The sequence below is a fragment of the Shewanella oncorhynchi genome (assembly GCF_030848765.1).
Lineage (GTDB): Bacteria > Pseudomonadota > Gammaproteobacteria > Enterobacterales > Shewanellaceae > Shewanella > Shewanella oncorhynchi.
Genome location: NZ_CP132914.1, coordinates 3,921,656 through 4,152,341, shown reverse-complemented (window position 1 = coordinate 4,152,341; position 230,686 = coordinate 3,921,656). Strand labels below are relative to the sequence as shown.

Below are 230,686 nucleotides of genomic sequence, written 5' to 3'. Positions count from 1 at the left end.
GTAGGCGCTGTATTCGTGTAAAGCGTCATAATCGGGATCGGCGAGTAATTTGGCGAGTAGTTGTTGATTGGCAATACAGCCTAATTCTGCGCATTCATAGGCGCGAATAAATTGTTCTTGTGAGAGTAATTTAGCCAAGGGAATCCTTTCTTTTTATAGAAAACACAGTTTATAAAAAAGACAGCGTCAGCCTTTACGTAGTAAAAGGCTGACATAGAAGAAAAGGAGCGTAAAACGTTACGCTTGCTCTTGCAGCAGGGTACGGCACAGCTTAATAAAGTCCGATGAAGTGACGATACCGAGTACCTTTTTATCGACATCGACGACGGGCAGGCAACCAAGTTTGTTCTCGATAAAATATTCAACCACCACAGTTAAGGGCTCGTCGGCGGTGAGATGCTGATAGTCTTTATCCATCACAGTTGTGATCGGCGTGTATCGTTCCTTGCGCTCGAGCGCGCCTTGGCCGTACTTGTTCAACATAGTCATCACGCTGGCGATCATCTTTTTATGGGTGAGTACGCCAACGAGGGTGCCATCAATTTCAGAAATCACGGGTAAGTGGCGTACGCCACGGGTTTGCATCAGATGGTGGGCATCTTTCAAACTGGCGCCATCGCTGATGCAGATGACTTGATCACTCATAATATCGCTGACTTTCATTGTTAAATTCCTTTTCTTGCCATTCTTAGGCGTGCATTTAACACGCTGCGTTAGCCTGCACCGATGTTAGCAGCTTCTCTGTAACCTACGCCAGTCCTGCACAAATAAAGTACGCTATCCAGTATAAGTGTTTGAATTGATAGATATCATAAAAGGCTGACAAAGATGTCACAAATATGTAACAGTGATATCTCACAATCGTGGTCTTATTAGACCTCATACCAGTGAAGCCTTATCTAACAAGGAATAATAATAATGAATCGTACCGTAACTCGTCGTGATTTTTTGGCTATGTCGGCCAAAGGTGTTGGTGTTGCTGTGATCTCTTACGGCTTGATGGGCTGTAGTGATAGTAATGATGATAATTCTGTACCCGCGCAATTTTTACATGGAATTGCCAGTGGCGATCCGGCAGTCGATGCCGTGATCCTCTGGACCCGTGTCACGCCTGAGTCTGAGGGCGATGTAAAAGTGAGTTGGCAAGTGGCAAGCGATGCGGCCTTTAGTCAATTAGTGACCACAGGTGAGACTGTCACTAATGCGAGCCGTGACTACACGGTTAAGATTGATGCCCGCGGTTTACGTGCCGGGCAAACCTACTTTTATCGCTTTATGACGGGTGATAAAACCTCAGTTGTGGGTAAAACCCGCACTCTGCCTGAGGGTGACGTTAGCTCAGTCAAATTAGCCGTGATGTCCTGTGCTAACTTTCCTGCCGGTTATTTTAACGTCTATGAGTTAGCGGCGGCGCAGGATGATTTAGATGCTGTGGTGCATTTAGGCGATTACATCTATGAATATGCCCGCGGTGGTTATGCCAGTGAGCATGCTGCCGAATTGGGGCGTGAAGTGTTACCCGCCAATGAGTTGCTGACGTTGAGTGATTACCGCACTCGCCATGGTCAGTACCATACCGATGCGAGTCTGCAAAAGTTACACGCGAAAGTGCCTTTTATTACAGTGTGGGATGATCATGAAGTGGCCAATGATACTTGGCGTGATAGTGCCGAGAATCACAACGAAGGCGAAGGGGATTTTGCCGTTCGTAAAGAAGCGGCACTACAAGCTTATTTCGAGTGGTTGCCGATTCGCCCATGGCGTGAAGGGAACCATGAAGAGATTTACCGCAGCTTCAGTTACGGCAATCTCGTCGATCTGCATATGCTGGATACTCGCGTATTAGCCCGTGATAAACAGCTCGATTATGCCGATTATATGGATCCTACCACAGGCTCGTTTGCTGGAGAGCGTTTCCTTGCCGATGTCACTTCGACCACTCGCACTATGCTGGGGCTGACGCAATTATTATGGCTACAGGGCACATTGCTACAGTCGACAGGCAAGTGGCAGGTACTGGGACAGCAGGTATTAATGGGTAAGATGTCATTGCCGGCGGCGATTGCCACTCAGCAGATGAGCATTCCCCAATTTGCCATGTTAGGGGCTTTAGCTAAGTTAGCGGCCCGTGCGGCGGCAAATGATCCCACGCTGACTGCCCAAGAGCTGCAATATCTTCAAGCCAATCAAGCTTTACTCACGCCAGAAGTTATCGCACTGCTGCAATTACCTGCAATCCCGTACAACTTAGATGCTTGGGATGGTTATGCCTATGAGCGTGAAGTGATTTTAGGTACGGCTAAATCGAAAAATCTCAATCTAGTTGTGATCGCGGGTGACACCCATAATGCATGGGCAAACGAGCTTAAAGACGTGAATGGCGATACCGTTGGGGTGGAGTTTGCGACCAGCTCAGTATCATCGCCAGGCCTTGAATATTATTTGAATCTCCCTGCGGAACAGATCCCCGCGACCGAGGCGGCAATCGTCGAGTTAGTGCCAGATCTTAAGTACGCTAACTTAAAAGACCGAGGCTTTATGACGCTCACCTTTACCGCTGATGAGGTGCGCAGCGACTGGCATTATGTGGATACCATTTTGTCGAAGGATTTCCAAGTTGCAACGGCCCGTGGTTATAGTGCTAAGACAAAAGTAGGCGAGCATGTGATTACGCCTATCGTTTAATGCGGTATTGTTCGCTTGTTTATCGGCCACCTTAGGGTGGCCTTTTTGTTGCTTTTGGCTTTAAAAGGCAAAATAAATGTCTGTTGTCACGCAAGTTCTTACTATTACTGCAGCACATCGCATTTTTTTGGTATAAAATTCGCTCCCAAAATTCGGCGGCTGCCTACACTTGCTAAGGCAAAGCTGTTCTAGTGTTTTGGGAACCTTTACCCGCCGAACAGACCTTACAGGGGTCATAAGCTTTTGCTTTAACGACCTAAGAATAAAATCAATGTGATGGGGACTGTGTCATGTCAGAAAAGTATTTTGTTACCGCGCAGCAATTGCTGGAAGATTCATTTTTATTAGCTTCGCAAGTGTATGAGAGTGGCTTTCGTCCGCAATTTATCGTGGGTATTTGGCGTGGCGGTGCTCCAATCGGGATCGCGGTACAGGAATTTTTCGACTTTAAACAAGTTGAAACCGATCACATTGCCGTGCGTACTTCTTCCTATTATGGGATTGGCACCGACAAACAAAGCAAAGAAATCAAAGTTCATGGCCTGCATTACATCGTTGAAAATGCGAACGCGAGTGACGGTTTGTTGATTGTGGATGACGTGTTTGACTCTGGCCGTAGTATTCATGCATTAAAAGAAAAACTCAGCCAACTGATGCGCCTAAATATGCCAACCGATATCCGTATCGCTTGCCCTTATTACAAGCCAAAAAATACCGCAGTGCCTTTAAAACCCGACTATTACATTCATGCCTCTGAAGACTGGTTAGTTTTCCCGCACGAAGTCACAGGTTTAACGCCTGAAGAAATTGCCGAAGGTAAGGGCGATTTAAAGAATATCCAGCACCTGTTTAAATAGCTCGCGGCGAGATATAGATTATTTTCGCAATAAAAAAAATGCGTTAACGATGAATCGTTAACGCATTTTTTGTTTTCTATATCGATGACTTATAAATCCATACAGTTAGCATAGTAAGTCACAGTAGCGGGCCAGTCGGAGAACACTCCAATCACGCCGACATCTTTCGCAAGTACATCAAGTAATTCAAAGGTATCGCCTTCGTTATCTATCGCTTCGGTAATGCTTTGATAGTAAAAGCCGCCGCCATTTTTTAATAAACCAGATCGCTCCAGCGACCAAGTGATGATCTTAAGCCCAGCGCCTTTAGCGGCCTTAGCGTATTCCGAAGGAATGATTTTCTTATCCGCATCTAAGGCGACTAATACCCAGAGTGGCGGCGCAATAATTTCGACGCCTTGGGTCTTTAAATCCGCCATTGATGGTGACCAAGTGGCAGAGTTCTGCGGATCAAAGGCGCTGTTATAATCGTATCTGTCATCGAGAAACACGGCTTGCTTCGCAAATTCAGGTGCGTTGGCGACCCAGTATTTGATGTCATCCAAAATAAATGACTGGGGGAATACTTGCGAAACATCGACGCCCGCCGCCGTGTATTCATCTAACATTTTTTGCGCGTAATCCTGCTGAGTAAAGCCATCGAAGGGCATAGATACGCTCGCCGCTTTTAGCTCAGGCGTCATCTTCACACCGGCTTTTTTAAACATTTCAATACTTTCAGCGTGGGTCATCAAGGTGCCATTGCCAGCGTAGAGATCGGTGCGCCAACTTGGGGTGCCATTGATGAATTCGGCCGCAGTGGTCGCTTTCGGATTGCTGCCTTCCATCTTACCCTTGAGAGTTTTAAATTCGGCGAGGGTGATATCGCTAGTGCAACAGGTTGCCGATGCGCTGACGCCATTGGCGGCATCAGCAGGAGTGAATGGGCTCGAACATTTATTGGCAAGTTCGGGTATGGCTAAAATGTTGGTCGTGCTGGCAAGATCGCACTGTGAGTGGCGGCAAACTAAAGCTTTATCGGCGGTGAAGGTGACATCACACTCGACTATGCCTGCGCCCGAATCGATAGCCGCTTGGTAGGATTCCTTTGTATGCTCAGGGAATTTCATTGGCGCGCCACGGTGACCTATGGAAAATTCGCTGCGATAAAAACTATCAGTGGTGCATTGTTCTAAGCGGGTTTTAAGTGTGCTGTCTTGCATTTGACGTACGAGGAATAAGGGTCTTTCTCCCACTTGAGCAGGAACGGATTTGCTGGTGGGTGGCGTGACTGCGGCGTTATCATCGTCATTATTGCAACCGGCTAATAAAGCGCTCGTGGCAATTAACAGGCCGAGTGAGAGCAACGAAATAGGGTGTAGTTTCATCAGATTTACCTATGAGTAATGATGTAAATTATTAATATTAATCAGAAACTCTAAAGTGTTAATGTGACTGAAAAAGCCTATTTGTATGACATAAACAAGAATATATACCGTTTGCACGACGATTATCTAAGGCACGCTAGCTTGCGATAAACTGCCTTCGACAGAGGACGGTCGGGATATATGCACAGTGTTGCTTTAGATGTGAGCATTGACTCCACTGAGCGAGTCGATGAAACTGGCATGAATATTTTCATCTGGGCGATCTTTCTGGGCCGAAATCAAGTACACTGCGCTCCTTTTGTTTTATGATGAGCGTTTGGTTCGCTTGATAAGACAAACGTGACAAGCATCATTTAGGAAATAGAGCAGAATGAGCAAGGGCAAAAAATACGATTTTCGCGTGACACAGGGCGACAACGGTTGGAAAACTGAAATCACTCGTCGCATGACATCAACTAAAACAGTTGTGTCTAAGAGCCACGATGGCTTTGCGACTGAAGCCGAAGCGCAAGCGTGGGGCTTAACTGAATTACAAGTGTTTTTAGGCACGTTAACTGAGCGCAATAAACGTCGCTCAGAGAAACAAGCTAAAGCAAAATTAGCCGCAGCATTAGCGGCTGAAGCGGCGACTGATGCCGAAGATCTTGATGAAGATGATTTCGACGAAGAGTAACACTCATTCGTTTAACCTTGTCTTATCAAGCAAGTGTGATCGTAAGGGAGCGTTCAAAGCGTTCTGAAAACATCACTCTGGCGATGAACAGCAAAAGGCAGATCTTAAGATCTGCCTTTTGTGTTTTTGTCGCTCGCGAAACTGTGCATATCAATTCATTTCATCCTATTTCCTCGTTTATCTTCATACACACTGTTCGGCTGGACTGATCTACTAATGCTGTCATTAGCTTGTTTTTATCGCATTTAGCCGGGATTACGTACCCTATACCATTAATAATTAACGATAACTATTATCATTTGATTTACTTAGATGCTGCTCTGTGCTCATATGTAAGGAATTCGAACGCACGTTTAACTTTATCAAGGTAAGGGAACTCCTATGAAACTACTTCAATCCAGTTTATTGCTGTGTTTGTCAGCTTCGGCAACCCTGAGTTATGGCCAAGCCTTAGATGGAGATGCGTTACGCTTACTACAAGCGTCGCTAAAGGATTCGACTTTGGATGCACAAGCGCAGTTAACCAATACTAAACGGGCATTGGCGTTAGATTTAAGCCATCAATATGCGCAGCTTGCGCCTATCTTACAGACTGAAATAAACCAGTATCAGTTGGCAGTGAATGCCGATGACATTCTGTCTCAGCATAGGCTCAATGATAATGTGATCACCAAAGCCGATGCATCAATTCGCCGAGTGAAGGGCTTAAGTGCCCAAGCGGATTCTCTGGTGCAAGTGCGTCTGGCGGATGAAACCATGTTAACCCCATGGCAGCAAGGTGAGTCTCCTCTATTTGCCTATGAGCCCGATGGTGACGAGCGTCAGTGGGATTATATTGAAGCCTTTGATATTCATGGACAAGTGCATCAATTAGACGTGTATAACTTGCCGCAGCAACCAGTGTTTGTGGTCGGTATCGATAGCAAAAAAGCCTTTGTGGCTGGCTTAGAGGTGATGCGGGCGACATTTGCCGAGGCGCAGTCAGCGAAAAAAGAGGGCGCGCTACTGAGCCGTGCGCAAACACAGGCGGTGGCAGATAAGCCGATTTCAACCACAGTGATCAAACAAATATCCTTGAAGGATGACCATGAGCCGTGGATTTCTGGTCGTGCCGAAATTTACGGCATAGTGACTGGGGTTGATCCAAGCAGTGAAGAGCCTGTGCTCGATATCGTCGAAATGCCCTATTTAGATTATGCGGATACGACCTATTATCCGAATCAAATCATCATACATTGGGAGCGTTATCGTTGGGCGGCTGCGGACATGATCTTAATGGAGCATGACGATGGTACTAACTATAAAGTGTTGGCCACTAAGCTGTTGGAAGCGGCGGAGCAGATCTTAAAGTCGATCCCCGATCCTGAAGCTCAGGGTTATGCGCTGATCCCGCAAATCACCAATGGTATTTTAAGTGTGATGCCGGATGCTTGGTTCACCAATGACGATGACTTTGTCGACGTGTATTACACCTTACAGGAAGGGGTTGAATATCCTAACTTGAACGGAGCTAACGGCAATGCGATGACGAGCTTTGCGCCATTAGTCATCCAACCAAGACCATGATGGATTAGTGCGGCTAAATGCAATGGCTGAAATGTAAAAGCGGATCCTAAGATCCGCTTTTTTATTGACTAACTTAAGGTGAGGCTAGGCCATTCCTTTAAGCTTTTAACTTGAAACTGCCTTGCATAATCGCCCAGTGACCTGGGAAGCTGCAGAAGAATTGGTAGGCTTCGGTAGCGCTCATACCGGCAGTGCTAAAGGTGATCGACGTTGATTCGCCACCGCCCACTAAATCTGTGTGTGCGATAACGCGCGTATCACCGGCTTTGACATAGGCTGCATCAGGACCGGCGCTCATACCTTCGGTCGCTACGGCTGACATATCGGCAGCCTTAGTTAATACCCAGTTATGGCCCATTGCTGCTTTTGGCAAGGTGCCTGAGTGGGTTAAGGTTAAGGTCACTTCTTTACAGCTTGCAGGTACAGACAGCTCTTTAGTGTCAAATTGCATTGCATCAGTGGCGGCAATTTTCAGTTCACATTCGTTGGCACTCGCTTGGCTAGCGAATAATAATCCTAGGCCGATTAGGCTAGTGCTGGTCACGTTACGTAAAGCTGTGCTTTTTGCTTTCATCTGGTACTTCCTTATTTGAACAAGGGTAGCCGAGCCGTTTTGACTCGGACATGCACCTGCCAGCATAAGCAATCTTCATTAAATGGGAATGAAATCAGCGTGTAAATTATGTATATGCAACTTTCGGTTGAAAGCTAGCATCGTTATTGGCGGCAAAATTGTTAGTGGTAAACATAGGTGAGTACTTAGTTGGAGTGAACTAAGTACTCAGAAGTTATTATTTATGTGTTTGGTTTATAAATGATAATTTATTGATTCTAACGCAGGGCGTCTAATTCAGAACGTCTTACGTTTTAGTACGAAAGCTCCTGTCGATAGGGAATCGCACGTTGCGCACCAGGGCGAGTGACAGTAATGGCACTGGCTGCATTGGCAAATCCCACCGCGGCAGCAATTGACATGCCCTCGCTTAAGCCCACAACTAAGGCGCCATTGAAGGTATCTCCTGCGGCGACTGTGTCTATGGCCTGCACTTCAAACGCAGGTATTAGCCCATTAAAACCTGGGCTGCTGATAAATGCGCCACGGCTACCTAAGGTAATGACCACAATCTTTACTCCCTGCTGGTGGAGAAGTTGCGCTGCCATGTGTGCATCATCAATATGGTTGATCTCAACTCCCGTTAAGGCTTCTGCTTCGGTTTCATTGGGGGTAATAATATCTACCCACTTGAGTACATCTTGGCCAAGTGCCGTCGCTGGAGCAGGATTTAGTACAGTCGTCACGCCAAGATTCTTGGCTATTTGCAGCGCCTTTGCCACTGTGGCAGCGGGCGTTTCCAATTGTGTTAACAAGTACTCCGCATTAGCAAACAGAGTGTAATGAGCTTCTAAGTCATCGGGTGAAAGGCTGGCGTTGGCACCTGCGGCAACGCCAATCGTATTCTCACCGTTATCACCGATAAAAATCATGGCAGTGCCTGTACTCAGTCCGGCTATTTGGCGGATCCCTTCCGCACTGATGCCATCTTTCATCCAGCTTTGACGCATATCATCGCCGATACTGTCTTGGCCGAGATGGCAGATAAAATCAGTGCGTGAACCTGATTTGGCTAAGCGCGCGCAGGCGACGGCTTGATTGGCCCCTTTACCGCCCTGTTCGAGGCGATAATCTCGGCTCATTAAGGTTTGCCCTGCAGCGGGCAGGTACTCAAATTTCATCACATGATCGGCATTTGCACTGCCGATAACGAGTATCTGGCTCATAGAAGACTCACTGTCATTTTTATCTGCGATTGAGATAAGTTGCATCATAGACGCGTAAACTGTCTACCAGTAAATCGACAAAGCCTTGCCTATCGATCCCAAACAGCACAGTCGCATTGGCGGCTTTACCTGTTAGCTGATAGCGATCGACCACTGTCATGCCTAAGGTCAACTCACTTTGGGTTTCAATACTTACCCAGCAATCTTGCGCCTCAAATAGTTCAGGTTTAAGCAACCAAGCGATAGTGCAGGGGTCGTGCAATGGCGCACCAATAAAGCCCCATTTAGGATCTCTGTGGTAAATCATAAAGAAATCCAATAATTCGGCGACGCACTGAGCAATTGGATTTTGAATCGCGCGAATGCGTTCTATGTCTTCATCCATGATTTGTGCCTGATGAGTCACATCGAGCCCACACATAGTGATGGGAATACCGGATTTAAAGACAATATCGGCGGCTTCGGGGTCGACAAAAATATTAAACTCGGCGGCTGGGGTCCAATTACCGACACCGGCTGCACCGCCCATTAGCACTATGCGTTCGATCTTGGCGTGTAATTCGCTATGACTCGCCAGTAAAAGGGCGATGTTAGTCAGCGGCCCTGTGGGAATTAAGGTTACTGGCTGATGACTTTGGCGAATTTGCTGCGCCATTAATTCAACTGCGGTAATGGCTTGAGGACTAAAACTTGGATTAGGCAATGCAGGGCCGTCGAGTCCGGTTTCACCATGGACATTGTCGGCAATGATTAATTCGCGGGCTAATGGCTTGGCGGCGCCGCCAGCGACAGGAATATCACTGCGATTTAATAAGGTTAAGATCCGCAGGGCATTATTGAGCGTTTTATCCGGCGTTTGGTTGCCGGCACTAGTGGTGACGGCCAGTGGAACCAGCTCTGGATGGGCGAGAGCTAAAATGAGCGCAATGGCGTCGTCATGGCCGGGATCGCAATCCAGAATAATAGGGCGAGTCATACTGTTACTCCTTTAAACAGCGGTGATGGGGGCTTAGAATAGCATGCCATCAGTTAGGCGCTAGCCTGTGTAGGGGACTTGCAGAGTAAACTGTGAGCATTTTCGTCTTTTTATCAACAAGCTGCTAGAATTCTGCCCATTTTTGACATTAGGCGATGTTAGGTCAATCCATTCTCGCTCTGTCCGCTGCACAACATTGAATGACATCTCCAAGCAAATATAAGGAAATAAGTAATGCTCACTCATCGAATCACTTGGCCTAAGGTTTTACTCGTGGGCATGGTTGCCATGCAGATCTCTGGCTGTAGCGATCCTCAACCTATGGCCGTTGTGGAAAGTAATAACGAGTCATTGCTACAGTTTGATAACGGTAAACTCATCCAATTTAAGGAAAATCCGAGTCCACAGTATCGCCATATTCCTTGTGATTTACCCGCAGTCGAGACTGTGGTCACCAACAGTTCGGCCTTTGCGGCGTTAACAAAATCCGGTGAGGTGATCACTTGGGGTGACAGTTATGCTGGCGGTGATAGCCGCGAGGTGACGGAGCAGCTTAAGCGAGTTAAGCAAATCGTCCCAGTTAAGGACGGGTTTGCCGCGCTACGTCAAGATGGCACTGTGGTGTACTGGGGCAATGCGGGGAAATATAGCCTCGACAAAGCCCTACAAAACCGCATGACCAATATTACCAAGTTGTTCGCCAATCAAGAGGCCATTGCCGCCCTTGATGCCAATGGCAAGGTGCATACTTGGGGTTATGGCCCCTACGGCGGCAATAGCTTACATGTGCAGGATCAATTAGTTGATGTTGTCGATATCTTTGCCAGAGGACGCAGTTTTGTCGCCCTCAAAAAAGAAGGTAGCGCGGTGATTTGGGGGCAGGTTGAAGAGTCGACCAACATGAAAAAGTTACTCCCGCAGCTTACGGATGTGGCGAAGATCGAATATTTTCAACACACCTATGCCGCCTTGAAAAAGGACGGCACTGTGGTGAGTTGGGGTTGGCGCAGTGATGCTTACTCGATCCGCAGCGCCTTAAAGGATGTGGCGAGTATGACGGCAAACAATTGTGCCTTTGCGATTTTAAGTCCTACGGGGGATGCGCATTTTTGGGGCGATGGGATTAACTGTGGTGTCGATTGGATTAAAAAAACCGATATCACAGGGGTAAAAGAGATTATTAGCATTGGCTCAGGCTTTTTATTACTGCGGGATAAGGCCGTGCCGCAAATAGTGGCCGACGATACTGATTACGCTCATATGTTTGGGTTTCACTATGCCCAAGAGATTCTTGATAAATATTGGCAGGAAGGCAGCATCATTACCCAAGGGCCTGCCTCCTTTCTGTTTACGCGTCCCGATGGCAAAGTGGTGCCTGTTGGTTATCGCGCCAACCGTGAAAATGTGGAGAAGTTGATTGCACGTATTCCGCGCCTTACTTGGTTAGATGGCGCAAATGACGGTTATGTTGGCATCAGCGAAAAGGGGGAGATGGTCTCTTGGTCGATGAATTTGCCAATGTTTGACAAGTCGCCGGTACAACCTGCTGACTCGTTAGTGATTAAACCGCTGGATTTTACCCCCGTTGCCCAATGCGAAACCCCTGTACAGCGTCAGGCGATTTTGAGCAAAGACAGACCAAAACCTGCGGCAAAAAACTGGGATGGCGTTTTCTAGCTCATGTGAGTTTTCTCGCTAATCTGAGATTGATGGACTTTCATCCGTATAGACGTCTATAATGCGCGCGCTCAGGTCTGATATGCTCTGAGCCTTGTTGGGCGTTAACAGGTTGTACGCCCTTTGAACCTAATTTTGAGTCAACCTTCTGTGGTGCTTGCGATGATAGCGTCGTGAGATAATCGGGAAGCCAGTGAAATTCTGGCACTGCCCCCGCAACGGTAAAAGGTGAGAGAGGACCGCGTTTGATTGGTGTGTTCAAGACAGAACCCGAAAGTCAGAATGTGAAAGGTTAGTCTCGCGTTAATCCAACTTTAATGGATTAACATAGCCTAAGTCCGGAGACCGGCCCTAAAGGTGTTTTTGAGATTTCGGTGGGCAGATCTCAAAATGCGATAATCACCGTCAGTATTTACGACTGAATTAACGGTATCGTGGCGTCAATGCCCCGTTTTCCTTGCAGGAGTTAAAGGTAAAATGGGAACAAATCCAACAAAAATCGCGCTGCTGATCGGCAGCCTATGCAGTTTTTCAATTATCGCGCCCGCTGTGGCGGCTGACGATACCAGCACAGCTAAAGTCGACGAGCATCTTGTCGTGATCGGCCGCTCTGATAAGACCCCCTTAAATATTGCCGCCAATGTGAATGTGATTGATGCCGCGGCTATTGAAATGAGTGGCGCAACTAATTTGACCGACGTCTTACGCGGTCAAAGCGGTATTCAAATTTCGGATAACAATATTGGAACTAGCTTTGCTATACGTGGTTTTAGCGCCAGCACAGCCGTTAATAACACGCTGATTTTACTTGATGGTCGTCGTCTCAATAATATCGATATCGCCGCACCTAGCCTTAATGCCATTCCGCTTAATCAAGTGGATCGTATTGAAATTTTATCGGGTAGTGCAGGTGTACTTTATGGCGATCAAGCCGTGGGCGGGGTGATTAATATTGTCACTAAGTCCCCTGAAAATACTGGCGGCAGCGTGCAGTTATCTGGCGGTAGCTTTGATACCTATGAAGGTCGTGGTGATGTTTCTGGCGCGATCAACAAAGATTGGCGTTACTTTTTCACCGGTAGTTACAACCAAGGTGACAACTATCGCCAGCATAATGCCAACGAAACCGGCTCTATTCTTGGCCGCATTCAATATAAAACAGCCACAGACTCGTTCTTTGTTGAAACCAGCTACTACGATAACGATCGTGAAAATCCGGGCTCGCTTACTGAAAAGCAATTTAAAGACGATCCCCGTGCTTCATCAAATAAGGTAGAGTATGCCCACGAGATGACCACTGCGGCGCGAACGGGTTACCAGCATCAGCTTAATCAAAACTGGGCGCTGGCGGCGGATTTAGATTATAGCGATACCTTAGTGTCTTCTCTTAATTGGGGGGCGAACAGCCATAACACACGCTCACTGTTAATGTTTAGCCCTAAAGCGTTAGCGAATTACAGTACGCGTCAAGGCGAGTTAAACCTAGTCACAGGTTTAGACATCAGCCGTGGCAAGGCTGATTTTGACACTATGGCGCGCAGTAATGTGCAGCAAATGCAAAGCGCCTATCTACAAGCTACAGTGCCTTTAAGTCATACTTTAAGTTACGTTGTGGGTGGACGATATGCGCGGGTGACCGATGAGTTAGTCGATGGCAATGTCTATCCTAATGGCATGGATTTAGACGAAAATGCCCACGCATTCGAACTGGGTTTAAATTACCGCCCAACTGCGGAGCACAGACTCTACGTGCGCGCCGATGATAACTTCCGTTTTGCCAAAGTGGATGAGCAAGCTTATACATCGCCGGGCGTATTTGGCTTAAAGCCGCAAACTGGCCGTTCCTATGAGGCGGGTTGGGATTGGGCTGTCGCTAGTCAAACCCTACGAGTCAGCCTATATCGTCTCGATTTAGAGGATGAAATTGTTTATGACTCGAGTGCAGTTAAACCCATAGGTGGAAATTTCGACGGTGCAAACGTCAATGCCGACGCTTCTCGTCGTTATGGCGCGGGTGCCGATTGGGATTGGCAGATCACTAAAGCGCTGCAGTTAGGGCTGGAATATAACTATACCGACGCCGAATTTACCGATGGTGCTAACGATGGCAAAGAGCTGTCTTGGGTGGCAAAACACACGGGACGCGGTTATGTCAGTATGGATTTTGCTGAGCATTTCCAAGTATTTGCCGAAGCTATCTACACGGGGGATCGTTTTATCGAAGGCGATAACGCTAATCAAGGTGATAAGCTAGCAAGTTACGTGCTTGGTAATTTAGCCTTGAATTATAATCGTGATGCTTGGCTTGCTAGTTTGCGTATCGATAACCTATTTGATAAAGACTATGTTAGCGCAGGCTATTATGGTGGTGGAACATATAATGGTTATTATTCAGGCCGAGGCCGTGATATTCGTTTCACTGTGGGCTACCGCTTCTAAATATTAATGAGCTATCCAATAACAAAGCCAGACTCAGTCTGGCTTTTTATTTTTTACGCTGAGTTCAAAGAATAAATCTTAAAATAGGTATAGTCTTGAATATCGTTTTAGTAGAGTGGTTTAATTGTCGTTATCTATAGTGTTAGCGGGCAGTCATTACTAAATAGGAGTAATTTATATTTTACTCTGCTGTTTATGGCTGAAATTCTTAGTATTTTAGGTATGATGTGAGCTGTAACCGAATCATCTTATTGTTAATAAACAGGTGTAAAGTGTCTTATGACTGATCTTGAGCAACAGGTTTTTACTCAAGTTAGAGCTATCATAGCGAACGAAGAGCAAGTGATTGGCCGCCGAGGGATTCTAATTCCACTCAAAAAAGCGATCCTTGCTGAAGGCGACATTCGTAATGTGATTGACATTATCTCGAGCGATCCCGCATTGGCAGCGCACATGCTTATGCGCAGTAATTCCGCACAGGCTGCTGTAGTGGAAAATCACAAAACTCGCTCGTTGAAAGAAGCTTTGATCCGCTTAGGTCAAGTTAATATCTATCGCTACGCCTTTACGTTCTATTTAAAAGAACGCCTCGATGAACTGCCACAGCCCTATAAAAAGTTGGTCCAAGGTTATTGGAAGCTGACTGAAGATATTGCAACGGATGCGGTAGATAGCTTAGCGGATATGGAAGGTGTGGAGGTTGATGCTGACGAAGTACAAACCTTAGCTCTGTTCAGTGTGTTCGGCCAAATTATCGCACTGACTGCATTTGCCTATTTAAATGCTAATGCCGAACAGTCATTTCCTTTAAGTGTGATTAAGTCATTGATTGATAATCAACAACAGACTTTAACCATCGAAGCGTTCGAGGCGTTAGATCTCGATCAGGATCTGCGTCAAGAATTTATGATCGCCCATAATTTGCGTCAGACCCGTAATCCTAATTCATCAGGGTTGATACTGCGCCGTGTCTTGTCTATGCGTGGATTGTTGATGAATCCGCTGTAATTTGTCGATGCTATGAAATAGTCATTTGACTCAATAAAAAAGCCTGCATTCGCAGGCTTTTTTAGTCAATGTCACCCGCATTAATTCGTCTTCTGCTGGCGGGATAAACCTTCCCTCGCCACCAGTTGTAACCAATTTTGGATCAATACAGAGTTAGCACTGTGGCGGCGATAGGCACCAAATAGCGGTCGTTTCAGACCTTCTTGGCCGAGTTTCACCGTAGCGAGACTCAGTCCATGTCCTTCATTAATCGACCAACTTGGCAGTGCGGCTATGCCGTCTTTACAGGCGATGCGTTGCAATAACATCATGGTTAAATCACAGGTTTTTTGCTCGCCTGCCTCTATGCCCGCAGGTTCTAAAAAGTGGCGATAAATATCTAAACGTGTCAACGGCACTGGATAACTGATAATAGGCAAGTGTGCTAATTGCTTAGGAGTGACATAGGCTTCTTTCGCTAAAGGATGATCCTTAGCAACCACTAACTTCACTTCAAAATCAAACAAATGCTGGTAGGCGAGTGAATGCCCAGGCACAGGATCTGAGGTTAATACGATATCCAGTTCACCCATTTCTAAGGCATTGAGCGAGTCGAACAAGTGGCGGCTCGACAAGTCTAACTCGGCAGTTGGATGATCTTGCCTAAATTGCTCCATTACAGGCATTAACCAGCGAAAACAGCTATGGCACTCAATGCCGACACGCAACTGATTGGTTTCGGTTTCCAGCCCATTCTTCAAATCTGTCTCGGTTTCTAACACCTTAGGCAAAATCTCTTCGGCCAGATGCAGCAGGCGTGCACCTTCTTGGGTGAATGACAGTGGCTTACTCTTACGCACAAAAATGGGCGAGTTAATCCTTTGCTCCAACTCCTTAATCTGGTGGGAGAGGGCGGATTGAGTGACAAAACGTTTTTTGGCTGCGCCCGCCAAACTGCCGCTTTCTTTCAAGGCCATTAAGGTTCGCAGGTGTCTTAGTTCGATCATGTTCACTCCAAGTGAATTTCGCTCATGTTGTGCTTGAAATCAATTCGGTTGCTGGAATAGAGACTAACACAATAAACTTCTAGACGTCCAGACGCCCATTATTATTTATCAAGGCTGAAGTGCTGAAAAGTGCCAAGAGAAAACAATCTGGTGGGTGCAAGTGCCGAATGTGGCTTATCTCAAATAAAGGAAGATAGAGTATGCAATTAAATAGTCTTGGGTTTCCCCGTATTGGGCGTCGTCGTGAATTGAAATTTGCCTTAGAAAAATACTGGCGTGGTGAGAGCACTCAGGCACAATTACGTGAAGTGGCGAGTGAACTTCGCCACACCCATTGGCAGTGGCAAGCTGCTGCTGGCATTGAGCAAGTTCCCGTAGGTGATTTTGCCTTTTATGATCAAGTGCTGACCTTAAGCGCGACTTTAAATGCCATTCCTGAGCGTCATCGTGGTGAAGGGGCAATCGATCTCGATACTTTATTCCGCGTTGCCCGCGGCAGAGCGCCAACGGGCCAAGATGCGCCTGCCTCTGAAATGACCAAGTATTTCAATACTAACTATCACTATCTGGTACCTGAGCTCAGCCAAAACCAAGAGTTTTCGATTGCCTATGAGCAGTTCTTTGATGAAGTCAGCGAAGCGCAGTCCTTAGGTTATAAAGCAAAACCTGTGCTACTCGGCCCTGCTAGCTACTTGTACCTAGCTAAAACCGTGGGCCAAGAGTTTGATAAGTTAAGCTTATTACCCAATTTATTAACTGCTTATGTTGACATTTTGGCGCGTTTTGCTGCTCAGGGAGTGCAATGGGTACAGCTCGATGAGCCCATTCTCGCATTGGAATTGGATGGCGAATGGCAAGCGGCGATCACTGAGGCGTATCAAGCCCTCAGCACTGCGAAGGTGAAGATCCTTCTTACCAGTTATTACGGTGGTATCGCACACCATCAAGCGCTGGTATCGGCCTTACCAGTCGCGGGGTTGCATGTCGATTTAGTCACAGCGCCTGATCAATTGGCAGTCTTTGCCAATGCGCTTGGTCAAGATCAAATTTTGTCGGCGGGTGTGGTCAATGGCCGCAACGTGTGGGCGGCAGAGGCGGATTTGATTGCCGAACGCATAGGCGCGGTTGCCCGTGATCTAGGAGATCGCTTGTGGATTGGCACCTCTTGCTCACTCCTGCATAGCCCTGTGGATTTAGAGGTGGAAGCCACGCTTGAGCCCGCGCTGCGTCAACAACTCGCGTTTGCGAAGCAAAAATTACTCGAACTGGCCAATGTGCGCCAATTGCTACTGGCACCTGAATCGGCCGCGGCAAAAGAGATTGTGCAAACCTGTTTGGCACGCCGTGAGGCGAAAGCGCAGGCCGCCGACAGTCAAGTGATTGCCCGCGTTGCCGCGTTGACATCTGCCGATTATGAGCGCGTCAGTGATTTCAGCGTACGCCAAGCAGTGCAGCAGCAGAAATACCGTTTACCTCTGTTGCCGACCACCACCATTGGCTCCTTCCCACAAACACCTGCAATCCGTGGACTACGCAGTCGTTGGCGCAAGGGCGATCTGAGTGATGCACAATATACAGAGCAATTACAACAAGTCACCCGCGATACTATCGACCGCCAGCTTAAACTCGGTATCGATGTACTGGTTCATGGTGAGGCCGAGCGCAACGATATGGTGGAATACTTTGGTGAGCAGCTTGCGGGCGTTGGCTTTACCAAAAATGGTTGGGTGCAAAGTTATGGCTCACGCTGTGTTAAGCCGCCGTTGATCTATGGTGATGTCAGTCGTCCAAAGGCGATGACGGTCGATTGGGCCGAGTTTGCCCAGAGTCTCACCGACAAGCCTGTAAAAGGCATGCTGACTGGCCCGGTGACGATTCTGCATTGGTCATTCGCCCGTGAAGATATCGGCCGCGATGTGATTGCGACTCAGCTGGCGCTGGCGATTCGTGATGAAGTGGTGGATTTACAAAATGCCGGTATTGGCATTATACAAATTGATGAGCCCGCCTTCCGTGAAGGTCTGCCATTGAAACAAAGTGAGTGGCAAGCCTATTTAGATTGGGCGGTCAATGCCTTTAAACTCAGCGCTGCTGGCGTGACTGATGAGACTCAAATCCACACCCACATGTGTTACAGCGAGTTTAACGACACGATTGCCGCGATTGCCGCCATGGATGCCGATGTGATCACTATCGAGACTTCGCGTTCACGGATGGAGTTACTCAACGCCTTCGAAGATTTTGAATATCCCAATGAAATCGGCCCCGGTGTGTATGACATTCACTCGCCAAACACCCCAAGTGTGGAGGCCATGGTGCACTTAATCGAGAAAGCGGCGCAAAAAGTGCCCGTACGTCAGCTGTGGGTCAATCCAGATTGCGGCCTAAAAACCCGTACTTGGGATGAAGTCGAACCCGCATTGAAAAACATGGTCGATGCCACGCGAGAACTACGTCGCCGCCTTGGTTAATATTATGCTTGAGTGAAATATTTTTTACTGAGTTTACTGAGTTTACTGAGTTTACTGAGTTTGTTGAATTAGTAACAGCGGATGCTTATGCATCCGTTGTTGTTTATTGCTTGCCGACTAACTTAAGCATCTCGCGGTAAGCCTTTTTCGATAATCCGCACCATGCGCTCGGTTTTGCGGCGGGCTTTTTGTTGTTCAGTGGTGGTGCTTTCAGCAAGGCGCGATTGCTGGGCATCAAGCGCCCATTCAATATGCTCACGCACTATCTCATCGATATCTTCGCTGTGATTGCGGGCGTTAAGTGCGGCAATAATGCTTTGGCTTGCGGGAGCGTTACCCAGTGCTACTGCAATATTACGTAGCCAACGTTTATGTCCAATGCGGCGAATGGCGCTGCCTTCAGTTTGTTTAAGAAACTCGGCCTCGCTCCAAGCAAAAAGGCTGAGAAGGTCAGGCTGCTTTAACTGCGGACGAATATGAAAGTCAGTTTCTTCAGTCAGCGGCGCTTGGCGATTGATGGGACACGCGAGTTGGCAATCATCGCAGCCATAGATGCGATTGCCCATGAGTGGCCTAAATTCTTCGGGAATAGCGCCCTGCAGTTCAATGGTGAGATAGGAAATACAGCGTCTGCCATCGACTACATAAGGTTCTACGATTGCACCCGTTGGGCAGGAGGTAATGCAGGCGACACAAGTGTTACAGCCTTCTTGAATGGGAATATCCACTGGTAGAGGCAAATTGATCAGTAGCTCACCTAAAAAGAACCAACTGCCAGCCTCATGGTTGAGTATGAGTGAGTGTTTACCTGTCCAGCCTATACCGGCTTTTTCGGCTAAGGGGCGCTCAAGTACAGGGGCTGAGTCAACAAAGGGGCGAAAGTCAGCGGCATCGAAACCGAGAGACACTAACTCTGCACTGATTTGATCTCCGAGCTTTTTAAGTCGAGCGCGGATCAACTTGTGATAGTCGCGACCTCCGGCATAACGGGAAATATAACCTAAGTTGGGATCGGTGAGATTCGTTGCAAAGCCAGCTTCGGGTGGCAAATAGTCCATCCGTACGGAGATCACCCGCACTGTGCCCGGATGCAGTTCTTGCGGGCGAGCGCGCATCATGCCATGGGTGGCCATATAGGCCATTTCGCCATGAAAACCTTTGTCTAGCCATGCTTGAAGTTTGGCTTCTTCAGCGGTTAAATCCGTATCGCAAATGCCAACCTGCGCAAATCCGAGTGCTTTTCCCCACGTTTTAATTTGCAGAGCGAGCCGCGACAGCATGCTGGCATAGGATTGGCTTGGGGTTTGATTGGCTAAAGTTGACATGAATTGATTGCAGCGAGGCTCTTGGCTAGGTGGCAATATGATAGCAGTTTTCACTTATTGAGGACGAGTTTACTCAGAAGGGGGCATGAGGCGATATTTTCTTTGGGGTATTTGTTTATTTGCAGTTGGGATTGAGTCTATGATTAGGTCTAATGTTTATCGTTTGGTATTCGTATGCTGAGTGCGTTTCCCCTTAGGGCGTGTTTTCTTGCGATGAGCTTATTAGGCTTGATGCCTAATCTTGTTTTTGCGGCGCCTGACAAGTTGAAATTGGTGACCGAAGCTTGGCCTCCCATGAGTTACGAGCAAAATGGTGTGCCGCAAGGTTTTGCGGTGGACTTAGTCAATACCTTGCAATCAAGACTGGGTCAGAGTGAAAAAATCGATGTGTTACCTTGGGCTCGGGCGTATTCGATTGCCAATACCTCTGCGAACGTTTTACTTTTTGCTACGTCAATTAATGATGAGCGAGCTGAGCAGTTTGATTTTATCGGTCCTATTGCGACCAGCAAAATTGCATTGTACGCAAGGGCGGCAGATCCCATCTCTCTCGATCAACTTGCTGAACTTCAATCGACAGATATTGTGGGGGTTTATCGGGAATCGGCGGGTGCGCAGTTGCTACAACAAGCGGGCGTGGATAATTTGCTGGTGGCGAGTTTTCCGCAGCAATCGGCGAAACAGTTGCTGTTTTCTCGAATTCGTTTTTGGTGCCAAGCGGATCTTGCGGTAAAGCAGATACTCGAAGAGGTTGGCGCGAGTGAGACAGATATCCGCCAAGTGTTTGTGGTATCGGAGATTAATCTCTATTTAGCTTTTTCTAAAGGGACGTCGGCGGAAACCGTTATCAGTTGGCAAACAGAGCTTGAGAAAATGAAAGACTCAGGTGAATTTAGTCGTTTGTATCAGACATGGTTTGGCACTTTGCCACCGCCATTACAACATCAAGTGTTTTGGCATAAGGCCGTTTAATCCTCTCTTAAAGCCTCATTCTTGGCTGATTTCACACAATTTCTGCCCGCATTTTTAGCTTCATAAAGAGCATTATCGGCCCGCTTTAGCAAGGTGGCAAAATCTTTATCTTGATATGCATCTTCCGTATTATTTTGTGGTTCTAAAGTGGCGACACCAGCGCTAACGGTTAATTTGAGTTCTGCTGGTAAATTCTGTGCGCTAAGGCGGCTAATGTGGTTCTGCAATTGATGCGCTAGCGCTAACGCACGTGTGGCATCAGTGTTAGGCAATAGGATTAAAAACTCTTCACCACCGATGCGGCCAACGAGGTCTTTATTACCTGATAAGGCTCGGCCTGCATTTGCAATGGTCATAAGGGCGCGATCGCCTAATTCATGGCCGAAGTTATCATTGATTTTTTTGAAGTGATCCGCATCAAAAATAATCACTGAAAAAGGGCTTTGATGTTTTAAGGCTTGCTGAAAATATTTCGCGGCTTGGGCATAAATATGCCGACGATTAGGGAGTTTGGTAAGATAATCCGTGAGGGCAATAACTTGCAGTTGGCGATTTCTATGTACTTGTTTATAAGCGAATATAGACACTATCGTCAGGATAAAGCCCGCTAGTAATAGGATAATGTGTTGCAGTGATTTGTTCTTTTCGAGTAGCGCGAGCTCTTGTTCTTTAAGGTTTTGGTTTTCAATCAAGCGTTGATTTTCAGATTCAATCCGACTGGTATCAAACTTGACCTTTAATTCTGTCGTATGATGGGAGAGAGAATTACCATCGACTTTTTTTGTTAGGGTAACAAATTCTTGCAGCGCTTCGTAGGCGGCAGATAAATCATTCATCGCCACATATATGTTACTTTTAAGCTGCAGCAGTTGAGTGAGTCCCCGATTATTCTGCAGAGTGCGAAAGGCTTTTTCCCCTTGCTCAAGTTCGGTAAGCGCCTCTTTATAGCGAGCTTGTTGAAACTTTATATCGGCCATAAATAGCTTCATGAAGCTGTAATCGGTCAGATCTTTTTCATTAATAACAGTATCGGCTTCGATTAAATACTTTTCGGCTTCGTTTAGACGATTGAGTTTGATTAAGCTGTAGGCAATATTCGTTGCCATAGTTGCTGCCACTTTTTCCTGCTGATGTTCCTTGAAGTATTGATAACTTACTAAGAAATTATCTACGGCCTGTTGATGTTCACCGAGTTCATCTAAGGCAAGGCCAATGTCCGAGTTGACATACATTGCCTGTTCTTGGTTATTGTTTTTTAGATAGAGAGCTTTGAGTTTGGTGTAATAGCGGATTGCACTTTGGGGATCGCCATAACGTCTAAAACTGGTAGCAACATCGGCAAGGTTAATGTTAGCCCAACCGCTTAAATTGAGTGATTCATAGAGATCTTGCGCTGTGACGAGATCGTCTAATGCCGCAGAAAAATCGCCAATATAAGAGTAAAGTGCGCCGCGAATGCTGCGCGAGTCGGCGATTAGCTTAAGGTCTTCATGCTCATAGGCACGTTTAACACTGAGATTATAGCCTTCCATCGCGCCATCCATGTCACCACTTAATTGCAGAAACCAAGAGCGGCAGAGCGTGAGGTCGGTAATGAAATGGGGGGAGGCGGTTGGCAGAATATTGCTCAGTGCTTGGTTAGTATTTTTAAGTGCCAGTGCAATAGCGGTGTCGTTTTCTGTATTCTGATCCCAGCATTTAAGCAGTTGCAGCTTTTCATGACGGGTGACATCGTCAGTCGAAATTAGTTTGCTTAATAACACTAGATTGCTTTCGATTTCTTCACGGGTCATAGGGACGCCGCTTTCAAATCTTGCAAATATTTTATCAACCTGAGTCTTTTCTTCTGCCATAGCGTTGCTAAGCGGCAGTAGAAGCAGCAATAAGGAGAATGATAAATACCTAAGTTGATGTAGCAAAAAAGATTCCTGTTCGAATTAAAATCAATAGCTAATTATTAGCTTAGCATAACTTGTTTGCTCATTTTTAATATAGATGTATAGCAATTTTGCATTCGGTTAATGATCAAGGTATAAACTCCGCCTTGGTTATTATCCCACAAAGGAATCACCCTTGAAGAAATTACTCTGTGCCGCATTATTCATGATGAGTGGCACTAGCTGGGCAGGCTCAGATTTAGAAACCTCTGGCGATGTATTGCATTTATTATTACCCGCTACTGCGATGGGCGCGACCTTGTTTTATGAAGAGGGTTATGACGGTAGTTGGCAGTTAATTCAGGCAGCGGTGTCGAGTCGGTTAATTGTTGAAGGTCTTAAGTATGGTGTGAGTAAAGACAGGCCTGACGATAGTGGCGATGATTCGTTTCCATCGGGTCATACCTCAGACAGCTTTATGGCGGCGACGTTTATTCAGCAGCGCTATGGTTGGCAATATGGTTTACCTGCCTATGTTGCTGCATCTTATGTTGGCTACACTCGAGTGGCGAGCGACCAGCATTACCTCGAGGATGTGTTAGCTGGCGCGGCGATTGGAGCGATGGCGGGTTGGTATTTTACTCAACCCTATGAGGGGATTACAGTTACGCCGATTGCGGGTAACGGCGTTTATGGTTTATATGTGAGTGGCCAGTTTTAAGTCTATTTTTAGGATGCGAATCGAGATTTTTATGAGCGAATTATCAGCTGTTTACCGCGAAACTGCCGAGCAGATTTCTTACAATGTTGCGAATAAAGTGTTACCAATGGCTAAATTACCGGGTGACTTATTAGCAGCGTACCAAGGTTTGTGTGCCGAACTGTTGGAAGACAGGGAAGGTAAATTTAGCCAAGCTTGGGCATCTTTACCTGCCAGTGCGCGTAATCTAATGGAACAAGCCGCATTCCACGGTTTCTATATTGCTAATGCTTGGTTGCAATTGAGTCGTGTCGCCCAAGAAATTTCTGAGCAAGCCGATACCGATAGTGCAATCCAAGAGCAAGAATATAATGGCATTTTTACGCGCTTAGCCGATGAATCGCTCAAAGAAAGCCTACGTAAGTTGAAGAAAGCGCGTACTGATCGCGCTTTGCTTAATAGCTTTAAACAGGTGATGGCGCCTTAGTTTTTATTGAAATCAGCACAGAGTCAGAAAATTAAAAAGCCCGTTACTGCAAAGTAACGGGCTTTTTGCTGGCTAGCACAAACGCTCAACTAAGCTGCTTTACTGCGACTTGGGTCGCGGCAACGCTATGCTTAGAACGAAGTGCGTTTGTAGCGGCGATATTCTGGACTCCAGAAATTGCCTTCAATCGACTGCTGTAAGATCTCATCGCTCATTGGCAGCGTTAATCCTTGTTCAACTGCGACTTTACCTACGGCGAAAGCAATATGCTTACTCACCGCATGGATATCTTCGAGTTTAGGCAGTAGTGGACCTGTACCATCGATTGCCAGTGGCGAACATTCGGCAAGTGCGCGACTTGAAGCCATCAGCATGGCATCGGATACATGACGTGCGCCCGAAGCTAATACGCCTAAGCCAATACCTGGGAAGATAAAGCTGTTGTTGCACTGGGCAATTTCATAGGTTTCACCATCGACAACCACAGGCTCGAATGGGCTGCCCGTAGCGACGAGTGCTTGACCTGAGGTCCAATGCAAAATGTCCTTCGGTGTCGCTTCTACGCGGCTGGTGGGGTTCGACATAGGGAAAATAATCGGGCGAGCACAATGGCTGTGCATAGCACGGATGATTTCTTCGGTGAAGAGTCCTGGAACGCCAGATACCCCAATCAGCACTGTCGGCTTGGCGTTGTTAACCACATCGAGCAGTGAAATATTGTCGCTGAAATTGCTCCAATTTTGGATGTTGGTGCATTTTTGCGCCAATTTTTGCTGGAATGGCAACAGGTTAGGCATGTTGTCTAGCAATAAGCCCCAACGGTCAACCATACACACTTGAGTGCGAGCTTGCTCGTCGCTGATCCCTTCAGATACCATTTGTGCCACGATAGCTTCGGCAATACCGCAACCGGCACTACCAGCACCGAGGAAGGCGATACGTTGTTGATTCAATTCAGTGCCCGCAGCCTTACACGCGGCGAGCAAGCAACCAACGGCAACCGCAGCAGTGCCTTGAATATCATCGTTAAAGCAGCAATAGCGATCCTTATAACGCTCTAGGATCGGCATGGCATTCTTTTGGGCAAAGTCTTCGAACTGGATCAAAGTATCCGGCCAACGCACGTGGACGGCTTGCATAAAGGCTTCGATAAACTCGGCATATTCTTCGCCACCGATGCGTGGATGGCGCCACCCCATATACATAGGATCTTCTAACAACTGCGGATTATCTGTGCCTACGTCTAAGGTAATAGGCAGGGTATAAGCTGGACTGATACCGCCACAGCTAGTGTAGAGTGACAGCTTACCGATAGGGATCCCCATGCCGCCAATACCTTGATCGCCAAGGCCTAAAATACGTTCACCATCAGTGACTACGATAATTTTAACTTTTTGACGAGTCGAGTTATTGAGGATGTCATCGATCCTATCTTTGTTTGGATAGGAGATAAACAAACCACGGTTGCGGCGATAGTTTTTCGAGAAACGTTCACAAGCTAAACCTACCGTCGGCGTATAGATGATGGGCATCATCTCGCTGATGTTATTTTGCACTAAACGATAAAATAAGGTCTCGTTTGTGTCTTGAATATTACGTAGGTAAATATGCTTGTCTAAGTCGTTATTGAAACTTCTAAATTGATCGTAGGCGCGAGAAGCCTGTTCCTCAATTGTTTCAATGGCATAGGGGACTAAGCCTTCGAGGTTAAAGAAAATACGCTCTTCTTCAGAAAATGCACTGCCCTTGTTAATCAGTGGGGCTTCAAGAATGGCAGGTCCTGCAAACGGAAGATAGAGGGGGCGTTTATTATCGTCCATGGGTAACCTTTTGAGTTATTGTTTAAGTGGTCAATACGTGCTGTAAGTCACGTAAGGTTATCATGAAATGTGATCTTTGTTGTCCGTGGAACGAGGTATTTGTGGTTTTTTTTGCAGCAGTAAAAAAGTCAGCTGTTTTAAACAGGATTTCTGAGGTTGTTGAGATGGAATTGTTAAGGTCTTGTTTATATCCAAACAAGCTCAGGTGTAGATAAAAACGGATATAAAAAAACGCAGCCTAAGCTGCGTTTTATGTCATAAGTTTAGCGTTATACGCCGCGATACTTAAGTGATAAGCCGCGGATAAAGTTACGCAGTATTTGATCGCCACACTCTTTAAAATTCTTGTGGTCTGGATTGCGGAACAGGGCGCTTAGCTCTGATTTTGACATTTGCACTTCGGCTAAAGCCAAAGCTGCTACTATGTCTTCTTCACGCATTTCGAGGGCAACTCTCAGCTTTTTAAAGATGAGGTTGTTGTTTAAACGTGAAACGGGCGCTGGAATTTCTGCACCTTCACGTAGACCACGCTTCTCTATGATAAGACCATCTAAAAACTGACATAAGGTCGTGTCGTTACAAGCTTTATAACCTTCTTCCTCTTCTTTACGTAGAAGATCAATCATCTCTTCGACAGGCACTTCTCTTCCAGCTTTAGCAAAAATTTTAATCATTTTTGCATTGCTAAAATCAAACACGAAGCGCAAACGGCGCAAAATATCATTATTAATCATGGTCATCTCTTGGCGCGGCTGCGCTATCTGGTTTAAGAGCCCGCATTATATACCCAAACCACCTTAATTGCAGAATTCAGCGGGAATTTAATGGCAGTTAGTTAAGGCCATTTATTGCTCCGGCATAAACATTCTGGGCAATTAACCTTTAATGATGTTGTACCAATAGATAAACAGTGCCGCGAAAATCAGTAGATAAATCAGGCCAAACCAAGAGAGTAGTTTCATCTTAGCGCCGTATCTATCGGCCTCGGGGAGCTGTTTGCTGGTCATTAAGCGGTAATTTAACCAAGCAAAAATGACTGTGGTCATAAAGGCCAAGATCATCACAAACTCGAGTAACGGTAAGAGTGCACCTTTAAAGAAGAGGAGCAGCAATAAGCCAAAGGCACTGATGGCGAGCATGATCCCTGTGAGACGTTTGTCTGAACTGGCCTTTGAGGTGAGTAACTGCCAGCCCATATCTAAGGTACGGCTATAGCCATCAATCACTGTAACTGTTGTGCTGAAAATACACAGAAATGCCACAATACCAATAAGATAACGACTCTCGCCGCCCATCACTTGGCTGTAAAGATTAATCAATTGATTAGCAAACTGCGCGCCGGAATCTGAAAAGTGTTCGCCACTGCCGTGCATCACTAAAGCGCCCAAGGACAAAAACACGATCGCGAGGATCGCAGTGATGATGTAGCCTAAGTTAAAGTCGAGCAGTGCCTGCGCTTTCGTGACCGTCTGGCTTTTTTGTTTTTCGAGCAACCAGAGAGAATTCCAAGCGCTGACTTCAATCGGTGCTGGCATCCAACCCATCATGGCGACCAAAAATCCCACATGGGCCCATTGCCAAGGTGAAGGAGAGACAAAATTGCTCGCTAATGGTTGAGCGTGATCCCAAGCCAAGGCCACGGCAATTAAGGTGGTTAAGGTTAGGGCGAACATGATGATCTTAGTGAGTCTATCAAGCAGTTGATAATGGCCTAAAATCAGTAAAGCCAATGAACTCAGCAATACCAGTAGGGCTAACCAATCGATGGGGAGCGGAATAAATTGGGTCAACATAGCGGCGGTTAACATGCACACCCCTGCTGTACTGGCAATGGCGGCGATCACATTGAGCCCAGTAAACAGCAGTAAGTAACCTCGGCCCTGTTTTTGGTAGCCGTGCAGTAGACTCTCCCCTGTGGCAGCTGTGTAGCGTGCGCCAGCTGCAAAGAAGGGATACTTAAGTAAATTTACCCCAAGAATAACCCAAGCCAGTTGCCAACCAAATTCGGCGCCCGCCCGAGTCGAGGCGACTAAATGGGATGCGCCAATCGCCGCGGCAGCCATAAGAACACCTGGGCCCATGGCTTTAATGCCGAGAGTTAGGTGTGTCATCCAAGAGGATGAAGGAGAAGTTACTGAAGATTCTGTCATGTCGTTATTAAAAATGCCTGTTGAAAATTAATCTGGGGAATCGAATAAGCCCTCATGCTAAGGCTGCGCTCATGTTAAAGCCGCGCTAACGCTAAGTGAGTGGCTCAACATTAAAGGTAAAGTGATTGAACTAAAAGTCGTTTTATTCAATTTATCTGTTTAATTTTTGGCTGAGTAAAGTTTCAATGCGTTTTAAGCTTGCAGCCATTTCGACTACGATTTGTAATAGCGTATTATCTGGCTGTGCCGATGGGATTGTTGGGTGCAAGGGTTGGGTAAGCCGTTCTTTTTGTTCTAATACGCGGGCTCTAAATCGAGGCGCATCGACTATGCCGACTAAGCTTATCAATGCGCCTGCGCCCGATTGCCCTGCGGTTTCTACCGTGAGTTTATGCAGACCAAATAGGCGCATAATTGGGCCTTGGATCAATGCCATATCGGTAATTTTGTCCAAAGGCACTGTGTTTTCAGTACGAGTTAATATGCCCCTCCTGACAATAAGTTTATTGCTGGTGAGCTCGGCACTCATATTGCGAATATAGCGGCGAGTCCCCCACAGCCCGATTGGAAACCAAAGCAATAACAAGGGAATACCTATTATGCTTAGACTGAAATAGGCGGCTCCTGAGAGTAACCAATACAGACCTAAATGGGTTTCAAACTCTGCTTGATAAATAATCTTGTCTTCCATCTTTCTTCCTTAAATTTTGATATTCAAATACTGCGACTTGTCTTGTAGGTTGAATCTTTAGTGCCTAGACCTACTTTGATTCTCGTATGAGGAAAATACACCGTCTCAAATGTAACAAAATTTTAACTTTTATTTCTCTGCCATTGACTTTGGTTTGTAACTCATTACCTTGTATGTTGTTAATTTAGGGTTTTCTTATTGTTAAAATAATTTTAATGAGATAAATAAAACAAGGGAAATGTATGAACAGACCTCAGATTCTACCCAGTGCTTGTGCAATCGCAATTGCTATGGCATGTACGCCAACAGTGGCCCATGCTGCCGATAAAGGTGCAGAAAAAGTTGAACGTATTGAAGTAACGGGTTCCCGTATTAAACGTACCGATATTGAAGGCCCTTCCCCTATTCAATCGATCAGTAAAGACGATATTGCCAATATGGGATTTGATAACCTGCAGCAATTACTTGAACGCATGCCTGCCAATGGTGCTGGCGCGTTTTCTACCCGAGGTAACAGCCAAGATTCAACCGCCAACGGCGGCGCATCTATCAGTCTACGTGGTTTAGGCCCAGACGCGACCTTAGTGTTAATTAATGGTCGTCGTGTTGCGGCGAGTGCTTTTGCCGAAGGTATCACTAATTCCTTTGTTGATATCAATAATATTCCGGTATCAGCTATTGAACGTATCGACATACTGAAGGACGGTGCATCGGCTATTTATGGTTCTGATGCGATCGCGGGTGTGGTTAACATAGTTCTGAAAAAAGACATTGAAGGCATTGAGGTCAATCTTGGCTACGGTGATGCTTCAGGCACTGGCTACGATGAAACTACTGCGAATATGGTGTGGGGGATGAAGTCCGATAAGGGCAGTGCCTCTATCATTCTCGACTATTTTAAAAATGATACTTTAGCGGCAACGGATTTAGGCCGTTTTGGAACTGCAGATCAGAGTCCTTACGGCGGTGAAGATTCGCGTTCTTCCCGTGGTTTTCCTGGGTATTTTTATGTGGATGGGGTGCCGACAGTTGACCCAGCTTGCCCTGCCGATCGCAATATAGACGGTGAAGTTTGTGTCTTTGATTATGGTCCGTATAACCTTGTTGTGCCTGCTGCTGAACGTGTGGGTGCTATTGGTCAATTCGAATATCACTTTAATGATGATTTAACCGCTTTCCTCGAGTTAGCTGCCCAGCACAACACATCGGAAGCGGGCGGTGCGCCGACGCCACTTGATGAGAAAGCTGGCTTAACCGTACCTGGAACTCATCCAAATAACCCGTGGGGGAAAGATATTGAAATCGGTCGTTTCCGCACCGTTGATGCGGGTGCGCGTCGTTGGGATATTGAATCTGATACTCTACGTTTAGTCGCAGGTTTACGCGGTGTAGTTAAAGACTGGGACTGGGAAGCTACGGTGCAAAAGGGGCGCAGTGAGTCAACTCAAACGGGTGACCGCAGCCAAGGTTGGGTAAGAACAGATTATTTGCAACGTGAAATTGATGCGGGTCGTTACAATCCTTTCGGTGGCACCATGAACTCCCAAGATGTCATTGATGATATTACCACCAGTCTAGTGCGCCAAGGTCTGTCAACCATGACTTCCTATGCGGCGAATATCTCAGGTCAAGCATTTACCCTTGCTGATCGCGATATCATGATGGCGGCTGGAGTTGAATATCGTGAAGAAGCCATCAGCGACGAGCCGGATGAGCAATTTCAACGTGGATTGATTTTTGGTACCGAAGCTGTGTCAGCTAAGGGCGATCGCGATCAATGGGCGGCGTATACTGAATTTTCCATCCCTGTAACGGATAACTTCGAGCTGCAACTTGCGGGTCGATATGATCACTACAGTGATTTTGGTTCAACCACTAATCCTAAGATTGCTTTCCAATGGGGTATTAGTGATGAGATAACGGCGCGTGCCTCTTGGTCTACTGGGTTCCGTGCGCCTTCATTAGCGCAAATTGGTTTGGGTCCATCTGAAGAAAGTAGCTTCCTAATTGATAAATATCGCTGCGCAGCCGACGGTCAAGGTTGTACCTTGTCTGATGAAACGACTGAGTTTGCAGGTAACCCAAAGTTAAAGGCTGAGGAGTCAGAGACTTGGAATATCGGCATGATATGGGCGCCAAGCCAGAAGTTCGATATTGGTTTCGATATCTACAGCATCACTCAAGATAATAAGATTGATAAGTTGTTACTGCAGGATATTTATGACGCTAATTGTAACGATCAGAACAGCACTGTGTGTGTGCGCCTAGCACCTCAAGCTGGTCAAACATTTGGCGCACTAGATGTGATCCGCTCAAGCTTTGTTAACTTAGGTTCGCAAGAAGTTCAGGGTATGGATGTGTCGACCCATTATGGATTCGAACTCGATAGTTATGGCGACCTTAAGTTCGGTCTTGAATGGAGTTATCTGCATAACTTTGAAAAAGATGATACTCATCAAGTGGTCGATTATACCGGAGAGTATAAGTATCCGAAGAATCGTTGGTTAGCGACAACCAACTGGACTATGGATAACTTTGCCGCCAATTTAAATTTGAGTTATATCGGTGAGTTTGAAGATTTCAACAAAACTCGTACAATTGATGCTCAAATTTTAGTCGACATGTCAGGTACTTATCGCTTCAATGAGATGTTCAAGCTGACACTAGGCGTGAACAACGTATTTGACGAAGAACCACCATTCGCTATCGGTGATGGTGATACCGACCTCTACGGTTACGTGACATCAGTACATAATCCAATGGGTCGCTACATTTACACTAAACTCTCAATGAACTTCTAATATTAAGCCTACGAGTTTTATAGCTCAGTGCTTTATATCAAAGTGTAGTGAAATCGAAACGGCGCATTAAGCGCCGTTTTTTATGGGCAGATTTGCACTAACGCAAACTCAGTGTATCTTCGTTAGGACACGAATTAACCGGACTAAAAGGACGTTGCAATGATCACTTTATATGGCACACCGCGCAGTCGCGCATTAAGAGTTGCTTGGGTGTTGGAAGAGTTGGGTGTTGATTGGGATTTTTCTTTTGTGGATATGACTAAAGGTGCGCATCGCAGCGCGGCATTTTTAGCGATAAATCCCTGCGGTAAAGTGCCTGTGTTAACTGATGAAGAGTTAGTGTTATCCGAATCTGCGGCGATTTGCCTTTATCTAGCAGAAAAGTATGGCGAGGGTAAGTTGTTGCCACCCGCGGGGAGTAACGCATCGGGTTTGCACCATCAATGGGTGAGCTTCATCATTACTGAGCTTGAGCAGCCGCTTTGGACTATGGGTAAGCATAAGTTTGCTTTACCGGAGGAGCAGCGTCATCCGCAGATCATGCCTTGTGCGGTATGGGAGTTTGATAAGGCGGTTGCATTGGCCGAAGCCATGTTGCCTGAAAGTGATTTTTTGCTCGGTGATGACGTTTCGGTGGCGGATATTTTACTGGCCCATACCTTAATGTGGGGCACATTGTTCGAACAAGCCATTCCACCTAAACTCGCCGCTTATCGCGATAGGTTGTCTGCGCTGCCGTCGCGTCAATCGGCTTTACAGAAGATGGATGCTGTGGTGGCCGCTAAGGGCTAATCATTCTAAGTCGCTGATTATCTGAAATCATTATGAGAATATAAAAAGGGCAGATAGTGATATCTGCCCTTACTGTTAACGCGAGTACTAAGCTTCTGGATTTGCACGCTTATAGCTGAGTCGCAGCCCACTTTGCGCGACTTTCGCGGCTTTCACTCATTTTGGTCGGTTCACGGAAGGCTTTGTAGGCCTCCACATCGAGAGCCACTAGGCTGACGTCGACTTCTAGGACCAGTTTGCACTCTTTCTTAATGCGCCAAGCGGCCGTGTTGTACAGCTCAGTAAAAGGCAATGAACTTAAGAATTCGGGGTTGTATTGTGTGTAAACCGCTTGAGTGGGGTAGACCACGAAGGCTAAGTGACGTTTAGGTTCTTTCTTAAATAGTTCTTCGATACCATCGCAGGTGTTGAGCACTTGCATCTCAATGATGTCATCAATATCAAGCAGTTTCTTTTGCGCCAGCTCAGGTGCCAGTTGTTCACCGCTTTCCCAGGCGAGTACATCGGCTTCGCTATGGTTAGTCAGAGCACCAACTTGAGCCGCGCTTAAGCTGAGTGACTGGCGTAAGTAGCTCATTTCGATGGCATTCAAGCCAATGTTCTTAGACATAATCGTGTTCTCAATGCAATAAAAGTAAAATTAGTATTTGATCTTTAACCAGATTTCTTCAACCCATTCCCAAAACGACTCCCAATAGATATCGGTAAAGTCGCCGTTTTTCCAGAAATGTACTTGACCATCTTGGTCGATACAGTAAAAAGCATCACCTTGCTGACAAATGGCAATCATGTCCCTTGGCATACCGATGGACCACGCATAGCAAGTCACTTCGGGCAGGTAGGTGTGCGAGTAGGGATCCGATGCTGTTACTGGCTCTATCGTGCCGTAAATCACATCACTGGCATACAACAGGTATTCTTTTAGCTCCCTTGGCAATGAAATCAGGATTTGCTCTTCGACTTCGACGAGCTGCTCAAATGTGGGTAATTCGAGTGGTACAGGAACAGTTTCGCTGCGTTCTTGGAGTTGCTCAATAATGTCGTGCATGGCATTTCCTGCTGATAGGGCTATGGCGCGGGATTATATACTCAAATGGCACTTTGATGCGAGAGAGTGCTTTTTTACACCTTATTAAGATGATGTTTCAGGCGTTGTAAAATATAAAAAAAGGCGCTGGTACCTTTACAGATAACCAGCGCAAGAGTGGAAGCTTTTTAGTTAAGCGACTGAGGCTCTTAATAAACTGGCTTCATCAACCCGTTTATAGTTAAGCCATGCCTTGTGGTACAACTTATGTGATTCTTGACGTAATTGGGCAATCTGCGCGAGTTCAAACTCACTTAGTGAACGTTGTTGTTTACGAGCATTGGCCTCAATCCTCTGTACTTTTTCATATACCTTATGTTCAGGACCATTTTTGATATCAGCGATATCCTGTAGGTGTAATTGCACTTCAGCAATCATGCCTGATTGGGGTAAGCGTACCAGTAGATTGAGATCGCGATAGCCGGAGGCTTTAGGTTCAGCAAAGCGGTTTTTTTGTTTCACAACTTGGGTGTGCTCATTCAAAGTTTGGTAGGCCTGCATCAGAGCTTGAATGCTGTCGGTCACAATACTTGCCCTTGCAAGGTCGGTAATTTGGCTGGCATCACCGTTAAATTTTGTGGCCACTTTATCGGCTGCTCTTTGGTAACTCTTTACTGGCGGAACAATCACTTGTGCCTGTGAATAATGGGCAATCTTGGTGAGTAATTGGGCGAGTTCAGCTTGTGCATCATAGGCTTGGTGATGGAGCACGGATAAGTCATTCGAGGATTGATGAGGCGCATCGAAGGTCTGACTGCTGAGTGCATATAGACCTTGTAGGTCATGGCTTGATGCCTGTCTTGCACTGTAATTACCACGTTCTGCTTTACTGTCACTGATGTCGAGAGGATTTGCTACACCAGCGCGGCTCGATAATAAGAGTAGAAAAATAAAAAAGGTACGAAATAACTTAGTCATGCGGCCTACTTCCTTATGGGTGAGTTATTCAGGTCACGCACCCACCATAGGCTTCTATTGCTTAATTAAAGCTGAACCAACCATGAAGACTTGTTCATCTTGCGCATGGGTTCACATTCATAACTCAGTGGTTTAAGGAAATAAAAATGGCGCCACCTTTAACAGTGAGCGCCATTGTTGGCCAGCTTATGCCGCTGAACAGTGATTTAAATTTGGCTTACCAAATTTTTACGCGTTTCTCTGGTGCGATATACATGGCATCGCCAGGTTTTACATCATATGTAGTGTAGAACTCAGGCATGTTAGATAGTGCACCCAGTGCGCGGAATTCCGCAGGTGAGTGTGGATCGGTCGCTACGCGGTTACGCATGGCTTCTTCTTTAGCTTTTGCGCGCCAAATTTGCGTGAAGCCGATGAAGAAACGTTGATCGCCCGTTAAGCCATCGATAACGGGTGCATCTTTACCGTTAAGCGATTTCTTATAAGCACGATAAGCGATAGTCACACCTGACAAGTCACCAATGTTTTCGCCTAAGGTTAAGCTGCCGTTGACATGCAGATCATCAAACACTGCGTAACCATCGTACTGTGCGATTAGCGCTTTGCCGCGAGCAGAGAACTCTTTCAAGTCTTGCTCTGTCCACCAATCACGCATGTTGCCTTCGCCATCGAATTTAGCGCCTTGGTCGTCAAAACCATGGCCCATTTCGTGGCCGATTACCGCACCAATACCACCGTAGTTGACTGCATCGTCAGCTGCCAAATTGAAGAATGGTGGTTGCAGAATAGCTGCAGGGAACACGATTTCATTCATGGTTGGGTTGTAGTAAGCGTTAACCGTTTGTGGCGTCATGTGCCATTCGTCTTTATCGATTGGCGCGCCCAGTTTGGCTAGTGATTTAGCATGTTCAACTTCGCTGGCACGCATAGCGTTACCGACTAAGTCGTCTGCCTTGATGGTCAGCTTACTGTAATCTTCCCATTTGTTCGGGTAACCGATTTTCGGGTTGAATTTTGCTAATTTATCCGCCGCAGCCACTTTAGTGCTGTCGCTCATCCAAGTTAATTCTTTGATGCTGTCGCCGTAAGCACCACGCAGGTTTTCAACCAGTGCTTGCATACGGTCTTTGGCTTCTGGAGTGAAGTGACGTTTGACATACACTTTACCCACAACTTCACCAAGAACGCCATTGACGGCTGCAACGCCACGCTTCCAACGAGGTTCTTGTTCTTCTTGACCATTTAAGGTTTTAGAGAAGAAAGCGAAGTTTTCATTGTCTAACGCTTCACTTAGATTGCTCGCCGCGTGCGTCAGCACTTGCCATTGCATATAGGTTTTCCAAGTGGCTAACTCAGTCGTTTTTAAAACTTCGTTTAACCCTTGGATATAGCTAGGTTGGTTAACTATGATATCGGTTTGCTTGTCAGCGCCAAGAGCGGCTAAGTAGCCTGCCCAATCGATATCCGGTGCCAGTGTTGGCAGATCTTTGACTTGATATAGATTGTAGGTCTTAGTGCTGTCGCGGTTTTCAACCACATCCCAGTGCTTGGCAGCAATGGCCGTTTCTAAGGCTAAAATAGCTTCAGCACTGGCTTTAGGGTTAGCAAGACCCGCAAGGGTAAACATTTTTTCGATATGGGCGACATATGCCTTACGGATATTAACGAAGCGTTCTGATTCGTTAAAGTAGTAGTCTTTCTCTGGCAGGCTTAGGCCATATTGATAGAGATGCGTTGCGTAACGGCTAGAGTTTTTCGCATCGATATCGATATAAAATGCTATTGGGGTACCCGCGCCAGCGATTTGGCTGTGGGCGAAGTACTTCACTAATTCATTCTTATCTTTTAAGGCATTAATAGCATCAAATTCGCCTTGGATTGGTGTGACTCCCAGTTTATTGAGTGTCTCAGTATCCATAAATGAACGATATAAATCGGCCACTTTTTGCTCATCTGTACCAACGGCGAGTTTGGGTGTTGCAGCCACTTCTTCGATAATGGCTTTTACGTCGTCACGTGATTTTTCACGTAAATCGTAGAAAGCGCCAATGCTAGTGCGATCAGCTGGGATCTCAGTGTTTTTTAGCCAAGTGCCGTTAACGTATTTATAGAAATCGTCTTGTGGACGAATCGCTTTATCAAAATTAGCAAATTCAATTCCAGAACCTAGTGCTTGAGTCACTGCCGCTGCGGTGGCTGTTTTAGCAGTTTCAGGTGCTTTAACTTCGGCAGCCTTGTCATTACAGGCAGTCAGGCCTGCGATAAGTGAGGCACACAGTCCCCCAATGAGTACTTTTCTCATGTTGTTTCCTTCGAGTTTATTATTCTGCCCATTATTTGGGGCTGTTATTTTGGCAAAATGGGATTGCTTCAGGCGCAATGAACTATGTTAATGCCTTACTAGGAATCGAAACAAGGTCATTACAGTGTTTATCGTGGATTTATCTTGAGTGATATGTAACTAAAGGTTACCAGTTAGCATATTTAAGTCAGTAGCTGCAAAGTAACCGTATGCAGGCCTTTTCAGGTAAGCGAGCACTTCGATTTATCATTTTAAAATAGGGTTAACTCAGTTGCCTAATTCGTTTTGCAGGGTTGCCTGCAACCACTGTTTTGGCTGCGACATTTTTAGTTACTACGGCGCCAGCACCAATGACGGCATCATCACCAATATTGATTCCTGGCATTATGATTGCGCCGCCGCCAATCCATACCCGTTTACCGATGTGAATCGCTTTAGCGGTTTCCAAACCTGAGCAACGTAGCTCGGCATCAAGTGGGTGACTTGAGGTATAAAACTGTACATTGGGGCCAATCATAGTCTGTTCATCAATAAAAATGGGGGCATTATCCTGCAAGGTGACATTCACATTGATGAACACTCTGTCAGCAAGAGTCAGATTGATGCCATAACTGATAAAAATCGGCGTGGAGATAGTTGCGACTGGCGATTTAAGGGGCAGAAGTTGTTGGCAGAGTTGGACGTACTCAGTGCTATTTTGAGCAATCGTTTGATTTAATTGTCGATTCAGTCGCTGCTGTTGTGTTCTTAAACTTAAGAGTTCGCTGTTAAGACAATCATATTCTTGGCCTGTGATCATCTTTTGGAATTCAGTCATAGCATCTTTCCCTATGGTGATTGCTGTCAATGCGTAAGGGCTAATATAGAAACACAGCTCGCGTTGAGCAGCAATTCTTTGCCCTTTGAACGGGTCGGCTTCATAATACGGCAGTTTTCTTTATTGAAGTTGAGTATTAACGTGCGTTTAGACAAATTTATCTGTGAGAGTACCTCACTGACTCGCTCATTAGCGAAAAAAGCCCTGCATCGCGGTGATATTACTTGTGATGGTTTAGTCGTTAAAGACTCGGGTTTTAAAGTGACTGAAGGTATATGTGTTTGCCTTGAAGGCGAGCCGATTGTCTTAGTGGGCGAGCGTTATTTAATACTTAACAAACCGGTAGACACTATTTGCTCGACGATAGATGAAACCTACCCTTCGGTATTGAGCTTAGTGGATGTGCCTAAGCCAGAAACTCTGCACATTGCTGGTCGTTTAGATGCCGATACTACAGGGCTAGTGTTGATTACCAGTGATGGTCAATGGTCGCATAAGATCACCTCACCGAAGAAAGAATGTGGCAAACGCTATTTAGTGCAACTCGCTGAGCCTGTGGATGCTAGTTTGATTGCGGTATTTGCCGCTGGCGTTGAATTGCGCGGTGAAGATGGTCTAACTAAGCCAGCGTTACTGGAGATTATTGATCCACAATTAGTGCGATTAACCATCACCGAAGGTAAGTATCATCAAGTGAAGCGTATGTTTGCCGCTGTGGGCAATCATGTGCAAGGGTTGCATCGTGAAAGTGTAGGGCAAATTGAATTAGACCCCACCTTAGCACTGGGTGAATGGCGATATTTGACGGCTGAAGAGATAGCTTCAGTCTGATGAGTTTGATATAAAAAATGCCGCCCGAGTTTTACTTTGGCGGCATTTTTATTTGTGCTAAATAGCTTTTATTACTGTTTCTTTAAAATCAGATGACCGCTGATGGTATTCATCTTCACGTTGGCTGCACCAGAGCCTGTTTGGAATGATAACTCTGTGCTTGGTACATATTTTTGTTTTTGCGGTACATCTTGGGTTAAACCGTTGTTGATTTTTCCACCAGGACCACCATCTAAGTTGAAGCTTGCATCGGGAACATCATTAAAGATCACGGTAATATCGCCACTCACACTTTCTAAATTCGCTTTGTTGAAGTTTTTAGCGAGTGACACTTGTGAATCTCCGCTGACGGTTCTGAGCTCGATTTCCTTGGTGACACTAAAGTTAGCATTCACTTCACCTGAGACTTGTTCAATCGTGACTTTTTCTGCTTGAGTGTGGCTTTTTAAGTCACCGCTAACGAGGCGATAATTCATTTCTCCTTTACTGTCAGTGTCCTGAATCGTGCCGGATACGGTTTCTAATTTGATTTTTCCATCAAGTGCTTTGGTCGTGATATCACCAGAGACTGTATGTAACTCAGGTTTACCACTTAAGTTGTTGGCGTTGATATTGCCGCTTACCGTATTCAAATCTAGTTCACCTTGAGTTTCGGCAACTTGCAGATTGGCAGAGATGGTATCTGCACTGAGTTTAACCGTTTTTGGGACTTTAATGGTGAGCTGTGATCCTTTGTCATTATTGCCATTATAGTGGCGAGGCATTTTGTCTTCGATATTGAGACTATTTCCCTGTTGCTCAAACACAAAGCCTTCGCTCAATTCATCTAATGTACCAGTGACACTCACTTCACTCTTGTCCCATGTTTGAATGGTCACATCACCGCGTTGGACTTTGATCTGCAGTTGAGTGTCGCTGCTGACACTTAACTGTTTATCAACGCTTTGTGCTGCTAACACATTGCCCATTAAGCCTAAACAGAGTGTCGAAACCAATAGGCTAGCTTTAGTGAGATTGCGGTTACTCATAGGGTGTTTCCTTGTGTCGAGTTTCTAATGGGTAATTTTTGGCCCTGTTGTAATAGGTCGAGCTCACGCTGCTGCACCCAAAGCCACAGTTGCCAAAGTTGTTTATCGGTTGGATTCGCTTGTAAAGCTTGGTAAATCTGTGTTGCCGCGAGCCTTAGCTCAGTTAAACCTTGCTCAACGGGTGCGCTGAAGCTGCTCGTTTGCCACATTAGCGCATTTGGCGCCTGTTCTAGGTTGTCCACTTGCGCTTGGTGTGATGTTGCAATTTGGGTTAGTAATAAATGTAAGGCCGCATCCCCTGGTTGCTCTGGCATAGCTTGGTTCTGGGCAAGCTCTGTCTGCTGCATTATGAATGAGTTGAAATAGGGCAATTGGGTATATCCCAATGCCGCTAGAATAATAAACGAAGCCGCTATCGCCCAAGCGTGACTCTTCTGGGATTTGTACGTTTGGGCTATCAGCGTTTTATCCATGCGTTTTTCAATGCCTTGCCACAGATCATGTGTAGGCGACATCTCTTTGGGCGCGCTATTGATCAATTGCTCAAGCTGTTGTTCACGGGAAAGCGGCGTTAACGTCATTACAGCATCTCCTGTAGTAGTTGCTTAGCTCTATGGTATTGGGTCTTGCTGGTGCCGACGGCAATACCAAGTAAGTCAGCGATTTCATCATGTTGATAACCTTCGATTGCACAGAGTACGAAAACCATGCGAGCGCGTTCTGGCAGTTTGAAAATTAACTTATCTAATCCGCTATAGCTGCTATCAGAGCTTAAGGGCTCAGTTTCATGTTCCAGCGGAATAAATCGTGACCAAAAGGACTTTTGTTTACGAATGCTGCTCAATGCTTGATTGACACAAATACTGTGTAACCAAGTGGAAAACTGACTCTCACCTCGAAATTGTGGCAACTTCTGCCACACTAAAATAAAACACTCTTGGGTAATTTCTTCGGCCATAGCGCTATGGCCGCAAAGGCGCAGTGATAGGGCGTAAATACGTTGGTAATGGCTTTGATACAGCAACTTGAAGGCAGTTTTGTCTCCTTGGCTCGCTAAGGTGACCAGTTCAAAGTCAGACATTGAGCCATTGAGTGGGAGGATCCCTGCTGTCACTGTAATTTCCTGCCATAATGATTGAGTGTTGTAGTTTTGACGCAGTGGGCGCTACAAAAGGTTTGGAACCTTAAAAAATATATTTTATTTAGATCAATTATCCAGCGTAACATTTTTGTAATTTGTAGTAGAATTCGCCCGAAAAAGTACTGCTAAGCTAATGAAGTAATTCATTTTATATCAATTGATATTATGACACTTACATCTGCTTTGAGACGGTATATTTAACGTAATTAAAACGAAATACTTTGTAGTAACGGTAGGGTATCACCCTGAAGAACTAAGTTAAAAATAATGCGGTACTCACAGTATGGGAGCTTAAATCGACAAGCTATCAAAGTATTTGATGTGAACTTTTAATGTATTGCTATGTTTGCGCTGTTAAAGGCTTAATTTCCAGCTATCTTTTTAAGATAGATTATATATTCGGGGACTTTCTATGCTAATCCGCTCAAAGTTGTTACTCAGTGCTGCAGTGTCTATTTCGGCACTAATTGCCATGTTTGGATTACAACTCTATTCAAATTCGGTGAAATCGGAACTTTCTAACGCGGCTCAAAGTGTGCTTGATTTAGAGCGCGACGTCTTAATTTTGCGTAAAAATGAAAAGGACTTTTTCGCTCGCAAGGATTTGAAATATGTCGAGCTGCATAAGCAAAGCCACATGGCAATCGACAGTATTGTCCCTGAGTTAGAGAAAGTCTTTAAAGAATATGGGGTATCGACTGCCTCACTTGAAAGTTTTGACCGTAATTTAAATCAGTATCAAGCCGCTTTTTCTGAAGTGGTGCAGCTACAACAAGAGATTGGCTTAACACCTAAAACAGGTTTGTACGGTACGTTACGAGCTGCGGTGCATAACGTTGAAACGCTACTCAAGGAATTTGATCAGCCCGCACTCGAAGCCGCAATGCTGCAACTTAGGCGTAACGAAAAGGATTTTATGCTGCGTCGTGAGCTAAGTTATGTCGAAACCTTCGATACTAATATTAGTAAGTTTAATGACAAGCTTCATGCCTCGAGTATCGATATTGATACTCAACGAAAAATTGAAGAGCTTATTACTCAATATCAAAAGGATTTCAAAAGCTTAATTAATAAAGAACAGCAGCTTGGTTTGACCGAAAATGACGGTACTATGGCGCGAGTTTTAGCTGCAAACCAGCAAACTGAGAGCAGTACGAGTGACTTGAAAAATTTGGCTCTTAAGGCCATTGATGATGCTGAGAGTAGTAGCGTTAATGTCGGTATTACTGTGTTTATCTTTATTGCGTTACTACTATCAATCATTACCTACTTGATTATCCGCAGTATTATCGCGCCGGTTGAGCGTATCACGCAGATCATTTCTCGCATCGAGGTGAGTAAAGATCTGACATTGAGGTGCGATGCCTCCACCCAAGATGAACTCGGTGAAATTGCACAGCATTTCAATAGCATGGTGAGTAGCTTCCAACAGTTGATTGAGCAAGTGATTGAGTCGGTCGCAACGATTAACACTTCCTGTAAACGTGTTTCAGAAAATGCCATGCTCGCCTCCGAAGGTGTGGGCCAACAACTTAATGAGACCGACATGGTCGCAACAGCAATCACTGAGATGGGCGCAACGATTGAGGAAATCGCTAAAACAACCGAATTAGCGGCATCAAAAGCGGGTCAGACCCACGATAATGCCCAAAGTGGTCAATTAGAGGTTGAGCAAACGATACATAAAATCCAGTCACTTGCTGAGCAGTTGAATAGCTCAGCAGCGGTCGTTAACGAATTGGAACGTGACAGCGAGACTATTGGTAGCGTGCTAGATGTGATCCGCGGCATTGCTGAGCAGACTAACCTTTTAGCCTTGAACGCCGCGATTGAAGCGGCGCGTGCGGGTGAGCAGGGCCGTGGTTTTGCTGTGGTTGCCGATGAAGTGCGTAACTTAGCGATGCGGACGCAATCGTCAACCCAAGAGATTGCTAACATCATTCAAACCCTGCAGACGCGTACCCGATCGATTGTGCAATTGATGGAATCTAGCCAAAAACAAGGCGTTGAAAGCGCTGAACAAGCGGCAAGTGCTGGCGCTTTATTGAAGCTTATCAATAACGACGTGCGTAATATTATGGACATGAGCACTCAAATTGCGGCGGCTATTGAAGAGCAAAGTATGGTGGCGGCTGAAGTGAACAAGAACGTGGTGGTGATCCGCGATATCGCTGAGGAGTCATCCCATGCGGCAGATGCAAATGCGTCCGCATCGGATGAGCTTAAGGCGCAGGCTGAGTTCTTATTCCGTGCGGTGAGTAATTTTAAAATCTAATGCGTAGAAGCCAGTTTACATCTGATGATCAGAAGCTGGCTTTAAAAATACACTAACAAAAACGCACTCCGAGGAGTGCGTTTTTATGTCTGAGTAATTAGCTCTGCAAGCCTAGTGATTCGTTAAAACAGTAAGCTGTGCATCGGAACCACTCAGATTAGTCAGAACGTTCAGTAACAGAACTATTCGCGACGTAACTATTAGTGACGGAACATGGCAGAAATAGACTCTTCGTTGCTTACGCGACGAATTGCCTCAGCCAGTACCGCAGACATAGTTAACTGAGTTACTTTAGCCACTTTCAACATTTCTGGGCTTAAAGGAACAGTATCAGTCACAATCACTTCATCAATCACTGAGTTAGCGATATTTTCAGCCGCTTTGCCAGAGAACACTGGGTGAGTTGCGTAAGCAAATACGCGGTTCGCACCATGTTCTTTTAAGGCTTCAGCCGCTTTACACAGAGTGCCGCCTGTGTCGATCATATCGTCAACGATAATGCAGTCACGACCTTGAACATCACCAATGATGTGCATAACTTGCGCAACGTTCGCTTGTGGGCGACGTTTATCAATGATCGCTAAATCAGAATCATCCAACAGTTTTGCTACTGCGCGAGCGCGAACAACACCACCGATGTCTGGAGAAACAACGACTGGATTATCTAAGTTCTTCGCTAACATATCTTCTAGTAGCACTGGGCTACCAAATACGTTATCAACAGGAACGTCGAAGAAACCTTGGATTTGCTCAGCGTGCAGGTCACAGGTCAGAACGCGGTCAACACCCACGCTAGACAGGAAATCGGCAACCACTTTTGCAGTAATAGGTACACGGGCGCTACGAACGCGACGGTCTTGACGAGCATAACCAAAGTAAGGAATAACAGCTGTGATACGGCCAGCAGATGCACGGCGCAGCGCGTCAACCATCACGATGAGTTCCATCAGGTTGTCGTTTGTCGGCGCACAAGTGGATTGGATGATGAACACATCGGCCCCACGTACATTTTCGTTAATTTGGACACTGATTTCACCATCGCTGAAACGACCAACCACTGCGTCTCCGAGTTTGCAAAATAGACGATCGGCTATCTTTTTAGCGAGACTGGGGGTGGCGTTCCCAGCAAAGAGCTTGATGTCGGGCACTGTATGAACCTCAGGCGTTTGCTTTATATTTTAGTGGCTAGAGTAACGACGATGTAGGGACGGGAGGAACCCGAGGCGTTATCGTTAAGTGGTTACTCTAGAAGAAAGTAGTTTAAGGGTGACTGAGTCGCGTGATGAGCGGCGAAAGATTCATCCCTTGTGCAACAAATCCTTGCATTTCAGACGGTAATTTCGCCAAGGCTGCGAGAGCTTGTTGCTTTTGTGTGAATTCCCCGAACACGCATGCGCCTGTTCCTGTCATTCTCGACGGCGCATATTCTAGCAGCCAGCCTAATGCCTTGGCAACTTGAGGGTATTTAGAAACGACTAGTTTTTGACAATCATTTGCCCAAGGTTGGTTCATTAAGGTATCTATGGCCAGTTTCGGGGTATCACGTGGTAAAAGTGGATCTTGGAATACTTCAGCGGTGGAAACATGGGCATCGGGTGCGATGATTAAGTACCAAGGCTCACTCGGATTTACCGCTTGCAAGCGTTCACCTACACCTTCGGCAAAAGCGGCGAAACCATGAATAAAAACAGGAATATCGGCACCAAGTTTAAGGCCGATTTTAGCCAGTTCTTCGGTCGATAATTGGGTGTTCCATAACGTGTTCAGTGCCACTAAGGTGGTGGCAGCATCTGACGAGCCGCCACCTAAACCTCCGCCCATGGGTAGACGTTTATCCAACCAGATTTCGGCGCCGCCAGTAAAGCCTGTGATTTGTTGTAATGATTTTGCGGCTCGCAGAATTAAGTTATCGCTATCGGCGACAACATTAGAGATATTGGAGTGCAAAATCAGTTCTGCGGTTTCAGTGACCTTAAAATCGAGCATGTCACAGTAATCAATAAACTGAAACAAGGTTTGCAGTTCATGATAACCATCTGCGCGGCGACCATTCACGTGTAAGAATAAGTTAAGCTTGGCTGGTGCTGGCCAATGGCGTGAAATTGCTGCGGGCATGCTAAGGTTTCTCTTCGAGTATGATTGCAGGCTTGCCGAGGGCTTGCCATTGATTCAATTGTAGTTTGAGTTGTAAGTCACCACGCTCAAGCTTTAATTGATGGGGCACGTTGGCGCCGCTCTGGGATTGCCAACTTAAAAATGTGACCTGCCAAGGCGGTGGGGTTTGAGTGTTCGTGAGCTGTTTAGGTTTGCCTTGGCTATCGCTTTCAAGTACTTGATCATTCAGGCCAACTTGACCAGTGATCCACAAAGGTAAATCGGCCAAGGGGATGGACCAACCGCTGACGCGCTCGAGTAAACGCTGGGCATTATCGTCGCGAAAATCTTTGCCATCGATATGTAAATGGGCAGAGTTCGAGGTTGAATTAAGCGTCAACACAGTTGTACCTAGCATAGTCGTGAGTGTGAGTTCATCGCGATCTTCACTGTGGCGCCAGTAGATATTGGCACTGAGTTTATCGTCGGGAGTTTTTATCGCGAGTTTTCCCTGTAATTCCCAAGCTTTGGCTTGGCGCGCATCATTGACTGTGATTGGGCTTAAGTCAGTCATCGGCGGCAAGGTTTCACACCCCGCCAGCAAGAGTAGGGCGCTTAAGGTAAAACAAGAGAAAATGGTTTTTGTGAGGCGCTTCAAATTATTCATCTATGACTGATATACCAAAGTCCTTATGATACGAGGGCTTGGAAAGAATACCAATGCCAAACGTAAAATTTCCATCGGCGGTCACTTAGATTTGCTCCCTTGGGGCAAATTTTGCCTTACCTATTATTGATAGAAAATTTAGGTAAGAAGTTAGACCTTTATTCGGTTTTGTTAAGCGTATTCTGTTTTTAGTTGGGCCAATTCAGTAGAATGCCCTTATTAAGAGAGTCGCCAAGAATCTAGAAAGAGTCAGATGAGCCTTGTAGCAATCGGTATTAACCATAAAACAGCCACGGTAGACCTGCGTGAGAAAGTTGCCTTCTCTCCGGACAAAATTCATGATGCTATGAAGAGTCTGGCCAGTCGTACACGCTCGGGTGAAGCCGTTATTGTCTCAACCTGTAATCGCACTGAGTTGTATTGCAACAACGGCGATGAGGCCGACATTATTGCGTGGCTTGAAGAATATCACGGCCTAGATCATGAGGATGTAGCACCTTGTCTCTATAATTATCACGGTCAAGATGCCGTAAGGCATTTGATGCGTGTGGCCTCTGGGCTCGATTCGTTGATCTTGGGTGAGCCGCAGATTCTCGGTCAAGTAAAGCAAGCGTTTGTTAAGGCCAAAGAGGCTGGTACGGTTGCACTAACCATAGATAGACTCTTTCAGAACACTTTTTCAGTCGCTAAGAAAGTCCGCACTGACACTGAAATTGGCGCCGCTGCAGTTTCTGTGGCATTTGCCGCGGTAAGCATGGCGAAACATATTTTCTCATCGATATCGACCACTAAAGTACTGTTGATTGGCGCAGGTGAAACCATAGAACTGGTTGCGAAGCATCTTAAAGATAACGGCGTGGCTTCAATGGTCGTAGCAAATCGGACGTTAGAACGTGCCCAAGGCATGTGCGAGGAGTTTGGCGCAACAGCAATTACACTGGCGCAGATACCAGATTATCTCCCAAAAGCCGATATCGTGATATCCTCTACCGCCAGCCCTCTGCCTATCCTAGGTAAAGGCATGGTCGAAAAAGCGCTAAAGCAGCGTCGCCATCAACCTATGTTATTGGTTGATATAGCAGTTCCCCGGGATATTGAGCCGGAAGTCGCCGATTTGGATGACGCGTTTCTGTATACAGTGGACGACCTGCATAGCATTATTGAACAGAATATGGCTTCTCGAAAAGAAGCCGCCGAGCAAGCTGAAGTAATTACTGAAGAACAATCTTTCCTATTTATGGATTGGATCCGTTCTTTAGAGTCGGTCGACAGTATTCGCGAGTATCGCAGCCAGAGCATGGCGGTAAAAGATGAGTTAGTGGAACGCGCCTTGAATAAATTAGCCCAGGGCTCAGACACTGAGCAGGTATTGATTGAACTAGCCAATCGCCTGACCAACAAACTTATCCACGCACCGACACAGGCCCTCACGGCAGCGAGTCGTCAGGGCGATTTGAATACTCTCGGTCAGTTAAGATCAGCGCTTGGATTAGATAAAAACTAAGGTTAGCGAGTTAAATGAAGGAATCCGTTATCCGCAAGCTGGAAGGCTTGCTCGAGCGCAATGAAGAAGTCATGGCTTTGCTGGGTGATGCTAGCGTCATTTCCGATCAAGACAGGTTTCGTGCGTTATCGAAAGAATATGCTCAGTTAGAAGACGTTGTTGCTGGCTTTAAAGCCTATCAGCAAGCGCAGGCCGATCTCGATTCTGCCAAAGAAATGCTGGAAGAAGACGATGCTGAAATGCGTGAAATGGCGCAGGAAGAGATGAAAGCCGCTAAGGCCAAACTCGAGCAGCTCGAAGACGAATTGCAAATTCTATTATTGCCAAAAGATCCTGACGACGATAAAAACGCCTTCGTTGAGATCCGCGCTGGTGCAGGCGGCGATGAAGCGGCTATTTTTGCCGGTGACTTATTCCGCATGTACAGCCGTTATGCTGAAGCGAATCGCTGGCAGATCGAAATCATGAGCTGCAACGAAGGCGAACATGGTGGCTTTAAAGAAGTGATCATGAAGGTCAGCGGTGAAGGCGTATACGGCAAACTTAAGTTTGAATCCGGCGGCCACCGTGTACAGCGTGTGCCAGAAACCGAATCCCAAGGACGTGTGCATACTTCAGCGGTTACTGTTGTGGTACTTCACGAAGTGCCTGAAGCGGAAGCGATTTCAATCAATCCAGCCGATCTGAAAGTTGATACTTATCGTTCATCGGGTGCGGGTGGTCAGCATGTTAACAAAACTGACTCAGCTATTCGAATCACTCATATTCCTACCGGGATCGTGGTGGAATGCCAAGATCAACGTTCGCAGCATAAGAACCGTGCCCAAGCCATGAGTGTACTGGCCGCACGTATTCAAGCTGTTGAAGACGAAAAACGCCGTAGCGCCGAAGAATCGACCCGTCGTAGTCTGGTTGCTAGTGGCGATCGCTCCGAACGTGTACGTACTTATAACTTCCCGCAAGGCCGCGTGAGCGAACACCGCATCAACTTGACTTTATATCGCTTGAACGAAGTGATGGAAGGCGATCTCGATGCTATTTTATTGCCTCTGATGCAAGAACATCAAGCCGATCAGTTAGCCGCACTGGCTGACGAGCAGGGGTAATTTTGTCAGATCAATCTAGCATAGCCGAAGCCCTGCAATGGGCTTATGTGCAGTTAGCATCAACCTCTGAATCCGCTCATCTGGATGCAGAGGTTTTGTTGTTATATTGCCTCAATAAAAGTCGCAGCTATTTATACACTTGGCCTGAAAAATCCTTGACGGTTGAGCAGTGGAAACGCTTCCAGCAAATGGTGCAGAAACGCCAAAAGGGCGTGCCTGTGGCACATATTGTCGGTGAGCGCGAATTTTGGTCGTTGCCTTTTATCGTGAACGACACCACTTTGATCCCGCGTCCTGATACGGAAATTCTGGTCGAAACTGCATTGAACATGCCGCTTTCCACCTACGCCAAAGTGCTCGATTTAGGCACTGGTACTGGGGCAATTGCGCTGGCGTTGGCGTCTGAGCGTGAGTCATGGCAAATCACCGCGGTCGATAAAGTCGATGATGCCGTGGCTTTGGCTATCGCGAACCGCGAGAACTTAAAGCTGCCACAGGTCGAAATTCTCCAGAGTGACTGGTTCAGTGCCGTAAAGTCGCGGGACTTTGATTTAATCGTCTCAAATCCGCCCTATATTGATGAAGCTGACGAACACTTGCACCAAGGTGACGTGCGTTTCGAGCCCCAAAGCGCGTTAACCGCCGCCGAGGAAGGCTTTGCCGATCTTTATTATATTGCCAACACAGCTCGAGATTACTTAAAGCCTAACGGCTATATCCTGCTCGAACATGGTTTTGAGCAGGCTGTGAAACTGAGGGCTAAGCTTATCGAACTGGGCTACGAGAATGTCGCCACAGTGCGAGACTTTGGCAGTAATGATAGATGCACTATGGGCAAATGGGCAGAGTAATAACTCTGCTTTAAGTGAAGATATTTACCTAGTTATGCCGATTTATCGAACGCCATTGGTTATTGCTAATGGCGTTTTTGTCTTCTATAGGGCGACCTTAAGTTGGTGTAAGGTGAAGATCCCAAACCTTAAACATCACAACACTTTTACCATAAAGAATTTACTGCCGGTTTCTGGGTAGGCTTGTTGTATCCACTGCACGCGATAGTCGTGGCGCTCATAAAAGGGCTTAGCTTGAAAATCTAAGGTATCGAGTAGAGCAAATTGGCAGCCGCGTTCTTTTGCTTGGCTTTCTGCAGCTAACAATAAGTGCGTGCCGATACTTTGGTGTCTTAAAGAATCATCGACCCACAGATAATCGATTAACAACCAATTGCCGAAGGTTTTACCGCTGATCCCTGCTAACAGTTTACCTTCGGAGTCCTGTAGTTTGAGGCCGAGATTTTTACGGCTAAGCCCCTGCCATTTGACTTGGTTGAACTCGACAATTTTTTGTTTTACAGCGTCGGCGAACTCGGTTGATTCATCGTTAATTAAGCTTAAATTCATCGTCACTTCTCGTTTGATTTTTTATGATGTTAGCTCTGAATATCTAGGCTGATAGGCATTGGTATGCCGCCAAGGATTAGGGTAAACTAGCGCCTTTGTCACTGGCCATAAGTATCGTAATGGAAACTTTTTACAGTCTATATCCTGCGGTTAAACATCTGCATTTTACCTTTATCGCGTTGAGCGTGTTACTGCTTACCGTTCGCTTTGTCCTGCATCTGCGCCAATCGGCTCTGATGGAGAAGAAACTGCTCAAGATAGCGCCCCATGTTATCGACACTTTCCTACTGCTGTCGGGCTTAACTTTGTGTTTTATGATCCAGCAATTTCCTTTTGTGGATCCTTGGATGACCGAAAAAATCGGTGCTGTAGTTGCTTACATTGTCCTAGGTGCCATTGCCATAAAAGCGAACAGAAACAAATTGTTCAAAGTGTTTGCTTACTTAGGCGCGATAGGTTGGTTGGTTTATGCTGCTAAATTGGCTCATTTTAAACAAGCGGTATTATTGGGTTAATGGGTAACTACACTCTGCAAGATGGCATTTCATTGCCCGAGTCGGCATTGGATGTAGGTGCGCACCTTGGATTTTCTAAACTTGAAGCCGCTAAATGGGCTTGGTTTGAAATGGCGGGAGCCGTATTAAGTCATTACTTGGTTGATCAACAACAGCGTTTTAATGCGCTGTTGCATTGGTTTTACGAGGATTTAGGTTTTTGTGTTCGTGAGAACTACTTCAGTACAGAGGCGGCAGATTTAGGTACTTGCTTAATTAGTCGCCAAGGTAATAGTACAACGCTGGCGACGGTATTGATGTTGCTGGCGAAGCAGTTAGATCTTGAACTCGAACCCATATTGCTACCTGGCAATACGGTGCTGCGTTGTAAGATTGGCGGTGAAGTGAGTTATTTGGATCCTTTAACGGGCAAGGAACTCACCCGTCACCAGTTGCACGTGTTAGTGCGCGGCGAGTTAGGTAATGCTGCTGAGCTTAAGGCGAGTTACTTAAAGCCTGCAACGGTGAAAAAACTGCTGACGCGTATGCTGCATGAGCTTAAGGCGGGTTGCATAGTGTCGCATCAATTTGAGGCAGCGATGGAGTGTTGCAGCCTGCTGTTGCAATGGCATGTTGACGATGTGCATTTGAATCGTGAGCGGGCGTTTATTGCACAGCAGTTGGGTTGTATTAATGTGGCCGCCGCCGATCTGCAGCATTTTGTTGATAATAGTCCTCACGATCCCGTGATCGAGATAGTGAAGATGCAGCTCAAAGAATTAAACGAACACGCCGAGGTTTATCACTAAAGCAGAGCCTTTCGGGGCTCTTCTTATTTATTCAACTTTTATTAACGAATTCAATCCGCAAAAATAATAACACTGGGCAGATGGAAGTTTGACCCAGGGACTTAAAAGTTAAGTCTCTAATAAAAATAATAACTGTATCAACAGGGAGAAATTAGCATGACAAGCACGGCTTTAGTGACGAACGATGCCACGGCGTTAGGAATACTCGCGACAATTCTAGGTTTTGTATTTTATACCAGTAGCAGTAGTCATCCTTTTTGGCAGAAGTTTTATCGTTTTATTCCCGCCCTTTTATTGTGCTATTTCTTGCCATCGTTATTGAATACCTTTGGGGTAATCGATGGTAATACCTCACAACTGTATTTTGTAGCATCCCGTTATTTGCTGCCAGCTTGTTTAGTCTTATTGATTTTAAGCGTTGATTTAAAAGCTATTTTAAGTTTAGGGCCGAAAGCTTTGATCATGTTTTTAACCGGCACTGTCGGTATCGTTATCGGCGGCCCTATCGCCTTGTTGCTGGTGTCGGTTATTGAACCTTCTTTAATTGGGGTCGATGGCCCCGATGCGGTATGGCGTGGTATGACGACCTTAGCGGGGAGCTGGATTGGTGGGGGCGCAAACCAAGCTGCAATGAAAGAGATTTATGACGTGGGCGGTAATATTTTCTCTGTGATGGTGACAGTCGATGTGATAGTCGCCAATATTTGGATGGCAGTGCTGCTGTTTCTTGCCTCAAAAGCGAAAGAGATCGATGCTAAAACCGGTGCAGATACTTCTGCTATTGAAGCGTTAAAAGATAAAGTTGAAAAGTATCACGCTGAAAATGCACGCATTCCTAATCTGCGCGATCTTATGCTGATTGTCGCTGTAGGCTTTGGTATCACAGGTATTGCTCATATCGCCGCTGATTTTCTGGGGCCATTTTTTGAAGTGAACTATCCTTGGACCGCAGATTACAGTTTAACCTCTAAATTCTTCTGGCTAGTGGTGATAGTCACAACGATTGGTTTGGCGATGTCATTCAGCCCAGTGCGTCATTTAGAGGCGGCGGGGGCATCAAAAGTGGCTTCAGCCTTCCTTTACATCTTAGTTGCGACCATTGGTCTACATATGGATGTGAGTAAGGTGCTTGATACGCCATTGTACTTTTTAATTGGTATTGTGTGGATGATCGTTCACGCAAGCTTTATGTTATTGGTGGCTAAGCTGATTAAAGCCCCGTTATTTTATATGGCCGTAGGCAGCCAAGCGAATGTGGGCGGTGCTGCGTCGGCCCCTGTAGTTGCGGCGGCATTTCACCCCGCATTAGCACCCGTGGGCGTACTGTTAGCCGTATTAGGTTATGCGTTAGGAACCTATATGGCATGGATTTGTGGTCAAATTTTACAGTTAGTTGCGGTATAACCGCCTTAGCTCCTATTCACCGCTGGGAAAGGTTCCAGCATTTTAGAGAGAAGTTGCGATGAGTAATAAAATCATAAACCTAGGTTCAATCGAGATTGCCAACGATAAACCTTTCGTGTTGTTTGGTGGCATGAACGTGCTTGAGTCTCGCGATCTCGCTATGTCGATTGCTGAAACCTACGCCGAAGTGACTCAAAAGTTGGGGATCCCTTATATATTTAAGGCGTCTTTTGATAAGGCGAATCGTTCTTCGATTAACTCTTACCGCGGTCCAGGTATGGAGGAAGGCTTAAAGATTTTTGAAGAGATTAAAAAGACCTTTAATTTACCTTTGATCACCGACGTGCATGAAGTGCATCAGTGTGCGCCAGTGGCAGAAGTAGTTGATATTATTCAGTTACCTGCATTTCTAGCACGCCAGACTGATTTGGTTGTCGCGATGGCAAAAACTGGCGCTATCATCAATGTGAAAAAGCCACAGTTTTTAGCACCACATGAAATGCGCCATATCATCACTAAGTTTAACGAAGCGGGTAATGACGAGATCATCCTGTGTGAACGTGGTTCAAGCTTTGGATATAACAACTTAGTCGTTGATATGTTGGGTATGGACGAGATGAAGCAATCTGGCTATCCGGTGATTTTCGATGCGACCCATGCGCTGCAACGCCCTGGTGGTCGTGCAGATTCAGCGGGTGGACGTCGCGCACAGGCAACCGAGTTAGCGCGCAGTGGTATGGCGCTGGGTTTAGCGGGTCTATTTATTGAGGCGCACCCCGATCCTGATAACGCTAAGTGTGATGGCCCATGTGCGCTGCCTTTGCATCAGTTAGAAAATTATCTGAAGCAAATGAAAGCAATTGACGATTTGGTGAAATCCTTCGAGCCAATCGATACCAGTAAGTAATCGCAAGCTAAGACTTAATGAATTAGTGACTTAATCCCAAAGCCTCGACTCGTTCGGGGTTTTTGTTTTTCAGTCGAGGAATGTGATTGGTATAGCCCCGTAGCTATCTGAAACATTAATGTTTTATGATGGGCTTTGCCTAACGATCTTGTTTTTATAGCCGACCAGATTCTTTACGGAATACCTTTATGTGGATCTTACTCACTTTGCTGGCGGCATTTATGCAGGCTTGGCGTAATGCGTTTCAAAGCCAGCTGAGTAAAGAAGTGAGTGTTGCGGGCGTGACCTTAGCGCGTTTTATTTGGGCTGGGCCGATTGCCGCCGTGTATCTGGCGAGCTTATATCTTTGGCAGGATGTCGGAATCCCCGATTTTAGCGACCGTTTTATCGGTTTTATTCTTGGAGCATCGGCGATGCAAATCCTCGCGACGGGCTTGATGGTGAAACTGTTCAAGCAACAGAACTTTGCCGTTGGTGCTGGGCTAGCCAAGAGTGAAGCTGTGGTCGCGGCGATCTTAGGCACAGTGTTTTTTGGGACGCATTTATCCCTTTTAGGTTGGTCGGGAGTGTTGTTGGGTGGTGTGGCAATTTTTCTCATGAGTGCCAAGCAAGGCCTGCGAAGCTTGTCGCTCAATACGGTATTGATTGGTTTGGCTTGCGGTACTTCGTTTGCGCTGACATCGCTTTGGGTACGAGAAGCGAGTTTATGTTTGAATGTGGGTTTCCCCCATAGCGCAGCTTGGGTGTTGCTATTTGTGATAGGCCTACAAACTTTGCTGTTAGTCAGTTATTTGTTGCTTAAGGATAAATTTACGCTGATAGCATTATGGCAACGACCTAAGTTGACTTTACTGACAAGCATCGCCAGTTGTTTAGGTTCTATCGGTTGGTTTAGTGCTATGTCGTTGCAGGCTGTGCCCTATGTTAAAACCTTAGGTCAAGTTGAAGTTTTCTTTATGATCTTGATTGCCACCTTTTGGCTGAAGGAAAAAGTAAAGATAAAAGATATGCTAGGGTTAGTCTTAATCGCTATCGCCGCCATTTTGGTGATGTGGGAATAGACTAAATTAATAGAAGGTATGCTGGTTTTTTAGACTAAAATAGAACTCGATTCAGTGTGTTTATATCAAGCAAACATTCGCTGAGATACAAATATACACACGTCTTGCTCCATAGATTTTGATACCATTTTTAACCGAGCGCAGTGCGAGTTAAGGATATATGCGAAAAAAGTTAGCAAAATTAAATCTGCCATTATGGCAATGGCTGGCAGTCATATTGTTTCCAATTGGAATTGCTGCTGTCGCAAGTTATCTCTCTGCACAGTATTTTGTTGAAGATAAAGTCAAAGGTGTGGGGGCTATTTATGTGAGTCATATTGATACTTTGGTGTCCCATGCTAATGAAATCAGCCATTATGCATTGGCATTGAAGGATTCTGAGTGTCAAGAGTTATACAACTATATGTTGTTCCAACCCTACTTTCGCTCGGCTTTAATATATGATTCACAACATGTTTATTGCTCTTCTAAAACCGGTGATATTGATACTCCCCTGAGCATTGTTAGTGCTACCGAAAATCTTGAAATATCTAACCAGTTTATTATTACGGGCACGCCTTTTATGCCTGAGGTGCCCGCGATAGTGTCATCTAAATGGGACCCTAAATCTAAACACGGCGCTGCTGTCATTATTGAAGGACAATATTTATTAGATTCCTTTGTACAGCCCGATGTGTTTCCTAGCGCAGTTATCAATGTCGCTTTATCCATCAATGGTAAAACGATTCCTGAATCACTCGAGTTTATCAAAAATGAGGTAATGACTTTAGATTCTGAGGATCATCGTTTTTCGGTGTTACTAGAAATGTCACCTGCTTTTTTTAGGCATTTTTTTTGGATATTTTTTGCCATCTCATTACCCTTTAGCATTATTTTGATTACGGGTTCTATCTTGTTTGTGCTCTATTCACGGTTATCTCGTCACTCCCTTGCTGATGATATTCGTAGCGGGATAGAGAACGAAGAGTTCTTTTTGGTTTATCAACCTGTGATCTGTGCTGAGGACGGCAAGGCCAAAGGAGTCGAGGCATTAGTGCGTTGGCAGCACCCACAAATGGGCTTAGTGCGGCCTGATTTGTTTATTCCTATCGCCGAAGAGAGCAAGCTGATTGTTCCATTGACCAATTATATCTTCGAAAAGGCATTAAAAGATTTTGCTAATATGAAGGTTGAATCGGGCTTTAGAGTCGCGTTCAACGTGGCGCCAGAGCATTTTACCCAAGATGATATCGAGTCGAAATTTATTCATCTGCGGGATTCTTTGGATCGTATTGGCGTTAAGCCTTTAATCGAAATCACCGAACGGCAATTATTAACGCCGGATATTTGCCAGCGCATTGAAAGCTTACGCCAGTTGGGGATTTTAGTGGCTATCGATGACTTTGGTACTGGGCAAACAACCTTATCTTTGTTACAAACCATGCCATTGGATTACTTGAAAATCGACAAATGCTTCATCGATACCATAGGGCAGGACTCTGTGACTTCCCACGTGCTCGATACCATTATCGAGCTCTCCCACAAGATGAATTATGTGGTGGTGGCTGAAGGGGTTGAAACCCAGGAGCAGGCGGACTATTTGACCAGTCGCCAAGTCCATTTTTTACAAGGTTATCTCTTTGCTAAGCCGATGAAGCTGGCGGATTTAAAGTTATGGTTAGTCGAACATTTCAAAAAGTAGCATCATGATGTAAGTCAGCCATCAGGGCGCCTTGGTGCCCTTATGGCTATTGAACTGTCTTAACTAAAGGTTCTGGCTCGAGGTTCTGATTAAAGGCTATAACCCGTTTCTTCGTGTTCCGATAAATCTAAGCCGTTAACTTCTTGTTCTGTGCTGACGCGAAGGCCGCCAAGTAGCTTACGGATGATCACAAACAGCAACCAAGTGACCACCGCAGTATAAGTGAATGTCGCTGCAACCCCGATAATCTGTACCCCAAGTTGGTCTATCATAGTGTTGTTCATAGTCGCAAAACCGTAGCCGCTAAAAACGCCTAATTGGGTCGAGCTAAAGACTCCTGCCAAAAGAGTACCAAGAATACCGCCGACACCGTGCACGGGGAAAACGTCTAAGGAGTCATCGATTTTAAGTTTCTGTTTGATATAAACCGTTGAGTAAAAACACACGATTCCACCGAGTAAACCTATGACTAAGGCGCCTGCTGGGCCAACATAACCAGAGGCGGGAGTGATAGTGCCTAAGCCCGCTACCATGCCTGTGACTATGCCAAGGGCGCTGGGTTTACCAAACTTAATCCACTCAATTGCCGCCCATGTCATCGCGCCCATAGAAGCGGCGAGATGAGTGGCTAGAATCGCCATGGCTGCGGTGCCATTAGCGCCGAGCGCACTGCCACCGTTAAAACCGAACCAACCCACCCACAGCATGCCCGCACCTGTGACTGTCATCGTCAGGTTGTGCGGCATAATCGCCGAGTTTAAAAATCCTTTGCGTGGACCTAGCACTTTAGCGGCCACGAGCGCAGCAACCCCTGCGGTGATATGCACCACGGTTCCGCCCGCGAAATCATACAGTCCTAGCTGTGCTAACCAGCCACCGCCCCAAACCCAGTGGGTGATCGGCGCATAAACCAGTAATAACCAAGCACCTGAAAAGATAAGCACAGCTGAAAACTTCATTCGCTCGGCAAAACCACCGATGATTAAGGCTGGCGTTATGATGGCAAAGGTCATTTGAAATAGCATAAACAGCGGCTCGGGAATATCCCCGCTAAGACTATCGCGACCAATACCTGACAGTAGTGCTTTGTCTAAGCCACCGATGAAACTGTTACCTGTGTCGAATGCGAGTGAATAACCTAGCCCGAACCATAAAACTGACACTAGGGCGGCAATAGAGAAGCATTGCATCAATATTGAAAGCACGTTTTTACTGCGAACTAAACCGCCGTAAAACAACGCTAATCCTGGCAGGGTCATCAATAACACTAATGCGGATGAGCTTAAGATCCACGCCGTATTTGCAGCGCTAAATTGACCATCATCGGCGACGGCATTCGTCGCCAATATACTGAATAATATCAATAGGTATTTAATACTGAGTCTGAAGCTCACTAGCATCATAGGGCATCAACTCCTTCTTCCGAAGTGCGAATGCGCACCACTTGTTCTAACGAAGTCACAAAGATTTTGCCATCACCCACTTTGCCCGTATGGGCTGCAGCAATAATGGCATCAATAACGGCATCTTCTTGATCGGAATGAATGGCAACTTCGAGTTTAATCTTAGGTAAAAAGTCCACTGCATATTCAGCACCACGATACAATTCCGTATGGCCCTTTTGGCGGCCAAAACCGCGTACTTCAGTGACTGTCATGCCATGGACGCTGAGCTGGGTTAAAGCTTCACGTACATCGTCTAATTTGAATGGTTTAATGATTGCGGTGACCAGTTTCAATTTTCTCTCCAACAAGCTGCAGACTCAATTTATTGGAATAAAGCAGGAATTAGGCCATATAGATAAAGCATTTATTATCATTGCGTTAACATTAAGACGCACCGAAATAGCTTAAAATTTTGGTGCAAAACAGTGCAAAGCAAAGTTAATCTGCCCTGATTTGGTGCGTATTGTTGGTGCAAGGTAAATTTGCTTGACTAGCATGAGTGCAGCAAAAGCCGAGTGAGTATGGCGCTAGGGTAATTCGCGTTTTAATGTGGTAAATAAAAAGTGAGGATTCAGCAAAAAATTAAAAATTATTTAAATTAAACATACTGTTATATTTAGTTTTGTTATGTGAGTTTTCTTGCTTAAGCTTCTAGCTGTTTGATGCGCGCCCAGAGGTCAGCATTAACTGGCGCACTTAAACCGTGCGCTTGTGCACGCTCACAGATATAACCATTAATTTGGTCTATCTCAGTTCGTCTTTGGTGTGCAATATCTTGGTGCATCGATGAGGAATTCCCCGCAGTGAGGCGGATCACCTGATAGACCCTGTCGTGTAACAATTGTTTATCGAGAGGCACGCCCTCGAGTGTGGCAACCGTGACTAACTCGTCGAGAATGCCTTTAATCATGTCACTAAAACCTGGCTCGGCGAGTGTGCCATTAGGACATTGATATAGTGCTGTAAGTGGATTAATCGCGGCATTAACGGCGAGTTTCTGCCATAGACAAGGCACAATGGCATCTACCCATTCACTGTTTGGGATAGCCGCCAGTAAAGCATTGCGATAATGCTCAGTGAGCTCTGTACCTGTAAAATGCCCAAATTGAGTTAGCCCTTGTCCCGTTTGCCTAATTTGCCAACTGGCTTGACGTAACACCCCTTGAGAAGTTGTCCCTAGGCTTAACCCTCTGCTATCAGCTTGCGCATCAATTAGCGGCGCTAGGGCTAAATGAGGTCCCATTCCATTGTGTAACAACAAAATGTGGCATTGTCTGGGCAGTTGGTTAAGTAAGGGCAAAAGTGCATCGAGCACTTGATAGGCTTTGACGCAGACAATCACGAGGCGGATATTATCGAGCGCATTGGCCGTCAAGATAGGCACAGAATACTGGAGTGCTTGTGTTTTCTGTTGATTATCATTGGCCGGCGCTAATGGAGTGACGCTAAGTGTCTGCTGTATAGATACAATTGAATCGCGGCCGATAAGAGCAACCCCCATGCCCGCTGTAGTCAGTTGGTGGCAAATAAGCTGCCCAACGGCACCAGCACCTAAAATCGCAATATCCACCACGCGATTTATGTTCACAGCATGAGTCATATGTGTAGCCTTAAGGTATAGGTCATCAGTACCAGTTTGAAGCGCCTGAGTTAATCTTCTCGCAATTGCGCTGCGCGGAAGTATTTGCCATAGGCCCAATTGCAAAAGTAAAACAGTGCAATACCCGAAAAGTCGGCAATAACGTCACCCACAGAAGCGCTACGGTAGGGCAAACGTGATTGCACTAACTCAATTAAAATGGCGTAGCTTGCCAGTGTGAGAGATAACCAATACCACTTAGGTTTGAAAGCAAGATAGGTAAGATAGGAGAGGCAAAAAAAGCTCCCAAGATGGCCTACCTTGTCGATATTCGGAATACTTTGCGAATAGGTTGGTCTGGAAAATACCAGATAACTGATCACGACAAAGGCTACGGCTAAAGCCAGCTTAAATAGGGTGTTTTTAGTTATCACAAATATGTTTGTATTAGCTTAGAGTGGGGCAATGATAGGAAAATGTGTGGCTAAAGTCACCCATGATTACGCTTTTATTCTAGGCTTTACCTTCAACTTAGGCCTGTGTGTGGGTAAACTAGCTGCATATTAATTTGATATGGGACATAAAAACTATGCCTTCAATGGATATTGTGTCAGAAGTGAATGAAGTTGAACTGCGTAATGCGGTTGATAATACTAAGCGTGAGCTGGCGACACGTTTCGATTTTCGCGGTAAAACGGCTGACGTGGAATATAAGGATCATGTGGTCACGTTAACCGCTGAAGATGACTTCCAATGCCAACAATTAGTGGACATTTTACGTATGCAACTGAGCAAACGTAATGTGGATCCGTCTTCGATGGAAGTCGATGAGAAAGCCATCCACAGCGGTAAAACCTTCTCCCTAAAAGTGAAGTTTAAAGAAGGTATAGAAACCTTAATTGCTAAAAAACTGGTCAAGCTAATTAAAGACAGCAAACTTAAAGTGCAAGCGTCTATTCAGGGCGAGAAAGTACGAGTTACAGGTAAAAAACGTGACGATTTACAAGCTGTCATGGCGTTGGCACGTGAGTCTGAGTTAGGCCAGCCTTTCCAATTTGATAACTTTAAAGATTAATCGAGCAGAATTGGTTTAACGTGATGCAGTATCGCGTTTGCCATTTCGTCTTTAAATGTAAAAGCCCTCACACTAAGGTGTGAGGGCTTTTTTATATTGATGACATAAGTGCTATGAGACCTTAATCTGATTTTGTTGGTGCACTTTTTGACGAATCATCCATTAATGATGTGCTTGGATGCGGCGCATACTTGTTGACTAAGACAACCAAAAACAACACCGGAAAGCCAATAACACTGGCGGCGACAAAGAAGTTCACATAACCAAATGCGTCGACATAAGCGCCCGAGAAGCCCGCGATAAATTTAGGGAAAAGCAACATAATCGAAGACAGTAAGGCATATTGCGTTGCACTGTAGCCGTTGCTAGTGAGACTCGAGAGATAGGCTATAAATGCCGCCGTGGCTATCCCAGCGCTGAAGTTATCCACGGAAATAGCAAAGGTTAAAAAGGGCACGTTGTAGCCAATCACTGCCTGCCATGCGAATAGCAGATTGGTTACGGCAACCAGTAAGGCACCGAGGAAAAGGATTTTCATAGTTCCGAAGCGGGCTAACAAAACACCGCCGAAGGCTGCGCCGACTAAGGTCATGATCAGGCCATAGATTTTACTCAAATAGGCAATTTCTTCCTTAGTGAATCCCATGTCCACATAAAAGACGTTCGCCATAATCCCCATCACAATATCCGAGATCCGGTAGCAAGAAATCAGTAATAAGATAAGGATAGCGCTGCGGCCATAGCGTTTGAAAAAGTCGATAAAGGGTAAAATACTGGCCGTATATACCCAAGATATGCCCGCTGCGATAATTCTAGGATAACGTGCACTTAAGCGTTGTTTTAGCACTAATTCAGTGGCATCGGCGGCGCGGGTATCGACTTCTGGTTCGCGGCTAAAAAGCGTGGTAAAAATCCCAACAGACATCAATCCTGCCATAATCAGGTAAGAAGTTTGCCATGCCACTAAGTTGTATGCCGTGTTACCGGGTTCAACCCAAGCCGCTATCGTGAGAGCACCTGCGGTGGCGATAATCATAGCGCTCCGATAACCCACTTGATAGGCCGCTGCTAGTGCGGCTTGCATCTTTTCTGGGGCTGATTCAATCCGAAAGGCATCAATAACAATATCTTGAGTGGCTGAGGCAAAGGCGACCATTAATGCGAACAGTGCCAAGCGCTCGAGATCTTTGAGAGGGTCACTAAAAGACATGCCTAAGATGGCACCAACCAATAACAACTGAGCGAACAGCATCCAGCTACGGCGGCGGCCTAGAAATCGAGTTAGCAGCGGCAATGAAAGCCGATCGACTAAGGGTGACCAAGCCCATTTAAACGCATAGGCTAAGGCTATCCAGCTGAAATAACCGATTGAAGTGCGATCAACACCAGCTTCACGCAACCAAAAGGATAACGTTGAAAATACCAGCATTAATGGTAGACCAGCAGAAAAACCCAGTAATAACAGGATCAAAACCCGCTTGTGATAATAGACACTGAGGGCATCGAGTGTACGTTGAATAAAACCTGTTGCGGACATAGGCATGAGTCTAAGTGTTTAATCCGCTTAGCTTACGGGTAAGGTGCCATAGGGTTCAAGGGCTAATGGTATTCCTTTTACTTTGGAGTCCCGTTTAGCACTATAAGATGGTTGAATATGGCTCGAGAGTTAACTGCTTGTAGCTAAAAGTTTACCGCTTATCTTTAGATCTTGATAGTAAGGAGAGCGTAATAATGTACACACGAGGAATTGGTTTACGAAATAAAAAAGGCCCTATTACAGGGCCATTTTTTATCGATAGGAATGCTGAACTTAAGGTCTTATCCCGATGCATCCCTGCGGCACTCGGCCTCCTAAACTCAGGTAGTCACAGCAATCATTTACTTGCTTACGCAGATATTGATTACCGCGGATCACACAGTCAGGCCACCTGTTAAAGCTATGGAGCAAGTGCCAAAACACTTTTTCAGTTTCAGTTTGCGCTTCGCCAGTCGAATTCAGTTGCTGCCATTCTTCTAACGTGTCCCATAAGTAAAGTTGCACTTCATGGAAGTCGAGTTCTTCACTCAAAAACGCTTTTCCATAGAAGGCGAGTTGGGGCGCTTTATTATCGATGAACTCAGTTGCCGTCATCGTTTGCCTCCTTTCTGTTTACTATCACAGTATAGATGCAAAATTAGCGCTTTTGCTCGAAATTATATTTTGATTACTGTTTTGGTAATAATTTGGCTTTTTTCAATATGATAGGGGTAACAGGAACATCGGGCCAATTGAGCTTAGTGTTAGTTCCTGTCTCAACGACAGCCATAGCTTCGAGGACGGTTTTACCTTCAATCACTTCACCAAATACGGCATAACCCCAACGACGTTTAGAGGGATCGAGTTTAGTGTTGTCGGCTACGTTAAAGTAGAACTGACGAGTGGCTGAGTGCGGCTCGTTTTCACGTGCCATGGCGATAGTGCCCATGCTATTTGTTAGGCCATTTCCTGATTCGTTGACTATCGGCTTACCCTCGGGCAGCTCTTCATACTTGAGGGTGATTCCGCCGCCTTGCACCACAAAGTCACTGATCACGCGGTGAAATATTGTGTTGTCGTATTCGCCTTTAACGACATGAGTTAAAAAGTTATCGACAGTGATTGGTGCACGAGTTCTATCTAGCTCGACCACTATTTTGCCTAAGCTAGTATCAAATTCGACTCTGGGATACAAGGTATCGGCCTGAATGTCGAGTGCGAGGCTATGATGACTCATAAAGATGAGTAAGAGGGCTGATATCCAACGGAGCATATTGATTTCCTTATAATAAACTGACGCTGTTATTTTTGTAGAAACTGATTAAGCTCAGGATCGTTTAGAATCTCGCCGGTAAGTTGGCCGAGTAATTTGTTCATATCCAGTTCTAAGGTTGCAAAATCGGGCGTTAAAGGACCTTTTAAAGTGCCTTTGGCTTTATAGCGTTTAACCAGTTCTTGGGTGGAGTTTTTGGCTTGAACTGCGATTAACACACTGTGTTTTGCCTCATAGCCAAAGGTCTTTTTAGTGATATCCATTTGCAATTCTTCTAATTGAATTTGCACTGAATTAGTTGCGCTTGGGTCGATTTGGTAGCCCGCTTGAGCAAAACCTGCGCGGAATACTTCATCGAGTAACAGTTTAGGCGGTTCGCTCGGGCCAACTAAACGTGTTTTTGTCCCTTCTTCAATAAAACGAGCAACATAATCGACTGTGCGTGTATCTACCGTTTCAAGAGCTATAGGTACAAGTTGCGCCGTTTGTTGGCTGATATTGGGCACTTGAGGGCTGAAAGCCATATGAGTCGGATTTTGGCTGGCACAGCCCGCGAACAGCAGGGGGAAAGTCAAGGTCAGTAATAGCCGTTTCATGGGATCTCTCGTACAAGTAAAAGTGGCTACAGCATACCAGAAATCACTTTTGATGCCACAGAACACCGTGATTCAGTTGAGGTACAGCTTTTATTGCTAATATCTTGTGCTCATTATTCACATCCGTGTTTTCTGTGCATTCACCTCATTTATTCGCATAGTTACAAGGCATGGAAGGCAGGTTAAATATGGAAAAAATATCATTCACTTCGTTATTTGTTGGCCTGATGCTGGCGTCAGGCATGATGAGCTCCAATGCGCTCGCGGGCGATTCTGTCCATATACTGGGTGGTAGTTTAGGTTACGGTACCCAAGAATTTGAAACTAAGAACGGTAAATATGATGCGGGTGACACCTTAACCAGCGACTTATATTACCGCTATATGCTCAACGAGCATTTTGGGTTTGAGGCGGGTTATTTAGCGGGTTCAGGTGGGGTGGCGAGTGCGCTTGTTAGCGTCATCAGTGAGATAAAAGATTTACGTTACCAAGGTGTTAGAACCGTCGCTTACGGTGAGTATGCTTTGTCTCGTGGTAACAGCCTGTATGCCAAATTAGGCGCTGCTTACACTCAAGTCAGCTATGAGATAGATAAACAAGATATGGACTCGGATGATGTCGGTTTTTATGGCGCTGCAGGCTGGCAATATCGATTTAAGTCAGGATTCGGTTTGAATTTGGAATACCAATATATCCCGATGAAAGAGCTTGAATTACAGGGGATCAACTTTGGTATTAGCTACCGATTCTAATCTTTCCTTATCCAACTATTAAAGCGCCTTTAGGCGCTTTAATAGTTTTACAAACAAGGAATTTAAAACATTAAACCGAATACTGACTGGCAACAAAATGACAACATTTTGTCCTTGCACTCTTTTAATGCAATGGGGGACAGGTTAGAGTAAAAATTCGATGTTTAGAATGAGAGAGCATAGATGCTCCCGCGTCTTTTTTGTAAGGCTTAGTCATGTTAACGATAGCAACGCAAATCGCCCCAGATAACCTGATCAATCAGAAGGGGTTACCCCATTTCGGTCATTTCGATGGCATAGTCAAAACCTTAGGTTTAGCGGACTTTGCCTATTTTGATACCATGGATAAACCTGCTTCAGCGTGGGCTAAGCATTTCGATTATAAACAATTTCAGTTTGTCTCTTTGGTCACGCCGCGTTATGTCCTAGGCATCGCGCTTGCCGATATTGCCTACGTCGGCAGTGCTTTTTGTTATTTATACGACATAAAAACCAACACACTCACCCAGCTTGATTGGCTAAAACCTTTGAGGTTTGGCTATCAAATGACACCATCGCCAGCCGAGGGCCGAAGTAGTATTGGCCGTAAAGGGGCGCAGTTAAGCTTTGAGATTGTAGAGGGCGGTTGGCGGTTAGTGATTGATACTAAAAATATTCAAGCCGATGTGACTTTACACTCAGCCCCCTTAAGTTTGCCTATGGCTATGTGTAGTCCTACTGGATACAACGGCTGGACTTACACACAAAAGCATAATGGTTTGACCGTTAAAGGTAGTTTGACTGTGGGTCATGAGCCGCAGCCGCTGAATCAAGCTTTAGCAGGCTATGACTTTTCAGCGGGTTACATGCGCCGTGATACCAGTTGGCGCTGGGCGTCAATTAACGCGCGGATCCATGAGGGCATTATGGGGCTTAATTTAGCGGCGGGTGTTAATGAAACTGGGGCTACTGAAAATGTCTTTTGGATTAATGGTGAGCGTCATTTGCTTGGGCCAGTGCAATTTGAGTTTGATCGCCATGCCACGCTCGGCGCCGAGGTTTGGCGAGTCTACAGTCAAAATGGCCAAGTGGATTTGCAGTTTGCGGCGCGCAATTGTCGCAGTGAAAAGCGTAATTTGCTCTTGCTTAAGAGTAATTTCCGCCAATTCATCGGTCATTTCAGTGGCACGATTACCGATAATCAAGGGCACAGTTACCAGTTAAATAATGTTCTAGGACTCGCCGAAGATCATTATGCCCGTTGGTAGCTAACGGCGACTAACGGACCGCAGCTGCCTGCGTTGTGGCGTTGAATGCGGTTTATAGAATGTAGTCAGAATTTTTATAAAAGTAACAATAAAAATAACCATAAAATAAAAATAGAACAGGATGATCTTATATGGATATCGCCTCGCTGATCCAGCACCCAGAGCTGTTACTGCTAGTGCTCGCACCTTTGTTTTTCGTGTGTATTTTGCTGGAATGGTACTTTGGCGATAAAAGACAAAAGCTACCGTTAAGTGCACGTTATCGCGGCCAAGAAGTGCTGTGTAATTTCAGCCTCGCGGCCATGCATCAAGGTGCTGATTTACTCACTGGTTTGCTGATCGCTAAGCTGTATTTGGCGATGTTTGGTTGGAAGTTATTCGATATTGAAATGGGCCCATTGAGCTTTATTGCCTTGATGGTTGCGCAGGACTTTTGTTATTACTGGTTCCACAGGGCGAGCCACAGAGTCCGCTGGATGTGGGCGGCTCACGTGGTGCACCATAGCTCTGAGAATATGAATTTTAGCACTGCGTTTCGTCAGAGTTTAATGTATCCCTTTGCAGGCATGTGGGTATTTTGGTTACCGCTAGTGGTCATAGGTTTCGACCCAAACTGGGTGGTGTTTGTGGTATTACTCAATCTGGGATTGCAATTTTTTGTGCATACCCAAGCGATTAAATCACTCGGACCGCTGGAATGGGTTTTCAACACACCGTCTCACCACCGGGTGCACCACGGTCGTAATCCACAATATATAGATAAGAACTATGCTGGCGTGCTGATTATTTGGGACAAGCTGTTTGGTACCTTTGAGCCCGAAGTGGAGACTGTGATTTACGGCATCACTAAGCCAGTGAATAGTTTTAATCCCTTTAAAGTGACTTTTAGTGAATGGCGAGACATGTTTGCAGAGGTCACAGCGACAGGCTTGAGTGTTAAACAACGACTGCGTATCTTGTTTGCTCCACCTTCCAGCAGTTTAAAAAGCGAGGAATAACAATCCACTGCATTTTCCAAGTTAAATAGCGCAAATGGCTAATAGAGTCTTGAATTTAGCCTTGCTAGCATATATTCCGTTTTTTGCCACTGTTTTGGTGTAAAAATGTACAATCCCATACTTTGGTGGTACTTTTTGGGGTAAGGAGTTTAACTCGGGAGGACTTATCATGATGGATGAACCTCGATTATCCGCGGAGGAGCTTGCTTGTTTTAGCGAACTTTTTTCGCAGACTCGTGTGGGCACTGCCTTGACTAACGATCCCCTGGTCAATCATGTGCTCACAGTCACAACTGAAGTGCCGCAAGTTATCGCTTCGATTCTCGGTAAGGCAAAACTCACTCTATTGGCCGAAGTCGGGCCCTATAAACTCTGGTTTCCACTACTGATGAAAGTGGATGACTTTGGACAGTTTCAACCCACTTTAGGTGTGCCTGAAGTGCTAGATGCCTCGGGAGTGGAGCGCAGTTGGCGGTTAACCCAAGCCGATGATGTGTGGATATTCGACCACGATCAAGGTGAGCAATGGTCTGTTGCCTCGTTATCCAGTTCTGGCATGGCTATTCGCGCTAAATCACAGCAGCAATTTAAGCAATTGTTAGGCAGTAAAGACTTGCAATTACAACTGCCCAATGGCGAGACTATGCGCGTCGATATCGAGCCTATTCGTAGCGAGAAAGGTCTGGCCTTTGTTAAGTTTCAGGCCGAAACCGAAGAGCGTGAAGCGTTACGTCAATTCTTATTTAGTCGTCACCGTAGCCAGCACGCTCAGCTCTACCGTGACTTACGCTATACCCAAGCAACCTGAAGATACGAGTTTCAGAGCGCCTAGGGTGCTTCAATTCAAGGCGCATCAATGACAGAATGTCGGCCACCTTTTGAATTGATGCAACACGGAAGTGAAGTGCCCTAGGCGCTCCGTTCCGGCGGGTTTTAACGCACTTTATGCTGCGTTGGTTATTTTTAACTTAGCTCGCTAGGTCTGCAAATAACCGCCTTGCCTAAAGTGCGTTAAACTCCCGCTGAATCCTGCATCTTCAGGTTGTTTGGGTATAGTACCCTGCATTGCGACAGTTTTCGGCCTTGTGTTAGTTGACCTGTTATCTAAAAATCTCAGTTCTGCAGCTCAAATGTGAAATCTACTGATTTAGAAACTGTCATTTGTGATTGCTGTGCTTTTCCCAGATTGTTACCTGCCAATCTGTCGCTCGATGGATTAGAATGGCGGTGAATTCAACACATCAGAGCGAGCGGTATGCACGTACATATTTTAGGAATTTGTGGAACCTTCATGGGTGGTCTAGCGTTATTGGCTAGGGCAAAAGGGCACAGAGTGACGGGCTCGGATGCCAATGTCTATCCTCCAATGAGCACGCAACTAGAGGACCAAGGCATTGAGCTTATTCAAGGTTTTGATCCTAGCCAGCTGGGTGAAGCAGGGCACTATCCTGACTTAGTTGTCATTGGTAATGCCATGAGCCGGGGTAATCCTTGCGTGGAAGCCGTGTTGAACATTGGCATCCCTTATACCTCTGGCCCGCAGTTTTTAGCCGATCATATTTTGCCTGAGCGTTGGGTGCTGGCAGTGTCTGGCACTCACGGTAAAACCTCGACATCTAGCATGTTAGCTTGGATTTTAGATTATTGCGGTTATGAGCCTGGGTTCTTAATCGGTGGCGTACCGCAAAACTTTGGTGTGTCGGCACGTTTAGGCAAGACCGCTTTCTTTGTCGTTGAGGCCGACGAATACGACAGTGCCTTCTTCGATAAACGTTCGAAATTCGTGCATTATCATCCGCGTACCTTAGTGATCAACAATCTTGAGTTCGATCATGCCGATATTTTTGCTGATCTGGCTGCGATTCAAAAACAGTTTAACCACTTAATTCGCACCGTTCCTGGTGAAGGCAAGATCATTTGGCCCGCCGATTCCCATGCCGTTAAGCAAACGATTGATATGGGTTGTTGGAGTGAGCAAGAAACCTACCATTTAGCCGAATCGACCAGCGGTTGGTATGGCAAAGCGTTAAGTGATGATTGCCATCGCTTTGAAGTGTTTTTTGATGGCGAGTCCCAAGGTGTTCTCGAATGGGATTTGATTGGTCAGCACAATATTGAAAACGCCATGATGGCCATTGCTGCCGCACGCCACGTGGGCGTTAAGCCGAGTGCTGCAATTGAAGCTTTAGCTAAGTTTATGCCACCTAAGCGTCGACTCGAATTACTCGGAACCGTTAATGGTGTGAGCGTATACGACGACTTTGCCCACCATCCGACGGCCATTGCGACCACGTTAAAAGGCATGCGGGCTAAGGTTGGGCAGAGCAAAATTACTGTGGTACTCGAGCCGCGCTCAAATACCATGAAGAGCGGTGTCCATAAAGACACTTTAGCTTTTTCTATGATGCAAGCCGACGAAGCCTTTTTATATCAAGCCGATACCATCGACTGGAATATGAAAGAAGCCATGGAAGCGGCGGTGATCCCTGTGACTGTGTTACATCAAATTGATGATGTGGTCGCCAAAGTCGCAGCAACCGCCAAAGCAGGCGACACCATAGTGGTGATGAGTAACGGTGGTTTTGGTGGGTTACATAAGAAGCTGTTGGCCGCATTAGAACAGGCTTCAACTGTAGAGCAGGTTAGCTAAGATGGCCTACGCAAAGTCGACTAAGGCGATTAGCTTAGCTTGGACAGGTGCCTCGGGTGCTCCCTATGGGCTTAAGTTACTCGAGTGTCTGTTGGTATCGGGATATCAAGTGTTTTTGATGATCTCCAGTGCAGCTCGAGTGGTATTGGCGACGGAACACGGCTTACAGTTAAGCGCCAACAGTGACAAAGCCCATGCCCAGCTGTTGGCTTTGCTGCACGAAAAAGGCGTGATTATTGCTGGCGAGTTAGTGGTATTAGGCAAAGATGAGTGGTTTTCGCCGCCTGCATCGGGTAGCGCTGCACCTAAACAAATGGTGATTTGTCCTTGCTCTACGGGGACGTTAGCGGCAGTTGCTACCGGAATGAGTAATAATTTACTCGAACGCGCCGCCGATGTGGTGATTAAAGAGCGCGGCCAACTTATCCTAGTACCTAGGGAAACTCCTTTTAGTGCCATACACTTAGAGCATATGTTAAGCCTTTCTCGCCTCGGCGCGACCATTATGCCCGCTGCACCCGGCTTTTATCACAATCCCAAATCGGTAGAAGATCTGGTAGACTTCATGGTCGCTCGAATTCTCGATCATTTGGGCGTTGACCATGCATTAACGAGTCGCTGGGGTTATGACAAACAGTCTAACCGCGACCTCGACAATTGAGACTTATATGAAACACACCACCGAAGTGATGATCTCTGCAGAAGAGATAAGCCAGAAATTGGATCAAATGGCAGAGCTAATCAATGCCCATTATGCCCACAGCGAACGTCTGCTGATGGTAGGCTTGTTAAAAGGCTCAGTGGTCTTTATGGCTGACCTGTGTCGCCGCATTAAAGGCCATGTTGAAATCGATTTTATGTCGGTTTCCAGTTATGGCAATACTATGACCAGCTCACGGGATGTGAAAGTGCTGAAAGATGTGCAATCAGATATCGCCGGTCGCGATGTATTGATTGTGGAAGACTTGATTGACTCAGGTAACACCTTAAGCAAAGTGCGCGAGATGCTGTTACTGCGCGAGCCTAAGAGTCTGGCCCTGTGCACCCTGCTGGATAAACCTGAACGTCGTGAAGTGGATGTGAAGGTCGATTTTATCGGTTTCACTATCCCTGATGAGTTTATCGTGGGTTATGGTATTGATTATGCAGAGCAATATCGCAATCTACCTTATATCGCGAAAGTCGTGCCACTCGATTAAGTGTCCGATATCGTTTAAAACTCCCGCAACAGGCGGGAGTTTTGCTTTTTACGGCTATATAAAAAATAGTATAAATAATTGAATCATTAAAGATTGGTTTTTCAATCAATTAGCTAACTTTTTGCGTTAGTTCTGCAACCCATCATTGTAATTGTGTTTTTTAGCACCATCTTATTACTTTCTAATGTGTAAGGATCGGTACAAATATGGCGAATATTACCCATGCTCTGGTACTCGAAGGGCTTAAAAAAACCTATAAAGGCGGCGTCGAAGCGGTCAAAGGTATCAGCCTCACCGTCAATCAAGGGGATTTCTTTGCCTTGCTCGGCCCCAATGGTGCGGGTAAATCCACCACGATTGGTATTATTAGCTCCTTAGTGCAGAAGAGTTCAGGTACGGTCAAAGTCTTTGATTATGATATTGATAAGCAGCTAGAACACGCCAAGCTCTGCATTGGTTTAGTACCACAAGAGTTTAACTTCAACCAGTTTGAAACCGTGCTGCAAATTGTGGTGAATCAAGCGGGTTACTATGGTGTGCCAAAACCGGTTGCCCTTGAGCGTGCCAAAAAATATTTAAGCCAACTGGATCTGTGGGAAAAGCGCAATAGCCCTTCGCGGGAATTATCCGGTGGCATGAAGCGACGGTTAATGATTGCTCGCGCCCTGATGCACGAACCTAAGTTATTGATTTTAGATGAACCTACCGCAGGTGTGGATATTGAACTGCGCCGCTCTATGTGGGAGTTTCTTAAACAAATAAACCAGCAGGGCGTGACGATCATCCTGACCACTCATTACCTTGAAGAAGCGGAAATGCTTTGCCGTAATATCGGCATTATCGATAAAGGTATTTTAGTGGAATGCACTAGCATGAAGGCGTTGCTGAGTAAGCTGAATATGGAGACGTTTATTCTCGATCTGCGTCACGATACAGCAACAGCACCAGTACTCGATGGTATGACTTGTCGCTTAACCGACTCTCATACCTTAGAGGTGGATGTAGCGAAAGAGCATAATCTTAACGATGTCTTTAGCCAATTGAGCGCAGCCAATATTGAAGTGCTATCGATGCGTAACAAGTCTAATCGGTTAGAAGAACTCTTCGTCGAACTCGTGAAGAAAACTCAGGGAGCCTCAGCATGAATCAGCTCTACTTTATTGCCTTTAAAAGTATTTTAAGTAAAGAGATCAATCGTTTTACGCGAATTTGGATCCAGACCTTAGTCCCGCCAGCGATTACCATGACCTTGTATTTTTTGATTTTTGGTAACTTAGTCGGCAGCCGGATTGGAGAAATGGGCGGCGTATCTTATATGGAGTTTATCGCCCCTGGTTTGATCATGATGTCGGTGATCACTAACTCTTACTCGAATGTTGCTAGCTCATTTTACAGTGCCAAGTTTCAACGTAATTTAGAAGAGTTGATGGTGGCACCTGTGCCCCATTATGTGCTGATTGCTGGCTACGTAGGTGGCGGCGTGGCGCGCGGTTTGTGTGTCGGCCTAATAGTGACGCTTGTGGCCATGTTCTTCGTCGACATTAGCTTGCATCATGCCGGTTTAGTGGTAATGACAGTGTTTTTAACCTCAGTGTTATTTTCACTGGGTGGATTAATCAACGCTGTTTTTGCAAAGAGTTTTGATGATATCAGTATCATCCCTACCTTTGTGCTCACCCCATTAACCTACCTTGGCGGCGTATTTTACTCCCTGTCACTCTTGCCCCCATTTTGGCAAGGCGTGTCGGCACTCAATCCTGTGGTCTATATGATCAACGTGTTCCGCTATGGCTTTTTAGGCTTCGCCGATATCAGCGTGCCATTATCCATCGCCATTATGATCGGTTTCTGTGTCGCACTTTGGACCTTAGCGTATTACTTAGTCTCGCGCGGAATAGGTCTGCGTTCCTAGACATATTTCTTTAGAGCGTAATAGAAAAAGGGAGCCATTAAGGCTCCCTTTTTAGTGTCAACAACTCGTTACTTCATACGACGACGCATTGCCGCCAGTGGTAACAATAAGGCTGTTAACCAACCTAATGCTCCGCCATCATCTTTTTTAGCTGGAGGTATTGGTTTTGCCGTTACTTTAACCGTTACTGTACTAGGATTGCTTTCTAATTTTCCGTCAGACGCTGTTACTGTAAAGACCAGATCTTGTGCTCCACTAGGTGCGGTGAAACTTATTAACTCTCCACCATTGGTGAAGGTCACTGGAGTTCCACTCGTCTGAGTCCAAGTATAAGTCAAGGTATCTTGATCTATATCCGCGCCATTAGCTTTTGCTGTTAACACAGAACCTTCAACACCAGTTGAACCGACTGGAGCGACTGTTGGTGCGTCATTTACATTTTTTACGTCAATGGTAACAATTGCCGCAGCGCCAGTATTGCCATCTTCGTCTGCAGATGTATAGCTAAGCATATCCGGACCAAAGTAATTCTCTGCAGGTGTATAATCAATTCCACCTGTTGAATTGATTGAAGCAGTGCCGTGTGAAGGTGCTTGTACAATAGCTAAGCTGCCTAATGCTCCTTTTGGCATGATATCAATAATGCGTTGGGCATTTGCCGTAATGCCATCACCTGTAATTGATACTCGAGCAACTTTCATATCTGGTTTGATATCATTTTTTAAGACATCAATTGAGACTAAAGCTTCTTCGTTGGTTTCAATTACATCAGCTTGTCCAACATTGAGTGATGTCGCTGTAACATCGTAGTTAATAGTGACATTTCCTGCCGTTGTATTTTTTAAGGTTAATGCATCACCTGTAGAAATATTGCCACCTGTACCATTAAAGTTATAAGTCGTCCCAATAGTACCGCCTACGTTTTCAGCACCAATAGTGACGTTTGCAGGTATATTTGGAATATTGATATAGTTGAAGACAACCTCTTCAGTATCACCTGTCCTAATCCAAACACTGAATGTATAAGCTGTACCTGATGTGTCGCCATAGAGTTGGCCTTTATTCCACTCTAAAGCTAACCATTTCACTCCAGCGCCATCTGTGAATACTCCAACAGCTAAATCACCGCCACCAGTATCGCCGACAGACTTATCTGATAAGTCGAAATCAGACCAGAATGGAGCAAGGATATTATTTGGGTTACTACCATCTGGTAATTGTTTATTTGCAAAAGTACCACTTGCACTTCCGCCTCCAACAATCGCTAAACCATTGTCTGAGATTGTTATTTTGCTGTAGCTCACGCCGTTGTATTTAAAGCTTGGAACTGTAAAAGTAAAGGCTTGTTCATCACAGCCTTCAGGGCAAGTAACGGGAACAACACCTAAGCCAACGATACTTGGAAATCTTTGAGCACCTTTGGTTGTTGCCATTTTAGGTAAATTTAGTTGGCCTACCCATGTCACTAAGCCCAAATCTTCATTTACCTGCAATCCATTTTGTGTTGCACCTGCTAAACTGACTTTTACATCATCTTTTGAGGTTAGTTTAGTACCTTTAGGTGCTTGCGCTGTTACTGTGACTGTATTTGCAAATACATTATTGTTCACAGTTGCAACCAATGGGATCACGTCACTCGCAGTAATATCTGTTTTGGTTGTTAGTGTAGAAATTAAGGATGCATTACTTGATTCTTTAGCCAAAACAGCTAGAGGTAAATGAGCATTTTGTAACCCTTCCGCGCTGTTGATTAATATGTTTCCGAAGATCCACTCGCCATATTCAGCGAAAGTTGAGTCAACGGTTACAGTAAACGTGGCAGAGGCTCCTGCGGCAAGTTCTAAGGTAGAGGGGGATACTGTGATGCCTGTGCTATCTGATGAAGTTGATAAGCTCCAAGATGTCGTTGCATCGCTTTTGTTATAGACAGTACGAGTGAAGGTGCATGGACCAACGCAAGAGTCTGAAGCAATTGAAGGTTTGTCAAAGGTTAATACTGCCTTGGCTGCAGCATCTAAATCCATGCGACCTGCACCCATGTCAAATGGAGTTGCTGGGGTTGTTGCATCATCATCGAGAATGTCTTCATATTTAGCCGTAGAAGTGAGAGCCGTTTTTATATCATTTGCGCTCCACTCTGGGTGCAGTTGGCTCATAAGAGCTGCTGCACCTGCAACATGAGGGCTTGCCATACTGGTGCCAGAGATCATATTAAAGTCTTCACCACCATCATCAGGAGAAAAAGCTGACAGAATGTTGGTACCAGGTGCTGCGATATCCGGTTTAAGAATATTTTGGTTGCCATCAGGACCGCGTGAACTGGTGCTATTTAGGTTATCAGCAAGTTCAGTAACCATGATGCGTTTAGTTTTTGCAACTATAGTACCAGTTGTTGCAGCATCTCCCATTGCTTCGATTACAGCTAAACCTGCATCTTTCGTAATCATGACTGCAGGGAATGGTTCGCCAGGCATAGACATAGTCGTCGGTGCACCTGCCGCATTGTTATAAACTACAAGGGCTTTAGCGCCTGCAGCTTTTGCGTTTGTTGCTTTCAATGAAAAGTTACATGTTCCGCGAGAAATCAATGCAATGCCATCTTTGAACGAATCCGCAGCAAAGGCATCACAACCATTAGCATTTTCAGCGTCTAAATTAACGGCCGCAATCACTGGAGCGGTAACATCTTCTGAGAGCACAGCATCAGAACTTGGGATAGCAAGTAAATCACCTCCACCGGTATTAAAGCTATTAGCGAAAAAACGCCCTGTTGTAGTGTTAGCAACAGTTATTCCTGATTCAATACAAGCTGGGCAGCCAATAGTTTGAGGACCATTACCATCGTTACCGGCAGCGCTAACTACAACAACACCCGCAGCTTCTGCAGCTTCAAACATGGTTTTGTATGGGCTGCTGGCTGGGTCACCACCTGCGCCACCACCCCAAGAGTTATTGATTACATCTGCGCCATCATTAACAGCATGCTCTAAGGCTTCCATTAACATGATGTTTGAACCACTACCACCAGTACAGTCAGCTTTACTATAAAGAGCTTTATAAACCATTAAGTAAGCAGCTGGAGCAACACCTGATAACTCAACAGGGATTTCTTTGAAGGTTGTTGATACTTTATTGCCAACGGCGGTTCCTGCTACGTGAGTACCATGGCCACCAAAACCAAGTGGGCTCATGTATTCATCAGCGCAAACAGGGAATGTAGGTTGCGACCAACGCGCAACGATCAGTTTGTTATTACAGAAAGATGCATCAACAGTCGAGCAATAGTCATCCGATGGTAAATTTCCACTTGGTGCGGTAAAGCCAGCGTCAGTAAACATGGGGTTTTCAGGACGAATGCCACCATCAATGATTGCGACTTTAATTCCTTTACCTGCATTTTCCATCCCAGAAACGGCTTCCCACATTGCTTGGGAATTAATAACTTGGTGAGAAGCATCCATGTTTATTTCATACATGGTTTCTGGATAGACTGATTTAACACCTGGCATTTGAGCCAGTTTTTCAGCGGTTAATCCTTGGCCAACAACAGTGACACCATTAAATAATGTTTGAAAATGGCGTTCTATTTTTGCATTAGGTACTGTTTTAGCTAGAGCAGAAGAAAAATTGTTCTGCTCTTTTGTAAGATGATTGGCGTAGCTTTTTACTTCAGCTGACTGTACGTTGATTTTTTGACCTTTTTTTGCTGAAGCTGTTGCAGCAAACGAGCCAATACCACCTTGGTATTTAGCGAGTGCAGGAGATTCCATTTCAACAATAAAACGTTGTGGTGCACCTAAATTTGTTGTTGCCACTTTAGGTTTGCTAAATTTATCGTGAGATGTGATCTCGGGTGAGTAAGGTTTAAATGTAAATTCACTGTTAGCAATAGCTGCGCTTGAGAGTAGTGCAGCGGAGATAGCGATCGATAGTTTTGTCTTCACAACTTCTTCCTTGTCAATTAATGCTTTCAGCACTTTATTAAACGTGCCTGTAGCTGAATTGTTATAGTTTCTGCTGCGCTCTTTGGCGGTAGCAATGAAGTTGTAACACAAAAGTATCGTATGGTTAACACTTTTGCGGTAAAAAAGATGTTAATCACACTTTGGTATTTGTTATGTTGTTTGTAGGTGTTTGCTGTTTTTCCTGTTTAAGGTTTAACCGCTCTGACGATTGGGTTTTGTAGGCTGATCAAGGTTTCCGTCGACTGGATTTCATCGATAGATTGGATGCGATTGATGAGCACGTGTTGCAAGCCGTCGATGGATTGGCACATGACCTTGACGAAAATACTGTAGTTGCCTGTGGTGTAATAGGCTTCGACGACTTCTTCGAGAGCGTTGAGTTTGGCGATAGCGGCGGGGTAATCGCCAGCGCTTTTAAGGTTGATACCGATAAAACAGCAAACGTCATAGCCTAGGGCTTTAGGGTTTACCGTGATTTGCGCACCTGTAATGATCCCCGCTTGCTTCATTTTTTCTACCCGGACATGGATAGTGCCGGCGCTAACGCTAAAGCGTTTAGCGAGTTCGGCAAAGGGGGTGCGGGCATCCTGCATTAGGGCTTCGAGGATATGATTATCGAGTTGATCGCGCTGAAATGCGGTATCCATAAATAAACTCTCTATAACGTAGTGAATTGTCATAAAGTTACGTTTTTTTATGGGGAATTGCTACCGATTTTGCCCGTATTATTTGATTTTAGTGATCATTGTTCACCCAAAGGCTCACAAAAAGGGACTTTTGCGCTAAAAGTCATACTGACACCCGAGTAGGGATGTTTGATGGTGAGCTCTGCTGCATGCAGCAATAGTCGAGGCGCTAAGGATTTTGCCAGTGAGTCGGCATAAAAACCATCACCTAAGATCGGATGTCCTAGCGCCATCATATGCACCCGTAATTGGTGTGAGCGGCCTGTGATTGGCATCAGTTTAACCAGCGTTGAGCGTTTGGCGCGGCTCATTACTTGGTAGTGAGTCAAAGACGGTTTGCCAACAAGATGATCGACTTTCTGTTTAGGGCGATTTGGCCAGTCGCAGATCAGTGGATAATCAACGCTGCCAGTGTCATTTTTGACATGGCCTGCGACCCTTGCATAATAGGTCTTGCTGGTTTCTCTATCGTGGAACTGACGTTTTAATTCCCGCTCGGCGCTACGAATAAGGGCGACAACTATCACACCAGAGGTCGCCATATCGAGGCGATGGACGATTTGGCAATGGGGATGCTCAGCTTTTACTCGAGTATAGACACTGTCGTAATGGGCGGGGTCGCGACCGGGCACAGACAACAATCCTGAAGGTTTGTTGATGACGATAATGTCTTTATCTTGATAAAGAATATCGAGCCAAGGAGTGGTCGGTGGTTGGTAAATAAAATCAGTCATAAATAGTGCCTATTCGTCAATGCGGGGCAAAGATACTCTGCTCGGCTTGAGGGTGCAAGTGTGAGGCCCAAAGATCGGCTGTGCCATTATCCTCGCTGACAAAAGTAAAGCGGATTAGTTGATGATTTGCTGATAGAGCTGTATTTGAGTTTTTGTTATACTCCCGTCCTTTTCGTTAACGATCATTTTGAGTCTGTGAAGCCATGAGCCAGCCAGAGATATACACTCCCGAGAATCTTTCTCACGTCCATAACCGTCTTGAGTTATTGGCGCCTGCAAAAAATGCTGACTACGGTATCGAAGCCATACGCCATGGTGCCGATGCGGTATACATAGGTGGTCCTGCATTTGGTGCGCGGGCAACGGCGGGTAACAGTGTTGAAGATATCGCGCGCCTGTGTACTTATGCTCATCAATACCATGCTCAGGTATTCGTCGCCCTCAATACCATTTTGATGGATAACGAACTGGCCGACGCCGAAAAACTCATTTGGCAATTGTACGAAGCGGGTGCTGACGCGCTGATTGTGCAGGACATGGGTGTATTGCAGCTCAATTTGCCGCCGATTGCCCTGCATGCCAGTACCCAAATGGATAACCGCAGCCCAGAAAAAGTGGCGTTTTTAGAGCAAGTTGGTTTTTCTCAGGTGGTGCTTGCCCGTGAATTGGGCTTAAGCCAAATCCGTGATGTCGCCGCGCATACTAATATGCAGCTCGAATTCTTTATCCACGGTGCTTTGTGTGTGGCTTACAGTGGCTTATGTAATTTGAGTCATTCCTTTAGTAACCGCAGTGCTAACCGCGGTGAATGCTCGCAAATGTGCCGCCTGCCGGGCAATCTTAAAACACGTCAAGGCGATGTGTTAGCGCAGAACGAACATTTATTGTCTTTAAAAGACAATAACCAAACCGAAAACCTCGAAGCGCTCATCGATGCGGGTATTCGCTCGTTTAAGATTGAAGGTCGCCTAAAAGATTTAAGTTACGTTAAAAACGTCACCGCGCATTATCGCCAAAAGCTGGATGCGATTATGGCGCGTCGCCCTGAGTTTAAGGCTTCGTCCCACGGCCGCTGTGAACATTCTTTTATCCCCGATCCAGAAAAGACCTTTAACCGTGGCAGCACAGATTACTTTGTTAACGAACGTAGCCAAGGAATTAAAGATTTCCGCTCGCCCAAATACATAGGCGAAGAAGTCGGTAAAGTGGTCAGCATAGGTAAAGACTTTATCCAAGTGAGCTCTAGCCATGAGTTTAATAACGGCGATGGCTTAGCGTTTTTCCCCGCGAATTTTGCCATGGCAAAGCAGTCCGATGACAAGCTGCAAGGCCTGCGGGTTAACCGTGCCGAAGGGTTAAAACTGCATATATTGCAGGTGCCAAAGGATTTAAAAGTCGGCATGACTTTGTACCGTAACCATAACCAAGCCTTCGAAGCCCTGTTATCTAAAGAATCTTCTAAACGGATTATCGGCGTCGATTTACGGTTGAGCGACACCCAAGAAGGACTCGCACTGACATTGACGGATATCTATGGCCTAAGCGCCACAGTCAATTTAACGGTCGAGAAGACGCCTGCGACTGATGTCGATAAGACCTTACAAAATACCCGTACTCAGCTGGGTAAGCTCGGCAGTACCGACTTTGTTGCTCGTAGCATCAGTATCGATACGGCCCAAGCTTGGTTCTTGCCTGCGTCTGTGCTCAATGGTCTGCGCCGTGATGGTGTGGCCGCTCTAGAGGCTGCTCGTGTGCAAGGCTATGTGCGTCCACTGCCGTGGAAGCATAATCAAGATGCAGTCTATCCCGTCAAGCATTTGAGTTACTTAGGTAATGTTGCCAACGAAAAGGCCAAGGATTTTTATCAACGCCATGGCGTGATTGAAATCCAAGATACCTATGAGAAAAATGGCGTTACCGAAGATGTGCCATTGATGATCACTAAGCATTGCCTACGCTTTAACTTCAATCTGTGTCCGAAGGAAGTGCCAGGGATCAAGGCCGATCCTATGGTGCTTGAAATCGGCAATGATGTGCTCAAGTTGGTATTCGACTGCCCTAAATGCGAAATGATGGTGGTCGGTGAAAACCGTCAAGTGCGAGGCCAGAAACACCTTTAACATTTGTCATTAGGAGCATTGCCCGAGTGCAATGCTCCTAGCTCCTATTCAGCTTGCATCTGCGCGCCTACAACAGCCTACCTCTCATTGATGTTGCTCTCACCATTGCCACTCTCATATTTTCATCAAAGCCTTATATTGCACATGCGGTAATGAGCAGATATCTTATTGAAAATAATATCAATAATAAGGGATGTTAAAATGGGATTGTTAGACGGTTTACTCGGTAATGCTGCTGAGGTTGATTTACAGGAATTAGCCGAGGAATTAAGGCCTATCATGGGCATTCAAGAAGAATTAAAACTCGCCTACAAAGTGATCCGTGATTTGTTTATTTTCACCAATAAACGCCTGATCTTAATTGATAAGCAGGGACTTACAGGCAAGAAGGTTATTTACCATTCAATACCTTATAAATCTATTACCCATTTTGAAGTGGAAACGACAGGGCATTTTGATATGGATGCAGAGCTTAAAATTTGGATCTCAGGCCAGAGTGAACCTTTAGTCAAAGAACTCAAGCGTGGCACGGATGTCGTGGGTATTCAAAAGACTATTGCCACTTTTGCACTTTAGTTTTTTTGCACTTTAGTTTTTTTGCACTTTAGTTTTAGTGCTGCGACTTAGATTCATTTAGTGCTATCAAGCTTGGAATTGTTATCGCAAGCTAACGGTTAATGTGAGTAAGGTAAGCCAAGTTTTATCTGGGCTTACCTATCCTCGCTATCGAGTGTGATTCAAATCTGCTTGATTAATTTAACACTATCCTACTTGTGCTAGTGGAGTGCTCTATCGGTTCGCCCGCCATAGTATAGGTTTCGGAAAGCTTGAGTTTGCCTTGCTCATCGTATTGATTGTGAATGCCGACCCAGAATTGCTCCTGTCCCTGAATTTGTAAATTACCTTCTTCGGCAATCTGGCGATTGGGATGATAGCGTTTCATTGCATAAAGCTTGCTTTCATCATCAAATTTTAAGTGATAAGCCAATATGGGTTCTTCGGTGTGAGCGGCGACATCTACTGCTATTGTTTTATCTTCTCGCTGTTTTGTCGTGGTATTGCCATTGGGTGCGTGATACTTCTGACGAGATAAATATGCGTTATTTCTACTATTGCTAGCATGATGTTCGCTGTCATCCGTACGGTTATTTGGTCCGTTACTTTGCCCATCAGCATCGTCTTCATCATAGTCATAACTAGGATTTTCTGGGCTATCCCATTCAGGTTCTTCATCTTCCTGAGTTGCTATATTTTCATGAAAATCAAAGTAGTGACTGCTTTCTATCAGTTGGCCTTGTTCATCTAGCCAGGCTTCGCGGTACACTTTTCCTTGGGGCGTAAAACGTTGCCAATGGCCGATATCGAGGTAACGACCATTAGTAATTTGGATTGTGCCAGTTTCTAAAATTAAACCTTGAGGGGACAAGGATTTAGAGCTAAATAAATCCCCTTGCGTACGGGTGAGTAACCAGCGAATGGCGCCATCTTCATAGTATTCGATGCGAGTATCGGCGATACCTTCTTGATAGTATTCCCTTTGATTATTATCAAGATTATAGCCGCAGCGGGTATTCGAGTGACTCTGATAGGATTCGAGGATCCCTTTGTTATTATAAAAGCTGGACTCTTTGAGGTAGCCTTGGCCATCACGAACTTCATATTCAGAAATTGTACGTATCGTGCCATCTTCATAAAACCAGCGAGCAGTGCCATCACGGTTGCCCTGTGTGTGCGGTAAGTACATCTGAATTTGCTGGTTTTCGTGGTATTCAATAAAAGGGGCTACCGAGAGGTTATTTTTATATTGGCCTTCGGCCGAAAGCACGCCACTTTTATAATAGCTTTTAAACAGACCTTCCCTGAATCCCTTTTCAAGATAGATCTCAAGGGCGAGTTGACCATTGTCATGATACCAAAGGGCCATGCCTTGTTCTTTGCCATCCTCAAAATAGATTTTTTCTTCAAGTTGACCATTGGGATACCATTTTACATGTTCGCCATGTAATTGGCCTTCGGTATTGAAGGGTTCACGCCATGCAGGCTTACCTGAGTCGTAAAACTCTTCAATGACTTTGCCCGTCACATCGTTAAACACTTTTTGTTTAATCGCTCCATTGGGATGATACCAAACGGCTTCATATTCATAGCCTTGGTTGTAATATCTTTCAGCTTCTAGTGCACCATCAGGGTAATATTGTTTTTCAATTCCGTGGATAATATCTTGCACTAAGGGCCGGATCAGCTGTATTTGTCCAGATTCATAGTAGCGAGTTAACGTATTGATATAATAGCCATTGCTATCTTGTTCGGCGGTTTCTTTAAGCTGACCATTGCCATAAAAGTATTGAATAAATTGACCTTGGGGGTGGCGATCTTCTATTTGATTGATCTTGCCCTCATGGTCATACCACGTTTGTGTTCCAAGTTGCTGATCATTAATAAAGTTGCCTTCAAATAACAGGGTACCTAGGGCATTGAATTGGCGGGTCACACCATTACGTTCGCCAAAATAGTTTGAATCGACGGCTTGGGTAAGCCCTGGGCTTTGGGTGATGATTCTAAGTATACCCGCACCATCTTCAGTATTGAGTTGGTGAAAAGTGCGGTGCAGTTGGCCTGTTAGGCTGGCGTAATCTTGAATATCGCCTTGCACTATATTGTCAGCATCGAGGGTAAAGTGGCTTATCAATAATGTATCGAGATTGTTAAGCTCAACTTGCCACAACGCCTTTATTTGGCTGTTCTTTTTTGGGGTGATACTGCACACTTTTACCTTGTCGAGCCAAAAGTTCTGCTCGGGGAAAGGGAATTGATTGCTGATTTCGAGGCGGTCGAATTCGGTATGGTGGAATTCGCAGCATTCATTGACGTTTTCCCAGCCCAAGAGTTCTATGACTTGGGGCGTATCGTAGTGATAGAGAGTTAAGCCGTGGTCGGCATTTTCTTCGTAAGAAGTCGCGTCTGCCTTTGTCGCATGGATTTTTAAGCTGAAATGACGCTGGAATAGCGGCGCAGCGACTGACGGCTCCTGCGTTAAATCTTGTTCTTGGCTGAGTGTTTGTGATTCAGTTTGAAGATGAATGTCTTTTGGATCGCGGCTAGTTTGGTTTGAGGGAAATAACTTGGCTTTGAGTGCGCGAAACAACGACATTGGGGGAAATCTCCATATCCATATGTAAAACAATAAGCTTATCTGAGGGATACTCATGGTAACTGAGTATTTCTGTGCGCATATCATAGCGGTTTATGGATTCGTTTCTCAATGCTTGATTGCTCCAAATACCGTTTAATCAGAGTGGCACATTAATAAAAGCAGAGGAATAAAGACAAAATGCTTGATAACTTTTTTGCAAAATTACCCACAGATTTATCGGCCGAAGTGTTTGAAAAACTGGCGGGTAATGGCACTGTGACCATAGAACGCATCGTTTCCAATGGGCAATATACCCAAGCTACCTTAAGATACGAGTTTCAGAGCGCTTAGGGTGCTTCAATTCAAGGCGCATCAATGACAGAATGTCGGCCACCTTCTGAATTGATGCAACACGGAAGTGGAGTGCCCTAAGCGCTCCGTCCCGGCGGGTTTTAACGCACTCTATGCCGTGTTGGCTATTTTTAACTTAGTCCACTAGGTCTGCAAATAGCCGCCTTGCCTAAAGTGCGTTAAATTCCCGCTGAATCCTGCATCTTCAGGTGGTTTGGGTATCTACCCGAAGCTCAATGGTACGATCAAACTCAACATGAATGGGTGATGCTGCTCAAAGGCGAGGCGACGCTTGAATTTGAACAAGGTGAACCCGTTACGCTAACCCCTGGAGATTACTTAACGATTCCGCCCCATCAAAAACATCGAGTCGCTTCGACTTCTATAAGTTCAGAAACCCTATGGCTTGCGGTATTTTACGATTGATTAAGGCTATAGGTTAACGATTCTGCCATAGCCAACTGGGCGTATTGAGTAAGTCTTGGCCTTGGATCTGCGTTTGGCCTAAGGTTTTGTCTAAGGCCAAGGTATTGCAGTGTTCAAATTGGCTTAAGGCATTGATAAGCCGATTAGCATGGGAAACCACCCACAACTGGCACTCTTCCGATACCTTAGCGATTAAGCGTGCAAGCGCAGGTAATAAGTCGGGATGTAGGCTAGTTTCTGGCTCATTTAACACCATAAGCTCTGGCGGTCTTGGGGTCAGTAGGGCGGCGATTAACAGCAAATAGCGCAGGGTGCCATCCGACAATTCACTGGCATTGAGTGGCCTTAATAAGCCATTTTGATGAAATGCGAGCACTAAAATGCCGCCCTCTTTAGGTTCAATGCGAACCTCAGCACCGGGAAACGCATCGCTGACCGCATGGTCAAAAGCCGTTTTATCACCTATCTCAAAAATGGTTTGAATTGCTGATGCAAGGTCGCGCCCATCGTGGTGCAATACTGGCGTGGCTGTACCTAATTGTGGACGACGGGCTGGCGCTTCTGCATCGGTTCTGAAGTGATCGTAAAAGCGCCATGCGCGGATACTATCGCGAAGTTTTAGCACTTCAGGGCAGCGCTCTGGATCGGCAAGTTCGGTAAAAATACTGTCGCCGGTTTGCAGGTGTGCGCCTAAGGTTATCCAGCCTTGTCCGTCAGCAGTGCGACTCTTCACCATAGGACCACGGCGCTCAACCAATACTGTTGAGGGTCGATATTTAGGCCCGTTCCAAATGGCTTCGCGCTTGATTTGTGGATCTAAGCCAAACAGCGTGGTGGCGTCGGGTTTGGGTAAACCGAGTTCAATAAGATAGCTAAAATCTTCGCCGGCAAACCCAAGCTTTAGGCGTTTTGGCGCTTGCCTGACGGTGGCTTCAATGGCGGTGTCGCCCGCTAGCATACTTTTGGTGGGGTTTTCTGGTCCCGCCCAAATGCTGGAATCGAGTCCGCCTTCTTGGGCTAAAGCATTGACAACGCCGCCTTGCGCCGTTTGTGCGAGTAAACGTAGTGCCTTGTATAGATTCGATTTACCACTGCCATTCGCCCCTGTGATCAAATTGAGTTGCCCTAGGGGCAAGACGATTTCACGCAGAGAGCGATAATTGAAAATAGCGAGTGTGGTCAGCATAGAATATCCAAGACTGAAACAAGCTGATAAGCCAGTAAATTTATCGACAAAGTAAATTAAACATGACGATAAAACAATGGCATTTACAGTAGCACTTTGTTGAGCACTCTTTGCCAGTTACCACCCATAAAACGGTCGCGGTCGGTAGATTTAAAGCGTGCCTTGGCTAAGGCATCGTCGATACGGCTCATGCGATCGATATGATTCAGCTCGGGGATTACTACATGCCTTGGCTCTGCATCAAAACCTAGCACGCCTTTCGCCCTCAGGCTGTACCACCATTCTTGATATTCTTTAATGCCTTTGGCGTTGTCATTACCCAGTGCCAGTAGGTTTTCTTGGCCACGGAGCGGGAAGTCATTAGCTATTGCCACGCAGTCCACTCCACCAACACGCATAACGTATTCCAGTTGGCGAATATAATCATCAATCGTGGGCACGGCATTATTGGTAAGCCAGAAACTCATCATAAATACGCCGAATACGCCGCCGCTATCGCCGATGGCGCGGATCACTTCATCGGGGGAACAACGGGCATGGTTTACTATACCGCGCGCTGCGCCGTGGCTTTGCACTATGGGTGATTTAGTGATTTTTGCGACATCTAAAGCGGTTTGAGCGCTGGAGTGACTCACATCAATCAAGATATTGGCGTGATTGAGTTTGGCGATAAGTTCGTGCCCGTGGGCCGTGAGTGGTTTATTGAGTCCGCCACTGGCATCATTATCTAAGGCGCCACCGGCAAAGGTATTGCCGTAATGGTGGGTGAGTTGCAGTACGCGTAGCCCTTGTTGATGAAACTCATCTACCCGCGCCCACTGGTTAGCTTCGCTGTCTTCTTCGACACAATCTGCGCCTTGGATTTGAAAGTATACCGCAGTGCGCTGGCTGTCGCGTGCACGTTGAATATCTCGTCCCCTCAGGCCTTGCAACAAAATATCGGGATGATCACTCACCCGTTTAGCGGCCTGCTTAATGCTTTCCATGCAAGCTTTATAAGTGCGTTTGTAGTTTTGAGTGCCATCGGCTTGTTCTATGGTCTCAATAGCCGAAATATCGCAAAGATAGGCATCGAGTTTAGCGGCGGTTACATCACTTAAGTCATCGGGTAGGAAGGATAAACCATCGACATATATCCGCCTTTGTTGGGCGGCAAAGCTAGGTAAACTGGCGAGTGGACTTAACAGAGTTGCTGCGCCAAGACCTTTAAGGAGTGTACGACGGTAGTGATTGACTGCCTTGATGGGCATGCTCGGTTCCTATCAATAACGCAAATGTAACTTCTTTATACCTTTTTAGGGCGTAGAAGTCTTTGATTAAATCCCTTTTTTGGCCTTTGCCCCTGAGCAAGAGTTGTGATTATTTGTTGTTGCCGAGTGGTTTCAATTATCGCTTGTCGCAGTAAATGAAAACCCTCGGGTTATGATTATCGAGTGGCTTCAACCATTGCTTTTGCCAGTGAGTTAAGGCCGTTAGTGCGCGATGGGCTGAGCTGACCTTCTAGGCCCAATTGTTTGAAGTAAGCTGTAGGATCAAATGCTTGGATTTCAGCGCGGCTTTTGCCATGGCAGGCACCAAGCAATAATCCGATCAATCCCTTAACGATGCGGGCATCGCTGTCGGCTAAATAATAGTGCCTGCCAGCCTGTTCTAGATGATAAATCCACGCATCACTCTCGCAGCCTTTTACTTGAGCGGTCTCGATGCGAAGCTCAGGGCTTAAGCTTGGTAAGTCTTTCCCTAACAACATAATTTGGCGATATCTTTCCTGCCAGTTAGGGGCATTGGTAAAACGCGCCAGTAAGGTTTCGGCATCTTGCACTAAATAGTGAAAATCGGCCTCATTTGGTATAGGCATGATTGAATCTGTCATAGGGCTAAATCCTGTCTAACTTATTTTGAGCATCGTATGAGTTGGGTAGAGCAGTGGCTAAATGCTGGATTACAGCAGCAAGTCTTTTACCGAGGCTAACGCGGCAATAAAGCGGTCGATATCGTCTTTATTGGTGTAGATACCGATAGAGGCACGGCAACAGCCCTTAAGATTCAGGCTCTGCATTAATGGCATGGCACAATGATGGCCACAACGAACGGCAACCCCTTGTTGGTCCAGCAAAATGCCTACATCTTGGTGATGTTCACCGGCAAGATTAAAGGCGACGACGCCGATATTGTCATCAAAGGCGCCGTATAAATGCACTTCACCGAGTGCGCGCAATTGGCTTTGTAAATAGTTAACTAGTTCAGCTTCATAAGCTTGAACCTGCGGCATGAGCTCGGTTTGTAAAAATGTAATGGCCGCGCCCAAACCTATGACTTCAGCAATCGGCGGTGTGCCCGCTTCTAAGCGATTCGGCAGGTTGCCAAATTCTGTCGCCTCAAAACTCACGCGTTTAATCATCTCGCCTCCAGTTAATAGTGGCGCGAGATTATCTAACGCGTCGAAACGGCCGTAAAGCACGCCAACACCAGTGGGACCATACATTTTATGCCCCGAGAAGACGTAAAAATCACAATCGATTTCAGTCACATCCAGCGTTAAATGCGCCACTGCCTGCGCACCATCAACTAAGGTGATGGCACCTTGTTTTTTCGCTAACTGCACTAGCTGAGCCACGGGATTGACTGTACCTAGGGCGTTGGAAACATGACATAGGGCGACGATTTTAGGCTTTAACTCGAGCAAGGTTTTATAGGCGTTGATATCTAAGCGGCAATCCTGACAGAGCGGGATTGGTTTAATGATTGCCCCTGTGCGTTTCGCCAGTTCCTGCCAAGGCACGATATTGGCGTGGTGAGCGGCGGCGTCGATTAATATCACATCGCCAGCGCTTAATTGGGCTGTCAGCCCAAAGGCGACTAAGTTGATTGATTCTGTGGTGCCGTGGGTAAAAATGATTTCTTCGCGGCATTTTGCCTTCAAAAATTGCTGCAACTGATCGCGCACTTTCTCATAGCTTAAGGTCGAACGCGCTGATAACTGATGTGCAGCACGGTGTACATTCGCATTGTCGTTAGCGTAAAACTGCGCCATCGCATCTAACACCATTTGCGGCTTCTGGCTGGTGGCTGCGGTGTCGAGATAACATAGGGGATAACCATCAAGCATTTGATTTAACGCTGGGAATTGCGACCGAATCAGAGCATTTTGCTGATATGCCTCTGATGAGCTAAGTGTCACTGTGGTATCAGGCATAGCATTCGCCGAGGCATGGGATGTTTCAATGTCAGCCATTGTATTCGTCGCTGTGTTAGTCACAGTATTTGGCGTAGGCGATGCAGGTTGAGTCATGGGCGAGGCTAAGGGCAATGAAAAAGGCCATGGGATCTTCTGTGATCTGCCATGTGAATGCAAGTTTTAGCGGTTTGTTGAGGCGTTGGTATCGGACAGTGTTATTGAACGCCTAATTTCACCAAGGTCTGTTCAAACTGTTGCCTAATAGATGATTTTGCACGCCTTAAACGGTTTTTGACTCTAACGTATCATTGAGCTTAGCTATGATGCGATTTTTCTAATGTTTAAGTTTCTCTTTTAAATTCAGCTAATACTTTACGCTTAATTCATCCACCGAAAGTTAAAACTCCGACTATCCTAAATTGGACGTCCTTCGTTGTCAGTGTTTTGCTGGAGAGTAGTTTTATGGTGAAGTTTTTAAAAGACTTACGGATTAAACATAAGATGATCGCCCTCGTTGTGGTGATGTTAGTGCTGATCTTGATTTTGTCTGGATTTAGTCTGTTGAAGATGCAGCGTGTATCGGAGGAAATTCATGGCATTGCAGAAGAGAATATTCCATTAGTCAGGCTATCGACTGACATCACCATTAAGCAGCTTGAAAGCTCTGTCATTCTAGAAAAAGCGTTTCGTGCCGCGGACATTGAAACCGCATCGAGCCAGCAAATTTTAGTGGCTTTTATTGCGGATGTAGTTCAGCACAATGAAGACATTAGCAAGGAGTTGCTCTCGACTCAAACCATGCTTGGAGAGGCATTAAAAAACGCTAAAACTCCTCAAGTACGTGAGAAAACACAGCAGCTAAATCAAGATATTGACACGATCATTCAACATTTTGCAGATTATAAAGTCCTGCTTGGCACCGTTATTTCGGGAATTCAGCAAAAAGAAGACCATACAGCTTTAGCTAAGCGGGTTGAATCTTTAGAGGAAGCGCAAAATGTGTTTAATGCTGAGCTAAGTCAATTCGTAGAACGTTTAGCGTTGATGACTCAAGCTGCAGTTTCTGTAACAGAGGAAGAAGAACTCAGGGCGATTTATGGCTTAACGATTATTTCGATAGTGTCTTTAGTCATAGGATTATTGATTGGCATCGCTTGCAGTCAATACATGGTCAAATCTATCAATCGGTTACGTAATTCTGCCGCCATGATGGAAAAGGGCAACTTTAACCAAGAGTTACGTGTCGATTCCAAGGATGAATTAGGCGAACTTACCGTCAGTATGAATCAAATGGCGTGGACCTTAAGTAAAACTGTTGGCCAAGTGATTGCTCGAAGTGAAGAAATTGCCTCTATGGTGACTGAGCTTAATGCGGTGGCCGAGAATAATCGTGAGGCTATGTTGAGGCAGCAGGATAACACTGACCAAGTCGCCGCCTCTATGACCCAAATGGCAGCAACGATCACTGAAGTGGCGAGTAGTGCAGAAACCGCTTCGTATTCAGCGGGACAAGCCGAGCATAAAGTGAAAGAAAGTTGTGAAGTTGTCGATGCGAGCGAAAAAATCTCGAAGCAGTTGGTTGCCAGCGCCCAGTATTCAAATCAACTTATTCAACAGGTTCAGGCGAGTACGGGAAAAATCCTCAACTTTGTTTCAGTGGTCGATGCGATTGCGGGGCAGACGAACTTATTAGCTTTGAATGCATCGATTGAAGCGGCACGGGCGGGAGATCAAGGTCGTGGTTTTGCTGTCGTTGCCGAAGAAGTGCGGGCATTGGCAACGCGCAGTCAAACGGCCACGCAGGAGATCAGCGATCTTATCCAAACACTCGTGAAAGATGCCAAATCCTCAGTCGAATCCTTTGCCAATAACGATAAGCAAATCAGTGAGTCATCACTGCTCGTTAATCAAGCCAAGCAACACCTATTTGAGATTTTAGATGCCTTAACTGAACTGACTCAGGCCAATTCTCAAGTCGCGACCGCAAGCGAGCAGCAAGCCGTGACCGCCGAAGATATTAGTGAGCGCATTAATGCGATTCGTGATTCGGGTGAGTTGGTACTCAGCAGCGCTAACGAAACAGCTAAAGCCAGCGAGTCACTGTCTAAGCAGGCTAATTCATTGAGGGAAACGATGCAGCAGTTTAAGGTGCGAGTTGTTTAAATGCATTAGCCCATAATTCAGTGTGCCAATGACTGACAGCGGTTAACTTAACTGCGCCACTTCATCTTAACTGCGCCACTTCATCTTAGCTTGAGCCTCATTTGTGCCTTAACTCAATGTGAGGTGTGTATATCCCCAAACAATTTGAAGATGCAGGATTCAAGTTGTTTGGGATATAGGTCTCTCTTGTTATCCGACACACAATTGCCGTAAAAATGATACTGGTTGTGCAGTGACTTGCAACAAACTGTTGTAATATGTAGCGCTAAATAACGACTAAAAATGTGAATTAAATGGGCATGCGTATTCTTTGGCTTCTTGTGTTAACGCTGAGCATTCTTCCTCGAACTGCTGCGGCATCAGATATTGCGAGCAGTGTTACTGGAGGAACTAATCGCCTTGCTGACGGCGGTGATTTTGAGCTAGGCATGAGTGTTTACGGGATTAATCAAGTCGATGTTCGGCAAACGGATTCTGGTTCTGCACAGTTGTCGCTGTTAGTCAGTGGCATGTACCAGTACAAAGGGCTGTTTGTTGAGATGATCCATCAATCTCAAGATGGCATTAATCTGGGATTTAATCTTTGGAGCTCAGAGGATTGGTCATTAGAACTGCTATTGGCTAACTTACAAGGTTCATGGTCCCGTCCTGATGTGGATCCCAGTACGCTGGATGAAGTTGGCCGCAATGCTTATCTACTATCGGAAGATTCTCTCTATGTTGGTGCCGGTTTTCGTGCCACACGTTATTGGGGCGATAACTATGTTTTTCAGTATAGGTTAGTATCTGATTATTATGATGATCAAGGTATTCAAAGTTCTGCCAGATTGGGTAAGTCCTGGCAGGTTCGTAATTGGAATTTTCACGTATTGGGGAGCGTAGGTTACTCATCTGCCACCTTGAATCGCTATCTTTTTGGGATCAGTAAGGAAGAAGCCACTGAACGCTTTCCTGAGTATCGGCCGGATAGCTCTTTCAGTTACGGCATGGAGTTAGGGGTTGCCTATCCGCTGAGTGAAAATTTTGTCTTTCGGGCCATGTATCGCTTCAATGTGTTATCCCAAGAAGTGACCGACAGTCCCTTCAATCAAGCGAGTTATACATCGTATTTTAATGCTTCTCTTAGCTATGTGTTTTAGGAGGAGAGCATGAACCGATTTTATCCATTGTTAGCGGTAGTGATGCTGAGCGCGCCTTTTTTGGCTTGGAGTCAGGATGATGCCGTTATTTTTACCGCAACCCCAGAACGCTGCATTGCACTGCATAAAGGGCAAACTTGCTATCAAGATGTATTGTTTCGATGGCAGACACCCGCGAGCGGCGAGTACTGCCTCATACTGACAGACCGTCAGCACCAGTTAACCTGCTGGACAGGCAAAGCTATGCAAGAATATCAATATAGTTTTGAAGGGGATAAAACGGCGACTTTTAGTCTTATCCGTAATGATGATGTGCAACCGCTCGCGCAAGTTAAAGTGGTCGTGACATGGGTTTATAAGGCCCCTAAACAGAGTCAGTCCGGTTGGAGGTTATTCTAATATGTCAGTTGCAAAGCATATCTTAGTCGTAGAGGACGATACCTCACTGGCAGAGTGGATCAGTGATTATTTACTGGATCACGGTTACGGAGTCACAGTGGCTAGCCAAGGTGATTTTGCCTTAGAGATGATAGCCGATGAGATGCCTGACTTAGTGCTACTCGACGTGATGATGCCCGTTAAGAATGGCTTCGATGTGTGTAAGGAGGCCAGGGCATTTTATACTGGGCCCATTTTATTTATGACGGCTTGCGTTGAGGACGGCGATGAAATCCGCGGGTTAGATGCCGGTGCTGATGATTACCTCACTAAGCCGATTCGACCACAGGTGCTGTTAGCGCGGATAAAGGCCCTGTTACGCCGAGTGAGTGATGAGGAGCAAAAGCAGCAATTAGTGTTTGATTCTTTAGTGTTAAATGCGACGGCAAAGTCAGTCACCATTGATAAACAGCCGCTGGATTTGAATGCCAATGAGTTTGATGTTTTGTGGCTGCTGGCATTGAAGGCGGGCACGATAGTGAGTCGCAATGAATTGGTGGCCCAACTGCGGGGTATTGAATACGATGGCCTAGACCGCTCGGTGGATATTCGCATATCGCGCTTACGCAAGAAGTTGCAGGAAGCGTTGAGTCAGCCCTATAAAGTCAAAACCATTCGTGGCAAGGGATATTTGTTTTGCCGCGATGAGGCCGAGCAAGCTTTATGAAGAAGTTAATGACTTCTCTGGTGCTGGTCGTGCTGGTGGCCATTGCCAGCCTAGGCTGGTCGATAAGTGAGTTTGCAACACTTATTGATCCTGATAATGAAACGCCTAGCCCAGCAACTCACCTCGCGGCATTAAAACTACTGGGCGGTTCACTGGCGCAAACGTTAGATAACGATCCCGCCCCCAATCATGCGTTTATAGACAACTGGAATCAGCGAAATGCAGATCAATTGTCTTTGGTGAATGAAGCAGATTTTGTCTTACCCTCAGCCCTAAAGACAGAGTTTTATTCAGGGGAATCATTACTGCTGGAGTCCGATGACGGCATCTCTTTGCACTATTTATTGCCTAAAACGGGTCAGGTGCTGAATATCAATACCCAGATAGTGACGCCAGCCGATGTGAGTTTTAACGCGAATAAGCTGTATACCATGCTTTTTTATGGCGGTGTGGTGGTGATTTTGTTGGTGTGGGTGTCTCCTTTAATCCGCCAACTGGTTAATCTCAGTAAGGTGACTCAAGCATTTGGTATGGGGGAATTACAGCAGCGAATTGTGGTCAGTAAAGCGTCCTACATAGGCACAATAGAAAGCGAATTCAACCGTATGGCAGATCGTATCCAGCAATTGATCGATGACAATAAATTGCTTAGTCGGGCAGTTTCCCATGATTTAAAAACTCCGATTGCGCGGCTGCGATTTGGTATTGCGGCATTAGAAGAAACCCAAAGCGAACAACTTAGGGTGAAGTATTTTCAGCGATTGAACCGCGATCTGGACACTATGGAAGAGTTGGTCATGACACTGCTCAGCTATGCCCGTCTCGATGAAGCGAATATCCAACCTGATTGGCAACCTATTGAGCTTAATACTTGGTTGCTGGAAAAGTATCAAGGCCAAGTATACTCAGGGTTTTCAGTGGAACTCATCACCTGCCCAATACCGCTAAATATCAAAATAGATCCTAAGTACTTGTCAATGCAGGTGAATAACTTGCTCAGTAATGCGCTGCGTTTTGGCCGTGCCAATATCCGGTTGATGTTGGCATTGGAAGATGGGATTGCGTGGTTACACGTTGACGATGATGGCCCTGGCATAGATGAACAGGAATCTGCTCAAGTGATTAAACCTTTTGTGCGTGGTCAGCATAGCCGCGGAAATTCCGGTCATGGCATGGGTCTGGCGATTGTCGATAGAATTGGTTGTTGGATGGGTTCGCCATTACGTATTGGCCGTGCTCCTGACTTGGGTGGGGCTCGCATGTCACTAAAATTCAAGGCTGAAGCTTAAAGTTGGGGTTTAATACGATTGGCGTAATGCGAGGTTTGAGTCGTTTTTGTCTGTTTCTTTAACATGAGCTGAAGCGAGCAATGCGGCTAAATCTGCGTCATCTAATCTGCTGAGTTGATTTAGAGGTAGAGGCAGAATGACTCAACTCACTATACGAATGAGTGCCTAACGAATTGGTGCAGAACAGAGAGATTTATAAATAAAACGCACCAGCCTTGATACCTAACGAGAATCTAGACTGGTGCATTTTTGATGAGCAATTAACTTTTCACATTGACATTGTTAAGTATGTAATCTGTTTCATAGATGCGGGAACTCGCATTTTCTGGCTTGCTATGTAAACCTGTGACTTCGACCATGACAGAGGTTTCTTGATTCATCGTCGAACTCCCCCACAAGATATCCTTACTCGCGCTCGCTCCTACTCCAAACTGGCCAATTGCATCACGATCGGTTTGTTCGTGAGTAAAAGTGAAGTAGTTATAACCCGCTTGTTTGCATAACTCTGCTGACTTACGCATGACGTACTTTCGGGCCAATGCGCGATCAGTGTTGGTATTGCCAACAAAGCTTATCTGCCAGCTATCGGGTGCAATCTGTGCGGTTTCAAATCCTTTACCGAAAGACCAAAATTGCTTTTCGGTATCGTAGGAAGTGGCACAAGCTGAAAGCATCAGAGCTAATCCAGCACATAAAAACGTTTTTCTGATAAGTGTCATGGTCTTGTCTCGTCAGGTTGTTTAGAAGCTATAGTTCACGCCAAGGGTAGTAACCCACTGGTTGTTACTGTCTATGAGCGGAGAGTCTGCCATGTTGGCACCTATGTGCGAGTAACCTGTGGCTTGAGTAATATCTAAATGCTTAGTGACTGGAATAACCAAAGCGTAGCCTAGCTTATAGGCAAAGGTGCCGTCGGCTTGATAGGCAGGGCGCTGCGCCGTAGCTTCAGATGATGTCACACCTGTGTAGTAGTTTGCGAAGTCTTTACTGAAGTAGTGCACACCCGCATAAGGCACCAGATCACCGAAGCCTACATTTATTGGATGGTAATAGGTGATATCGGCCTGAAAACCATCATAAATATTGGTGACATCGTGTTGGAATTTAGTTGATAGCGTGCCATTTCCTAAATGAATGTCGGCGTTTAAACCCAGATCGCCACTGAATTTACGATCCTTCATGCCCGTTAAAATATCCGCATCATCGGCATCAAAGCCAGGATTGGCAACGGCAAAGATACTGAAATTAACGGCACTATCGTTCGTGCCTAAAAAGCGGTAGTTGATGCCGGACAGATCGGCGTTGAAGTCTTCACCGTGGTAGCCGCCATTGAGGTAGGCACCTGTCTGGTGATCTTGACCCTTATAAAACTGACTACCAGTAGCAACACCTGCGCCAGCAAAGAACTGATCTTGATGACTATAGATATTACCGTTACGAATGTAGGTATTGCTTTCAGCAAGAGCGTGGCTTGACATCAAAACACTTGTGATTACAAAGCAAAGTTTTTTCATTTTTTGATCCTTAAGACATCTGTCTAGTGACTGTGATGCCACTATATTTCACTTCTTAAAAGGACTCTGTATCCGAATGTAACCTAGACCATGTATTGCAGCCTTCTCGCATAGCCTGGCGCTGGTGAGCTCGTGGAGCTGAAGACGATGACCTTTTGCTAAGCCACAGGGATAAGATAAAGAAGACTAAGTAATAGGTAGCTTTTGATTGAATGGAGGAGAGAGCGCATTGATGAGGTGATATAAAGGTAAAAAGTTATGCCTCTAAAGCTATTTGAAATCAATAGCATCAGGGATATTGACCCGATGCTATTGGTCAGTCATTCAAACAACTCGCCGACTAAGCCTAGGGGCTAAGGACAAGGTAATCTAAATTGATCGGACAGTTGGTTTAATCGCACTAATAGCTCTGGCGATAAGGTGACTTTTAAACTGTCGATGTTTTCTTTCAGTTGATATAAGTCGGTGGCGCCTATGATATTGGAGCCGACAAACTTACGTGAGTTAACAAAAGCTAACGCCATTTGTGCGGGCGTGAGTTTGAACTCGCGGGCCAAATCTACATAGGCTTTTGTTGCCTCCAGAGCCATTTGCGAACCAGTATAGCGGGCGAAACGCTTAAACAAGGTCAGGCGCGCGCCTTCAGGCCATTGGTCGTTGCAATATTTTCCCGTCAGGGCGCCAAAGGCCAGTGGCGAATAGGCCAGTAATGGCAAGTTTTCGCGGTGACTGATTTCGCTCATGCCGACTTCGAAACTGCGATTAAGCAAGTTATAGGGATTTTGCACACTCACAATACGCGGCAAGCCATGTTTTTCGGCGAGTTGCAGGTACTTCATCAAGCCCCAAGGCGTTTCGTTCGACACCCCGACATAGCGCACTTTACCTTGGCGGATCACTTCGGCGAGCGCTTCTAGGGTCTCGAGGATCGGCGTTTGATGCTCATGCTCTTGTTGATCGTAAAACAGTTCACCAAAGAAATTGGTATTACGGTCAGGCCAATGGATTTGATAAAGGTCGATAGTGTCTATTTGGAGGCGTGCTAAAGATGCATCGACCGCTTGGTGGATGTTGTTCCAGTCCAGCGCCATATTTTTGCGAATGTAATCACTTTTACCCCCCGGTGCGGCAATTTTAGTGGCGATCACTAAGTCGTCTCGGTTACCGCGGGCCTTAATATATTGCCCTAGGATACGCTCGGTTTCCCCTTGGGTTTCCGGTTTAGGTGGTACGGGATACATTTCCGCCGTATCGATAAAGTTGATGCCATTGCCTATGGCGTAGTCCAGCTGTGCAAACGCTTCGGCTTGGGTATTTTGTTCGCCCCAAGTCATAGTGCCCAAACAAATTTTACTGACCTCAAGATTAGAATGCGGTATGCGTCTGTATTCCATCTATTTCTCCTACGGAAACTCTCTTAGTTTGAGGCTACCAAGCTTTTGCTGTAAAGCAAAGGTTAAACCATAGGTTGAAATGTTAGTGCGCTAAAAATAGCCAGCAAGTTTAGCCATCCTGCCCAATTTTGAGGCATGCCATTGGTTGAAGTTTGTTCGCTGAGTTGCTCTTTTAACGGTTTTAGCGCTTTACTGCACTGAAATGGAGATTTTGGCTTATTTTTGTAAACCTTAGGTACTACTAAATCAGTAATGACGTATTTATGAATAAATTGTTATAAAACTACATTTGCAGATTACAGTAAGTAAGGATGTGAATCTGTGTCACAAAATTGCGTAAATTTACGTATCTAACTTACGAATTTGCAGCGGAATGTGACGCCAATATCGGAATCTGCGTTAACAAATCTCTACCCTAAATTTATCTAAAAATTTTTCATGGTTGATATTTGTGATGGCAGATTTTTCAAACCAAATTGTAACGATCAAAAAAGGCCTCGACTTGCCGATTGTTGGTGAGCCGCGACAGGTCATTGAACTCGGTGCTAAGCCATCCCAAGTGGCTGTTCTGGGAGAAGAGTTCATTGGGCTTAAGCCGACGATGTTGGTCGAAGAGGGTGATTTTGTTCAAAAGGGCCAAGCCCTATTTGAAGATAAAAAAACGCCTGGTGTGTTGTTCACTGCACCCGCTAGTGGCCAAGTCGTAGCGATTAACCGCGGCGAGCGTCGAATTCTACAATCAGTCGTCATTCGTTGTGATGACGGTGAAAACCGCGATGGGCAGATTTCTTTCGATATCCATCAAGACATTGCCGCTCTCCCTCGACCAACCGTTCAAGACCAGTTGGTGAAGAGTGGTCTATGGACTGCCCTGCGTACTCGGCCTTTCTCGCGCGTGCCTGCGCTCGATAGCACGCCAGCAGGTATTTTCGTCACCGCTATCGATACTAATCCACTGGCCGCTGATCCCCGTTTGATCATCGCCGAGCAAACCGAAGCTTTTAAAGCTGGCTTGCTGGTGTTGAGCCGTTTAACCGAAGGCAAGGTTTACCTGTGCCAGGATAAGGGCGAAGCGATTGTTAAAGAAGCATTACCACAACTTGAGGTGCGCCGTTTTGATGGTGTTCATCCTGCGGGTTTAGTGGGCACTCATATTCACTTTACCTTGCCAGTGAGTTTAGAACGTCAGGTATGGCATATCGGTTATCAAGATGTGATTGCCTACGGCAAGTTATTCCAAACCGGTGAGTTGTATACCGACCGCATCGTCGCCTTAGGTGGCCCGAGCGTGCTGAACCCGCGTTTACTGCGCACTCAATTGGGCGCTGAGCTAAGTGCCTTAGTGAGTGATGAAATCAAACCTGGCCATAACCGCGTGGTATCGGGATCTGTGTTATCTGGCCATACCGCGGCGGGCGTACATGACTTTTTAGGCCGATTCCACAACCAAGTGTCAGTGTTGAGCGAAGATTCGCAGCACCATGTTCTCCCTTGGGTGCGTGGTGGTTCTGATAAATTCTCCATCACTCGTGCCGTAACATCACGTCTGTTTGGGGCGACTAAATTGTTCGAGTTTACGACTCATCAGGGCGGTTCAGCTCGCGCCATGATGGCTTTTGGTCAGTTAGATCGCGTGATGCCACTGGATATTTTACCCACCTTACTCGTTCGAGACTTAGTGGTGCGTGATACCGATGAGGCGCAGGCCTTAGGTGCATTGGAGTTAGATGAAGAAGATCTGGCGCTGTGTACCTTCGTATGTCCCGGCAAATATGACTTTGGTAAAGAATTACGTGCCTGTCTAGATGTTATTGAGAGGGAAGGTTAATGACCAAACAAGTGAAAAAACCTGATTTACAGGACGCCTCTGATTTACAACAAGAGTACTACGCAACGGGTAAGTCGATGAAGGGCTTTTTGCGCTCACTCGTCATTGCTAATGGTCGTAGCACTAAGGGCCAAGTGCATGTGCGTGACGCGATTGACGTGAAACGTACCATGACGCTAGTCGGTTTGTGTTTACTGCCCGCCATTTTATTCGGTCTATATAACATTGGCCTACAGGCACAGCTTGCGCTCGCGGGCGGATTATCGACGCCAGATATTTGGAAGTTAGAAATCTTTAATACCCTGTTTGGCAGCCTTAGCCAAGACACTGGGATATTAGGTTTATTCCTCTATGGTCTTAGTTTTTATCTGCCGATTTACCTGACAGCACTACTCACCAGTTTGTTTTGGGAAGTGGTGTTTGCGCGGGTTCGTGGTCAAGAGTTGCACGAAGGCTTCTTCGTGACGGCCCTGCTGTTTACCTTAATCTTGCCAGTATCGACACCGTTGTGGCTGGTGGCCATGGGGATTTCCTTTGGTGTGGTTGTGGCTAAAGAGCTGTTTGGCGGCATGGGATATAACTTCCTTAACCCTGCGTTGGCGGGCTTGGCTTTTATCTACTTCGCCTATCCATCTGAAGTTTCAACCATTAAACAGCTCGTTGCCGTTGATGGTTTCTCTGGTGCAACAGCGCTGGCACAAACTGCAGCGGGCAAGTTGAGTTTTGCCGATTACTCTTGGTTTAGCGCCTTTAGCGATCCTAACTGGTGGAACAACTTTTTTGGCTTTACCGTGGGCGCGATTGGCGAAACCAGCACCTTAGCGATTTTGATCGGCGGTTCATTATTGCTGATCAGCCGCTTAGCGGATTGGCGCATTGTGCTCGGTGTGTTGCTGGGCATGATAGCGACAGCAACGCTGTGTAATTACATCGGTTCTAGCAGCAATCAAATGATGGCAATGCCGTGGACTTGGCATCTTGTCGCTGGCGGTTTTGCGCTAGCAATGATGTTTATGGCCACCGATCCTGTGACCACTTCGTACACTCGTCAAGGCAAGTTTGCCTACGGTGCTTTGATTGGTTTTATGACTGTGCTTATCCGTGTTGCTAACCCCAAAATGCCTGAGGGCGTGATGTTAGCCATTCTGTTCGCCAACCTTTGGGCGCCGCTGTTCGATTATCTGGTGGCCCGCGCCAACATCAAACGGAGATTAAAACGTCATGGTATTTAAGAAAGATACTGTGGTGGGGACCATGATCTTCACCATCACGCTCTGCCTCCTGTGCTCTTTTATGATCACAGGCACAGCAGGCATATTGAAAGAACGTAAAGTCGCCAAAAAACGTGACGAAGTGCAGCGCTATGTGTTGATGGCCGCCGATGTGAACTTAGGTCAGGGCAATGAGTTTAGAGAGATTTTTGCTAAATCTGTTAAGCCATTATTGATCAACCTAGACACAGGCAAGGTGGACTCAGACGCTAACGTCCTCGATTTCGATGAGCGTATGGCGGCAATTAATCCTGAGACTTCAAGTGCGCCGAAAAAAGATATTGCCAAGATTAAAACCCGTGCGAACGATGCCCGCGTGTTTAAAGTGCTCGATGCCAACGGCAAGTTAGACAGCGTGGTTGTGCCTTTCTACGGTAAAGGTCTGTGGTCGATGATCTACGGTTATGTGGCGGTTGAACCCGATTTCAACACCATTAAAGGGCTAGTCGTGTACGAACATGGTGAAACCCCTGGTATCGGCGACTTTGTGACCGATCCCCATTGGTTATCGTTGTGGAAGGGTAAGCAATTATTTGATGAAAAAGGCAAATTTGCGATACGTCTTGTAAAGGGTGGCGTTAAAGAAGGCGATCTTCACGGTGTGGATGCGGTGAGTGGCGCGACCATGACGGGCCGCGGCGTGCAGCGCGCAATGGAGTTTTGGTTTGGCGTTGAAGGTTTTCAAACCTTCTTCAACCAGCTGAAAGCGTCGGCAGCGCAGGGTGAATTGCAAGGTGAGTTGGGAGAGGCAAAATGAGCAACACTTTATCCATGCGTGACATGTTAACGGGGCCAGTGTTTGCCAATAACCCCGTCGCAATGCAAGTGCTGGGCGTATGTTCGGCATTGGCGGTCAGTAACTCAATGCAAACCGCTGTGGTGATGACACTGGCAGTGACCTTTGTGTTGGTGTTTTCTAACTTGATTATCTCTGCCATCCGTAACTTTATCCCGACCAGTGTGCGGATTATCGCGCAGATGACGGTTATCGCCTCCTTGGTGATTATCGTCGACATGGTTCTGCAGGATGTAGCCTATGAGTTATCTAAGCAACTTTCTGTATTCGTTGGGTTAATTATCACCAACTGTATCATCATGGGCCGTGCAGAAGCCTTCGCCATGAAGTATCCACCGCATTTAGCGGTCGTCGATGCGCTTGGTAATGCGACAGGTTATGGCTTGATTTTGATCAGTGTCGCCTTTGTACGCGAACTGTTAGGGACGGGTAATTTATTCGGTCACCCTGTGTTCACCACCATCGAAAATGGCGGCTGGTACTTGCCAAACGAGATGTTCAAGTTACCACCGAGCGCCTTCTTCCTGATTGGTGTGTTGATCTGGACTATCAATGTGATCCAGCGGAAACGGGGTTAAGGAGCAGATATGGAACACTATATAAATCTATTTTTGCAGGCCACTTTTATCGACAACATGGCGCTGTCGTTCTTCTTGGGTATGTGTACTTTCTTGGCCGTGTCTAAAAAGGTGTCAACCGCCTTTGGTCTAGGTGTCGCTGTGATTGTGGTGATGACCTTAGCCGTGCCGTTAAACCAGCTGATTTACGTCAAAGTGCTCGCACCTGGCGCACTGTCTTGGGCGGGATTACCCGGTATCGATTTAAGTTACCTGCAACTGATCACTTTCATTGGTGTGATTGCGGCGTTAGTGCAAATCCTTGAAATGTTTTTGGATAAGTACATTCCTAGCCTGTATGACTCCCTTGGGATCTTCTTACCTTTGCTCACAGTGAACTGCGCGATTTTTGCCGGGGTGATCTTTATGGCGAACCGTGATTACAACTTCGGTGAGTCAGTGGTGTTTGCTATGGGCTCGGGTCTTGGTTGGGCGGTGGCGATTGTACTGCTGGCGGGACTGCGCGAAAGAATGAAATTCAACGCGATTCCCGAAGGCTTACAAGGTATTGGTATCACCTTTATTACTACAGGCTTGATGGCGCTGGGCTTTATGTCTTTCTCAGGGATCTCGCTGTAACGCTACAGTAGGCGAGCCAAGAATTGAGAAAGTGAAACCAGATTCTTTTTAGAAAAGAGCTAGAAAAGGGTAATACGATGGAAATGGCAATTGGCATAGGCATGTTCACGCTAGTGGTCTGTCTATTGGTGATAGTGATTCTAATCGCCAAAAAGAAATTAGTGGCTACGGGTGAAGTGACGATCAGCATCAACGAAGATGCCGAAAAAAGCATTCAAGTTGCCGCGGGTGACAAGTTACTCGGCGCTTTGGCGAGTCAGAGTATTTTTATTCCGTCTGCCTGTGGTGGCGGCGGAACCTGTGGTCAGTGCCGAGTGAAAATCAAATCGGGCGGCGGTGACATTCTGCCGACTGAAATGGGCCATATCACCAAGAAAGAGGCTAAAGAAGGTTGTCGTCTCGCCTGCCAAGTCTCAGTGAAAACCGATATGGAACTTGAGCTCGACGAAGAAATCTTTGGGGTGAAGAAGTGGCAATGTCAGGTGATCTCTAATGATAACAAGGCGACTTTTATCAAGGAGTTATTGCTTGAGTTACCCGAAGGTGAAGATGTTCGCTTTAAAGCAGGGGGTTATATTCAAATTGAAGCGCCAGCCCATGTGGTGAAATACGCTGACTTTGATATTCCTGAAAAATACCGTGGCGATTGGGACAAATACGGTCTGTTTGACATTGTCTCTACCGTTAATGAAGAAGTGTTGCGCGCTTACTCTATGGCCAACTATCCCGATGAAAAGGGTCGCATTATGCTGAACGTGCGGATTGCGACGCCGCCATCGGCCAATGTGCCAGCGGGTAAGATGTCATCTTACATCTTCAATCTGAAAGCGGGCGATACAGTGACCATTTCTGGGCCATTCGGTGAGTTTTTTGTGAAGGAAACCGATGCGGAAATGGTGTTCATCGGCGGCGGTGCTGGCATGGCACCTATGCGTTCACACATTTTCGATCAGCTTAAGAGTAAGAAAACCACACGTAAAATGAGCTTCTGGTACGGTGCTCGTTCGACCCGTGAAGTGTTTTACCAAGCGGATTTCGATGCCCTAGCGGCCGAGAATGACAACTTCGTTTGGCATGTGGCGTTATCTGAGCCATTGCCTGAGGATAATTGGACTGGCTACACTGGCTTTATTCATAATGTGATTTATGAGAATTATCTTAAAAATCATAAGGCACCAGAAGACTGCGAGTACTACATGTGTGGTCCTCCAATCATGAACTCTTCAGTGATTAAGATGCTTGAAAGCCTAGGCGTTGAACCAGAAAACATCCTACTCGATGACTTTGGTGATTAGGTTGTAAGTGAGTAATAAAAAATCGCGTTAGGCCCAGCTTAACGCGATTTTTGTTTATAGGGCTTTTTATCATTTCGCAGTTTTTAGCTTTCGCATCTTGATGCTATTTAGCACCTCACCTAGCTAAAGGATTTGCCGCCGTGGCGGGTTAAATAGCTCACCATGCGCTCACTCTCAGCGGTATAGCATCCCATGCGAAACTCCCCCTGCCAGTAAGCAATATCGAGCGGATGATACCCCTGCGAGTTTGGATGATTCACATTGGCCCCCGCATCCACCAATAATTTGAGCAGTTCAAAAGACTGCAACTCACAGGCATGCAAGAGTGCCGTCATCCCGCCATTGTCCACGCCTTCAAGATTAGCGCCATTGGCAATAATACGCTTTACAGCAAGCGTATCTTTGGCTTTAACCGCATCGATGAGTTCAGTGCTCATTTGATCGCTATTTAACCTCATCCAAAGGATTTAATTTAAGTGGATTTAGCCTAGGTTTCTTTAACTTGTGGGCGAAACTCCGTAAGCTGAGTAGCTTATACCTAAATGCTTATGTCTACAGGTATAACTTATCATGGATGTAATAGTTGTAGGATAGGAGGCTTGTTTGAAAAAGTTAGCAGTAGTATCACTTATCTGTTTCTCCCTCAGCGCATGCTCTTCACTCAATGAAGTTAAATTGGATTCTCAATCGGTATCCAGCTACATAGGTGAAAAGGTCAAAGTCACCACAATATCTGGCGAACAAATGGAATTTCAAGTCGAAAGTGCAACGGAACAGCAGATCGAGGGAGAAGGGCAACTAGTCAAAATTGAAGATATACAGACGTTGGAAGTTGAGGAGCTTAGCCCACTAAAATCGATATCACTTTCTGCAGGCTTATATATGTTAGGTGCGATAATTATTACTATTGTCGTTTTATAGCCATTTTAAATGTGTATTAGCTGCAACTTGAGATATTCAGTCTACAAACTGGGGCAGACTGCCACTTGGTTTATACTGCTCGGATTAGCTTCGTCACCCTAGGTATCACTTTGTTGTGTCATTTTTATATGGAATATTTCCTTTATAATTCAATTGTAAAGATTAAATTGTATTATCCATAAAAAGCGCTTGTGATAAGCTTGCTTTTTTCTAGCAGGCAGCATTATTTGTTAATTACGTTAAGGATAACCCATGCGTTTGAGTGTTATCAGTACCCTGTTGACTGGTTTTTTATTATTCCCAAGTGCCAATAGTTTTGGTCTGTTATTAGAAACAGGTGCTGAACAAGAGCAAATCGGGCAAGGCAGTAACTCGATTGCCGTTGAAAGCCAAACCGCATCTTCAGTATCGAAGGTGGCGGAGATCAAGACCTTAATCCAAACCGCAATAAAGGATTCGCCGCAGCCATTTAGTGGCAGTGTTATCCTGCTTGAGCAGGGCAAGCCGCAGTTTGAACTGCAAAAGGGCGAAGGTATTAGTCAAGATTCGCGTTTTGTGATGGCGTCGCTCTCTAAGCAGATTACTGCAACCTTGATATTGCAGGCACTCGATGCGGGGAAACTCGACTTAAACCTATCGCTTAATCATTATCTTTTTGGTGATGCAGAAGGGAATAATAAGGCGCTAAAAGGCACTGTGGCGGGTACAAATTCAAGTGCAAACGCTTTAAATTCCAGTCGTTATGACGCGCGGATTACGCTGCACCAATTGCTGACGCATACATCGGGTGTCGATAAACTGGGTAAGGCCAATCGATTCGAGCCGGGTAGCCAATTTGAATACTCCAACTTTGGTTATTCACTGCTTGGGCAAGTGCTTGAGAAGGTTAATCACCAATCCTTTGCCGAGCAAGTGGCGCAGTTTGCAACGCGATACCAGCTTAATGGCTTGAGTGCTGAGCTTGGCAGTATTGAGGCGATTCACGCCAAAGTGCCTTCACTCGCCGTAGGTTTACAGGAAAGCGAGGTGATTGCCCCTGCTGACTTAGTGCTTGATGAAGCTTTGTTGCCCGCAGGGGGATTAATTACCTCTGCGCCAGTTTATGCCGCCTTTCAGCATCTATTACACTCTGGCAAGTTGATGAGCGCAAAGAGTTATCAACGGATGACAACGGCGTATACCGAGATCCAATTCTTATGGCCAAATATGCGCTATGGCTATGGTGTGAGGATCAATAAGGATGATGGCCTCGTCGAATACAGTCATACGGGCTATTTATCTGGCTATATGTCGATGACACTGCATTATCCCGAATTTAATTTGGATCTGGTGATGCTGGAAAATCTATCGCTAAATCTTAATGATCGCGCTCGAGTATTTGAACTGCATAATCAGATACGTCAAATCATTCGTAGCCAGTTACTGCTTGTTAAAACGTCTAATGTTAAGCCTTAAGTCTCTCCATTATGTTGGCTAATAGGCGGCTAAGTCAGATGGTGTGAGTCTCGAAAGCATAAAGCCCCAAAGTTAGGGCTTTATGCTTGGTACTCGTTGGCAGTTAAGGTGCTAATCGTTACCAAAAGCGCTTTCTAAGTGCGGTCTCGATATCAATCTCAACCCTAAAGTACTGCAAAATCGTCCAAACTGAATCGACTAAGGCTTCGGTAAGCGCTGGATAATCATCCTCGATAATTTCGTTAATTTCTTCGACGGTTTCATCGATATATTCCTGAACACCTTCCTCAAATTCGGCCTTTGTCGCTTGATTGCGGAAAAAGCTAAAGTTGTCGAGCTTTTCTATCAATTGATCAATAAGGACTCTCACCGAATTGAGTTGCTCAACTGTGATCGTCGGATCGGTGGCGATCAGTTTAAAAAAGCTCTGCACTTTGGTTTTGAGATCGAATAGCGTTGGGATTTGATCTCGATTTGCCGCCGCATTACTCACCTCTAATTTGGTTTGCTTGACGGGGGCAGGTATTACATTCACCTCAGATGCTTGCGGTTTGGCCGTCATAGGATCGGCGTTGCTCGAAGCTGTTGCTGGTATTGCGCGATTGTGGGCTATGGCTGTGGGGGCTGGCGGTATCTCGCGCCCCAGTGTTTGTAGCAGGCGGCGCTGGAAATAGCTTTGCGGCAGGGCTTTGCTGAGTGCTTGCTCAAGCTGAGTTTCACTGTAGGAGGCTATTTGCAGCAGCGCTTCGAAAATCTCTTTATATTCTTGCTCAATAGCCGCTATTAGCGGGCTATTGCCGAAGCTATTGGTCACGGTTAAGTCGGCGCCATATTGCTGCAAAAGTCTTAAGATCCGCACCGCCGTTGATTCAAAGCGGGGGAACTCGATTGAACTGCCGCCTATCACAGCGCAAAGGGCTGGCGTGGTGTCTTCGGCATTGATGGCATTGGGGTTGGCGCCATGTTCGAGTAGCGCCTCTACGCAGGACTGTGCGCCGTAGTAACTGGCGCACATTAATGGCGTAAATTGCTCATCTACTGAGAATTCTTCTAACTTTGCTCCATGGCGCAGTAAGAGTTCTACGGTTTTTCGCCGCATAGGGCCGGTAATTTCATCCCACCAGTAGGTCGAAATCGCCTTGTGTAGAATGGGCGAATTATCGTGGCCGCAATGGGTAAAAATATCCCCGCCTTGGTGAATGAGCCATTCAAGTAGTTGGATTCGACAGGAGATGGCTGCCGCGGACACATAGTTAGTGTTGTAGATATTGGTGAGGCTTAAATCTAGCCCCTTGGTGAGCAGATATTCCATCACTTGGATAAGCGTTGCTTGATCTTCTTTCCCTGAACCACGCTGGCAGATAGTGAGTAAGGTTGGTTCATCCACCGCCCCAAATTTTTTATTGATATCCATACCATATTGCAGGAATAGATCGAAAAACTCGGGCAGAAAGGTTTTCTTTTCGACCATTGGATAAACCAATAGTCGTAAATTCGACCAGACTAACATCTCATAGGGTTTACCCGTATTCACAAATTCGGCATTTGGATTAGCGCCATATTTGAGCAACAGTTCAAGGGCTTGGTAGATGTAGCTCCGTTTATTCGGATCGGTAAATTGGGCATTATTAATATATTGGTTGAGTAAGGGTGAATGGTCGGCATCAGGCGGTGTCATCCTATAGATGCGATTGATATCGACGGTGGCCTTAATCAGTTTTTCGATAATCCTAAGGTCAAATTCTGAGGTCAATGCCGCATAGACCAAACTTTTGGCGTGGGAGTCGGCTTTGAGCTGCGGATAATGGTCTAACAGGTATTCAGTGTAGTCTTGCGCTTTGGCGTAAACGCATAGTTCTAATAGATTAGCATCGTCCCAGAAGCTGCTGTCGTTGGCCATAATATAACGGGACTTTTTAAATACAGGAAAGCGTTTTACTAAAGGAGCAAAGGCTTCAATCCCCCAGAATCCGCTCGAGGAAATAATATTTTCAATTAGACTTAATTTACCTATTTCTAATGGGATGTCTTTATTAATGATATGCAGGAATAGATCTTTATTGCGTTCATCATATAATATTTCTAGCGGGTGGTTTACTTCACCATTGGTCCAGAAACTCACCGGTTTATTGATATCTAAGTTAGCTGCAAGTAGAAGATCGATCATATCTCTACGTTGATGGTGTTGATAGATATATTGCGGATTAGGATGAAATAGATAGTTGAGCCAGCAATTGTTATATTGATTTTGAAAGTAAAGATTGGCACTAGAGTCTAGGTATAGGGTAACGAGTTCTGAGTTGTTATATTCAATAGCCGAATGCAATGCACTGAAACCATTACATTCGATTTTAGCGCCTTTGCTGAGCAAGTATTTTATAAGCACTAAATCGGACTGAGGACTGCAAGATAGTGGAACTAATATATTGCAGGGCGAAACATTGAGATCAATAAAGTTGAGATCTCCACTATCGGCAAGAAATTGATCAACTTTCTTTATTTTAGCCGAGGTCGAAAGCGTGTTATCTAGGCATATTTCCCGAAGTGTGAGTTTCTTATCACTAAAAATCCAACTGAGCATAATGTTCCCTATTTAATGCCGTTAACAAAATGGTATCAAACACCTTTCAATTTATTAAAAATTGAGTGAGGTAAAATTGCCATATATTAATGCATTTAAGTTAAGAAAAACTATGCCCTAAGACTGATAATTAAAATGATCCTGTTTGAATAACATTTTGTGATACAAATTGATAATGCCAAACAAGTTGCATGATGACATGTTTGGCATTGTTACTTTGATTGGAATTCTGCTTCATATCCTATTGATTAAGATCTAGCAGCATCGGCATTTCGCAGGCGTCGTGGCCTGTGTTCCCTAGGGGAGCCGACAGATGTACAAAGCCTAATTTCTCATAGAGTTTTACGGCTTCATTTAGTACAGCGGTGGTTTCTAAATAGCAGCTTTGATAACCCGTTTCGCGGGCGAAATCGAGTGCCATTAACGCTACGCGTTTTGCGAGTCCTTTGCCGCGGATTTCTGGCATAAAGTACATTTTTTGCAGTTCGCAGACGCCATCATTGTTAGCTAAAGGCGCAATACCGGCGCCGCCTAAAATGCGGCCCTCTAATTCAATAATCCAATAGTTGGCGCCTGCTTGGGAGTAGATCTGGCTTAGGCAATCTAAGGTCGGGTCTGCCACGCTATAGCCTTTATCTGCGGTTAAGCCGTATTCGGCCGAAACATCGCGGATGACTTTGGCAATTGCGGCATCATCTTGGGCTGTGGCTTGGCGAATGTGGCAACCACTTTGCTGCTTGGCGTTATGTACGGCTTGGTTATATAACACGAGGGCCTCTTCGATTTGTGAAGTTTGCAATGGAGTCAGTTGGGCTAAGATCCCTTGGAATAATTGATTCTGCTGAGTATCCAATTTAACGAGTAACTTCTTACCCGCAGGTGTCAGTTGCACAACTAAGCAGCGACTGTCCCGTGGGTGCACCTGACTCTGGGCAAGATGTTTATCGATCAAATGCTTGATAGCGCGGCTCGCATTGGACTTATCAATGCTGAGTTTGCTTGCAAGCTCTTTGATGGTCAGGGGCTGCTTGCCTATCTCAAACAGGGCATGGGCTTGCACGGGCGAAAGGGGTAAATCCCCAAAGGCGGCGTTGAGCATGCCTAAATTTCTCACCAGATAGCGAGACAAATGCCTGAGTTGGGCGGATGAGCCTGACTCAGTCGTTTGCTTAGTTTGAGTCACAGGCTTCGCGGGATCTTGAGCCAAAGGTGCGTTTGTTTGAGCCATAGTCGAATAGGTTTGGTTGCATGTCACAACTAAGTTAGCGGGCTTTAATTCCTCTTGCAACATATTACTAACAATCGACTGTGTAAATATCAGGATTCAATAATGGCGCCATGGCGAGAATAATCGCTTGGGTGTAATTACTTTCACGGGTCGCATGGCCGTGGGTGAGTAAACCTATGGCACCGCCTTTTTGCTTAATATTGATTGTATTGAACAACCTATCCATGACATCCCCGAGTTCTTCCCCCGCTTCTAATGCCCGATAAACTTGCATTGGTAAAGGTAAAATCGCACTGCGGCCAATGGCAAGCTGGTCTTTATGGCCAATCGCGATATAGGCGAATGTGGCAGGACCAAAGTCAAAACAATCGACACCGCCTTCCATCGCAAAATAGTAGTCGGCTTTAGTCTCTTGCGGGTCCTGCTGTTGACAATAGCGCACCCGATTGATCGCCCCTTGGCGAGTATCGAGATCTGTCATTGGCTGCGCCGCAACACCAGAAGGGGCATCCATACTGCTGGCTTCTATGATGCTCTCAGGGAACAGCTGTGCCATGGCGTTAGTTGCCGCGTTGATTTTTACTGGGTTTTTAGAACCCACTTTTATCTTAATAATGTTTTGTTGCATATAAGTTATTTATTTTGGATTTTAATGTGGACGCTCGTTTGAATCATTGCTTAAATGGTCTGAGGTGTCTAAGTGTTTGGGTTTTCTATTCTGCCACAGTCGTCGGCGAAGCTCAGTAAAAAAGCCAACAGTAGGGGAGGCAATAGCCAGCCTTAGGGACTAGGAAGCGACATGCAACTATTGCTCCTTCAGTAATTTGGGCTGGAATAGGCAGTAAGGCTATGTCATTGAAGGAACCAAAACCAAGAGATAATAATAATGAAATTCAACAAACTCGTGATTGCTATGGGAATGGCCTGCGGTGTAATACTGACCGGCTGTAACGATAGCGAAGATAGCACTACGCCTACCGAACCTGAAACTCAACTGCAAACTTTTGCCCCCAATGGTTTACTCAAAGCCAGTATTCGCCGTACGACCTATGGCGTGCCGCATATCCAAGCTGACAACTTAGAAAGTTTAGGTTTTGGTAGCGGTTATGCGCAGGCACAGGACAACTTATGTGTATTAGCCGATGGTTTTATCAAGGCGAACTCACAGCGTTCTATGTACTTTGGTCCCCATGCGTCGATTGACTTCACTACGGGTCAACCCACGGCGGAAGATAACGGTAACCTTATCTCAGATTTTGCCTATAAAGCGCTAAAGATCAGAGCGCAAGCCGAAGAAAAATGGCCGAAATTTAGTGAAAACTCTCGGGCACTTATCCAAGGTTTTACCTCTGGTTATAACCAATATCTTGCTGATGTCGAAGCGGGCACACAAACGGCAGAACCTTTCTGTGGCGGTCAGCCTTGGGTGAAACCCATAGTGCCAGAAGATGTGGTGACTTATTTGTTTTCTATCGCCTTATTACCGGGCGCAGCTAACTTTCTCGATCTGATTTTTTACGCGAACCCAGGAGATGCACAGGAATACATGCCGCGTATCGTTGGGCCCGCGCCTAGCCAAGACCAAACTGCGTTTGTGGCCGATATGCAGTCTAAGTTGATTGCCCGCGCGGCTCGTATCACGACACCAGAAACCAATCCCCGCGATTTAGGTTCAAATGGTTGGGGTTTAGGCAAGGATAAAACCGAAAATGGTAAGGGCATGGTGCTAGGTAATCCGCATTTCCCGCATACGGGTAACCTGCGTTTTTGGCAATCCCATATTACGATCCCAGGGCATTTAGATATGATGGGCGGCTCGTTAGTGGGTATGCCAGGACCGATTAATATTGGTTTCAATAAAGATCTCGCTTGGACTCATACCTTCTCTACCGCTGAGCATTTTGTGATGTATAACCTTGAGTTAGTCTCGGGTGATCGGATGCAGTATTTGTTTGATGGTAAACCTATGCCGATCACCAAAGAGACAGTATCGGTTCTAGTGAATGCAGGTCCTGCGGGCATGCTGGTCGCCGAGAAAGATATTTATACTACGGCCAAAGGCCCTATGGTCGAAGCTCCTCCCGCTTTAGCGCCTTTTGGTTGGGATGATGGCAGTGCCTTTATGATCCAAGATGCCAATATGGGGACTATGGACTCTGTTGACCATTGGTTAGCCATGAACATGGCCACGAACAAAGAAGAGTTCCAACAGGCATTTAAGGACTACGATGGCGTCATCTTCAATAACACTATGTACGCCGATAAAGAGGGCAATGCTTTCTATATCGACGACTCAACTGTGCCAGGATTATCTGAATCGGCAGTTGTGTTGTTAAAAACCTCACCGGATATTAAAGCGGCTAAGGCTAAGGCCGGATTTACGATTTTACCCGGCAACACTTCACTGTTTAGCTTCGATGGTCCAACGCCCTATGAGCGTGCGCCCAAGCTTGAGCGCAGCGACTTTGTGCAAAACTCCAATGACTCCTTTTGGTCGACTAACTTGAATGAACCGCTGACTTACTTCTCGCCTATGTACGGCGCAGAGGCTGGACAGCTATCACTACGTACACGGATGGGCTTGAGTTTAATGCAGGACGCCGCGGGGGCTGATGGCAAGTTCAGCTTGGAAGAACTCGAAGCGGCTGTGCTGTCGAATCGCAGTTATCTCGCCGAGTTAGTGCTGCCTGACTTGATTGCCCAGTGTGATGCCCAAGGCAGTACACCTGTGGTAGTGTCGGCGAGTTTATCTAAGGATGTCTCTTCGGCTTGTGCGGCATTAAAGGCGTGGAACGCTAAGCAAGATAACGACAGTAAAGGTGGTGCTTTACTACGTGAATTTGCCCATCTATTCAGCCAAACAACCATGTTGACCCAAGGATTCGATCCCGCTAATGCGGCAACGACACCTAAAACCTTGACTACGGATGGTAGTGCCTTAAAGGCCTTGGCTCACAGTGCGCTTAACCTTGAGGCCGCAGGCTTTGCCTTAGATGCACCATTAGGGGATGTGCAATTTGTGGAGAAATCGCTGCCAGATGGAACGCCAAGCGGGTCGCGTTTACCTTGGCCGGGTAGTCATAATGCTGAAGGTGGATTCAATGTGTTTTCAACCAGTTTGTCGGGTGATGACACTTTGATCCCGCAGCACAAATACGCTGCTGTGATGGATGTAGTCACAGGCAAGGCGATGAGTTCTGGCTTAACGGCGAAAGGGTATCAAGTGCGTTACGGGTCGAGTTGGATGATGGCGGTGAACTTTACCGATGAGGGGCCTGTGGCGCGGGGGATTTTAACTTACTCTGAGTCGAGTAATATTTTAACGCCTGCGTTTGCTGATCAAAGTATCTTGTACTCGAGTGCTAAAAGCTTCCGTCCTTTGTTGTTCAAAGAGGCTGACATAGCCCCAGCTGTAGTGTCGACGACTGAACTGACACTACAAAAACCATAAGTCAGATTTTGCGCTTTAATCGTTAGCGGCTCACTTCGGAGTTGAATCTGGATGAGCCGTTTTTTATGCGTGTTTGCGACTGATAGCGATTTGTAAAAATTTAACATTAACGACTGTGATCTCGATCTACCTTAGGTGTGAGTGTGCGGCGACTTGTCTCGTTTTGTTGATTTTTGTGACATACGCCCGGTTAGCTGTTTTTCTCGGCGCTTATGTAATGTCACTGGATTTGGCTTGAGGTGAATACCTTGTATTTTTAAGTGGCTTTTTATGTATATGTTTTGATGCTGTATTGAAAACTTATTACATTAAATCAGCGATCTAGATCTCAATATCAGTTTATTATGAAATTCCCTTACATAAAGCCGTGTCAGATCAACTTTTATGGGCTTTTTTTGGTTATCCTTAGCGCGAATTTATTATGCTAGTCACACCGTAAGGTAACTTTTATATGCAAAAAGATGCGACCAGTGTTCTTGGAACACCTCAAAGCACACAGAATCTAGATTCAACGAAACACTTACCTTGGACTCGCCAAGACACGACTTGGATGTTGAGTTTGTTCGGCACTGCCGTTGGCGCTGGAATTTTATTTTTACCTATCAATGCGGGCATGGGCGGCTTTTGGCCTCTTGTGTTAATGGCAGTGATCATTGGTCCTATGACCTATCTTGCCCACCGTGGTTTATCTCGTTTTGTTTGTTCATCAAGCATTCCTGGTAGCGACATTACTCAAGTAGTTGAAGAGCATTTTGGTGTTGGCGCGGGTAAAGCCATTACCGTACTGTATTTCTTTGCTATCTATCCGATTGTATTAATTTACGGTGTGGGTATTACCAACACTGTTGATAGCTTTATCGTCAATCAGTTAGGCATGGCATCGCCACCACGCTTCATTCTATCGGGTGTATTGATCCTCGGTATGATGGCTGTAATGGTCGCAGGTGAGAAATTCATGCTCAAAGTGACACAATTGCTGGTGTATCCGCTGGTGGGTATTTTGGCCTTTATGTCTATCTACCTGATCCCTGAATGGAAAATGGATGCTTTACTCGTTGTACCAGAAGCGGGTGCATTTTTAGGCACAGTTTGGTTAACGATTCCAGTTTTAGTGTTTGCCTTTAACCATTCTCCAGCGATTTCACAGTTTTCTGTGTCATTGAAACGTGACCATGGCGCGAATGCTTCTCGCAAAGCTGATGTTATTTTACGTAATACTTCCATGATGTTAGTGGGCTTTGTGATGTTGTTTGTGTTCTCTTGTGTGCTGTCATTATCGCCAGCACAATTGGCCGAAGCGAAAGCTCAGAATCTACCGATTTTGTCTTATCTCGCCAACGTGCATTCAAGTGGTTTTGTGAGCTACTTTGGTCCATTAATTGCCTTTATCGCGATTGTGTCTTCTTTCTTTGGCCATTACATGGGCGCGACAGAAGGCATGAAGGGGATTATTGTTAAGCAGTTAGACACGAATAAAAAAGGCATTTCAGAGCAAAAAATCAACAAATTTATTCTGGTGTTTATGTTTGTGACGATTTGGGCCGTGGCAATCAAAAACCCAAGTATTTTGAATATGATTGAAGCTTTAGGTGGCCCAATTATCGCGGCTATCCTGTACTTGATGCCTATGTACGCTGTATACAAAGTGCCAGCATTAAAAGCACACCGTGGTCGCATCAGCAATATCTTCGTGGTTATAGCGGGTTTATTGGCAATGACGGCTATTCTGTTTGGCTTCTTTCGTTAAGTTTTAATCTTAGTAGGAACGCGGTTTGAATGTGAATCGTGAGTCGTAAAAAGAAAAGGATCGTGCCATTGGCCCGATCCTTTTTTATTACGTATAACATTTGAATCGCTTATTTTTCTTCGTACATTAAGTAGTAACTCTGCTTCATCCCTAACGCTTGATAGGTCTGCTGTGCGGCGAGATTTTCTTGCTCGACATATAAACGGAAGCTGGCGGCACCACCATTGGCTTCGGCCAGTTGTTTGACTTCGCTGTAGAGTTTGGCATAGATGCCTTGGCGACGATTTTTCGGGCGAATATACACACTCTGGATCCAGTAATAATCCTTCGCACGCCAATCGCTCCATTCAAATGTCACCATGAGCGAGCCGACTAGCTCACCTGCGATTTCAGCGACCAGGTAAAACCCTTTTTGCGGGCTCTCAAGTAGCGTGCCCACACCTCGAGTCAGTGTCGCTTCATCTAAGGCTAGGCCTTCGGTTTCTTGGGCCATGGCCTGATTAAACTGCACTAAGGCGATTAGGTCTTGAGCCTTAGCTTTACGAATCAACATACTACAACTCCTAGGCGGTTATTTGGCAATACCGCTCTTGTTTAGTAAACAACATTTTGTGATTCACTTTATCATGGAACGACGAGGGATAACGAGTTTGGCAGTGGCAGGTTAGGCACTGATATTATTTATTGCTGTGGATATTTGTACGACTAAAGTCTTATATGCTAGGCTTATCTCTAGTGTCCTTTCGCTGAACTAAGTGAGTTAATGATGGGATTTATTAAGTCTACTCGCCGCTATAAACTTAAGATTTTACCCGTCTATGATATTGCTGCTGATGAACAGATAAATCATCGTCTGCATTTTATTTTAACGCTGTTGAGCTTCGGTTTATGGGGTTTAGTTTGGTGGTGGTTGGTCTTAAAAGCTAACGGTAAGTCCGACTTTATTTTCAGTGGTTTTGATGACGATTATTGGAGTTATTTGATTGAGCGTGAGCAACCGCCTGCGTCGCTTTATCGTCAGCAAATAGCACCAAAAAAAGTCACAGAATATTTTGATGCTTAAGCAGGAAAACTAACATCTCAGCGGCCAATTTAACAAAGTTGGTTTGGTTAATATTACTGATTTTAAGGCGGTTTAGCTCAACGTGACCCAGATCATCCCTCGATTAAAACCCCTCTGCTAGACTCGGCGATTGCCCCATTTAGACTGAGAAACTAGCGCGCTAGTTTTGGTCTTTGCCCCATCATAGTTTCGAATTCAAGGTTATCAATATGACAAAACAAAAGTCGTCAGCATTAGGCCGTGTTTGGTCTCGCTGGATGTCAGTGCCGCTGTGGCTGCAAATTGTTATCGGTATGGTGCTAGGTATTTTAGTGGGCATCATCTTCGGCGAGCAAGCGACTCACTTAAAGCCGATAGGCACCTTGTTTGTTAATTCCATTAAGATGCTGATTGTGCCATTGGTGTTTTGCTCACTGATTGTGGGCGTCACTTCGATGCAAGATACGAACAAGATGGGGCGTATTGGTTTTAAATCTTTTGCGTTTTATCTCTTTACCACGGCTATCGCGATCACTATCGGTTTGATTGTCGGTTATGTTCTTCAACCCGGTGCAGGTTTAGGTTTGTCATTGGCAGATGGCACGGCTCAAATTGCCAAAGAAATACCTTCTTTAGTCGATACTTTGATCGACATAGTACCGACGAATCCTATTGCGGCTTTAGCAAGCGGGCAAATTTTGCAAGTTATAGTATTTGCGATTGTTTTAGGTATCGCCTTAGTGCTGATTGGCGAGCATGGAAAACCTGCAATTAAAGTGTTCGAAAGTTTAGCTGAGGCCATGTATAAAATGGCCGACATGGTGATGAAGCTCGCACCCTACGGTGTATTTGGTCTAATGGCTTGGGTAGCGGGGGAGTATGGGATTGATATGCTCTGGCCACTGATCAAAGTCATTATTGCTGTGTACCTTGGCTGTATTATTCATGTGATTGGATTCTATAGTTTGTTACTGCGCGGATTTGCGAAGTTAAGCCCGCTGCAGTTTTTTAAAGGGATTAGCAATGCCATGTTAGTGGCGTTTACCACGTCGAGCTCTGCAGGCACGCTCCCAGTGAGTATGAAGTGTGCTAGTGAAAATTTGGGGGTTCATAAGAAGATCTCTAGCTTTGTGTTACCGTTAGGCACCACAATCAATATGGATGGCACAGCATTATACCAAGGGGTCACAGTGTTGTTTGTGGCACAGGCGTTTGGTATCGACCTGACTGTCGTCGATTATCTCACCATTATTTTAACGGCGACGTTGGCCTCTATTGGTACTGCGGGTGTGCCCGGTGCGGGTTTAGTGATGTTGACTTTAGTACTCACAACCGTAGGGCTTCCCTTAGAAGGGGTGGCATTGATTGCGGGAATTGACCGTATTTTAGATATGGTGCGTACTGTGGTAAACGTCTCCGGTGACTTAGTGGCGACGACTGTCATTGCAAAGTCTGAAGATGAGCTGGATATGGCGCATTATAATGCCGACATAGATCAAAGCGCCGTAATCGCCGAACAGAATATCGCCCTCGAAATTGCAGCGGCTAAGAGTGTCAAAGCATAGGGAGCTTTTATTGCTGGTTCGTTAACTAAAAAAACCGCCATTGGCGGTTTTTTTATACTGACAAGTTTTATGGTTACTTCATTTGGCTTAACACTAACACTGGCTTGTCGTCGCTGTTAAGTAAGGTAAGTCGGCCTTGCACTAATTTTGCTTTGGTAACTAATGGCATAGCTTGCATCACTTTGTGCTCTTGCTGCATTAGGGCATCCACGCAGGCTTTCATTGTGCTACCGGCAGGAGATAGCTTAAGCTCTTCGCCTTGCTGAGTATATTGACCGAAAAAGTTATTGCAGCTGTTGTTGCCGTGTAATTTACCTTCGGCCTCAAAGGTGATTTGCGCTGGGCTGTAATCGATAGTTGGTTGGCCTTGAACCATTTCAATGTGCCAGCGGCCTTCTAATGGAATGGTATCATTTGGGGCTATATCGGCACTTTGGCAGGCTGTGATGCCTAAGAGTAATGCACCTAAGATGAATGTTTGTTTTAACATCGTTGCGGTTCCTTTTTCCATGATTATGGCCATAGTGTGACAAGTTTTTCGTAAGATCTAAAGGGGTTTATATGACAGGCTCATTTAAAAGTACTCTGAATTTGTTGAAGTTTTTACATTGGTTAGGTGTATTGATGCTAGTTTGTGGACTTGGGTTTTATATGTTGACGCAATGGAGTCTAGAGATAAGCGGCATGTTATTGATCTCAAGTCTGATTGGTTTAGGGTTGGTCTTAATGTCGCCCTATCCTGTGGTGCTGTTTATCCAATGGGCGAAGCGCCAAGATGAGCATTCCAAGTAATTTTGTACTGCCTAATTAAGCCTAAATTTCATTAAATCAAAGCTCTGCCGAATCTGCGGCGGGATTATCGTACAAGCTTGAGTCAATGGCGGGTTCTACTGGCGTGTCTGCGGCTTGGGGTACAGGTAGACGCATTGAATCGAGTTTACTCCGTGCGAGTTCCATCATAGGTGCAAGTTTGGCGCTGGATTCTGGGGTAAAAAAACTGTAGCTCACATCAAGTTTTAGCTGATGGTTTTGTTGTTCTAGCTGCTTTTCTACTCGCTTCATAATATGTAGAACATCCCGTTCACCATCCACAAAAGCAAGTACCACAAATTGAGTGCAGTTGTAATGGGCGGCAACGTCAGCGGTTCTTATCGTATCTTGGATTAACTTGCCTAACAGTCTGTGGTGATTATTTTCGAGTGGTATTGGAGTGTTATCCGTGCTCAGTAATTCAAAGAAGATGATACCTGCATGGGCGCCAAAGCGGCGGCCTAAATTGAGCTGTCTTGGCGCCATCATCAAAAAACCATAATGATTGAGCATGCCGGTTTCTTGGTCGCGCATCGAAAGGGATTCAATGCGATGGTTCTGGCAAAGCAGAGATAATTCTTGTTGCAGCAATATCTGAAACGGTTCGAGCATAGCGGCATTGACTAGTGGCTCTGTTATATGCGGGTTGAGTACACACAGGGCACCAAATTGGCTACCATCCGGCCAAGCGATAGGACGTGAGAGAATATACTGAATACCATCAAAATCCCTTGGTAAATCCTCTAACATAAAGCTGCCGAGGTTTTGATATAAACCATCAGGTTGGCTGTTTTGTATCTGTGTAAAAAGTTCGAGTTCTGCGGAGTACAAAGTGCCCGCGGTAAATTGTGGTGTTTCAGTGATTGCGCTGACAATGATCTCAAATCCTGCGCTGGTCTTTTGGAATATAAAAACCGTGTTAGCGTTGTAATAGCTTTTGATGAGCTCACATTGGTGCATCCAGCGAGTGAGATTCACTTGTTGATTGTCGCTATCAAGTAAACTCAAGTTGGGATTAATGGTTTCTGGCAACATACAAACGCCTAACTATGGCTAAATATCCATTAAGTTTGGGAAATAAAAGGATATTTAGCAAATCAAGGCACTAAATATTGCCTTGTTCTTGCTGTGCCTATGAACCCAACCGAGTATACTGGCGGGCCGAAATTGGGCCCAAAGCCGAAATAATGCTGTGAGAATACTGTGAAAATTAGACTAGCCTTACCTCAAGATGTTGATTTATTAGCGATGCTAGAGAAAAAACATCTTAATGATGAATTAGCTTCCGCCAATATGGGACTGCAAGGGCAAGCTTTTTCCCACAGTGAATTGAGCGAATTAGTGCAGCATCATTGGGTCGTAGTGGCGCAGGTTGAGCAGCAGATCGTCGGTTATGTGATTGCCGGCCGTTGGGGATTTTTCGAACATTGGCCCATTTATCGCACTTTGTTGAATCGTTTGCCGCAACTCGATTGGGATGGACCAAAATTAACTAAGACTAACTCATGCCAATACGGGCCGATTTGGGTGCAGCAAGCCTACCGTGGACAAGGGATTTTTGAGGCATTAGTCAGTGAAATTCGTCGCCAAGTTGCCCCGCATTTTAGCTATATGTTGACCTTTATCGCCGAAGATAATGAACGCTCCTTTGCCGCTCACTCGGGTAAAGCGCACATGCAGGTGGTGGATTTTTTCACCGTTTCGGCAAGAGATTATTATTTAATGGCGGCAAAGACCCAAGCTTAGTTGTTCGATGATAGAAATTAAGGATTCAATCTCTACTGTGTAAATAACCCGAGTTCAGGTTAAATAACGGAGATAAATACATGAATGTACAATTTGTTGAGTCACTATTAACGGCCTATGCCGAAGTCAATTTATCGGCTTGGGACAACTTGAGATTGGTCCTATCTGAGTGCGCTCACCATGAATGTGAGGCGAGGGGATTTGAAGTCGAGTTTATCTCCGATTCAGGGCAAGTGCAGCATTATTGGGTACAAGTGGGGAATATTTGGCTCGATTGTGGTCGAACCAATGCCTATTCGACGGTGATTACGCGACTGACCGATAAGGAACTTAGCCGTGTAAACTCCAAAAGCGCGTTAGAATGCGCTATTTTATCCCAAGAGCAGATCGGTCTACTCTGTATGCAAAATGCCCATTTCGATCATTGCTAAATTCATACTTGACCTTCAGGTCGCCACTAAAGGTGAACAGGTTTTCAGCAGCTTGTCTTGGATTGCTACTTTTAACATTCCCCCCAAAGAAGTCTGTGGTAAGTCTATGTTTGCTGACGACATAATTAAACTACATAGAATCACTGCCAATTAACTCAATATAAAATTGAAGTGAGATTGTACTAAAATAAGGTTTAGTATTTACAATTTTTAATATAAAAGCCTAGTTAACACTAGGCACAAACACGTTTTAATTCATTTTCAGTAAAATTTATTTTCCGTTGGAATGAATTGATCAACATCCGTGACTGGTAATAGGTCTAAGCTATTTTTGGCATGTTTTCGTAGTTTATTTTCGTTTGCCTCAGTTGCAATGTTTTGTAATATTGACCTGTAGCGTGAGTTATTGCTTTTGGCTAACACTTTACAAAGCCAAGAAACAGCATCGATCACGTAGGGATCTTCATTCTTTTTCTCAGTCCAGATTTTTTCAGCAAATAAATCTAGCACCTCTATTTTGATATGATCTTGTTGATAATAGCCTTTGGCTAAACTCTGTAATGTTGCTCCTGTGCTGTTTAACTGCATTTTTATTGATGATATATCATCTGACCATTCAATGTTTGGGGTCACTCGTTCGATAAAGAGAGCTGCTGACTTTTGTGCACTGAACTGGATACTTCCAAGGCCTTCATACTGATAGGTTACGCTAGGTGGTTTTTCTATCAGGAAATTTCCACCATATTTGGTAATCTTGTCCGGCTTGCCTAGTTTTGAAACAACCAAGTTTTCACTTTCTCCGCTAGCCAATTTGAGGAATAATTCTTTTTTTGAAAGTTCTATCTTTTTGGGTTGAAGACCTGAGTCAATTATTGAAACATGAGATAGGCCTCTTTTCTCAATAACTTTTGATACAACATTTCCGTTAATATCCTCTATCCATACCGCAGAGTAATCTTCACTTAAACTCCCATTAATAAGATATTTTTCGTTTTTCTTCGGTGTAAAATTAACTTCTCCCTCAATGATATAGTTTGAGGTTGAGCTAAAAATATATCCGATTGGAGCGGAGTGATGGACTTGGCCGATGAGATATAAGTTTATGGGTTTGATTGGAATCGACCTTGATGCGCCCATTGCAATCAATTGCGAGCCTTTTCCATTAGAAGCCGCTGAAGATGCTGTTAAGCTATTATGGATAGGTTCTCCATCGATTAGCTTTATATAATAAAAACTTGCTTTACTTCGACTTAGTCTTTGAAAACTATCATCAATTGTAGCAAGCTCTCCTGTATACCCTTCTGGTATCGATGAAGTATAAGACATGCAGCCAAACATAAGAAAAGATATTATTGTGGAAAGAAATAACTTCATTTAATTTCCTTTTTTATAGAGTAAATCTATTTTATTCGTCTGTTTATAGTCATTGATATTATTTGTGCATTTTTATCAATAGTACTTTTACCAATTATCAATACTTTTTCACCATAAAGTAGCGCTCAGGTGTCGTGGTGACTGTGCCTATGATCTCAAACCCTTGTTTTTCATAAAATACAGGGGCTTGAATCGATAAGGTATCCACTTGAGCTACCAAGCAACCGCGTTGTTTCGCCTCTGCTTCTGCAAGTGCCATCAGTTTACGCCCAAGCCCTGTGCCTCTGGTTTGGTCATCAACCCAGACGACATTGATTAAGAAGTTTTTATAGATAGTTCGGCCACCCACACCACCAATCAACTTGCCAGCTTCATCACGTGCAATGACAGTCAAAGGTACTGATTTCTCGTGTCCTAAGAGCCCAGCATTATATTGCCGAACGCCGTCTACCAGCGCATCCACAATCGCGATATTTTCTTCACTCATAACTTCAAAGTTCATGTCAAAAACTCTTTCTGGAATGTGATTACTTTATAAACGTAAATGTTATTTCTGTTGTATTCAACTTTTGATTGATCTCACTAATGTTAATCATTATCATTCGCGAAATCATTTATGGATTACATTTGTAAACTAAGTTTACTAAACAGGAGAGGTTTATGTTATTTCGTCAAACTTGCTTGGCAGTTGCCATTACCGCTGTATTTGCGGGTAATTTTGTCCAAGCCGAAGAGGCTCCCGACAGAAAAATGGAAGTTATGGTTGTTACTGCCTCTGGATATGAACAGAAATTGGTTGATGCACCTGCCAGTATTTCTGTTATCACCCAAGAAGATTTGATGATAAAACCTTATACCACTCTCCTAGATGCAGTGCGTGACTTGGAAGGGGTTGATATTGGTGAAACCCGTGATAAAACAGGGCAAGGTACCATCAGTCTACGCGGTATGGGATCTGACTATACCTTAATCCTTGTCGATGGTAAGCGTCAGAATAACCATGGTGATATTTATCCAAACAGTTTTGGTGGCAATCAATTTGGTCATGTACCACCACTTGATGCTATTGATCGAATTGAAGTTATTCGTGGGCCAGCATCAACGTTATACGGTGCAGATGCTCTAGGTGGTGTGGTGAACATCATCACTAAAAAAGTGGGCGACGAATGGTCTGGCTCTATCACTCACAGCCGAACTCATCAAACCAATGATGCCTATGGCGAAGATATCACTACCGATTTCAGCGTGATGGGTCCCCTCATTAAAGGCGTTCTTGGGTTATCTATTCATGGCAGTATTTATGATCGAATGGGGTCAACACCAGAGTATGCACCAGTAGATTATCCCAATGGAGAAGTACGCACTCGTTCACTCGGTTTTGGTGGTGGCGGTAAAACCGTCGATAACGAAAATCATATGTTAGGTGGGAGTTTAAGTTGGACGTTAAATGAACATCACAAAATTTGGTTTGATTTAGATTCCTCATCTCAAGATTATGATAATACACCACTGATCAATGATAACGGTGAACGCGAGTATCCGCTTGGTACTGTTGATAATATCGATAGTCTCTGGATTGCCAGTAACTTCTGTAAAGGCGGCGTAGGTTCCCGTGAGGCTGCTTGTCTAGCCAGCGGTGGTGAATGGGCAAGACGCTCAAATCCGCGAGCGGGTTACAGCGAGACTCAAAAATTTACCCGTGATGCTTGGGCATTAACCCATGAAGGTGCTTGGGATTTTGGTACAAGCTTTGTGTCACTATCCTATGTAGACACACAAAATAATGGCCGCACACTGCCATTTACCACTGCTGAGCGAGTATTACTACTGCAGATGATTGATGGTAAAGGGGATTACACCGGCATGACTGAAGCCGAACGTAAAGCGATTGCTGAATCCACTTTCCTGCCTAGACCTAAACGCGAAATGGCAAGTAATCAATATACGCTTGATATGAAACTCGATATTCCATTTGAAGCTGCAGGAAATCATGTCGCAGTGACGGGTGCGCAGGTGATTCGTGGTGAGTTGAAAGACGGTGTATTTGGTATGGAAGAAGGTACGCCGGGCGCAGTACAAGAACATAATATGTGGTCTGTTTTTGCTGAAGATACATGGAGCATGACTTCTGATTTATCTGTTACTGCGGGTTTACGTCATGATGATCATGAAATATTTGGCAACCAACTCAGCCCACGTCTATACGGCGTTTACCCCATTAATAATGAGTGGACTGTAAAGGGTGGGGTGAGCACAGGTTTTAAAACACCTAAAACCACACAATTGTATGATGGTGTCGTTGGCTTTGGTGGCCAAGGAACCTCACCGCAATTTGGTAACCCAGATCTCGAAGCTGAAACCAGTGTGTCCAGCGAAGTCGCCCTGTATTGGTCTCATCCAGATGGCCATAATTTTAACGTCACTATCTTTAAAAATGACTTTGACGATAAGATTGCTTCACAACCCTGTGGTAAAGGTACGAGCATAGAATGTTCCGATGCGGGTGAATATGCTGATTTAGGTTATGCAGTCAGTAGCAAAACAGTCAACATAGATAAAGTTACTATTCAAGGTGCTGAGCTCGCGGGACGTTGGGAAATTCTAGATGCCTTAACGTTAAATGCTAATTATACCTACACAGATAGCGAGCAGAAAAGCGGTGCAGAGCAAGGCCGTCCACTCGGCAACAGTGCCAAGCATATGGCAAACGCGACATTAAAATGGGAGTTGACCGACTCATTTAACGTATTCTTGACCTCAGAATACCGTGCTAAACGTTATCGCTCTTGGGATATCATTAATGATGCTGCACTCTACTATAAGGGTTATAACGTGTTCCATCTTGGTGGTTCTTATCAGGCGAGTGAGTTTGTCACCTTCAACATGCGAGTAAATAACTTGTTTGATAAAGATTTTACTTCATACGATATTGTCTTCACCGAATGTAGTGACACTAGCACAACTTGTGTCTCTGACGATAATGGCCAAAACGGATACACAGCATCTTACGTTGATGATTTCAATAACAAAGATAAGGCCCGTAACTTCTGGGTTGGTATGAATGTACGTTTCTAAACTAATACTCTGTGCATTAGTTATTATTTGATATTCATGGGCGATAGATAAAAATGAGAGTTACCCGTTTGATAAAAGTATCCACTACCAATTAAACAATAGGGTAACTCTCATTACTCATTACTCATTACTCATTACTCATTACTCATTACTCAGTGCACCTGCACTGTGCTGGTGAGTCCGCACTATCGAGCCATCAATAAAGACCCATTCCGTGTCGGCCATTTTCGCTAAAGCTTTGAATAAATAGGCCTGAATGTCTTTTTAGACCATAAATAAAACCGTCTAAAGACCGTACTCCAATGGCTCAACTCTTTGGGTAAATCTTGCCAAGGGATACCTGTTAGAAGGTGGTAAAGAATGCCTTCGAATGTTTGTCTATGTTCAGGTTTATCATAAACACGGCCTGTGCTGTTTATTAAATGAAAAAGCGTTTCCCAGCGTGCATTGGGTAGCATCAGTATCGGCATGCTGCCTAAAAATCATCCTCGAAAGCTCAATAGACCCTAGATGAAGTCAGAAAAATTAAAGGTGCTAGCGTATAAGGCTACAGAATGAGCCATTGTCCGTTTGGATAAGTACCAATATAACCAAAGGGTATTCTTCCACAGAGATACCAAGATAGGCGTTCACTCGTAAAGGCTGAAAGTTTAACGTCAGCTAGGAGCAGTGTTGCGAGCGTATTAGCGTCATCGGATGTCAGCGCGCATATTTCTGCAACGGGAATAATTTTCCAAGTGGAGAGGTAAGCTGACTTAGACATTTCATCGACTTCGCTGTCAGAAATCCAAGCATGCACATCATTTACTACTGCCTTTGTTTTTAACGAATTTGCCAAGTCATGATCAGTTACACACAGGCTTTCATATTGGATTTCGTAAGGTGTTTCAAAAAAGGCTTCAGGATCGGATTCAAGAAAAGCGGCGATCTCCTCTAATGTGCCGTATGTCTTTGCTGTTTCCTCTGGCAGACCTACGTTGGCTGCCCATGCACAAGATTGAAGTTGCTGTAATAAGATGGCGTTATCGGTCATGGGGTCTGTGCACTCTAATGGTCTGTGTATATGCTGCTTTTATTTTGCCATATTTGTAATCTAACTAAATGTCAGACATAAAAAAACCGCTGGGTAGCGGTTTTTCATGGGTCTTAAGTGTAAAAATTGAAATGAATTAAGACTATAGACCCGCGTCAGCGCGCAATATTTCGGCTTTATCAGTCGCTTCCCATGGGAATTCGCTGCGACCAAAGTGGCCATAAGCGGCGGTCGCTTGATAAATTGGACGTGCTAAATCTAGCATGGCCGTTAAACCGTATGGGCGCAGTTCAAAGTGTTGACGTACTAACTTGATCAGCACTTCTTCAGACACCTTACCTGTACCGAAGGTCTCGATGCTGATAGAGGTAGGCTCTGCCACACCAATAGCGTAAGACACTTGGATTTCACAGCGATCAGCAAGACCTGCTGCAACTATGTTTTTTGCTACATAACGGGCAGCATATGCCGCGCTACGATCCACTTTTGATGGATCTTTACCAGAGAATGCGCCACCACCATGACGGGCCATGCCGCCGTAAGTGTCAACGATGATCTTACGACCCGTTAAGCCACAATCACCTACTGGACCACCGATAACAAAACGGCCAGTTGGGTTGATAAAGAACTTAGTATCTTTGTTTAACCATTGAGCTGGTAATACTGGCTTGATGATGGTTTCCATCACACCTTCAATTAAGTCGGCTTGTGAAACGTCATCTCTGTGTTGAGTCGATAACACAACTGCATCGATACCGACAATTTTGCCATCATCATAGGCAAAAGTGACTTGGCTTTTCGCATCTGGGCGTAACCAAGGTAGCGTGCCATTTTTACGGACTTCAGACTGACGTTTCACTAATGCGTGGGCATAGGTGATAGGTGCAGGCATCAGAATGTCGGTTTCGTTGTTGGCATAGCCAAACATTAACCCTTGATCGCCAGCACCTTGCTCTGCAGGGTCTGCGCGGTCTACACCTTGATTAATGTCGGGTGATTGCTTACCAATGGCGTTTAATACTGCGCACGAGTCTGCATCAAACCCCATATCTGAATGGGTATAACCAATTTCACGCACCGTTTTACGGGTGATTTCTTCAATATCAACCCAGGCAGAGGTAGTGACTTCACCACCTACTAATACCATGCCGGTTTTGACATAAGTTTCACACGCTACGCGTGCTTTTGGATCTTGAGCCAGAATTGCATCTAGCACAGCATCAGAAATCTGATCTGCAATCTTATCGGGATGACCTTCTGAGACCGACTCAGAAGTAAACAAGTGCTTTGCCATAGTAGGAAAATCTCGTCGTTAGCATTCAAACGTGTAGAAGCATCTACATCTAGACGGCTATTTTAGTTTAAATCCGATTGCCGATCACCCCCGATAATAAAAAATCCTCTCAGATTGTGACCTGAAAACGACTACGCTCAGTCATAAATAGGTTATTTTTCTTATATTTCATAGTATTAAGTTTGCTATGTTTTTGAGAAATTTATTTCTCCATTACAAGTGATCCTTGCTATGTCCTCTCAAGTAAACGCCAGCAAAGTGACAGGGTTGTTTCTGCGACTTATATACTCAAGCTACCTGAATCCTGCATCTTCAGGTTGTTTGGGTACATATTCGGCCATCTTTTGCTGAGTGAATGGCAATTTTAGTTTGCGTCACACTGGCATGTAGGGGAAAATATGCATCCAAATTGCCCGCTAGACCCCACAAACAAGCAGGAGAGAGCATGTCTTCCCGTAAAGTACTCGCAAACGCAATCCGTGCGTTAAGTATGGATGCAGTTCAAAAAGCAAATTCAGGCCATCCCGGCGCCCCAATGGGTATGGCAGATATTGCTGAAGTGCTGTGGAATGATTTCCTTAAGCACAACCCGAACAATCCGAAATGGGTAGATAGAGATCGTTTTATCCTCTCTAACGGTCACGGTTCAATGCTGATCTACTCTTTACTTCACCTGACTGGTTATGAATTACCAATTGAAGAGCTAAAACAGTTCCGTCAATTGCATTCTAAAACACCGGGTCACCCAGAATACGGTTACACCCCAGGTGTTGAAACCACAACGGGTCCACTCGGTGCGGGCATTAGCAATGCTGTTGGTATGGCGATTGCTGAGAAAACCTTAGCGGCACAGTTTAACCGTGATGGTCACGATATCGTTGATCACTACACTTACTGCTTCCTCGGCGATGGCTGTTTGATGGAAGGTATTTCCCACGAAGCCTGTTCATTAGCCGGTACTTTAGGTTTAGGTAAACTGATCGCATTTTGGGATGACAACGGTATTTCTATCGATGGCCATGTTGAAGGCTGGTTCACCGATGATACACCAAAACGTTTTGAAGCTTACGGCTGGCATGTGATTGCCGGTGTTGATGGTCACGATAGCGCGGCAATCCGTGCTGCTATCGAAGCGGCTAAAGCCGTTACCGATAAACCAACCATGATTTGCTGCAAAACCATTATCGGTTTTGGTTCACCCAACAAATCTGGCAGCCACGATTGTCACGGCGCGCCACTAGGCGATGCAGAAATCGCAGCCGCCCGTGAATTCCTTGGCTGGCCACATGCACCATTTGAAATCCCTGCTGATGTTTATGCCGGTTGGGATGCCAAAGAAGCTGGTGCGGCCCGTGAAGCAGCGTGGAACGAGAAGTTTGCAGCTTATAGCGCAGCTCACCCAGAACTGGCTGCTGAATACGAGCGCCGTGTACTGAAAGGTGAATTACCTGCTGATTTCGAAGAAAAAGCGCAGGCATTTATTCAAGCATCACAGGACAAAGCCGAAGGGATTGCGAGCCGTAAAGCGTCACAAAATGCTATCGGTGCATTTGGCGCTATGTTGCCTGAACTGTTAGGCGGCTCTGCTGACTTAGCGGGTTCTAACTTGACACTGTGGTCAGGTTCTAAAGGTATTCAAGACGATCCAGCTGGTAACTACATTTACTACGGCGTGCGTGAATTCGGCATGAGCGGCATTATGAACGGTGCTTCGCTGCATGGTGGTTTCATCAACTACGGCGCAACGTTCATGATGTTCATGGAATACGCCCGTAACGCAGTCCGTATGTCGGCGCTGATGGGTATTCAAAACATCTTCGTTTATACCCATGACTCTATCGGTCAAGGTGAAGATGGCCCAACGCATCAACCAGTTGAGCAATTAGCTAACCTGCGTATGACGCCAAATATGGCCGTATGGCGTCCATGTGATGCGGCAGAAACGGCAGTTTCTTGGAAAGCTGCGATTGAGCGCCGTAATGCACCTACGTCACTGATCTTCAGCCGTCAAAACCTGAAAGCTCAAGCGCGTACCGCTGAGCAATTAGCTAATGTGGCTAAAGGTGCTTATGTACTGCAAGACTGTGCGGGTACACCAGAACTGATCCTGATCGCAACTGGTAGCGAAGTACAATTGGCAATGGATGCAGCCGCTGCACTGACTGAGCAAGGTAAACACGTTCGCGTCGTCTCTATGCCATCGACAACTGAGTTCGATAAGCAAGATGCCGCGTATAAAGAATCTGTATTACCACGTGCTGTGACTAAACGTGTGGCTATTGAAGCGGCGCATACCGATTTCTGGTACAAGTACGTCGGGTTTGAAGGCACAGTTGTGGGCATGACCACATTTGGTGAGTCTGCGCCGGGTAACGTGCTATTGAATCACTTCGGTTTCACCGTTGAAAATGTGCTGAATGCTGCAAAATCATTGGGCTAATCGCTCAAGGGATTAGATTCAATACAAAAGGTTAAACTTTTTAAGTGTTAATCTGTATAATGCGGCCTGCAATCGTTTGCAGGCCGTTTTTGTATTAAGAGGAAATTGAGACCTCAATGATCCGAGTCGCTATCAATGGTTATGGCCGTATCGGCCGCTCTATTCTCCGAGCTTTATATGAGTCTGGAAAACGGCAGCAAATGCAGATTGTCGCGATTAATGAATTAGCTAAACCTGAAGCCATTATTCATCTGACCCAGTACGACACCACCCACGGTCGGTTTGCGCATAAAGTGAAGCTTGTTGATGATCATATGCTGATTGGCGACGATGCGATAAAAATCCTCCACGAGCCCGATCCGGCAAAACTCCCTTGGCACGAGATGGACATAGATATTGTCTATGAAGCCACAGGCGTATTAGTTGATCGTCAAAGCTGCGAAGCCCATATTCATGCTGGCGCTAAACAAGTGCTGATAAGCCATCCATCCTCAGCGGATGTCGATGGCACGATTGTCTATGGTGTGAATCACGATTTACTCCGCGCCGAACACACTGTGGTGTCCAACGCTTCTTGCACCACAAACTGTATCGTGCCTGTGATCGATGTGCTCGATCGCCACTTTGGCGTTAAAAGCGGTGCCATTACCACTATCCATTCGGCGATGAACGATCAGCAAGTGATTGATGCTTACCATGATGATTTGCGTCGAACCCGTGCTGCTGGTCAATCGATTATCCCTGTCGACACTAAACTTGCCCGCGGCATTGAGCGGATCTTGCCGCACATGAAAAATAAGTTTGAAGCGATTTCGGTGCGCGTGCCCACCATCAACGTGACCGCCATCGATTTGTCCGTGACCTTAGAAAAAACCGTCGATATTGCCACAGTCAATCAGGTGCTGGAATCAGCCGCCAATGGGCGATTTAACGGCATCTTAGGCTATACTGATGAGCCCTTAGTCTCATGTGATTTCAACCATGATCCGCGCTCCAGTATTGTCGATGGTACCCAGACCCGCGTGAGCGCCGGTCAGTTGGTGAAGTTACTCCTGTGGTGCGATAACGAGTGGGGTTTTGCCAATCGTATGTTAGATACGAGTTTGGCGATGATCGCGGCCAAGCGAGGCTGATAAAAGTAGATTATTCACTTGTGGGTCACTGAATTTATGCCAATTCGACGGGATGTCGAGCGCCGAGCGGCTGTCAATTCATACCGGCTATAGTGTGAAACAGTTTGTTTTTTGATTATAAAAGGAAGCGTTACCATGGCAATTATCAATATGTCAGATCTGGATCTACAAGGTAAGCGCGTGCTTATCCGCGAAGATCTCAATGTCCCTGTCAGCAATGGCGTCGTCACCAGTGACGCACGTCTGCGCGCCTCTCTACCGACTATCGAGTTGGCCCTTGAAAAAGGTGCGGCTGTGATGGTGATGTCGCATTTAGGTCGTCCGACCGAAGGCGAATACAATGCTGAATATTCTATGCAACCTGTGGTCGATTATTTGGCAAAAGCCCTGTCTTGTCCTGTGCGTTTAGCGACCGACTATTTAGATGGCGTTGACGTTGCCGTGGGTGAAGTGGTTGTGTTCGAAAACGTGCGTTTCAACGTGGGTGAAGGTAAGAACAACGAAGCCTTATCGAAAAAAATGGCGGCGCTGTGTGATGTCTATGTGATGGACGCCTTCGGTACTGCACATCGTGCCCAAGCATCGACCCATGGCGTGGGCATGTTTGCCCCAATCGCCTGTGCCGGTCCATTACTGGCACAAGAATTAGATGCCTTAGGCAAGGCATTAGATAACCCTGCGCGTCCTATGGTGGCGATTGTCGGTGGCTCTAAAGTGTCGACTAAGCTGACCGTGCTAGAAAGTCTTTCAGGCATAGTCGATCAGTTAGTGGTTGGCGGCGGTATTGCCAATACTTTCATTGCGGCGGCGGGCTACAATGTCGGTAAATCGCTGTATGAGGCGGATTTGATCGACGAAGCTAAGCGTTTAGTGGCTAATGCTAAGAGCCGTGGCGCCGATATTCCTGTGCCGACCGATGTGGTCGTTGCGGGCGAGTTTAGCCCAACTGCGACAGCGACGTTAAAATCGGTTAGCGAAGTCGCTGATGGCGAAATGATTTTCGATATTGGTCCAGATAGCGCTGAAGCACTGGCTAAAATCATCGAATCTGCTGGCACTATCGTGTGGAACGGCCCTGTGGGCGTGTTCGAATTCGACCAATTCGGTGAAGGTACTAAGCGTATCGCCCAAGCGATTGCTGATTCAAAAGCGTTCTCTATCGCAGGCGGTGGTGACACTTTGGCTGCGGTTGATAAGTACGGTATTGCCGATAAAGTGTCTTACATTTCGACTGGCGGCGGTGCTTTCCTCGAGTTCCTCGAAGGTAAAGAATTACCGGCTGTGGCTATGTTAGAAAAGCGCGGCGCTTAATATTAAGTTTTAAAAAACGCGGCGCATAAGACGCCGCGATAAGCTCTGATAACATCAAAGCTTTGATAAAAGTAAAAAATTATAAAAAAACCGCCCGTATTCATCTAAGGTACTTAATTTAAGTTGTTTATTTAAGGTACAGAGTTGAATGCGGGTATAAAAATCCATCCAAACGATAGCGACCTCGGTGATAGATATCACCCTATTATTGGAGTTAAAAAATGGCGTTAATTTCCCTACGACAACTACTTGATCACGCAGCAGAACATGGATACGGTGTGCCTGCGTTTAACGTTAACAACTTAGAGCAGATGCGTGCCATCATGCAGGCCGCTGAAGCAACAGACAGCCCTGTGATAGTGCAAGCTTCTGCTGGCGCACGTAAATACGCTCGCCCACAGTTCTTAAAATATTTGATGGCAGCAGCTCTTGAGCAGTATCCAGATATTCCGGTGTGTATTCACCAAGACCACGGTACCGATCCTGATATTTGTCAGCGTTCTATCCAATTAGGCATGTCATCAGTCATGATGGACGGCTCTTTGATGGCTGACGGCAAAACGCCTGCATCGTACGAGTACAACGTTGATGTTACCCGTCGTACAGTGGCATTTGCCCATGCGTGTGGTGTGTCAGTTGAAGGTGAAATCGGCTGTTTAGGCAGCTTAGAAACTGGCCAAGCTGGCGAAGAAGATGGTGTTGGTGCATCAGGTATTTTAAGTCACGATCAAATGTTGACTAGCCCTGAAGAAGCGGCGCGTTTCGTTGCCGATACCCATGTTGATGCACTCGCGATTGCTATCGGTACTAGCCATGGTGCATATAAGTTCAGTCGTAAACCGACGGGCGATGTACTACGTATCGACCGCATCAAAGAAATTCATGCGCGTATTCCTAACACTCACTTAGTGATGCACGGTTCATCTTCTGTGCCACAAGAGTGGCTAAAGATCATCAACCAATATGGTGGTCAGATCCCAGAAACCTACGGTGTGCCATTAGAAGAAATCGTAGAAGGTATCAAACACGGTGTACGTAAAGTCAACATTGATACCGACTTACGTTTAGCATCAACGGGGGCCGTTCGTAAATTCTTAGCTGAACACCCAAGTGAATTTGATCCACGTAAATTCCTGAAAGCATCAATGGAAGCCATGGCCGATATCTGTACGGTTCGCTATGAAGCTTTCGGCTGTGCAGGTCAAGCATCTAAGATTAAGCCATTGTCTTTACAAGCAATGTATAAAGCGTATCAGTCTGGCGCGTTAGATCCTAAGATCAATATGTAAGCGTTATTGCTGAGATAAAAACCCGCTAAAGCGGGTTTTTTTATACTTAAAATAGCTGCAATTTTCATTTTTTAATCGTAAATGTTAATATCGCGCAGATTTTCAGGGGAAAATACTAACCCTTATTAATATGTGCTTATTCAGCATCGCTGGGACGAACAGATATTTATAGGGATTGGATTTAACGGAACAGGAACGGATAAACATGAAGAAAGTACTGACCGCAGCACTATTAATGACTGCACCTTTTATGGCGACAGCTGGGGCCGATTTTGTAAAAGGCGATGAGACATTCGCAGGTGAAGCTGAGCTTGGTGCAACCTTAACCACAGGTAACACTGAAACCTCATCATTCAAAGGACGTTTAAATCTTAAGCATGAGCTTGGCGATTGGGAGAATCAGTACTTACTCGAAGGTTTATATAAAGAGGATACAGGTTCTGTTACCGCGAAACGCTATTTAGCGGGCGCACAAGGTAACTACAAGATGACAGATCGTAGCTACTTGTTTGCTAACGGTAATTATGAAGTCGATCCTTTCACAGGTTATGATTACACGCTATCTGGCGCAGCGGGTTATGGTTATAGATTCTATGATACTAGTAAGACCTTTTTAGATGTCGAAGTCGGTCCAGGTTATATCTATCAGCGTCTTGATACAGAGCAAGCACTTATCGAAGGCCATGACACCAATGACAGCGTCGTCGCTCACGGCGTGATCAACTTTGAAACCGAAATCACTGACACCTCTAAATTCCAACAACGTTTCGTTGCCGATTACGGTGATAAGCTCGATGCCCGTTCTGAAACTTCGTTAACGGCGAATATTATCGGCGCATTAGCAATGAAGTTTGCCATTATTGTGCGCTACAACAGCGAGCCGTTGGACAATAAGAAAAGTACAGATACAGAAACCAATATGACCTTGTTATATTCCTTCTAATGCTGTGACGCTGATTAGAAACTAAAAAGCACCTTTGAGGTGCTTTTTTATTGGCTCTTTTTAGACTAAGTTAAATGTTTCTTTATTAGTTATCGCTGTAGTTATACAAAAATTAATGTTTTAAACGCCTTTGGTTATAGGGTAATGCATAGAAAGTTGCGTTTTATCAACATTTACTATGCCGAAGCTATGGTAATTTTCGACTAATTTCCTACGTAGAGATGAACTTTAATGAAATTACAGCGGTTGTTTAAAGGCAGTGGAATGGCGTTATGGAGTCTATTCTGCGTTGCAATATTGAGCGGATTCTCACCTGCAGCATGGGCTATGACAGAAGGGATAGAACGGCATAATTTAACCGCCTCGAGTGTGGGTTATGTTGCCGTCTTTGTGTTTGTACTTGCATACATAATGGTGATGGCTGAGGAGTCGTTACATTTACGCAAGTCGAAACCTGTACTGGTCGCGGCAGGGATTATCTGGGGCATGATAGGTTTTGTGTATGTACAAAATGGTATGTCTGAAGTGTCGGAAGCGGCATTCAAACATAACTTACTTGAATATGCTGAGCTTCTACTCTTCTTACTCGTGGCGATGACTTATATCAATGCTATGGAAGAGCGAAATTTGTTTGATGCCATTCGTGGTTGGCTTGTCGGCCGTGGGTTTAGTCTGAGAACCGTATTTTGGTTGACGGGGTTTATGGCGTTCTTTATCTCACCCGTGGCAGATAATTTAACGACTGCGCTATTGATGTGTGCCGTGGTGATGAAGGTGGGGGCAGGGCAACGCAAGTTTATCACCCTAGCCTGTATCAACATTGTTGTTGCGGCTAATGCGGGTGGTGCGTTTAGTCCGTTTGGTGATATCACGACCTTAATGGTGTGGCAAAAAGGATTAGTGCACTTTAGCGATTTCTTCCATCTGTTTATTCCTGCTTTAGTGAACTTTGCATTACCCGCTGCCATTATGAGTGTGTTTATTCCACATTTTGTGCCAGAGCCAGAAAAAGAGCATGTTTATACTAAGCCGGGTGCTAAGCGAATTGTTGCGTTGTTTTTACTCACAATCGCTACGGCAGTGTGTGCTCATTCCTTCTTAGGTATGCCGCCTGTATTGGGTATGATGACGGGATTAGGTTTCTTACAATTTTTTGGTTTTTATCTGCGTAAAACCTTCAATCGTTCCGTTGCCCGCGAACGTGCAAAGGCTGAATTGCGTCAGGACGAGCAGCGTCTGCAGCAACTTGGTAGTGTGGTGCCCTTCGATGTGTTTAGCAGGATCTCCCGCGCTGAATGGGATACCCTGTTGTTCTTTTATGGTGTAGTGCTATGTGTGGGTGGCCTTGGCTTTATGGGGTACTTGAGCTTAGTATCTGAGGCTTTGTATTCCAATTGGGATACGACCTATGCCAACGTGGCTATCGGTCTGTTGTCTTCGGTTGTTGATAATATTCCGGTGATGTTTGCTGTGTTGACGATGAACCCTGAGATGGCCTTAGGCCAATGGTTACTGGTAACGTTAACCGCAGGAGTTGGGGGCAGTTTATTGTCAATTGGCAGTGCTGCAGGGGTCGCGTTAATGGGACAAGCTAGGGGGATTTACACCTTTGGTGCCCATTTGCGTTGGACACCTGTCATTGCGCTGGGTTATATCGCGAGCATTTTAGTACATATGTGGCTCAATGCCGCGATGTTCTAAATAAAAGTACTGAGCATTCATCATTTGGGCTGTATTGACGTTTGTGAGTCGTTTTGTAGCGGATAATATCGCGAATTATTTAGCGAACAACATCGATCTAACAAAATTCAATCGCATAACGTCTAGATATCAATGAATAAAATAGAGGCATCCGATGGATGCCTCTATTTGTTTGGATATGTCATGGGAAGGATTATTGCGGTAGAACTTGGATTAAATCCAGCTCGTTATTGGCTTTTGCACCGTAGATCTGAATCGCGACTTTAATTTGTGCCACTGAACCACTTGGATCCTGCTGAGCCCAATCTAAGCCTGCTATCTCAAATTGATATTGACCGCTTGTGACTTCGGTTAATTTACCGCTGCATTCTCCAAGACTTTGGCAACGATAATTTTGGGTAACATGCCAGTGTTTCCATGCCTTCGGATTCGAGGATTCCTTGGCTTTGTCGGGGAACCCAAAATAGTAAATATCATAGGTTTTAGCCGCAGTGATCGCCTCTTGTTGCGCATCCGTCAGTGAAAATTGAATTGTCCCTGTACTCGAGTCAAATTGCTCAAGCTTGAGATTTATCTGCGTTGCTTCATCAATGTTTATTGCATTTTCGACGGGAGGTGGCTGCGGAGTTTCAGGCTCAGTGTTATTGCTGTCACTGCCACATCCTACGAGCATTAATGTTGCGAGGGTCAATGTGAGTAATGGGTATTTCATCACAGTCTCCTTAATTGAAATGCCCTGTATGGCAAGTGGTGCATTCCATGTCTGTTTTTACACTTGCCGCTGAGCCTAGTGTGCTAGTGCTACCGTGACAAGTTTGGCAATCTTGCGCATCTGGTGTTGGCTTACTACCAACAAGGGCGCCGATATTCTCCCCTTGATAGGCACGATTCAATACATCGACTAAGTAATAAGCCATAGACGCGGATAAGCGGTAGCAGCGTTCACCTTTTTTCGCGAATGGTAAGCCAGAAGCCTTTGACCAGTTACTGATAGATGAGTGACATAACACGCTCTTGGCTTTTGATGAACTGCCCACAAGAGCCGTTTTTTCTGCTGTCGAGCCAATACCAGTAACAAATTCAGGTGAAGATAAAGGGAGCGTTGTATTTTCGTAGTAGCGGAAGGTATTAGCTATCACGGCGTTATTGTGACCATTAATGTCATCTAAAATATTCACTAACATGCCTATCGCATTAAGATTACCGCAGAGCGTGCCTTGACCCGTTACCCCTGCAAAACCATAGGCGGCTAATGCCGTTGGAATTGTTTTGAACTTGTCTGCATCGGCACTATTAGATTGGGCTAGCATAGTCACAACGGCATGAAAAACTTGGTGCATACAACCACCACCCGTTTCATAGGCCAGTTTTGCTGTTGCCATTGCATCAAGTGGAACGTATTTAAGTTTCTCTCCTATCGCTAATTGATATTGACCATCGGCATTCGTTGCCGCGAGAACCGATGTTCCCATGAGTGTTGCACCTGCCGCAGCGGTGCTAATACCAATAATACGAGTTAATGCTTGACGTCTATTTATGCTCATTATGTATTTCCTCTATGTAGGATTACTTCTATTTATCAAATGCTAAAGATAAATTGATGGCGTAAATTCTAAGCATGCTTGAGATAAATATTGTGATTTACGCCGGAGGATATTTGCCTTTTACATGAGCGGTAAATAGCGTCACCATAATAGAATTAACCGACTTGAATTCTGCATTTTAATTAGCTAAATAGATTGCAAGGTGCTCATTGTCCCGATATTTGTTGTATTTATGTAAATTTATGCCGAATTTCCCATGTGCTAAATGGCATTTATTCCTGTGAGTTAACGCATGTTTTTGCCTAATAGCGCTGAACTTGGGGTTAATTTCACGAAAATTAACTATTTGCTGACTTGGGTTAGCAAGATCACATTAATCATTAGTTAGTTTGCATAGACTTAACTTTATGTTTTTATGGAGTTGAGTGGATGTTGATGCAATTGGGAGACTGCAGGTTTGATCGGGAACGAGGCATACTGATTGAGTTGTCTCGCGATGAATCTTGGCATCTTCCTCGAGCCGAGTTACAAGTGCTTAATTTGCTTGTTGAGCATCAAGGTAAGTTGGTTTCTAAGCACATGCTGAAGACGGGGGATGGAAAGCATCCGCCGCTAACTGATACCTCTGTGGCCCGTGCTGTTTTTATGCTTCGCAGCTTTCTTGGACCTCAATATGAGGGCTTGATTGAAACCGTGAAAGGCCAAGGTTATTTACTCCAACCATCTAATGGGACTGAGTTTAGAGGTGTTAATTACCTCAGATTGCACACAGTGCCTTTGTGGAGTGCCTTAGTGTTATTCGGGTTTATGTTAGCGTTTTCGGTGTTTTATTTGAATCATACGGATCACAGCAAGCCAACCCAAGCACTTATGACCTCAATATTACCTTTGGCTTCTGGCCAGCAAGTACGATTACACTTATTTGCTGATTCCAATACTAATAACACTTTACTCTTCGAATTAGGTGAGCGCTTAAGTGCAGGATTAATCGCCTGCGGTCAAAGTGATTGGGCTGATGTCTATGCTTCTTTGTCCCATGATAAACAAGTGCTTAATATTACTTTTCGAGGCGAAAAACTCGGTCAGTCAGTGATCCGTAATATTAAAATCAGTGATTTCACTCGACCGAAAACCTTCATCGATGCTGCTTGGCTGCAGGAGGTTAATATCTGTGGCTAAATGGCTAAAGTGGACGATTAATATTGTTATCTTGTCGGCATTGATTATGGCCTGCGGTGTGATATACAAACAGTCGGCTACCAATCAGACGATGATTTTAAATTGCAGCTCTGAATTATTCGACCGCCATTCTAGTGCCAATCCTAGCGGCAGCGCGAGTGTTAGCAGTGACGGTAAATTTTACCTACTCGTGGATGTTTTGATTGCCGCTGACAATACGCAGATCAATTATCGTTACTTTAATATTGACGGTACGAGTGCGGGTAATATTTTAATGCAAGGCAAAGTCGACAGTATTGAGGCCAATAGCATGACCTATAAAGTTACCGTTAAAACGAAAACGGAATCTGAAATTGAAAAGCAAAAAAATTGGCCAGAACATATGAAATATCTATCCTATATCAGCAGCTTACATTTTAATGACTCGGAAATGCACAATCTCAGTATCGAGGTGTTAGATATGGATGACACCAAAGATTATGCCGTGGTCCTTTTTCAGCCTAGTAATACCATTTGTGGATGCAGAATCGTAAATAGTCGAATTTAATCAGTGAATTTGAGTTTATTTCAGTTAAGATTAGTGCTCATTGATTTGTGATTACTGTGGTGAGTCTCCAGTGAGGGATTCATGAAAAGGGTGTTGTGTCTAAGATACGTGTAAAGCAAGAAGAATCCCTGTCGATTAAGTTCAGCCATCAGATGGAAAAGGGCGATAATCGTCAGCTTGATCTCTATTTCTTTTTACCTAAGGAAATGGGCATAGGCTCGCGCACGCTCAATGAAGAAGAGTACTACTACAGCTCAATAGTTGGACGTCGCTCATACTATTCAGAAGGCTTGCACTTACCTCTGGTGCAGGGGCGTTTTGCCAGTTTAAATCGCCGTACTGTTGAAGAATTCAGATTGTACCTAAATCTCTTCGCCTATCAGTTTGCGGTTGCGGTTGAAAACGATGTTAAAGAACTCAATCAAATCACAGATGTAACCCATTTTTATTTTGCCCTCGACGAATTACGCGAACAAATTGCCCAGTTGCTGAAAAAGTTTCGTCGTAACGAACCAGGTGATCCCAAATGGAAATCTTACTTTGAAAATGCTGATAACTACTTGTCTTGGTTTTGTGAGCAGCAGTTACTCAAAGTGCTCGCTTATGCAACTCGTACCAGTGATTTCAACGATATTTTAGAGCGGGTACTCACGCTCTGCCGTAATGAATGTGCCTATCGTGATGAGCATAAGTACAACTCAGCGCAAACTAAGCAAGATCCTAACCGTATCTCTAATAAGATGTTGTTATTGCGCCGTTTAATTCAACAAGGGGTGGTACTCAAAGAAGAGTTAAAGCCTTTAGGGATTGGCCTTAAAAAGTTTACGACAGGACTGGCGACCGCGTTAGTGATGTTGGTGGTGTCTGCGTTGATAATTCAAGCGCAGGGCGCCTTTAGTGGTTTTACTATTGCACTAGTGCTGACTTTGGCTGTGATCTATGGTTTCAGGGAAATCTTTAAGGACGATGTGCGCAATGCCATGTGGCGATTTATTCAGCGGGGTCGACCACGTTGGAGCCGCATTTTACGGGATACTACGAGTCAGGCGGTTATCGCTAAGCAGTTGGTATGGCTTGAGTTTATGCGTCAGCAAGATCTACCCGAAAAAGTCAGTGACATTCTAAAGCACAGACATAGCCAAAATAAGGTCGATGCGGAAATTCTGCACTATAAAATCGCTACTAAGGTGAATCAGAGTGAATTCCAAGCGGGATATTCGACTATTCAAGAGCAAGTGAGCTTTAGCTTAGTGCCTTTTGCCCGTTATTTAGAACGGGGTAAAGCGAAGATTTATAAGGAAGTTGAAGGCAAAATTAGTTATGAATCGGTTGAGCGGCGCTATCAAGTCAACCTGATTTTAGTGTTGCGAGATGGGCGCGAAGCCCCGCAGTATATTCGCTATAAAATCACCATGAACCGCTCGGCAATCATAGAAATTACCCAGAGTCAGTTGCCTGACTCCGTTAATGCACCCGAATCTACGATTGATGACGAGTAAAGGCCTGACCGATATTCTGATCGTTATTTTGCTTCGCCCGTTTTAGGGCGATTTCGGCATTATTCAAATATTGCTCTAATGTCTGGCCTTCTTGATAACCCGCAATACCAATACTAATACCTTCCCCTAAGCCATTACCATTGAGCTTTTCCATCATATTGAGGGCAAAGTTGTGCGCATGGGTGGCGTCTGTGTCAGGTAACATCACAATGAGCTTCCCTAGCTGCCAATGCAGAATTTGATAATTAGCTGGAATTTCAAGCAATAATTGCACTTCTATTTCTTGCTGACGATTTGCCAGTTGGTCGATATCACTCATGTGGCTTAGCATGCCCTCTGGATTGATATCCATTAACAGTAAGCTTGAACTGAGACGGCTTGGTGGCGGCAGAGAGTTAAAGTAACGTTCTAAATCTGCCAAATTCAATAGAATAGTACTGCGATGGGGTACAAGGTTACGCTTCTCTGTGCCTCGACCACGCTCGGCGGCTTGCTCTAAAGTGCAGACGATATAATCAATCTCACCATCGGCGGCCACATGGCCCTTCAAGGTGGCTTGCAAACAATTGGAATGCGCCTGTTTAGGTGAGCATAGAATTTGCCCTTGCCACTGACCTTGCATGGCAATTTGGGCGCTGATCCTCTGCCATTGATTGCCTAAATCATTCGCGAGTAATGACGCTAAATCTTGATTTAAATCGCCATTGAGTTGCATTAACGCATCGAATACAGGATTGATTTTAATCAGTTTACCGTTAGCATCTGTGAGGGCTGTCGCGACTGTGTTATCGCATAAAAGCTCACTGAGAAAAGCATTTTGTTTGCTGCTGATTAACTCACTGATGTCCTCAAGGGTGATTAATAGATGTGGTGAGCCTCGGCTCGCCCTTGGTGCTTGGCGGATATGAACCCGCAGCGTGGGGCCATCGATACTGTCTAGACTGATTTCACCAGACCATTGACCGGTTTTATGTACCTGCTCCATTAACTCCGTGTAGGTTTTATCATCGAGGCATAAGGTACGCTGTAGGCTTCGGTCTGTCAGTTCATCTAATGGTACTAAGGTCGCTTGTGCCGCTTTAGTATTGGCGCTGATGACTCTGGCATTTTCGTTGACCATCATAAAGCCGATGTCACTATTAAATAAGCCATTAGCAACATCAATACTGTATTGGCGTGAACGCTGTTGTAAGCGATACATGTGGCTGAGTAGTACAACCCAAGCGGCTAAAACCGTTAATATTAACGATGCCACAATGACAATGTTTTGCCATTGTGAGAAACGAGCTGCTATGTCTGAGTTGCGCACATAGGAGAGTAAAAAATATTCTCTGTGAGTCTCAGGTTGGGCTGTGAGTTCGATTTTAAGGAAAACAAAAGTGGCTTCTTCACCGTGGAATTGTCCAAAGTTGCTCATGGACATATCGCGCCACAGGGCCGGATAGCTCTGTCTTAAACTTGCTCCTAAGGTCTCTGGCATATTGCTTAGAGGGGCGAGATCGCTAGCGCCAGCATAGAGTAATCCCTGAGTATCAAGCACTAACATAGGGGATTTATTGCTCGAAAAGGCTGGTTTTATGGCCTCCAGCATTTTTACCATAGAGTTGTATGTCACCAGATAACCGATAGAACTCTGATCGGGCTTCTCTAGCCACGCCATTTGATACATATAAGGTTCAAGCATGCCGTCTATCGGAACAAATTCCAGCGGTGAGGTATAAACTTCTTTGCCACCCATGCTCCGACTCGCTCCAAGTAAGGTCGGTGGTAAGGCATCTTTATTGAAATTAGGGGGAGTTGAGAATTTATAGTTACCTTGGGGATCGTACAGTGCAATGCCGAGTAACTCAGGAATATGTTTTACTAGATCTTGCCAGTTTTCCTGCAATTTAAGTTGTTGCTTGGCGGTAGGATTGCTTAAGTATTGTTTTAGCAGTTCCCCATTGGCGAAAATTTGGGTTCGAAATTGCTGAAAAGACACTTTATCTGCGATCAATGAGCCTATGGTTTGCAGTTCACTGTATCTTTGCGTTGCCCACTCTTCTTGCAGGCGTCGTTCACCTAACGTAATGATTAAGTGAGTTAAAATAATCATGCCAATCACCAGCATAGAAAGCTGGCTTGCAATAGCGAGTAAGCGTTGATGCGACCAATAGATCCCTTGAGTTAAAGAGAGCAGTGGCGCAGCGGGATACGTGCTTGGGTTATTCTTCAGCATGAACCGATTATGAGTGGGTGAACTGTTAATTTCGCTATGTTAACACGAAAGAATTGTTACGACAGTGCCAAGTTACTCAGCAAGATTCCTTGAGTAAAAGTTAAGACGATTCACACATGTACCACTCACGTAATCGACAGTGTTATCTGCTTGGGTATTTCAGTCGATTTTGGCTGTATTAGAATGCCGTTTAGCCTAAGGCGCCTAATATGCGATGCTTGAATTCGCAGCCGTAGGACTCAACTTGTTCACGACAGATGTCGATATCAACACCCGCTAATCCTTCGATGGCTGAAACTTGTACCGTTTCAATATAGTGTGGCGCTAATGCGATGAAGGCATGTACGGCGGCATAAGAACCGGCGAGTTTGGGGCGACAATGTTCCATATAGGCGGCTTCATTATCCGCATTGAGGGAAATGGATAAACTATCAACGCAGTTGGCTAGTTCCGGCAAAATATTCCGCCTATGGACTAAATTACCTAAACCATCGGTATTAATACGTACTCGTCCGCCTCTTTGTTTAATTTCTTTCGCCACCGCCAGCAAGGTTGGAAGATTTAAGGTCGGTTCGCCATAGCCACAAAACACATATTCTTCGAAGTCTTTAACATCGCCAAGCAGTGGAATAATTTCTTCGGGCTTAGGTTGGTGACACAGTGCCAGTTGATATTCGTGGATCTGTTTACTGCCATTATGTTTTGGACAAAACGCGCAGCGCAGGGTACAGCGACCCGTAATATTAAGGTAGCGACTGCGACGAATATCATAGACAAGCGTTTCAGTCGCACAGGTTTCATTTGTGCAAACTTCATCTGTTATGTGACCGTTCGCTAGGGTTTCTGTGGTGACAACTTGTGGTTTATCAATATTTTGCTTGTGCAGATGCTCAGACATAATGATGGGTTTCATTTTAACGATAGCTGACGACTTAAACACAGTGTAGCGAAAGCCTGATGCGATAACTGTCAACTAGATCGCAACTTGAAAGCTCAAGCCACTCGCAGCAGACTCAAAATGGCATAGATGATTGAGAGATTATTGACTCGCACTGAGGATTAAAAAGAGAGCCTAAGCTCTCTTTTTAAGGTTCAAGACATTGATTAACTGCTTCTAGTTAACTTCCTATAGATAGTCTTTTTTATAGTCAGTGGGGACCGGCGGCTCTAAATGCTCAGGTGTAAAGTCCACTTCATGGTCTTTTTTAGGCTGCCACCACCAATGGAAGAAGCGGCTGCTAGTGCGCTTAATGTCGTCGAGTATGATGTACAGCAAGGGCACTAAAATTAGCGTCACAAGGGTCGAGAACAGGATACCGAAGGCGAGGGATGTCGCCATAGGGATCACTATTTGCGCCTGCAAACTACGCTCGAGAATAATAGGCACTAAGCCGACGAAGGTGGTGAGTGACGTCAGGATGATCGCCCTAAAACGATAACAGCCTGAATCGACCGCAGCCTGTCTGACCGACTGCCCTTGCTCCCGCGCACGGTTCACAAAGTCCACCAAAATCAAGGAGTCGTTCACCACCACTCCCGCTAATGCCACTATGCCGCAGAGACTTAACACGCTCATCGCGAGTCCCTGAATTAAGTGACCAAACAGAGCGCCGATAATCCCGAAGGGGATCACAGACATGATGATTAACGGCTGACTGTAGGATTTAAGTGGCACGGCCATCAAAGCATAAATGGTGAACAGCGCAAAGAAGAAGCCTTGCATCAAACCGACCATGGCATTCTGTTCATCCAAACTGCCACCGTCCAGTGCAGTTTGGATTTTAGGGTACTTGGCCTGCAATTGTGGCAGGTAATCTTTTTGGATTTCTTGCACTACTTTTGAAGGTTCAACGATGTTTTTGTTGGCATTTGCCGTGATGGTAATCGCTCGCTTGCCGTCAACACGGGTAATTGAGGCGTAGGATTCACCTTTTTCAATTTGTGCCACAGTCGAGAAGGGAACCGAAGTGCCCGTTGGCGTGCGGATCAGCATATTTTCCAGATAACCCACAGTACGACGTTGCTCTAATGGGTAGCGCACCATCACCTTGATTTCTTCTTTATTACGTAAAATACGTTGGGCTTCATAACCATAGAAACCGTAACGCACTTGGCGAGCTAAATCGGAAAGGGTCAGGCCAAGGGCTTCAGCCTCTGGACGTATCTTCAGGCGAATTTCATGACTGCCCGAGGAGAAGTTGTCGGCAATATCGTACACGCCTTCGTAGCTGGCGAGTTTTTGCTTCAACTCTTTAGAGGCTGCGGACAGCTCATCGAGGTCACTCGAGGTCAGTCTGAAGGAAATATCGCCACCGGCATCGTTGGTGCTCGCGTTAAAGCTGAGTTTCTTGACTGACAAAAGCTCGGGCAATTGTTCACGCCACGCGGCAGCAATCGTCACGCCATCGACTTCACGGTCTTCCCCTTTCGTCAGTTCGGCAAAAATGAAGGCCGAGGTACGGGAGCTCATATTGATAAAGCTATGCTTCACCACTTGATAGCCGTTATCTTTCTCCATTTTTTCGTTCATCTTGTACAGGGCTTCTTCTATGCTCTGTACCACTTTTAAGGTGTTACCTTCGGAGCTGCCTTCATCCATTTCAAGTTCAACTTGAATAAAGTCTGAGGGAATGTCAGGGAAAAATACCCAGCGCACTTTGCCACTGGCGACTAGGGCAATCGACAGAATCAATACACCGATAAAGGCAGCGACCACGTTGTATCTGTGTTTGATACAGCGCTCGAGGAAGTTGCGATAGCTGTGGTGAATAAAGTATTGCACTCTGTCGTTAAAATTGGCTTTTAGGTGGCCAAAGAATCCCTTTGGTGCGCCAGTTTTTTTAAACTTCATGTGCGCTAAATGCGCTGGCAGAATGAATTTAGACTCTACCAGTGAGAAGGCTAAACAGAGGATGACCACCATACCGATGGATTTCCAGATAATCCCCATAGGGCCAGAAACCATTAACATGGGAATAAATGCCGCAATTGTGGTTAAGACCCCGAAGGTCGCGGGCATCGCCACTTTTTGCGCGCCGCGGATCACGTTCTCAACCGAGTGACCGTGGCGTTCGACCTCTGTGTAGGCACTCTCGCCGATGACAATGGCATCATCCACCACTATTCCGAGCACCAAGATAAAAGCGAATAGGGTCAACATGTTGATCGTCATGGAGAAAGGTTCGAGCGGCATGACCAACATAGTGCCGAGGAAACACACGGGTATTCCCATCATGACCCAAAATGCTAACTTCAGATCGAGGAACATAGCTAAGATGATAAATACCAACAAGGCACCGTAAAACATGTTCGACATCATCATGTCTAAGCGGCCCTGGAGATAGTGGGTCATATCACCCCAAGTATCGAGTTGAGCGTTAGCTGGCAGTGTGGCGCGGCGCTGCTCGACGTACTGTTTGACTTGGTCTGCAATGTCTAAGGCGTTTTGATCATCAATGCTGGTGACTTCAATAATCGCAGCGGGTTTGCCGTTAAAGCGGGTATATTCCAAACGTTCTTCAAAATCATCTTTGATGGTCGCCACTTGTGGCAGCATCACACGGCTACCGTCTGCGCGAGTTGTGACGACTATATTGGCAAAGTCATCGCCCGTGTAGGCTTGGCCTTTGGTGCGCAATAGGATATCGCCATCTTGAGCACGAATAGAGCCACCTGGTAAGTCTAAGGAGGAGTTTTGCACTGCTAATGCGACTTGTGAGAAGGTCAAGCCGTACTCTCGTAACTTATTCTCAGAAACTTCAATACCGATTTCATAATCGCGCACCCCTGTGACTTTCGCACGGGTTACAGCGGGGAGTTGGGTTAAATCGTCACGAACCGACTTAGCCAATTCTTTCATATCGTGGAGTGTCATATCGCCATAAACAGAAACCCAAATGACGTTATTCTCAGGTTTGATTTGAGAGATATTCGGTTTTTCGATGTTCACTGGGAAGGTTGAAATTGCATCTAACCGCAGTTTGGCTTCATCGAGAATGGTCTGCACTTCGTAACCGTCTTCAACTTCAACGGTAATCGAGCCAACGCCTTCGCTAGCCACAGAAGTCACTTTCTTAATGCCGTTGATATCTTGGATGGCTTCTTCAATCTTGATGTTGATGCCTTCTTCGATTTCCTGTGGCGCCGCACCTGGATAGGCGACGGAAATATTTAATAAATTGAGTTCGAAAGAAGGAAAAACTTCTTTATTAATCAAAATACTGCTGAAAAGGCCGCCGATGAGCAGAACACACATTAATAAGTTCGCGGCCACACTGTTGCGGGCGAACCAAGCTAAGATCCCTTTTTGAGTGTCCATTATTTGACTCCAGCGGCCGCAAGACTCGATTCAGGAGTATTTTCTTTTGGTGTCTCAGTGGGCAATGCCGCTTCACCTAAAATTTTGACCATTTGCCCATTTGCCATACTGTTGAAGTGGGTCGTAGCGACGCGTTCGCCCGTTTTTAGACTGTCTTTGATGAACACATTTTCTAAATCACTACGAACCACATTTACTTGGCGCATTTCAATGATATTTTTGTCGTTGACTAGGGCGACTTGGTCATTACGAACCACATGGCGGGGCAATTTGACGATGCCATCGACAGTGCGGCCCTTGATGACTGCATTGACGAAGCTGCCGTATTTAAGCGGTAAGCTACCTGGCACTTTATTCGCGCGCAGATAGGGGTCTTTGATTTCTGCGACTAAATACACCATGCGATTTTCGGCATCGATAACACCTTCACTGCGGATAATATTGCCTTCCCAAGTATTTTCTTTGCCCGCCAAAGAGGCGCTAAGCGTGACTTGGGTATCGGGATTATCGACAGACTCTAAATAGGCTAAATCATCATTAGAAATGGGTAAGCGGATTTCGGCAACGCGAGTATCGTAGAGCTCACCTAGATTAGTGCCTAAGCTAACGTATTGACCTAAATCGACATTTCTAACTTTGATTATGCCATCAAAGGGCGCGCGAATAACCGTGCGCTCAAGGTTACGTTGGGCTCGCGCCAGTGCTGCCTGCGCATATTTTACGTTAGCTTGTTCTTTTTTGAGTTGCGGGATACGTAGACCTAACTCAGGGGGCAAACCCTTGTCGTAGCCTTTGAATTCGATTTTAGCGACTTCACCACGGGCTATTTCTTCGTTCAGTGCGGCGGTGGCTTGGGCCAGCGTCGCTTCGGCTTGCATTAAGTCAGCCTCGTAATCTGAGGGTTCGATTTGCGCTAATTGGTCGCCTTTCTTGACTATGCCACCTGCAACAAAATGAGGGGAGATAGTGAGCATTCTGCCTTGAACTTCGGTTACGAGTTGGGTTTTATACTTTGGGGTAACCACGCCGTAGGAAGGTAAGTTTAGCGATACTGTTTGCTGAGTTACTTGCGTGACATCAACGATAGGAATGGGCATCTCTTCAGGTTTTTGTTCTGGCGCCTCCTTCGTTTGCATTAATAAGGCTGCGCCAAAGACAAACAGCAGCAGAATAAGAAAAGGAGACAGTCTCCTCAGTAGGGTCTTCATCATATAATGGTTAAATCCATGCTAATCGCGTAATGGGGTTAAAGTAGCAGAGTCGGCCACGCCAATAAATTTATTTTTGTAAATTAAATGTTTCTAAAAGTGATGCCGCGACAGATATGCTCATCATGCATCGATATTTGGGCGAAAATTAGAGCAGAAAGGTGATGAAAGGTTCAGTTAGGTAATTGGAATATATTGAAATAAGAATGAATACGTATTGGGGTTAACTGCTCTAAATCCGCCGCATTTCATTCTATATAATTAAACATAGCAGGATATTTTTAGTAAAATCACCCACGTAAGTTATATTTTGGTAATAAAAAAGCCGCATATAGCGGCTTTAGTTTGGTGAATTTAAGCGGGTGTTACTTTTTCTTACGGGCGATTTTACTCGCTTTCTTTGCCGCTTCTTTCTTGCTCGTTTTCTTCGCAGCTTCTTTCGCTTTCACTTTGGCTTTTTTCTTACCCGGTGTGCGCGCTTCTTTATTCTTTGGACGCAGCTCTTCGATCACGCGGCGTTTCAACGGTTGCTCGATATAACGCTCGATTTTACCGACGATACGCATGTCGTGGGCTTCGGCAAGCGAAATCGCGGTACCTTTTGCGCCAGCGCGGCCAGTACGGCCAATGCGGTGGATATAAGTGTCGGCAGAACGTGGCATATCGAAGTTGATCACATGAGTGATATCGTCGATATCGATACCGCGTGCAGCCACATCGGTCGCTAACAAGACATTGACTTCACCTTTAGTAAAGCGACTCAAGGCTTGGAAGCGTTTCTTCTGTTCCATATCACCACGCATAAAGGCGCAGGGAATACCGACTTTAAGTAACTGGCCTTCTAGGCTAGAAACGATGTCGCGGGTTTTCACAAATACGATAGTCCGTTTGACATCTTCTTGGCGTAGCAAATGGCACAACAGCGCAAATTTATGCTCTTTATCATCGGCTAAGTGGATCCATTGGTGGATCTTGGCTTTTTCACTGCGAGGGGCTTCAACATCGATTTCAATCGGGTCGTTTAACACTTCACGGGCAAAACGTTGTACACCGCCGCCTTCTAAGGTGGCAGAAAACAGCATGTTCTGTTTGCGGCCTTGGGCCTCAATAGCAATGGCTTGCACCACAGAAGAGAAGCCCATGTCTAACATGCGATCGGCTTCGTCGATAATTAAGATATCGACTTCTTGGGCGTTGAAATTGCCTTTGTCTAAATATTCCATCAGGCGGCCTGGGGTCGCGACCAGAATATCGACGTTGCCTGCTAAGGCTTCTTCCTGTGGTCCATAAGGAACGCCGCCAGTAACGATAGCAATATCTAAACCTTGGCCTGTGGCTAGGTGACTCGCATAACGGTGGATTTGGCTGGCTAACTCACGGGTTGGCGTGAGGATTAGCACCCTTGCTTGTCCAGCAAAACGACGGGGGAAGTCGATCAAATGTTGTAGCGATGGCAGTAAAAAGCTCGCTGTTTTACCTGTTCCTGTCGGGGCGCGCGCAAGAATATCTCTTTGCTCTAAGGCGTAAGGAATCGTTTCTTGCTGAATCGTAGTGGGTGAATGATGCCCCATGGCATTAAGCGACTCTAATAAGCTAGGGTCAAGCTGGAAATCTTCAAATTGCATGCGCAGCGTCTCGACGGATAATAGCGAAGCATTATAAAGGTTATGGCGGTTAACTTAAATAACTTATCTAGATCTCCTGTGTTTATCTTCTGTGTCAGTAAAGTTTTATGGTAATTGGCATAAGTTAATTACTTTTAGGTCAATGTATTAGCATTTAATTTGTGGGGAATTGGACCTTTCGTTAAATTTGTCAAACTTAGCTAGCTTTACTTAACGTGTCAGGATTGGACTCGATATCAGTATTTAAGGTAAAAATCTTGGACCAATTGCACCATGGTTTGTGTGTATTGGCCTGAACGTTCACGAATAGTGATATCACTGAGCTTTGGAGCCATTTGCGGGTGAGTCTTATGGGCGAGTACGCAGAGTACTCGATTAGCACTTTTCCCTACAATGCTGATAAGGTTGGTTATTTCAATCAAATTGAGCTGAGAGTGCGTTAGTATTTCGTCGAAACGCGCCATACTCTGCATTGGTAATATGAGGCTTGCTTTTCCTTGTGGTGCTAGGCACACATGAATGGCATCGAGTAGTGCGGTAAAGCTTAAGCTATCTGTGTGGCGGGCCATAGCGCGCTGGGATTGTATCGCTTGCGTGCCTTGCTCAAAATAGGGGGGATTACAAATTATGTGATCAAAATACTCTTGATACTCAGTTTGTTGGCAAAAGTCTTGGATGCTGCAATTAACTAAGGTCAGTCGATTAGCCCAAGGACTATTGTGGAAGTTATGTTGGCAAGCATGGGCGGCATTGGTGTCTAATTCGACACTGGTGATATGTGCTTGACTGCGCTGAGCTGCCATTAAACTGAGTAAGCCGCTGCCTGCGCCTATATCTAAGATTGATTTCGCGGTGGTCAGTTGTGCCCATGCCCCAAGGACGACGCTGTCTGTGCCTACGGCCATGCCGCAATTCATGTCATCGATATGAAATTGTTTAAAAGTGAATGCCATGGGGAGTTAATTTTGCCGTTCTAAAGTGATTTAGGCCCAATATTGGGCGCGCAATATTCTAATTCTAGCCCTCGTTTTTAGCTAATGTTTTTAAACAGTCGCATCTGTCCTAGCTGTATGAATTTGTGTCGCCAAATCATTTACTATTTTACGTGGTAATACTAATTTCACTTAATTAACGCTTTAATTTATTGCCTTAGAAACCTTTTATTAGCAGTTAATTAGCATTATTTAGCTTTTTTTGCCTGAACGGACTTGTTGTCTTGTATTGATGCTTTAAGTCTGGTATTAGTTTCGCCCCCATTTTTAATCACTTTTAAGATTAACGGATAGGTAAACGAGTTTGTTGGTGAATTAGTCGTCAGTTAGGCTACATAAACGTTCGCCATCGTTTATAAACTCGGCAGATATCGAACATATTTACCACGGAATTGTGTAAACATAGATTTGCACTCCGGATGGGCTTTGTTTTAGCTATGGCTAATCGACACATAATCACTTAAGTTTGTAAAAAAACAATAAGACAAGATGGGGCTTCCAGTGCAAGACAATCAGATGAGTATCGGAGATACATTAGGCTTAGGTTTTATGACCTTTGCGTTCTTTTTAGGTGCGGGAAACCTAATTTTTCCACCATTCGCGGGTATGTTAGCGGGCGAAAATATGCCCCTCGCCATGTTGGGTTTTTTGATTACCGCCGTAGGTTTACCTTTAGTTGGACTGATTGCTGTCGCTAAGGCTCAAGGTAAGGTTATGGCTATGCTGCCAGTATTTGCAGCAACGACATTGGCCGTCGCGATTTACATTATTATCGGCCCTGCTTTTGCTGCGCCGCGTACGGGATTAGTGGCTTACGAGATTGGCGCTAAGCCATTTATCGATGACACTACGGCAACGTTTTTGCTGGGCAGTTTGGAATTAAACCTGACGCAACTGCTATACACATTAGGTTTCTTCGCTGTCACTATGTTGCTGGCGCTTTTCCCTGGTAAGTTGCTCGATAGCGTAGGTAAAGTATTAACGCCTATTTTATTGATTTTGTTGGTCGGATTAGCCGTTTCAGTGCTGTTTTTACCTGCATCCGAAGTGGGCCAAGCAGTGGGGGATTACCAACAGCATCCGCTGACCAAAGGTATTTTGGAAGGCTATAACACTATGGATACGTTAGCATCCTTGATGTTTGGTATGTTGATTATTGATATCCTGCGTAAAAAGGGCATTGACCAACCCAGTGATCAAACTAAGTATCTAATCCGTGCAGCCTTTATTGCCGCCGCTGGTTTAACTTTTGTGTATGTGTCCTTGTTCTTTTTAGGTGCAACCGCTGGCGATATCGCTATCGGCACTAAAAATGGTGGCGAAATATTAACAAATTACGTGACCCGCGAGTTTGGTGAACTAGGCTCAGTCTTGTTGTCATCAGTCGTGACTTTAGCTTGTTTGACCACTGCGGTTGGGCTAGTGAGTGCGTGTTCTGAGTTCTTTAATGAGCTGATGCCTAAACTGTCTTACCGTTTCCTCGTGGTCTTTTTAAGCTTGATATGCGCTGTGATTGCGAACGTGGGCCTAAGTCAGTTGATTGCTATTAGTATTCCCGTATTAATGACGATTTATCCTGTGGCTATTGCTCTTGTGGTTGTGACTTTCCTGACCGCTTATTTTGCGAATCCACAGTTTGCACATCGTGCAGTACTGAGCGTGGCACTGTTTTTCGGCATCTTCGATGGTCTTAAAGTGGCAGCGAAAAGTTTGACTGACGCTGATGGTCAAGCCATTAATGGCTTAGCACAGGTTTTTATCCATATAGTGAATGTTATGTCTCCAGTGTTATCTAAGCTGCCACTCTATGAAGAAGGTATGGCTTGGTTATTGCCGACCATTGCGACGATTGCACTGTGTTTAGTATTCGGTCGTGGCCGTGGTCAAACGGCTGCAGCCTAGGCTTTGCATTCGAGTTCTCGTCTTTATGCTTAACTCAGTTAAGCTTATGCAGGCTTAGACATATTTAAATTAATATCAACGGCGTATCATTTGATTACGCCGTTTTTTTATGGAGTATTTGTGCCTAAAACCTATATGCCAGATCCACTTATCGATGCTTTTCTTGATGATCTTTGGTCAAGCAAGGGACTGAGTGATAACACGCTATCGGCCTATCGTACCGATCTACGCCATTTTGATCGTTATCAAGGTCAGCAAGGCGTGACGTTACTCGCGGTTTCTCAGGCCGATGTTAGGGCATATCTGGCCTTTAGAGTTGAGCAGAATTTTGCGCGTACCAGTAGCGCTCGGCTGCTCAGCAGCTTACGGCGTTTCTATACTTATCTGGTGCAGACCAAGCAGATTTCAGCCGATCCTATGGCCTTAGTCGAGTCACCTAAGTTAACGCGCCATTTGCCGGATTCTCTGAGTGAGTCGCAGGTTGACCGTTTACTGTCTGAGCCCAATGTGGATGATGCCGTCGAATGCCGTGACAAGGCAATGCTAGAGCTTTTGTATGCAACTGGCCTCAGGGTGAGTGAACTTGTCGGCTTGACCATGGAGCAAATGAGTTTGCGCCAAGGCTTAGTACGTATTGTGGGCAAGGGTGGCAAAGAGCGTCTTGTGCCGCTGGGGGAATTGGCTATTACCGAAGTGGAGGGCTACATGAAATTTGCTCGCCAAGAGTTGCTCGGTAATAAACAATCTGATGTGGTATTTCCGTCGAAACGCGGGCAGATGATGACGCGGCAAACTTTTTGGCATCGGATTAAACTTTATGCTCTGCGTGCGGGGATTGAAACTGCATTATCACCGCACACTTTACGACATGCTTTTGCCACTCATTTGCTCAATCACGGTGCCGATCTGCGGGTTGTCCAACTGTTATTAGGTCACAGCGACTTATCGACGACACAGATTTATACCCATGTAGCACGGGCAAGATTGCAGGAATTGCATCAACAGCATCATCCTAGAGGCTAAAAAAAGGATTTAGTTACAGCATAAATTTGCTTTCCGCGCGGCTTGTCTGTAACTTTTTGCCCCTATACAGGGTCTATTGAATATCTCGAGTTAGAACGGCCCCAATATCTCGTTGTAGCGACACAATTTATAGGATGTCCCATGAAGTTGACCCCAGCATTATCCTTAGTTTTTGCCCTCCTAGTTGCACCACTTGCCAGCGCTGCCACTGCGACGTCTCCCGATACCGCTGCGATTAAGCAAAAACTCGGTGAGATGTTAGATGTTGAAGTCATTTCTATGCAGGACTCACCAATTGAGGGCTTGTATCAAGCCATGACCAACCGCGGCGTGCTCTATATTAGCCGTGATGGTTCAAAACTATTCCACGGTAGTGTGTATGATATCGATAAGGGCATGAAAAACTTAACCGAAGCCGCATTAGCGGGTCCGCGTTTAGAAATGATGAAGCCGCTTGAAGAGAATATGCTTGTCTATAAAGCGAAAAACGAAAAACACGTGGTCACTGTATTTACCGATGTTAGCTGTGGTTATTGCCGTAAATTGCATAGCCAAATGTCTGACTACAATAAACTTGGTATTACAGTGCGTTACTTAGCCTTCCCGCGCGCGGGTGTGCCGTCAGCTAATGCCGATGAGATGCAAGCTATCTGGTGTGCTAAAGATCCATTAAAAGCCATGACTGATGCTAAAGCGGGTAGCAAAGTTGCCGCGGCAACATGTGATGCTAAAATTGCTGAGCAATATGCGTTAGGCACAACCTTTGGTGTTAATGGTACGCCTGCAATCATATTAGAAGATGGCAATATGATCCCTGGTTATCAACCGCCTGAAGACTTATTACGCACCTTAGAGGCACGTCAGTAACAGCCTAAAATGTAAAATTTATCCCACGAAAGGTGAGCTTAAGGCTCACCTTTTTGTTATCTTATTGCCACGATTTCATGAGAGTTTGAGTCCCTTGATCCATAAGATAGTCCGTCGCCCAACCGTTGATGATAGCCATTTACCCGCTCATCTTTCGCCGCTATTGAAACAGCTTTATGCTCGTCGTGGTGCGCTAAACCACGAATGCGAGCTTGTCCTTAAGGGTCTATTCAGACCTGAAACCATGAAAGGGTTGCCCGAAGCCGCGGTGCTTATCGCCGATGCAATGCAGGCGAATAAGTCGATTTTGATCGTGGGTGACTTTGACGCCGACGGTGCCACATCGACCAGTGTGTGTATGTTGGCGCTGCGGATGATGGGCGCGGTGAAAGTGGATTACTTGATCCCCAATCGCTTCGATTATGGTTACGGCTTAAGCCCTGAAATTGTTGCAGTTGCGGCCTCCAAACAGGCAGAGCTACTCATCACAGTTGATAATGGTATTTCATCAATTGACGGTGTTGCGGCGGCCAAAGCCTTTGGTATGCAAGTGGTGATTACCGACCATCATTTACCCGGCCATGAGTTACCCGCTGCCGATGCGATAGTGAACCCTAACCAACCTGGCTGTCCATTTGCCAGCAAATCGATTGCGGGTGTCGGCGTGGCCTTTTATTTGATGACGGCATTAAGGGCTGAATTGCGGACGCGAAACTGGTATCAAACCCATGGTATTGCTGAGCCCAATTTAGGCACACTACTCGATATCGTTGCCCTTGGCACCGTTGCCGATGTGGTGTCACTCGATGCCAATAATCGTATTTTGGTTGAAGCAGGTTTGCAGCGCGTGCGAGCCGGGCGTTGCCGTGTGGGGATTACTGCGTTGCTTGAAGTGGCGAAGCGAAATCCGGCGCGCATTGTCGCATCTGACTTTGGTTTTGCCGTGGGCCCAAGGCTTAATGCCGCAGGCCGGTTGGATGAAATGGCACTTGGGGTTGAAACCTTACTCTGCGAAGACATGATGTATGCACGGCGCATGGCGGCAGAGCTTGACGGATTGAATCAAGAACGTCGTGAGCTGGAAGTCGGCATGCAGCAGGAAGCCTTAAAAAGCCTTGAGCACTTAAAGCTCAACGAAGCCGAGTTACCTTGGGGTATCGCCTTATTTCAAGAGGATTGGCACCAAGGCGTGATCGGGATTTTGGCCTCGCGCATTAAAGACAAATACCATAGACCCGTGATTGCCTTTGCCGATGCAGGCAATGGTGAAATTAAAGGCTCGGCGCGTTCGATCAAAGGCTTGCATATGCGCGACTTATTGGAGTTAGTGAACACTCGCCATCCGGGACTGATTATCAAATTTGGTGGTCATGCAATGGCGGCGGGTTTATCGCTCAAAGCGGGCAGTTTTGCGATATTTGCTAAAGCCTATGATGATGCGGTGCGTGAGCAGCTTAAACCTGAGCTGCTAACGGGCGAGCTTTGGTCCGATGGCGAACTCACTCCCGCAGAGTTGAATCTTGAAATGGCTCAGTTACTGCGTAATGCGGGGCCTTGGGGACAAGCTTTCGAAGAGCCGTTATTCGATGGTTACTTTACGATAGTGCAACAACGTCTTGTCGGTGAGCGCCACCTTAAGCTCGTACTCGAAACCCAATGCGGTACTGTGATGCTCGATGCCATTGCCTTTAATGTGGATTTGCACACTTGGCCAGATGCGACGATTAATCATGCCCATGTTGTGTATAAACTCGATGTGAATGAGTATCGCGGCAATTTTTCGCTGCAACTTATGGTTGAGCAAATCGAAGCTATGTAAGATGACAAGGAGTGAAGTTGAAATCATTATCCGATAAAAAAATCCGCCAGCTACTTAAGCGTTTTGCTTGGATATATGTTGTCTGCTTAAGCATACCGTTTATCTCAACCTTACTCACCACTAAGGCTCAGGGGCAAATGCTACTTATGGGGATTTGGCCTGCAGCCTCCTTGTTTTACTTTCTCGCTTACCGTTATTTAGCTAAATCCTTTAAGTATGAAATCAATCGCCACTTAGCCTTTAGTTATCATGGCGGTGGTACTTTAGCGGGGGCTTTGTATTCGTTAGCTAAAGTGGTGTTATTAGCGATGGCATTTATGATATTTATGAGTGCCAATAACACCTGAGCTGACGTTAACGGAAAATTTCGGAGAAAGGAAAATGCAGCAGGAAACAGGATACAGAGTCAGTACAGATCAAGCTGAAATGAATCTTGAGGTTATCCATGGCTTTATTAGTAATAGTTATTGGGCGCAGGGCATGCCAAAGGCGCTGCTACAAAAAGCGTTAGCCAATAGCCTGTGTTTTGGGGTATTTGATAAGGACAATCAACAAGTGGCTTTTGGCCGCTTAATCACAGATAAAGCCACTTTTGCCTATCTTGCCGATGTGTTTGTACTTGAGTCGCACCGCGGCTTAGGTTTAAGCAAGTTGATGATAACAGCGATTCTTGAACATCCTGAATTACAAGGTTTAAGACGGATAATGTTAGCCACCCGTGATGCCCATGGACTCTACGCCCAGTTTGGATTTAAAGCGGTCGATACCCCTGAAATGCTCATGCAAATTAGGCCTGCTAAGCCTTATCAATACCTTAGTTAACATCAAAAAAATAGCCAGCATTTGCTGGCTATTTTTGCGTTAGCTTTGATGTCTGTTGACGAAGCCTTAAGCGGCTTTGGTCGCGGCGGTTTCTTCATCGCTGTGGCGAATGAGGTAATCAAATGCGCCCAGTGATGCGGTCGCGCCGCTGCCCATGGCAATGATAATTTGCTTGAAAGGTGAGTTAGTGACATCACCTGCGGCAAAAATACCTGGAACTGAGGTTTGCCCGCGCTCATCGACTATGATCTCGCCCCTTGGGGTTAAATCGATAGTGCCCTTTAACCATTCCGCATTCGGTACTAGCCCAATCTGCACGAAGATACCTGCAAGTGCGACATGGTGACTCTCGCCAGTGGCTCTGTCTGTGTAGTTCAGGCCATTAACCCGAGTACCATCGCCAGTGACTTCAGTGGTCATGGCTTGGGTAATGATTTTAATGTTACCCATAGAAGCCGCTTTACGTTGCAGTACATCGTCAGCGCGCAGGGTTTTATCAAATTCCAGCACGGTCACATGTTCTACTATGTTCGCAAGATCGATAGCCGCTTCGATACCTGAGTTACCGCCGCCGATCACCGCCACACGCTTGCCCTTAAATAACGGGCCATCACAATGCGGGCAGTATGCGACACCTTTGCCGCGGTATTCTTTCTCGCCAGGGACGTTCATTTCACGCCAGCGTGCACCTGTGGCTAACAATACGGTACGGCTACGTAATTTAGCGCCGCTTGCCAGTTCAAGCTCGAACAAGCCATCTGTTGATAACGACACTGCCTTTTGGTTGTCCATGATGTCGACTTCGTAGTCTCGTACATGGGCTTCAAGGTTTGCCACTAGTTTTGGACCTTCGGTCGCTTTGACCGAAATAAAGTTCTCGATACCGACGGTTTCAGCCACTTGTCCGCCAAACTTGTCGGCAACAATACCGGTGCGAAGTCCTTTACGTGCTGCATAAATGGCTGCTGCTGCGCCGGCTGGGCCGCCGCCAACGACTAAGACTTCGAATGGCGCTTTTTCATTAATTTCATCGGCCTTACGGCTTGCGGCATTGGTATCCAACTTATTTAAAATCTCGCCAATGCTGATACGGCCAGCTGCAAACACTTCGCCATTTAAGTAGACAGAAGGCACAGCCATAATGTTTTTGCTGGTTACTTCTTCTTGGAACAGGGCACCATCGATCATCACGTTGGTGATATTCGGGTTAATGGCCGCCATCATGTTCAGTGCCTGTACTACGTCTGGGCAGTTTTGGCAGGTCAGTGAGACGTAAGTTTCAAAGGCATATTTGCCTGGCAGATTGCGGATCTGCTCAATAATATCATCGCTGAGTTTGATTGGGTGTCCACCCGTGTGCAGTAATGCCAGCACGAGTGAGGTAAATTCGTGACCCATAGGCAGACCAGCAAAGCTGATTTGCGTATTAAGCTCTGGGTTAATCACTGTCATTGCCGGGGTGCGTTCGCCCTGAACTTCTTTCAGGCTCACCAGAGAAGATAGGCTGACAATGTCTTGCGTTAAGCTTTTTAATTCTTGAGACTTTCTACTCTCATCTGCAGACACGACAAGTTCAACTGGTCTCTTGAGGTTTTGCAGATAGGTTTGCAGTTGATTTTTTAAATTCGCATCTAACATTTGATGACTCCAAAATCGCGTAAAAGGGAGAAAAAGGGGGCCAGTCTAGGCCCTTGCAGGGGCGGGCTTAATCCTTTGCTGCGTGGCGCTACAACTGTGTTGGCTGTAACGCTAATCAGCTTGGGACGCTAGACTGGCGGGGTTGACGCTTTGCAGGCTAAATTAGATTTTGCCAACGAGGTCTAAAGACGGTGCTAATGTTTCGTCACCTGGTTGCCATTTAGCTGGGCAAACTTCGCCATCGTGAGTAGCAACATATTGAGCTGCTTGAATTTTACGAACTAGCTCTTGAGCGCTACGGCCGATGCCTAAATCGTGAACTTCGCTGACCTTGATTTGGCCTTCTGGGTTAATCACGAAAGTACCACGCAGTGCTAAACCGTCTTCTTCAATCATCACGCCGAAGTTACGGCTGATAGTGCCTGTTGGGTCAGCCAGCATTGGGAAGTTGATCTTCTTGATGGTGTCTGACGTGTCATGCCATGCTTTGTGAGTGAAGTGTGTGTCAGTTGATACTGAGTAAACTTCAACACCCATTCCTTGCAGTTTTTCGTAGTGATCAGCCATGTCGCCTAATTCAGTTGGGCAAACAAAGGTAAAATCTGCTGGGTAGAAGAAGACAACAGACCATTTACCTAACAGGTCTTGTTCAGTTACAGGAACGAACTCACCATTGTGGAATGCAGTGGCTTTGAATGGTTTGATTGTGCTGTTGATAATTGATTGAGTCATTTTATGCTTCCATTTAGTTGATGATGGCTTAAGTTCATAACGAGGACATTTGCTTGCGTCCTGTCGATGTGAAGCATATTACCGACTCGATTAAAATTAAGATAACGGATAAAAACTATTATCCTAATCGGTTTAGTCGAATGTTGATGCGATTAGGTCGGACTCAATCGGTTTTTCTACGACGGCTGCGGGTTTGGCGTGATTGGGTGTAGTCTGGGTTTAGTCGGCTGGTTTTTGTTGATTGAGATAAGATAAATTTCGAGCATAAAAAAGGGATATCAATGATATCCCTTAAAGTGTAAATACAATTAAAACAAGATACTGAGGTTCTAGGTTCTAGGTTCTAGTTCTGTGCTTTGGGTTGAGTTAACCAAGTGCTGAGTAAGCGCACGCCGTAACCTGTTGCACCCGCAGGCACAACTGCGGTATCGGTGGCGGTTAAGGCATTGCCCGCGATATCGATATGTGCCCAAGGCTGTTCGCCCGCAAAGCGTTTTAAGAACATGGCCGCAGAGGAAGCGCCTGCGCTGCCTTCTTTACCTGTGTTTGTGAGATCCGCGATAGTGGATTTAAGCTCATCCGCATAGGCTTGATCTAACGGTAAGCGCCAGACCTTTTCGCCAACCTGTTGACCTGCATAAGTTAGCTGCTGTACTAAAGGCTCAGAATCGGTAAACAAGCCTGCATAAACATTGCCTAACGCACTCACTTTTGAGCCAGTCAGTGTCGCAACATCGATAATCACTGATGGCTTATAATTTTCTCTGGCATACCAGAGGCCATCGGCCAGCACTAGGCGACCTTCGGCGTCGGTATTGAGCACTTCAACGGTGAGACCTTGGGCGGTTTTAATCACATCACCAGGGATCATTGCATGACCCGATACCATGTTCTCCGCCATGGGCATAATCGCCACTACGTTGACTGGCGCTTTTTGAATCGCCATGGCTTTAATAGTGCCAAGCACTGTGGCTGCACCTGCCATATCTGACTTCATCCGCGCGATTGAAGTACCTGTCGCCTTAATATTGTAACCACCCGAGTCGAAGGTGATGCCTTTACCGACCAGTGCGATTGGCGCGTCTTTGCTACCAGGCCAATGGGCGACCACTAACTTAGGTGGGCGCTCGCTGCCTTTACCTACAGCAGCTAAGGCGCCCAGTTGTAGACGTTCGATATCTTTGGCTTCTAATACCGTGACTTTAACGCCGAGGGATTTGAGTTTTCTGGCTTCGTTAGCAAAGCTGTCGGGATACATAATGTCTGCAGGTGCGTTTGTCAGATCGCGCGCTAAAAACACACCCGCTTCAACCGCTTGCAGATTTTTATGGTGTTTTTGGTTGCGACTTAAATCATCGACAGCGATTTGGTAATTCTTCTCGGCACGGGGGCTCGCTTTGAACTGAGTGTAGCGATAACTGCGTAGTTCAATTCCGTGGGCAAGCTCAGAGGCAAATAGCGGCGCGGCAGTTAAGCCTTGGGTGAGTACACGCACTGTAGCTTGGGGAACCGTATCGAGTTTAGCCGCAACATTGCCACCGATGGTATTAATGTCACCGGGCGTTAAGTTTTTTGCATCGCCAATGCCGACCAGTAAGACCCGTTTAGCATCAATTTCGCTGGGTACCAAAATCTCGAGGATTTCCCCCCGTTTGCCGGAAAAAATATTATCCGCCGTTGCTAGGTTTAATTGATCTTGGGTCGACTGAGGTAAAAAGTCGATCCCATAGGTAGTAGAATCAGCGCTTTGGAATAGCACTAATGTATCTGAATTCAGTGAGCTACGAGTGTCAAAACTAAAACTTTCGGCGTTAGCATTGAGAGAGTTAAGGCACGCCAGAGCCATAACGCTTAACATCAATTTATTATTATTTTTCATGGTGACAGCTCATATCATGGAAGTGTGAGAAGAATATCAAAGCTCAGCCTTAGGGTTAACTAATTTACGCTATTTTGCTGATATTAGTATTAAATCCAAGGCCCAAAGCGTGTCAATGATCGATCAAGGGCAAAACCCAATTGTTGCGATAAAGATTGAGCACTACTTTTAAGGGCCGAGGTGCCTAAAAGCTGCGGCGATTGGCTCGCAAAAATCACCCAATTACCGCCGCCTGTGAGACAAGCGTTTACATGGGCAAAGTGTTGTTGTAAGTCGGCTAACAACTCGCGATTTTGGCTATGTTCTTTCCAGCAGTTCAGCACTAAATACCCATTGGGTTTGATGAGGTTAGTGCACTGCTCAAGGAATATTGGCGAAAGCTGCCCTGTTTCAACGCCTTTGGCTGTGTAAATATCGGCAAAAATTACATCCACTTTTTTATGATCGCCAGCAGCTAAAAAAGCAATAGCATCATCATTGATAAGATTGAGCTTTTTACCTATCGGCAGCTGAAAATAGCGCTTAGCTAACTCAATCACCGCGGGGCGTAATTCCACTGCAGTTAACTTTATTGCCGCATCGAAATTGCGCAGTGAGTGAATAATCGAGCCGCCGCCTAAACCTAAAACAATAGTGCTCTTGGGCTTACAAAATAGTAAAACCAACAACATGGCTTGCACATAAGTGTGCTGGGGAATATGGGGCGCCGCCTTGAGGATCTTACTCTGCTCATCGTTATCCCCAAAGGACAGGATCCGTGAGTCGTCGTAATCGATTACACGAATCGGGCCTAGTGCGTCTTGGGTTTCATGTAAGAGGGTAGAATCGGCCATATTGGATTAATTACTCGGTTTAGCTGTTTGGCTTGTTTGCACGGGCTATAACTGCTCGCGCAAAAAAGTTAGAATTCAGACAGTTTTAGTTAATTGAGCCGCTATTATGACAAATCAAATCCTGCTTGCCTGTATTTATCTTGCAGTGTTTATCTTTTTACAGCGCGCCTTAACCCATTGGGTTAGAAAACTCGCGCAAATGAAGCAAGTGAGTGTGGCACGGACCAGTTTAGTGACCCGTTTTATTTCCTATGTGATGTTTTTTATTACTCTGTCCTTGATGGCGGTCTCGCTCGGACTGGGCTATCAGGATGTGTCGCTATTTGTGTCATCCGCCTTTGCAGTAATGGGCGTAGCATTGGTTGCTCAATGGTCGATATTGAGTAATTTAACCGCTGGGGTGCTGATCTTTTTCGTGTTTCCTTACCGTATCGGCGAGCGCATTCGGGTGGTCGATAAGGATGAAGATATTAGCGGCGTGATCATCGAAATCGCTTTATTCCATGTGCTTATTCACCGCGACAATGGCGATACCATTACTTATCCCAATAACCTCATGCTGCAAAAGGCAGTGTTAAAGCTCGCCGATCAGACTCCCTTAGCCGAACGTCAGGCCTTACTCGAAGGCAAAAAGAAGTTTGATCCTGAGTAGTTTGGATTGTTGCGCAGCGCTACATTGATTATCAAACTGTGCTGTGCTGTGCTGAGCGTTCGTGGGCGTGTCTGAGTCGTTTGGCAGGCTTATAGGGTCTATTAACCAATCGCGGCGCACGATGAGATGAATGAAATAGCTCTTGCCGTTCTAGCCATTCAACTCAGACTTAACCGATAGCGCTTGAGTACCAGATTCTCAACAACCCAATACAGGCCTGATAGGGATAACAACAAGGTCAGTATGCCAAACAGCCAGCTAAAGGGATTGTTGAAGCTGCCTTGATTGAGGTAATCCATAAAGTGCAATTTAAACATCAAGTCGGCGATGTCTGTGTGGTCATTTTTATGGCCAACTAATTCACCATTAACCGCATTGATGTAAATCCGCGTCGACAGGTCATCATCCATATCTATTTGCCAAAGTGAATTGCACTGGGTTGGCCACTCGCTAATGGGGGCTGATATTTGCTTAACTTGGGTAATTTTCCCTGGCCCGGTATAACTTTCAAGCGCCAGTTGTTGCGCGCTTTGTTTATTAATGAGTAAGGTATTTCCCGTATAGGCATCAATCAAGGTTTGCTGTTGGCACTGGTGTGCATAGCGCTGCACCTTAGCATCGAGTACATAAACAGGCTTACCCGCGAGTGCTATTAATGTCAGGCTTTCTACCTGAGTATGTTTAGCCAGTAAGGGAGCGATATCCACGAGCTTTTGTGGATCAAACTCTTGCCTTTGCGGCTCAGGACTATGGCTAAGTTGGTACTCCATTCCCTTGAGTTCATCATGGGGCGTTAAATTGAAATAGACCCCAGTAACAAGCCAAAGTAGCAGTTGAATGCTAACTATGGCACCGAGCCAATAGTGGGCGATTTTGACCCAGCGTTTGAAGTGTTTACTTTGAGGCTTAGGTTTAGGCTTAAGTTTAAGATTCGGCATCATCTCAGATACCTCCTTCTTCGCTGCCACAGTAAGACGAAGCCAGCTAACACAGCCACAATGGAGACTAGAGCCGTGCTCAGCAGTAGAAGATTGTCGATGGCTTCACCCTCGTCGTAATCCATAATGTGCCATTTCCAAAAGAGATCGAACAAACGCCAATAGTCATGTCTGCGCGTGACTAACTCTCCCGTTGTTGCTGATAGGTAAAGGCTTGTGGCTGCACTATCGTTAAAATCCATTCTCCAAACTGGTAGGTATTGCGGCGCTAGTTCAGCTGGGGCGATATCGGTGAGCAGAGTTGCACTAACAAGCTTAGCCTCTAAGGGTAAAGACCCGTTATGCTGATAGTTTGAAGCTATCATTCGGGCTTGTTTCTCCGTTATCGAAGGCAATAATTCACCCGAATCTGCGTCCACTAGAATGGACTTATCGTTCAGTTTAATCCGGTAATAGAGGGTATCAGTGATTGAGGTTAACGCGATTGCTTGAGCCTTAGGGAAACGCGCATAAACCGCTGCGATTGAGTAATGGATCTGGCTGGGATCAATATGCTGGGTGTCTTGCACTTTAATATGATCGCCACGGATAAACCCAAGATCCATTAAGACGAAATAGCTGCCGGTGACTGACCAGATCCCAATCGGCAGTACCAGCAATAGCATCAACCATCGGTGCAGAAAGTGCGCCGATGAGACTCGTTTTAGTGTGTTAACCCGCTTCAAGTTGATGACTCACCTTTTATTTAATTAATTTAGCCTGCTTGCTTAAGGGGATTGCCCCCTTAAGCCCAAAGCATTACAGAGCCCATTTCATTCCGACATAGTAACGACGTCCCATTAGGTCGTACGTCATAGTGTTAGTATTACCATCGGTAAAGCTTTGATGATATGGCGCTGGTTTATCGAACAGGTTATCGATACCTGCCGTTAAGGCTATATTGTTGTCCATTTGATAATGAACCTGTGCGTTATGGTAAGTGACCGCATCAACGGAGTCACCTATATCTCCGGCATTGGCATATTGATCATCCGCCGCGCCGATATATTGAATGTTGTAGCTAAAGCGCCAATTGTTATTCGTGATATCAAAATAGAGGTTTGAGCGCCATTTGGTGTAGCTACCATCATAACCAATGGTGCCAGCTCGTGATTCAACGGGGGCGCCAGCGTAGGTTTGTAGATCGTATTGATCTAAATAGCTCAGCTCCCAAGTCGTATTCGTCACAACGCTGCCCATCTCTTTCTGGTAAAACATCGCCATATCAACACCTGAAACCACTTCGTTGGCGGCGTTGCCCAGTTGTGTCTGTAAGTAGGTGATGTTGCCTGTCATCGCGTCTCGCACAAAGTGCTCGTCGCTACAGAAAGGATGCGTCATCCCTTTACTGTCGTAACAGGCGGCTAATTTGCTCGAACCATTGACTGAGTTAATGGCGTTATTAATCTCTATTTTGTAGTAATCGAGCGTGATATTGAGCCCTTCAATAAATCCCAGATCCCAAACAATACCGGCAGTAAAGGTATTGGCCTCTTCTGGTTCTAGCTCGGCATTGCCGCCACGGTCGGTTAAAATTGTGCCTTCTTGCTTATAATTCGTTGGCACGTTTGATGCCATACAATTAGCGTATCGATTCGATCTAGGGTCGAGCTTAGCCCACTCGCTACAAGGATCCGTGGTATTCATGGAACCTTGATCTATGCCGCCAAACAACTCAGGAATATTCGGTACTCTGAATGCCGTGGATTGTGTGGCTCGCAGTGTCACTGCGTCATTTACGACCCACAGTAGCCCCATTTTATAATTGGTATCGCCACCGAAGGTATCAAAATAGGAATATCGCAACGCCGCAGTTAATTCGACCGACTTGGCAAAGGGCAGGCCGCTTAAAATAGGTAATAAGGTTTCAAGATAGATTTCGTCAGCAGTGTAACTACCATCAATCGGTTCTTGCTGGGCAGTGTTTGCTTCACCACTGATTTTAAGTGGGTCAGGATCATTCCATCCTTTCTCGTTTCTGTGCTCTAGTCCTGCGGCAAAACTCATCATGCCCGCGGGTAACTGCCATAGATCGCCTGTGATATTCGTTGTGAGGCTAAACTGCTCATTACCGCCGCTATCACGCATGTTAAACAGAAAATAGTCCAGCATTGCAGGTGTGAGTGAGCCAGCTCCCCAAAAGTTTGCGCAAGGTACATTGGGATCAATATTACAATTGCTATAGTCTGTCGCGTCGGCAAGACGAACCTTATTAATGACATTGGTCACTTCATAGGAACCACGATTACTGCCGAAGTTAACGGCAGCATCCCATTGCCAACCGTTGTCTAAATCACCTCTAAAACCCGTCACTAAGCGCCAAGTATCCGCTTGAATATTAAATTGTCGGGGAGCTTCTGCCAGTCTGCGACTCTGGAGAAGGAAGTCTGCATCGGTCGGATTTGATTCATGCCAAGCAGGGATCACGATACCTGACACCGATTGCGGAGTAGCGGGTAATTGTGAGCTACGGTGAGTGTACATAGCCTCAGCAAACACTTGGCTGCTCGCCGTTAAGTCATATTCACCGTAGGCAAACAGATTGACTCGCTCGTTAGGTTGAACCGCATTAAAATACTGATAAGTATTATCCTTATGGCTACTGGTGTAAGGGGCACTTCCTGTTGGCAATAGCATTAATTCATTGCCGATTTGATTGCCATTTGCATCAATGAAATGGCCTCTGCCTCCCGGCAGCGCCGAGCTACCGCCACACACTAGCTCACCATTCACTTCCTCAAGCGGACAAGGTGCGCGACTCAGCATATCGACGGCTTGGGTTTTATCGTAACTCATCGCCACATATGCACTGCCACGCTCACCTATATGACCGAGGGCAAGGTCGAGCTTGTACTGTTCACCATCATTTTGCTCGGTTATGCCCGTTCTCGCTTGAAATTCAACCCCTTCGATTTGTTGCCGAGTGATGATATTGACCACGCCAGCAACCGCATCTGCACCATAAATGGCGGATGCACCATCTTTTAATACCTCGATTCGTTCAACCACGCTAATGGGAATAGTATTAAGATCCACGGAGGAGTTTGCCCCTGTGCCACTGTTCACCATACGTCGACCATTGAGCAGTACGAGTGTGCGATTTACCCCTAATCCGCGCAGGTTAACTTGGGTTGAACCATAGCCCCCCTCAGTCCAATAGGCATTCGTTTGATTACCCGCAAACCCCGCAGAAGCCGTCATTCTTTGCAGCAATACTTCAACTGAGGTGGCACCGGTTTTCTCGATATCTTGCGCGGTAAAAACGGTCATAGGCGCGGTGGAAGCCATCTCTTCCCTTTGAATTCGGCTCCCTGTAATGGCAATCCTTTCGATAGCAGTGGGAGTCGATAATTGAGGTTTAATTGCAGATGCTGGAAACATTGCTTCAGTTTCGGCTTCGGCTGCTATCCCTGAAAAAGTGGCCATACTTGTTAGGGATATTGCAATTGAAGTCATTACTGCAGAGCGGGACATAATAAGCCTATGAAAGGTTTGTTTAAATAATGAGATGTTTTATAAAGGATTAAGCTGATATCTCAATAAAAACTCAACGACCTGCGACACTGTGTCACACCCCTAATACGCGGTTTATAATAAAGTGCTGATATAATCGACACTTTTGATATGGAAAAATAAAATTACGCTTGTTTCTGCTTATTTCCACTATCTCTATATTTCCACTAAGTGATAAATCACCAATGACTAAGGGTTTGGAAGTTCAACCATGTGGGCCCGCTGCATAGTTTTTTGTTTTACAGATATGATGATTCGGCATTGCATAAATTGGAGGATGAGAGCATGCAAGCGGAAGTACAGAACAAGTTTGAAGGCTATCCTGAGCATATAACTCCCTTGCTATTGCGGATTCGAATTTTGATTTTTTCGATTGCCGAAGTGCAGGATTTAGGTGCGGTGGAAGAGAGCTTAAAATGGGAGCACAGTGAGATTTGACTGGAAGCCTAAATATCCCGAACAATATTACCTATTCTTTAATTGTAAAACTCAGCTGGTTGATACATTTCGAGAGCTCTATTCAGACATACTGCAGTTTGAAGGGAATCGAGCCATAGTGTTGAATATCCATGATCCCTTGCCAGAATCCGCAATTTCCCAATGTATTGAATTATCTTTGAATGCAAAAGTATCAAATATCTACCTTTACTAGGCGCTTAGTTTAATTAAATAAAAAGATGATGAATCACTAAAACTATAATGTTAGTTTTAGTGATTCACTTGATTCGAACAATTCTGAACTTAGATCGTTAGGTGTATTTTAGATAATTACTGAACGCTATTTTAACGAGGCGATAAAGGCTTCAGACTTTTGGCGGTAGGATTCTTCAAATGCAATGATAGCAGCTATGATACCAGAGCCCAAAAGCACTTGTAGAGAGGGGATAAGAGTAGCTATGCCCACTGTCGACCAAAAGTTAAGGCTAAATCCACGTGTCATCCAAAACTGACTCGCTAGGCCAATTAATGAAAGCACGACGGCTAATAACGAAACAACGGTTGTTACTCGGGTAATCATTAATAGTAATGCTAAGTTTTTTGAGGATAAATTTTTATAGGGTTTCATTTTTACTCTTTCCTTAAGTATTTTATATCTTGTATGTTTAATTTATAAACTAGTGAAGCACTCTTTGAAAAAAAGCTACCGCTTGCAGGTACATTTGCAGTGCGAGTGCGGGATCATAGCGTTCGCCTTCATCACGCATAAAGGCGTGTTGGGCGTTGACTTCAAGCCAAGTGAAGTTACGGTTCAGCGCCATTAATTGCTGGTGGATTAGTACTCGTCCCTCCGCGGATACGTGGGGATCTTGCTTGCCGAACACTAACACTAATTCCCCTTGAATATCACCGCTGCGGCTCAGTGAGTCATTACCGTAAGCGCAGGGTAGGGTGTTGGAATGAATGTCGGTTGGATAGAGGCAAAATGCACCTAAAATAGCGGGATTGAGTGCGGCACGGTAGGCTAAGTGGCCGCCGATACACACGCCCATAGAGCCAACTTTGCCATTGCAGTAAGTTTGTTGAGTGGCAAAATCGATCAGTGCTTGGGTATCGCTATCGTGGTGTTCTAAGGGTTTGGCAAATTTATCGGCGTTACCTTTATCTTTACCCGGTTCATCGTAGGCGAGCACTGTGCCTAAAGGATTGAGTTCATGGAACACTTCGGGTACTAACACCACAAAACCGTGGCCAGCAAGAATAGTGGCGGTGCGGGCGATGGGCGCAGTTTGCTGAAATATCTCGGAATAAAAGATGATACTTGGGAATATTCCCTGTGCTTCTGGGCGATAGATATAGGTGCGCATTAGCCCTGAAGGCGTGGAGATATCCTGAATTTCCTGAGTCACTAACATATTTATATTCCTCTATGAGGCTTCAAACGTTGAAGCCTCACTTTAGCAGTCAGGATTTTATCTGTCAGTTAAAACAATTCGTTACCAGAGAGTTCACCGGCACATAGTGCTTTTATATTGCTCAAGGTCGTTTTGGCAATGGCGCCTAGGGCTTCTTCGGTGAGGAAGGCTTGGTGACCCGTGAAAATCACGTTATGGCAGGCTGATAAACGACGGAATACATCGTCTTGAATAATTTCATTCGATTTGTCTTCGAAGAACAGCCCTTTTTCGTTTTCGTATACATCGAGCCCAAGCGAGCCGATTTGCCCCAGTTTTAATGCTTCCATTGCGTCGAAAGCATTGAGTAAACCACCGCGGCTGGTGTTGATCACCATGACACCGGGTTTCATCTTGGCGAAACTGGCTTGGTTTAGTAAATGACGGTTATCCGCGGTCAACGGGCAATGCAAGCTGATGATATCGCTGTTGGCATAAATAGAGTCGAGATCTTGATATTCAACATTCAGCGCGATGACAGCCGGATTGATAAAGGGATCGAAGGCAATGACTTTACAGCCAAAACCGAGCAATACCTTGATGGTTGCTACGCCGATTTTACCTGTACCAATCACGCCGACGGTTTTGCCGAACATGTTAAAGCCGACTAAGCCTTCGAGGGAGAAGTTGGCATCGCGGGTGCGTTGGTAAGCTTTGTGGATTTTTCGATTCAGTGTCAACATCAGTGCGACTGTGTGTTCGGCCACGGATTCAGGAGAATAAGCTGGTACGTTAACGACTTGCATGCCTAAGCGTTTAGCGGCAACTAAATCGACGTTGTTAAAGCCAGCACAGCGCATGGCGATAATTTTTGTGCCACCCTTAGCGAGTTCGACCAGAACTTCTTCACAGAGTGAATCGTTGACGAAGGCACAGACAATTTCAAAACCTTCGGCAAGCTTCACTGTTTGCATACAGAGGCGATAATCGAAGTACTCAATTTGGGCACCAAACGCAGCATTTGTGCGGTTAAAGTGCTGCATGTCGTAATGTTTTGCGCTAAAAAATCCAATTCTCATTTCAGTCACCTAACGGGTTTGCTGATGTAATTATCTGGCAAAGAGTGTAAGTGAGTTAGGGCTTTTTGTCCTTAGCCTTAGAAAATTCCCCGTTAAAAGAGTGAGCTTTATCATCAATTGGGAATAAAAAAAGCGAGCCCCTGACGGCTCGCTTATTGATTGACTGCTTTTACTTGAAGTGTTCAAGCTAGGGCTCTCATATTGAAAGTCGTACTATTATGAGCTGAGGGTTAGTCCTTTAACCCTCCGTTATTGCATTTTACTTTTTGTCTTTAGCGTATTTAGCTGCAGATGCACCCGCGATACGGCCATAAGTAACGATATCGGAAATAGCATTACCACCTAAGCGGTTAGCACCGTGAACGCCACCAGTGACTTCACCTGCTGCATATAAACCATCAATAGGCTTGCCCGTTTTTTCACTCTTCACTTCGGCTTTAGTATCGATCACAACACCACCCATAGTGTGGTGAACTGCTGGCGCGATTTCGAGAGCGTAGAAAGGTGCAACAACTAATTCACGTGGTAAATCAGGACGTTCAAATTGAGCATCTTTACCTGATTTAACAAAGCCATTATAAGCTTTCACTGTTTTAGCGAGTTCGGCCGCTGGAATATCTAACTGTTTAGCCAGATCTTCAATTGTTTTGCCTTCTTTAACAATGTTCAGGTGCACATAGCCTTCGATGGCTTTTAAGCTCTTACGGATAGAGTCATCGAATACCAAATAAGCACTTTCGCCTTTTTGTTGCAGAATCGCGGCAGACGCTTTGTCACGGGTGGTGATTTCGTTCATAAAGCGGTTACCTTCACGGTTAACCACGATCGCACCGTTACCACGTACCGCTTCGGTGATCATCACACCACCAGCAGGTGAATAAGTTGGGTGAGCTTGAATAAATTCTAAGTCGCGAGTTGCAGCACCCGCTTGCAATGCCACGTCTAAGCCATCACCTGTAGCACCTGGGTGGTTAGTCGCTTTAAAGCCTTTTAACTTAGGATCGTACTTAGCTACACGATCGTTATTTTTCGCAAAACCACCCGCTGCGATAACGACAGCGTCAGCTTTGACCACGTAATAACCTGTGTATTCACCCTTCACCAATACGCCGGTAATTTTACCGCTCGCATCTTCAAGAATACGTACTACACGGCTGTTTAAGCGGATGTCAGTACCACGTTTCACTGCATTGTCCCATAGAACTTGTGCTACGTGTGCACCCACGCCAGCGCCGCCTGTTGGACGGTGACTACGGTTAACACTTGCGCCACCCATACGACCTACGTCAGTCATATCGGCACCCATAGAGGTTAACCAATCGATAGAGTCTGATGAGTTGTTGGCTAAGGTTTTGACTAATTCAGGATCGTTAATATTGCGACCACCTTTCATGGTGTCGTCGATCATGATTTGTTTCTTGTCTGCGATACCTAGTTTAGCCTGTGGCTTAGTTTCTGCAGCGTTCATACCACCAGCAGCAAGTTTAGTGTTTCCGCCTGGGATAGGTTCTTTTTCAAGCAGGATAACTTTAGCGCCTGCATCACGGGCTGAAACGGCTGCAGCAAGACCTGCACCACCTGAACCTATGATCACGACATCAGTGGTTTCTTTTGCGCCAGCGGCAATGGCTTTATCTTGAGCAGCTTTGTCTGCATCAACAGGCACAAACTTACGTTCCCACTTGCCACCGTAAGGCATATCGAAGCCGAAGCTGTGACAAGCATCGCAATAGGTGACTGATTTTTCATGACCTTTATGGCAGCTAGTACAAGCAATTTCGCCAATTAGGTGAGATTTATGGGGTGATACTTTATCTTTAGGTGCAGCGGCGGCCAGTTCTTTTAAATCACCGTGGCAGCTAACACACTGAGCATTTTCATGGGTAAGGTTGTCGTTGGTGACGCCACCTTTGTCTGATACGTGGCAGCTGTCGCAGCTACCCATTTCACCGTGAAAATCGGCTAGCACTTCTGGTGCTGCATAGGCAGTACCTGCCATAGCGCCAGAGATCAGCATGGCTAGTGCTGTTTTTTGAATATTTCTTGTGAACATGATAGTTCCTCCGCCGTACATTCATCTACTTAATAAGGGTTATTCATCGTGGCGTGATATTTATTTTTTACGCAGCTCACGCACTGTTAGAGCATTCTCCATTTGCAAATTTAGCACTATCTAAAGAGGTATATGTGTGTTCAGATCACATAACCTTTGTTACAGCGAAAATAACATATTTAAAATGTGCAATCGGATGGGAAATATTAATGAAGTTGAGGCTAATCACTGCTTCAATACGGTATAACATGCGTGAGTTAACATATTGAATGGATTGATTTTAACTTTATAAAATAAAAATTGCATGAATTATGGCTTTGGTGGTGTGTTTTATCTATTTGTATTTTATAGATATTATAATTTAATCTTGTATATTGAGGAGATGGCTTATTTATTTTTATATATTCTATAAATAATGTTATTTCAAAAGCCTTTATTGTATAAAATTATATTATCATTTTAATTAAATGTTACGCAATTGATTCTTAAGGGGTTGTAATGCACAAACAAGGCATATCAGAAAAACGTTTTTGGTTTCAACGTTTGAGTAAAACCAGTTTAAGGGCATTACATATTTTAGGGATCGTTGGTGTCGGTGGTGGTATTTTATTAGATGTAAATAAAGTGCAATGGTTGAGTTATTGGTATCTCGCGATGACGACGGGCAGCATATTAATGTTGTGGGAAATCGCACGGGATTGGCGCTGGCTGATCCAGCTTAAGGGAGTGTTAACTTTAGTAAAAATAGGCTTGCTTGGCCTGTTTGTGCCGCTGGCTCATTACAAACCTGAGCTGTTAATCGTGATACTTTTTTTGTCAGTTATCGTGTCCCATGGTCCAGCAGGGCTCAGGCATTATTCTATTGTGCATCGTCGGCAAATTGACTCGAAAAAAGAAATTAAGGGCTAATTGATATGTCTGTAACCCATACGTCAACTTTAACGCCTGCTGCGTTAATCACAGAGTTCGCTTGGCCTAATCCATCTGTGTATAACTTAGACTTGAGTTGTTTTGATGGACTTAAGGTACTCGATCTCGCTTGCGGTTCTGGGCGTAATGGTTTGTGGTTTTTAGCGCAAGGGGCTGAAGTGACTTTTATCGATCGAGATTTGTCAGCCATGTCACACATTGATCAGGCTAATGCTTACAAATTACAAAGGGATTTAGAAGCAGAGGCAGGACCATTATTGCCGGTTGAAGAGTACGATATTGTCTTAGTATTTAATTATCTGCATCGCCCATTACTGCCAAAAATTGCTAAGGCGGTTAAGAGAACAGGCCTTATCGTCTATGAAACCTTTACAACGCAACAGGCGCAGATAGGTAGGCCACGCAACCCAGATTTCTTACTTACTGAAAATGAACTCAAATCAGTGTTTGCTAACTGGCAATCTTTACATTACTTTGAAGGTCGATTATGTGATCCGCAGTCCACTCAAAGCAGTTATAAAGCCCAGTTGATTGCGCGAAAACCTACAACGTAAATTTATTGATTGAGACTCAGAGGTCGTAGGATGTTTCCCTATCCAGAGCAATATCGCATTGCAACGCCGCCGTTGACGACCGCCTTTATGGTGGCGTGGGCTTTATTCAGTCACAGCTTATTTTCCGATGCAAACCCTGTCGCACTCTATCCGCTGTTAGCGCTATTTCCTTTGGTGATTGGATTACACTTATATTTGATTTTGTTAGCAAAAGGAATGGGGCGACTCGATCAGTGTTTCTATGCCTTAGTGCATATCCCACTGGCGTTTGTGGTGTGGACATTCACTATTATGCACGTAAATGGTAACGCTTTTTCTTAAATTCGCCTGACGTTTTAGAGAAAATAACAAAAAAAAGCGCCCTGATAATCAGAGCGCTTTTTTTGATTTTGTATTGCTAACAATTAGGCCGTGGTGTTGATGTTGTGGCCTGCATTGCCTACGGGTTTTGGCGCCGCAGCTGCAATTAAATCTACCGCGATTTTACCTTCGGCTTTTTGCTGCTCTTTTGCTAACTGAGCAACCTTAACGCCAATTGCACCATTTTCTAGATTCGGTGCGATAGCTTGGGTATTCAGTGAAATTGACATAACTAACCTCGATTGTAAGCTGGATCCCTTTATCGGCAAACCCACGGTTAACTTTAGTCGCTACACATGAATTTGCCAATTTGCAATTATTTTGCCTTGGCCGTGAGCAGTTTGCGGCCGATAACAATTATTGCTGTAACGCCTAGCGAGCCTAAAATCAATCCGAGTGCTAGACTCACATTTTGCAGTGCTGTTGGGTCAATAACCAGTGCGATACCCATACCCAACATCATCACGCCTGACATAAGTTTCAGGGTTTGGCCTTCTTTTTCGGTTAACTTACGTTTGCCTAAGGTCGCACTGAAAACGATAACAATAATAGCCAGCGGGATCACATATACAATATTGTATAAAACCAAATACATATAGCGTTCAATGTCTGGCAGATTGTGCATAGATAGCACACTGGTGTAGATCATTGGGAAGCCTGCGGTGCAAAGTAACTCATAGGCATTGGCGAGGATAGCTAATACGGTAGAACCTATGAGTAACGCGCCTAAGTTACTGGAATTGGATAGTTTCCCCATGCGTTTTATTAGACTCGTACGATTTTCTGCCGACATCGATAGTGTCACTTCTCCCTTAGTAAAGAAGTAATCTTTGATATTGATGGCTCCTGCGATCAAAGCTAAACAACCCGCCGCTAAAATGATCATACCGCCATCACTGCCTGCCCCCAGCAGTTGGAAGATGTTTAGCCATGCCGTCATAAACAGGAAATAAATAAAGCCGGAGAAGAATACGAAAATCCCGCCGACGAGTAACATGCGGCTGCGACTCTTGGCATTAACCATTATCGACAGTAAAAATAGCAACACAAAGAAGGCACAAGGGTTAAAAGCATCGACACCTGCGAGCACTAAGGTGAGTAACGGCAGAGACATAGTCTCAGGTGTCACTACTCCCACTAAAGGTAATTCAACGGGTTGAACTTCAGGCTCTGCAACGGACTCGCTTAAGCTGGTGGCATCACAGGTGCCTTCACCAGTATCTGTGCCACAAGTGCCAAAGAGCGGTGCATCTGTTTGAGCGCTTGTGGTTGTGCTGGTGGCTCCTTTAGTGGGGAGGTCAGCGTCGCTCAGTTTACCGCCAAGGGATAAATAACAATTCTTCAGTCGATTGACTAAAAATTCACCCGTTACCGCTTCACTTGAATATCCCACAATGGCCTTTTCACAACTTGCCATATAGGGTACTGAGCGTGCTTCTGTACTGGTTTTGGAGGCGATATTTTGCCAAATATCCTGCACGCCGGGATCTGACACCCTATGGGATTCGAGTTCTATCCAAGGGTATTTTTGCGGTAATGAATCAATGAACGGATGGGCCTCTGCACAGTGCGGACAGGTTTTTGACCAAAAGAAATACAGCTTAATTTTGAGTTCACCCTGATCATTCACATAATGCCACGTTCGATCCGCTGAGCTTGATGGTGTTGTCTCGGCCCAGCTCGGGATAGAAAAGGCAAAGAGGAATAATAGCGAGCAAAAGAGAGATAATTTCGATAGATATTTTGTCATAGCGCCTCCCACAGAGAGTGGGTTTAAGTATCGTCAAACGGTTCGATTATCTCTTACTCTACTTAAATCAATCATTTTGATTAAATTAGATATTAAGAAGTGTTAGTTAACTCGCGAATAATAATTTTTTGGGAACTGAAACCAGTTTATCTCCCTGTGAAATGGTGTGATGCACACTCACACTCACTCTCAGCTTGAGTCGTTATTGGCTAATAAAGAATAAAGCACCCGAGGGTGCTCTATTTCTGACGTTATCAACAGGTGTCGATGATGGGTTATGGTTAGCCTAGCGTTACGCCATTTACGCTAAGTTTCACGTCGATATTATTGCGCGTGGCGTTCGAATACGGACAAACTTGATGTGCATGACGCACTAGGGCTTCTGCGGCTTCTTGCGGTAAATCTAAGCTGACTTCTAAGGCAACCGCTAATGCAAAACCACCGGCGTCATTGGCACCAATCCCAACAACCGCACTGACTGGTGCTTCGGTAATATCCACTTTGCCGATTTTTGCGACGTGCAAAACGGCGTTTGAGAAACAGGCGGCATAACCTGCGGCAAACAGTTGTTCAGGATTCGTGGCGAGACCGCTACCGCCCATGGCTTTTGGATAGGCTAAAGCGACATCCAGTAAACCATCATCAGTGCTGACTTGACCTTGACGACCCGCTTTTGCTGTGGCACGTGTTTCATAAAGTGTTTTCATAGTATTAGACCTTTTAAGATTAAGGATTAAGTAAATTGATTTAAATTGCGCGCAATTCAATTGTGATAAACTATAATTCGATCTTTGGTGTGAATGCAAGTATATTGTGCGCAATATATTTAATTTGTCGGATCTTCCTATGGCAACGCTTCAACCCAATACCCGTATTAATCCTGTTGATATGGCCGAAAATGCCAGCACAGAGAATGCTTTATGTCTTGAGAATCAAGTGTGCTTCTCACTTTATAGTGCTGCAAATGCTATGGTGCGTGCCTATCGGCCTTTGTTGGACAAATTAGATCTAACCTATCCGCAGTACTTAGTCATGCTAGTGCTGTGGGAAGAGCAGGGGATTAGTGTCAAAACCTTAGGCGATAAACTTTTCCTCGATTCAGGCACGTTAACGCCATTGCTGAAGCGGTTAGAATCTAAAGGATTAGTGACTCGTGGTCGTAGCGAGCAGGATGAACGCGTGAGAGTGCTGGCCTTAACGCCAGCGGGGCTTGCCCTCAAAACACAGGCAAGTGAAATTCCCCATTTGATGCGTTGCAAAGTCGGCGGCGAGGCGAGCGAACTAAAAGCCTTAAAGACTATGTGCGATCAAGCACTTAAGCAATTACATGCCAGTATTGATTAAACTCTTATCGTCGAGATTTGATCTAAGATTAACTTATTGACATATTAACGCTTATTAGCTGTTCGACTGAGTGCAATGGGTTGTATGCTTGAAGCTCAGCGGGTCAGTCGTCTATTGAAGGTTAGCGAGAGTAAGTTATGGCCTGTTTCGATGTAGCCATTATTGGCGGTGGGATCAGCGGTGTCGGCATTGCCCAATATGCTGCAGCAGCGGGCTATTCCACCTTGCTGATTGAAAAGGGCGAAATTGGCGGCCAAACCTCAGCGAATTCCAGCAAGCTTATCCACGGTGGTTTACGCTATTTAGAAACCGGACAAATTAATTTAGTCCGCAAATCATTGCTTGAAAGGCGACATTTACTCAATCTTGCGCCATCACTTGTTAAAGCTGTGCCCTTTTATATTCCCGTGTACGACAACAGTCAGCGCAGTCCTTGGACCATTCGCGCTGGACTGAGTATGTATGCACTGCTGAGTGAATTTGATCCTTTAGGCCAATTTGTGTCAGTACCTGCTGTGCATTGGCATCGTTTCAAGGGATTAAAACTCTCTGGATTAAAAGCCGTATTTCAGTATTGGGATGCGCAGACCGACGATAAATTGCTCACTCAAGCGGTGGCGCGCAGCGCGCAGGCACTGGGTGCTGAAGTCTATGCCGAGGCTGAATTTCTTGAGTTGGAACACAAGCGCGAGACCTGTGAACTGAGTTTTAGCCACAGGGGCGAGGCCCATAGTGCCGAGGCGCGTCTAGTTATCAATGCCGCTGGTCCTTGGGTGAATGAGGTGTTGAGTAAAGTGTTGCCCCCACTTGCGGGTGTTGAACTCGATTGGGTGCAAGGCGCCCATGTGTTACTGGATATTCCTGCGCCCGATGGCATCTTGTACTTAGAGTCATGCTTCGATAAACGGGTAATATTTGTGATGCCTTGGTATGGTCAAACCTTAGTCGGCACCACAGAAACTGAATTAACTTCTTTAGATAAGCCGCCTGAGGCGACCGAATCTGAAATTAATTATCTGCTGGGGATCTACAAACATTATTTCCCACTAACGCCGGATATTGATGAGCTCAAGGCGCTAATAACCAAAACTTTCTGTGGTATTCGGGTCTTGCCTAAGCAAAATAGCCAAGCCTTTGAGCGACCGCGAGATACCTTAATGCAAACATCGATTTCCCATCCGCGAATACTCAGTTTATATGGCGGTAAGTTAACGACGTTTCGCAGTACCTCAGCCGAAGTGCTTGAATGGATTGAAAAGGCCATAGGTAAGCGGCAGTCTATTGCTGATGTTGATAAACTCACCCTATCTTGAGTGCGCCGTGAATTATGCACTTGATGCTGATTTGAATATGCTTCAAGGTGATTTTTACCTGTAAAACCGCTACAGTGTGGCGCTTTTTTACTGATATCTAGGATCTGCCGTGAATGCTGCTATTGTAAATACCATCAAGCAATGTGGTTATTTTAACCAAGGTCAGTGCCTTTCTTGCCGGCATATACAACAGCCTATGGTGCAGCAAGTGGCGGTTAAGACTCAAACTTTACAGCAACTACTCGCGCCTTTTATCCCAGCTAATTTGCCCGATATTTTTCAGCCGCCGGTAATTGGCGAGGACAGCGGCTTTCGTAATAAAGCTAAAATGGTGGCCTTAGGCGCCGCCCATGCGCCTGTGTTGGGGATTGTGGGCCCAAGTGGCGAGGCGGTAGATCTTTGCGACTGCCTTTTATATCCATCTGATATGCAAGATTTATTACATCGCTTAACACGCTTTGTGCAGCAGGCTGGACTTCCTCCTTATCGGGTAGATAGAGCCAAGGGTGAACTTAAATTTATTCTGCTGACCCGCAGTCAAGTGCGTGGTGAATATCTACTGCGGTTTGTACTGCGGTCCACCAATAGTATCGAACGTATCGAACGTGAATTACCTGCATTATTAGCTGAATATCCGCAAATAAAAGTGGTGTCAGTCAATATCCAACCGGTTCATATGGCAATACTTGAGGGTGATGAAGAGATTTTCTTAACTGAGAATACTAGGCTTGAAGAACGTTTTAATCATGTGCCTTTGTTTATTCGGCCTAAGAGCTTTTTCCAAACCAATCCACACGTTGCGGCGCAGTTATATCAAACGGCCCGTGAATGGGTTGCCGAGTTTTCACCTCATTCGTTATGGGATCTCTTCTGTGGTGTAGGCGGTTTCGGACTGCACTGTGCATCCAAAGACATTACCCTCACAGGGATTGAAATTGAAGCTGAAGCGATTGCCTGCGCGCAAATGTCAGCGCAAATGATGGGGCTCGAAAACGTGCAATTTATGGCGCTCGATTCCACCGACTTTGCTAAGGGTAAAAGCGCTGCTGATAAGCCGGATTTGATCATAGTTAATCCGCCGAGGCGCGGTATTGGCGAGGCGCTATGCCAGTCATTAAGCGAGTTTTCCCCTAAGGCCATTCTCTATTCAAGCTGTAATCCGCAAACCTTAGCGAAAGATCTCGAACATATTCAAGGCTATCACTTAACCAAAGTGCAGCTATTTGATTTATTCCCCCACACGGATCACTTCGAAGTACTAGTCATGTTGGTGAAGGATTAATTTTTTAGCTCATCAATTTATCACTAAGCATTTGTGTTCAATCGCTTTACGACTCTTGAAGTCCGCTCAAACAATCATAAGGACTCTACCATGTGGAGTCTTTGCAATACTTTTATCTGCGCTGCTCGCGTGAAACTTCATCAAAGTGTCTTTTTAGTGGCATAATCTTCAGCACTTTATGCATTGATGGACGGCGATTTATGCTACAGATTTTCCTACGCTTTTTTACCTTGGGCTTGATGAGTTTTGGCGGGCCTGCGGCGCACATTGGTTATTTTCGCCAGACCTTCGTAAATGAACTCGGTTGGCTCGATGATAAGCGTTACGCCAGTCTGGTTGCCTTAAGCCAATTTATGCCGGGGCCAGGGTCGAGCCAAGTGGGCTTTGCCATTGGTTATCAAAGAGGCGGGTTTGTTGGCGCGCTTGCTGCTTTTGCCGGTTTTACACTACCTTCCTTTATTTTGATGTACTTACTGGCAGTAACAACGTCGGCTTGGCTCGCTAATCATTATGTTCAAGGGATGATTTACGGGCTTAAATTAATGGCCGTCGTTGTGGTTGCCGATGCCGTTCTCGCCATGTTTAAACAGTTCTGCCAACGCAAATCCGCACGCCTATTAATGTTAGTCAGTACTGCTGCAATTTTGATTGCGCCATCTATGTGGACGCAAATCCTTTTGTTACTTGGCGCCGCCACTATCGGCATCTATAAATTGACTGCGAGCCAAGATGACACAGTACCGCTGGCACAGATTCGATTGAATTACTTCTATTTGTTGCTCTTTTTCGTGTTGCTCATCGGCAGTTTTTTTATCGTGGATTTAGGCTCTGAAGCTTGGATCTTCGGTGAGTTTTATCGCGTAGGGAGCTTAGTATTTGGTGGTGGTCATGTTGTGCTACCTCTGTTGGAAACTGCGGTGGGTGATACCATAGGTGGCGATCGTTTTCTGACAGGTTATGCCTTTGCCCAAGCAGTGCCAGGACCTATGTTTACCTTTGCGACCTTTTTAGGCGCTGAAGTGATGTTAGATAAGCCCTTCATGGGAGCTTGCATCGCAACCGCAGCCATTTTCTTACCCGGTTTTTTACTCATGCTGGTGGGGTTGAAAAGTTGGCATGCGATTGCCGCAAGACCAAAAATTGCTGGCGCGATAGCGGGAGTGAATGCCTGTGTTGTTGGCTTACTTGCCGCAGCACTTTATCAACCCGTGTTTTCTCAGGCGGTATTCTCAGGTAAAGATATGGCCTTGGTATTGCTCGGTTTTGGTGCATTAAAGTTATTTAAACCACCTATGCTACAACTGGTATTAGGCTTTAGTGTATGTGGTGTGCTGCTTAATATGCTTTGAACTGAGTCGTTATTAATCGAATGTTTATTGAGCAAGATTAAGATTTTGTTACTTTAAGCGCATAGAAATACAACAATCTTAGCTATACTCCGAAGATACAAGTTGTAATCCTTTGGAGCATTCAAGTATGTCTAAGTTGAGTTTGCGCAATAAATTATTATTGCTGTCGCTGTTTCCTTTGATCCTCGCATTATTGGTGTTGATGTCGGTTTCTTATTATGTTGAGCAAGATGCGCTTGCCGATGAGGTGGTTACCTTTAGATCTAAGCTCGTCGGTGAACGTAAACAACAAATCAAAGAAGCTACCGAAATTGCCGCTGGTATAGTGAATTACCAATTATCGTTAAAAGAACAAGGGAATGTGAATCAAGCGCTAAGAGACATACGTTTTGGCAGTGCGGGTTATTTCTTCATGTATGACTCTCAAGGGAAAAATATTTTTCATGCCCTAATACCGAGTTTAGAAGGGCAAAATAAAATGGATATGACAGATCCTCGCGGCACTAAAATTATCGTCGGTCTGCTCGATGCCGCTAAACGTGGCGATGGTAGTTTTTCCTATTACTATCAAAAACCTAATACTAATGAACAGATTGAAAAAATCAGTTACGCCATGATGATCCCTGGTACTGACTGGATGTTAGGTACTGGGGCATATATCGATGATATTGAAGCTGTTGTTGAAGATTATCGTGAGACAGTGACTGAGCAAATGGCAGAAAAATCCTTCGCGATTTTGCTGATAGCGCTTTTCCTTACGGGTATTACTGGCTTTATCATTATGATTGCCGCCCACCGTATGGTCGTGCCAATCAAGAATATGGCCGATAACTTAAATGATATTGCTAAGGGCGAAGGGGATTTAACCAAGCGACTTACCGTAAAAGGTGAAGACGAAATTGCCCAACTTGGGCGCTCCTTTAACCTCTTTGTCGATAAACTTCAGCATATTATCGGCGATGTTGCGACTGCGACGGCTAAAGTAAAAACGGCAGCCAATGCGATTCATGATCAAACTAAAGTCATGTCGAGCCAGTTGGTGAGTCATAACAATGAAACCGATCAGGTGGTGACTGCAATCACTGAGATGTCCTCCACTGCGAACGAAGTGGCTAAGAATACCACTCAAGTAGCCGAAGCTACTCACGCTGCTACTGGTGATGTGGCGAATGCACAGCGTTGTGTTGATGCTTCGCTTGAGGAGATTGCGTCTTTAATGTCGCAAATTAACAATGCGGCAGGCAGTATAAAATCACTCAGCGAGCAATCACAGAAGATCAACAGCGTGCTTTCTGTCATTGGCGGTATTGCCGAGCAAACTAACCTATTGGCATTGAACGCCGCCATCGAAGCGGCCCGTGCTGGTGAACAGGGTCGTGGATTTGCTGTGGTCGCCGACGAGGTGCGTAATTTAGCCAGTCGAACTCAAGCCAGCACGTTAGAAATCAACGAGATGTTATCGGCACTGCATAAGCTAGTGACCCAAGCCGTGAAAGCCATGGAAGAGAGTCAGCAAAGCTGTGTACGTTCGGTGGATTCTTCTCGTACGATTTCCGATAGTTTAGGCTCAGTCACTTCAGCGGTAACGGCGATTAATGATATGAGTACCCAAATTGCGGCCGCGGCGACAGAGCAAAGCTCAGTAACCGAAGAAATTAACCGTAACGTGTATGCCATCCAAGAGATTGTAAACGAGTTACTTCATTCCAGCGAAGATGCCGCCAGGATCAGTATGACAGTCTCGGAAGAAGGCATTAACTTGGGCAAGTTAGTTGGCCAGTTTAAGATTTAGTGTGACAGTTTAAGATTTAATTGCAGCAATCTTGATTAAAAACGGGAGACTTAAGGTCTCCCGTTTTTATTTGGCTTATTTACCTTTTTGAAGAGCACTTAATCCATCTACTTTAGTCAATTCAGCCTAGTCAGTTCATTCTAATCAATTTTCTCGGCAACCCGCTCAACCCTTACCGAGCAGACCTTATATTCTGGGATAAAAGCGACAGGATCGAGTGCATTGATGGTGAGTTTATTCGCCGCAGCTTCCACAAAGTGGAAGGGCAGGAATAGTACGCCAGCTTGGGCTCTTTTCGTCACAAAGGCGTCGATTTCAATTTCGCCGCGACGGGTAGTAAGTTTGATTTTATCGCCATTGCCTATGCCGAGTTGCTCGGCGTCATAGACTGAAATCATTACCTTAGGCGAGCCGAGTAAGTCGAGTCCAGCCGTTTTACGGGTTAAGGTGCCTGTGTGGAACTGTTCCAGTAAACGTCCGGTCGACAGAGTGAGCGGGTACTCACTGCAGGGCATTTCTGCGGGTAAGCGATAACTCACTGGCGTAAACTTACCTAAGCCGCGGGTGAATTGACCTTGGTGCATGATGGGCGTTCCCGGATGGGTTTCATCTGGGCAAGGCCATTGAATACCTTGGGGAATTTTACCGTCATCTCCAGTGCTTAATCGTTGCCAAGTAATGCCGCGATATTGTGGTGTCAGCTCATTGATTTCCTGCCAAATCGCTTCTTCATTAGGGTAATCCCAAGCGGCACCCATCGCATTGGCAATGGCTTGGACAATTTGCCAATCGGGCAGGGCTTCACCTGGCGGTAGCAGGGCTTGTTCGAGTCGCTGCACTCGTCGTTCAGTATTAGTGAAATGACCGCGTTTTTCGACAAAGGCTGCGGCGGGCAGAACCACATCGGCAAGCTCGGCGGTTTCTGTGAGGAAGATGTCCTGCACCACTAAAAAGTCGATTGCATTAAGCGCCCTAAGCACATGGGCTTGATCTGGGTCGCTTAATACGGGGTTTTCGCCCATCACATACAACGCCTTGATTTTCCCTTTGGAAATATCATGCATCATATGGGTGGCGGTTACGCCAATTTCTCCCGATAACGGCGTTTGCCAATGTGCCTCGAAACGCATTCTGGCGTGAATGTCGGTGACTTTTTGATAACCACTGAAGAAGTTAGGCAGTGCGCCCATGTCACAGGCACCTTGCACATTACTTTGTCCCCGCAGTGGATTAATCCCCGCTCCTTCAACTCCAATATTGCCGCACAGAAGTTGTAGATTAGATATGGCGGTAACATTGTCGTGTCCCGTCGTGTGCTGGGTAATGCCCATGGCATAGTAGACTGCGGTTTTGTCGGCCGTGCCTATGGTTTGGGCGATGCGGGCGATATCTTCGGCTTTAACACCTGTTATCAAGGCTGCGTTTTCTAGGCTGTAATCTACTTTTTTTAGTTCAGCATAGAGAGCATCCACGCCTTCGGTGCGCGCGGCAATGTAGCTTTTATCCTGCCAGTCGTTGCGGATAATTTCCGCCATAATCGCATTGAGTAGCATGACGTCAGTGCCGGGTCTGTGGGCGACATAAAGCTGTGCACTGTCGGCAATGGCGACACGTTTAGGATCGGCCACCATTAATCTTGCGCCATGCAAAGCCACGGCTTGCTTAATTTTCGAGGCGATGATCGGGTGAGCACTGCTGGTGTCTGAGCCTATGATAAAAATCACATCCGATGCTTGAATGCTCGGAATGTCATTGGTCATGGCACCACTGCCGATACTTTGCTGTAGCCCTGTGACTGTGGATGAATGACACAGACGGGCGCAATGGTCGATGTTATTGGTGCCGAGTATGCTTCTGACAAATTTTTGCAGGAGGAAGTTTTCTTCATTGGTGGCTTTTGCCGAGGCCAAACTTGCCAGTGCATTGCTGCCATATTGCTGTTTTATTTGCAGTAAATGTTCGGCCACATAGGCGATAGCTTCAGGCCAACTACTCGGCGTGAGCTGGCCATTTTTACGAATGAGTGGCGTGGTGAGGCGTTTTTCACTGTGAATAAAATCGAAGCCAAATCGCCCTTTGACGCAGAGCATGCCTTGGTTAACCACAGACTCTTTATTGCCCTCAATATGACGGATCTGATTCGTGCTGGTATCGATTTTAAGGTCAAGCCGACAGCCTACGCCGCAATAGGTACAAATCGTTGAGGCGGTTTTGAGTGGCGTTTCATTGCCTTGGCGTTTATCCCGCGCATCGACGAGTGCGCCCGTTGGACAAACCTGCACACAGTTGCCGCATTGCACACATTTGCTATCGGCCATGCTGGCGCTAAAGCCGACTCTCGGTGCGCGGCGCGTGGCGGTTTCACTTATGTCTTGCGGCAGCGCTTGATAAGAATCATGGGCAAATTGAATCGCACAATGGCCACTCTGCAACTGGCACACATCGACGCACTTACCACAGCTAATACAACGATTAGCATCAAATTGAATGAACGGACTCGATTTATCGACCGAAAACTTACGCGCGCTTTGAGTGTTGAGTGACTTAGGTTCGACATGGTAGTCGGTCGCATAGTCCCTTAATTTACAATCCGTATTGGCTTGGCAGGCGCATTCGAGGCAGCGAGCAGCTTCTTGCATGGCGGCATCGGGAGCAAAGCCTAGTTCGACTTCGCCGTAATTGAGTAAACGTTGCACCGCGTTCAATTCGGGCATGGTTAAGCGGGCTTTACGTGCGACAGAGGGGTAGAGCTCGGTAGTTGGCAAGACTTGTTTTATTGTGTTACCGACGGCTTTTGATGAATTAAATTCAGTTGCATGTAGCTCACAGCTTAGGCCTTGTTTGAGCAATTTATCTATGGCAATTGCGGCTTTATGGCCATCGCCTATCGCGGCGACTGCGGTAGCAGGACCGCGGCGCGCATCCCCTACCACAAAGAGTTTTTCAACCCCGGACGACATAGTGTGCTCGCAGCCAATAAAGGTATTCCAGCGGCTGAGAGCGAGTTCACCATTGCTTAAGTGGCTCGCGGGATCTTGCATAAAACTCATATCGGGAGTTTGTGATACTGCGGCTATCACAGCGTCGAAATCTTGAGTAAAGGTTTCACCGGTATCAACGGGAGCGCGTCTGCCAGAGGCATCAGCTTCGCCGAGTGCCATCTTAGCGAAGGTGACTGAATGGACTCTACCTTGCGCATCGCTATGGTTTTCAAGCGGATTGGTTAAAAAATGAAACTTCACCCCTTCGACTTCGGCCTCATGTACCTCGTAAGCTTCGGCGGGCATTTCTGCGCGGGTACGACGGTAAATTAGGGTGACATCGCAGCCTTCACGCACCGCTGTGCGGGCGCAATCAATAGCGGTATTGCCACCGCCAATGACGGCGACTTTCTTACCTAAAACAAGTGTCTTTTCGAGACAATGATCTTTTAAGTAATCGACACCTAAGTAGCAACCCGCGAGTGTGCTGCCGGGATAATCCATAGGCACAGCTTTTTGGGCGCCAATGGCGAGACAGACGGCATCAAAATCTTCAACTAATTGATTTAAATGTATCTCGTTACCGAGACGAGTTTCTGTGTGTATGGTTAAGCCATTGCGGCACAGGAGTGCGATCTCCTTGTCTAGTATCGTTTTAGGTAAACGATACTCAGGAATACCATAACGTAGCCAACCACCCGCCTGTGGCATAGATTCGAATATCTCAACGCTATGGCCTTGGTTTGATAAGTAATATCCGGCACTTAACCCTGCTGGACCCGCACCGATAATGGCGACTTTTTTGCCCGTGTCGGTTTGGCGTGGCGGGACATAACTTATGCCCCCATTTTCGCCATCAGCTAAGTCGAGATCGGCGGCGTGACGTTTTAATTGGCGTATGGCAATGGGCTCATCGACGAGTCCGCGGCGACATTGTGCTTCACAAAAAGCAGGGCAGACACGGCCAATGGAGAGTGGCAGCGGCAAAGTTTGTTTAATGACTTTAACGGCTTCAGTATGGTTGCCTTGGGCTATGTGATACAGGTAACTCTGCACATCGACGCCCGCAGGGCATGCTTGTTGGCAGGGGGCTTCGCAATCGGCAAAATGATCGCTCAAGATCTCAGTCAGCGCTTGTTTGCGTTTTTGACTTAAGAATTCAGACTGAGTTATGACTCGCATGCCGACTGTGGCGGACGTTTCACAGGCGCGTACGCAGCGCAAACTGGCGTCGGAATTCTCAATCTGGACGACACACAAATTGCAGGCTTGCTTGTCTGCATGTTCGTGAACGCCTAATTGCTGCGAGGCTGCACTGGGATCACATAAGCTGGGTATTGCTATGCCAGCAGCATGCGCCACTTGCAGTAGGTTATCAGTCGGATTAACCGACAACACTTGGTCATCAATTCGAAGTTCTATCATCCCATGGCCTTTTTATATGTAGGGTGCTTAGCTGCTATAGCGCGGGGCTGCAGGCTTAGGTTGTTTCGAGTATACCTAGACAGCTTTAGAAGACGCTTATGGGCGAGTGAAGTTTGCTGCAAAATTGCAGCTTGAATCACAAACCCGCTCAGACTGTGCGCTGGTGAATGTTTGCTCTAATTTGATCGTGATGGGGTTGACGTTATCTGGCCTTTTTAGTTGCGTTTCCTTTGATATTATGGGGATTTTTTAGGCAGGAGATCGCTTGTGTGTCAGCCATTGGCCTCGCGCATAGCACTATCTTGGCTAAATTTAAGTAAGATCACAGTCTTAACTCATTGCTTTTTGTTAGTCTCGGCTTTAGTGCTGTGGTCTTTTAGCTTGGAAAATAATCCTTGTTATCCCATTTAATGAACAGTGCACCCCTAGGTTTACCAGTCTGGTTAGGTTAAAATGCGCGGTTGCAAATACTGTTAATCATCGCCCCTTTTAGTGGAAGATCAATTAAAGCGGCCAAATAAAGAAAGTTGAAAACTCATGTTTGAAGTTAATCCAGTAAAATTCAAAATTAAGGAGCTTGCCGAGCGCACGGAGCTTCTTAGGGGGTATCTTTGACTACGATGCCAAAAATGAGCGTCTAGAAGAAGTTACCCGTGAGCTTGAAAGTTCAGAAGTGTGGAACGACCCAGAGCGCGCCCAAGCCTTAGGCAAAGAGCGCGCCAGCCTAGAAGCTGTGGTCAAAACCATAGACGATATGGACTCAGGTCTTGAAGATGTTGAAGGCTTACTCGAGCTGGCTATTGAAGAGGAAGACGAAGATACCTTCAATGAAACCAGTAAAGAGCTGGATTATCTCGAAAGCCGTCTTGCCGATCTTGAATTCCGTCGTATGTTCTCCGGCCCGCAAGATGCGTCAAACTGTTATTTAGACATTCAGTCTGGCAGTGGTGGTACCGAAGCCCAAGATTGGGCCAACATGGTGCTGCGTATGTACCTACGTTGGGGCGAAGCCCATGGCTTTAGCCCTGAGTTGATGGAAGTAACCGATGGTGACGTGGCCGGTATTAAAGGCGCGACCATTAAGTTTACTGGCGAATATGCGTTTGGTTGGTTACGCACTGAGACTGGCGTGCACCGTTTAGTACGTAAGTCGCCATTCGATTCATCGGGTCGTCGTCATACGTCATTCTGCTCTGTGTTCGTTTATCCAGAAATCGATGACGATATCACGATTGATATCAACCCATCGGATCTGCGTATTGACACTTATCGTGCATCGGGCGCGGGTGGTCAGCACGTTAACAAAACGGAATCGGCGATTCGTATTACCCACTTACCGACGAATACCGTCGTGCAGTGCCAGAACGACCGTTCACAGCATAAAAATAAAGATGCTGCGATGAAGCAGCTGAAAGCAAAACTGTTTGAGTTAGAAATGCTCAAGCAAAATGCCGACAAACAGGCCGCAGAAGACGCTAAGTCTGATATCGGCTGGGGCAGTCAAATTCGTTCTTATGTATTAGACGATGCCCGCATTAAAGACTTACGCACAGGCGTTGAAACCCGCAATACTCAAGCGGTACTCGATGGCGATCTGGATAAGTTTATCGAAGCCAGTTTGAAATCTGGGCTGTAATTAATTCAAGGTATAGACGAGAAATAAGATGACTGAACAAGTAATTGATGAGAACAAACTGATCGCCGAGCGCCGTGCCAAGCTAGAAAGCATCCGCCCAAACTGTAGTGCTAATGCCCATCCAAATACCTTCCGTCGCACCCATAAAGCGGCTGAACTGCAAGCACAGTATGGTCAAAACACTAAAGAAGAACTCGAAGCCTTAGGTTTTAAGACCAGCATTGCTGGCCGCATCATGGCAAAGCGTGGCCCTTTCTTAGTGATCCAAGACGTGTCTGGCCGTATTCAAGCCTATGCTGAAAAAAGCGTACAAGCTGATTTGAAAGAGCGTTTTCAAGGTCTGGATATCGGTGACATCATAGGTGTAACCGGTCAGCTGCATTTGTCTGGCAAAGGCGACTTATATGTCAACATGGAACAGTACGAGCTACTGACCAAGGCGCTGCGTCCATTGCCTGCGGATTATTATGGTCTAGCCGATCAAGAAATGCGTTACCGTCAACGTTACGTGGATCTCATCGTTAACGAAGATTCACGCAATGCCTTTATCATGCGTTCTAAAGTGGTTTCTGCAATCCGTAACTTCATGATCAAAAAAGAGTTCATGGAAGTTGAAACCCCTATGATGCATGTGATCCCAGGTGGTGCTTCGGCCCGTCCTTTTATCACTCATCACAACGCCTTAGACATGCCAATGTACCTGCGTATCGCGCCAGAATTATACTTGAAGCGTTTAGTGGTGGGTGGTTTTGAGCGTGTGTTCGAAATTAACCGTAACTTCCGTAACGAAGGTCTGTCGCCACGTCATAACCCAGAATTCACTATGATGGAATTCTATATGGCTTATGCAGACTACAAAGATCTGATGGACTTAACCGAAGAAATGCTCAGCTCGATTGCTATCGAACTGCTTGGCAGTGCGCAAATGCCATACGGCGAGCACACAGTTGATTTCGGCGGCCCATACGCACGTTTAAGCATGTTAGAAGCGATTCAGAAGTACAATCCTGATAACGCGACTATCCAAGCTATGACCTATGAGCAAGTGAAAGATGTTGAATTCATGCGCGATTTGGCGAAAAGCTTAGGTATGAAGATTGAGAAGTTCTGGACTTGTGGTCAGCTGCTTGAAGAAATCTTCGGTGAAACTGCTGAATGGCAATTGATGCAACCGACGTTCATCACTGGCTACCCAGCGGATATTTCACCATTGGCACGTCGTAATGATGACAACCATTTCATCACTGACCGTTTCGAATTCTTCATCGGTGGCCGCGAAGTGGCTAACGGCTTTAGCGAGCTGAACGATGCTGAAGATCAAGACAACCGCTTTAAAGCACAGGTTGACGCGAAAGATGCAGGTGACGATGAAGCTATGTTCTACGATGCAGACTATATCACTGCACTGGAACACGGTTTGCCACCCACGGCAGGTCAAGGTATCGGTATCGACCGTTTAGTGATGTTGTTCACTAACACTCATACTATCCGTGACGTGATCCTGTTCCCTGCTATGCGCCCACAGGCGTAATGCAGTCGAACAAGATATTTCGGTTAGTCATTTTATCGACGATGAATGAGTGGGAATTGGCTAAACAGTAAAAGGTTTACTCATTAGCTGACAATCATAGTGATAAAATGCACCATAAAAACCAGCCATTTGGCTGGTTTTTTGTTTTCTAGAACTTTTTAAAAGTTGTGATTATTAAAGATACAACTGCATAAGCTATATTGTTACAGCTGAATTTTTATAAAAGCACAAATTAGCTATAAACTATTTGGCAAGTTTACATTCTTTAACATTCTTCATGCCTTCACCGTCAGTTACTGACTGCAACCCTGCACCGCCAACAAAAACACCTATTTTTATATATTGCTCGATAAAGTAGTTTTTACCACCTTCTGTCGATAGTTTTAAATTATTTTCACTGAATTCTGATTCGGTAGAAAGTGTTTGCTCACCTGGTTCTACTTCCTTGTAGAAGTAGACTTTATTAGCAGATTCGCCAATCATCTCACCATTAATATAGATATTTTTCTTTAGAGCCTGACCCGCAAAACTATTGCGGTATATATAAATCCCTGTTTTATTGTCAGCTGGCTTCTGGAATGTCTTAAGCTTTGCATCTTCCTCTTGTGAAGCCATTGGTACTGTGGCACAACCTGAGAGTAGAAGGAAAATGGCCAGCATAGGCGTTAGAAGTTTTTTTAACATGATTTGTCCTTAAATAAGTGTCTTATTTTAATTGTAAAAATACAAGCTTTTGTTATTTATATAAATTTATCTTGATTTATAACGTTTTAGTTTATTGAGCTTTTAAAGTTTTTAAATGTGTTATCTCCTTTGGGATCGTTTGAACATTCAACATGAACGCCATAACTTGGCAGAATGTATGGAATGTCATGTTGGTAAAGTCAGCTATTATCATTTTTGCGCAAGAGCACTCGGCCAAAAATAAGTTATTATAAAGTCATTAAGAGGCAGGTTAATGGTGTTTTTATTTTTGCTAAATATAACTTAAGTTTTATTGGTTTACTAATGATTTATTTTAAGTTTTGTGATGTCAAATAGTAGTCTGCTTTGTTTGCTGTTATTTTTAAAAGCTAGTGATTATTTTATTTTTGGTCTTTGGTTTTTTTCTTGCAGCTTTACGATTTTTATAAATCGTAAAATGATTAAGTAATAAGTCGCTAGCGCTTAAGGTAGTTTTGTTTATGTTGCTGATTAACTAAATTAGACTCTATTGTAATATGAAGTTATAGAATGGATTAGGTTTATTACTTGGGTAGGAGTTAAGTAGTCTGATATTTAGCTCAATTTATAAAGAAATTTTAAATCAGCAATGATTTAAGTATCCTACTTAAGGTTACTTGTATGCCCATAGTTAACTTAGTAGGTGTTGACTGACTAGCTTAGTACTACTAAATCTAAATCGTGGAATGGAATAAGGACGATGAGAGGAGCTCAGTTTTAGTATGATAAGTACTGTTGCAGACAAATTGAATACTTCATATGGATTATTTTTAAACGCGTTTGTTCATCTATACCCACTCGTACGGCTGTTTCAGATAATCAACCCGACATTAGTCTAATAGTGTGTTGCTTGACCTCAGTCGCTAACTCAATGAAACTCTCCATTAAATCACCTCCTACTAAAGTATGGATAATTAAATAATGTTAATTTTCTTTATTTGTATCGCACTCTTAGTGCTTGCATACAAGTTCTATAGCCCCTTTGTTGAGCGGCAAGCGGGTATAGATCCTAAAGCGATAACACCACAGGCGAGATTCGAAGATGGCGTCGATTACGTTCCGGTTCATCCGGCTAAAGCGTTTCTGATCCAGTTCCTCAATGTCGCTGGTGTGGGGCCGATATTTGGCCCGATCCTCGGTGCACTTTACGGCCCAATAGCCTTAGTGTGGATTGTACTGGGGAATATTATTGGCGGCGCAGTACATGATTATTTTTCTGGCGTGCTCAGCATAAAAGAAGACGGTAAGAGCCTGCCAGAGATTGCGGGCCACTACTTTAATATTTACTTTAAAGGCGTGATGTTGCTGTTTACCGCTATGCTGCTGTTTTTTGTGGGCGTGGTCTTCATCATGAGTCCCGCAGGTTTGCTGAGTAATCTCGATTATTTTAAAGACACCATCTTTGGCAATAATACCTTCTGGGTGTTAGTGATTTTAGTCTATTACTTTTTAGCGACTATGCTGCCGATTGATAAAATCATCACTAAATTATATCCCGCATTTGGTTTGTTGATGATAGTCATGACAGTTTCTATCGCCGTTGCTCTAATGATCAATGCGCCGCAGTTACCTGAAATGGGTGATGTGTTTGCCTATTTCGACCACAGCCATTATAACAATGAGTTACTCGAACCAAATCCAGATGGGCTACCTGTTTGGCCACTGTTATTTGTGACTATTACCTGTGGTGCGATTAGCGGTTTCCATTCAACTCAAGCGCCTATCATGGCTCGTTGCTTGACGAATGAGAAGTATGTTCGCCCTGTGTATTATGGCGCTATGGTTGCTGAAGGTATCGTTGCTTGTGTATGGGCAACGGCGGGTATTGCAGCTTTCCCTGGCGGTTATGTTGAGCTTAAGAGTTTGCTCGACCAAGGTGGCCCTGGTTTAGTGGTTAACCAAGTGGCTACTACGTATTTAGGTGTTGCGGGCGGTATTATGGCGATTGTGGCCGTGGCTATCTTCCCTATCACCTCTGGCGATACCGCATTTCGTTCGCTGCGTTTGACAATTATCGATGCCTTCCATATTCCGCAAAGTATGCGTAATCGTTTATTGGTTGCTGTGCCTATTCTGACCATTGCGTACTTTATGACGAAGATCGACTTCTCTTTGATTTGGCGTTACTTTGCCTTCTCAAATATGCTGCTATCAACCAGTGTGTTGTGGTTAGCGACTAAGTATTTGTTCGATCGCGGGACCTTCCATTGGATTGTTAGCTTACCAGCGATTGGCGGCACCAGCGTTACTGTGTCTTATATTATGACTGCGGGTATTGGACTAGGCTTACCGCAACCTTTGAGCCAGCCAGTGGGTATTGCTGTCGGGGTTATCTGTTTAGTTGCCCTGATCATTGCGCACAATAGACGCAAACCTGTGGCAGAAGTTAAATAGTTAGTTATCCCATAGTTTTACCCAATAAAAAACAAGGGCTGCATTTTGCAGCCCTTGTTTTTTATGATTGGTATCATTCTACTATCCTTTAATGGCTTATTTTAGAAAGGGTAATTTTTGCTGAATATTTTTTAATGAGCGGATTCATCGCGTTTCATCTAGAGGTAAGGTAAGGTCGTTAGACTGGTTTTTATTTCTCTATTGAAACGATTAGTCTGTGGTAGAGAGCGTTAAGCAGTACAAACTTGCGGCAAAAGTCATTTAGATTTTATTTACTTGAATATTTTTTGCGAACAGAAGGAGAGCACGTTATGTCTGAGAACAAATGTCCTATGCACCATTCTGCTGGTGGCACCTCGAATCGAGATTGGTGGCCTAAACAGCTCCGGCTCGATATTCTGCACCAACACTCTTCCTTATCTAATCCTTTGGGTGATGACTTCAATTATGCTGAAGCCTTTAAATCCCTCAATTTAGCTGCTGTAAAGCAAGATCTCCTCGCATTAATGACGGACTCACAGGACTGGTGGCCAGCAGATTTTGGCCACTATGGGCCGCTATTTATTCGTATGGCATGGCACAGTGCCGGCACCTATCGTACCGGTGATGGACGTGGCGGAGCGGGGAGTGGTAATCAACGTTTTGCACCGTTAAACAGCTGGCCAGATAACGTAAACCTCGATAAAGCACGCCGGCTCCTTTGGCCGATTAAACAAAAATATGGCAATAAAATCTCTTGGGCCGATTTGATGATCCTTACGGGTAATGTTGCGCTGGAATCTATGGGATTCAAAACCTTAGGTTTCGCTGGTGGGCGAGTCGATATTTGGGAACCCGAAGCTGATATTTACTGGGGTGCGGAAAATAAATGGTTAGACGATAAGCGTTACTCGGGAGAGCGAGATCTTGAAGATCCCCTCGCCGCAGTCCAAATGGGGTTGATTTATGTTAACCCTGAGGGACCCAATGGCGACCCAGATCCTTTCGCTGCCGCTGTAGATATCCGCGAAACCTTTGCCCGTATGGCGATGAATGATGAAGAAACCGTAGCCTTGATTGCTGGTGGTCATACTTTTGGTAAAACCCATGGTGCAGGTGACGCAGCATTAGTCGGACCTGAGCCAGAAGCCGCAGGTATTGAGCAGCAAGGCCTAGGCTGGCAGAGTCGCTATAAAAGCGGTAAAGGTGGCGATACTATTTCCAGTGGCCTCGAAGTGACTTGGACTTCAACACCAACCCAATGGAGTAACAATTTTTTTGAAAATCTATTCGGATATGAATGGGAACTGACTAAGAGCCCTGCGGGTGCCCATCAGTGGATACCTAAAAATGGCGCGGGTAAAGGGGTGATCCCCGATGCGCACGATGCTTCAAAACGTCATGTGCCAACCATGTTGACTACCGACCTTGCACTGATCTTCGATCCTGATTACGAGAAAATATCACGTCGATTCTTTGAAAATCCCGATGAGTTTGCCGATGTATTTGCAAAAGCTTGGTACAAGCTGACACACAGAGATATGGGGCCATGCACGCGTTATTTGGGTCCTGAAGTGCCTGCAGAAACGTTTCTTTGGCAAGACCCAATTCCAGCGGTTGATCATCCCCTGGTTAATGAGCAGGATGTTACTGATCTCAAACTGAAGATTATTGGTTCTGGATTAACGATTTCAGAAGTCGTTGCCACTGCTTGGGCCTCGGCGTCTACCTATCGCGGTTCTGATATGCGCGGTGGTGCGAACGGTGCTCGAATTCGACTCGCACCGCAAAAAGATTGGCCAGTGAATCAGCCTGAGCAACTTGCTAAGGTGCTCAAAGTGCTTGAGAGCATTCAGTCTGAGTTTAACAACAGCGGTAAGAAAATCTCCCTTGCTGACTTGATTGTGCTAGCAGGTTGCGTAGGTATTGACCAAGCAGCTAGAAATGCGGGGGTTGAAGTGACGATTCCATTTACGCCGGGTCGTATGGATGCCACGCAAGCACAAACTGATGTGGAATCTTTTGCGGTACTTGAACCGGTCGCTGATGGCTTTAGAAATTATCATCCCACTCCGTTTTCTGTTTCGGCGGAGGAGTTATTGGTCGATAGGGCGCAATTACTGACCTTAACTGCGCCGGAAATGACAGTGCTTATTGGCGGTCTGCGGGTGTTAGATACGAACGCTGATCAGTCAAAAACAGGTGTCTTGACTGCGCGTCCTGAGTTTTTGACCAATGACTTTTTTGTTAACTTGCTCGATATGGGGACGACGTGGAAACCCACTTCCAAAGCGGAGGATATGTTTGTGGGTGTTGATCGCGTCAGCGGCCAGCAAAAGTGGACTGCAAGTCGTGTTGATTTGATCTTTGGCTCTAATTCGCAGCTGCGTGCACTCGCAGAAGTGTACGCGAGCAGTGATGCACAGCTGCGATTTGTCGATGATTTTATCGACGCTTGGACTAAGGTGATGAACTTAGATAGATTCGATCTTCGCTGAGCTTATATTTATTAGTCTTTTTAGTGGTATATGGATCCAATTTAGGCGCCGCTGGGGTTAATGCAGACCGAGCGTTTAAGTGGATTTTCAGTTAAATGATCGCCTAATCCAAAGTGGTTAAGCGGTCATTTTTATTCATGTGCTTTGACGCTCATCAATTTAGGTGGAATATGAATATTCAGCAAATGTCGGGTTTAGCCATTTTACAGGCGATGGCAAGGGGGGAATTACCCGCACCTTCTATCTCTCTCACTATGCCAATGTCGCTGGTTCAAGCCGACGAAGGAACGGTGACATTCCATGCGACTGCCGATGATAAGCACCTCAACCCATTGGGCGGCGTTCATGGTGGTTTTGCCGCGACTGTATTGGATTCGGTTACAGGTTGCGCCGTGCATACATTGCTTGAAGCGGGTGTAGGTTACGGCACTATCGACTTGAATATTAAAATGATTCGACCTGTGCCTAAACATCAAGTGTTAGTGGCTGAGGGCAGGGTGATCAATTTATCTAAGTCTTTAGGTATTTCGGAAGGTACGCTAAAAACGCAAGATGGAAAACTGCTCGCCACTGCTACGGCAACTTGTATGATTTTAAGGCCATAAACCGATTTTGCGGGCTGGCGATATTATCTCTTCGAGTTAACACGCTGAGCAGATAATTAACCTATGCCGAAGGTGCACTTTATCTTCAGGTATTAAGCCGAAGGTCTTCTTGCTGGCAGTGAGGTTTTTATGGGCGTCAATTCAGTTAATAACGGAATTTTTTAATCATATTTTCATAAATAGGCCTCAAGATTGAAAATAGCTGGCATGCCATATTCCATTCGACAGAAAGTATGCTAGATTCTGGCGAATTGTTGCTGATCGCTGTATTGTTACCTCTGTCATCAACAGTTCTCCACAGGGCCATCGCTGCAATTGAGTCAGATTTGCAGGGAAGTGTCAGGAAGTTACACCAATTCAGAGTCTGCTTATGCAACCCAATTTATTTCCCGAACAAAGAAACGTTTATCAAGAATCGGGGGTGACACTACCCTCGATTGAAGCCCAATCTTCCTCTCGTCGCGGCCGTTTGCAGCGTATGGTTGGCGGCGTATTGTTAACCTGTAGTGTATTGCTGAGTCTTTCAGCATGTGCAGCAGGTAAGCAGGCGTCACCACAAGAAGGTGAAGAGTTTAGTTACGCTTGGCTTAAGGGTTATGCCCGTACTATGGCTGCACAACCCTATGAGAGTCATAAAGGCGAATTACCTAAAAGCCTTCAGGGCATGAGTTGGGATGATTACCAACAATTCCACTTCAAGAAAAAAGCCGCACTATGGCGCGATCAAGATTCGGAGTTTCGTGCTGAACTGTTCCATCTTGGGCTGTTTTTCGATACCCCTATTCATATTTATGAGCTAAATGAGGGTAAGGCTAAGTTAATCGAATATTCACCTTCAATGTTCGATTACGGCAAGTCAAAGGTTAAAGGTAGTCAGTTGCCTAAGGATCTTGGTTTTGCGGGTTTCCGTATGCAATTTAATACCGATTGGCAGCGTGACATTGTTGCCTTCCTTGGCGCTAGTTATTTCCGCGCCGTGGGTCAAGAAATGCAGTACGGTTTGTCGGCTCGCGGCTTAGCGGTTGATACTGCACTGCCAAAACCCGAAGAGTTTCCAATGTTCACCAATTTCTGGTTAGAAAAACCTAAACCAGGATCGAATATCACCACTGTGTATGCCTTGCTAGACTCTCCGAGTGTCACGGGGGCTTATCGTTTTGATATCGAACCGGGTGAACGTTTAAAAATGAAGGTGGATGTGGCTGTTTATCCACGTAAAGCGATTGAACGTTTAGGCGTTGCGCCACTGACCAGTATGTTTATGGTGGGTGAGAACGATCGCCGTACCGGTTATGACTGGCGTCCAGAAATCCATGATACCGATGGTTTAGCCATGCACACGGGCAATGGTGAATGGATTTGGCGTCCGCTAGGTAACCCTGAAAACCTGCGATTCAATGCCTATAGCGATGAAAATCCAAAAGGTTTTGGCTTACTGCAACGTGACCGTAACTTCGATCATTATCAGGATGACGGCGTGTTTTATGATAAACGCCCAAGCCTATGGATTGAACCAACCAGCAGTTGGGGTAAAGGTTCAGTGCAGTTGGTTGAGATTCCAACACTGGATGAAACCTTTGATAACATAGTGGCTTTCTGGAATCCTGCTGAGCCGATTGTTCCTGGTCAAGAGCTGCTGTACAGCTACAACATGTACTGGGGTGGCATTCCACCGGTTCAATCACCCCGTGCTCGGGTTGTCGATACCTTCACCGGGATTGGCGGCGTAGTTGGCCAGAAACGCAAATACTACAGTAAGCGTTTTGTGGTTGATTTCGCGGGTGGAACTTTACCTATGATAGGTAAAGACACCCAAGTTAAAGCCGTGATCACAGCATCTGAAGGCAAAGTGGAAATTGAATCTGCCCGTCCTCTAGCCTCGATTAATGGTTACCGCGCTATGTTTGATGTAGTGCCACCCGGAGACGGTACTGAGCCGATTAACCTGAGAGTCTATTTGGAGGTCGATGGTCAGCCATTGTCTGAGACTTGGATGTATCAGTGGAATCCGCCTGCTAAGGATGATCGTGAATTGCACAATGCAGGTCATCTGCAATAAGCGATTCGTGATTCGTGATTCATTAATCTAAAACGCCAGCGAACTTAGCTGGCGTTTTTGTTTTGGCTTGAGCCTCTTTTGACTTTATACGGCTTGATAGGTTAAGACTAGATTATCTAAAAAATGTCCTAGCAACTGATTCATTCGAGTCGTTGATTGTCCCAAGATGAACTCTGGGCTTTGAATATAGGGCATTTTCTGTGTGCTAGAAAAAGCATTTTCTTGAGCAATTAATGGCGCTAATTGGCTACTGATAAATTCAAGATGGCATTGAAATCCAAAAACTAAATGTGTGTAACGTACAATTTGCCGCGGGCAAGCTTCACTTGTGGCGAGCACTTCGCAATCGGGAGTGAGGCCAGGCATATCGTTATGCCAGTGGCCAACCACTTCAGTTGTCGAAAATGTCGTAAGGTTAACATCACTTTTTCCTGCCGCAGTCAGTTCAATGGGGAAGTAACCAATCTCGGTATGCGGGCTCTTTTGATAACGGGCACCTAATGCCTCTCCGATTAACTGTGCCCCAAGACAAACCCCCACAACGGCTTTATTTTTTTGGATAGCTTGTCTGATAAACCTTTGTTCTGCTTGGCTATCAAAATATGGACAATCGTTTTGGCATGTCGCGGGAGACTGAGGGCCACCGAGGATAATTAATAGATCAAAACCCTCACTATTTTTGGGTAAAGCTTCATCTAGATAGATTCTGCTAAAGCTCATACTGTAGTTTTTGCTTGCAGCCCAATCGCTAAAATAGCCTGGACCTTCATAGCTTTCATGGATAATGCAATGAATGCGCATCGAGTTTTCCTGTGTCTTTTATGGGATAACGCTATGCTACAATCCTTTTTATTTGGCTGAATAACGTTATATGGACAAGTAATGATGCTAAGTCGCCAACTCGATTCGATTAACGCCATTATTGAGCAAGCGCCTAATATGCCTTCTTTTGTCAAAACGATTGAGATGCAGAAGGGTTATGTGGATGTTTTACACCAGCACTGTTGGCATCAGCTTATTTTTCCGCTTCAAGGCCTGTTACAGACAGAGGCAAATGAGGCACTTTTTTTGGTCCCCCATACCACAGTGCTTTTTGTGCCTGCAGGTGTCATGCATGAGTCTGTTGCGATTACAGATACCTGCTTTATTGGTGTCTATTTGAATCCTATGTATGGTCGAGATTATGGTGCTATGGTTAAGCCCGTCGCCATGAGTGTTTTTATAAGGGAGTTAGTGCTAACGCTCAGAAAACAATGTGCTTTTAATACCCCAACGAATGTTGATCCAATGGTTCAGGCGCCAATACTGCGTTTGCTTGAGGTGTTATATGATCAAATTAATAGTGCGGAAGGACAGACTTTCAAGTTACTGATACCGCAAGATAGGCGCCTAAAATTGATTTTTGAGCATTTAACCCAAACGCCAGCTTTAGATTTCTCTTTAGTGAAATGGGGTGAGATGGTTGGGGCATCGGAACGAACATTGTCGAGGCTATTTGTGAGGGAGTTTGGTTCTTCATTCGTATTATGGCGTCAACATTTACGGCTGATCTATTCGCTGTCGTTATTGGCCACTGACCTATCAATACAGAATGTGGCCCACCAAATTGGTTATCAAAATGATTCATCCTATATCAAAGCCTTCAAGGAGCGTTTTGGGATGACGCCACAGCGATTTCGGTTAGGTGATCATGGGATATAACCCTGTTACGACGTATGGTCATGAACACTATTTCTAGTTGGCTTATTTAATATTGAATCAATATATTGCACCTTTTCGCGGCACAAATATTCATTTGGCCGAATAAAATCAAGCCAGTGTTAATTGCAAGCATGCTACTGAGTTATTGGGGGCTAATTCACTTTTTGACAATCTAAACAATTTTTCACTGTAAAAGACCCCAAACTTGGGCGTAACCTGTGGGCGTTCTCGCCATGGGTAAATATTTTATGTTTGAAATGTTCACAACGTTAGGCTTTGCGTGGTCGGTGGGTTTAGTCCTTGCCGTACTTTTTGTACTGGCATACGAATTTATTAATGGCTTCCACGACACAGCAAATGCGGTGGCGACGGTGATCTATACCAAGGCAATGCCGGCAAATCTGGCGGTCGTTACCTCCGCACTCTTTAATTTTGCGGGTGTGCTGTTAGGGGGGTTAGGGGTGGCCTATGCGATAGTGCATTTATTACCCGTAGACTCCTTGCTCGGTATGGACTCAATCCAAGGCTTGCTGATGGTGTTTTCCCTGCTATTTTCGGCAATTATCTGGAACTTAGGTACTTGGTATTTTGGTATTCCGGCATCGAGTTCCCATACCTTGATTGGTTCGATAATGGGCGTGGGTGGCGCGTTCGCTTGGATAAATCATCAGCCTATCCTACAGGGCATTAATGTCTCTAAAGCAACGCAGATCATGCTGTCCTTGATTATTTCGCCGACCTTAGGGTTTGTGATGGCAGGGATTTTTTTGCTCATCATGAAATACGTTTGGCAGAAACATAAAATTCACCGTACCCCAGATGAGCAGATGCAGATTAATGGTAAAAAACACCCTCCATTTTGGGCAAGGGCGAGTTTAATTATCTCCGCTATGGGTGTGAGTTTCGCCCATGGTTCTAACGATGGACAGAAGGGGATAGGTTTAGTGATGCTAGTGCTGATTTGTATGGCACCGGCTTATTTTGCCTTGGACATGGGCAGTCAACCCTATGATTTAGAAAGAACTCAAGATGCTAATCGTCGCATTATGGCGATTTATGACCGTAACCAAGCCGTTATCGCGGATGTTATCGACTTTAAAGCCTTAGTCAACGTTCCCGAATATATGCTGGCCCATTGCTCATCTGCCAATGTATTACCGGCGATGTCGTTGCTTGACCGTCGCTTAGCAAAAGTCTCAACTTACAAAGATATGGATGTAGAAGAGCGACGCGAGGTACGACGTTTATTGTTGTGCATCGATGATACTGCTCGCCAAGTGGCTAAATTGGAACTTCCTGCTAAGGATTTGAGTTCATTGGCTAAATGGCGAAAAGATCTCACTAGAACTACTGAGTATGCGCCCATTTGGGTGATTATTGCCATTGCTACTGCGCTGGGCTGCGGCACGTTGGTGGGGTGGCGGCGGATTGTATATACCGTGGGGGAAAAAATTGGTTCATCGAGTATGACTTACAGCCAAGGTATTGCCGCGCAGGTCACCGCTGCCGTCTCTATTGGGATTGCCAGTATGACAGGGATGCCGGTATCGACGACTCATATTTTGTCTTCCGCTGTAGCGGGTACTATGGTGGCTAATCGTTCAGGGCTTCAGATCCAAACCATTAAGCAAATCATGCTCGCTTGGCTGCTGACACTACCTATTACTATGTTGCTCTCCGCGAGTGTGTTTATCCTTGCCAATGCACTTTGGGGTTAGCCAATAATACGCAAGTTGAATGCTCACATAGCCAAGCCTTGAGGGCTTGGCTTTTCGGTTCAGTGCCGTTTCCCGCGATAATTACCTAAGCCATCTTGTTAGAGTTGAGCCTTCAAAACCAACAAGGACATAAGATGGCTGAGCAATCTAGAATACTTTTCAAAGCACTACATCAACAATCAGAGCCGCTGATATTAACTAACGCTTGGGATGCCGCCAGTGCGGCCATCATCCAAGCATCGGGCGCCCGTGCGATTGCGACCAGTAGCGCGGCATTGGCTTGGTCGCTCGGTTATCCCGATGGGCAAGTGCTACCTAAAGCGGCTTTATTGGACGTAGTGAACAATATCCTACGGCTGAGCCGAGTGCCCGTGACGATAGATATTGAATCTGGTTATAGCCAAGATCCCGATGAGGTTGCTGCTTTTGTTGCGCAGCTCGCTGAGCTTGGCGTAGCAGGAGTTAATATTGAGGATGGCAGTGCAGGTGTTGCTGAGATGGTGGCAAAAATTAAAGCTATTCACGCCCATCCTCGTTGCCAAGGATTATTTATTAATGCGCGAACTGATGTGTATTTACTGGGTTTAGCCAGTGGTGAGGCCGCTGTTGTTATGACTATCGATAGGTTAACTCAATATCAGGCTGCGGGTGCTGATGGTGGCTTTATCCCTGGCGCGAATCAGGTCGAGACCGCTAAGTGCTTGTCTGCCGCTGTGGATATGCCACTGAATTTTATGCTATTGAATGAGCAGATGGATATCGGCGAGTTATTTGCCGCAGGTGTGCAGCGTTTTTCCACTGGCCCAGCTTCATTTTTACAGGCCTATAGCACTTTGCTTAATCCAATTTTGTTAAATTCAATTAAGGCAAAACCGTTTCAGCGAGAGTCAAAAGATGCGGTTATTGCCGTTGATAAGGATTCAATACCTAAAGCCATTTCCCTTGGTTTTGAGCAAATGAATAACTTATTTATCCCGAGTTAAAGCTGTTTTTCATCTATACCCAAGCTACCTGAAGATACGAGTTTCAGAGCGCCCAGGGTGCTTCAATTCAAGGCGCATTAATGACAGAATGTCGGCCACCTTTTGAATTGATGCAACACGGAAGTGGAGTGCCCTGGGCGCTCCGTCCCGGCGGGTTTTAACGCACTTTATGCTGCGTTGGTTATTTTTAACTTAGCCCGCTAGGCCTGCAAATAACCGCAATCGCCATGGATGGTGTGAATGCCATTTATGCAGGAGCAATAAATGGCCTTGCCTAAAGTGCGTTAAATTCCCGCTGAATCCTGCATCTTCAGGTTGTTTGGGTATATACCCACGGCGAGTTTGCCGTGGGTTTCTTCTTACGTCCATTTTACTTAGCGTCCGTTTTACCAAGAAAGTCCCATCTGCGTGCTTGTCTCCTCAGGTTTCTTATCAAGCAGGCGTAGCTCGGTGAGGTGAATTTGCGCTGCAATTTGGCTGCGCAATTTTTGATAGAGACGGATGGCTAGTTCAGGCGCGGCTTCATTGTCGGGAGTATGGATAAACAGATAGGGTTCACGACCTTCTGCGAGCCACTGCGGGAGTTGGGTGAGCCAATTATCAAAAAAGGCATCGTTATCCTTAGGTAAAACAGCAACGCCTTGCTGTGCGAGTTGTGCGACGGCATCGTCTGGTTGGCCGATAAAGCGCACCACTGGATTATTGGCGGTGGCAATTGCATGCACTGGCACTCGAGGTTTTTTCTTGTGAGCGTCGATAATCGCGACATTGCAGGGCGGCAGTGCAAACAAGGGCCTACTGTCCATGATGATGCGATTCACTTTTTTATCGATGAGTAATCGATTAAGCGCACGCTCGGCATCTCCCTTAGCAAAAAACGCTGCATGCCTGACTTCGATGCCATAGGTTAACCCTTGGGGGATTTGATCTAGAAATTGCGCTAACGCAGGCAAGTTTTCTGGGCCGAAATGGGCGGGCAGTTGAATTTTCCAGATCCCTGTTTTATCGATTAATGGTGCCATTATCTGGAAAAAATCTTTCAATTCTTGGCCGCAGTGTTGCAATAATCTTTGGTGAGTGATGGTTTGCGGTAGTTTGAAGGTAAAACGAAAGCTATCGGGCGTGGCACTGTGCCAATTCATTACCGTTTGTTGTGCAGGCGTTGCGTAGAAGCTGGTGTTCCCTTCGACAGTATTGAATATTGTCGCGTAACGGGCGAGTCGCTCCGCTTGTTTAGTTCCGTGACCATACACACTTTCTTGCCAATTCGAGTGCGACCACATGGCAAGCCCAAGGCGAAAATGGTTAGGTTGATGTAACGGAGAGCACAATCGGTCCAAAAATAAATTCCTTTAATGCGATTTGCGCGTACCAAAGCTGCGCCCTGATGTTGACCAACATTTTAGGGCATTGTGCCGATATCTGTCGTCCAGAGTCAAATAGTGCCACCGATGGCCTTAAGTATTGTGTTTGATTTTGTTTGAATTTAACTCTGTAAAAGTCGGACTTAACTTAGCCAACTCTGGAATGACATTGAAAATTAACCTACTCTAATAGTGCGTTATTATTATTTTTATGCTTATGATCAAACTTAGGACTTAGCCAAAGACGGACGTTTATTGGAGAATTACGTGAATAATGATGGCTACACTTCCTTAAGCAATTTTATCGACCTTCTCTTGGATGCTATTTGTGTCGTCGATAAAGCGGGGAGGTTTGAATTTGTCAGTGCTGGGGCAGAACGTATTTTTGGCTATACCCCAGAAGAAATGATGGGTATGCAGATGCTAGATCTTGTCATTCCAGAGGATAGGGAACGCACTCTCGCAACGGCCAATGAAATTATGGCAGGTCGCTTTAAAGTCGATTTTGAAAACCGTTATGTGCGTAAAGATGGTGTTATCGTCGATATTCTTTGGTCTGCACGTTGGTCCGATGCTTATCAACAACGTGTCGCAGTCGCTAGAGATATTTCTAAGAGCAAAAATGCCGAACGTAGACAAGCAGCCTTATATGAGATTTCAGAGGCTGTGCATGTCGCTGAGGACTTGCTAGCCCTATATCGTCGAATTCATGAAATTATTGCTAAATTATTGCCTGCAGCAAACTTTGCTATTGCATTGTACGATCAAGATTTAAATGAATTAAGTTTTCCTTATAAAGCCGCTACTGGCAAGGATTCACTTATCGATATTGCAAGTTTCAGTGTGTTCACTGACCAAGTGATCCGCAGTGCTGAGTCTTTACTCCTGTGTCCCGTGACCTTAACTGATTATCCCCAAGCGATTCGTGAAGATTTGGGTAATGGCAGTTTAAGTTGGCTGGGTGTGCCGCTGAAGCTACAGAAAGGTGTTATCGGCGCTTTGATTATGCATAGCTTGCCCACTTCGGCTTCATATACACACCAAGACCGTGAGTTATTGGAGTTTGTTTCTACGCAAATAGCTTTTGCGATTGAGCGTCGACAAATGCTCGCGCGATTAGAGCATATTGCACTTTATGATCAGTTAACCTTGTTACCCAATCGTGAGCTTTTTTACGATAGATTTCAAAAGGCGCTATCTCGAGCCCATAGGGAATCAAGTTATTTCTCTTTGCTTTATTTAGACTTAGATAAATTTAAGTGGGTTAACGATACTTTTGGTCATAGCGTGGGCGATTTATTACTGCAAGTGACAGCGCAGCGAATAGTCAGTTGTGTGAGGGGTTCAGATACCGTTGCGCGTTTTGGGGGGGATGAGTTTGTCATCTTACTTGAACGAGTCGATTCAGCACATAATACCCTGCTGGCCGCACAAAAAATATTGCAAGTATTCGAGCAACCCTTCGAGCTTGCCGAACAGCAGATCCATATTCTGCCGAGTATCGGTATTGCTCTGTATCCAGAGCACGGTGAAGATGAAAAACAGCTTATTTCCTGTGCCGATACTGCTATGTATAAAGCTAAAAAGAATGGCGGAAATCGAATTGAAATGGGTTATCAAGGATTAAGAAACTTACATGCTGAGCTTCGACCTGAGGCCAATATTCCTGAAAATAAAGCGATGAAGATCATTTAAGCTTGCTTTAGGTAAGCCATTGTAAGTCTATAAAGAAATAATATGTAAAGAAATGCCCGCAAATGTCACTGACACTTGCGGGCATTATTGTATGGAACTGTTGATGTAATCTTTATATAAAATAAGGCTTTTGATTACAGTTTGAAGCGATTAACTTCCTGCTGCAATGATGCGGCTAAATGGGCGAGCTCTTGAGCTTGGACCATAGACGTTTGTGCCTCAATCGAGAGATTCTCTGACACTTCACGAATCGACTCTGTATTACGGTTGATTTCGCTGGTGACTGAGGTTTGCTCCTCGGCTGCTGTGGCAATTTGGCTCGCCATATCTGAAATATCATTAATGGCTTTGCTGATTTGCAACAGACTTTCGCTGGCTGAATTAGCATCGGCCACACTGGTTTCTGCCATTTCATGACTTTGAGTCATAGACTTAACGGCTTTGCCTGCGGTTTGTTGTAGGGTTTCGATCATCGCTTGAATTTCTTGTGTCGATGAATGCGTACGTTGTGACAGTACACGCACCTCATCAGCAACTACAGCGAAGCCGCGACCTTGTTCTCCTGCACGTGCCGCCTCAATGGCTGCATTGAGTGCAAGTAAGTTGGTTTGCTCTGCGATGCCACTAATGGTCAACAAAATGCTGTTGATCTTTTGTGAGTGCTCGTTCAGTTCACCGATAATTCGCCCTGCAGTTTCGACTTCACTGGCTAAATTACGGATAGATTGCTGGCTTTGCATTACCTGTTTATGGCCATGGTTTGAAAGTCCGACCGCATTTTGAGCGGTCTGCGCTGTATGCTCAGCATTACTGGCAATTTCCTCGGTGGCGCTGGCCATTTCGGTCACCGCAGTGGCAACCATAGTCACTTCATCTTGCTGTACTTCAATGCGCTGACTGTTATCCGTTGCCGACGCACTACTTCCTTTGGCTTGATATTCCAATTGGCCCGCAATCTTGTGCATGCGGGAAATCATACCGTGTAGACGTTCTACAAAGCGGTTAAAACCCGAAGCTAACATACCAATTTCATCGTGACTGTTGGCAGTATGAATGCGCACAGTGAGATCGCCATCGCCCTCGGCAATATCATTGAGTGCTTGGGCAACGCGTTCGAGATCTTTAAATTGGATTTTAAAGATGGCGATTAAAATCAAACCAAACAGCACCAATAGTGCAACACCTACGGCAGACATCCACCAAGCAAGATCGGTTGCCTGTGACATGATTTCTTGCTTATCCATCACGAAAATCAGTGCCCAGTCAGTTGATGGAATTGCCGAAACGTAAACTAATTTAGTGGCACCATCGAGGTTTCGCTCTTCCATCGTATTGGCATTAGTGCGCTGTGATAACCAGTTATTACTAAAATTACTATCGATTTTAGTGAGTTGTTGAGTATTTAGCTGGCTATTGGGATGACTAATAATGAGCCCTGCATTATCGACCATCAGAGTGTAACCTTTGCCAGGTACTTGGAGGCGCTGCACTGCATCTGTTAACTGATCTATGGTTAAGTTTGCAGCCGCTACGCCTATGAGCTGGCCTGAGCTCATCACAGGTTCTGCTATAGTTACGACTTGTTTTTTCAATGTGGCGCTGACGTAGGGCGCCGTCATGATCATTTTACCCGCCGTTTTAGCATCCATATACCAAGGGCGAACGCGGGGATCATAATTTGCGGTATTCAGCGACGGATCTTGACGATACATGTTGCCTTGCTCGTCACCATAGTAGGTGAGGGCAAAGTCAACCGCAGTATGCGCTTGCAACAAATGAGGGGTAACGTTGGTACTAGGATCGGCTTCAATGGTTTGCTTTAGGCTCGTAATGGCCATTTTTCTGTCTTGGATCCACTGACCTATGCCGGATGAAAAGGTATTCGCCAGTTGGTCAATTTCATGTTGGGTGTTTTCTAACGCATTATTTCTAATGAAATAACTAGAGATACTCACGAGTACAGCAATAGTGATCAGTACAGCGGAAAGACTGCTAAACAGCAGCCGCGTTTTGAGTGTCGATCGCATAATCTATATCCTTTATATTCCGTTAGCTCTCTAACGTTGTTTTAGTATAGCGGCAGTACGGGGCAAAACATTAAATCATTGAAGAATTATAGTAATAAATTTAGAAGTGACGCCCATAATTTATGAATTTAATAATTACATGATTTTTATATCAATAACGATTGCGTCAGCGGTTGTTTATTTGATGAACGGATGGAACTTAGCAGACTAAACTGAAGAGATGAATAATATTTTACAGGTGATAAATAACATTAGTTATCGTCAGTAAGCCGTTAAAATACATAAGCTCAAGCTAACAATTTAATTAAATATGTCTCTGGTTGTGAGTGTGATTAATTCATTATTCAGAATGCTGGCTTGTTTATATCAAAGGTTAGTGAGCTTAATTTCGCGCAGGTAGCATCTTGTGTGCTGGTTCAAGTTTAAGACTCATCTGTAACAGAGCATAAAAAAGGGACTCCTAGGAGCCCCTTGTTCATTTTAAAATGACCTAAATATTAGTGGGTCATCTTATTTTTGATCAGCACACAACGCTGCTCTATTTGACGGGTTTCCAGTAGATTACGGCGGGTAAGGTTAGATAGCCCAGTTTGGCGATCAAGTACTTTGTCCAATGCCGCTATGCTAGTGTAATTACAATCGGTTGGGATGAGGAAATGGCTATAATTACGCATAAATACTGGCCCTTTTTTGTCCATATCCATTAAGCTCGCCAGACGCTCTTCCGCTGTAGCTGCGCTTAATAGTTTTTGCTCAGCAGGATAAAGATTTTGCATAATAATCCGCTGTTTGGAGAAAGGCAGGCTGTCTAGATGGACTTTACTTAACCAACGACGTTTTGCGGCCGCTTCAGGGCGGATCACTTGTGCCGCAAGTGCCGCTTTTTCGCCAGAGTCTGAATTATCCTTGGCAGCTTCTTTGGTTAAGCGCTGCAGCGCGTTAGGAAAATCATAGCGATTAAGCTGGGTGATGATTGCCCATCGTAAATCTTGATCTAAAGTTAACCCCTTAATTTTTGTTTCACCGTCAATGAGTTGTGCTAAATGACGCAGTGAATCTCTGTCGCTTGCTAAACTGACATAGGCATTGAACCAGATCCGTTGGAAGTCATTATCGCCTTTATTTTCCATTGCTTTTCTCAGACTCATTTGGCTTAAGCCTTTAATTGCATTTTCAGCGTAGTTTTGCTGAATAGGGGCGATCTGCGCGAGATATTCCTTCGAGCGCAACATGCTATCGATGATCTGACCAACAATCGTGTAGTCCGTCTCAGCTGGCGCGTTAACAAACACTGTGCTTAGGTATTGATCTAAGCTCAATTTACCTTCGCGGACGCTGTCCCACAGACTTTGCCACAGCATAGATCGCAGTAGTGGATCGGAAATGTTACTCAGTTGTTGTTTTGCGGTATTAAATGACTTGTCATCAAGCTCGACTTTCACAAAGCCCCAATCATCAAAGTTTGGATAGACTAGGTCTGGGCAGCGCTCACCAATCAGTTGTCTAACTTCGGTACGCTCGCCTTTGTAAGTCACTGGCACTGTAATGTCATTTCGCAGATCAAAGCGACCTTGGGTAAATAGAGCCACTTGGACTTTTTGTTCACGTAATGTGGGTAGCTCTGCGCTTGCAGGGAGCTGCCGTAGGCTAAATTCGCTGATTCGGTTGCCCTCACAACGATATTCCGCCTTGATGGTGTTAACGCCCGCGCTGTAGAGCCATTCTTGAGTCCATGCACTTAAATCGCGGCCAGCGGCTTTCCCTAGGCTATTGATAAAATCGTCTAACTCAGCGTTTTGATAACTGTATTGTTTTAAATAGTTACTGACGCCACGACGAAACACCATGTCCCCGAGTAAATGGCGTAATTGTTTCAGCGTTGATGCGCCTTTTTGGTAAGTGATAGCATCGATATTGTCGAAGGCGTTCTGGGTTGTTGCTACGGGTACTTCAATGGGGTGCGTGGTGACTAAGCTGTCCTGCTCATAGGCTTTTTGCTTGCCTTTAGCGTAGAAGGTACGCCAAGCATTAGTGAACTCTGTGGCTTCTTGAGTCGCAAGTGTGCCCATAAATGAAGCAAAACTTTCATTTAACCACAAGCCGTTCCACCATTTCATGGTGACGAGATCGCCAAACCACTGGTGCGCCATTTCGTGCATGATCACGCCCGCAAGATTTTGCTTCTGATCCGCTGTCATAGCCGCTTTATGAAGGAAGATATCTTCGGAAAAGGTCACTGCGCCCGCGTTTTCCATTGCGCCATAAAGGAAGTCTGGCACTAGAATTTGATCGTATTTCTTAAAGGGGTAAGGAATACCAAAGTAATTATCGAAAAAAGTTAATCCTTGTTTCGTATAGGTAAACCAATCTAGCTCCGTGACTTGGTTAGCAACGGATTGACGGGCGAACAGGCGCATAGGATAGCGGCCTGAGTTGTCTTGCCACATGTGATAAGGGCCCGCGTGCATTGAAAAGTTATATGGGCTTAGCTTAGGTGTTTGTGGAAAAGCCCAACGATTGTAAGCACCCGCTGGGGTGATTTGGCTTTCACGCATCGAGCTAATGACTTGCCAGTCTTTGGGCGCTGTTACCGTAATTTGATAGTTAGCCTTGAGATCCGGTTGGTCGAATACTGCGAACATCTGCTGAGCTGCAGCGGGCTCAAAATGAGAGTAGAGGTAGACCTTGCCATCGATTGGATCTTTAAAACGGTGTAAACCTTCACCATTGGTGCTGTGGGCACGGCTAAATTGCACTTCAATGGTATTTTCACCTGAGGTGAGCAAACGCGTATTTAAGCTGATGTAAGCGCCATTGTAATTGGGGTATACGGCGGTACCGTTGATGATAAAGCGTTTTATCTGCGCCTTGTTTAAATCTAAGCTCAGTTGTTTTGGCACTTCACTTAATTGAAATATCACTTTGGAGGTGGCTGAAAACTCGGCGTCCCCTGTGAGCTGAAAATCCAAGTCATAGTGAATATCGGAGATGACTTGCGAGCGAAGCGCAGCCTGATATTGGCTAATATAAGCGCTAGCATCACGTGGACCCGTATTGAGTGTACTTTGGGTTGCACACGACATTAATGTGCCGCAGGTAAGGGCAACGAGACTGGCTTTAAACAAGTTCACAACTTAAATCCTTCAACGATTTGTTTTGTTTTCTGCTTGGATGTTTGCATTCAATATCGTGTGTGTAGGTTTGCCTTTGTGGCAAATTATCCCTCGCGCCAGCGCCAATTTTGAGCATCATCATCGCAGTGTATTTTGGCCGAGTACACTACCTTATTTACCTTGGATTACCAATGTTAAAAATGTAAAAAAAAGCCAGCGTTAACGCTGGCTTCTTGAGATTACTGTTTGGCAGAATTAAGTGCCAATAGGACAATTACATGCCTAAGAAAGACTTAGACTTCATCTTGCGTATTTCTTTTTCATCAGACCATTCGATAAGGCCTGTTTCTAAATCCATTAAACGCATTGTCATCTTATAGTAGACGTCTTTAGTGCTACCGTCTTGCTTCACTATGCTAGATAAATTGCCATATAACATGTATTGAGCGCCAATTTGACGACCAAACTTGATGGCGGTTGATGGGTCAACCATGCCAGTGTTGTTTTGGTAATCCAGTTGTTTACGGACTGAATCTACTTTAGTCATGTCGATAAAACGGAACTTGCCTGAGCGCAATAATTTGTTACTGATAGAGTCAGTGACAGACTCAGTGTCGATATGTTCTGAGGTTTTGTTTTTGATGCTATCAACAAATAAAATCGGGCGGTCATTGGCTGTTATTGCCACGATAGGAGGGAAAGTCATCATGCTATCCACCATCTTGGCTGCAATAGCTTGTAGATCCGTCGAGCCAAAGTTCTCATTGACGGTTTCAACTTCTGTGGCATCGCCATATTCGACTTTAGATTGACATGCAGCTAGACCCATAACGGCAGCCAGTACAAAAATCAGTTTAAATTGTTTCATAGTCAGTTCCATTTTGTGATTGTATAAACTTAATGACACACGTCTTATTCAAATACCACAACCGCTAGGCTAAATGATTATTGAATAAATTCGGGTGTAATTACCAGTATCAATTGCCCAGACTAAGGTGGTTTTGCCTGCTGCAACATCAATTTTAGCCGGTGGCGCTTTGTCTAACTGCAAAGTGTATTCACCTGCACTCAAATAACGCCGCCCGATCTGTGCTTGTTTAGGGAGCGTCAGCCAACTACGACGATCCGCTTGTTCTGTTACTACGTTAAAAATCTGCATCGCTATACTGCCAATATCGGCAGCATTGTTCCCTGGTTTACCACTCTTCTCAATCTGATAGGCCATCTCAGATTTAGCATAGACCCTAGCGACTTGACGAACTAGCGTCGCGGGCAGATCTTCCTTGAGTGCTGTGATGGCTAAGGCATCGATATTGGCAATAGGTTCAGTTTTCAGCACTGTACCTAAACCTTGCACTTGCGTCTCTGGCACAAAAGTATTGTTTGGCATGTAGGTAGCGAGTGACACTGTCTGCCAGTTACCATGGATAGTAAAAGGTACAGTGAGAGCTTGTTTTGCTGGCACAAAGCCGCGCTCGACCATCAAAATTACTTGGCCATCTTTGGGGTTGGGCAATTTAGCATCGCCCCAACGGCGCTTAAACTCATCATACTGTGGCATGCCGAGTTGCTTGGCGAGGCGGACCAGATCTTGCTGTAAATAGGTGTTATCTGGAGTGATTTGTGCTGCTTTACGATAATCGATATAGGCATCGTTCGGCTCACCCAGCACTTCGTGCAGTACGCCAGTCGTATAATAACTGTAAGCATTTAAGAAAGAACTGGTGACTGTGCCCGCGGCTTGTCCTAGTTTATTAACCTCGGCATCTATGGTGCCGTTTGCCATGGCTTGAACTGACTTTTGTGATTTTTGATAGCGTTCTTGCTCGCTGCTCTGTAGTTCGTTACTGCGACGAACTTCGACTAGAGCCCCCTGATAATCGCCACTAAACAAATAGTTAAGAGCTTGGTATTGGTGCAGCATGATGCGTTCATACCCTGGGCCTCGGTACGGAATCGCATTGTCGTTTAACACTAAGCTGCTGGCTGTTGCGCCAATGTCACTAACGCTGACTTTGGCCTTATCATCAAAGGCGGTATAAGCATCTACTGCTTGCTGATAATATTTTTTACTGGCAGCAAAATCGCCAGCGACTTGAGCAATACGTCCCGCTTCTTGGGCATAGAGTAAGCCGTCATTGCCATTGATATTACTGGCAAGTTTGTCGATATCGGCCATGGGAGTCGCACTATTAAGCTCTTGTTTGAGTGGTTCGATCTGCGCAGGATAATTAATGAAAATACTGTTATAAGCGCAGCCCGATAAGTTTAAAACCAATCCCATTGCCAAGGTTGGTGCAATAAATGCGCGAGAAAAAGGTGTAACGAAGGACAGTTTCATTATTGCGCTTCACCTTTTTTGATGGATTGGGCTGAAATCGCCTGAGTCTGTTCTGGCATAAGTGAACGCTCGAGTAATGTGATCCCTTGAAGGTGATCAAATTCATGTTGAAAAATCCGTGCAATAAAGCCCGTTAATTCGGTTTGTTGCCACTCGCCTTGTAAATTTTGATAGCGTACTTCAATGGCTTGATGTCTTTGTATCGTAAATCTTTGCCCCGGTACAGATAAGCAGCCTTCTTCTCCGCTGACCAACTCGCTTGATGCATTAATGATTTGCGGATTAACCACGACCACAGGCGCCATATTAGGCGCGTCGGGATAACGCTCATTAGGGCGAGAAGCCATAATAAATAAGGCTAAAGGGCTGTGAACTTGGGGGGCTGCGATACCAACGCCATTGGCAGCGTCCATGCTGGCAGACATTTGCTCGGCAAGATGCACGAGCTCGGCATCGAAATGGTGCACTGTGATTGCAGTCTGCCTTAGAATGGGTTCACCCACTAACGCTATGGGTAATAGAGTTGGGGTTTCTTTTGGCATTAAATGTTTAAACATCGCATTCCCTGGATATTTTGCAGTAACTGTTTTTTAATCAAAGTTAACATCTAAAGCGTCAGTATTAATAATGAGGTGGTGGCGTTTCTTCAGCTTGGGTCGCCATATTACTCGGTTCCATGTCCTGCAACTTACCAATTAACATGTGAATTTGGTGTTGCTGGTGAGCCACCAGTCGATTTAATTTGATGACCTCTTGGTTTAATTCTTCGACTGTGAGCTCTTGAAAAGCCAATTTGGTTTCTAGATCTTCAATCTGTGCTTGTACGCCTTGCATGGCTAACCTCTATTTCTGCCAAGTTTCAACTAAGCCTTGGCTACTGATACTAACGACTTTATTGGTATCTCGAATTGCCACAGAGTATACAACGGCTCCTCGATTTTGGCTGTTTTTAGTGAGTGCAACCTGCCATTTTTCAATTTGTTTACCCGAGTCACGTTGCCAGAGTATAACTTCCCGCGCTGGCGTACCTGTTAATAGCTGGCTGTCTTGTTTGATAAACCTCACCGCTGAAAAGTTCATTTGGCGACGGGTAATATCCAGCTTATTTAACAGCTTACCGCTTGTGTTATCCCAGATTTTTGCTTCATCTGTGCTGCCATTAGTAAAACTTAAACTACCACTGTCGTTGAGTGCCACTTTGGTTATACGGCTGCCGAGTGTCCACGTATGAAGCGGTTGGCCAGTTTGTGCCTGCCAGAGAATCGCCTGCATATCATTTGACCCCGTTAATGCTAATCGGCCATCAGCAGAGAGGGCAACACTATTGACGCGCTCTTTATGTCCAAGAAACTTGATTAAGGCAGATTTTTCGGCATTAAGCGACATGACTGAACCATCATTTAAACCAATAAGTAGTGCGCCATTATCGGCTACCGCGACACTTTCACCGGATGAAGGTAAGGACCACCAGCCCAAAGGCTTACCGTCGGCTATTTTCCACATAGCAACTGAATCTCGGCTTAACGATGCTGCAAATATCCCGTTGGGAGAAATCGCTGTACCTGTGACGCCAGTATTAATATCGCCATGTATCCATTGGTATTTGAGGGTGTGGGTACTGAGATCCCAGCATTGAACTCCACTACTTTGAGTGGCAACTAAGGCGAATTGCCCATTACTTGATAGGCTCGCGCTATAGCTGGGTTCTGTCGTGAGAACACTGATATCTTCTGCTTTGGGGTGGCAAGCGATTAGAAAAACTGTGCAAATTACCAGCAGTAGATTTTTCTTCATGAACTTGCTCCCTAAGTTGTTGTCTTTAGACTTGATCAAGTGACATTAATCACTGTTAACCCATAAAGAATCTAGTTGGTATAACCGAGATAACTAGTATAAAGTTGTCACGCTTAGGTTATTGTAACCGCTTGAGGATGCTGAGGAAGCTTTAATGAAATCGATTTATAAATTATCGTTAGTTGCATTGGCTATTATTGGCCTATCTGCTTGTAATCAAGAAGAAAAAGCAGCTACGAGTACAAATGTTGAATTAACGACTGAAGCTCAAAAAGAAGCTTACAGTGTAGGCGCTTCAATCGGTCGTTATATGTCTGGCCATATCAAAGAGCAAGAAGAATTAGGCCTGCCAGTTGATCGCACTCTGATCGTCACTGGTTTCACTAATGGTCTGAATGACCAATTAAGTTTAACCGAAGAAGAAATGCAAACCATTCTTCAAGGTCTAGATAAAAAGTTAAACGATAAACGTCAGGAACAAGCAACAGCGATTTCTGCGAAAAATATCGAAGATGGTAAAAAATTCCTTGAAGAAAACAAGGTTAAGCCTGGTGTAGTGACAACTGAGTCTGGCTTACAATATGAAGTATTAACTCCAGGCACGGGTGAAAAGCCTGCCGCAGAAGACACTGTAGAAGTGGATTATGTCGGTACTTTACTTGATGGTACTGAGTTTGATAGTTCTTATAAACGCGGCGAAGCGGCTAAGTTCCCTTTGAATCGCGTTATTCCAGGTTGGACTGAAGGCGTGCAATTAATGCCTGTTGGCGCTAAGTACAAGTTTGTGATCCCATCGGAATTAGCCTATGGCGTACGTGATACTGGTACTATTCCACCAAACTCTACGTTGATTTTCGAAGTTGAGTTGAAATCAATCGAGAAAGCTTCTGCGGCGCCAGTAGCTGAACCTGCTAAAAAGTAATTGATTAGCTGCGACGTGTAATACGCCGCGATTGAAAATACCGCTCCTAAATGAGCGGTATTTTTTTGTCTGTAAAATTCGCATTATTGTTTTAATATTTAGCTCACTATCTTACAGCCATTGGTTCTCAGACTGGCTCTATGTTTCATTTTTATACCCATTATCAACATTAATCTGCTGCAATAACCAAGGGTATAAATCATCCACTTTAGCAGTTTGACTGTTATGTTTATTTCAAAATAATGAATGCTAAATTAAGTTTTAATTATATCCATTACCTTTTAAGGACCCGTGTTCCTTATATTTTATTGGGTATTGCATACCGAATAATATCATCAAAATATCACATTAAAATATTGATTGTTATTTAAGCAGGATGCCAAATGCTTTGAGCTTATGTGTATTGCTCTTACTGTTTGTTTTTACATGGCTAATACTTTTGATTTACCATCCTGTTCTGTTAGGTGAACAGTGAAGTGTCTATAATTAGTTACTCATCAATGTGTTACATTGGCAATGTGCGATCTTGCCCTCTTTTTTTACGCATTCAACTCTGAAATAATCCGCTCGCACGTTAATAGAAGTTAGCGGCAATATTATAATAATGGGGTTGATGATATGGATAATGTTAATAAATTAACGGCTATTTCTTTAGCTGTTGCAGCGGCTTTGCCTATGATGGCAAGCGCAGATGTGATGATCACCGAATATGTTGAAGGTAGCTCAAATAATAAAGCGATTGAACTGTATAACAGCGGCGATACGGCAATTGATCTCGCGGGTTATAAACTGGTTCGTTATAAAGATGGTGCTACTGTTGCGTCGGATATGGTGGCTTTAGGTGGTCAAACTATTGCGGCAAAATCGACAAAAGTTATTTTAAATACTAGCGGTACTATTACTGTTGCTCAAGGGGTTGATAGTTACTCTGGTAGTTTAAGTTTTAATGGCGGTGATGCGGTTGCCTTAATGAAAGATGATGCAGTCATCGATATTATTGGTGATGTGCCGACGCCAACGGGTTGGGGATTAGACGTTACCTTAAAACGTAAATTAGATGCGTTAGTGGCGAATACTGTATTTAATGCCGCCCAGTGGGAACAATTACCTAAAGATACCTTCTCTGGTTTAGGTTCTCTAGAAACGCCTGCTGAGCCAGAAGTGCCGCTCTTTAGCTGTACTGGCGCTAAAATTGTGCCTATTTATCAAGTACAAGGTGCGGGCGAGTCGAGCCCATTTGTACCAGCAGGGGCATTCGAATCTGAAGCCGAAGTGACTGTGCGTGGCGTAGTGACTGCCCGTGGTGAAAGCTTGTTTAAAGGTTTTTACTTACAAGAAGTTAAGGGTGATAACTCACCGTATACCTCTGATGGTGTATTTGTATTCTTAGGTGAAGCTGCACCTGAAGCGATTCAACCAGGGGTTGAAGTGTGTGTGCAGGGTAAAGTGAAAGAATACTTTGGCCTAACTCAAATCGATATTAAAGCCGATAAGAAATTTGATGTTGGCGCTAAGGGTGAAGTCCCTGTTGCCGCACCTTTCTATGTGGCCGATGGCGAAACCTTAGCGCAAGCATTAGAGCGCTATGAAGGCATGAATGTGGCCTTAGATGCGGGCAGCGATCTTAAAATCAGCCGCACCTTCAGCTTCGACTATGCGGGTAGTCGCAATAACATGCTAGTGTCATATCAAGCACCTTTGATGAAGCCGACACAGCTGTATCCAGCGCTTTCTGCTGAAGCAACGGCATTAGTTAAATCTAACCGCGAAAACCAACTCTTTATCGAATCCGATTACAAGCCTGCCAATGGTGTTATTCCATACTTCCCTGATTTCAATGTGGAAACGGGTTATATCCGTGTTGGCGATCAACTGACTAACCTGCAAGGTGTGATTGGTTACAGCTACGGCGCTTATCGTTTAGTGGCGACTAATACTATTACAGCGGGTGATTTTATCCGTGGTGACGATAGAACCGAAGCCCCAAGTGTTGCAACTAAGGGAGATCTGCGCGTGGCTAGCTTTAACGTGCTGAACTTCTTTAACGATGTTGATGGTGGCGATACCAATCCATCAGGCAGTAACCGTGGCGCCCTAACGCTGGAAGAAATGGTGCTACAACGTACTAAAATCGTTAGCGCTATTACCGCCATGAACGCCGATATCGTCGGTTTGATGGAAATTGCTAACAACGGTTTTGGTGAGAAGAGTGCGATTAAGGATTTAGTCGATGCACTAAATGACAAGCAGACGCCTGAAAACGCCTATAGCTTTGTTGAAATCACCGATGCTGATAAGTATGACGGCAAGTACTTTGGCACAGATGCGATTACTGTCGGCATGTTATACCGTGGTGGTAAAGTGGCTTTAGCGGGGGCAGCACAAGTTATCGGTACTCCAGAACAGCACGCCAGTGCTGGCAGCGTGACTCGCACAAAAGATGGCAAAACTGAGACTAACCCTGGCAATGATGCTTATCAACGTCACAGCTTAGCGCAAACCTTTAAAATCCATGATGAGTCTCTGACCGTAGTCGTTAACCATTTGAAATCTAAAGGCTCAGGCTGTTTAGAAGATTGGGCTAACTTCGAAGAGTCAGTTGATCCGGCCGATCAACAGGGCAAGTGTAATGCTTTCCGCGTATCTGCAGCCAAAGTCTTGGGTGAAACGCTAAAAGACGTGAAAGGCGACTTACTGATCATCGGTGATATGAATGCCTATGGTATGGAGGATCCTATCCGTGTACTAACCGACTTCGATGCGAGCAAGTCAGAGCGTGACATCCTGACCGCTTCGTGGACGACGCTCGACGGCAAAGTGTTTGAACGCCAAGGCAGCAAGATTGAAAAAGGTTATGGCTTTATCAACTTGAACACGAAAGCCCACGGTGCAAGCACTTTCTCTTATAGCTATAACGGCGAGTTAGGTAACTTAGATCATGCTTTAGCCAATGCTAGCTTAGCCAAACGTTTAGTGGATATTGAAGATTGGCATATCAACTCAGTGGAATCTAGCCTGTTTGAATACGGTAAGAAGTTCTCTGGTGATCTGGCTAAATCTGAAAATGCTTTTTCTGCATCGGATCATGATCCTGTGATTGTTGCTTTAAGTTATCCTGCGCCAGTAGTGCCGCCAAAACCTGAGCCAAAGCCTAAAGATGATGGCGGTGCTTTAGGTTATTTAGGTTTAGCACTGATGTCCTTGTTTGGTTTGCAGCGTCGTCGCCGTTAACCTGTATATGGGGTTAACTCACAAGTGCAATTTGTGAGCTAGACTGAAACAAAGGGATGGTTAACCATCCCTTTTTTATCTCTTTTTTTCAGTTTTTATTAGGAGTGAGTATGGATACCACCTCAAATCCGCTGAAAACCATGAATATCAAGGCGCCACTGTGGTTTTACTTTGTCGCAACGCTCAGTTTGTTGTGGAATATCATGGGGCTGATGGCTTTTGTTATGCAAATGACTATGACGCCAGATGCACTGGCACAGATGAGCCCAGATCAAATTACACTCTATGAAACAACGCCAATTTGGATTGATGCTGTGTTTGGCTTTGCCGTAGTTTCAGGGGTTCTAGGATGTCTATTATTGTTATTCAGAAAATTAATTGCTTATAAAGTGTTGGTCGCCTCGCTTATCGCTATTTTGTTGCAAATGACCTATGTATTTTGCATTCAGCAAGCGGCTGTGGTGCTAGGAGCCGACGCGTTAATTATGCCAAGTGTAGTCGTGGTGTGGGGATTATTTCTTGTCTGGTTTAGTCAGCTAAGTACCACTAAATCTTGGTTAGTTTGAGCCTTATTTTTGCCGATATAGATGTGACTAGCTGAGAGTAAACTAGTTGAACTTCATCCACTTCACAGTAAACTGCTGATTGGTTTTATTGACTAGGAAGTTGCAATGAGTATTTGGTTTAGAGCTGTAACGTTAGAGGATTGCGCGCGTTTAGACGCCGGTATGGGTGGCAAAGGCACCTTGATGCAGACTTTAGGAATTGAGATCAGTGAGATTGGCGACGATTACATGAAGGCCACTATGCCAGCCAGTCCGGCGGTGCATAACCCTTTGGGCATAGTGCATGGTGGCGCGAATGTCGCGCTTGCTGAAACCGTTGCTAGCTATGCGGCAAATTTCGCGGTGGATTTTGAGCAGTACTATTGTGTCGGTCAAGAAATTAACGCTAACCACTTACGGGCTTCCCGTAATGGGGTATTAACCGCCACGGCTAAGCCTATCCACTTAGGGAAGCGCAGCTCTGTATGGGAGATTTTAATCCACAACAGTGCGGGTGAACTGACTTGTATTTCACGGATGACGGCGGCTGTCGTTAAACGCTAAATGCAATGAGCCAGCTTATTACCTGTGGTGTGATTGGCGTATCAATCGTTTGATTTAAATAATATATAGATAAGGATTGGATATGGATAACGCTACAATTTGGGAATGGGTTGGTTATTTAGCTTCAGTGGTCGTTGCAATATCACTGATGATGTCAAACATTAAGAAACTGCGCTGGTGGAATCTCATTGGTGCGGCTTTATTTGTGGCCTACGGTGTGGCAATTGGGGCTTATCCTGTTGCCTTAGTTAACTTTTTTATCGTGCTGATTGATACTTATTATTTGGTTAAGCTTTATCGTGAAGCTGACTTATCCAGCAGTTAATGGTGTATCAGCTTAACTCCGCTTTCTCGCACCGCACTTCGCTCCATTGTCCTGAGCAGCTATTTGGTTTTTCAACAGCATCTTAAGTGATGTGAGCGGACCATTGGCTGTGAGTCCGTGTAATTCATTAACTGTCTTGCCAAACCTATTCTTAATCTTTTTTTTAGATTATGAAAATCTAGTTTAATCGTTTTATTCTAAAGTGGTAATTCTCTATTCTTGCTCCATCGACAACACGTCGCAGCCAAGGAGATAAACCATGGCCACCATTTACGATTTAATTGAAACCTGGTTAACCAGCAATCAAGACTAAGGAGCAGGGCATGAGTCAACAACATCAAACAAGTCAGTACTTAACGAGCCAAAACGGTGCCCCAGTGGCCGATGATCAAAACTCACTGTCGGCGGGTGAACGTGGTCCTTTGCTATTACAAGATTGGCATTTAATTGAAAAGTTAGCCCATTTCAACCGTGAGCGTATTCCTGAACGTATCGTGCATGCCAAAGGTACAGGGGTTTACGGCACATTTACGCTGACTAAAGATTTAAGCGATTACACCATTGCTGACCATTTCAATGGTGTTGGTAAGCAAACCGAAACCTTTATTCGTTTCTCAACCGTAGGTGGAGAAATGGGTTCTGCCGACGCAGAGCGCGATCCACGTGGCTTTGGTTTACGTTTTTATACTGCCCGTGGTAATCACGATATCGTGGGTAACAATACGCCGACCTTTTTCTTGCGAGATGGGATTAAGTTTCCAGACTTTATTCATACGCAAAAGCGTAATCCTAAGACAAACTTAAAAGATCCGCAGGCTATGTGGGACTTTTGGTCATTGAATCCTGAAGCTATGCATCAAGTAACCATTTTGATGTCGGATCGTGGTATTCCGGCGAACTACCGTCAAATGCATGGTTATGGTTCACACACTTTCTCGCTGTGGAATGCCAAGGGCGAGCGTTTCTGGGTGAAGTTCCACTTTAAATCGCAGCAAGGCGTGGTCAACTTAACTAATGAACAGGCTGATAAATTAAAAGGGATTGATCCCGATTCATCACAGCGCGATATGGTGGTTGCTATTACTGATGGAAACTTCCCGCGTTGGACGGTTAATGTGCAGATTATGCCTGAGGCAGATGCCAATACTTACCATATCAATCCATTTGATTTAACTAAGGTTTGGCCGCATAGCGACTATCCATTACTTGAGATTGGTGTATTAGAACTGAATCGTCTGCCACAAAACTACTTTGCTGAAGTTGAGCAAGTGGCATTGGCACCTAGTAATTTGGTCCCAGGCGTCGGGGCTTCACCAGACAAGATGTTACAAGCGCGTTTATTTGCCTACGCCGATGCGCAGCGTTACCGCATTGGTGCTAACTACAACCAATTGCCAGTGAATTGCCCGCATGCCGCTAAGGCAAATCACCATCAACGTGCAGGTGCGATGGCGGGTACACAATGTCCTTATCATGGCAGTCAAACTGGTGGCGACGCTTCGGCAAACTATGGCCCGAACAGCACTGCTGATGCCTTGGTTGAGCCAGTAAACTTTAGCGAACCACCATTGCGTTTAGAAGGTGAAGCGGCGCGTTACAGTCGTTATAACCAAGACGATTATACCCAAGCGGGTAATTTGTATCGCATCTTCTCTGAAGCTGAGAAAGCGCGCCTAGTGGCAACAATTTCGGGTTCATTAAGTCAAGCGAGTTTAGATGTGCAGCAACGTATGGTGGCGCATTTTACTCAAGCCGATGCGGATTACGGACAACGTATTAAACTGGCATTAGGTCTTTAAACTATTGCTGTTGCGAATGTTTGAATAATAGTAGAAACGATAAAACTGAGTAGAAAGCCTCTACTCAGTTTTTATTATCAGCGACAATAATATTAACATTCTCGTTAATGTGCTCTTAGGCCGCGATGAGTGCCGCGTTAGGGCTATTTAGCTGCTTTAACAATCCAAATGCTTGCTGCATTTTATCCTCGGTTACGATAAATCCTATAAATGTTTCATCCACGTCGAATGCTTTAATACTGCTTCCTTGAGCATCAATATCGACTTGCCAGCGATGGACGCCATTCACTGTTATACCGCTGAGTTGCATAGGTAACAGTGGCGTTTTCACTTTAATGAGCATGGCGGGAAAATTCACTGCTGTCGGTTGGTTCAGTAATGTGTTCGCCAGCGCATTGGCGCTCAGTAACGCAGGTTGCAAATAGGCCCTATTTTGGCCGTTGATTTGGGCGCAATCACCTAGCGCATAAATATGGGCATCGTTGGTTTGTAAGTATTCGTTAACGACGATACCTTTATTGACCTCTAGCCCCGCATGCTGGGCAAGTTGGCTGTTAGGGAGAAGTCCCGCTGCACAGATAACCGCATCACAAATAAACCGCTGGTCATTATCTAGGCACACAGAGATACTGCCATCTTGGTGTTGCAGTTGGCTGACTCGGGTTTGCAATTGCACTGTGACGTTATGCTGCGTTAGTACAGCGGTCAGTTTGTGGCTTAACATTTCGGGTAGCATATTCGGCATTAAGCTCGCTTGTGGATCGACCAAAAATACTTGCTTACCTGCAGTTGCTAAGTCCATTGCCAGTTCAACTCCGACCAAACCAGCACCGATAACCAGTACTCTCCTCGCACCATGGATGTCTGCTTCGCAGGCCTGATACTCCATTAAGCTGTTAACTGTATGGATGATATCGACGCCATCCCCCTCTATAGGTGGAATAAAGGGCCGTGCACCTGTGGCAAGCACTAATTTTTTGTACGCAATTTCGCGTCCTTGATGGCAACATACTACCTGACGAACTTTATCTATTTTTATGACTTCACAGTGATTTATCACATCAATTTGTTGCTCATGTGCAAATTCAGTCGCGGTCAATTTTATGAGGTCTGACGCCATTTTTTTAAGGCTAAACACATGGCTTAAATCTGGTTTATGGTATTCGTCACCAGAGTCGGCTGTGATAACTGTAATCGGTTGTTCGCGGTTTAAACGTCGCAGTGTTTTGACTAGCTGATATGCCGCGAATCCACTGCCGATAATGACGATTGGCTTAGGCATTAGTCACCTCATTTTTTATGACAGCGAAAACGCTTTTACCTAGGCCACATTCGGGACAGAGGAAGTCTTCGGCCACTTGAGTCCAAGGTGTGCCAGCAATGATATCTTGATTAGGTTCTCCTTTTTCAGGGTCGTAAACCCATTGGCAAACGGTGCAAATCATTGATTGTGTATCATTTAATTCGCACGCTTTTGTTGCAATCGGTGCAGTCATAGGGACGTTATTAGTAGCAGTATTTTCAGCTGTTTGACTGGCCGTGGTGGCTTGGCTAGGTTTTGACATGACTTGATTAATGATAGAGCGACTATTAGCGCTATCGAGGGGACGCAATGCCCATTCTCGCGCGATTCGCTGGCCGTGCTGACGGCATTCTTGCATCGCATCACGATCGGGACGCCATTTGACTTTTAATCCCACTGAAGTTTCGAAACCAGCATCCATCAAACGAGTGTGAATTCTATCGACTGCGCCGCCATTCCAGCCATAACTACCAAAAGCTGCCGCCTTTTTATTGCGAAAACGCAGGCCCGTGATTTCTTCAAGCATGGCGGCAATTTTAGGCATCATCACATTATTCATGGTGGATGAGCCGACTAAAATACCTTTTGACCTAAATGCCTGTGCAAGGATTTCGTTTTTATCATGACGTGCGACGTTATACACTTTTACCGCTACATTGGGGTCAATATCATGGATACCTTGAGCAATACCGTCGGCCATCATGCGAGTATTATTGGACATAGAGTCGTAGAGAATCGTGATGCGGTCTTCTTGATAAGCGTCGGCCCAAGCTAAATATTGGTGAATAATTTGGGCTGGATTATCACGCCACACAATGCCGTGTGAAGTTGCGATCATATCTACAGGTAAATTAAAGCTTAATACTTCGTGAATTTTAGCCGTTACTAGGCTGCTAAAGGGCGTTAAAATGTTTGAGTAGTACCGTAGGCATTGCTCCATTAATTCATTTTGATCAACCTCATCATTGAATAAATGTTCATCGCAATAGTGCTGGCCAAAGGCATCGTTACTGAATAAAACCGCATCTTCGGTGAGGTATGTCATCATGCTATCTGGCCAATGCAACATAGGTGCTTCGATAAATATCAGTTGCTTACCATTGCCTATTGCTAAACTATCACCTGTCTTTACGGTAATGAAATTCCATTCTGGGTGGTGGTGATGTCCTACAATGGAGTCGACCGCATTTTCACTGCAGTAAATTGGTGTGTTAGGAATTTTGGCCATTAATGCAGTCAGGGCGCCTGAGTGGTCTTCCTCTGCATGGTTCATCACAATATAGTCTATGTCGGTTAAATTAATTTCAGCTTCAAGATTTTGTAAGAATTGCTGGCTAAACCGATGATCAACTGTATCAATTAACACGGTTTTTTCTTCACGGATAAGGTAGCTATTGTAGCTTGTGCCTTTAGTTATCTTGTACTCAGTACCATGAAAATCTTGCACTTCCCAATCGCGTTGACCCACCCAGTGGATATTGTTTTTTACATGAATAGTCATAAATACACCTGTGATAATTAATAATGAATGCGCTACGTAAATCTTGCTTATTTAGTTAAATCTCTTATTGCACTCACCATGCCAATATTTTAAGGTTTTGATTTTTATTGGTATTAGCGTATTTCAACATTTTAAATCACTTGCTGATGTCATAATGACAATTTGATATTAGTCAAATTGACATTACACTGTTGTCAATATGACTTTATTTGACTGTGGATGTACTATGAGTGCCCATGCTGATTTAACTCAGTTAGCCTTAGATTTAACTGTCGGCGTGTCGACGCAAGACAGATTTGAGCGTTTGTTGGCAGTGGTCAGGCGGCGTGTCAATTGTGATGCTGCGGCATTATTGGCATTTCGGGAGCAGCAATTTGTCCCCTTGGCGATAGATGGGCTCTTTGCCGAAGTGTTAGGGCGGCGCTTTCAAATTAGTGAACATCCGAGATTAGAGGCTATCGCCCGTGCTGGCGATGTGGTTCGTTTCCCGGCCGACAGTGAACTTCCTGATCCGTATGATGGTTTAATTCCACATCATAGTGCGAACTTACATGTACATGCTTGCATTGGTTTACCACTAATCGCGAACGATCGCTTAATTGGGGCGCTCACCATTGATGGTTTCAACCCTCATCAGTTTGATGATTTTAGTGATAGCGAGTTGCGTGTGATCAGCGCACTGGCCGCAGCCAGTCTTAATACTGCGTTATTGATGCAACAGCTAGAATCCCAAGTTGTTGAAGTTTCCAATGGCACTGAGGTGCTCAATCGTCCTGCTAGTCAGCAGGAGATCATAGGGCAATCCAAACAGATCCAATCGCTAAAGCAGCAGATAAGTGCCGTGGCAGGCACTGATTTATCGGTATTAATTACTGGCGAAACTGGCGTGGGTAAGGAGTTAGTGGCCGCGGCGATACATAATCAATCGACCAGAGCCGATAAATCACTTATCTATTTGAACTGCGCTGCATTGCCTGAGTCCGTCGCCGAAAGCGAGTTATTTGGACATGTAAAAGGGGCATTTACGGGGGCTATCAGTCATAGGCAAGGCAAGTTTGAACTCGCTGACAAGGGGACCTTGTTTTTAGATGAAATCGGGGAGCTTCCCTTGGGGCTGCAAGCTAAGTTATTGAGGGTTTTACAATACGGTGAATTACAGCGAGTGGGCAGTGATAAGAGCCTAAAAGTGAATACTCGGATTATTGCCGCCACTAATCGAATTTTGCACCAAGAGGCAACGGAAGGGCGTTTTCGTTTCGACCTTTACCATAGGTTGAGCGTATTTCCTATCCACGTAGCACCATTAAGAGAGCGTGGGCAAGATATTGTTATGCTGACAGGTTTTTTTCTTGAACGTTGTAAAGCGAAGTTAGGACTCACCCATATCAATATCACACCCGCAGCGCAGCAGTTATTAGAGCAATACACATGGCCGGGTAATGTGCGTGAGCTAGAGCATGCGATACACAGGGCTGCGGTGTTGGCGAAAGCCGAGCTAAAAACGGCTTATATCAGCTTAAGTGATAAACATTTTCAGCTCGATTCTTTGATGAATCAAGCACACAGAACAGTCGACGAAGATAGACCATCAGATGCCGCAACGCCAGCCAGTGAATTAGCATTTAGGTCTGAGTCGGCCTGTCTTGAGGGACAATCGAAAGATAATTCCAGTGTTATGCTGGGGCTTAAGGCTGCGACTGAGAGATATCAGCGTCAACTTATTCGTCAAGTTTTAGCCGCGAATCAACAAAATTGGGCTGCGTGTGCAAGAATATTGCAAATCGATACAGGTAATTTGCACCGACTTGCAAAACGGTTAGGTTTAAAAGAATAAAATATTGCGTGAAGAGATTTTATTCTGCAGCAAAACCCCAGCCTCGATTCTTAGAAGAACAGTGTTGCTACGCCTAAGAGTGCGAACAATACGGCGCAGCCACGGTGTATCCACAACATAGGTAATTTTTCGGCGCTGAAGTGGCCTGCGATCACTACGGGTACGTTAGCAAGCAGCATACCTAAGGTTGTGCCAGCAACCACCATAGTTAATGAATCGTATTTTGCGGCTAATACCACAGTTGCGATTTGCGTTTTATCCCCCATTTCGGCGATAAAAAACAGGATAAAGGTGGCGAGAAAGGGGCCCATTTTATAGAAACGACTCTCCTCTGCATCGACTTTATCGGGGATTAACACCCAAAGAGCGATTGCAAAGAAGGACGCGGCCACTAAATAACGTGCAAGATCTGGGCTTACCCAGTTAATGGCCCATTGGCCAATCCAAGCTGCGGCAAAATGGTTAAATAATGTCGACAGCAAAATACCTAAAATAATGGCGGTTTTATTTTTAAATCTTGCGGCGAGGATTAGTGCAAGTAATTGAGTTTTATCACCAATTTCGGCGATAGCAACCGTAAAGGTTGAGGCAAGTAGGGCTTCCAAGTGTGATCCTTTAGGGGTGGTTATGACATAAGCACAATAAACCGTCCACCCCTAGGTGCGGTCATTGTGCTCAGGTCTTGCTGGGCAAATCTATGATTTGCTGTGAACACCATGGCATGTTGCCAAGTATGTTGATGTTCACCCTAGATGACGATGGCTCGAAATCCAGTTAGCTACTCCCCCGAAGCGAGGTGGGCATTATACCTAGGTAAGATTTAGTTTCAAGCACGAGTTTATAACAGTAGGTGCTGATAAATGTTTGACGGGTGTCAGAAAAATACCGATTCACATTCTGTAACTTAATGAATATAAATGAATTATTTTTTGACAACGTTGTCTTTTGTTGCTAATTTAGCCAAGTCATTTCTACTTAGTTACATACTGTTAACTCGTAGTGACTCAATGATAACGACTGTATTTGGCAAACTAATTGAAAAGTTAGGACGCAAAGCTTCCGGTCTAAGGTTGTAAATGGATTTTTTAGTGAACTAAGATAGCGGAGTTGCCGCAGAATTCGATTTCTGTGAAAGATAAACGACTGCTGTTTAATGCTGTTGTTTGCCCAAATACCACTTTTATATCTAAGCCTATCATTATGTTTAGGATGATAGGCAATCAATGGAGTGCATTAAAGTGGCAAATTCTACTGTTTTTTCCCCTATTTCTAAATTGAGTTTATTGGCCGCGGCAGTAATGGCGACGAATGCGTTTGTGAGTATCTCTGCGCAGGCGCACGGTTATGTTGTGGCACCTGAATCGCGTTCATATGCCTGTAAAACAGGTAAAAATGCCAATTGTGGTGCGGTGCAATGGGAGCCACAAAGTGTTGAGGGGCCATCGGGTTTTCCTGAATCAGGTCCTGCTGATGGCAAACTGGCGAGTGCTGGCAATGGTGCTTTTTCACCTTTGGATGAACAAAGTCCGAGCCGTTGGGCAAAGACGGATATTAAATCGGGCTGGAATAAATTCAGTTGGCAGTTCACTGCAAATCATGTCACCCGTAATTGGCGTTACTATTTAACTCGCCAAGATTGGAACCCAAACCAAGCTTTGAGCCGAGCGAGCTTTGACTTAGCTCCCTTTTGCGTAGTTGATGGTGGTATGGAACAGCCGCCTAAGTTAGTGACCCATGACTGCTACGTGCCAGAAGGTCGCAGTGGTTATCAAGTGATCTTGGCCGTGTGGGAAGTGGGAGATACGACGAATAGTTTCTACAATGCTATCGATGTGAACTTGGGCTCGGGTCCTATTGTGCCGAGTGAATGGCAAGATGTGGGGGATATCAATCCGTCACTCGATCTAAAAGCAGGCGATAAAGTGATGACCCGGGTGTTTGACGCCAATGGTGAGCAAGCGGCTAAGCAAACAGTCATTACCATTAGCGATGCGACTCAAGGTGATAAACAAAATTGGCCTTTCCTATTAGCAAGCGCGATTAATGCCCAGCAGTCCCAGTTAAAAGCGGGACAAAAAAATGCATCGGGTGTGATTGAGCCTGTGTATGGCAAAAACGACATTTTTACAGCGAAAAACTCAGGTATTGAGCGTGTCGAAGTAGGATTTGATTTAGCTCCTGCTCCGGGCAACAGCTTAGAAGTCACTTCACTTGCCGACGATTATCAAATTATCGATGGTGCGGCGAAGGTCAGCTTTGATGTGACCAGTAACGCCGAGATGCTAGTGTCAGCGTATTTGTTTAGCCATGATGGCACAGCGGCAGGTTTTGTGAGCCAAACTGTTAACAATACCAGTGCTAGCTTAGTGTTAGACGTCGTTGAGCCTAAAGCTGGGCATTATCATTTGCAGGTAAAAGCTGAGCCTAAACAAGGTGATGTTATTCAGCAGAACTTTGATCTCTTCTTAAAGGATCAAGCTCCTGCACCAGAAGCTGATTTTGTATTCCCAGCAGGCGTGAAAGGTTACGTTGCAGGTACTACAGTGTTACAGCCTAAAAATGGCAAAGTGTATCAATGTAAGCCATTCCCTTATAGCGGCTATTGCGTGCAGTGGTCGGCTTCTGCCACAGGATTTGAGCCAGGTGTTGGCGCTTCTTGGGCTATGGCGTGGACTGAGCTGTAAATTAACTTTTTGAGCTAACCTAGCTTCAAAAAGGTGTCATTGGGCTTAAACATATCCGTGTGTTTAAGCCCATATTTTGCATGCTCTCGATGGTGAAAGATGCGCTTTACCTCGGTTTAAGCTCAATGCTGCATCCGATATATTTTCAACAAAGGTAGCGCTTTTGTTGGCTTGTTTATTTTCGTTTATCACAGCGCTATTAAGTTGTTACCGTACCGTTTGCTACCCTTCTTTGTTCACAACTGGCTTGCCCACTGGGTTTGGCTCTGTTAATGTCCCAAACTATCTATTTAATCGATGCTTATATCGGTACATTAATTTGGGCTATCACAATTGAAAGTCATGCCATTTTTCAATAATCGATTTAGTTAGCCTCAATGGCTACTGGGTTGAAACATTCAAAAGCTATTGGGGCCAATTGATCTGCTAGGTCGAGATCTGATTGGATGCTTTAAGTGATGTGTCGCTTATTTCGATTTAAGACGCAAGGCTTTATCGGTTCAAATCTTACTCAAATAAAATAATAATTAATTATTGAACAGGACTATTGTGTGAATTCAAAAATGTTAGGCTCGATCGCCATCGTTGCCGGGACGGCCATTGGCGCAGGTATGTTAGCGTTACCTTTAGCCACAGCGGCTTTAGGTATTATCCCTGCTTTAGTGTTACTCGTCGTTATTTGGGGCGTGTCCGCCTATACCTCATTACTTATGCTCGAAATTAACTTACGCACTGGCGTGGGGGATAACGTGCATGCTATTACGGGTAAGTTACTGGGTA

General features: G+C 45.3%; 193 protein-coding genes, 2 pseudogenes and 3 riboswitches (2 of these 198 cut by a window edge). Of the genes and pseudogenes, 103 read left to right on the top strand and 92 right to left on the bottom strand.

Features of this window, described 5'->3' with window-relative positions:
• A protein-coding gene (locus tag RA178_RS18435; RefSeq protein WP_306683240.1) for a DUF4274 domain-containing protein crosses the window boundary here: on the bottom strand, positions 1–138 show its 5' portion. It extends 468 nt beyond the left edge of the window; the window shows 138 of its 606 coding nt (coding positions 1–138); it begins with the start codon at positions 136–138; its stop codon lies off the left edge, out of view.
• A 99-nt stretch (positions 139–237) separates the two neighbouring features.
• The gene (locus RA178_RS18430) at positions 238–663 is read right to left on the bottom strand and encodes a CBS domain-containing protein (RefSeq protein WP_263161466.1); all 426 of its coding nucleotides are present in this window, start codon (positions 661–663) and stop codon (positions 238–240) included.
• Positions 664–918: 255 nt separating this feature from the next.
• Here RA178_RS18430 and RA178_RS18425 point away from each other — a divergent pair, with 255 nt between their 5' ends.
• Entirely contained in the window at positions 919–2,685 is a 1,767-nt protein-coding gene (locus RA178_RS18425; protein ID WP_263139624.1) for an alkaline phosphatase D family protein, read from the top strand.
• Between the two features lie 290 nt (positions 2,686–2,975).
• Positions 2,976–3,542 (top strand): phosphoribosyltransferase, encoded by a 567-nt coding sequence (locus tag RA178_RS18420; protein ID WP_028759331.1) that lies wholly within the window; start codon positions 2,976–2,978, stop codon positions 3,540–3,542.
• Between the two features lie 89 nt (positions 3,543–3,631).
• Here RA178_RS18420 and RA178_RS18415 read toward each other — a convergent pair whose 3' ends face one another.
• Positions 3,632–4,909, bottom strand: a complete 1,278-nt coding sequence (locus tag RA178_RS18415; RefSeq protein WP_306683234.1) for a glycerophosphodiester phosphodiesterase family protein — start codon at positions 4,907–4,909, stop codon at positions 3,632–3,634.
• Positions 4,910–5,279: 370 nt separating this feature from the next.
• Here RA178_RS18415 and RA178_RS18410 point away from each other — a divergent pair, with 370 nt between their 5' ends.
• Positions 5,280–5,582, top strand: a complete 303-nt coding sequence (locus tag RA178_RS18410; protein WP_105250177.1) for a DUF3622 domain-containing protein — start codon at positions 5,280–5,282, stop codon at positions 5,580–5,582.
• Positions 5,583–5,963: 381 nt separating this feature from the next.
• Positions 5,964–7,148, top strand: a complete 1,185-nt coding sequence (locus tag RA178_RS18405) for a DUF3103 domain-containing protein (protein WP_306683232.1) — start codon at positions 5,964–5,966, stop codon at positions 7,146–7,148.
• Between the two features lie 97 nt (positions 7,149–7,245).
• Here the strand turns inward: RA178_RS18405 and azu are convergent, their stop codons facing one another.
• The 3 genes from azu to rihA form a co-directional block, all read right to left on the bottom strand.
• Positions 7,246–7,722: an azurin gene (gene azu / locus RA178_RS18400; RefSeq protein WP_028759449.1), complete on the bottom strand. Its 477-nt coding sequence runs from the start codon at positions 7,720–7,722 to the stop codon at positions 7,246–7,248.
• Positions 7,723–8,015: 293 nt separating this feature from the next.
• Entirely contained in the window at positions 8,016–8,927 is a 912-nt protein-coding gene (rbsK, locus tag RA178_RS18395) for a ribokinase (RefSeq protein ID WP_306683229.1), read from the bottom strand.
• A 19-nt stretch (positions 8,928–8,946) separates the two neighbouring features.
• Positions 8,947–9,903: a pyrimidine-specific ribonucleoside hydrolase RihA gene (gene rihA, locus RA178_RS18390; RefSeq protein WP_212599711.1), complete on the bottom strand. Its 957-nt coding sequence runs from the start codon at positions 9,901–9,903 to the stop codon at positions 8,947–8,949.
• A gap of 234 nt (positions 9,904–10,137) precedes the next feature.
• Between rihA and RA178_RS18385 the strand changes: the two genes are divergently transcribed.
• From RA178_RS18385 to RA178_RS18375, 3 genes are all read left to right on the top strand, one after another.
• The gene (locus RA178_RS18385) at positions 10,138–11,580 is read left to right on the top strand and encodes an RCC1 domain-containing protein (RefSeq protein WP_306683226.1); all 1,443 of its coding nucleotides are present in this window, start codon (positions 10,138–10,140) and stop codon (positions 11,578–11,580) included.
• Between the two features lie 134 nt (positions 11,581–11,714).
• Positions 11,715–11,948: riboswitch (cobalamin riboswitch) on the top strand.
• A 109-nt stretch (positions 11,949–12,057) separates the two neighbouring features.
• Entirely contained in the window at positions 12,058–14,019 is a 1,962-nt protein-coding gene (locus RA178_RS18380; RefSeq protein WP_306683224.1) for a TonB-dependent receptor, read from the top strand.
• 279 nt (positions 14,020–14,298) lie between these two features.
• Complete coding sequence (locus RA178_RS18375) at positions 14,299–15,027, top strand: HDOD domain-containing protein (RefSeq protein WP_105250172.1); 729 nt, start codon at positions 14,299–14,301, stop codon at positions 15,025–15,027.
• Positions 15,028–15,107: 80 nt separating this feature from the next.
• On the opposite strand, the gene RA178_RS18370 is transcribed toward RA178_RS18375, so the two are convergent.
• Positions 15,108–16,013, bottom strand: coding sequence for a LysR family transcriptional regulator (locus RA178_RS18370; protein WP_306683222.1), 906 nt, complete (start codon positions 16,011–16,013; stop codon positions 15,108–15,110).
• 200 nt (positions 16,014–16,213) lie between these two features.
• On the opposite strand from RA178_RS18370, the gene metE reads away from it, so the two are divergent.
• The gene (metE, locus tag RA178_RS18365) at positions 16,214–18,484 is read left to right on the top strand and encodes a 5-methyltetrahydropteroyltriglutamate--homocysteine S-methyltransferase (protein ID WP_306683220.1); all 2,271 of its coding nucleotides are present in this window, start codon (positions 16,214–16,216) and stop codon (positions 18,482–18,484) included.
• Positions 18,485–18,606: 122 nt separating this feature from the next.
• Here the strand turns inward: metE and queG are convergent, their stop codons facing one another.
• Positions 18,607–19,809 carry a tRNA epoxyqueuosine(34) reductase QueG gene (queG, locus tag RA178_RS18360; protein WP_306683218.1) on the bottom strand — a complete coding sequence of 401 codons (1,203 nt, stop codon included), beginning with the start codon at positions 19,807–19,809 and terminating at the stop codon, positions 18,607–18,609.
• Positions 19,810–19,983: 174 nt separating this feature from the next.
• Between queG and RA178_RS18355 the strand changes: the two genes are divergently transcribed.
• A complete protein-coding gene (locus RA178_RS18355) occupies positions 19,984–20,781 on the top strand; it encodes a substrate-binding periplasmic protein (RefSeq protein ID WP_306683216.1) in 798 nt (265 codons plus the stop codon).
• On the opposite strand, the gene RA178_RS18350 is transcribed toward RA178_RS18355, so the two are convergent.
• Positions 20,778–22,634 carry a tetratricopeptide repeat-containing diguanylate cyclase gene (locus tag RA178_RS18350; RefSeq protein WP_306683214.1) on the bottom strand — a complete coding sequence of 619 codons (1,857 nt, stop codon included), beginning with the start codon at positions 22,632–22,634 and terminating at the stop codon, positions 20,778–20,780. The two genes, RA178_RS18355 and RA178_RS18350, sit on opposite strands and share 4 nt — an antisense overlap.
• A 220-nt stretch (positions 22,635–22,854) precedes the next feature.
• On the opposite strand from RA178_RS18350, the gene RA178_RS18345 reads away from it, so the two are divergent.
• Together RA178_RS18345 and RA178_RS18340 are read left to right on the top strand one after the other, a co-directional pair.
• Positions 22,855–23,379, top strand: a complete 525-nt coding sequence (locus tag RA178_RS18345; RefSeq protein ID WP_306683212.1) for a phosphatase PAP2 family protein — start codon at positions 22,855–22,857, stop codon at positions 23,377–23,379.
• Positions 23,380–23,410: 31 nt separating this feature from the next.
• The gene (locus RA178_RS18340) at positions 23,411–23,845 is read left to right on the top strand and encodes a DUF3069 domain-containing protein (protein ID WP_105250165.1); all 435 of its coding nucleotides are present in this window, start codon (positions 23,411–23,413) and stop codon (positions 23,843–23,845) included.
• A gap of 131 nt (positions 23,846–23,976) precedes the next feature.
• Here the strand turns inward: RA178_RS18340 and RA178_RS18335 are convergent, their stop codons facing one another.
• The 4 genes from RA178_RS18335 to RA178_RS18320 form a co-directional block, all read right to left on the bottom strand.
• The gene (locus RA178_RS18335; RefSeq protein WP_105250164.1) at positions 23,977–25,665 is read right to left on the bottom strand and encodes an NAD-dependent malic enzyme; all 1,689 of its coding nucleotides are present in this window, start codon (positions 25,663–25,665) and stop codon (positions 23,977–23,979) included.
• A gap of 269 nt (positions 25,666–25,934) precedes the next feature.
• Positions 25,935–26,399, bottom strand: a complete 465-nt coding sequence (locus RA178_RS18330) for a YehS family protein (protein WP_168824742.1) — start codon at positions 26,397–26,399, stop codon at positions 25,935–25,937.
• A 141-nt stretch (positions 26,400–26,540) separates the two neighbouring features.
• Positions 26,541–27,815, bottom strand: a complete 1,275-nt coding sequence (locus tag RA178_RS18325) for an Nramp family divalent metal transporter (RefSeq protein ID WP_263171688.1) — start codon at positions 27,813–27,815, stop codon at positions 26,541–26,543.
• A 151-nt stretch (positions 27,816–27,966) separates the two neighbouring features.
• Entirely contained in the window at positions 27,967–28,506 is a 540-nt protein-coding gene (locus tag RA178_RS18320) for a PH domain-containing protein (RefSeq protein WP_131523745.1), read from the bottom strand.
• Positions 28,507–28,748: 242 nt separating this feature from the next.
• Here RA178_RS18320 and RA178_RS18315 point away from each other — a divergent pair, with 242 nt between their 5' ends.
• Positions 28,749–31,307 carry a TonB-dependent receptor gene (locus RA178_RS18315; RefSeq protein ID WP_212599718.1) on the top strand — a complete coding sequence of 853 codons (2,559 nt, stop codon included), beginning with the start codon at positions 28,749–28,751 and terminating at the stop codon, positions 31,305–31,307.
• A gap of 159 nt (positions 31,308–31,466) precedes the next feature.
• The gene (locus RA178_RS18310; RefSeq protein WP_263169418.1) at positions 31,467–32,099 is read left to right on the top strand and encodes a glutathione S-transferase family protein; all 633 of its coding nucleotides are present in this window, start codon (positions 31,467–31,469) and stop codon (positions 32,097–32,099) included.
• 109 nt (positions 32,100–32,208) lie between these two features.
• Here RA178_RS18310 and RA178_RS18305 read toward each other — a convergent pair whose 3' ends face one another.
• The 5 genes from RA178_RS18305 to RA178_RS18285 all read right to left on the bottom strand — a co-directional run bounded on the left by RA178_RS18305 (position 32,209) and on the right by RA178_RS18285 (position 37,223).
• The gene (locus RA178_RS18305) at positions 32,209–32,709 is read right to left on the bottom strand and encodes a DUF4447 family protein (protein ID WP_198571879.1); all 501 of its coding nucleotides are present in this window, start codon (positions 32,707–32,709) and stop codon (positions 32,209–32,211) included.
• Between the two features lie 30 nt (positions 32,710–32,739).
• The gene (locus RA178_RS18300; RefSeq protein ID WP_113939053.1) at positions 32,740–33,147 is read right to left on the bottom strand and encodes an SMI1/KNR4 family protein; all 408 of its coding nucleotides are present in this window, start codon (positions 33,145–33,147) and stop codon (positions 32,740–32,742) included.
• Positions 33,148–33,318: 171 nt separating this feature from the next.
• On the bottom strand, positions 33,319–34,104 hold the full coding sequence (locus tag RA178_RS18295) for a RelA/SpoT domain-containing protein (protein ID WP_306683204.1): 786 nt from the start codon (positions 34,102–34,104) through the stop codon (positions 33,319–33,321).
• 217 nt (positions 34,105–34,321) lie between these two features.
• A complete protein-coding gene (locus tag RA178_RS18290) occupies positions 34,322–36,406 on the bottom strand; it encodes a M13 family metallopeptidase (RefSeq protein WP_306683203.1) in 2,085 nt (694 codons plus the stop codon).
• Positions 36,407–36,668: 262 nt separating this feature from the next.
• Positions 36,669–37,223, bottom strand: a complete 555-nt coding sequence (locus RA178_RS18285) for a sugar O-acetyltransferase (protein WP_113939050.1) — start codon at positions 37,221–37,223, stop codon at positions 36,669–36,671.
• A 78-nt stretch (positions 37,224–37,301) separates the two neighbouring features.
• Between RA178_RS18285 and rsuA the strand changes: the two genes are divergently transcribed.
• Entirely contained in the window at positions 37,302–38,054 is a 753-nt protein-coding gene (gene rsuA, locus RA178_RS18280) for a 16S rRNA pseudouridine(516) synthase RsuA (protein WP_306685426.1), read from the top strand.
• Positions 38,055–38,125: 71 nt separating this feature from the next.
• Here rsuA and RA178_RS18275 read toward each other — a convergent pair whose 3' ends face one another.
• Genes RA178_RS18275 through RA178_RS18265 form a run of 3 tightly spaced genes read right to left on the bottom strand, consistent with a single transcriptional unit; the run spans position 38,126 to position 40,196 of the window.
• A complete protein-coding gene (locus RA178_RS18275; protein WP_131523739.1) occupies positions 38,126–39,082 on the bottom strand; it encodes a DUF4097 family beta strand repeat-containing protein in 957 nt (318 codons plus the stop codon).
• Positions 39,079–39,663 (bottom strand): anti-sigma factor, encoded by a 585-nt coding sequence (locus RA178_RS18270; protein WP_105250153.1) that lies wholly within the window; start codon positions 39,661–39,663, stop codon positions 39,079–39,081. Before RA178_RS18270 ends, RA178_RS18275 begins: the two co-directional genes overlap by 4 nt.
• Complete coding sequence (locus tag RA178_RS18265) at positions 39,663–40,196, bottom strand: RNA polymerase sigma factor (RefSeq protein WP_105250152.1); 534 nt, start codon at positions 40,194–40,196, stop codon at positions 39,663–39,665. The genes RA178_RS18270 and RA178_RS18265 overlap by 1 nt, the downstream gene beginning before the upstream one ends.
• A gap of 439 nt (positions 40,197–40,635) precedes the next feature.
• Between RA178_RS18265 and RA178_RS18260 the strand changes: the two genes are divergently transcribed.
• On the top strand, positions 40,636–42,498 hold the full coding sequence (locus tag RA178_RS18260) for a methyl-accepting chemotaxis protein (protein ID WP_173496755.1): 1,863 nt from the start codon (positions 40,636–40,638) through the stop codon (positions 42,496–42,498).
• Between the two features lie 200 nt (positions 42,499–42,698).
• On the opposite strand, the gene RA178_RS18255 is transcribed toward RA178_RS18260, so the two are convergent.
• The 3 genes from RA178_RS18255 to lolB all read right to left on the bottom strand — a co-directional run bounded on the left by RA178_RS18255 (position 42,699) and on the right by lolB (position 45,259).
• A complete protein-coding gene (locus tag RA178_RS18255) occupies positions 42,699–43,646 on the bottom strand; it encodes a ribose-phosphate pyrophosphokinase (protein WP_006080255.1) in 948 nt (315 codons plus the stop codon).
• Positions 43,647–43,758: 112 nt separating this feature from the next.
• Positions 43,759–44,613 (bottom strand): 4-(cytidine 5'-diphospho)-2-C-methyl-D-erythritol kinase, encoded by an 855-nt coding sequence (gene ispE / locus RA178_RS18250; RefSeq protein ID WP_173242894.1) that lies wholly within the window; start codon positions 44,611–44,613, stop codon positions 43,759–43,761.
• 1 nt (position 44,614) lies between these two features.
• The gene (gene lolB, locus RA178_RS18245) at positions 44,615–45,259 is read right to left on the bottom strand and encodes a lipoprotein insertase outer membrane protein LolB (protein WP_173242897.1); all 645 of its coding nucleotides are present in this window, start codon (positions 45,257–45,259) and stop codon (positions 44,615–44,617) included.
• A gap of 253 nt (positions 45,260–45,512) precedes the next feature.
• Between lolB and hemA the strand changes: the two genes are divergently transcribed.
• From hemA to prmC, 3 genes are read left to right on the top strand one after another with little or no spacing between them, the layout of a single operon-like run.
• The gene (gene hemA / locus RA178_RS18240) at positions 45,513–46,763 is read left to right on the top strand and encodes a glutamyl-tRNA reductase (RefSeq protein WP_028761678.1); all 1,251 of its coding nucleotides are present in this window, start codon (positions 45,513–45,515) and stop codon (positions 46,761–46,763) included.
• A gap of 14 nt (positions 46,764–46,777) precedes the next feature.
• Entirely contained in the window at positions 46,778–47,869 is a 1,092-nt protein-coding gene (gene prfA, locus RA178_RS18235; protein WP_113939045.1) for a peptide chain release factor 1, read from the top strand.
• A 2-nt stretch (positions 47,870–47,871) separates the two neighbouring features.
• The gene (gene prmC / locus RA178_RS18230; protein ID WP_113939044.1) at positions 47,872–48,720 is read left to right on the top strand and encodes a peptide chain release factor N(5)-glutamine methyltransferase; all 849 of its coding nucleotides are present in this window, start codon (positions 47,872–47,874) and stop codon (positions 48,718–48,720) included.
• A 135-nt stretch (positions 48,721–48,855) separates the two neighbouring features.
• Here prmC and RA178_RS18225 read toward each other — a convergent pair whose 3' ends face one another.
• Positions 48,856–49,269, bottom strand: a complete 414-nt coding sequence (locus RA178_RS18225) for a GNAT family N-acetyltransferase (protein ID WP_263266262.1) — start codon at positions 49,267–49,269, stop codon at positions 48,856–48,858.
• Positions 49,270–49,388: 119 nt separating this feature from the next.
• On the opposite strand from RA178_RS18225, the gene RA178_RS18220 reads away from it, so the two are divergent.
• The 6 genes from RA178_RS18220 to RA178_RS18195 all read left to right on the top strand — a co-directional run bounded on the left by RA178_RS18220 (position 49,389) and on the right by RA178_RS18195 (position 55,625).
• On the top strand, positions 49,389–49,784 hold the full coding sequence (locus tag RA178_RS18220) for a SirB2 family protein (RefSeq protein WP_006080263.1): 396 nt from the start codon (positions 49,389–49,391) through the stop codon (positions 49,782–49,784).
• Complete coding sequence (locus RA178_RS18215) at positions 49,784–50,572, top strand: SirB1 family protein (protein ID WP_105250146.1); 789 nt, start codon at positions 49,784–49,786, stop codon at positions 50,570–50,572. The genes RA178_RS18220 and RA178_RS18215 overlap by 1 nt, the downstream gene beginning before the upstream one ends.
• Positions 50,573–50,728: 156 nt before the next feature.
• Positions 50,729–51,976, top strand: coding sequence for a DUF819 family protein (locus RA178_RS18210; protein ID WP_105250145.1), 1,248 nt, complete (start codon positions 50,729–50,731; stop codon positions 51,974–51,976).
• 58 nt (positions 51,977–52,034) lie between these two features.
• Positions 52,035–52,883 (top strand): 3-deoxy-8-phosphooctulonate synthase, encoded by an 849-nt coding sequence (gene kdsA, locus RA178_RS18205; protein WP_105250144.1) that lies wholly within the window; start codon positions 52,035–52,037, stop codon positions 52,881–52,883.
• 188 nt (positions 52,884–53,071) lie between these two features.
• Entirely contained in the window at positions 53,072–53,944 is an 873-nt protein-coding gene (locus RA178_RS18200; RefSeq protein ID WP_263139577.1) for a DMT family transporter, read from the top strand.
• 160 nt (positions 53,945–54,104) lie between these two features.
• The gene (locus RA178_RS18195) at positions 54,105–55,625 is read left to right on the top strand and encodes an EAL domain-containing protein (protein ID WP_173246690.1); all 1,521 of its coding nucleotides are present in this window, start codon (positions 54,105–54,107) and stop codon (positions 55,623–55,625) included.
• Positions 55,626–55,714: 89 nt separating this feature from the next.
• Here the strand turns inward: RA178_RS18195 and RA178_RS18190 are convergent, their stop codons facing one another.
• The 4 genes from RA178_RS18190 to RA178_RS18175 form a co-directional block, all read right to left on the bottom strand.
• Complete coding sequence (locus RA178_RS18190) at positions 55,715–57,028, bottom strand: ammonium transporter (protein WP_263236631.1); 1,314 nt, start codon at positions 57,026–57,028, stop codon at positions 55,715–55,717.
• The gene (locus RA178_RS18185) at positions 57,025–57,363 is read right to left on the bottom strand and encodes a P-II family nitrogen regulator (RefSeq protein ID WP_105250140.1); all 339 of its coding nucleotides are present in this window, start codon (positions 57,361–57,363) and stop codon (positions 57,025–57,027) included. The genes RA178_RS18190 and RA178_RS18185 overlap by 4 nt, the downstream gene beginning before the upstream one ends.
• A 350-nt stretch (positions 57,364–57,713) precedes the next feature.
• Positions 57,714–58,670: a ketopantoate reductase family protein gene (locus RA178_RS18180; RefSeq protein ID WP_306683187.1), complete on the bottom strand. Its 957-nt coding sequence runs from the start codon at positions 58,668–58,670 to the stop codon at positions 57,714–57,716.
• A gap of 50 nt (positions 58,671–58,720) precedes the next feature.
• Positions 58,721–59,083, bottom strand: a complete 363-nt coding sequence (locus RA178_RS18175) for a VanZ family protein (protein WP_105250138.1) — start codon at positions 59,081–59,083, stop codon at positions 58,721–58,723.
• Positions 59,084–59,238: 155 nt separating this feature from the next.
• Here RA178_RS18175 and RA178_RS18170 point away from each other — a divergent pair, with 155 nt between their 5' ends.
• Positions 59,239–59,724 carry a YajQ family cyclic di-GMP-binding protein gene (locus RA178_RS18170; RefSeq protein WP_006080274.1) on the top strand — a complete coding sequence of 162 codons (486 nt, stop codon included), beginning with the start codon at positions 59,239–59,241 and terminating at the stop codon, positions 59,722–59,724.
• Positions 59,725–59,845: 121 nt separating this feature from the next.
• Here the strand turns inward: RA178_RS18170 and RA178_RS18165 are convergent, their stop codons facing one another.
• From RA178_RS18165 to RA178_RS18150, 4 genes are all read right to left on the bottom strand, one after another.
• Positions 59,846–61,261, bottom strand: a complete 1,416-nt coding sequence (locus RA178_RS18165; RefSeq protein ID WP_306683184.1) for an AmpG family muropeptide MFS transporter — start codon at positions 61,259–61,261, stop codon at positions 59,846–59,848.
• 273 nt (positions 61,262–61,534) lie between these two features.
• Positions 61,535–61,855, bottom strand: coding sequence for a hypothetical protein (locus RA178_RS18160; RefSeq protein WP_028761869.1), 321 nt, complete (start codon positions 61,853–61,855; stop codon positions 61,535–61,537).
• Between the two features lie 73 nt (positions 61,856–61,928).
• On the bottom strand, positions 61,929–62,513 hold the full coding sequence (locus tag RA178_RS18155) for a peptidylprolyl isomerase (RefSeq protein ID WP_306683181.1): 585 nt from the start codon (positions 62,511–62,513) through the stop codon (positions 61,929–61,931).
• A 29-nt stretch (positions 62,514–62,542) separates the two neighbouring features.
• Complete coding sequence (locus RA178_RS18150) at positions 62,543–63,109, bottom strand: YajG family lipoprotein (protein WP_105250136.1); 567 nt, start codon at positions 63,107–63,109, stop codon at positions 62,543–62,545.
• 227 nt (positions 63,110–63,336) lie between these two features.
• Here RA178_RS18150 and RA178_RS18145 point away from each other — a divergent pair, with 227 nt between their 5' ends.
• The 9 genes from RA178_RS18145 to RA178_RS18105 all read left to right on the top strand — a co-directional run bounded on the left by RA178_RS18145 (position 63,337) and on the right by RA178_RS18105 (position 71,867).
• Positions 63,337–63,861, top strand: a complete 525-nt coding sequence (locus RA178_RS18145; protein WP_371135020.1) for a porin family protein — start codon at positions 63,337–63,339, stop codon at positions 63,859–63,861.
• A gap of 215 nt (positions 63,862–64,076) precedes the next feature.
• Complete coding sequence (locus RA178_RS18140) at positions 64,077–65,108, top strand: DUF2804 domain-containing protein (protein ID WP_168824786.1); 1,032 nt, start codon at positions 64,077–64,079, stop codon at positions 65,106–65,108.
• 131 nt (positions 65,109–65,239) lie between these two features.
• The gene (locus tag RA178_RS18135; protein WP_113939771.1) at positions 65,240–66,106 is read left to right on the top strand and encodes a sterol desaturase family protein; all 867 of its coding nucleotides are present in this window, start codon (positions 65,240–65,242) and stop codon (positions 66,104–66,106) included.
• A 169-nt stretch (positions 66,107–66,275) separates the two neighbouring features.
• On the top strand, positions 66,276–66,914 hold the full coding sequence (locus RA178_RS18130; RefSeq protein ID WP_306683177.1) for a hypothetical protein: 639 nt from the start codon (positions 66,276–66,278) through the stop codon (positions 66,912–66,914).
• A 447-nt stretch (positions 66,915–67,361) separates the two neighbouring features.
• On the top strand, positions 67,362–68,756 hold the full coding sequence (gene mpl, locus RA178_RS18125) for a UDP-N-acetylmuramate:L-alanyl-gamma-D-glutamyl-meso-diaminopimelate ligase (protein ID WP_131523719.1): 1,395 nt from the start codon (positions 67,362–67,364) through the stop codon (positions 68,754–68,756).
• A 1-nt stretch (position 68,757) separates the two neighbouring features.
• Positions 68,758–69,417, top strand: coding sequence for a flavin prenyltransferase UbiX (locus tag RA178_RS18120; RefSeq protein WP_028761725.1), 660 nt, complete (start codon positions 68,758–68,760; stop codon positions 69,415–69,417).
• Between the two features lie 7 nt (positions 69,418–69,424).
• Entirely contained in the window at positions 69,425–69,955 is a 531-nt protein-coding gene (hpt, locus tag RA178_RS18115; RefSeq protein WP_028761726.1) for a hypoxanthine phosphoribosyltransferase, read from the top strand.
• Positions 69,956–70,161: 206 nt separating this feature from the next.
• Positions 70,162–71,100, top strand: coding sequence for an ABC transporter ATP-binding protein (locus RA178_RS18110; RefSeq protein ID WP_263167568.1), 939 nt, complete (start codon positions 70,162–70,164; stop codon positions 71,098–71,100).
• Entirely contained in the window at positions 71,097–71,867 is a 771-nt protein-coding gene (locus RA178_RS18105; RefSeq protein WP_006080287.1) for an ABC transporter permease, read from the top strand. The genes RA178_RS18110 and RA178_RS18105 overlap by 4 nt, the downstream gene beginning before the upstream one ends.
• Positions 71,868–71,935: 68 nt before the next feature.
• Here the strand turns inward: RA178_RS18105 and RA178_RS18100 are convergent, their stop codons facing one another.
• From RA178_RS18100 to rluA, 3 genes are all read right to left on the bottom strand, one after another.
• Complete coding sequence (locus RA178_RS18100) at positions 71,936–75,811, bottom strand: S8 family serine peptidase (protein WP_306683170.1); 3,876 nt, start codon at positions 75,809–75,811, stop codon at positions 71,936–71,938.
• 206 nt (positions 75,812–76,017) lie between these two features.
• Positions 76,018–76,479, bottom strand: coding sequence for a transcriptional regulator AsnC (gene asnC, locus RA178_RS18095; RefSeq protein ID WP_006080290.1), 462 nt, complete (start codon positions 76,477–76,479; stop codon positions 76,018–76,020).
• A 95-nt stretch (positions 76,480–76,574) separates the two neighbouring features.
• Complete coding sequence (rluA, locus tag RA178_RS18090; protein WP_306683164.1) at positions 76,575–77,252, bottom strand: bifunctional tRNA pseudouridine(32) synthase/23S rRNA pseudouridine(746) synthase RluA; 678 nt, start codon at positions 77,250–77,252, stop codon at positions 76,575–76,577.
• Positions 77,253–77,455: 203 nt separating this feature from the next.
• Here rluA and RA178_RS18085 point away from each other — a divergent pair, with 203 nt between their 5' ends.
• Both RA178_RS18085 and RA178_RS18080 read left to right on the top strand, forming a co-directional pair.
• Positions 77,456–79,372 (top strand): peptidase U32 family protein, encoded by a 1,917-nt coding sequence (locus RA178_RS18085; RefSeq protein WP_173497295.1) that lies wholly within the window; start codon positions 77,456–77,458, stop codon positions 79,370–79,372.
• A gap of 201 nt (positions 79,373–79,573) precedes the next feature.
• Positions 79,574–79,948 carry a PH domain-containing protein gene (locus RA178_RS18080; protein WP_306683161.1) on the top strand — a complete coding sequence of 125 codons (375 nt, stop codon included), beginning with the start codon at positions 79,574–79,576 and terminating at the stop codon, positions 79,946–79,948.
• A gap of 175 nt (positions 79,949–80,123) precedes the next feature.
• Here RA178_RS18080 and RA178_RS18075 read toward each other — a convergent pair whose 3' ends face one another.
• Entirely contained in the window at positions 80,124–82,523 is a 2,400-nt protein-coding gene (locus tag RA178_RS18075; protein WP_306683159.1) for a toxin-antitoxin system YwqK family antitoxin, read from the bottom strand.
• Positions 82,524–82,703: 180 nt separating this feature from the next.
• On the opposite strand from RA178_RS18075, the gene RA178_RS18070 reads away from it, so the two are divergent.
• Both RA178_RS18070 and RA178_RS18065 read left to right on the top strand, forming a co-directional pair.
• The gene (locus tag RA178_RS18070; protein WP_371134945.1) at positions 82,704–82,856 is read left to right on the top strand and encodes a cupin domain-containing protein; all 153 of its coding nucleotides are present in this window, start codon (positions 82,704–82,706) and stop codon (positions 82,854–82,856) included.
• Between the two features lie 183 nt (positions 82,857–83,039).
• Complete coding sequence (locus tag RA178_RS18065) at positions 83,040–83,282, top strand: cupin domain-containing protein (protein ID WP_306685425.1); 243 nt, start codon at positions 83,040–83,042, stop codon at positions 83,280–83,282.
• Positions 83,283–83,295: 13 nt separating this feature from the next.
• On the opposite strand, the gene RA178_RS18060 is transcribed toward RA178_RS18065, so the two are convergent.
• The 4 genes from RA178_RS18060 to RA178_RS18045 form a co-directional block, all read right to left on the bottom strand.
• On the bottom strand, positions 83,296–84,468 hold the full coding sequence (locus RA178_RS18060; RefSeq protein WP_306683157.1) for an AAA family ATPase: 1,173 nt from the start codon (positions 84,466–84,468) through the stop codon (positions 83,296–83,298).
• An 83-nt stretch (positions 84,469–84,551) separates the two neighbouring features.
• Entirely contained in the window at positions 84,552–85,718 is a 1,167-nt protein-coding gene (locus RA178_RS18055; RefSeq protein ID WP_173246658.1) for a membrane dipeptidase, read from the bottom strand.
• A 176-nt stretch (positions 85,719–85,894) separates the two neighbouring features.
• Entirely contained in the window at positions 85,895–86,341 is a 447-nt protein-coding gene (locus RA178_RS18050; protein ID WP_306683155.1) for a SufE family protein, read from the bottom strand.
• Positions 86,342–86,410: 69 nt separating this feature from the next.
• A complete protein-coding gene (locus tag RA178_RS18045; protein ID WP_306683153.1) occupies positions 86,411–87,760 on the bottom strand; it encodes a cysteine desulfurase in 1,350 nt (449 codons plus the stop codon).
• Positions 87,761–88,108: 348 nt separating this feature from the next.
• Here RA178_RS18045 and RA178_RS18040 point away from each other — a divergent pair, with 348 nt between their 5' ends.
• The 5 genes from RA178_RS18040 to RA178_RS18020 all read left to right on the top strand — a co-directional run bounded on the left by RA178_RS18040 (position 88,109) and on the right by RA178_RS18020 (position 93,342).
• Entirely contained in the window at positions 88,109–89,809 is a 1,701-nt protein-coding gene (locus tag RA178_RS18040) for a methyl-accepting chemotaxis protein (RefSeq protein WP_306683150.1), read from the top strand.
• Between the two features lie 299 nt (positions 89,810–90,108).
• Positions 90,109–90,948, top strand: coding sequence for a MipA/OmpV family protein (locus RA178_RS18035; RefSeq protein WP_306685424.1), 840 nt, complete (start codon positions 90,109–90,111; stop codon positions 90,946–90,948).
• A 9-nt stretch (positions 90,949–90,957) separates the two neighbouring features.
• The gene (locus RA178_RS18030; protein WP_113939788.1) at positions 90,958–91,347 is read left to right on the top strand and encodes a DUF3019 domain-containing protein; all 390 of its coding nucleotides are present in this window, start codon (positions 90,958–90,960) and stop codon (positions 91,345–91,347) included.
• 1 nt (position 91,348) lies between these two features.
• Entirely contained in the window at positions 91,349–92,053 is a 705-nt protein-coding gene (locus tag RA178_RS18025; protein WP_105250123.1) for a response regulator, read from the top strand.
• Positions 92,050–93,342 carry an ATP-binding protein gene (locus RA178_RS18020; protein ID WP_131523707.1) on the top strand — a complete coding sequence of 431 codons (1,293 nt, stop codon included), beginning with the start codon at positions 92,050–92,052 and terminating at the stop codon, positions 93,340–93,342. Before RA178_RS18025 ends, RA178_RS18020 begins: the two co-directional genes overlap by 4 nt.
• A gap of 260 nt (positions 93,343–93,602) precedes the next feature.
• Here RA178_RS18020 and RA178_RS18015 read toward each other — a convergent pair whose 3' ends face one another.
• From RA178_RS18015 to RA178_RS18005, 3 genes are all read right to left on the bottom strand, one after another.
• Positions 93,603–94,061, bottom strand: a complete 459-nt coding sequence (locus tag RA178_RS18015) for a CC0125/CC1285 family lipoprotein (protein WP_028761861.1) — start codon at positions 94,059–94,061, stop codon at positions 93,603–93,605.
• Positions 94,062–94,082: 21 nt separating this feature from the next.
• Complete coding sequence (gene ompV / locus RA178_RS18010; protein WP_168824821.1) at positions 94,083–94,856, bottom strand: outer membrane protein OmpV; 774 nt, start codon at positions 94,854–94,856, stop codon at positions 94,083–94,085.
• 353 nt (positions 94,857–95,209) lie between these two features.
• Entirely contained in the window at positions 95,210–96,250 is a 1,041-nt protein-coding gene (locus RA178_RS18005; RefSeq protein WP_306683144.1) for an NADP(H)-dependent aldo-keto reductase, read from the bottom strand.
• Positions 96,251–96,704: 454 nt separating this feature from the next.
• Here RA178_RS18005 and RA178_RS18000 point away from each other — a divergent pair, with 454 nt between their 5' ends.
• From RA178_RS18000 to nqrF, 6 genes are all read left to right on the top strand, one after another.
• Positions 96,705–98,078, top strand: coding sequence for a Na(+)-translocating NADH-quinone reductase subunit A (locus RA178_RS18000; protein ID WP_306683142.1), 1,374 nt, complete (start codon positions 96,705–96,707; stop codon positions 98,076–98,078).
• Positions 98,078–99,310 (top strand): NADH:ubiquinone reductase (Na(+)-transporting) subunit B, encoded by a 1,233-nt coding sequence (locus tag RA178_RS17995; RefSeq protein WP_306683141.1) that lies wholly within the window; start codon positions 98,078–98,080, stop codon positions 99,308–99,310. Before RA178_RS18000 ends, RA178_RS17995 begins: the two co-directional genes overlap by 1 nt.
• Positions 99,300–100,106 (top strand): Na(+)-translocating NADH-quinone reductase subunit C, encoded by an 807-nt coding sequence (locus RA178_RS17990; protein WP_131523704.1) that lies wholly within the window; start codon positions 99,300–99,302, stop codon positions 100,104–100,106. Before RA178_RS17995 ends, RA178_RS17990 begins: the two co-directional genes overlap by 11 nt.
• On the top strand, positions 100,103–100,723 hold the full coding sequence (locus RA178_RS17985) for an NADH:ubiquinone reductase (Na(+)-transporting) subunit D (protein ID WP_028761892.1): 621 nt from the start codon (positions 100,103–100,105) through the stop codon (positions 100,721–100,723). Before RA178_RS17990 ends, RA178_RS17985 begins: the two co-directional genes overlap by 4 nt.
• A gap of 9 nt (positions 100,724–100,732) precedes the next feature.
• Positions 100,733–101,341 (top strand): NADH:ubiquinone reductase (Na(+)-transporting) subunit E, encoded by a 609-nt coding sequence (gene nqrE, locus RA178_RS17980; RefSeq protein ID WP_105250116.1) that lies wholly within the window; start codon positions 100,733–100,735, stop codon positions 101,339–101,341.
• A gap of 77 nt (positions 101,342–101,418) precedes the next feature.
• Entirely contained in the window at positions 101,419–102,636 is a 1,218-nt protein-coding gene (nqrF, locus tag RA178_RS17975; RefSeq protein WP_105250115.1) for an NADH:ubiquinone reductase (Na(+)-transporting) subunit F, read from the top strand.
• 119 nt (positions 102,637–102,755) lie between these two features.
• Here nqrF and RA178_RS17970 read toward each other — a convergent pair whose 3' ends face one another.
• Entirely contained in the window at positions 102,756–103,073 is a 318-nt protein-coding gene (locus RA178_RS17970; protein ID WP_251073434.1) for an ankyrin repeat domain-containing protein, read from the bottom strand.
• Positions 103,074–103,239: 166 nt separating this feature from the next.
• Between RA178_RS17970 and RA178_RS17965 the strand changes: the two genes are divergently transcribed.
• Positions 103,240–103,557, top strand: coding sequence for a putative periplasmic lipoprotein (locus tag RA178_RS17965; protein WP_306683136.1), 318 nt, complete (start codon positions 103,240–103,242; stop codon positions 103,555–103,557).
• A 252-nt stretch (positions 103,558–103,809) separates the two neighbouring features.
• Positions 103,810–105,012: a serine hydrolase domain-containing protein gene (locus RA178_RS17960; protein ID WP_306683134.1), complete on the top strand. Its 1,203-nt coding sequence runs from the start codon at positions 103,810–103,812 to the stop codon at positions 105,010–105,012.
• Positions 105,013–105,130: 118 nt separating this feature from the next.
• On the opposite strand, the gene RA178_RS17955 is transcribed toward RA178_RS17960, so the two are convergent.
• The 3 genes from RA178_RS17955 to yjjX form a co-directional block, all read right to left on the bottom strand.
• Positions 105,131–107,593, bottom strand: a complete 2,463-nt coding sequence (locus RA178_RS17955; RefSeq protein ID WP_306683132.1) for an ankyrin repeat domain-containing protein — start codon at positions 107,591–107,593, stop codon at positions 105,131–105,133.
• Between the two features lie 241 nt (positions 107,594–107,834).
• Positions 107,835–108,884 (bottom strand): bifunctional helix-turn-helix transcriptional regulator/GNAT family N-acetyltransferase, encoded by a 1,050-nt coding sequence (locus RA178_RS17950; RefSeq protein ID WP_306683130.1) that lies wholly within the window; start codon positions 108,882–108,884, stop codon positions 107,835–107,837.
• 4 nt (positions 108,885–108,888) lie between these two features.
• The gene (gene yjjX, locus RA178_RS17945; protein ID WP_306683129.1) at positions 108,889–109,449 is read right to left on the bottom strand and encodes an inosine/xanthosine triphosphatase; all 561 of its coding nucleotides are present in this window, start codon (positions 109,447–109,449) and stop codon (positions 108,889–108,891) included.
• Between the two features lie 258 nt (positions 109,450–109,707).
• On the opposite strand from yjjX, the gene RA178_RS17940 reads away from it, so the two are divergent.
• Together RA178_RS17940 and RA178_RS17935 are read left to right on the top strand one after the other, a co-directional pair.
• Positions 109,708–112,272 carry an acylase gene (locus RA178_RS17940; RefSeq protein WP_306683127.1) on the top strand — a complete coding sequence of 855 codons (2,565 nt, stop codon included), beginning with the start codon at positions 109,708–109,710 and terminating at the stop codon, positions 112,270–112,272.
• A 451-nt stretch (positions 112,273–112,723) separates the two neighbouring features.
• Positions 112,724–114,019 (top strand): SLC5/6 family protein, encoded by a 1,296-nt coding sequence (locus tag RA178_RS17935; RefSeq protein WP_028761640.1) that lies wholly within the window; start codon positions 112,724–112,726, stop codon positions 114,017–114,019.
• Between the two features lie 109 nt (positions 114,020–114,128).
• On the opposite strand, the gene RA178_RS17930 is transcribed toward RA178_RS17935, so the two are convergent.
• Positions 114,129–114,572 carry a GNAT family N-acetyltransferase gene (locus tag RA178_RS17930; protein WP_105250107.1) on the bottom strand — a complete coding sequence of 148 codons (444 nt, stop codon included), beginning with the start codon at positions 114,570–114,572 and terminating at the stop codon, positions 114,129–114,131.
• Between the two features lie 213 nt (positions 114,573–114,785).
• Between RA178_RS17930 and RA178_RS17925 the strand changes: the two genes are divergently transcribed.
• Together RA178_RS17925 and RA178_RS17920 are read left to right on the top strand one after the other, a co-directional pair.
• The gene (locus tag RA178_RS17925; RefSeq protein ID WP_113939800.1) at positions 114,786–115,082 is read left to right on the top strand and encodes a hypothetical protein; all 297 of its coding nucleotides are present in this window, start codon (positions 114,786–114,788) and stop codon (positions 115,080–115,082) included.
• Positions 115,083–115,291: 209 nt separating this feature from the next.
• Positions 115,292–116,626, top strand: coding sequence for a dicarboxylate/amino acid:cation symporter (locus tag RA178_RS17920; protein ID WP_306683125.1), 1,335 nt, complete (start codon positions 115,292–115,294; stop codon positions 116,624–116,626).
• Positions 116,627–116,699: 73 nt separating this feature from the next.
• Here RA178_RS17920 and RA178_RS17915 read toward each other — a convergent pair whose 3' ends face one another.
• Positions 116,700–117,116 (bottom strand): META domain-containing protein, encoded by a 417-nt coding sequence (locus RA178_RS17915; RefSeq protein WP_113939802.1) that lies wholly within the window; start codon positions 117,114–117,116, stop codon positions 116,700–116,702.
• 71 nt (positions 117,117–117,187) lie between these two features.
• Here RA178_RS17915 and RA178_RS17910 point away from each other — a divergent pair, with 71 nt between their 5' ends.
• Positions 117,188–117,418 (top strand): hypothetical protein, encoded by a 231-nt coding sequence (locus RA178_RS17910; protein ID WP_028759411.1) that lies wholly within the window; start codon positions 117,188–117,190, stop codon positions 117,416–117,418.
• A 36-nt stretch (positions 117,419–117,454) separates the two neighbouring features.
• Here the strand turns inward: RA178_RS17910 and RA178_RS17905 are convergent, their stop codons facing one another.
• Positions 117,455–118,471 (bottom strand): GGDEF domain-containing protein, encoded by a 1,017-nt coding sequence (locus RA178_RS17905; protein WP_306683122.1) that lies wholly within the window; start codon positions 118,469–118,471, stop codon positions 117,455–117,457.
• A 168-nt stretch (positions 118,472–118,639) separates the two neighbouring features.
• Here RA178_RS17905 and RA178_RS17900 point away from each other — a divergent pair, with 168 nt between their 5' ends.
• Both RA178_RS17900 and RA178_RS17895 read left to right on the top strand, forming a co-directional pair.
• On the top strand, positions 118,640–119,182 hold the full coding sequence (locus RA178_RS17900) for a GNAT family N-acetyltransferase (protein WP_226060231.1): 543 nt from the start codon (positions 118,640–118,642) through the stop codon (positions 119,180–119,182).
• Positions 119,183–119,262: 80 nt separating this feature from the next.
• Positions 119,263–119,613 (top strand): hypothetical protein, encoded by a 351-nt coding sequence (locus RA178_RS17895; RefSeq protein ID WP_131525100.1) that lies wholly within the window; start codon positions 119,263–119,265, stop codon positions 119,611–119,613.
• A 261-nt stretch (positions 119,614–119,874) separates the two neighbouring features.
• On the opposite strand, the gene RA178_RS17890 is transcribed toward RA178_RS17895, so the two are convergent.
• Positions 119,875–120,987 carry a hypothetical protein gene (locus RA178_RS17890; protein WP_263145247.1) on the bottom strand — a complete coding sequence of 371 codons (1,113 nt, stop codon included), beginning with the start codon at positions 120,985–120,987 and terminating at the stop codon, positions 119,875–119,877.
• Positions 120,988–121,084: 97 nt separating this feature from the next.
• Positions 121,085–121,489 (bottom strand): GNAT family N-acetyltransferase, encoded by a 405-nt coding sequence (locus tag RA178_RS17885; protein ID WP_306683120.1) that lies wholly within the window; start codon positions 121,487–121,489, stop codon positions 121,085–121,087.
• A gap of 158 nt (positions 121,490–121,647) precedes the next feature.
• Here RA178_RS17885 and RA178_RS17880 point away from each other — a divergent pair, with 158 nt between their 5' ends.
• Positions 121,648–124,062, top strand: coding sequence for a TonB-dependent receptor domain-containing protein (locus RA178_RS17880; RefSeq protein WP_306683118.1), 2,415 nt, complete (start codon positions 121,648–121,650; stop codon positions 124,060–124,062).
• Positions 124,063–124,206: 144 nt separating this feature from the next.
• Here the strand turns inward: RA178_RS17880 and RA178_RS17875 are convergent.
• The 3 genes and pseudogenes from RA178_RS17875 to metK all read right to left on the bottom strand — a co-directional run.
• Positions 124,207–124,532: pseudogene (locus RA178_RS17875) on the bottom strand (transposase); the annotation flags it as partial.
• 77 nt (positions 124,533–124,609) lie between these two features.
• Complete coding sequence (locus RA178_RS17870; RefSeq protein WP_306683116.1) at positions 124,610–125,095, bottom strand: hypothetical protein; 486 nt, start codon at positions 125,093–125,095, stop codon at positions 124,610–124,612.
• A 142-nt stretch (positions 125,096–125,237) separates the two neighbouring features.
• A complete protein-coding gene (metK, locus tag RA178_RS17865) occupies positions 125,238–126,389 on the bottom strand; it encodes a methionine adenosyltransferase (protein ID WP_028761631.1) in 1,152 nt (383 codons plus the stop codon).
• A 445-nt stretch (positions 126,390–126,834) separates the two neighbouring features.
• Here metK and tkt point away from each other — a divergent pair, with 445 nt between their 5' ends.
• From tkt to nhaD, 6 genes are all read left to right on the top strand, one after another.
• A complete protein-coding gene (gene tkt, locus RA178_RS17860; protein WP_168824856.1) occupies positions 126,835–128,829 on the top strand; it encodes a transketolase in 1,995 nt (664 codons plus the stop codon).
• Between the two features lie 116 nt (positions 128,830–128,945).
• A complete protein-coding gene (gene epd / locus RA178_RS17855; RefSeq protein ID WP_105250098.1) occupies positions 128,946–129,962 on the top strand; it encodes an erythrose-4-phosphate dehydrogenase in 1,017 nt (338 codons plus the stop codon).
• Between the two features lie 135 nt (positions 129,963–130,097).
• The gene (locus tag RA178_RS17850) at positions 130,098–131,273 is read left to right on the top strand and encodes a phosphoglycerate kinase (protein ID WP_131525104.1); all 1,176 of its coding nucleotides are present in this window, start codon (positions 130,098–130,100) and stop codon (positions 131,271–131,273) included.
• 221 nt (positions 131,274–131,494) lie between these two features.
• Positions 131,495–132,562: a class II fructose-bisphosphate aldolase gene (gene fba, locus RA178_RS17845; RefSeq protein WP_028761627.1), complete on the top strand. Its 1,068-nt coding sequence runs from the start codon at positions 131,495–131,497 to the stop codon at positions 132,560–132,562.
• Between the two features lie 205 nt (positions 132,563–132,767).
• Positions 132,768–133,505, top strand: coding sequence for a DUF481 domain-containing protein (locus tag RA178_RS17840; protein WP_028761626.1), 738 nt, complete (start codon positions 132,768–132,770; stop codon positions 133,503–133,505).
• Positions 133,506–133,736: 231 nt separating this feature from the next.
• Complete coding sequence (gene nhaD, locus RA178_RS17835) at positions 133,737–135,206, top strand: sodium:proton antiporter NhaD (protein ID WP_306683111.1); 1,470 nt, start codon at positions 133,737–133,739, stop codon at positions 135,204–135,206.
• Positions 135,207–135,399: 193 nt separating this feature from the next.
• On the opposite strand, the gene RA178_RS17830 is transcribed toward nhaD, so the two are convergent.
• Complete coding sequence (locus tag RA178_RS17830; RefSeq protein ID WP_219234424.1) at positions 135,400–135,918, bottom strand: hypothetical protein; 519 nt, start codon at positions 135,916–135,918, stop codon at positions 135,400–135,402.
• A 10-nt stretch (positions 135,919–135,928) separates the two neighbouring features.
• Positions 135,929–136,750: a cytochrome c3 family protein gene (locus RA178_RS17825; protein ID WP_168824862.1), complete on the bottom strand. Its 822-nt coding sequence runs from the start codon at positions 136,748–136,750 to the stop codon at positions 135,929–135,931.
• 429 nt (positions 136,751–137,179) lie between these two features.
• On the opposite strand from RA178_RS17825, the gene RA178_RS17820 reads away from it, so the two are divergent.
• From RA178_RS17820 to RA178_RS17810, 3 genes are all read left to right on the top strand, one after another.
• Complete coding sequence (locus RA178_RS17820) at positions 137,180–137,929, top strand: winged helix-turn-helix domain-containing protein (RefSeq protein WP_105250092.1); 750 nt, start codon at positions 137,180–137,182, stop codon at positions 137,927–137,929.
• Positions 137,922–138,476 carry a hypothetical protein gene (locus RA178_RS17815; RefSeq protein WP_105250091.1) on the top strand — a complete coding sequence of 185 codons (555 nt, stop codon included), beginning with the start codon at positions 137,922–137,924 and terminating at the stop codon, positions 138,474–138,476. Before RA178_RS17820 ends, RA178_RS17815 begins: the two co-directional genes overlap by 8 nt.
• 95 nt (positions 138,477–138,571) lie before the next feature.
• The gene (locus RA178_RS17810) at positions 138,572–139,975 is read left to right on the top strand and encodes a hypothetical protein (protein ID WP_028761621.1); all 1,404 of its coding nucleotides are present in this window, start codon (positions 138,572–138,574) and stop codon (positions 139,973–139,975) included.
• Here RA178_RS17810 and RA178_RS17805 read toward each other — a convergent pair.
• The 6 genes from RA178_RS17805 to RA178_RS17780 all read right to left on the bottom strand — a co-directional run bounded on the left by RA178_RS17805 (position 139,956) and on the right by RA178_RS17780 (position 150,297).
• Positions 139,956–142,193 (bottom strand): PAS domain-containing protein, encoded by a 2,238-nt coding sequence (locus RA178_RS17805; protein ID WP_306683106.1) that lies wholly within the window; start codon positions 142,191–142,193, stop codon positions 139,956–139,958. The genes RA178_RS17810 and RA178_RS17805 overlap by 20 nt on opposite strands.
• A gap of 190 nt (positions 142,194–142,383) precedes the next feature.
• Entirely contained in the window at positions 142,384–143,091 is a 708-nt protein-coding gene (locus RA178_RS17800; RefSeq protein ID WP_105250090.1) for a TatD family nuclease-associated radical SAM protein, read from the bottom strand.
• A 228-nt stretch (positions 143,092–143,319) separates the two neighbouring features.
• Entirely contained in the window at positions 143,320–146,511 is a 3,192-nt protein-coding gene (locus RA178_RS17795) for an efflux RND transporter permease subunit (protein ID WP_306683105.1), read from the bottom strand.
• Positions 146,511–147,722: an efflux RND transporter periplasmic adaptor subunit gene (locus tag RA178_RS17790; protein ID WP_113939815.1), complete on the bottom strand. Its 1,212-nt coding sequence runs from the start codon at positions 147,720–147,722 to the stop codon at positions 146,511–146,513. Before RA178_RS17790 ends, RA178_RS17795 begins: the two co-directional genes overlap by 1 nt.
• Before the next feature lie 362 nt (positions 147,723–148,084).
• Positions 148,085–149,344 (bottom strand): ATP-dependent RNA helicase SrmB, encoded by a 1,260-nt coding sequence (gene srmB, locus RA178_RS17785; RefSeq protein ID WP_105250089.1) that lies wholly within the window; start codon positions 149,342–149,344, stop codon positions 148,085–148,087.
• A gap of 236 nt (positions 149,345–149,580) precedes the next feature.
• On the bottom strand, positions 149,581–150,297 hold the full coding sequence (locus RA178_RS17780; RefSeq protein ID WP_306683103.1) for a tRNA1(Val) (adenine(37)-N6)-methyltransferase: 717 nt from the start codon (positions 150,295–150,297) through the stop codon (positions 149,581–149,583).
• A gap of 528 nt (positions 150,298–150,825) precedes the next feature.
• Between RA178_RS17780 and brnQ the strand changes: the two genes are divergently transcribed.
• From brnQ to RA178_RS17750, 6 genes are all read left to right on the top strand, one after another.
• On the top strand, positions 150,826–152,238 hold the full coding sequence (gene brnQ, locus RA178_RS17775) for a branched-chain amino acid transport system II carrier protein (protein WP_212599767.1): 1,413 nt from the start codon (positions 150,826–150,828) through the stop codon (positions 152,236–152,238).
• 120 nt (positions 152,239–152,358) lie between these two features.
• Positions 152,359–153,261 (top strand): site-specific tyrosine recombinase XerD, encoded by a 903-nt coding sequence (xerD, locus tag RA178_RS17770; RefSeq protein WP_105250086.1) that lies wholly within the window; start codon positions 152,359–152,361, stop codon positions 153,259–153,261.
• A 141-nt stretch (positions 153,262–153,402) separates the two neighbouring features.
• The gene (dsbC, locus tag RA178_RS17765) at positions 153,403–154,128 is read left to right on the top strand and encodes a bifunctional protein-disulfide isomerase/oxidoreductase DsbC (protein ID WP_306683100.1); all 726 of its coding nucleotides are present in this window, start codon (positions 153,403–153,405) and stop codon (positions 154,126–154,128) included.
• Positions 154,129–154,222: 94 nt separating this feature from the next.
• A complete protein-coding gene (gene recJ, locus RA178_RS17760; RefSeq protein WP_306683099.1) occupies positions 154,223–155,947 on the top strand; it encodes a single-stranded-DNA-specific exonuclease RecJ in 1,725 nt (574 codons plus the stop codon).
• A 17-nt stretch (positions 155,948–155,964) separates the two neighbouring features.
• Entirely contained in the window at positions 155,965–156,294 is a 330-nt protein-coding gene (locus RA178_RS17755) for a hypothetical protein (RefSeq protein WP_113939820.1), read from the top strand.
• A gap of 34 nt (positions 156,295–156,328) precedes the next feature.
• Positions 156,329–156,769, top strand: coding sequence for a GNAT family N-acetyltransferase (locus RA178_RS17750; protein WP_263238733.1), 441 nt, complete (start codon positions 156,329–156,331; stop codon positions 156,767–156,769).
• A 66-nt stretch (positions 156,770–156,835) separates the two neighbouring features.
• Here RA178_RS17750 and ahpF read toward each other — a convergent pair whose 3' ends face one another.
• From ahpF to RA178_RS17730, 4 genes are all read right to left on the bottom strand, one after another.
• Positions 156,836–158,407 carry an alkyl hydroperoxide reductase subunit F gene (gene ahpF, locus RA178_RS17745; protein ID WP_306683096.1) on the bottom strand — a complete coding sequence of 524 codons (1,572 nt, stop codon included), beginning with the start codon at positions 158,405–158,407 and terminating at the stop codon, positions 156,836–156,838.
• Positions 158,408–158,569: 162 nt separating this feature from the next.
• On the bottom strand, positions 158,570–159,139 hold the full coding sequence (ahpC, locus tag RA178_RS17740) for an alkyl hydroperoxide reductase subunit C (protein WP_105250080.1): 570 nt from the start codon (positions 159,137–159,139) through the stop codon (positions 158,570–158,572).
• Positions 159,140–159,482: 343 nt separating this feature from the next.
• Entirely contained in the window at positions 159,483–161,018 is a 1,536-nt protein-coding gene (locus RA178_RS17735; RefSeq protein WP_198573862.1) for a leucyl aminopeptidase, read from the bottom strand.
• A gap of 89 nt (positions 161,019–161,107) precedes the next feature.
• On the bottom strand, positions 161,108–161,851 hold the full coding sequence (locus tag RA178_RS17730; RefSeq protein ID WP_306683093.1) for a spermidine synthase: 744 nt from the start codon (positions 161,849–161,851) through the stop codon (positions 161,108–161,110).
• 106 nt (positions 161,852–161,957) lie between these two features.
• Between RA178_RS17730 and RA178_RS17725 the strand changes: the two genes are divergently transcribed.
• Positions 161,958–162,503, top strand: coding sequence for a mechanosensitive ion channel family protein (locus RA178_RS17725; RefSeq protein WP_106651494.1), 546 nt, complete (start codon positions 161,958–161,960; stop codon positions 162,501–162,503).
• Positions 162,504–162,661: 158 nt separating this feature from the next.
• Here RA178_RS17725 and RA178_RS17720 read toward each other — a convergent pair whose 3' ends face one another.
• From RA178_RS17720 to RA178_RS17710, 3 genes are all read right to left on the bottom strand, one after another.
• Positions 162,662–163,444: a PepSY domain-containing protein gene (locus tag RA178_RS17720; RefSeq protein ID WP_306683090.1), complete on the bottom strand. Its 783-nt coding sequence runs from the start codon at positions 163,442–163,444 to the stop codon at positions 162,662–162,664.
• Positions 163,441–164,106, bottom strand: coding sequence for a peptidase (locus RA178_RS17715; RefSeq protein ID WP_306685423.1), 666 nt, complete (start codon positions 164,104–164,106; stop codon positions 163,441–163,443). The genes RA178_RS17720 and RA178_RS17715 overlap by 4 nt, the downstream gene beginning before the upstream one ends.
• Positions 164,107–164,239: 133 nt before the next feature.
• Positions 164,240–166,954 (bottom strand): TonB-dependent receptor, encoded by a 2,715-nt coding sequence (locus RA178_RS17710; protein ID WP_306683089.1) that lies wholly within the window; start codon positions 166,952–166,954, stop codon positions 164,240–164,242.
• A 324-nt stretch (positions 166,955–167,278) separates the two neighbouring features.
• On the opposite strand from RA178_RS17710, the pseudogene RA178_RS17705 reads away from it, so the two are divergent.
• A pseudogene (locus RA178_RS17705) lies at positions 167,279–167,653 on the top strand (DUF1801 domain-containing protein).
• Positions 167,654–167,771: 118 nt separating this feature from the next.
• Here the strand turns inward: RA178_RS17705 and RA178_RS17700 are convergent.
• From RA178_RS17700 to fccA, 4 genes are all read right to left on the bottom strand, one after another.
• Positions 167,772–168,059, bottom strand: coding sequence for a hypothetical protein (locus RA178_RS17700; protein ID WP_173246570.1), 288 nt, complete (start codon positions 168,057–168,059; stop codon positions 167,772–167,774).
• 49 nt (positions 168,060–168,108) lie between these two features.
• The gene (locus RA178_RS17695) at positions 168,109–168,846 is read right to left on the bottom strand and encodes a dienelactone hydrolase family protein (protein WP_173246565.1); all 738 of its coding nucleotides are present in this window, start codon (positions 168,844–168,846) and stop codon (positions 168,109–168,111) included.
• A gap of 68 nt (positions 168,847–168,914) precedes the next feature.
• Positions 168,915–169,904 (bottom strand): 2-hydroxyacid dehydrogenase, encoded by a 990-nt coding sequence (locus RA178_RS17690; RefSeq protein ID WP_105250073.1) that lies wholly within the window; start codon positions 169,902–169,904, stop codon positions 168,915–168,917.
• A 259-nt stretch (positions 169,905–170,163) separates the two neighbouring features.
• Positions 170,164–171,957 (bottom strand): fumarate reductase flavoprotein subunit FccA, encoded by a 1,794-nt coding sequence (fccA, locus tag RA178_RS17685; RefSeq protein ID WP_263181986.1) that lies wholly within the window; start codon positions 171,955–171,957, stop codon positions 170,164–170,166.
• A gap of 498 nt (positions 171,958–172,455) precedes the next feature.
• On the opposite strand from fccA, the gene RA178_RS17680 reads away from it, so the two are divergent.
• The 3 genes from RA178_RS17680 to RA178_RS17670 are packed head-to-tail and all read left to right on the top strand — an operon-like array spanning position 172,456 to position 173,762.
• A complete protein-coding gene (locus tag RA178_RS17680; RefSeq protein WP_105250071.1) occupies positions 172,456–172,866 on the top strand; it encodes a hypothetical protein in 411 nt (136 codons plus the stop codon).
• A 5-nt stretch (positions 172,867–172,871) separates the two neighbouring features.
• Positions 172,872–173,441, top strand: coding sequence for a class I SAM-dependent methyltransferase (locus RA178_RS17675; protein WP_028759390.1), 570 nt, complete (start codon positions 172,872–172,874; stop codon positions 173,439–173,441).
• 30 nt (positions 173,442–173,471) lie between these two features.
• On the top strand, positions 173,472–173,762 hold the full coding sequence (locus RA178_RS17670; RefSeq protein WP_105250069.1) for a hypothetical protein: 291 nt from the start codon (positions 173,472–173,474) through the stop codon (positions 173,760–173,762).
• A gap of 83 nt (positions 173,763–173,845) precedes the next feature.
• Here RA178_RS17670 and RA178_RS17665 read toward each other — a convergent pair whose 3' ends face one another.
• The 3 genes from RA178_RS17665 to RA178_RS17655 form a co-directional block, all read right to left on the bottom strand.
• Positions 173,846–174,031 (bottom strand): hypothetical protein, encoded by a 186-nt coding sequence (locus tag RA178_RS17665; RefSeq protein ID WP_028759392.1) that lies wholly within the window; start codon positions 174,029–174,031, stop codon positions 173,846–173,848.
• An 86-nt stretch (positions 174,032–174,117) separates the two neighbouring features.
• The gene (locus RA178_RS17660) at positions 174,118–175,551 is read right to left on the bottom strand and encodes a cytochrome C biosynthesis protein (protein ID WP_113939832.1); all 1,434 of its coding nucleotides are present in this window, start codon (positions 175,549–175,551) and stop codon (positions 174,118–174,120) included.
• A 281-nt stretch (positions 175,552–175,832) separates the two neighbouring features.
• Positions 175,833–176,258: an organic hydroperoxide resistance protein gene (locus RA178_RS17655; RefSeq protein WP_131524696.1), complete on the bottom strand. Its 426-nt coding sequence runs from the start codon at positions 176,256–176,258 to the stop codon at positions 175,833–175,835.
• 139 nt (positions 176,259–176,397) lie between these two features.
• Between RA178_RS17655 and ohrR the strand changes: the two genes are divergently transcribed.
• From ohrR to RA178_RS17630, 5 genes are all read left to right on the top strand, one after another.
• Entirely contained in the window at positions 176,398–176,895 is a 498-nt protein-coding gene (ohrR, locus tag RA178_RS17650; protein WP_219254555.1) for a transcriptional regulator OhrR, read from the top strand.
• A gap of 137 nt (positions 176,896–177,032) precedes the next feature.
• The gene (locus tag RA178_RS17645) at positions 177,033–178,208 is read left to right on the top strand and encodes a glycerol-3-phosphate dehydrogenase/oxidase (RefSeq protein WP_263143379.1); all 1,176 of its coding nucleotides are present in this window, start codon (positions 177,033–177,035) and stop codon (positions 178,206–178,208) included.
• 109 nt (positions 178,209–178,317) lie between these two features.
• Positions 178,318–179,490 (top strand): 23S rRNA (uracil(747)-C(5))-methyltransferase RlmC, encoded by a 1,173-nt coding sequence (gene rlmC, locus RA178_RS17640; RefSeq protein ID WP_306683080.1) that lies wholly within the window; start codon positions 178,318–178,320, stop codon positions 179,488–179,490.
• Positions 179,491–179,690: 200 nt separating this feature from the next.
• Positions 179,691–180,839: a chromate efflux transporter gene (gene chrA / locus RA178_RS17635; protein WP_306683078.1), complete on the top strand. Its 1,149-nt coding sequence runs from the start codon at positions 179,691–179,693 to the stop codon at positions 180,837–180,839.
• A gap of 127 nt (positions 180,840–180,966) precedes the next feature.
• Positions 180,967–182,631, top strand: a complete 1,665-nt coding sequence (locus RA178_RS17630; RefSeq protein WP_105250062.1) for a methyl-accepting chemotaxis protein — start codon at positions 180,967–180,969, stop codon at positions 182,629–182,631.
• A 140-nt stretch (positions 182,632–182,771) separates the two neighbouring features.
• Here the strand turns inward: RA178_RS17630 and fdhF are convergent, their stop codons facing one another.
• Positions 182,772–187,037 (bottom strand): formate dehydrogenase subunit alpha, encoded by a 4,266-nt coding sequence (fdhF, locus tag RA178_RS17625; protein WP_306683076.1) that lies wholly within the window; start codon positions 187,035–187,037, stop codon positions 182,772–182,774.
• A gap of 537 nt (positions 187,038–187,574) precedes the next feature.
• Between fdhF and prfB the strand changes: the two genes are divergently transcribed.
• Positions 187,575–188,673, top strand: a protein-coding gene (prfB, locus tag RA178_RS17620) for a peptide chain release factor 2 (protein ID WP_168824900.1) whose coding sequence is annotated in 2 segments (ribosomal slippage) — positions 187,575–187,649 and positions 187,651–188,673 — 1,098 coding nt in all. Because the reading frame shifts where the segments join, the coding sequence is not laid out codon by codon here.
• Positions 188,674–188,701: 28 nt separating this feature from the next.
• The gene (gene lysS / locus RA178_RS17615) at positions 188,702–190,204 is read left to right on the top strand and encodes a lysine--tRNA ligase (RefSeq protein ID WP_006080389.1); all 1,503 of its coding nucleotides are present in this window, start codon (positions 188,702–188,704) and stop codon (positions 190,202–190,204) included.
• A gap of 243 nt (positions 190,205–190,447) precedes the next feature.
• Here the strand turns inward: lysS and RA178_RS17610 are convergent, their stop codons facing one another.
• The gene (locus RA178_RS17610; RefSeq protein WP_105250059.1) at positions 190,448–190,888 is read right to left on the bottom strand and encodes a DUF2846 domain-containing protein; all 441 of its coding nucleotides are present in this window, start codon (positions 190,886–190,888) and stop codon (positions 190,448–190,450) included.
• A gap of 960 nt (positions 190,889–191,848) precedes the next feature.
• Here RA178_RS17610 and RA178_RS17605 point away from each other — a divergent pair.
• The 4 genes from RA178_RS17605 (at position 191,849) to RA178_RS17590 (ending at position 198,462) form a co-directional block, all read left to right on the top strand.
• On the top strand, positions 191,849–193,321 hold the full coding sequence (locus tag RA178_RS17605) for a carbon starvation CstA family protein (protein WP_105250058.1): 1,473 nt from the start codon (positions 191,849–191,851) through the stop codon (positions 193,319–193,321).
• Positions 193,322–193,632: 311 nt separating this feature from the next.
• Complete coding sequence (gene katG / locus RA178_RS17600) at positions 193,633–195,798, top strand: catalase/peroxidase HPI (RefSeq protein ID WP_306683072.1); 2,166 nt, start codon at positions 193,633–193,635, stop codon at positions 195,796–195,798.
• Positions 195,799–195,968: 170 nt separating this feature from the next.
• A complete protein-coding gene (locus tag RA178_RS17595) occupies positions 195,969–196,403 on the top strand; it encodes a PaaI family thioesterase (protein ID WP_173246528.1) in 435 nt (144 codons plus the stop codon).
• Between the two features lie 370 nt (positions 196,404–196,773).
• Entirely contained in the window at positions 196,774–198,462 is a 1,689-nt protein-coding gene (locus tag RA178_RS17590) for an OpgD/OpgG family glucan biosynthesis protein (RefSeq protein WP_219254567.1), read from the top strand.
• An 84-nt stretch (positions 198,463–198,546) separates the two neighbouring features.
• Here RA178_RS17590 and RA178_RS17585 read toward each other — a convergent pair whose 3' ends face one another.
• On the bottom strand, positions 198,547–199,263 hold the full coding sequence (locus RA178_RS17585) for a type 1 glutamine amidotransferase (protein WP_306683068.1): 717 nt from the start codon (positions 199,261–199,263) through the stop codon (positions 198,547–198,549).
• Between the two features lie 84 nt (positions 199,264–199,347).
• On the opposite strand from RA178_RS17585, the gene RA178_RS17580 reads away from it, so the two are divergent.
• From RA178_RS17580 to RA178_RS17570, 3 genes are all read left to right on the top strand, one after another.
• Entirely contained in the window at positions 199,348–200,163 is an 816-nt protein-coding gene (locus RA178_RS17580; RefSeq protein ID WP_306685422.1) for an AraC family transcriptional regulator, read from the top strand.
• 248 nt (positions 200,164–200,411) lie between these two features.
• Entirely contained in the window at positions 200,412–201,881 is a 1,470-nt protein-coding gene (locus RA178_RS17575) for an inorganic phosphate transporter (protein ID WP_306685421.1), read from the top strand.
• A gap of 134 nt (positions 201,882–202,015) precedes the next feature.
• Positions 202,016–202,864: an isocitrate lyase/PEP mutase family protein gene (locus RA178_RS17570; protein WP_306683067.1), complete on the top strand. Its 849-nt coding sequence runs from the start codon at positions 202,016–202,018 to the stop codon at positions 202,862–202,864.
• A 386-nt stretch (positions 202,865–203,250) separates the two neighbouring features.
• Here RA178_RS17570 and RA178_RS17565 read toward each other — a convergent pair whose 3' ends face one another.
• The gene (locus RA178_RS17565; protein ID WP_306683065.1) at positions 203,251–204,204 is read right to left on the bottom strand and encodes a DUF72 domain-containing protein; all 954 of its coding nucleotides are present in this window, start codon (positions 204,202–204,204) and stop codon (positions 203,251–203,253) included.
• 291 nt (positions 204,205–204,495) lie between these two features.
• Here RA178_RS17565 and RA178_RS17560 point away from each other — a divergent pair, with 291 nt between their 5' ends.
• Complete coding sequence (locus RA178_RS17560; protein ID WP_263200387.1) at positions 204,496–205,923, top strand: sensor domain-containing protein; 1,428 nt, start codon at positions 204,496–204,498, stop codon at positions 205,921–205,923.
• Between the two features lie 134 nt (positions 205,924–206,057).
• Here RA178_RS17560 and RA178_RS17555 read toward each other — a convergent pair whose 3' ends face one another.
• The 7 genes from RA178_RS17555 to RA178_RS17525 all read right to left on the bottom strand — a co-directional run bounded on the left by RA178_RS17555 (position 206,058) and on the right by RA178_RS17525 (position 215,198).
• A complete protein-coding gene (locus RA178_RS17555; RefSeq protein ID WP_219250327.1) occupies positions 206,058–207,950 on the bottom strand; it encodes a methyl-accepting chemotaxis protein in 1,893 nt (630 codons plus the stop codon).
• A 497-nt stretch (positions 207,951–208,447) separates the two neighbouring features.
• On the bottom strand, positions 208,448–211,081 hold the full coding sequence (pepN, locus tag RA178_RS17550; protein ID WP_306683061.1) for an aminopeptidase N: 2,634 nt from the start codon (positions 211,079–211,081) through the stop codon (positions 208,448–208,450).
• A 256-nt stretch (positions 211,082–211,337) separates the two neighbouring features.
• Positions 211,338–211,931: a penicillin-binding protein activator LpoB gene (gene lpoB / locus RA178_RS17545; RefSeq protein WP_173246506.1), complete on the bottom strand. Its 594-nt coding sequence runs from the start codon at positions 211,929–211,931 to the stop codon at positions 211,338–211,340.
• Positions 211,932–212,000: 69 nt separating this feature from the next.
• Complete coding sequence (locus tag RA178_RS17540) at positions 212,001–213,404, bottom strand: COG3014 family protein (RefSeq protein ID WP_113939848.1); 1,404 nt, start codon at positions 213,402–213,404, stop codon at positions 212,001–212,003.
• Complete coding sequence (def, locus tag RA178_RS17535) at positions 213,404–213,961, bottom strand: peptide deformylase (RefSeq protein ID WP_168824914.1); 558 nt, start codon at positions 213,959–213,961, stop codon at positions 213,404–213,406. The genes RA178_RS17540 and def overlap by 1 nt, the downstream gene beginning before the upstream one ends.
• A gap of 64 nt (positions 213,962–214,025) precedes the next feature.
• Complete coding sequence (locus RA178_RS17530) at positions 214,026–214,238, bottom strand: SlyX family protein (protein ID WP_006080410.1); 213 nt, start codon at positions 214,236–214,238, stop codon at positions 214,026–214,028.
• Positions 214,239–214,247: 9 nt separating this feature from the next.
• Positions 214,248–215,198 carry a WD40 repeat domain-containing protein gene (locus RA178_RS17525; RefSeq protein ID WP_173246498.1) on the bottom strand — a complete coding sequence of 317 codons (951 nt, stop codon included), beginning with the start codon at positions 215,196–215,198 and terminating at the stop codon, positions 214,248–214,250.
• Positions 215,199–215,352: 154 nt separating this feature from the next.
• On the opposite strand from RA178_RS17525, the gene fkpA reads away from it, so the two are divergent.
• The 6 genes from fkpA (at position 215,353) to katB (ending at position 222,584) form a co-directional block, all read left to right on the top strand.
• Entirely contained in the window at positions 215,353–216,120 is a 768-nt protein-coding gene (gene fkpA, locus RA178_RS17520) for an FKBP-type peptidyl-prolyl cis-trans isomerase (protein WP_105250047.1), read from the top strand.
• 618 nt (positions 216,121–216,738) lie between these two features.
• Positions 216,739–219,351, top strand: a complete 2,613-nt coding sequence (gene exeM, locus RA178_RS17515; RefSeq protein ID WP_168824918.1) for an extracellular exonuclease ExeM — start codon at positions 216,739–216,741, stop codon at positions 219,349–219,351.
• Between the two features lie 110 nt (positions 219,352–219,461).
• On the top strand, positions 219,462–219,917 hold the full coding sequence (locus tag RA178_RS17510; RefSeq protein WP_168824920.1) for a hypothetical protein: 456 nt from the start codon (positions 219,462–219,464) through the stop codon (positions 219,915–219,917).
• A 105-nt stretch (positions 219,918–220,022) separates the two neighbouring features.
• Positions 220,023–220,460: a PaaI family thioesterase gene (locus RA178_RS17505; protein ID WP_028761594.1), complete on the top strand. Its 438-nt coding sequence runs from the start codon at positions 220,023–220,025 to the stop codon at positions 220,458–220,460.
• Positions 220,461–220,542: 82 nt separating this feature from the next.
• Entirely contained in the window at positions 220,543–220,785 is a 243-nt protein-coding gene (locus tag RA178_RS17500; RefSeq protein ID WP_028761593.1) for a YgjV family protein, read from the top strand.
• A 323-nt stretch (positions 220,786–221,108) separates the two neighbouring features.
• A complete protein-coding gene (katB, locus tag RA178_RS17495) occupies positions 221,109–222,584 on the top strand; it encodes a catalase KatB (RefSeq protein WP_173246491.1) in 1,476 nt (491 codons plus the stop codon).
• Between the two features lie 115 nt (positions 222,585–222,699).
• Here the strand turns inward: katB and norW are convergent, their stop codons facing one another.
• Both norW and norV read right to left on the bottom strand, forming a co-directional pair.
• Positions 222,700–223,866 carry an NADH:flavorubredoxin reductase NorW gene (gene norW / locus RA178_RS17490; RefSeq protein ID WP_028761591.1) on the bottom strand — a complete coding sequence of 389 codons (1,167 nt, stop codon included), beginning with the start codon at positions 223,864–223,866 and terminating at the stop codon, positions 222,700–222,702.
• Positions 223,859–225,388: an anaerobic nitric oxide reductase flavorubredoxin gene (norV, locus tag RA178_RS17485; RefSeq protein WP_028761590.1), complete on the bottom strand. Its 1,530-nt coding sequence runs from the start codon at positions 225,386–225,388 to the stop codon at positions 223,859–223,861. The genes norW and norV overlap by 8 nt, the downstream gene beginning before the upstream one ends.
• A 226-nt stretch (positions 225,389–225,614) precedes the next feature.
• Here norV and norR point away from each other — a divergent pair, with 226 nt between their 5' ends.
• On the top strand, positions 225,615–227,222 hold the full coding sequence (norR, locus tag RA178_RS17480) for a nitric oxide reductase transcriptional regulator NorR (protein ID WP_306683052.1): 1,608 nt from the start codon (positions 225,615–225,617) through the stop codon (positions 227,220–227,222).
• A gap of 50 nt (positions 227,223–227,272) precedes the next feature.
• Here norR and RA178_RS17475 read toward each other — a convergent pair whose 3' ends face one another.
• Positions 227,273–227,827 (bottom strand): TMEM165/GDT1 family protein, encoded by a 555-nt coding sequence (locus tag RA178_RS17475; RefSeq protein WP_131524629.1) that lies wholly within the window; start codon positions 227,825–227,827, stop codon positions 227,273–227,275.
• A gap of 83 nt (positions 227,828–227,910) precedes the next feature.
• A riboswitch (yybP-ykoY riboswitch) is annotated at positions 227,911–228,014 on the bottom strand.
• A 223-nt stretch (positions 228,015–228,237) separates the two neighbouring features.
• Positions 228,238–228,337: riboswitch (cyclic di-GMP riboswitch) on the top strand.
• Between the two features lie 123 nt (positions 228,338–228,460).
• On the opposite strand from RA178_RS17475, the gene gbpA reads away from it, so the two are divergent.
• Both gbpA and RA178_RS17465 read left to right on the top strand, forming a co-directional pair.
• Positions 228,461–229,906 (top strand): N-acetylglucosamine-binding protein GbpA, encoded by a 1,446-nt coding sequence (gbpA, locus tag RA178_RS17470; protein WP_306683050.1) that lies wholly within the window; start codon positions 228,461–228,463, stop codon positions 229,904–229,906.
• Positions 229,907–230,469: 563 nt separating this feature from the next.
• Positions 230,470–230,686, top strand: partial view of an aromatic amino acid transport family protein gene (locus RA178_RS17465; protein ID WP_173248682.1) — the beginning only. 959 nt of this gene lie beyond the right edge of the window; only the first 217 of its 1,176 coding nucleotides appear in the window; its start codon is at positions 230,470–230,472; its stop codon lies off the right edge, out of view.

Bases quoted from the DNA above. Each gene is read 5' to 3' on its own strand.
- RA178_RS18430 (WP_263161466.1), bottom strand. From the start codon at position 663: ATGAAAGTCAGCGATATTATGAGTGATCAAGTCATCTGCATCAGCGAT.
- RA178_RS18425 (WP_263139624.1), top strand. From the start codon at position 919: ATGAATCGTACCGTAACTCGTCGTGATTTTTTGGCTATGTCGGCCAAA.
- RA178_RS18420 (WP_028759331.1), top strand. From the start codon at position 2,976: ATGTCAGAAAAGTATTTTGTTACCGCGCAGCAATTGCTGGAAGATTCA.
- RA178_RS18415 (WP_306683234.1), bottom strand. From the start codon at position 4,909: ATGAAACTACACCCTATTTCGTTGCTCTCACTCGGCCTGTTAATTGCC.
- RA178_RS18410 (WP_105250177.1), top strand. From the start codon at position 5,280: ATGAGCAAGGGCAAAAAATACGATTTTCGCGTGACACAGGGCGACAAC.
- RA178_RS18405 (WP_306683232.1), top strand. From the start codon at position 5,964: ATGAAACTACTTCAATCCAGTTTATTGCTGTGTTTGTCAGCTTCGGCA.
- azu (WP_028759449.1), bottom strand. From the start codon at position 7,722: ATGAAAGCAAAAAGCACAGCTTTACGTAACGTGACCAGCACTAGCCTA.
- rbsK (WP_306683229.1), bottom strand. From the start codon at position 8,927: ATGAGCCAGATACTCGTTATCGGCAGTGCAAATGCCGATCATGTGATG.
- rihA (WP_212599711.1), bottom strand. From the start codon at position 9,903: ATGACTCGCCCTATTATTCTGGATTGCGATCCCGGCCATGACGACGCC.
- RA178_RS18385 (WP_306683226.1), top strand. From the start codon at position 10,138: ATGCTCACTCATCGAATCACTTGGCCTAAGGTTTTACTCGTGGGCATG.
- RA178_RS18380 (WP_306683224.1), top strand. From the start codon at position 12,058: ATGGGAACAAATCCAACAAAAATCGCGCTGCTGATCGGCAGCCTATGC.
- RA178_RS18375 (WP_105250172.1), top strand. From the start codon at position 14,299: ATGACTGATCTTGAGCAACAGGTTTTTACTCAAGTTAGAGCTATCATA.
- RA178_RS18370 (WP_306683222.1), bottom strand. From the start codon at position 16,013: ATGATCGAACTAAGACACCTGCGAACCTTAATGGCCTTGAAAGAAAGC.
- metE (WP_306683220.1), top strand. From the start codon at position 16,214: ATGCAATTAAATAGTCTTGGGTTTCCCCGTATTGGGCGTCGTCGTGAA.
- queG (WP_306683218.1), bottom strand. From the start codon at position 19,809: ATGTCAACTTTAGCCAATCAAACCCCAAGCCAATCCTATGCCAGCATG.
- RA178_RS18355 (WP_306683216.1), top strand. From the start codon at position 19,984: ATGCTGAGTGCGTTTCCCCTTAGGGCGTGTTTTCTTGCGATGAGCTTA.
- RA178_RS18350 (WP_306683214.1), bottom strand. From the start codon at position 22,634: ATGGCAGAAGAAAAGACTCAGGTTGATAAAATATTTGCAAGATTTGAA.
- RA178_RS18340 (WP_105250165.1), top strand. From the start codon at position 23,411: ATGAGCGAATTATCAGCTGTTTACCGCGAAACTGCCGAGCAGATTTCT.
- RA178_RS18335 (WP_105250164.1), bottom strand. From the start codon at position 25,665: ATGGACGATAATAAACGCCCCCTCTATCTTCCGTTTGCAGGACCTGCC.
- RA178_RS18330 (WP_168824742.1), bottom strand. From the start codon at position 26,399: ATGATTAATAATGATATTTTGCGCCGTTTGCGCTTCGTGTTTGATTTT.
- RA178_RS18325 (WP_263171688.1), bottom strand. From the start codon at position 27,815: ATGACAGAATCTTCAGTAACTTCTCCTTCATCCTCTTGGATGACACAC.
- RA178_RS18320 (WP_131523745.1), bottom strand. From the start codon at position 28,506: ATGGAAGACAAGATTATTTATCAAGCAGAGTTTGAAACCCATTTAGGT.
- RA178_RS18315 (WP_212599718.1), top strand. From the start codon at position 28,749: ATGAACAGACCTCAGATTCTACCCAGTGCTTGTGCAATCGCAATTGCT.
- RA178_RS18310 (WP_263169418.1), top strand. From the start codon at position 31,467: ATGATCACTTTATATGGCACACCGCGCAGTCGCGCATTAAGAGTTGCT.
- RA178_RS18305 (WP_198571879.1), bottom strand. From the start codon at position 32,709: ATGTCTAAGAACATTGGCTTGAATGCCATCGAAATGAGCTACTTACGC.
- RA178_RS18300 (WP_113939053.1), bottom strand. From the start codon at position 33,147: ATGCACGACATTATTGAGCAACTCCAAGAACGCAGCGAAACTGTTCCT.
- RA178_RS18295 (WP_306683204.1), bottom strand. From the start codon at position 34,104: ATGACTAAGTTATTTCGTACCTTTTTTATTTTTCTACTCTTATTATCG.
- RA178_RS18290 (WP_306683203.1), bottom strand. From the start codon at position 36,406: ATGAGAAAAGTACTCATTGGGGGACTGTGTGCCTCACTTATCGCAGGC.
- RA178_RS18285 (WP_113939050.1), bottom strand. From the start codon at position 37,223: ATGACTGAATTCCAAAAGATGATCACAGGCCAAGAATATGATTGTCTT.
- RA178_RS18275 (WP_131523739.1), bottom strand. From the start codon at position 39,082: ATGAGTAACCGCAATCTCACTAAAGCTAGCCTATTGGTTTCGACACTC.
- RA178_RS18270 (WP_105250153.1), bottom strand. From the start codon at position 39,663: ATGACGTTAACGCCGCTTTCCCGTGAACAACAGCTTGAGCAATTGATC.
- RA178_RS18260 (WP_173496755.1), top strand. From the start codon at position 40,636: ATGCTAATCCGCTCAAAGTTGTTACTCAGTGCTGCAGTGTCTATTTCG.
- ispE (WP_173242894.1), bottom strand. From the start codon at position 44,613: ATGCCCGCAGCAATTTCACGCCATTGGCCAGCACCAGCCAAGCTTAAC.
- lolB (WP_173242897.1), bottom strand. From the start codon at position 45,259: ATGAATAATTTGAAGCGCCTCACAAAAACCATTTTCTCTTGTTTTACC.
- hemA (WP_028761678.1), top strand. From the start codon at position 45,513: ATGAGCCTTGTAGCAATCGGTATTAACCATAAAACAGCCACGGTAGAC.
- prfA (WP_113939045.1), top strand. From the start codon at position 46,778: ATGAAGGAATCCGTTATCCGCAAGCTGGAAGGCTTGCTCGAGCGCAAT.
- RA178_RS18225 (WP_263266262.1), bottom strand. From the start codon at position 49,269: ATGAATTTAAGCTTAATTAACGATGAATCAACCGAGTTCGCCGACGCT.
- RA178_RS18220 (WP_006080263.1), top strand. From the start codon at position 49,389: ATGGAAACTTTTTACAGTCTATATCCTGCGGTTAAACATCTGCATTTT.
- RA178_RS18215 (WP_105250146.1), top strand. From the start codon at position 49,784: ATGGGTAACTACACTCTGCAAGATGGCATTTCATTGCCCGAGTCGGCA.
- RA178_RS18210 (WP_105250145.1), top strand. From the start codon at position 50,729: ATGACAAGCACGGCTTTAGTGACGAACGATGCCACGGCGTTAGGAATA.
- kdsA (WP_105250144.1), top strand. From the start codon at position 52,035: ATGAGTAATAAAATCATAAACCTAGGTTCAATCGAGATTGCCAACGAT.
- RA178_RS18200 (WP_263139577.1), top strand. From the start codon at position 53,072: ATGTGGATCTTACTCACTTTGCTGGCGGCATTTATGCAGGCTTGGCGT.
- RA178_RS18195 (WP_173246690.1), top strand. From the start codon at position 54,105: ATGCGAAAAAAGTTAGCAAAATTAAATCTGCCATTATGGCAATGGCTG.
- RA178_RS18190 (WP_263236631.1), bottom strand. From the start codon at position 57,028: ATGATGCTAGTGAGCTTCAGACTCAGTATTAAATACCTATTGATATTA.
- RA178_RS18180 (WP_306683187.1), bottom strand. From the start codon at position 58,670: ATGACTCATGCTGTGAACATAAATCGCGTGGTGGATATTGCGATTTTA.
- RA178_RS18170 (WP_006080274.1), top strand. From the start codon at position 59,239: ATGCCTTCAATGGATATTGTGTCAGAAGTGAATGAAGTTGAACTGCGT.
- RA178_RS18165 (WP_306683184.1), bottom strand. From the start codon at position 61,261: ATGTCCGCAACAGGTTTTATTCAACGTACACTCGATGCCCTCAGTGTC.
- RA178_RS18160 (WP_028761869.1), bottom strand. From the start codon at position 61,855: ATGACGGCAACTGAGTTCATCGATAATAAAGCGCCCCAACTCGCCTTC.
- RA178_RS18155 (WP_306683181.1), bottom strand. From the start codon at position 62,513: ATGCTCCGTTGGATATCAGCCCTCTTACTCATCTTTATGAGTCATCAT.
- RA178_RS18150 (WP_105250136.1), bottom strand. From the start codon at position 63,109: ATGAAACGGCTATTACTGACCTTGACTTTCCCCCTGCTGTTCGCGGGC.
- RA178_RS18145 (WP_371135020.1), top strand. From the start codon at position 63,337: ATGCTGGCGTCAGGCATGATGAGCTCCAATGCGCTCGCGGGCGATTCT.
- RA178_RS18140 (WP_168824786.1), top strand. From the start codon at position 64,077: ATGTTAACGATAGCAACGCAAATCGCCCCAGATAACCTGATCAATCAG.
- RA178_RS18135 (WP_113939771.1), top strand. From the start codon at position 65,240: ATGGATATCGCCTCGCTGATCCAGCACCCAGAGCTGTTACTGCTAGTG.
- RA178_RS18130 (WP_306683177.1), top strand. From the start codon at position 66,276: ATGATGGATGAACCTCGATTATCCGCGGAGGAGCTTGCTTGTTTTAGC.
- mpl (WP_131523719.1), top strand. From the start codon at position 67,362: ATGCACGTACATATTTTAGGAATTTGTGGAACCTTCATGGGTGGTCTA.
- RA178_RS18120 (WP_028761725.1), top strand. From the start codon at position 68,758: ATGGCCTACGCAAAGTCGACTAAGGCGATTAGCTTAGCTTGGACAGGT.
- hpt (WP_028761726.1), top strand. From the start codon at position 69,425: ATGAAACACACCACCGAAGTGATGATCTCTGCAGAAGAGATAAGCCAG.
- RA178_RS18110 (WP_263167568.1), top strand. From the start codon at position 70,162: ATGGCGAATATTACCCATGCTCTGGTACTCGAAGGGCTTAAAAAAACC.
- RA178_RS18105 (WP_006080287.1), top strand. From the start codon at position 71,097: ATGAATCAGCTCTACTTTATTGCCTTTAAAAGTATTTTAAGTAAAGAG.
- asnC (WP_006080290.1), bottom strand. From the start codon at position 76,479: ATGGATACCGCATTTCAGCGCGATCAACTCGATAATCATATCCTCGAA.
- rluA (WP_306683164.1), bottom strand. From the start codon at position 77,252: ATGACTGATTTTATTTACCAACCACCGACCACTCCTTGGCTCGATATT.
- RA178_RS18085 (WP_173497295.1), top strand. From the start codon at position 77,456: ATGAGCCAGCCAGAGATATACACTCCCGAGAATCTTTCTCACGTCCAT.
- RA178_RS18080 (WP_306683161.1), top strand. From the start codon at position 79,574: ATGGGATTGTTAGACGGTTTACTCGGTAATGCTGCTGAGGTTGATTTA.
- RA178_RS18075 (WP_306683159.1), bottom strand. From the start codon at position 82,523: ATGTCGTTGTTTCGCGCACTCAAAGCCAAGTTATTTCCCTCAAACCAA.
- RA178_RS18070 (WP_371134945.1), top strand. From the start codon at position 82,704: ATGCTTGATAACTTTTTTGCAAAATTACCCACAGATTTATCGGCCGAA.
- RA178_RS18060 (WP_306683157.1), bottom strand. From the start codon at position 84,468: ATGCTGACCACACTCGCTATTTTCAATTATCGCTCTCTGCGTGAAATC.
- RA178_RS18055 (WP_173246658.1), bottom strand. From the start codon at position 85,718: ATGCCCATCAAGGCAGTCAATCACTACCGTCGTACACTCCTTAAAGGT.
- RA178_RS18050 (WP_306683155.1), bottom strand. From the start codon at position 86,341: ATGACAGATTCAATCATGCCTATACCAAATGAGGCCGATTTTCACTAT.
- RA178_RS18045 (WP_306683153.1), bottom strand. From the start codon at position 87,760: ATGACTCAACCTGCATCGCCTACGCCAAATACTGTGACTAACACAGCG.
- RA178_RS18040 (WP_306683150.1), top strand. From the start codon at position 88,109: ATGGTGAAGTTTTTAAAAGACTTACGGATTAAACATAAGATGATCGCC.
- RA178_RS18035 (WP_306685424.1), top strand. From the start codon at position 90,109: ATGCGTATTCTTTGGCTTCTTGTGTTAACGCTGAGCATTCTTCCTCGA.
- RA178_RS18030 (WP_113939788.1), top strand. From the start codon at position 90,958: ATGAACCGATTTTATCCATTGTTAGCGGTAGTGATGCTGAGCGCGCCT.
- RA178_RS18025 (WP_105250123.1), top strand. From the start codon at position 91,349: ATGTCAGTTGCAAAGCATATCTTAGTCGTAGAGGACGATACCTCACTG.
- RA178_RS18020 (WP_131523707.1), top strand. From the start codon at position 92,050: ATGAAGAAGTTAATGACTTCTCTGGTGCTGGTCGTGCTGGTGGCCATT.
- RA178_RS18015 (WP_028761861.1), bottom strand. From the start codon at position 94,061: ATGACACTTATCAGAAAAACGTTTTTATGTGCTGGATTAGCTCTGATG.
- ompV (WP_168824821.1), bottom strand. From the start codon at position 94,856: ATGAAAAAACTTTGCTTTGTAATCACAAGTGTTTTGATGTCAAGCCAC.
- RA178_RS18005 (WP_306683144.1), bottom strand. From the start codon at position 96,250: ATGGAATACAGACGCATACCGCATTCTAATCTTGAGGTCAGTAAAATT.
- RA178_RS18000 (WP_306683142.1), top strand. From the start codon at position 96,705: ATGGCAGATTTTTCAAACCAAATTGTAACGATCAAAAAAGGCCTCGAC.
- RA178_RS17995 (WP_306683141.1), top strand. From the start codon at position 98,078: ATGACCAAACAAGTGAAAAAACCTGATTTACAGGACGCCTCTGATTTA.
- RA178_RS17990 (WP_131523704.1), top strand. From the start codon at position 99,300: ATGGTATTTAAGAAAGATACTGTGGTGGGGACCATGATCTTCACCATC.
- RA178_RS17985 (WP_028761892.1), top strand. From the start codon at position 100,103: ATGAGCAACACTTTATCCATGCGTGACATGTTAACGGGGCCAGTGTTT.
- nqrE (WP_105250116.1), top strand. From the start codon at position 100,733: ATGGAACACTATATAAATCTATTTTTGCAGGCCACTTTTATCGACAAC.
- nqrF (WP_105250115.1), top strand. From the start codon at position 101,419: ATGGAAATGGCAATTGGCATAGGCATGTTCACGCTAGTGGTCTGTCTA.
- RA178_RS17970 (WP_251073434.1), bottom strand. From the start codon at position 103,073: ATGAGCACTGAACTCATCGATGCGGTTAAAGCCAAAGATACGCTTGCT.
- RA178_RS17960 (WP_306683134.1), top strand. From the start codon at position 103,810: ATGCGTTTGAGTGTTATCAGTACCCTGTTGACTGGTTTTTTATTATTC.
- RA178_RS17955 (WP_306683132.1), bottom strand. From the start codon at position 107,593: ATGCTCAGTTGGATTTTTAGTGATAAGAAACTCACACTTCGGGAAATA.
- RA178_RS17950 (WP_306683130.1), bottom strand. From the start codon at position 108,884: ATGTTGCAAGAGGAATTAAAGCCCGCTAACTTAGTTGTGACATGCAAC.
- yjjX (WP_306683129.1), bottom strand. From the start codon at position 109,449: ATGCAACAAAACATTATTAAGATAAAAGTGGGTTCTAAAAACCCAGTA.
- RA178_RS17940 (WP_306683127.1), top strand. From the start codon at position 109,708: ATGAAATTCAACAAACTCGTGATTGCTATGGGAATGGCCTGCGGTGTA.
- RA178_RS17935 (WP_028761640.1), top strand. From the start codon at position 112,724: ATGCAAAAAGATGCGACCAGTGTTCTTGGAACACCTCAAAGCACACAG.
- RA178_RS17930 (WP_105250107.1), bottom strand. From the start codon at position 114,572: ATGTTGATTCGTAAAGCTAAGGCTCAAGACCTAATCGCCTTAGTGCAG.
- RA178_RS17925 (WP_113939800.1), top strand. From the start codon at position 114,786: ATGGGATTTATTAAGTCTACTCGCCGCTATAAACTTAAGATTTTACCC.
- RA178_RS17920 (WP_306683125.1), top strand. From the start codon at position 115,292: ATGACAAAACAAAAGTCGTCAGCATTAGGCCGTGTTTGGTCTCGCTGG.
- RA178_RS17915 (WP_113939802.1), bottom strand. From the start codon at position 117,116: ATGTTAAAACAAACATTCATCTTAGGTGCATTACTCTTAGGCATCACA.
- RA178_RS17910 (WP_028759411.1), top strand. From the start codon at position 117,188: ATGACAGGCTCATTTAAAAGTACTCTGAATTTGTTGAAGTTTTTACAT.
- RA178_RS17905 (WP_306683122.1), bottom strand. From the start codon at position 118,471: ATGTTGCCAGAAACCATTAATCCCAACTTGAGTTTACTTGATAGCGAC.
- RA178_RS17895 (WP_131525100.1), top strand. From the start codon at position 119,263: ATGAATGTACAATTTGTTGAGTCACTATTAACGGCCTATGCCGAAGTC.
- RA178_RS17890 (WP_263145247.1), bottom strand. From the start codon at position 120,987: ATGAAGTTATTTCTTTCCACAATAATATCTTTTCTTATGTTTGGCTGC.
- RA178_RS17885 (WP_306683120.1), bottom strand. From the start codon at position 121,489: ATGAACTTTGAAGTTATGAGTGAAGAAAATATCGCGATTGTGGATGCG.
- RA178_RS17880 (WP_306683118.1), top strand. From the start codon at position 121,648: ATGTTATTTCGTCAAACTTGCTTGGCAGTTGCCATTACCGCTGTATTT.
- RA178_RS17870 (WP_306683116.1), bottom strand. From the start codon at position 125,095: ATGACCGATAACGCCATCTTATTACAGCAACTTCAATCTTGTGCATGG.
- metK (WP_028761631.1), bottom strand. From the start codon at position 126,389: ATGGCAAAGCACTTGTTTACTTCTGAGTCGGTCTCAGAAGGTCATCCC.
- tkt (WP_168824856.1), top strand. From the start codon at position 126,835: ATGTCTTCCCGTAAAGTACTCGCAAACGCAATCCGTGCGTTAAGTATG.
- epd (WP_105250098.1), top strand. From the start codon at position 128,946: ATGATCCGAGTCGCTATCAATGGTTATGGCCGTATCGGCCGCTCTATT.
- RA178_RS17850 (WP_131525104.1), top strand. From the start codon at position 130,098: ATGGCAATTATCAATATGTCAGATCTGGATCTACAAGGTAAGCGCGTG.
- fba (WP_028761627.1), top strand. From the start codon at position 131,495: ATGGCGTTAATTTCCCTACGACAACTACTTGATCACGCAGCAGAACAT.
- RA178_RS17840 (WP_028761626.1), top strand. From the start codon at position 132,768: ATGAAGAAAGTACTGACCGCAGCACTATTAATGACTGCACCTTTTATG.
- nhaD (WP_306683111.1), top strand. From the start codon at position 133,737: ATGAAATTACAGCGGTTGTTTAAAGGCAGTGGAATGGCGTTATGGAGT.
- RA178_RS17830 (WP_219234424.1), bottom strand. From the start codon at position 135,918: ATGAAATACCCATTACTCACATTGACCCTCGCAACATTAATGCTCGTA.
- RA178_RS17825 (WP_168824862.1), bottom strand. From the start codon at position 136,750: ATGAGCATAAATAGACGTCAAGCATTAACTCGTATTATTGGTATTAGC.
- RA178_RS17820 (WP_105250092.1), top strand. From the start codon at position 137,180: ATGTTGATGCAATTGGGAGACTGCAGGTTTGATCGGGAACGAGGCATA.
- RA178_RS17805 (WP_306683106.1), bottom strand. From the start codon at position 142,193: ATGCTGAAGAATAACCCAAGCACGTATCCCGCTGCGCCACTGCTCTCT.
- RA178_RS17800 (WP_105250090.1), bottom strand. From the start codon at position 143,091: ATGTCTGAGCATCTGCACAAGCAAAATATTGATAAACCACAAGTTGTC.
- RA178_RS17795 (WP_306683105.1), bottom strand. From the start codon at position 146,511: ATGGACACTCAAAAAGGGATCTTAGCTTGGTTCGCCCGCAACAGTGTG.
- RA178_RS17790 (WP_113939815.1), bottom strand. From the start codon at position 147,722: ATGATGAAGACCCTACTGAGGAGACTGTCTCCTTTTCTTATTCTGCTG.
- srmB (WP_105250089.1), bottom strand. From the start codon at position 149,344: ATGCAATTTGAAGATTTCCAGCTTGACCCTAGCTTATTAGAGTCGCTT.
- RA178_RS17780 (WP_306683103.1), bottom strand. From the start codon at position 150,297: ATGGCATTCACTTTTAAACAATTTCATATCGATGACATGAATTGCGGC.
- brnQ (WP_212599767.1), top strand. From the start codon at position 150,826: ATGGGGCTTCCAGTGCAAGACAATCAGATGAGTATCGGAGATACATTA.
- dsbC (WP_306683100.1), top strand. From the start codon at position 153,403: ATGAAGTTGACCCCAGCATTATCCTTAGTTTTTGCCCTCCTAGTTGCA.
- RA178_RS17750 (WP_263238733.1), top strand. From the start codon at position 156,329: ATGCAGCAGGAAACAGGATACAGAGTCAGTACAGATCAAGCTGAAATG.
- ahpF (WP_306683096.1), bottom strand. From the start codon at position 158,407: ATGTTAGATGCGAATTTAAAAAATCAACTGCAAACCTATCTGCAAAAC.
- ahpC (WP_105250080.1), bottom strand. From the start codon at position 159,139: ATGACTCAATCAATTATCAACAGCACAATCAAACCATTCAAAGCCACT.
- RA178_RS17735 (WP_198573862.1), bottom strand. From the start codon at position 161,018: ATGAAAAATAATAATAAATTGATGTTAAGCGTTATGGCTCTGGCGTGC.
- RA178_RS17730 (WP_306683093.1), bottom strand. From the start codon at position 161,851: ATGGCCGATTCTACCCTCTTACATGAAACCCAAGACGCACTAGGCCCG.
- RA178_RS17725 (WP_106651494.1), top strand. From the start codon at position 161,958: ATGACAAATCAAATCCTGCTTGCCTGTATTTATCTTGCAGTGTTTATC.
- RA178_RS17720 (WP_306683090.1), bottom strand. From the start codon at position 163,444: ATGATGCCGAATCTTAAACTTAAGCCTAAACCTAAGCCTCAAAGTAAA.
- RA178_RS17715 (WP_306685423.1), bottom strand. From the start codon at position 164,106: ATGCTATTGCTGGTACTGCCGATTGGGATCTGGTCAGTCACCGGCAGC.
- RA178_RS17710 (WP_306683089.1), bottom strand. From the start codon at position 166,954: ATGTCCCGCTCTGCAGTAATGACTTCAATTGCAATATCCCTAACAAGT.
- RA178_RS17700 (WP_173246570.1), bottom strand. From the start codon at position 168,059: ATGAAACCCTATAAAAATTTATCCTCAAAAAACTTAGCATTACTATTA.
- RA178_RS17695 (WP_173246565.1), bottom strand. From the start codon at position 168,846: ATGTTAGTGACTCAGGAAATTCAGGATATCTCCACGCCTTCAGGGCTA.
- RA178_RS17690 (WP_105250073.1), bottom strand. From the start codon at position 169,904: ATGAGAATTGGATTTTTTAGCGCAAAACATTACGACATGCAGCACTTT.
- fccA (WP_263181986.1), bottom strand. From the start codon at position 171,957: ATGTTCACAAGAAATATTCAAAAAACAGCACTAGCCATGCTGATCTCT.
- RA178_RS17680 (WP_105250071.1), top strand. From the start codon at position 172,456: ATGCACAAACAAGGCATATCAGAAAAACGTTTTTGGTTTCAACGTTTG.
- RA178_RS17675 (WP_028759390.1), top strand. From the start codon at position 172,872: ATGTCTGTAACCCATACGTCAACTTTAACGCCTGCTGCGTTAATCACA.
- RA178_RS17670 (WP_105250069.1), top strand. From the start codon at position 173,472: ATGTTTCCCTATCCAGAGCAATATCGCATTGCAACGCCGCCGTTGACG.
- RA178_RS17665 (WP_028759392.1), bottom strand. From the start codon at position 174,031: ATGTCAATTTCACTGAATACCCAAGCTATCGCACCGAATCTAGAAAAT.
- RA178_RS17660 (WP_113939832.1), bottom strand. From the start codon at position 175,551: ATGACAAAATATCTATCGAAATTATCTCTCTTTTGCTCGCTATTATTC.
- RA178_RS17655 (WP_131524696.1), bottom strand. From the start codon at position 176,258: ATGAAAACACTTTATGAAACACGTGCCACAGCAAAAGCGGGTCGTCAA.
- ohrR (WP_219254555.1), top strand. From the start codon at position 176,398: ATGGCAACGCTTCAACCCAATACCCGTATTAATCCTGTTGATATGGCC.
- RA178_RS17645 (WP_263143379.1), top strand. From the start codon at position 177,033: ATGGCCTGTTTCGATGTAGCCATTATTGGCGGTGGGATCAGCGGTGTC.
- chrA (WP_306683078.1), top strand. From the start codon at position 179,691: ATGCTACAGATTTTCCTACGCTTTTTTACCTTGGGCTTGATGAGTTTT.
- RA178_RS17630 (WP_105250062.1), top strand. From the start codon at position 180,967: ATGTCTAAGTTGAGTTTGCGCAATAAATTATTATTGCTGTCGCTGTTT.
- fdhF (WP_306683076.1), bottom strand. From the start codon at position 187,037: ATGATAGAACTTCGAATTGATGACCAAGTGTTGTCGGTTAATCCGACT.
- lysS (WP_006080389.1), top strand. From the start codon at position 188,702: ATGACTGAACAAGTAATTGATGAGAACAAACTGATCGCCGAGCGCCGT.
- RA178_RS17610 (WP_105250059.1), bottom strand. From the start codon at position 190,888: ATGTTAAAAAAACTTCTAACGCCTATGCTGGCCATTTTCCTTCTACTC.
- RA178_RS17605 (WP_105250058.1), top strand. From the start codon at position 191,849: ATGTTAATTTTCTTTATTTGTATCGCACTCTTAGTGCTTGCATACAAG.
- katG (WP_306683072.1), top strand. From the start codon at position 193,633: ATGTCTGAGAACAAATGTCCTATGCACCATTCTGCTGGTGGCACCTCG.
- RA178_RS17595 (WP_173246528.1), top strand. From the start codon at position 195,969: ATGAATATTCAGCAAATGTCGGGTTTAGCCATTTTACAGGCGATGGCA.
- RA178_RS17590 (WP_219254567.1), top strand. From the start codon at position 196,774: ATGCAACCCAATTTATTTCCCGAACAAAGAAACGTTTATCAAGAATCG.
- RA178_RS17585 (WP_306683068.1), bottom strand. From the start codon at position 199,263: ATGCGCATTCATTGCATTATCCATGAAAGCTATGAAGGTCCAGGCTAT.
- RA178_RS17580 (WP_306685422.1), top strand. From the start codon at position 199,348: ATGCTAAGTCGCCAACTCGATTCGATTAACGCCATTATTGAGCAAGCG.
- RA178_RS17575 (WP_306685421.1), top strand. From the start codon at position 200,412: ATGTTTGAAATGTTCACAACGTTAGGCTTTGCGTGGTCGGTGGGTTTA.
- RA178_RS17570 (WP_306683067.1), top strand. From the start codon at position 202,016: ATGGCTGAGCAATCTAGAATACTTTTCAAAGCACTACATCAACAATCA.
- RA178_RS17555 (WP_219250327.1), bottom strand. From the start codon at position 207,950: ATGCGATCGACACTCAAAACGCGGCTGCTGTTTAGCAGTCTTTCCGCT.
- lpoB (WP_173246506.1), bottom strand. From the start codon at position 211,931: ATGAAACAATTTAAACTGATTTTTGTACTGGCTGCCGTTATGGGTCTA.
- RA178_RS17540 (WP_113939848.1), bottom strand. From the start codon at position 213,404: ATGAAACTGTCCTTCGTTACACCTTTTTCTCGCGCATTTATTGCACCA.
- def (WP_168824914.1), bottom strand. From the start codon at position 213,961: ATGTTTAAACATTTAATGCCAAAAGAAACCCCAACTCTATTACCCATA.
- RA178_RS17530 (WP_006080410.1), bottom strand. From the start codon at position 214,238: ATGCAAGGCGTACAAGCACAGATTGAAGATCTAGAAACCAAATTGGCT.
- RA178_RS17525 (WP_173246498.1), bottom strand. From the start codon at position 215,198: ATGAAGAAAAATCTACTGCTGGTAATTTGCACAGTTTTTCTAATCGCT.
- fkpA (WP_105250047.1), top strand. From the start codon at position 215,353: ATGAAATCGATTTATAAATTATCGTTAGTTGCATTGGCTATTATTGGC.
- exeM (WP_168824918.1), top strand. From the start codon at position 216,739: ATGGATAATGTTAATAAATTAACGGCTATTTCTTTAGCTGTTGCAGCG.
- RA178_RS17510 (WP_168824920.1), top strand. From the start codon at position 219,462: ATGGATACCACCTCAAATCCGCTGAAAACCATGAATATCAAGGCGCCA.
- RA178_RS17505 (WP_028761594.1), top strand. From the start codon at position 220,023: ATGAGTATTTGGTTTAGAGCTGTAACGTTAGAGGATTGCGCGCGTTTA.
- RA178_RS17500 (WP_028761593.1), top strand. From the start codon at position 220,543: ATGGATAACGCTACAATTTGGGAATGGGTTGGTTATTTAGCTTCAGTG.
- katB (WP_173246491.1), top strand. From the start codon at position 221,109: ATGAGTCAACAACATCAAACAAGTCAGTACTTAACGAGCCAAAACGGT.
- norW (WP_028761591.1), bottom strand. From the start codon at position 223,866: ATGCCTAAGCCAATCGTCATTATCGGCAGTGGATTCGCGGCATATCAG.
- norV (WP_028761590.1), bottom strand. From the start codon at position 225,388: ATGACTATTCATGTAAAAAACAATATCCACTGGGTGGGTCAACGCGAT.
- norR (WP_306683052.1), top strand. From the start codon at position 225,615: ATGAGTGCCCATGCTGATTTAACTCAGTTAGCCTTAGATTTAACTGTC.